Raw genomic sequence first — 171,197 nt, forward strand, 5'->3', positions numbered from 1 at the left:
GCTATGCGGTCCGCGCCAACAAGGCGGCAATCGGGCGTGTCGAGCCAGCAGATGCGGCGCAGATCCTGTCCGCGCCGACGCTCGATGCCGCCATCGGGCATTTGCCGGAAGTTGCCCAGGATGACTTCCCGGCTTTCGTCGCCAAGCTTCGGCGCTCCCTGCCCTATTATCTTTTCTCGGTAGCCAATCCTGCGGAACGCAAGACGGTCGAGCGCTTCCTATTCTGGTCGAACTACAAAGGCTCAACCGACTTCTTCACAAAGTATGTCTATCCGCCCTTGGTCTGGGCCATGGTGCCACCCCTGGCGCGGGCGCGGGTTCATCCCAACACTGTGACTGCGATCAGCATCCTTCTCACCGTGCTGGCCGTGCCGCTTTTCGCCACGGGCCATTTCTGGTGGGGTTTCGCCTGCGCCTATGGCATGAGCGTGCTGGATTCGGTCGACGGTAAGCTCGCCCGCCTCACCTTCACCGATTCCGCCATCGGCAATGTGCTGGATCACGGCCTCGATATTGTGCATCCACCCTTCTGGTATTTCGGCTGGGCGATCGGTCTGCTGGGCGGCTGGGCGGCTACCGATTGGAGCCAGCCGCTCTGGCAGGCGGCCTGGGTGATGCTGGGACTTTATGTCCTCGACCGGCTGATCTTGGCGGTCTACCGGGCGAAATATAAGCGCGGACTTCACACCCATGCCGCCATGGACGCCCTGGTGCGTACCTTCATCTCACGCCGGAACATAAATCTTCCTTTTTTTACAATAGCTTATGCGACAGGCTTTGGCGCACAGGCGTTCTGCATCATCGTCCTGTGGCAAGCGTTGACTTGTGCCTATCATGGGCTGCGTACGGTCTGGATCCTCGCCACCGATCGCACGGTACCTGCCGGCCATCCGTAAACACGCGACCAAGCCGCGCAGGACGATCGATCGCTTGCCCTAATATATTGATCCGACTAGATTACCGGCGACCCATTCAGCACCCATCACATCAGGCAGCGAGTCGTCCGCAATGATCCGTTTCGGCTTTTGGAAAGACCGGACCCATAATCTCGACCGCATGTCGCTGGCCGATCTGGTGCGCGCGTTCGTGACATATCCGTCCGTGCACGCCTATGTCGCGCTTGCTGCCGTCAGCCTCTATCTGGTCGTGCGCTGGCATGCAGGCTGGCTGCCGCTTGTAGTCGCGTTCGGCCTATCGATCGTTGTCTACCCGCTGGTCTGGTACGTGCTCCATCGCTGGGTGCTGCACAGCCAGTTTCTCTACAAATCGCCGCTGACGGCAAAGGTGTGGAAGCGCATCCATTTCGACCATCACCAGGATCCGCATAACCTCGTGGTGCTGTTCGGCGCGCTCTACACGACCATCCCGACCATCGCCATCGTCACCATGCCGATCGGCTATGCCGTGGGTGGCCTCGCTGGTGCTGCCATGGCCTTTGCTACGGGTCTGCTGACGACCTGCTTTTATGAATTCTGCCACTGCGTGCAGCATCTCAACACCGCACCCAAGACCCGTTTCATGAAGCGCATCAAGCAGCAGCATATGTGGCATCACTTCCACAACGAGCAGGGCAATTTCGGCATCACGAATTTCCTGTGGGACCGTCTCGGCAGCACCTATTACGCCAAGGCCAGCGCCATGCCGAAGAGCCCGACCGTGTTCAACATCGGCTACACGGCCGAAATGGCCGAGCGCTATCCCTGGGTTGCTCAATTGTCGAACAACACACGGGGCGACGGCAATCCACGCCGTTTTCGCGCGAACGCGGCCGATAACGGCCCGGCCCAATAACTTCCGACATATCTCCAGTTAGAGGATAGACGACCATGGCAGCGATCGATGTCATTCCGGTCACGGACAAGGCCGGGCTGAAGGAATTTATCGCCCTGCCCAAACGGCTCTATCGCGGACATAAGGGCTACATCGCCCCCCTCGACATGGAGCGTGGCGAAGTCCTTTCGCCGAAGAAGAACCCTTACTTCACGCACGCGAAGGCGCAGCTGTTTCTGGCCAAGCGCGATGGCAAGACAATCGGCCGCGTCTCCGCGCAGATCTGCGAGCTGGAGCAGAAACTGCGTCCCGGCACCGGTCATTTCGGCTGGCTCGATGCCGAGGACGATCCGGCGATCTATCAGGCTTTGATCAAGGCTGCGGCTGACTGGCTCCGCGCGCAAGGATCAAGCCGCATGGTGGGGCCGCTGAGCTTCTCCAGCAATGAAGAAACCGGCCTGCTGGTCGACGGGTTCGACAGCCTGCCGATGTTGCTGATGCCCTACCACGCCCCCTATGCCGGGAAAAATGTAGAAGCGGCCGGCCTTGCCAAATTGAAGGACGTGGTTGCCTACGATCTCGACAGGAGCGCCTACAAGCCCGTGGGGTCGTCGCGCATGCTCGACAAGCTGCAGGCCGACGGCACCATCTGGATGCGCGGGTTGGATATGAAGAACTACACCGGCGATCTCGGCGTTATCCTCGATATCTTCAACGATGCCTGGGCGGAAAACTGGGGCATGGTGCCATTCACCGCGACGGAAATCGCCGCTGCAGCCGCCTCGATGAAGCCGCTGATCGATCCCGACCTCGTCGTCATCGCGGAAGTGAAGGGCGAGCCGGCCGGCATGCTGGTCTGCCTGCCCAACCTTATGGAAGCAATCCGCGATTTTGATGGCAGCCTGCTACCCTTCAACGTCTTGAAGCTGCTCTGGCGCCTGAAGATGAAGAAAGTGAAGACCAGTCGCATCCCTCTCATGGGCATCCGCCGCAAGCATCACGGATCTGTCTTGGGCGCCACCTTGCTGCCGCTGATGTTCGACCGCCTCAAGGATCCGTTCCTGAAGCGCGGCCTGGAGCGCGTGGAGATGTCCTGGATTCTCGAAGATAATCTGCCCATGCGCCGCGTCATCGAAGGCGTCGGCGGCAAGGTTTACAAGACCTATCGCCTGTACGAGAAATCACTGGCCTGATGACCGTTTTCAACGCCTTGATCCTGGCCGGCAATCGTCGCGAGGGCGACAGTGTCGCCAGCTTGACCGGGGTCAGTCACAAGGCCTTGGCACCGATCAATGGTGTGCCCATGTTGCTGCGGCTCTATCGCACGCTGCGTGCCTGCCCCGACGTAATGGATATCTATGTCTGCATCGACGATGGCGCGTTGCTGGACAATATCGACGAACTGGCGCGGGCACGCGATGCTGGCGAGCTTAAGATCGTGCCGCCTGCCAGCAGCCCCGCCGCCAGTCTGGGCCTGGCGCTGGAGACAGTTGGCCTCGCGCGCCCGCTGCTCACCACGACGGCAGATCATCCACTGCTCAGCGTCGAGATGATCACTCATATGATACGCGAAGCCGCAGCCGATGCCGATCTCAGTGTCGGCTTGGCGGAAGCCGAAACGGTCACCGCCGCCTACCCCGACGCCATCCGCACTTTTTACCGTTTCAAAGGGCGCCGCTTCAGCGGCTGCAATCTGTTTTTCGCCCGCGGCAGCAATGCGAAAAAGGTCGCCGCATATTGGCAACGCATGGAACGCCACCGCAAGAAACCTTGGCGTCTGGCATGGGAAATTGGCCCGACAGCTTTGCTGCGCATGGCGCTTGGCCAATTGAGCCTGGACGATGCCTTTGCCCATGTCTCGCGTCTGACGGGGGCTACCATTCGGCCCGTTCTGCTGCCGTTTGCCGAAGCGCCGATCGATGTCGACAAGCCGGCCGATTATGCGCTGGTGAGCGACATCCTGCGGAAGCGCGAAGGTACCGCCCCGGACGCCATCTGACCGTCGCTTTATGGCGTCAGACCATTTTCTCCTGCTGGCACCCGGTATTCGCCCTACCTGCCCCCTTGGCTTTCCCAGGCTTAGCGTCCTAGATTGTCGCACATAAATCTGTGAAATTGAGCTGGCTGATTCGGGAGCATGCGGACATGCAGTACACGGCGAACACCCTCGAAAACCATTGGATGCCCTTCACCTCCAACCGTGACTTCAAGGCCGAGCCACGCCTGATGGTCAAGGCGCAGGGCATGCATTACTGGAACCACAAGGGCGAGCAGCTGATCGACGCGTCGTCGGGCCTGTTCTGCTGTGCTGCCGGTCATGGTCGCACCGAGATCGTCGACGCCGTGCACGCTTCGATGAAAGAGATCGACTACACGCCGCACTTTCAGCTCGGCCACCCCTCTTCCTTCGAACTGGCCCAGAAGGTCGCAAAGATTACGCCAGGCGATCTCGACTACGTGTTCTTTTGTAATTCCGGTTCCGAGGCGGTCGAAACCGCAATCAAGATCGCCCTCGCCTATCATGTCGCCAAAGGCGAAGGCCAACGCACCCGCTTTGTGAGCCGCGAGCGGGCCTATCATGGTGTCAATATCGGTGGCGTCTCCTTGAGCGGCATGGTCCGCAACCGCGAGACCTTCGGCGCCGTCATGCCGGGTGTTGCACACCTTCGCCACACTTGGCAGCCAGAGGCCCGCTTCACCCGCGGCCAGCCGGAACAGGGCGCCGACCTCGCCAATGATCTTCAGCGGTTCATCGACCTTTACGGCCCGAAATCGATCGCTGCCTGCTTCGTCGAGCCGATCGCGGGTTCGACCGGTGTCCTTATTCCGCCAAAGGGCTATCTCGAGCGCCTGCGCGAGATTTGCGACAAGAATGGCATCCTGCTGGTGTTTGATGAAGTGATCTGCGGCTTTGGGCGCACCGGCAAAGCCTTTGCTGCGCAGAGCTTTGGCGTGATGCCCGATATCATCACCATGGCAAAGGCCCTCACCAACGGCGCATTGCCGATGGGTGCGGTGGCCGTGAGCGAGAAGATTTATCACACCGTCACCAGCTCGGCACTCGACGGCGCTGTGGAATTCTTCCACGGCTATACCTATTCCGCCCATCCGGCCGCGTGTGCCGCCGGTATTGCCGCCCTCGACATTTACGAGAAGGAAGGCTTGTTCGAGCGCGCCGCAGAAATGTCGCCCTATTTCCTCGACCGGATGTATTCGCTTCAGGGAATCAAGGCCGTGACCGACATCCGCGGCTACGGCATGCTGTGCGGGATCGACCTCGCCCCGGCGGCGCGGCCAGGCTTGCGCGGCTTCGACGCCACCAAACGACTGTTTGCCAAGGGCTTGCACATCAAATTCACCGGCGACGCTGGAATCTGTGCCCCAGCCCTGGTCGCTACAAAGTCCGATATCGACGAAATTTGGCGTATCTTCAAGGACGTGTTCAGCGAATATTGATGTCCCCGCTCACAGCCAGGTCGCACATAGCTCCATGACCAAGCCCCGCTATCTTGCGGAGAAGATGCCTGCACCCGCCCACCGTGCGGGAGAGCAGCACATCGACTATTCGGTGCCGGCCGACGACGAGGTGAAAACCACGACATGCTACATGTGCGCCTGCCGCTGTGGCATCAAGGTGCATATGAAGGATGGCAAGATCCGCTATATCGAGGGCAATCGCGATCACCCGGTGAACAAGGGCGTGCTGTGCGCCAAGGGTTCCGCCGGCATCATGACGCAATATTCCCCGGCGCGTCTGACCAAGCCGCTGAAGCGCATTGGCGAACGTGGTGCCGGCGAATTCGTCGAGATCGAATGGGAGGAAGCGCTCAGCATCGCCACCCATCGCCTGGCCAAGATCCGTGCTACCGATCCCAAGCGCCTTGCTTTCTTCACCGGTCGCGACCAGAGCCAGGCTTTGACTGGCTGGTGGGCGAAGCAGTTTGGCACGCCCAATTTTGCGGCCCATGGCGGTTTCTGCTCCGTCAACATGGCAGCAGCCGGCCTCTATTCTCTCGGCGGAGCTTTCTGGGAATTCGGCGAGCCGGATTGGGAGAACACCAAATATTTCCTGATGTTCGGTGTCGCAGAAGACCACGATAGCAATCCGATCAAGATCGGGCTGGGCCAGTTGAAGAGCCGCCCCGATGACAACCGGGCGAAGTTCGTGTCCGTCAACCCGATCCGTACCGGCTATTCCGCCATTGCCGATGAATGGCTTGGCATCAAGCCCGGCACCGACGGGCTATTCGTCCTCTCACTCATTCACGAATTGCTGCGCAACGACAAGGTCGATCTCGATTTCCTGGTGAGCTACACCAACGCGCCTTGGCTGATCGTCAATGCGCCGGACACGAAAGAACACGGGCTGGTCTATCGCAACCAGGAAGGCGATCCGCTCTGCCTCGATCGCGACAGCGGCGATTTTGTCGATGCCATGCGTGCCGGCGTGCGGCCGCATCTGATGGGCCCGGTCAATCTGCCCGACGGCCGTCCTGCCCGCACGGTGCTCGATCTCCTGGTCGACCGCTATCGCGACGCGGCTTACGCACCTGACACGGTGGCACAGCAGGTCGGCATCTCTGCTGAGACCATCAAGCGGATCGCCATTGAGCTGGCCGAGGTCGCCTTCGAACAGACGATCGAAATCAAGACACCATGGACCGATTGGGCCGGCCGCCACCATGAGAGCTTCATCGGCCGTCCGGTCTCGATGCACGCCATGCGCGGCGTCTCGGCACATTCCAATGGCTTCCAGACGTGCCGCGCCATCCATGTGCTGCAGATGCTGCTCGGCAGCGTCGATTGCCCAGGTGGCTGGCGCTACAAGCCGCCCTTCCCCCGCGTGCCTGGCTCAGGTGCTGCACCCTCGCCCATGGTGGGGCCGAACCAGCCCCTGTCCGGCATGCCGCTCGGCTTTCCCCAGGGTCCGAACGATCTGCTGGTCGATGCCCTCGGCCGCCCGCTGCGCATCGACAAGGCCTATTCCTGGGAAGCGCCGCTAGCCCTCCATGGCCTGATGCACATGGTCATCCACAATGCCTGGAAGGGTGATCCTTATACGATCGATACGCTCTTCCTCTACATGGCGAACATGGCCTGGAACTCGTCGATGAATACGGCGGGTACCATGGACATGCTGAAGGACAAGGACCCGGCGACCGGCGACTACAAGATTCCCTATGTCATCTACAGCGACGCCTATTATTCCGAGATGGTGGCGTTCGCCGATCTCATTCTGCCGGATACCACCTATCTCGAACGCTGGGACTGCATCTCGCTCCTGGACCGCCCGATCAGTCATGCGGATGCGGCAGGTGATGCCATCCGCCAACCGGTGATCAAACCGGACCGTGATGTGCGTCCGTTCCAGGACGTACTGCTCGACCTCGGCACCAGGTTGAAGCTGCCGGGCATTGCGGCAGAAGATGGCAGTGCGCTCTATCCCGGCGGTCTTCACGATTACATTTTGAAGCACGAACGCAAGCCCGGCATCGGTATGTTGAGCGGCTTCCGCGGTGTCGATGGCACTGAGATGGGGCGCGGCAAGCCCAACCCGGATCAGATTCAGCGCTACATCGCCCAGGGTTGCTTCAATGAGATGCCGATCCCCGAGAATGCGCGCTTCTATCGCTTCGGAAATCAGGATTATCTGCAATGGTCGACGGCGCGCGGCCTGATCGACAGCCCGGACCCGATGGTGCTGCAGCTCTATTGCGAGCCGATGCGCAAGTTCCAACTGGCGGCGGAAGGCTTCGGTGGCAGGCAACCACCCAATGAGTCCGATCGCGAACGTCTCAAGGCATATGCCGATCCGCTGCCAATCTGGTATCCGCCCTTTGGCGAAGCCGAGACCGCCGACGGCTTCCCACTTCATGCGCTGACGCAGCGCCCGATGCACATGTACCATTCCTGGGGCACGCACAATGCCTGGTTGCGGCAGCTACAGTCACGCAATCCTCTCTTCATCCATCATCAAACCGCTGCAGAACTCGATCTTGCTGACGGCGATTGGGTGTGGATCGAAAGCGCGCATGCCCGCGTGAAGGCCGAGGTCAAACTGATGGATGGTGTGCATCCCGGCACGGTCTGGACGTGGAATGCGATCGGCAAGCGCAAGGGCGCCTGGAACCTCACACCGCAGGCGCCCGAAGCAAAGACCGGATTCCTGCTCAACCATGTAATCAGTGAGCTGTTGCCGGCGCGAGCAGACGGCTATCGCTACACGAACTCCGATCCGGTGACTGGTCAGGCCGCCTGGTTCGATCTCAAAATCCGTCTGGTGAAATGTGCTGTTGACGAAGCACACGAGACCTCGCCGAGCTTCAGCGCGCTGCCACGGCGCGGCGAGCCTGCTTCGACGTTGCGCTATGGCGCCGGCATGGGCAAAGGGGTCAAGTCATGACCTCGCTCCCGACCGAGCCATCGACGCGGCGCCTAGGCCTCGTTATCGACCTCGATATCTGCGTCGGTTGTCACGCCTGTGCCGTCAATTGCAAAGAATGGAATGCCGGCGGCCATATGGCGCCGCTGACCGACTTCGATGCCTTTGGCGAAAAGCCGAGCGGCGTCTGGTTCAACCGCATCCACACGTTCGAGGCCGGCGAGGGTGCCGACGGCCGCACCGTGCATTTTCCAAAATCCTGCCTGCATTGCGAGACACCGGATTGCGTGACCGTCTGTCCCACCGGCGCGTCGTTCAAGCGTGCGGCGGACGGCATCGTGCTGGTCAATGAAGACATGTGCATCGGTTGCAAGCTCTGCTCCTGGGCCTGCCCTTACGGTGCGCGCGAATTCGACGAAGATGTCGGTGTCATGAAGAAATGCACCCTGTGCGTCGACCGCATCTACAACGAGACGCTCGATGAAGTTGAGCGCGTCCCGGCCTGCGTGTCGACCTGCCCCGTTGGTGCACGGCATTTCGGTGATCTTGGCGACCCGAACTCCAGCGTTTCACAACTGGTGGCCGAACGTGAAGGCTATGACCTGATGCCTGAGATGGGCTACCGCCCGACCAATAAATATCTGCCACCCCGCCCGCGCCGCAATGGCTCGACTACCGGCTGCAGTAGCAAGACTGTGCCGGCGGAACCGATGGTCGATACCGTGGCTTTGACCAACCACCCCTTTCTGCGCTGGGTCGACCGGCTGTTGACGCGCTGAGGCCGCATGTATCCAGCCTATTCCGTCATCTTCTTCACCAGTGCATCGGGTGCCGGCTATGCCCTGCTGGCCTTGATGAGCCTGCTGGGCCTCATCGGCATCTTGCCGGCGGAGCGCTGGTTTGGCCTCACCGGCTTCCTGGCGGGTCTGATCGCTGTCACCGCAGGCTTACTCTCTTCAACCTACCATCTCGGCCGCCCCGAACGAGCCTGGCGTGCCTTCTCGCAATGGCGGTCGTCCTGGCTGTCACGCGAAGGCGTGCTGGCGGTTGCAACCTTCATTCCCGCCGGGATCACCGCGCTGGGCTGGGTCATTTTTGAACAGGTCTGGTGGTTGCCCGCTCTCGTCCTTGCCGCGCTGGCGATTGCGACAACCAGTGCCACGGCGATGATCTATGCGAGCTTGAAGACTGTGCGGCGCTGGCGCAATGGTTGGACCCTGCCCGGCTATCTGACGATGGGTTTGGCAAGCGGCAGTCTTTGGCTGGCCTTGCTGTGCGCCCTGTTCCAGATCGATGCCCTGGCACTGCTATGGCTCTCACTGATCTGCATATTTGCCGCGAGCATCGTGAAGCTCGGCTATTGGCGTTTCGTCGATACCGAAACGGGCACAGCGACCGCGGGTTCGGCAACTGGTTTGGGGCGCTTCGGCAAGGTCAAGCTGTTTGCCGCCCCGCACACCGAGGAGAACTATCTCCTGAAGGAAATGGGCTTCAAGATCGCCCGCAAGCATGCGCTGAAACTGCGAAAGATGGCCATGCTGCTGGCGTTCGCGACACCTGTGCTGGCGATCATGATTGCGGCCATGGTGCCGCAGGCGACCTCATTTGTGCTGGCCATTGCTGTCGTCGCCAACGCAGTCGGCACCTTGACCGAGCGCTGGCTGTTCTTTGCCGAGGCACGGCATGTGGTGACGCTCTATTATGGCGCGGACGTCGCCTAGAGCCAAAGAAGGCCTACTTAGAGGAAGGCGCTCGGATCAGCCATGACCTGGTTGCGGCCGTTCTGCTTGGCACGGTAGAGCGCTGCGTCGGCGAGCTTCAACAGGTCCTCGCCCGGAATGACCTTGGTGGTTGCGGCGAGGCCGATCGAGACCGTGACCGTGAGGTCGCCATCGGGTGCGCCTTCAACCTTCATCGGTGTGTCAGAGACGCGCCGGCACAAGCGCTCGGCAACCTTGAGGGCGGCCTGGCCGTCGGTGTCGGGCAGCAGGCAGACAAACTCTTCGCCGCCAGTACGCGCCACCATGTCGAAATTGCGCATTGCGGCCGTGGCACGCTGCGCAAACTGCTTCAGCACCTCGTCGCCAGCAGCATGGCCGAAGCTGTCATTGACGTTCTTGAAGCGATCAAGATCGCACACAAGCACGCTCAGCGCCTTGCCGGAATCCTTCACGCGGTCCATCAGCCCATCGAGATGACGCATCGCGTAACGGCGATTGTAGAGGCCCGTCAGGCTGTCCGTCAGCGCCAATGACAGGCTACGTTCATAATTGGCGCGCAGGCGGTCCTGATAGCGGCGCCGACGCACCTGGATGCGCACGCGCGCCAGCAATTCATTGGGGTCGATCGGCTTCATCAGATAGTCGCTGGCGCCGATGTCGAGGCCCTTGATCAAGCGGGGCATGTCGAACTCTTCGACGATCAACAGAATCGGCACTTGCCGGGTTTCTTCCTGCGAGCGCAGATGCGAGCACAATCGCAGCCCGTCTTCACCACCAACCTGGATGTTGGTGATGATGAGGTCGTAGCGTTTCTGGGCGGCCAGCTCCTGGGCACGCGCCAGATTGTCCGTGACCTCGACGACGTCATCGTCTTTCGACAGCACCTGCACCACGCGCTGCGCTGCCGGCGCAAAGCCTTCTACCAAGAGCACCGAGGCGTTGCGGTCCTCGTTCTTTTCCGGCTCGTTCGTCCCAAGGAGATCAAAGGCACCTGACGTCTGCTCACGCATCCGCCATTCGTCCATGATCATCTTGAGGCGCACCAGAGACCGCACACGCGCAAAAAGTGCAAGGTCATTCACCGGCTTGGTGAGAAAGTCGTCAGCCCCGGCCTCGAGCCCACGCACACGGTCGCTGGGATCGCTGAGTGCGGTCACCATGACGACTGGCAGGAAATGCGTCTTCGGATTGGCGCGGATACGCGCGCACACTTCGAAACCATCCATTTCGGGCATCATCACGTCCAACAAGACGATGTCCGGGATCTGCTTGTCGATAAGCTCCAGCGCTTCCTTGCCGCTCGCGGCGCTCACCACCTCGAAATATTCGGCGGCGAGTTTGGCTTCGAGCAGGCGAACATTGGCTGGAATATCGTCTACGACCAGAATACGTGCCGACATTTAATCGCTTTACCTACGCTTATTGCAGGAAGCGATCGACGGTCTCCAGGAACTGGACGACAGAGATGGGCTTGGCGATATAGGCCTCGCAGCCCCCTTCACGGATCTTCTCCTCATCACCCTTCATGGCAAAGGCCGTCACGGCGATGATTGGAATGGAGCGCAGGTTATCGTCCTCTTTGATCCATTTGGTAACTTCCAGCCCGGATACCTCCGGAAGCTGAATATCCATCAGAATGAGATCGGGCTTGTGCTGGCGCGCCAGTTTAAGGGCGTCCATCCCGTCCTTGGTCTGCAGGATGTTGTAACCCTGAGCCTGAATGAGATCGTGGAAAAGCTTCATATTAAGCTCGTTATCCTCGACGATCAGAATCGTCTTGGATGATGCTTTTTTGCGTTTCTCTTCAGACGAAAGCTGGTCTGCCATAAATCCTCCCGCCGGCCCCGGAATCCGGCCTCCCCACAATCCGACTCATAGGATCGGCACGAATGTCACTCGACCCTATTCCCGCCGACTTTTCAATGCCATATTAGTAAATGTTCCACGAAAATTCCAACGCGATTCCGGTTGGTGTTAAGATTTAAGGCCACCGATTTGGAGCGTCCCGTGGCCGGCATTTGTCGCGAATGCGAAGCAATCTTTTCACAACCCCACATTCAGGGGAAGGGTAAGGCACGTGCACAGCCTATCCCCAATATGGCTGGCGAGCGCCCGCAACCGACGCCACGTTGCCCCGTTTGCCGTTCCCCGCGCCTGCTTCAACATGCTGAATTCGACAGCCTGGCCATCAGCCATGTCGACTGTGACGCCTTCTACGCCGCCGTTGAGAAACGAGACCGGCCGGAACTTAGGGATAAGCCGTTGATCATTGGTGGCGGACATCGGGGGGTCGTCTCGACCGCCTGCTATATCGCCCGCCTCTCCGGCGTTCGCTCGGCCATGCCCATGTTTACGGCCAAGAAATTATGCCCAGATGCCGTCATCCTGCCACCTGATATGGCGAAATACCGCCGTGTCGCTGAGGACATCCGCAAGTTGATGGTTGCGCTGACACCCCAGGTAGAGCCCGTTTCCATCGATGAAGCGTTCCTCGATCTCACTGGGACAACCGCACTGCACAAGATGAGCCCGGCCCAATCCTTGAATCGGCTGGCCAAGCGGATCGAGGCCGAAATCGGGGTCACCGTCTCAGTCGGCCTCAGCCATAACAAGTTCCTGGCCAAGCTCGCCTCCGACCTCGACAAGCCGCGCGGCTTTTCGATCATCGGCAAGGCTGAAACGGAGATTTTTCTTGCCGAAAAATCGGTTGGGCTGATCTGGGGGGTCGGCAAGGTGATGCGTGAGCAGTTGGCCAAGGACGGTATCCTGACCATGGGACAGGTCCAGCAGATGCCCCTGGACGGCATGATGCGCCGCTACGGTAATATGGGATCCCATATCTGGCACCTCGCCCGCGGCCTCGACGACCGGCGCGTCGAGCCTGACGGCGAGGCCAAGAGCATCTCTGCCGAGACGACTTTCGACATCGATATCGCCGACCCGGAGACCCTGGCCAGCGAGTTGTGGCCGCTGTGTGAGAAGGTCGCGTTTCGCCTGAAGGCAGCCAGCCTCGCCGGCCATGTCGTCCATATCAAGCTGAAGACCGCGGGCTTCCGCCTGGTGACACGCCAAGTGAGGCTGCCAGCCCCCACGCAGCTTGCCGAGACGCTCTACCGCTCTGGCCTCGGGTTGCTGCAGAAGGAAGCGACCGGCGACTGGTACCGCCTGATCGGCATCGGCGTTGATTCATTGCATGACGCAAAGGACGCTGATCCCATCGATCTTGCTGATCCTGATTCAGACCGTCGGCGTCGCGTCGAGGCCGCCATGGATTCCGTCCGCGCCAAATTGGGCAAGGATGCGATCGTCAAAGGCCGCAGCCTGAAGACCTTGAAATAGGCTTCAGCAGCCTTCCGGCTTCAAGGGTGTCAATTCATCCATGATGGCCCGGACTTTGAGGTCACCCAAGGCAAAGGTCAGGCTGCCGACGACGCCATTGCTGTAGAGCCGCATGCTTTGCTCGGTATCAGGTACACCTTCCGGCGATCCGCTCATGTAGAAGGCCAATGCCGCCGGAAATGACCGCACGCCCTTGAGATCCGAAAAAGTCTTGGCCGAAGATGCCTCGCTGGGCGGCGTCCAATCAAGTGAACCAGGGGCCAGCGCTGTACCGACTTCAATCGCGTCATTGCCAACCGACCCGTCGAACAGATTGGCGAGGACATAGCTTTCCCCCGCCGCATCGCCCTTGATCAGGGCCAGAGTGTGCTGCACCGGGAACATAGTATGTGCCGGTAGCTTGAATTCAGCCTGTTGCGGCAGGTCAGAGGTGACGTCGGCCGGGCCGTCCGGACTGTCCCGGCGAACCTCGCCACGGCGGCGCGAGGTCTCCTCGCTGTCTGACAATTCGCGGGTGAAATAGCGGTAGCGCTTGCCGTCCTTGGATTCCCAGCTGACCTGGCTCCAGCCCAGACGGTGAATTTCGCCATCCTCTCCAGCCAAAGCCAGCTCAGCCTTCAAATCCATGGCCCAGCCGTCGCAGACATCCTTGATTTCGAAGGTCATCAGGCCGTTGCCGCCGGTCAGCGACCCACTATTGCCCAGGGCCAGGGTATAGACCACGCGGTGGGGCAGAAGGTCGGCCTGGACAGGGGCGGCAAATACCGCGGAAACCGCCAGAAAAAGGGCAATACCGGCAATGGAGCGGCAAATCGACAAAAGCATCGTCCTTTCTTGTCGTTCACGGGGCAGATGCGGCCGTTCCCAGCAAGTATGGCATGCAGCCACTTTGCATGATAGACGGCACCAATCGCGAATATCGATCCTGTGGGCCGCCCGACCATCCGGCGCGACCGACCGGGATTTTTGACCTTAGGGGAACCATATGACCACCCGGCCCAAGCTGCTGATCACCCGACGCCTGCCCGATGCCGTTACCAAGCGGGTCACCGCCCATTACGACGTCGAGCTGAATGCCGACGACCATGTCATGTCGGCCGACGAATTGCTGACCAAGGCCCAGGGCAAGGACGCACTGCTGGTGACCCCGGTCGACAAGATCACACCCGACCTGGTGGAAAAGCTCCCAGCTTCGGTCAAAATGATCGCTACCTTCTCGGTCGGCTACGAGCACATCAATGTCCCCGCGCTGAAGGCGCGCGGTGTCAAAGCCTCGAACACGCCGGACGTGTTGACCGACGCCACCGCCGATATCGCCCTCCTCTTGCTGCTGGGTGCCGCCCGACGCGCCTATGAAGGCGAGCGCGCCGTCCGTGAGGGCACTTGGAAATCCTGGTCGACCGTCTACATGCTGGGTGTTCACGCGACCGGCAAGCGGCTCGGCATTTTCGGCATGGGCCGTATCGGCCAGGCTGTCGCCAAGCGCGCCCGCGCCTTTGACATGCCGATCCATTACTATAACCGCAGCCGCCTTTCGCCCGACCTGGAACAGGGCGCGATTTACCACAAGACCGCTGAAGACATGCTGCCGCATTGCGACTTTCTGTCGATCAATGCGCCGGGTGGGGCTGATACCCAGCATTGGCTGAATGCACAGCGCATCGCGCTGATGCCCGACGGTGCAATTGTCGTCAACACCGCGCGTGGCGGTCTGGTCGATGACAACGCCCTCATCGCGGCCCTGAAATCCGGCAAGCTGTTCGCAGCTGGCCTCGACGTGTTCGAGAACGAGCCCAATCTCAACCCGGCCTACCGGGAACTGTCGAACGTCTTCCTGCTGCCGCATCTGGGCAGCGCCACGATCGACACCCGCAATGCCATGGGCTTCAAGGCACTCGACAATCTCGATGCCTTCTTCGCCGGCAAGGCACTGATCGATCCGATTGCGTAGTGCGCACGAATGCTGGGGAACTAGAACGTCATGCCCGGGCCTACTCTTGAATCAAGAATGGCCGGGCATCCACACTCTCAACTGCAGCAGTGAATCCCCGGGTCTTCGCCCGGGGATAACGACGTTGTTGAGAACAATTCTTCAAACAATCGCGACCGGCATGCCGAAGGCCTTGCCGACAGCATCCAGGCGACGCTGCACCGCCTCGCCGAACAGGGCGCCGGCATCCTGTGGCAGATGCAATTCCAGGCGGTCATTGCGCTTCTCGATCGAGGTCAGGTTGAGCATACGCTCGGTCCCGGCACTCAGGGCATAGGCCAGACGCAAGGCGGCACCAGCACGGGCTGCGAAATCCTTGTCACTGTCTTCCAGCAGGCTCGGCAGGTTCTGGATATAGGGGGCGTCCGGCCCGTCGCCATAGCGTGTCGCGATGATGAGCGCCAACACCACGCGTTCGGGATGCGTAATGCCGGCCACAGGCAGGCGCAGCACGCGCAGGAAGGCGTGTTCGGCGCGATAATCAGGATGCTCGCGCCAGGCGATGTCGGAGAGCAGGCAAGCGGCCTCACGCAACCGCGCCCGCGCCTTGCCTTCAGAGCGGAACAAGGGCGCCAGCCAATCGTCGAGAAGATCGCTCACTGATCCAAAACGGCCGTCGGCACCCGCAAGATCGGCACAGCCAACCAGCAACGGATCGCCCTGCTGGGCAGCCGCGTCCAAGGTGCTGAACAAATACCCCTCACGCAAGCCATAGGCGGAATAGAGTACGCATTCGGGCTTCACCGCCTTGATCAGACGCTCCAACACCAGCGCACCATAGGGCAATGTTTCCATGCGCCGCCGCGACATGCCGACGATGTTGGTGAGGGATTTCTTGCCAAGATGCGCGAGCACATTGGAGAGCTCTTCGCTCTGCCGCCGCGACATCCGGTATTCATGGATCACATGCAGCGGGTAATGCGTCTGCTCCATGTGGATGCGCGCCAGCGACCGCCAGGTGCCGCCCACCGGATAGAGCGTCTTGCCTTTGACCTCCGACAGCCAGGACAGCTTCTCAAGCTGCCGGTCAATCAGCCGCTGCGCGTCGTCAATATTGCCGTTGGTGGCTTCGACCAGGCGCAACGGACCCAGGGGCAAGGTCACATGTTCACGGATCTGCCCAGCCTGCAGCCGCACCAGTTCCAGGCTGCCACCACCCAGATCGCCCATTAGCCCGTCAGCTTCCGGAATGCCGGCGAGCACACCTAAAGCGGAGAGCTTGGCTTCGTCTTCGCCACTGACAATCCGCACCTTGCGGCCGGTCTGCTTTTCGATCTGCGCTGCAAAGGCCGCGCCGTCCTTGGCGTCGCGTACCGCTGCGGTCGCCAACAAAGCGATACTCTCGACACCCATGGCTTCCGCCATTGTGACAAAGCGCCGGATATTGACGATCGCTGCCTCGGTCCCGTCCGGATTGAGCAGGCCATGCCGCTCAAGCCCCTTGCCAAGGCCGGGCTGCGCTTTTTCATTGAACACCGGCACCGGACAGCGCGACCTTTTGTCGAAGACGACCAGACGCAGGGAATTGGAACCGATATCGATCACCGCCACACGCCCGGATTTGGTGGCCCGTGCGGTGGCAGTGGCCTTGCGGAGAGATGCTGTCACTATCAGGCCTTCGGCAAATCCAGTTTTGAAATCTTCTTTTGCTTTTTCAACGCCGATCCACGGCCTGATAGGCTGGGATTGGTCATGAAATAGGTATGTGCGCTGAACCCGACCACACCTTCGGCCGGCGACAGCCGGTGATAAATACCATCGGAATCAAGTTCCCAGCTTTGCAGATTGTCCTTCAGATTCGCCATCATGATCTGATCGAGCACCTGCTGATGCACAGTCGGGTTTTCCACCGGCACCATGATCTCCAATCGCCGGTCCATGTTACGTGGCATCCAGTCTGCCGAGGAAATAAATACCTTGGCGTGACGCGATGGCAAGGCATGTCCATTGCCAAAGCAGATAATGCGCGAATGTTCGAGGAAACGGCCGATGATGCTCTTGACGCGAATATTCTCCGACAATCCTTTGACGCCCGGCCGCAAGCAGCAGACACCGCGAATGATCAGCATGATTTTGACACCGGCCTGGCTCGCCCGGTAAAGCGCATCTATGAGGCCGTTGTCCACCAGGGAATTCAGCTTCACCCAGATCGCTCCGGCACGCCCCGCCTTTGCATGCTCGATCTCGTCGTCGATCAGCTTCAGGATGGTCGACCGCAGGGTTGTGGGCGCGAATGCCACCTTCTCGGTCGATTGCGGGCGCGCATAACCTGTCATGTAGTTGAACAGCTTCGCCGCATCATGGCACAGGCCAGGCTCGCTGGTGAAGAAGCTGAGATCGGTATAGACCTTCGCCGTAATCGGATGATAGTTGCCAGTACCAAAATGCACATAGGTCTTGAGGCCGCCACCTTCGCGCCGCATCACCATCGATACCTTGGCATGCGTCTTCAACGCCACGAAGCCATACACAACCTGCACGCCGGCACGCTCCAGATCACGCGCCCAGCGGATGTTGGCGGCTTCGTCAAAGCGAGCTTTCAACTCGACCAGCGCCGTAACCGATTTGCCGGCTTCTGCGGCCTCGATCAGTGCTTTGACAATGGGGCTGTCGTCGCTGGTGCGATAGAGCGTCTGCTTGATCGCGACCACGTTCGGGTCACGCGCCGCCTGCAGCACAAACTGCACGACGACGTCGAAACTTTCATAGGGGTGATGGACAACAATGTCCTTGGTGCGGATGGCAGCAAAACAATCGCCACCCATTTCGCGGATTCGTTCCGGAAAGCGCGGATTGAACGGCTGGAATTTGAGATCCGGTCGGTCGCCGATCAATTGTGAGGTAGCGCCGAGGCCAAGCAGGCCATCCAGCACGAACACGTCTTCCCTGTCGACGTCGAGTTCGTCGATGATGAAGGAGAGCAATTCCTCTGGCATCTCGGAATTGACCTTGAGGCGAATGACCAGGCCGCGACGCCGCCGCTTCAGCGCCGATTCATAGTGCCGCACCAGATCTTCGGCTTCTTCGAGGATTTCGATTTCGCTGTCCCGGATAAGGCGGAAATAACCATTGCTGATCACCTCGAAGCCCGGAAACAGCCGGTCGAGATAAAGCCCCACCACCGCTTCCAGAGTCAGGAAGCGGACATTGTAGGGGTCCTTGCCCGGCAGGCGGATAAAGCGCGGCAACAGGTTGGGCAGCATGATGAGCGCCCGCATCGGCTTGCCGTCGCTCAACTGCCGCAGTTCCAACACGACCGAAAAACCGAGATTAGGAATGAAGGGAAACGGGTGCGCCGGGTCGACCGCCATCGGCGTCAAGACGGGGAAAATCTGATCCATGAAATGGTTGTCGAGCCATTCCTTTTCAGCCCCCGTCACTTCCGAGGGTTCGACCACCGAAATTCCGTTGTCGCGCAGATCATCGCGCAGATTGCGCCAATGCTCCTGCTGCGCACGCATTAACTCGCCGGAACGCTGATTGATCGCCGCCAGCTGCTGCACTGGCGTCAGGCCGTCAGCAGAGATGACATTGACATGTGCCCGCTCCTGCCCGCGCAGGCCAGCGACGCGTACCATGTAGAATTCATCGAGATTGTTGGCGGAGATCGACAGGAACCGCACCCGCTCAAGCAGCGGATGGGTCTTATTGCCGGTTTCTTCCAGCACCCGTTCGTTAAAGGCCAGCCACGAAAGTTCGCGGTTGATGAAGCGGTTCAGCGCATCCGGCTGATATTTCGGTTCGACCAATTGTGCATCGTCCACGGGCAACTTCCTGCGTTTATCCGACCCTGCTCTACACCCCGCATCCGGCCCGCGCCCGAACCGGCGCTGGCTAAAGACGGCCACCTCGCTTACAGTATAGAACACTCGAATGGTGGTGGGTATTCCTTATAAATCAATTACTTCAATTTGATGACAGAATGAAGACACTGATCCTGATGCGTCACGCTAAATCGGCCTGGGACGCTGGCCAAGTGGCCGATCACGACCGCACATTGTCGTCCCGGGGACGCGAAACCGCCCCATTGATGGGGGCGTGGATGGCCGCGCAGAAACTAAGGCCGGACATGGTTCTCTGTTCCACGGCGACGCGGGTGGTCGAGACCTTGGCGCTGCTGCGTCCGACCCTGCCCGACAATGTCGATGTGAAAGAAAAGGAAGCCCTCTATATGGCTCTGCCGCGAGAAATCCTGGCGGTCATCTCCAAGATCAAGGACAAGGTCGATACCTTGCTGGTGCTCGGCCACAACCCAGGCATCGGCAGCCTGGCCCATTGGCTGGCTGGCCAGGGTGACAAGCGGGCGTTGGAGCGCATGCGTGACAAGTTCCCCACCGCTGGGATCGCCGTCATAGATTTTGATATTGCCGCCTGGCGTGAATTGGATGGCGAACAGGGCAACCTGCGTCAATTCATGACGCCCAAGGATCTCGCCAAGGCCTAATCAATCCTCGGCCCAGAATTTCTTCTGAGCCCGGAAGCCCTCCCAGGTTGCCCGAAATCCTGCCAAATCCTGGCTGATGCGCCGCGACTGCCAACCCAGCACGACACCTTGGAGGAGATTGATGTCGGCAGCGCCGAGGCCGCGCTCGCTTGCCAACCGGCCGATCAATTCGACCAGCAGATGCCGTCCGACCACGGCATCGTTCAGTGAGCCAAGATGATCCTGAATGGCCCCGAGATGCAGGAGATATTTGTCGGTCCGTTTGGCGCGGTAGAGCGAGGCGAAGGCCTGGGCACCATAGCGCATTTTCTTGGCCAGTAGGCGCAGGCGGTGGAGTTCCACTTCCGACAGTTCAGCGTGTTCCCCACCCAATCTCACCAGACGCTTATGTGCCTTGCCCAGCCATTCGTCGGCAAACTCGCGTACCGGGCGGTCGAGCCCGAACTGCGCCACGGCGCTGCGACCGCGCCAATCATCGGCCAGCAGCAGGCGATAGATCTGCAAGAGCATGACGGCATAACGCGGATTGTCGAGGGCTTGATGGGCCCGGCGACGCGCTTCCGCACGCGCCGCTTTGGCAACATTCAGCAGCGGGCCGACAGCAGTCTGTCCCAACAGGCGCGCCTGCATCGGCACCAACGTCTCGGCAATCAAGACATCAAGATCGCGGGCAGGACCGAATTGCCGCTGCAGCCAGCGAAGGTCGATCGACATCGCCGCATGGGCGCCATCGTCGATCAGTTCACGATAGGCACCGATGGTGGCGCGAAAGCGGCGAATGGCGACACGAAACTGATGGATGGCTTCGTCATCCTCGCTCTCGTGGATTGCCGCCTCGTTAGCGCGCAGCTGATCGAGGCAACTGCGGACGATGGCCCCAAAGGCGTCCCCGGCCGTGCCCTTGCGGGCAAGTTCGAGCGGTTCCGCCCGAACCGGCTCGGCCTTGAAGCCATCAGCCAGCGCATAGCCACGCGCAGCCTTGGTCGCCAGGCCGAGGCGCGCTGGTACATCCTCCACCAGACGTTCCGCGCAATGGAACAGGTCGACCGGCTGCCCGGACTTTAGTTCCAACTCGATTTCGGCAATCGGCGCTCGCAGGTGCTTGGCCTGGGCCGATTTGGTATCGATGCTGCCGATATCCAGCGCAACCTCGATCTGGCTGTCACCACGTGTAACGAGCCATGCCGCGCGCTCAAAGCGCGTGGTAAAGACCGGGCGCAATTGCGCCATGATATTGGCGCGCTGCAGGCGTTGGCGAAGCTTGGCGTCGTTGATAGCTGATAGCAGCGGCCGGGTGCCCTTGATCTCCGATTCAAACTCCAGATAGGATTGCAAGCCATCGAGCCCACCGCCTGGCACCTTCAAAGTCTGGATGCGCCTGGTGCCGATGTGCCGGACGCGCAACGCCATGCCACGACCTTTCAGCCATGAATCGGGCGTGTCGAAGTAAGTCGTCTCCAAAACAGACGTCTTGGCCGGCGCCGACGCCCCCAGCAACCGACGCAGCGTCGTCGGTCGCACTTTCGCCGCCCCGCCCGGCAGCGTCAGCTTCAATTCAATCTCTTGGTTCTTCATGGTCCCCAACCGCCTGCGGCGCGATCCTAAACAGTGGTTCGCGGCAGAGAAAATGACGGTTTGATGACAATCTCAGCCAAACGATCAAAAATCTTACACCTTCACAACTCCGTGAACAGCGGCCATTCCGCTGCTAAGCTCTCGACAAATAGGCATACTGCCCGTGTCTCATTCACAGCCATCACTCTGGAATCGGAGGGAAAAGCCATATGAATCGCCTGAAATTGCTGCTCGGAGCCGCCGCCATCGTCGTCGCCATGGGGGGCGTCGTCGCCACTGTCGCCGCGGAGACCCCGCGCCAGGATGCGATGAAGGAGATGGGCAAAAACATGAAGGCCATCAAAGGGATCATCGATGCGGGTGGCCCGGCCGCCGACGTCACCGCTGCGGCACAGAAGGTCGCAGAGATCGCAGCCAAGATTCCGGACTTGTTCCCCACAGGGTCCGATACCGCCGATGACGAAGCCAGCGCCAAGATATGGGAAAGCTGGGACGACTTTACGGCGAAGGCGAAATCACTCGGCGACGAAGCAACTCTGCTGGCCTCTGCCGCCGGCGGTGGCGATATGGCAACGGTTGGCGCCCAGTTCGAGAAGGTCGGCGGCGCCTGCGGCACCTGCCACAAGGCTTTCCGCGAAAAGAAGAACTGATCAGGCGATCGATTATTGGCGGCAGCCCGATATCAAGCGGGCTGCCGTTTTCCTTACTTCAGGCTGCTGAGATATTCGGCAATGGCATGGATATCGGCATCCGGCAGTTTCGCAATATTCTGTTGCACCTCGCCCATGCCGCCGCTCGACAAATCGTCATAGAAGCCTTCTTCGCCTTCCTTGAGCCCGGTCGCCAGATCGTCCGTATCCTTGAACTTCTTGCGACCGATCAGGTCGCGCAGGCTCGGCACCTTGCCTCGGCCTTCGGGATGCGGCCCACCTGCAAAGGCGCGCCCCTGGTCCATCATCATCAGCACATTGCGGGGCGTATGGCATTCAGCGCAATGACCGGCGCCGTTGACCAGGTAAGCACCGCGATTCCAGCTGGCCGATTGCCCGCTGTCCGCCGTGATCGGCGGCAGTTTGGCCAGAGGCTGCCACAGTCCGATGCCGCGCCGGACCACCCAGGCAAACGGCACGTCAGCAGGCTTCGGGGGCGAATTCACGGCCGGCAAGGTCAGCAGATAGGCCTTGATATCAAGGACGTCCTCGACCTTCATGCGGCCATATGAGATGTAGGGGAAGGCTGGAATATAATGCTCGCCCTGCGGCGAAACGCCGTGCTGGACAGCGTCGACGAAGGCAGCGTCGGACCAGGTACCAATGCCTGTCGCCGTATCCGGCGTGATGTTGGGCGGATAGAGCGTCCCGACCGGTGTCTTCAACGGCGCACCGCCAGATGGCAGCGCCATATCGGCACCGCTATCCTTGGCAGGGTGATGGCACGATATGCAGCCGCCGATGTGAAACAGCAATTCGCCATTGGCCTTGTCGGCCACACGGGTTGGCAAACTGGCAGCGTCGATATGGTCGGCCGACGAGGCAAAGAACAATGCCACCGCCGCCACAACGCCCGCGATCACCAGCACACTTGCCAAGCGCTTCTTCATCGCCGTCTCATTCGCAATTCCGCCATACCGGAAACATTTGCAGGTTCCCGGTATGGCGTCCAGCTTGGTGTTAAGAGTGAAATCCCCGACAACCGGTGCTATTTAACGCCGAGCACACCCTTGAGGTCTTTCAGATAATCGAGGCACTCTTCTTCGTCAGCTTCGGCGGTCGCTTCATCGATCGCCTTTGCCAGCAGCATGCTAGCCTTCTCCTTCGTGGCCGTATCGGTCAGTGCGCTGACCGTCGGCGACAACGCTTTGGCCTGGGCTTCGCAGCTGTCCGCAGCGAACGCATTCTGACCCAAACTAATCATGCCACCTGCGACCAAGGCTGCGGCAAGAAATGACTTTCCGAATGACATAGATAAACTCCCGATAGGTGGTGCCGGTACGGCGCTGAACGGCTGCCATCCATATCGGGCGTCACTGTCATCTTTCTGACTTACCGCGAGATAGTTTGCTGACAATCAGCTGTCAGCGAAATGTTCGGCCATGAGGTCTACAAAAACCCTGACCTTGGGCGACAGGTGCCGGTTTTGCGGATAAACCACATGCAGCGATACTGAATCGCTGGGATAATCCGTCAGCAGCCGTTTGACCCGGCCCTTCTTCAAATGCTCTTCCAATGTGAAGATCGGCAGCATGGCAATACCGCGGCCGGCCAGAAGCGGCTCCAACAACAGCGCACCATGATTGCTTTGGAAGGTACCGGCAACGCGCACGGTCTTGCGGCCCTGTGGTGTGCGAAAAGCCCAGTCGAACGGCGCCGGCGATTGCGTATAGACGATGCAATCGTGATYCTTGAGATCTTCCGGCCGCTTTGGCTCACCATATTTCTTGAGATATTTCGGCGCCGCACAGACATAGCGCGGGAACGTGCACAGACGTCGCGCGATCAGCGTCGAATCCGGCAATTCGGTGCGGATGCGGATGGCTGCGTCAAAGCCCTCTTCGACGAGATCGACAAAGCGGTCGCTGGCCTCGATGTTGAGGCGTAGTTTCGGATAACGTGTAGCCAGATCGTTGATCGTAGCTGCCATCTGCGTGACGCTGAAGGCATTGGGCACGCTCAGCTTCAAGGACCCGGTCGGCTCCGCCTGCAGATGCCGCACTTCGGCTTCGGCGGCCTCGAATTCATCCAGCAACCGCACCGCACGTTCAAAATAGGCATGGCCAACCTCAGTCACCGACAAGCGTCGCGTCGTGCGATGAATGAGCGTGGCGCCGAGATGCGCCTCAAGCTCGCCAATCTGCTTGGAAACCGCTGCTTTGCTGAGATTGAGGGCGCGCGCCGCAGCCGTAAAACTGCCTTGTTCCACGACCCGCCGAAAGGTCCGCATGGCGGTCAATTGATCCATGGCATTCACCCATTGTCATCGAATAGTGAACGATCTTATCACAAGCGGCCTCATTGTATCCAGGACGCCATAGGCCCAACATGCCCGCCGGTAGCCATTCTCAATCCCAGATTCCCTGCTCCAAATTCCCTGCACGCTTCCCCACCCTTTGAAGAGGCTCTCATGACCAAAGTTCTCGTTCTCTATTACTCGACCTACGGCCATATCGAGACGATGGCGGAAGCCGTCGCCGAAGGTGCACGTAAAGTCGCCGGCGCCACAGTCACTGTGAAGCGCGTGCCGGAGTTGGTTCCCGATGACGTCGCGAAGGCCGGTCATTTTAAGCTCGACCAGAAGGCCCCGATCGCCACGGTCGATGAACTTGCCGACTATGATGCGATCATTTTCGGCGCGCCGACGCGCTTTGGCGTCGCGGCCTCGCAGATGCGCAGCTTCCTCGACCAGACCGGCGGCCTGTGGGCCAAGGGGGCCCTGATCGGCAAGGCCGGGAGCGTGTTCACTTCCTCCGCCACACAGCATGGCGGCCAGGAAACCACCATCACCTCGTTCCATGCCACCCTGCTCCATCACGGCATGGTCATTGTCGGCCTGCCCTATTCCTGCGCGGCGCAGATGGGCCTCGACGAGATTAAAGGCGGCTCGCCCTATGGCGCCAGCACGATCGCTGGTGGCGACGGTAGCCGGAAACCCAGCGAACAAGAACTCGGCATGGCCCGCTTCCAGGGCGAGCATGTCGCCAAGATCGCGGCCAAGCTCGCATAACTGATCGCTCTGATCGCCGGCTGGCGACGCAAAAATGACGCAGAGAAATCTGCGTCATTTTTTTATGGCCGAATTGCTCGTTTTACGATATTTTCCATTACACATTACATTCTGAGGCGGAATATGGGCACACTAACTTTCGTCGTTTCAGCCGTGACGACCAAAGACGAAGTCGACGAACTAATTATGTTCATCCATAGCCTTATCGACCTCTTTCCGGAGGACAAAAGAATACTCGTAGACGCGTTGAATGGTGTGAACTGCAACGCGCAGAGTTTGATCGGCCTCGGGCGATTTGAGGGCGATCCTATGGCGTTCTTCGTCATCGCCTTAGATGGAGAGCCGTCGCTCGAGGCGATCTACGTTCCACCGGAACTCCGAAACCAGCGCTTGGGATCGACCCTCTTCCCATTTTTGGCGGCCGCGCTGCAGATCGAGCAGATTCCGCAAATCCGCATTCGCGCGACCCCAAAGAGCTTCCGCTTTTTCGAACGATTTGGTGCAAAGACGTCAAAAGAAGTAAGCCCCGCATCTGATAAATGGACGCTGATGGAATTCGCGCCGAGCGACTTACGACGACCTGAAAATTGGTTCGAGGATTATGTCGTCAAAAATCCGCGGGTCGCTAGTTCAGCGACGCCCGACAATTCGGTGATGTCCGACGGCGCCCAGCCGCCAGCAATGCCAGCCGCTCGCGTGGGTATTGGGCAACTGCTTCGATCAATTTCATCAGCGGTGCGGAGATTTTTACCTCCGGCCCGGTGACCTGCAGATGCATGACAAATCTCGCTGCCATGGCAGGATCTACCTCGGAAGGCAGGCCCATCACCCACGCCAGCAATTTCATCTGCACGGGCTCATGTGCAACGGCATCGAGCGCCAGCAGCGATGCACTCAACTGCGCACCATCGAGGGTATGTTCGGAACTTGGAATCATCTTCTACCTCTGCCAGGCCCGCCGCCCGGTCGCGTGAGTTTCAACAAGTGATGGCAGGTCTCCTGGCTTGCGGATCACTGTTCCCAGCCGGCCTTCCCGGAACGTTCGACGTCCCAGTGGCGTTATCGGTTGGCAACTCACCGCTCACAGTTGCGGGGGCAGCCGCGGTATCGCACCGCGTTCCCTATTAATCTCGGGCTCGACGCTTTCGCGCCGGGACTCCAAGAACCATCGCTGCGGAAATTAAGGCAGGCCCGCACCAAAGGCAAAGGCCGAAACGCCGCGCGTCGGATTGCTGGCCAATCGTTCAAGAAGCGACTGTTTTTGTCTCCCGCTTGACATGAAGCGGCGCATCCGTCATACGGGCTGCGGGCCACGCTCCCCCAACGGAGCGCTAGCGTTCTGGAAGGGACGAAATGACAAAACCGCTCCAGCGGCCGATTCGGCCGCTTTTCTCCTCCGGCCCCTGCGCCAAGCGGCCGGGCTGGACCCCCACCCTCCTCAACAATGATGACCTCAAGGTTTCGACCTTGGGCCGTTCGCATCGTTCCAAACCGGGCAAGGACCGTTTGGCCGAGGTGATCACACGGTCGCGCAAGATCCTGGGGATCCCCGCCGACTATCGCCTGGGCATTGTGCCGGCTTCCGATACCGGCGCCGTCGAGATGGCGCTTTGGTCATTGCTGGGGCCGCAGCCGATCACTGTGCTTGCCTTCGAAAGCTTCAGCGAGGAATGGGCCGGCGACATCATCAACGAATTGCATCTGCCAACGAAATTGCGGCGCGCGGATTACGGCATCCTTCCGAACCTCGCCGACATTGACCCGGCCGACGATATCGTCTTTGCCTGGAACGGCACCACCTCTGGCGTGCGCATGCCGCATGCCGATTGGATCGCTGACGACCGCTCTGGCCTCACCATCTGCGATGCGACCTCGGCGGTCTTTGCGATGGATCTCCCCTGGAACAAACTCGATGTTGTCACCTGGTCCTGGCAAAAGGTCCTGGGTGGCGAAGGCGGCCACGGCATGATTGCCCTATCGCCCCGTGCCGTGGCCCGCCTGCAATCGCATACGCCAACCTGGCCGATGCCCAAGGTCTTCCGTCTCGCCAAGGGCGGCAAGCTGATCGAAGGCATCTTCAAGGGCGAGACCATCAACACGCCTTCCATGCTGTGCGTCGAAGACCAGATCGACGCACTGAATTGGGCTGATTCAGTCGGCGGTTTGAAAGGCCTCGTCGCCCGCAGTGAAGCTAATGCACGCCATGTCGCCGATTGGGTAGCTGCCTCCGATTGGGCCGGTTTCCTCGCCGAAGATCCCGCCACGCGTTCCTGCACCAGCGTCTGCCTCAAGATCGCAGATCCCTGGTTTACGTCGCAGGATGCCGACCGGCAGCAAACAATCGCCAAGGACATCGTTTCACTGCTCGACAAGGAAGGTGTTGGCCTCGACATCGGCGCCTATCGCGATGCGCCGCCGGGTCTGCGCATCTGGTGCGGTGCCACGGTGGAAAGTGACGACATCAAAGCGCTGCTGCCCTGGCTCGACTGGGCCTACGCCAATGTTAAAGCGAATGCGACCCCGATCGCCAAGGAAGCCTGATCATGCTCAAGGTTCTTATCTCTGACGAACTCTCCCCCGCCGCCGTCCAGATTTTCAGGGAACGCGGCATCGAGGTGGTTGAAAAGACCGGCATGAAGCCGAAGGAACTCGCTGCCATGATCGGCGAGTTCGACGGCCTCGCCCTGCGGTCCGCCAGCAAGGTGACACCCGAGGTTCTCGCCGCCGCCACGAAACTGAAAGTGATCGGCCGCGCCGGCATCGGTGTCGACAATATCGACGTCAAGGCCGCGACGGCCCGTGGCATCTGTGTCATGAACACGCCGTTCGGCAACAACATCACCACCGCCGAGCATTCCGTCGGCATGATGATGGCGCTTGCCCGCCAGATCCCGGAGGCCAACAGCTCGACGCATCTTGGCAAATGGGAGAAATCCCGTTTCGTCGGCGTGGAACTCTACGCCAAGACCTTGGGGCTGGTCGGCTGCGGCAATATCGGCTCCATCGTCGCCGACCGCGCGCAAGGCCTCAAAATGAAGGTCATCGCCTACGACCCCTTCCTGTCGCCCGAGCGCGCCGTCGATCTCGGTGTTGAGAAGGTCGACTTCGACACTCTGCTGCACCGGTCCGATTTCATCAGCCTGCACACGCCCCTGACCGATCAGACCCGCAATCTCATCGACAAGGTGGCACTGGCCAAATGCAAGCCGGGTGTGCGTATCGTCAACTGCGCGCGCGGTGGCTTGATCGTCGAGGAGGATCTGAAGGCAGCGCTCGATTCCGGCCAGGTAGCCGGCGCTGCGATCGACGTGTTCCTGACAGAACCCGCGACCGAGAACATCTTGTTCGGTCATCCCAATGTCGTCTGCACCCCACATCTCGGTGCTTCATCCACCGAGGCGCAACTCAATGTTGCCATCCAGGTGGCCGAGCAGATGTCGGACTTCCTGCTGCACGGTGCCGTCACCAACGCCCTCAACATGCCCTCGGTCACCGTCGAGGAGGCGCCGCGCCTGCGCCCCTATATGAAGCTTGCCGACCAGCTCGGCGCCTTTGCCGGCCAGGCCACGGAAACCGGCATCATGAAGGTCACGGTCGAATATGAAGGCCAGGTTGCGGCCCTCAACACGCGACCGCTGACTGCACTGATGCTCCAGGGACTGCTCAAGCCGCTCCTCTCCGACAGCGTCAACATGGTCAATGCGCCGCTGGTGGCCAAGGAGCGCAACATCGACCTCACCGAAATCAAGCATGAGCGCGAGGGCGATTATCACACCCTCATCCGCCTTACCGTGGAATCGGAACGCTGGGCCCGCTCGATCGCCGGCACGCTCTTTGCTGACCAGCGCCCACGGGTGGTCGAAATCAAGGGCATCAAGATCGACGCCGAACTGGGACCGCACATGCTCTATGTGACCAATGACGACAAACCCGGCTTCATCGGCCGCCTGGGGACCCTTTTGGGCGATAATGGGATCAACATCGCGACCTTCGCCTTGGGCCGGTCAGCGCCCGGCAGGGATGCAATCGCCCTGGTGGAGATCGACGGGCCGATGCCCCCGGCACTCCTCCGCCAGGTCCAGGATCTGGCTCAGGTCCAGCAGGCTAAGCACCTCGTTTTCTGAGGAAAATGCCGTTTTGCGCCAGAAGCTTGGCGAGCCTGGCTGGCGTAGAACGGCCTACCTGCAGTCTTGCGGTTAACTTATTATTATGATTTGATCTCCTGTGAACGGTTTCGCCGGAATCGGGGGCTTGCGCTGCTACGCGCAGGTTGTTGTCCGGCAGAAGGCATCACTTAAAAGGGGTAGAAGCGATGATGAAGATTTTGTTGCCCGTGCTGGGCGCTTTGGCGCTGTCGGCCTGCGCGGTTGAGCCGCAATACGAGTTGCATCAGCAGGTTTCGGGTCTTTGCGGCTCGGCTGAAGCCAACATGAAGACCCTAGCTGACGCCAAGCCCGGCATCGCGACTGCGGTCGAAAAAAATGAAACCAGCGTCCCCGTGAGCGCCGAAGTTGCGGCATTGCTCGGCGGCGACTATCCCGACATCGCCGAAGATGGCGGCTCTGCCCCGACCCAGGATTACTGGCGCCATGTCGAACTGCGCTGGGACGATTACAACGCCGCCTGCATTGGTGCGCGTGCGCCCCAGTCTTAAAGACTTCTGGCCTTCATCAAAGCCGCCGGCTGGCATGTGCCCCGGCGGCTTTTTTGTTGCCCGGACACGGCAACCATCAAGCATCGGATTTAGCTAAAATTATCGCCTTATCGTATTGATTTTGCTGTAATATTTCTGTGTGTGTCTTTCCGGGACAGACCCCCGGTGATATCTTCTTCGGAACGACTCATCCGGTCTTATCCGGGATCCAAGGAGCGGATCGATGCACAGCAGCAAGCTGATCCTGATTGCCGGCCGGAACCCGGTCCTCGCCCAGGAACTGGAAGAAATGGTGTGGCCAGCCGGCTACGAGATTCGTGCCCTGACAAGCATCGAACTCGGCCTGCTCGACATCGATCGGCTGCGCCACAGTCTCGACGTGCTGGCGCCGCATCTCATCATCAACACCATCGGCTATGCCTCACCGGACAGTGCAGAAAGCCACCGCACCATTACCCAGGCGCGCAATCACTGGTCCGTGGGCGATCTTGCGGAAGCGGCTGGCGAGCGCGACATTCCCCTTCTCCACCTCTCCTCTGACCAGGTTTTTGCCGGCGACAAATTCGGCGCCTATCTGGAAACCGATCAGCCGGACGCCATCAGCGTCTTTGGCCAGGCACAGGCTGCGGGCGAAGCGGAGGTCGCCGCCCACTGCCGCAACTTTGCCATCCTGCGCACCGGCTGGCTGTTCGGCGCCAAGGGCCACAATATGCTCAAGACCATGCTGTCCCTGGGCAAGCGCGGCGGGCGCGTCCATGTGCCCAATGACCATATAGCCGGCCCAACCCCCGTGCGGGAACTCTGCGCCGCCTTGCGCCGTATCGGCCTCAGCCTGATGGCACAAGAAATCAGCGGTGGTGCGATCCTCCATTTCTGCGGCAGGCCGGCAGCAACCTGGTTCGAATTCGCCAGCCACGCCTTGCAGCAGGCAACGCCCTATCAGCTGCCGCCGGAACTGGTGCCGATCACACCCAACCGTTTCGGTGTCACCGGGGCCCCGGCGCGGCGCACGGAGCTCGACTGTTCTCGCGCCCGTCATTTGTTCCAGTTGGAGCAGCCGGACTGGCGCCGTGCCCTCGACGATTGCGTCGAGGAGATCTGCCTTGCAGATATCAAGCCGGTGGACGGCCTGCAGCCCTACAAGGCAGACCCCGTGCCTTACCGCACCATGGTCCCCGAATACCGCCGTCGCGGTGCCCTGCCTTACGGCGTGGCCAGCGATCGACGGCAGGCGGACCGCTAACGGCGGCTAGTCGGCACTCTTCGGGAAGGCGGGCAGCTTCTTGATGTCACTGGCGTCGTGCTGCACCACCAGCACAGCCTTCAACGTCTTGGCCATGTGACGCATCCGATCCATCGAGGCAAGGGACTGCGCGCGGTCGGTGTTGAAAGGTGGCACGCCGTCATTCTTGAACTGCTCCTCGAAATGCACGATATCGCCGCTCAACAGCACCGGGCCCATTTTCGCCAGGCGAACCAGCAGGGCATAGCTCCCTGGGGTATGACCCGGCATCGACAGCATCACGACCGAGCCATCGCCATAGATATCCTTGTCACCGACGACTGGCTCAACAGGCGATCCGTTCTTCAGCCACGGCGCCAGCAGATCGGGCGCCGCCCCGAAAGGAAGCGGATCGCTCTTCATGGCGTCCAGGTCCGCTTTGCCCATCAGCAATTTGGCCTTCGGGAAGTCCGCTGCTTGGCCGATATGGTCAAAATGGTAATGGCTGATGCCGACGGTCGCGATATCCGCTGGCTTGACGCCGAGCTTTTCCAGCTGAACCGGCAAAGTTTCCGCCAAGGTGGGTGACATCGGCGCGTCATCCTTGAACGGCGCCTTCAGCAAGCCCGCCGGCAGGCCGGTATCCCACATCAGATATTCTTTGTCGTGCTGGATCAGGTAGCAACTGTCGGTGAGTGTCCGAGACTTCCCATCATAGTCATAAGTGTCGGAAAAAGAGCTGAGATCCTTGATCTTGACGGAGCCGCAATCCAGGCGCCACAGCTTGACCTCAGCCGCTGCGGCAGCTTGTGCAACAGCCAGAGCGCCGGTCATGGCCAAGATGAATGTCGCTATCTTCATGATTTCTCTCCAATCGGGTGACGTGGGACAGACTATGCCGGGCCACGCGCCGAGCCATGCGCCGGAACCGCTACCGACTGAGCCCGAAACGCTCACTTGTCATTTGCCGGACACGGGCGCCGCGGATAGGATTGCCTGATGGACATACCCACTCCCCAAGAGGCCCTTCGGAAGCTGCTGCTGGAGCGCCTGCGTCCGCTGGCCTTGGCGCCCGGCCGCGCCCGGAAGACCCATGGCATGCATGTCCATGGCAGCCAGCTCTTCACCTATTGCTGTTTTACCACCGAGCGCATCGCCGCCTTTGAACCATCGCGCGCCCTTATCGGCATCGTGCTGAATGGCGCCAAGGAGTTTTGGTTTGGCGATGTCGGGCAACGCTTTCCCGCCGGCCACGTCTTCGTGCTGCCGGCCGGCGCAAAGCTCGACGTGGTCAATATTCCCGATGAGCGCAAAGGCCGGTACGAGGCGCTGATCGTCGAGGTTCCCAACATGCCGCCGGCCATTGCAGCGTTGCCGCATATCGCTAAGTCAGGCGACCGTCAGGCCAAGCATGACGTGACCCTGACGGCTGAGCTGGTCGACGCACTGGTGCATGCTGCCCTGACACTCGCAACCTCGGATCACGCGGAGATTCTGGCCGAGCATCGTCTGGCGGAAGTTCTGATGCTGCTGCGAAATGATCCGGCCGCATGCTGCCTTTTCGATGTCTCCTTGCGCGAGCGGGTCGGCCGCATGGTCGTGGCGGAGCCATCGCGCAATTGGACTGCCGACACCATCGCCGCCAAGCTCGGCATGGGTGCCTCCACCCTGCGCCGCCGCCTCGCCCATGACGGCACGGCGTTGCGCGAAATTCTTGCAACAGCACGCATGCAGGTTGCACGCAATCTTCTCGAAACTGGCGCAGGCAATGTCACAGCCGCCGCCGAGGCCGCGGGATATGCCTCGCGCTCCCATTTCATCCGCCGCTTCCGCAGCGTATTTGGCAGCACACCCAGTGAGCATCGCCTGAGACGGATTTAGCACTGAGGCGGCTTTAGCACCGGTCTCCAATCGATACATTCTGGGGCGCTGTCGCCAGGAAATCCTTGCGCTTCCTCCCCGTTTCGTGCGCCACGTCACAATCTTGCGCCGAGCCGGCGAACCCAGCCTTCTCGCGTCGCGCCACAGACTCAGATGAGGGTTCATCCGAGCCCTCGATGATCGAGAGGGCTGTGTCATGCGGAAATCTCAGCTTCTAGTGGCCGGTGCCGTCGCACTGGCACTATCGATTGCCACCCTCCAGCCGGCGCGAGCCGACTGGCATCTCGACAATGTCGACTATTTCGACGACGACGGCGATTGGGTGGAATTCTGGTCGGACGACGAAGGTCACAGGCTGATCTTCGTGATCGAGGATGGCGAGACGATCCACTACATCGCCGACGGGTTTGACAATCCGAATCCTGACGAAGGCAGCGGGAGCCAAGAAGACTTTGATAACCTTGAGGATATTCTGAAGAAGCATGGCGCCGGCCTGCGGCGCCTGACCAATCTCGCCGGCACGCCCTTGGGCCATGCCTTGCTGCGCAGTGGCGGCCTCATTGATCCCTATCATAACCCCGCAGATGTTGGTTACGAGGATGGCGGCGGATTCAGCAACGGGACCGGCGGCGGCTTCACTCCCGGCAATGGCAGCCCGACCGACCAGTTGAAACGCCATCTCGGCAAGGGCAATAAGAGCAAGGGCGACGGCGATGATGGCGACGATCTGAAGCCAGGTACCGTCGGACTGTTCGATGACGACATGCCGGGTCCGCCAGAGATCGTGAATCCAAACCCGGCCAGCGTGTTCAGCCAGAACAATGAGGGACGGTCACATGAGCCTGACAATGGCAGCCAAGGCGGATCCGGCGGCGGCGGTGGCTCCGGCGGTGCCGCCGGGGAACACGCGGCCGCTGGCGCACCATAGGGCGGGTCAAAAGAAAAAGCCGGCTTTGCAGCCGGCTTTTTCACGTTCGGTATCGGGGTTGGACTTAGAACAGACCCTCGACTTCATGCTTGTCGTTGAGGCGAATATGGTTCGCTGACGGCACGCGCGGCAAGCCCGGCATGGTCATGATCTCGCCGCAGACGACGACGATGAACTCGGCGCCGGCCGACAAGCGAATCTCGCGGATCGGCACGACATGGTTCGACGGTGCCCCTTTGAGGTTGGGATCGGTCGAGAAGCTGTACTGCGTCTTCGCCATGCAGACCGGATAGTGGCCAAAGCCGGCCTTCTCGTACTCGGCAAAGCGATCGCGCACCGATTTGTCGGCGATGATGCCCTGGGCGCCGTAGAGGCTCTGGGCGATCGTCCGCGTCTTGTCCCACAGCGACATATCATCGGGATAGAGCGGCTTGAAGTTGCTGGGGCCGTCGGTAAGCTTGACGACCGCGTTGGCGAGCGTCTCGATCCCGGCCGAGCCTGAAGACCAGTGATTGCACTCGATTGCTTCCGAGCCCAGTTCGGCGCAGAGCTGACGCACGGCATCCAGTTCCGCATCGGTATCGGCGATGAAGCGGTTGATGGCAACCACGGCCGGCACACCGAACTTCTTCACATTTTCGATATGACGGGCGAGGTTCTCGCCGCCCTTCTTCACCGCGGCAATGTTCTCCTTGCCGAGATCTTCCTTGGCCACACCACCATGCATCTTCAACGCGCGGACGGTAGCGACGATGACGGCTGCGGCAGGCTTCAGACCGGCTTTGCGGCATTTGATGTCGAAGAACTTCTCGGCACCGAGATCGGCGCCGAAGCCAGCTTCCGTCACCACGTAATCGGCAAGCTTCAGCGCTGTCGTGGTGGCGATCACCGAGTTGCAACCATGGGCGATGTTGGCGAACGGGCCACCGTGGATGAAGGCAGGGTTGTTCTCCAGCGTCTGCACGATATTGGGTGCGATCGCGTCCTTCAGCAGGACGGTCATGGCACCATCGGCCTTGAGGTCGCGGGCAAAAATCGGCTTTTTGTCGCGGGTGTAGCCGACGATGATGCTGCCCAGGCGCTTGGTGAGATCGGCGAGATCGGTCGAGAGGCAGAAGATCGCCATGACTTCCGATGCGACGGTGATGTCGAAGCCGTCTTCGCGCGGGAAGCCGTTGGAGACGCCGCCCAGCGAATTGTTGATCTGGCGCAACGCACGATCGTTCATGTCCATGACGCGGCGCCACGTGATGCGGCGGCTGTCGAAGCCCAGCTCGTTGCCCCAATAGATGTGATTGTCGATGAGGGCCGAGAGCAAGTTGTGCGCCGAACCGATGGCGTGGAAATCGCCGGTGAAATGCAGGTTGATGTCTTCCATCGGCACGACCTGAGCGTAACCGCCGCCAGCCGCACCACCCTTCACGCCGAAGCACGGGCCCAGGCTCGGTTCGCGCAGGCAGATGATGGCCTTCTTGCCGATGCGGTTGAGGCCGTCGCCCAAGCCCACCGTGGTTGTGGTCTTGCCTTCGCCGGCCGGGGTCGGGTTGATCGCCGTCACCAGGATCAGCTTGCCGTCCTTCTGGCCTTTCAGCGACTTGATGTAATCCATTGAGATCTTGGCCTTGGTATGGCCGAAGGGCAGCAGATGTTCTTCCTTGATCCCGAGTTTCGCCGCGACTTCGCGGATCGGCTTCATTTTGGCTTCGCGAGCGATTTCGATATCGCTGCCGACCTTCTTCGACATGGAGATTCCCCTATGGATCAAGACGTTTAACAGGCCCCCAGGAAACCCGATGTTTCCCGGATGCGATGGCAGAGACTAGGTCCGATTCAGGCATTCCATCTGCCTGCCGGCGACCGATTTTTGTCGATTTCGCGCCGCCGTCAATGTCGCGATGGCGTCATTTTCTCATCCATTGGGCCCAGAATTCTCATTTCCGGGCCGGCTGACGGCTTAATGACGCTCCAATGGCCGGGTAAGGCAGGTCGGCCCGCCCTCGCCCGGCACCGAAATCGCGTCGGCGTCGATAACATGGACCTTGACGCCCGAGGCTTCCATGCGCGCCTTGGTTTCCGGGTTGCCCTTCACCATGACGACCTCGCTGGGGGCGATGGCCAGCACATTGCAGCCCATGCTGGCAAATTCGCTGTCCGGTACCTCGATGAGCTCGTCACCGCGGGCCAGCAGCCACTCGCGGAACGGGATCGGCATCAAAGGCGAATAGACCAGATGCAGCTTGTCATCCAAGGGCGAGATCACCGACATCAGATGGAACACGTCGGTCGGGCCCTTGTAATGCGGCATGACCGCCACTTCGACATGCACATCCGGCCCGATCAAATGTTTGAACTGGCGGATACCGGCATCATTGGTGCGGTAGGTGCGGCCGATGGCGACGGTCTTTTCATCCAGCCAGATGAGATCGCCGCCTTCCAGCCGGCCCTGGCCGGAGATCGACCCCAGCACCGGGATATCCGCTTCCTCAAGGAAATGACCGTGGATCGCGGGTTCGCCCTCGCGCTGCTTCTTGCCCATATTGGCCAGGATGACGCCCTTGGGGCAGATCGCCGCCGCGTCGCGGACATACAGACTGTCCATGGTCAGTTTCTTGTCGGCGGGCAGATAAAGGATCTCCGCGCCCACGCCTTTGATGATCTCGGCAAAGTGCGCATGCTCGGCCACGGCCTTCTTGAAGTCCGGGCGGGTATGGTAATTGAGGTTCTTCCACTCCTTGTCGATCTTCGCATCGTCGACAAAGGCATCTTCTGGCCGGCGCATGGCCAAGCGCTTCAATCGGCCGAACTCATTGATTCCCGTGAGCATTTCTTTGGTCCTATCAGCGTGCAAAAGCATAACTGGCCGCATAGGACGCAACTTGCCGGGTCAGGTCAAGTACCGCTTGATTTTGAGGGGTTTACACCCGGTTTTCGACCCACAGGCTCCATACCGCCAAAAGCGGGTGGCTGCCTCTCATCCCGCACAGCAGGCCTCGCCAACGCATCGGCGATGGTCCGTGCCACCAGCGCCGCTTCACTGCCCGGCTGCGACCGTGCCATCATCGCCTCATGCGATCGGTCGAGAAAATTCTGCAGATCGCTTGGTCGGCTATCCGTGCTTCCTACCGCTGCAACAGCACCACATCATGCCGAGCAGCATACAAGTTTACCTCCTGCCCCGCGGTCAAGCCTGCCGAGACTGGCGCACGCAGGATGAGGTCCTGGCCGCTGATCCTGCAATGGCAGCGGCAATGGGTGCCTTGGAAGGACAATTCCTCGACCTTGCCGCGCCCCAGGCTGATGCCGCCCGGCGATGGCACCAGCAGCAACTGCTCCGGCCGTAGAGCCACATGAACCGACGCGCCCGGACCGCTGTCTCCGGGGACGACGATGGCGCCCAAGGCGGTCTCGATCTGGAGCTCGCTGCCGGAACAATCGACGACGCGGCCACCCAGGATGTTGCTCTCACCCATGAACGTCGCCGCAAACAGGCTGGCGGGGCGCAGATAGACACGGTCAGGCGGCCCCATATCCTCGATTCTGCCCTTGTTGACCACCACGATCCGGTCGGCGATCGACATCGCCTCTTCCTGGTCATGGGTCACATGGACGAAGGTGGCACCCAGGCGCCGCTGCAACCGCACCAATTCTTCCTGCATCTGCCGACGAAGTGCGAGGTCCAAGGCGCCCAAAGGCTCATCGAGCAGCAACACCTTGGGCTCGACCGCCATGGCGCGTGCCAAGGCGACACGCTGCCGTTGCCCACCCGACAGTTGATGAATGCCGCGATCGCCAAAGCCTTCGAGGCCCACGAGCCGCAGCATCTCGGCAGCCTTCGCCAGGCGCCCGGCTTTCGGGACCTTCCGCATCCGCAGGCCAAAGGCCACGTTGGCGGCCAGGCTCATATGCGGGAACAGGGCGTAATCCTGGAACACCGTCGCGGTCGGCCGCTTGGCCGGCGGCAAATCGGTCACGTCCTCACCATCGATCAACACCTGACCGGCGCTGGGATTGGCAAAGCCGCCGATCATGTTGAGCAAGGTGGTCTTGCCGCTGCCCGACGGCCCCAACAGCACGACGAATTCGCCAGCGGCGATGCTGAGATCCAGCGTCTCAACGACGGTGACGCCTTCATAGACCTTGCTCACGCGGCGCAGTTCAACTCTATCAGGCATGATGTTTCCTCGAACGCCACTGCAGGAACTCGACCACGCCGACGGCCAGAATGGAAATGATGAAGACAAGCGTGCCGGTGGCATTCAGCTCCGGCGACAGGCCGGATTTCAACATGCTCCAGATCACCACCGGCAAAGTGACGTCGAAGCGGCTCATCAGGAACGCGATGACGAATTCATCCCAGGACAAAGTAGCCGCGATGAAAAAGGCAGCGAGCAGGCTCGGCCACAGCATCGGCACCGTGATCTCCAGCACCACCCGCCAGTCGCCGGCGCCCAGATCGTAGGCGGCCCGTTCGATATTGGCCTGATGTTCGCCCAGCTGCGAATAAAGGATGGCGAAGGTGAGCGGCAGGTTGATCACCACATGGCCAATGGCGATCGCCCACAGCGATTTGCCGAGGCCCAGATAATTGAAAGTGATCTGCAGCCCCATGCCGATGATGAGGTAGCTGACCGTGATCGGTGCCATCAGCAAGAACTGGTAGAAACCACTCAGGCGCCGCCGCTTGCGCGCCAGGGCATAGGCCGCGAGGAACCCCAGCACGGTGGCGACGAACGCCGACCCCAGCCCCACCAGTAGTGAATTCGACAACCCGTCCGTGATCTTGCGGTTGGCCAGCACCTTGGCCCACCATTTTAGGCTCGGCCCATCGAAGGGCGGCACCGGCGCCAGGCCGCTTTGGAACGAGAATTGGATCAGCACCAGCACCGGCAGGAAGATGAACAGCAAGGCAGCGGCGAGATAAATCCAGGGGGCCCAGCGATAGAGCGGTTGCATGTGCTACACCCGCTCCATCTTCAGCCGCTTGGCAAAGATCAGGAACGCCGCGGTGATCACCAGCATCAGGATCATCGACAAGGCTGAGGCCAGTGGGAAATCCGCCTGTCGCCCGATCTGCAGCATGACCGCCTGCGGTAACAGCATTTCCTTCGCCCCGCCTAATATCTGCGGCGTGATGTAATCGCCGATCGCCAGGACGAAGGTGAGGAAGGCGCCGACCGCAACGCCCGGCATGCTCAGCGGCAAAGTGATGTACCAGAAAGCCTGCCAGCCATTGGCGCCGAGGTCGTTGGCGGCCTTCCGATAGCTGTCCTTGATCTGCACCAGATTGGCGTAGATGGTCAGCGTCAGCAGCATGGCAAAGAAATGCACAAAGCCCAGCACGGTGGCAAAGCGGCTGTTCCCCATGCCGACAGGGGTATCGAGGATGCCGCTCCACAGGAGGAACTGGTTGATGATACCGTTCTCGGACAGCACCAGGAGCCAGCTATAGGAACGCACGACATAGGATGTCCAGAAAGGGAGGACAGTCAGGACCAACACGAAACGCTGCCAGTTCCTCGGCACCCGGTAAGCCAGAATATAGGCCAGCGGATAGGCCACCAGCACCGAGATGATGGTGGTCAAAACCGTGACCTCGATCGAATTCCACAGGGCACCGACAAAGGTGCCATCCGCGCGCGTCAAGAACGCCCGGTAATTGTCGAGTGTCCAGGTGAGCGTGATCTTGCCGTCTATGCGTGCGGAAAAACTCATCACCAGCATGGCGATGAGTGGCGCCACGAAAAAGCAGGCCGTCCAGGCAAGAGCCGGGGCATGGCCCCAGCTCTTCAATCCACCCAATCTGATCTTCATAGGGGCTTCAGCTCAAGCTCCGAGGACTTCCGTCCAGACTTCCTGCATCGCTGCATCCAGTTCCGCATCGCCGAAGAAATATGGATAGGATTTCGCGATGAAGCCCGGCTGCTGGTCCCAGCGCAGCCGCTTCTTCTGCACATCATCCAGATTGGCTTTGGAATTGGACGGCATCGCCCAATAGCATTCCGCGGTCGCAAGTCGGCCCTGGCCTTCCGGCGAGACGATATATTTGACGAATTCGGTCGCCAGGTCCTTCTTGGTCGATTCCGCAAAAATGCCGATCGACTGCGACCAGCGCACGCCGCCTTCATTGGGCAGCACCCAATCCAGCTCGGGCTTCTCGCCCATCAGGCCAGCAACCGCAAACTCGCCGCCACCGACGATGATGTCGGCGGCACCTGTCACCAGCGCGTTCTGTGTCGTCGGCACATCGCCCACCAGCGAGGAAAGTTTCTTCATCTCAACCAGCTTTTCCTTGATCGCCGGCAGATGCATCTTGGTGATTTCCTGCGGCTTAATGCCAAGGCCGATCGCCACCATTTCCATGGTCGGTATGTAATAGTCATAGATCGCGATGCGCCCGGCGAATTTCGGGTCCCACATCACCTTCGCCTGACTCGCCTCTTCCTGGCTGACCTTCTTGTTGTTGAAGGCGATGGTATTGTAGCCGAACTTTTCCGGGACAGCGTAAAGCTTGCCGTCCTTGTAATGAGATTCCGGCTGCTTGAGATCCGGGAAGATATCCGCCCAGGGCATGTCGGCGTCCGGTAGTTCACCGAGATAGCCTTTCGACACCGCACTCATGATGTCGCCCGTATCGGCCACGAACACATCCCAATCACCCGGTTGTGATTGTTCCAGGATGCTATAGGCGACACCCGGCAGATCATATTCCTTGGTGTTGATCTTGATGCCGTGCTTTTCGGCAAACGGATCGAGCAGCGCCGCCCCGGTATGGTCGCACCAGACCAGCAAATTGAGCTCGTCCGCCGCGCGGGCACCCTTCGGCATGAATGACAGCGATGCCAAGGCAGCGCCACCTGCCTGCAAGGCGCGCCGACGCGAGATCGCCTGTCGACCCATTGAACTGATCATGTCCCGTCTCCCTAAGATGTAAGCCTGATTGAAAGCCCTGAGTGTTTTCTTGTTGCCAAAAAGGTGAATGAACTTCAAAATAAAGTCAATTCAGATTTTTTGAGGTACCTTCCAGCGCCATGACCGGTCTCCGCGAAAGACAGAAAGCTGGCCGCCGCCGCGACATCCTCGCAGCCGCCAGCCAATTGTTCCGTAAGAACGGTTTCGCCGACACGTCAGTCGAAGCGATTGCCGCCTTAGCCGAGGTCGGCACCGGCACCGTTTATAATTATTTCTCCTCCAAGGGTGACCTGCTGATGGCCCTGGTGGCGCTCGACGGCGAACAGGTGCGTGCCAAGGGCAAACGCTACATCGCCAGCGTCAGTGGCGATGCCGCGGCCGCGCTCTATGGCCTGCTCGCGATTTATGTCGATCATTCCCTGGTCCACCTGACCAAGGAACTGTGGCGCAACGCCATGGCGACCGCGGTGACGCAAGCGGACTCACCCTTCGGCATCGGCTATTTCGAGAATGACCGGTTGCTCGCCGAACAGGTTGGCGAACTGGTCACCGCTTTGCAGGCCAAGGGCAAGATGCGCGCCGACATCGACCCGGCCGTCACCGGCAGCGCGCTCTTCACTGTCGTCAACGGTCTCTTCATGCAGTTCGTGGCGCGTGACGCCATGGCCAAGACAGCGCTTCATGCAAAGCTGCGCGAGCAGGTAACACTATTATGCAGTGGCCTGGCATCAGAAACCACGTCGCAACGCAAACGAGCCTAAGATGAAAATCGCAACACTGGAAAGCTGGTATGCTACCCGCGCCATGGGTGACGGCATCACCTGGATCTACGAGCCCTTCATCAAGGAATATTATCGCTGCAACATCTGGCATGTGCGTGGCCGTGACCGGGATCTGCTCATTGATTCCGGCATGGGCGTCGTGAGCCTGCGAGAACAGGTTTCAGCTCTTGCACAAAGACCGATCCTGGCCGTGGCATCGCACACCCATTTCGACCATATCGGCACGCATCACGAGTTTGCTGACCGGGCGGTTCATCCGGCGGAAGCGGATATTCTGGCGCATCCGACGCGCGCCAACACATATGCGGACAAATATGTCGCCGACGATTCCATTTTCACGGCACTCCCACCCGGCGATTGGCAGGCGCTGAGATATGGAGTGAAAGCCGCCCCCGCCCAGACGCTGCTGGAAGAAGGCAGCAGGGTCGACACTGGCGACCGGTCCTTCGAGGTCTTTCATCTGCCCGGCCATTCCGACGGTTCAATCGCCCTTTACGAACGCGCCACCGAAACGCTGTTTGCCGGCGATGTCATCTACGACGGCGAACTCGCCTATGATGCCAACAACAGGGCCGAGATGCAGCAATACGTGACCAGCATGAAGCGGCTCCTGAACCTGCCGGTCCGCGTTGTCCATGGCGGCCACTATCCCAGCTTCGGCCAGGATCGCATGCGGGTGATCATCCAGGATTTTCTGGGAGAGTTTGACCGGTAGAAGAGCCCCCTCTCCCTAACCCTCCCCCACGTTGGGGGGAGGGAACTCGACCAAACCTAGTCGCGATAGCCGATACCAACTCGCTGGAATCCCCTCTCCCCTACGTGGGAGAGGGTTAGGGAGAGGGGGTGGATCGACTGGACCCACTCACGCCACCTTCCCCATCAACCCCCGCGTGAACGCCGCGATGCGCTGGCAGGCTTCATTGAGGCTCTTTTCGTCGATGGCAAAGGAGATACGCAGATGACCCTCGGCGCTCGGCCCGAAAGCAGTGGCATCCAGTGTCGCCACGCCGGTTTCCCGGAACAACGCCCAGGCAAAGTCGTTGCCGCTCATACCCGTGCCGCGCACGTCGGCCATCATGAACATGCCGGCAGCTGGGCTCCGGCAGATGATCCCGGGCAATTGCCCGAGAGCTGCCATGACCATATCGCGGCGGCGCTGATAGATGGCCCGCATTTCCTCGACCTGCGGAATATTGCTCTCCAGAGCTGCGGCGGAGGCATTCTGGATGAAAGGCGGCAGGCCATACATGTTGGCCAAGCCCAGATTGCCGACATGGCTGATCAGCTCGGTGGGGCCGACCAGCCAGCCGAAACGCCAACCGGTCATGGCATGGGATTTGGAAAGACTGTTGATGGTGACGGTACGCTCCGCCATATCCGGCAGGCCGCAGATGCTGACATGTTCACCGTCGAAAATGATGGTGCTGTAGACCTCGTCCGACACGACCCAGAGGTCATGCTTCTTGGCCAAGGCCGCAATCCCCTCGAGATCGGCGCGATTCAGCACCACGCCGGTGGGATTGCTTGGGCTGGCAAAAAAGATCGCCCGCGTCTTCGGCGTCACCGCGCGCTCGAGGTCGGCAAGGTCGAGGCGGAAATTGTTGGCAGCCTTCAGCGGCACACGCACCAGCTTGGCTCCACTCGCCTGAATCGTCGCCTCATAGGTCACATACATCGGCTCCAGCACCAGGGCTTCGTCGCCCTGGTCGAGGATGTTCATGGCAGCCGCAAACAACCCGCTCTGCGCACCCGACATGATGGCGACCTGCTCCGGTCCGATCTTCTGCCCGGTAAGCCGCGTGTGCTGCGATGCAACCGCAGCCCTGGCGCGCGGCAGGCCGAGGATGTCGGCGTAATGCGTATCGCCCGCACGCAGCAGCCTGACCGCTTCTTCGGTAATGGCTGGCGGCGTGTCGAAATCAGGATCGCCGATCGAGAGGATGATGACGTCGCGCCCGGCACGCTTCTGCGTCAGCGCCTCGACATGCAGGTCCCAGGCTGCCGCACCCTCGCCCGCCATACGGTCGACAAATCGTGAGTAACGCATTCCAAACCCCGACAATGCAGGCACAAATTGATTTTTGTGCCGGTTATTGGAGCCAAGAGGTAAAGTCCGCCCGAGACGCGGTCAAGCAGGCTCTTGACCCACCCGTGGAAACGAGATCGGCTGTCCCGATCCGCATGTCCAATCGACCGCAAGACGGCGTTTCGCCTGCCCGAATGGCGTTTCGTCAGTGACCCAAGAAGTGAGGCTGATCATGAACAAGGTTACGCAAGACAAGGTTTTCCACCAGCCGCTCGGCGGCAACCAGATGCCGCGCTTCGGCGGCCATGCCACCATGATGCGCCTGCCGGCCAAGGAGAGTGCGGCCGGATTGGACGCCGCTTTCGTCGGTGTGCCTTTTGACATCGGCACCTCGAATCGTGCCGGCGCCCGATTTGGTCCGCGTCAGATCCGCGCCGAATCCTGCCTTATCCGCCCCTACAATATGGCGACGCGCGCGGCACCCTTCGACAGCCTCTCGGTGGCGGATATCGGCGATGTCGCCATCAATACCTTCAACCTGCAAAAGAGCATGGGCATCATCGAAGCAGCCTATGACGATATCCTCGGCCACAATTGCGTGCCGCTCACCATTGGAGGTGATCACACCATCGCACTCCCCATCCTGCGCGCATTGAAGAAGAAGTATGGCCCTGTCGGCATGGTCCATATCGATGCCCATGCCGACGTCAACAATTCCATGTTCGGTGAACCGATCGCCCACGGGACCCCCTTCCGCCGCGCGGTGGAAGAAGGCCTGCTCGACGGCAAGCGCGTGGCGCAGATCGGTCTGCGTGCGACGGGTTACGCCGCGGAGGATTTCGACTGGCCCCGCGCCCAGGGCTTCCGCGTCGTACAGGCTGAGGAATGCTGGTACAAATCACTGACGCCGCTGATGGCCGAGATCCGCGAACAGCTCGGCAAGGGCCCGGTCTATCTGTCTTTCGACATCGACGGCCTCGACCCCTCTTCGGCGCCCGGTACCGGCACGCCGGAAATCGGCGGCCTCACCACCATCCAGGGTATCGAGATCATCCGCGGCTGCCGCGGCCTCGATCTCGTCGGCTGCGATCTGGTCGAAGTCTCGCCACCCTATGACCCCACCGGCAACACGGCACTGCTGGCCGCGAACCTGCTCTACGAAATGCTGTGTGTACTCCCGGGCGTGAAATACCGGACGTAAAAGCAAGCCCCCTCACCCCAACCCCTCTCCCCATTTCATGGGGCGAGAGGCCCTAGAGCGAGTTCGTCCGAACTCCCTCGCCCCGCTTGCGGGGAGAGGGTCGGGGTGAGGGGCGATTGGCTCCCTACTTCGGCATCACCACACTCATATAGGGCGCCGTCGCCTTCTCCTGCGCGCCGAACGGACCCGGCACTTTGTGGTCGACAACCGGCAGGCTGCGCAGATAGGCGACCAAGGCCGTGGCATCGTCCTTGGTGATGTGGCCATAAGACATCCAAGGCATCGCGGGTGCCAATTGCCTGCCATCCGGCCGCACGCCAGTGGTGAAAGCCGCGATCACCTCGGCATCGCTCCATTCGCCCAGGCCCGTCTTCTTGTCGGGCGTCAGGTTCGGGGGATAAAAGATGCCGAGCCCCGGAATTTCAAAGCCGATATCCGAGCCGGCCAGCGGTGTCGCCAGATTCGGCTTGGGCGTGAAGGCGCCGGTATTGTGGCAGCCGCCGCAATCCATGATCTGCGCCAGATAGGCGCCCCGCTCGACCGGCGTTTCCGCCCGGCTATTTTCCGTCGTCGCAATAAGCGTCAGCACTGCGGTCGCGGCAGCAAAACCGAATTTCATCGAACTCTCCTCAGGGTCAGGCAATGCGTCCCATGCCGGAACGGCGGGCCTTACCTAAAGCGGCAGGTTTCCGGACAAAACATAAGAGATTGCTAACCGTGTTCTGCGTCACGGCCGGGAGGCTGCCGACCCTCGAATTTGCCCGAAATCGACCGGCCTTAACCCCGTTTTCATGATTTATATGACAAATCATGAGACCAACGCGGATTCGCAGACAAAAGGGCGTCGCATGCTTGAGAAGATTCTGACCAGATTGCGGATCGGTAACCGCATTGCCCTCGGGTTCGGCATTCTGCTGCTGCTGCTGGCCGGCACCTCGACCTACAGTGTCATTGCTGCCGGCGGCACCGAAGAGAATGTCGGCGACTATGCCGGCATCTCCAGTGCCACCATTGAGGTGCAGCAGATCGCCCGCGACGTTGCCTTGCTGCGCAGCGAAATCCTGTCCTATGCGCGCGAACCAAAACCTGCAACCGCCGACGCCACCCGCGCCATCATCGCGCGGCTGGGAACCGCTCTGCAGGACCGCATCAACCAAGCGACCGCCGAGGACCAGAAGGCTCAGTTCAACGAGATGCTGGGCTTGATCACCGCCTATGGCGAGGATTTCGAAAAATCCGTCACCCTACGCACGGCCCGCGACAAGATCGTCGCCGAGCAATTGACGCCAGTGGGCGCCACGGCCAGCAAGACCATGACCGATCTCATCACCGGTGCCTTGGCGGAAAGCAATTTCGAGGGTGCGGCTCTGGCCGGCGTGGCCGAAGATGCGCTAATGTCGGCGCGCCTCACCGCCACGCGCTATCTTGCTGAGCTCGACCCCAAGCTCATTGCCACCGCCAAGCAATATGTCAGCAAATTCACCCTCAGCATTGCCAAGATGCAACGCAAGCTGACCACGCCGCAGCAGCGCATGGCGGCCCAGGACATCACCATGACCATGTTCAAATATGGCCAGGCGCTGCAATCCCTGGCCAAGAGCGCCGACGATACGCATCAGCTGATCGACGTCGCCATGCCGGAGAAGGCCGCCAAGATCGCGGCGTTGGCGGATCAGATCCGCGATTCACAGACCACCCTGCTCGGCGCCATCAAGTTGCGCACCCAGGCCGCCATGAGCGGTACCAAGCGTATCACCATCGCCATCGCCATTGCCGGTCTCGCCTTAGGTGGCCTCGGCGCCTGGCTGATCGGCCGCAGCATTTCGGCACCGATCCGCCGCATGACCGCCACCATGAGCGAATTGGCCGATGGTCGGCTGGAAACCGACATTCCGGCGCAGGAGAACCAGGACGAAATCGGCGACATGGCCCGCACCGTGGTGGTGTTCAAGGACGCCCTCATCGCCCAGCGCGACGCGGATGCTTCGATCAAGGCCGATGCGGAAGCCAAGCTTACGCGGTCAAAAGCCCTCGATGAGCTGATTATCGGCTTCGAGAACAAAGTTGGCGAGCTCGCCGGCACCTTGTCCACGGCGTCGGGTGCCCTGCAGGCCTCGGCACAATCCATGACCGACACTGCCGACCAGACCAACCGGCAATCGAACGTCGTGGCGACGGCCGCTGAACAAGCCACGGCAAACGTGCAGACCGTGGCTGCTGCCACCGAGGAACTCAGCGCCTCGATCAGCGAGATCGGCCGACAGGTCAGCCAATCGACCAGCATTGCGCAAAAGGCCGTGGCCCAGGCAGCGCATACCAACGAGCAGGTGCATGGCCTTGCGACCGCCGCGCAGGCGATCGGCGATGTCGTCCAGCTGATCAACGATATCGCCAGCCAGACCAACCTCCTCGCCCTCAATGCCACCATCGAGGCAGCCCGCGCCGGCGATGCGGGGCGTGGCTTTGCCGTGGTTGCCTCGGAAGTGAAAAACCTTGCCGGCCAGACCGCCCAGGCGACCGACGAGATCAGTTCCAAGATTGCCGAGATCCAGCAGGCGACCGATCAATCCGTCGGCGCTATCCAAGGCATCGCCCAGGTCATCGAGGAAATCAGCAAGATCTCGGTCGCCATCGCCAGTGCGGTCGAAGAACAGACTGCTGCCACAGCGGAGATCGCCCGCAATGTGCAGCAAGCCAGCCAAGGCACCACCGAAGTCTCGCTCAACATCGCCGAGGTGACTTTGGCCGCCGGTGAAACCGGCCGGGCGGCTGGCGAAGTGCTGAGCGCTGCCACCGAACTTGGCGCCAAATCGAGCGTCCTCAACGAGGAAGTCGGCCGCTTCATCAGCAATGTCCGCGCCCTCTGACACACAGAATCGAAAAGGGCCGCGACTTTCATCGCGGCCCTTTGTGAACTAGCGTGCTGGCTTAAATCCCGGGACGCAGCTCGATCTGTGCCACACCGGCAGCGACGTTGACGCCGATGCTGCCCGAGACGCTCACCGGCTGCAGGGCGATCTGGCTGTTGCCGCCACCCACCAGCACGTTGGCACCGAGGCCGAGGCCCGCCGAGACTTCCGCGGTGGCGCCGCCATACTGGCCAGCGAGCGCACCCGGGGCGACATTGCCCGGCGCGAACACGACCCAGATCATATGGGCTTCCTTGGTGAAGCCGATATCGACGCCGTATTTGTTGATCTCGCCGTTATAGACTTCGGCATGACCATCCGTGTGCGTGAAGACGCAGGAGATGTCTTTCGACGATCCGAAGATAAAGCCCATGCCGCCACCCACATTGCAGCTCAGCGTACCAACATTGACGCCCGACGCCGAAAAGGCCGGAACAGCAGAAATCATCAGCGCCGCGGCCGCGGCGATCAGGCTACCGATTTTCATATTCAAGCTCCCATGAATGAAAAGGTGTCCGTCGCCCGTCCGCGGCGGTGACAGCAATGTAGCACCGGTCGATTGAAAGTCCACGCGCGGACTAGCCAATTTGCTGTGACGGCCCTCACAAAGCCTTGAGTTACGCTGCTTTGCGATATACCCCTGCCTGCGGAATATTTGCCGCCCCCAATGTCCGGGCGAACTGGACAGCTTTCCTCTTTCCGGGAACTATCCGGTACTAGGCCCTCCAGGGAACAGTTCAAACCGTGCAGAAACGCCACCTTCCGCCACTCAACGCCCTGCGTACCTTCGAAGCGGCAGCCCGCCATCTCCATATGGGGAAGGCAGCGGACGAGCTTGGCGTTACCCATGGCGCCGTCTCGAAGCAGATCGTCAATCTGGAAGACCAATTCGGCTTCAGCCTCTTCCACCGCGTCGGCAATCGCCTCGCCCTCACCGACCAGGGGTTGAAGCTGCTGAAGGCCGCCACCGCCGCGTTCGACCAATTGGGCTATGCCATTGCCCGGCTGGAAGGCGAGTCCATTGCCGGCGAGCTGCGCGTCTCGGTCCCCTCCGCCTTTGCCGAAAAATGGCTGATCCCGCGCCTGGCCAAATTCACCGAGGCGGCACCCGGATTGAAACTGTCTTTGCTGTCCGCCAACGCCAGCTATGACGCGGCAGCAGGCGACGTCCTCGGCGAAGATCTCGATCTTGCCGTCCGTTTCGGCGAACCGGTATGGAAGGATGGTACCGCACGCCTTCTCTCACACGTGGGTTCGTTCCCGGTCTGCAGTCCTCTGTTGATGTCGGCAGAGCCAGGTCTTGCCAACCCGGCCGACCTGCTGCAACACACGTTGCTGCTCGATGATCCGCAAGGAACCAACTGGCAGCGCTGGCTGCAGCGCGCCGGTGTACTGCAGGCGACTCTTCCGAAGACCATCTACTGTCAGGATTTCAATCTGCTCCTGGCGGCAGCGAAACAAGGGCTCGGCCTGTGCCTTGCCGACCAGATCACTGCAGGCGAGGATCTTGCGCGCGGTCATCTGCTGCGCCCTTTCAGACAGTCGATCGAACATCTGGGCGCCTACTTCATCGTCCTGCCGGCCTTGGTATCCCCCGGCGCGCGGGCTTTTGCCGAATGGTTGGAAGCAGAAATGACCGCCACCACCGATCTCAGCTGACGATTTGCTCAAAAATTAACCAGCATATTTATCGTACAAATGAATCCACTTTAACGGAATAGCAATAGCTGCCTGCTATGTGACGATCAGCAACTAATCGGTCGGCCAAGGAAGCAGGATCATGAGCCTACAAAACATCACCATTTCCGCCAAAGTCATCATGCTCGTCGTGATGTTGGCAGCTCTCTCGGCCCTCATCGCCGTCACCGGCTGGTATGGCATGAGCCGCATGGGCCAAACCTTGGAAGAAGTCGGTACGGTCGAGGCCGCCGCGCGCGAGGCGATGGACCTGCGCCTCGACATCATCGCCATCAGCCGCATGACCTATCAGCTGGCGCAAAATCCTGAGAAGGCCGCCGACTTCCAGAAAGAAACTGAACGCCGGACCGGCGAGATGATGGAGCGCTTCGCCATTCTCGATGCCGCTGCCGATGCGCAGCAGAAATCGCAGCTGGATGCCGTCAAGGGCGTCCTCGCCCCCTATTTCGACAAGATCCGCGCCCTGGTCGATGTTGCCGCCAAAGGTGGCGACAAGGCCGCCATCGATGCTGCCCTGAAGGACGGTCTCGCCGCGCAGAAGATCGTGACCGATACGGTCAAAATCTACAGCACCTATTCCGCCGAGCGCATGAAGACGATGCGCGACGGCGCCCTCGCTTTGTCGAGCAATGCGCAATGGATCCAGATCATTGTCGCCCTGGTTGGTATCGTGTTCGGCGTCCTCGTTGGCTATATCGTCGCTCGGCGTGGCATCGTCAACCCGATCCGCCGCGTCACCGAAGCCTTGCAGAGCCTTGCCAATGGCAATCTCGACACACAGGTGGTGGGTACCGAACGGCGTGACGAAGTGGGCGATATCGCCCGCACCATGGCGACCTTCAAGGAGAATGCCGAGGCGCGCGCCAAGCTGGCGCTCGAGGAAGAACGCCAGCAGCGGGAGAAGCTCGCGCAAAGCGAACGCGTGTCCAAGTTGATCCAGGCCTTCGAGAGCCAGGCCACCAATGTGCTGGGCGTCATCAATGCCGCCGCCGGCACCTTGAATCAGACGGCTGGCACGCTCTCCAATGCCTCCGATGAAACATCGCATCAGACCACGTCCGTGGCAGCGGCTTCCGAAGAGGCCACCCGCAATGTCGAACTGGTGGCTGCCGCCACCGAGGAAATGACCGCCTCGATCCGCGAAATCGCCCAGCAGATGGCCGGTGCCCGCACGGTCGCCAATGATGCCGCCGCCCGTGCCCAGGAAGCACGCAACATGGTGCACAAGCTGGAAGAAGCCGGCACGCGCATCGGCGACGTCATCGGTCTCATCAACGATATCGCCAGCCAGACCAATCTGCTGGCGCTCAACGCCACGATCGAAGCGGCCCGTGCCGGTGAAGCCGGCCGCGGCTTTGCCGTCGTCGCCACCGAGGTGAAATCCCTGGCCACCCAGACCGGGACTGCCACCGACGATATCCGCAGCCAGGTCGAAAGCATGCGCAGCAGCATCACCTCGGCCACCGATGTCATCACCGAGATCGCCACCGTCATCGACCGCCTCAACGAAATGGCAACAGCCGTCGCTGCGACCATCGAGCAACAGACCGCCGCGACCCAGGAAATCGGCCGCAACGCGACCGAAGCCGCCCACGGCACCCAGGAAGTCGCCAAATCCATCGGCCATGTCTCGGTCGCGGCCGCGACCACGGCGGATGGCGCCGGCAAGGTGCTGGATGCTGCCAATGGCCTCACCTTGCAGACCGATACCTTGCGCAGGAACATCGTCGACTTCATCAGTGGCGTCCGTGCCGCCTAAAAAATAGGCGCCCGCCAGCAACAGCTCAGGCAATGCTGTGAGAAATAGTGGATCACGCCCGGAACTTTAGTCCCTGTCCCGGGCGTGGCCGCTCCTGCTAGTCTTGCCCCATCACGCCACATCAGATGGGGAACAATCCGATGACCACCACCCAGACTCCGCTCCGCGGCCGCGTCGTCGGCGGCGGCACGCCGCTCATGAAGAAATGGAACCTGGCCTCCGAATCCGGCGCCCTCAAGGACGTGCTCCTCGGGCCGGCCGAAGGCTTCCGCTGGATGGGTCTTGAAAACGCCCAATGGTCGTCGCTCGTTCGCGACACCATGCGCAAGGGCTATAAATTCGACAAGCAACTCGCCATGCGCCAGCACCGCGAGATGGTCAACGCCTATGAGGATGCCGGCGTCAACTGCCACTTCCTGCCGCTGGACGAGCACAATCCCTATCAGGTCTATGCCCGGGATTCGTCCTTCATGACGCCCTATGGCGCCGTCATCTGCCAGATGGCCAATCCGCGCCGCCGTGGCGAATACGCCTCCTGCCTGCGCTTTTACCTCGAGAATGACATCCCGGTTTACGACATGGTGAGCTCGGGCAATTTCGAGGGCGGTGATTTCAACATCGTCGCCGACAAGACCGCCCTCATCGGCTACACCGATCACCGATCGGAAGAAGTATCCGCCCGCCAGATTTCCGAATGGATGAAGGATGAAGGCTGGGAAATCAAATTCGCCCCCATCGACCAGTTCTACGTCCATATCGACCTGATGGTCTGCATGCTCAATGAACATGTGGCTGCCGTCTGTCTGGAAACGACCGAGGACGATATCATCGACTTCCTGAAAGCAAAGAAGATCGAGATCATCCCGGCGACCTTCAAGGAAACCATGGCCTTGGGCTGCAACGTCGTCGCTCTCGGCAAGGATCGCATCCTCTCGACCCTCGGCGCCAAGGATTTGAACGCCAAGCTCCGCGCCAACGGCTTCACGGTCTACGACCCGGATATGACCATGTTCACCTGGGCCGGCGGCGGCGTCCACTGCATGTGCCAACCGTTGAACCGCGAAGCGGCGTAGTCGAAGAAGCCCCCACCCCAACCCTCCCCCTAAAGGGAGAGGGAGTCTTGAGCGAGTTCAATCGATCAAGCCCGCTAGAAGAGCCCTCTCCCTCTAGGGGGAGGGTTGGGTGGGGGCGTCTCAGCTAGCTCGATCTTGCAACAACCAGTGCATCCACCGCGACCGCACCATCGGCGTTCACGATCAGCGGATTGATGTCGATCTCGGCAATCAACCCGTCCAGGTCCGCCACCATCACCGAGAACGCTGCGAAGGCTCGCGCCAAACTCTTAACATCCGCCGGCTTTGCGCCGCGCTTGCCGTCGAGCAGCGGCCGCATAGACAGCCGATCGATCTGCCGTCGTGCCTCGGCAATGCCAAATGGCGGCGGGACGAAGCGCCTATCCGCCATCATCTCTATCAGCACGCCGCCGGCGCCGACGATCACGATTGGTCCAAACTGCGAATCCTGGATCATCCCGAAGGAAATCTCGATCCCCTTGCCCGCCATCGGCATCAGCAGAACGCGTGCCCCCAGGCGCGACTTGAGGTCGGCATAGGCGGCAGCCAATGCCGCAGCATCGGCCAGGTTCAGCTTTACGCCACCCACATCCGACTTATGCAAGATGCCGGGCTCGGCGGTCTTCATCACGATCGGATAACCGATCCTCTCTGCCGCCGATTGTGCCGTCGCCAGGCTGTCGGCGTGCATATGCGCGATCACCGGCACGCCATAGTCGGCCAGCAAATCGAGCGCCTCGGCTTCCAACAGCGTCGCGCCCGGTACCAATCGTTTCTGCCACTTTGCCCGCAACCCGGCCGGTGCCGCAGCAGCTGCATCCAGGCCCAGAGCCTTGCGGTCGCGCTCCGCCATCAACTTTTTGACCAAGCCCAGCATGTTCTCGACACCCGAGAGTACCGGCACGCCGTCATGGGCCAGGCGCACTGCGACGTCGTCGCTGGAATTGCTGGCGACATTGGTCGTGAGGATGACGGGCTTGCTCGTACGCATCCGCACCCGGCGCAGAATATCGCCATAGCCTTCGGTCAGATAATAGCCGTCGCGCGTCTCGACACAGAGCGACACCATCGCCGTGTCCGGATCGTCGACCAGAGCCTGCAGGCAATCCTCGAAGATACCTTCCCAATCGGTGCCCGTTCCCCAGGCATCCAGCGGATTGATTGGCTCCAATCCGTAATCCAGCCTTGCTGCGAGTTTATCGCGCGTCGTCTCGCTGATCTTGGCGAACGGCACACCGGTCTCGATCCCCAGATCCATCACCAATTCGCGGAAGCCGCCGGAATCATGCACCGTGGCGATACCGCCCTTGGCCAAGGGTCGGTCGCCGGCCAGGAAATGGATCGCGTTGCTGAGCGCATCCATGTTGGCGACTTCGATGACCCCGTAATGGTCGAACAGTGCCTGATAGGCCGCATGATTGCCGGCAATGGCACCGGAGTGCGAGACGGCGAGTGCCGCACTTTCCGCCGTGCGCCCGACCTTCAAGGCAACCACGGGAATATTCTTCGCCCGCGCTTTGGCCAACGCCACTTTGAAGCCTGCTGGATCGCGCACCGTTTCCAGGAACAGCGCCACGACCTTGGTTGCTGGGATGTCGAGGGCAAAATCCATGTAGGCGGCGACATCCGTCGCCAGCTCCTGCCCCGCCGACACAGCGAGACTGAACCCCATACGCTTGTCATTGTGGCACAGCGCAGAGAATGCCGAACCGGAATGGGTGATGAAGGCGACCGATCCCTTGCGCAGCCAGTCTGGCGGCGGAAAGCCGCAGACGCGTAGGCCGTAATCGAGATGATAGAAGCCCATGCCGTTGCCACCGCAGATGGCGATGCCGGCAGCCTTGGCTTTATTGGAAATACGGTCGGTGAGTTTCGGTTCGTTATCGTCTGCCAGATAGCCGCTGGCAAAGATCGTGGCGGCACCGATACCGCATTTGATGATCTCGTCGAGTGCCGCCTCAAGCCGCGCATTGGCAATGCCCAGCACCGCCATGTCGACCACTTCCGGAAGGTCGCTGAGCGACTTGTAGCATTTCTGTCCATCGATCTCGTCATAGCCAGGATTGACGAAATAGATCTTGGATGGCGTGCCTGCCATGCCGGTCGAAGTGATCATGCCACGGCCAACGGTCCCGGCCTTCGGACTGGCCCCCACCAGCGCCACACTCTTCGGCCGCAACAGCCGGTCCAGTTTATGTACCAACAGACGCCCCCCGCCCCAGCCTCGCTCCGTTCCCTCATTCGTCATGCCCGGGCTTGATCCGAGCATCCACGACTTCAACTGCCTGAGTGGATCCCCGGGTCTTCGCCCGGGGATGACGGTTGAAAGAGGAACTACCTATTCTTTCTTCCCCGCTAACGTCGCCAGTGCGGCGCGCTCGCGCAACGCCTGTTCCTGGGCGTTGGCAAGGCGTGCTTCGAACAAGCGCTGCGCTTCGTCATGGATCGGGCCGTAGACCTCCATCCACAATTGCGCGTCGGTAGCAACGATGAGGCGACCGACCTGCCACGATGTCGGCTCGGCGCGGCCATCCAGCCAGCTCTCCAGGATCTTGACCGAGATACCGGCCGCTGCCGCCAAAATCTCGCGACGCAAAGGTCCCACCGGCTCCATGCGTTTGCGCAAGGCAGCGGCTAGGCGCGCGCGGTGCGCGTTGCGCCCCTGCACCTCCTGGTCAATCGCCAGCACCACGCCATTGTCGTTATCGCTCTTGGTCTTTTTCATCCCAGCCATCGATGCCGAATTGGCAAAATGCGCCGGGAAGACTGAGGCCAGATATTGCCGGCAGATGCGCTTGGCTTCCGCGCGGTTGAAGGTCTTGGGTTCCATCAGGCAGTCGAACCACATGCCGTCGATCATGGCGTTGAGGCCGGTCGCGACATCTCCGGGACTAACGCCCTCATAGCCACCTTCCTGGATGATGCGCTGGCAGAGCGTTTCTGTTTGCGCCAGGTAATCCTGTTCCAGCCGCTGCACCACGTCGTGATAGGCTTGGTTGCCGCGCGCTTCCGCCCAGAACGCATACCAGATCGAGACCTTCTCGACATTGCACACGGTGGGATGAAAGTCGGCCTCGATCATGGCTTCCAAGCCTGCGGCTGGTGCCACCTTGCCCTTGTTGATCGCCGCCTGCCAGAAGGCCGAATATTCCTCGGCGATCTGCTCCAGCGTGGCGATCAGCAGCTGTTCCTTCGATTTGAAATAGAAATTGACGATGCCCGGCGAGAGCCCCGCTTCGGAGGCAACGTGCGTCAGCGTCGCGTTGGCATATCCAACCCGTCCGATGGCGCGAATAGTGGCGTCAATCAACTGCTTACGGCGGACTTCCTTAACAGCTTCGGCCTTGGCCATGGACGCTTTAACCCTTTCACTACCACTTACGGGAATCGGGATAACTCCATGATATCTTTAACTTTGCTGCGCTCGCAACATTAAATGTTCATTCAGTGATATTGCCATTTTCTGAATCACATGATAGATTTTTTATACAAACATTCAATGACCGGACGGTAACAGAGGCGTGATTTTTACCTAACCGGAGCGCGGGAAATCCCGCATCACTTTGAGACTATGGAGATTTTCAGATGACCACGATCAAAACCGATCGTCGCAAAATGGATAAGAGCCAGGCCCATTTCCAAGAGGCCATCAAGCATATGCCGCTCGGTGTCAGCTCCAACTTCCGCTATTGGGGCGACGAGAACACGGTCTTCGTGAAAAAGGGCAAGGGCGCCCGCCTTTGGGATCTCGACGGTAACGAATATATCGATTACCGCCTGGGCTATGGCCCGGCCATCCTCGGCCATTGCAACGACATCGTCGATGCCGCCGCCCATGAGGCGCAGTCGATCGGCACCGTCTTTGCGCTCGGCACCGAAAAGGAAGTGACCGTTGCCAAGCTCATCAAGGAAATGATGCCGGCGGCTGAACTGGTGCGCTTCTCGAACTCCGGCACCGAAGCCGTGATGGCCGCCTTGCGCCTGGCGCGCGGCTATACCGGCAAGGACAATTACGTGACGTTTGAAGGCTCCTATCACGGCCTGTTCGACGCCACTATGTGGACCGCCGATCCCGAGGACATGCAGGATCAATCGAAGGACCCGAAGGTCATTCCCTACGGCCTCGGCATTCCCGCAGCTGTCCGCCAGCTGTTCTGGCAGGTGCCGTATAACGATGCGCAGCGCCTCGAAGACGTGCTGAAGAAGAACCATGACACCATCGCCGCCGTTCTCATCGAGCCGATTCTCGGCAATTGCTGCGGCATCCCCTCGAAGCCGGAATTCATCAAGGCCGTCCGCGCGCTGTGCACCAAGTACAATGTGCTGATGATCGTCGACGAGGTGAAGACCGGTTTCCGCGTCGCCAAAGGCGGCGCCCAGGAACTCTATGGCATCGAGGCCGACATCTTCACCGTCGCGAAAGCGGTGGCCAACGGCTATCCGATCTCCGCGATCGGCGGCAAGGAAGAGATCCTGCGCAAGTATGGCAAGGGTGTGGCCCATGGCGGCACCTACACTGCGCAGGCCATGAGCCTCGCCGCGGCCGAAGCGACCTTGACCATCCTGAAGGACACGGACGCCTTGGCGAACATCGCGGCCTATGGCCAGTCGATGCAGGACGGCATGCACAAGGTGCTCGCCAAGCGCGGCATCCCGCACAGCTTTACCGGCCACCAGTCGATGTCCGGCCTGTTCTTCAGCGCCGAGGCGCCGACCACCTATCGTCACTGGAAGCTGTCCGACTACACCTTCTACGACACGATGGCCGGCATTCTCATCGACATGGGCGTCATGTGTGAACCGGACAGCCGCGAGCCCTGGTTCATCTCCTCGGCCCACGACAAGAAGTGCCTCGACGAGACATTGCAGAAGTTTGAGGAAGCCGTCGACCTCACCCTCGACGAGCTCGCCAAGGGCCGCGAGACCGAGGACAAATTGATGCCCGGTATCAGCGGCTGAACGCCATCGACCTGAAGGCAGCAACGGCGCCGTGCACCACACGGCGCCGTTTTTGTTTGTCCGTGCCGCCGGCAGTTTGACTCCTGCCCGGACATTCCTATCATGATCAATCCCTGGCGGAAGGAGCGGTCATGCAGGATCTTCGCGACGTCGCTACGTCGGCAGCTGATGCCGGCAGCCTGCAGATCTATGAGACTGCGCTCCGCGCGCTCAATGTCTATCGCGGCGACCCGGTTGCGATCATCGACCAGGCCCTCGCCGAGAGCCCTGATTTCGCCATGGGCCATATCCTGCGCGCCCATGTCCACATCACCATGTGGGAGCGGAGCGTGCTGCCGGCCGTCAATGCCGCCCTCGACCAGCTGAGCGACCTCGGGAACCGCAGCAACGACCGCGAACGCGCCCATGCCCGCGCCATCTCGCTATGGGCCGCAGGCGATTGGCGTGGTTACAAGGATGCGCTTGACCGGCTTCTGGCGACCTATCCGCGCGATCTCCTCGCTCTCCAGGTTGGTCATATCGCCGACTTCTTCCAGGGTGACCGCGAGAATCTGCGCGGCCGGGTCGCACGGGCCTTGCCTTTCTGGGACCGCGACGATCAAGGCTATGGCTTCCTCCTTGGCATGCATGCTTTCGGCCAGGAGGAATGCGGCGACTATTCGTCAGCTGAAGAAACCGGTCGCCTCGCGATCGAGCTCGAAGCCGACGATTGCTGGGCCCAGCATGCTCTTGCCCATGTCATGGAAATGCAGGCACGCCAGGTGGAGGGTGCTGCCTTCATGGAATCCCGTCAGGATCATTGGGCGCAGGACGACAATGGCTTCCAGTTTCATAATTGGTGGCACACCGCCCTCTTCCAGCTCGATCAAGGCAACCATGTCCGGGCGCTGGAGATCTACGATCGCGGCATCCGCGCTCAGCCGACGGAAATCCAGCTCATGCTGCTGGATGCCGTAGCCCTTCTCTGGCGCATGCATCTCATGGGCCTTGATGTCGGTGGGCGATGGGACGAGCTTGCCACCATCTATGCCAAGGGTGGCGAGGCCGGCTTCTATGCCTTCAACGACATGCATGCGATGATGGCCCTGGTGGCCACCGGTCGCCAGCAGGAAGCAGCGAGCTTGCTGCGATCCGCCGAGGCTGCCGTGCATGCCGCCGATAGCAACGGCATGATGACGCGGGAGGTTGGCCTGTCCATTCTTCATGCCATCCTCGCCTTCGGTGCCGGCCGCTATGCCGAGGCCACAGACCGGTTGATGTCCGTGCGCTACCGCGCCGCCCTCTTCGGCGGCAGCCACGCACAGCGCGACATCCTGCACCGGACCTTGATCGAGGCGGCGCTACGTGCCGGCGACAAATCGCTGGCCCATGGTCTGGCCCACGAGCGGCTCGCCCTCAAACCGCATTGCCCGTTCAGCTGGCAACTCCATCAGCGCGCAGTCACCTGAATTGACAAATTATCTCTGGCGCTGCTGGTGCCCGCCGGCGTGATTGCCCTCGGCAAACAATTATCCGCGGCCGGTTCAGACAGCGTTGCGCGTATCGCAGCCGGCGCAGGATTGCTGGCGTTCCGATCATGAAACAGCGGCCACTTCTTTCCGAGCACACATCAGCATCGTCAGGCACGGCATTAGCGAAAATTTTCGCAATGTAGGATTTCGCGAAACCCTCAAGATGATCAACATTTGACCGTGCTTTTTGACACTGCCTAAACTGATCCTCACGACACATGGGAGGGGAACGGATCATGGCGGAGATCATCGGCGGCGCCGGCAACGACATCCTCTGGAGCAGCTTGCCGAGCGGATCCTATCCCTTCAACACTTTGAACGGTGGCGCTGGCTTCGACATCGTCGTCTATACCAACTCGAAATCCAGCATTGTCTCCAGTGTCGGCGCTGGCGGCCATGTCACACTCGAGAAGCTCAATGGCCATATCGACTACCTCACCGACATCGAAGGCATCGTCGGATCACCGTTCAATGATGATTTGCAAGGCGATGATGGTGACAATTATTTCCGCGGTGGCAAGGGTGCGGATTCCATCGACGGCGGGCTCGGCCACGACCGGGCGAGCTACGCTTATTCGGATGCCGGCGTGGACGTCGATCTCACCCGCGCGGTGCAGATCGGTGGCGATGCTCAAGGCGACAGACTCTACAGCATCGAGAAACTGACCGGCTCCGACCACGCTGATCGCCTCGTTGGCAACGCCAAGGACAATGAGTTCTCCGGTGGCAAGGGCGGTGACTATATCGATGGCGGCGCCGGCATCGATTTTGTTGATTATCGTGGCTCGACCAGTGTCGATATCGACCTCACCCGCACCCTGCAGCACGGCGGGCATGCTGAGGGCGACCAACTCGTCTCGATCGAGGGTGTTCGCGGATCCACAGCCGCAGACCACATCGTGGGCAGCGGCACCAACGAACATTTGATTGGCGATGCGGGAAACGACTATCTCGACGGCGCCGGCGGCGATGACATCCTCCATGGCGGCGTCGGCGACGACGCACTCTATGGCGGTGCCGGCAACGACGATCTGAATGGCGCCAGTGGTAACAATATACTCAGCGGCGGTACGGGCGACGACACCGTCACCACCATCGGTGAAGGTGCCGCCGACGGTGGTGACGGCGTCGATACGCTGATTCTCAATTTTGAAAATCGTGACCCACATAATATCTACGGCGCCCGAATGACCGTTGCCGCCGACGGCACCATTGTCACAAGCTACACGACCAACTTTCTGACGCCACCAAATGTGACGCTGACGGCAACGGGATTTGAACGCGTGGAGGTTCATGGAACGCAGGGCAACGACACCCTGACCGGCACCAACAGCAATGATGTCATTCTCGCCGACGCTGGCGATGATTCCGTGCAAGGGACTTCCGGCGGCGATTTCGTCGATGGTGGCGCCGGTTATGATTCGATTCACATCGATTACCGGCCCTTCTTCAGCGGAGATGTCACCGTCGATCTCGTCGCTGGAACGGCGACCGGCTTCGCCACCTTGAAGAATTTCGAAGCGGGATGGGTCTATACCGGCGCCGGCAACGACCATATCGTCGGCGGATCAGCCGGCAACAGCATCATCACGGGTGCTGGCGACGATATCATCCAGGTCTTCGGCGGCCGTAATACCATTGATGTCAGCAATGGCCAGGATAGCGGCTTTGACGTCGTGATCGGCGGAGATGGCCGGGACTCCATCTATGCCGGTCATCGCGGAAGCCTTGATGGTGGGGGCGGTCTCGATGATGACCTTACTCTGCGCTTATTTCGCCCTGGCGCGCTTGAAGTCGACGGCCACGCCGGCACCGTAAGCTCCGGCCTCACCTTCCAGAATTTCGAGATCCTGAACATCAGGCGTGGGACTGTTGCTGGTGATGACACGTTGCGTGGCAGCGACAACAAGGATTCTATCTGGGGCGGCGGTGGGAACGACACCTTGCACGGCCGCGGCGGTGATGACGATCTGCGCGGCGACGCCGGCGACGATGTCATGACGGGCGGCGCCGGGGCCGATCAATTTGTCTTCGGGACCGGCCACGATACCGTCACGGACTTCAATGCCGATGAAGGGGATATGATCAGACTGACCTATCCATCCTTCAACCAGAACTTCCATTTTGACACCGATGTCACGGATACGGCCGACGGTGTCTTGATCACCAGTTCGGCGACCGGTGCCACCATGTTGCTGGAAGGCCTGACAAAAGCCGACCTGTCCGACGGCGACATCACCTATCTATAACGTCCCCGGAAACAGCTTCCAGGCCCCCACAGCATCAAGATAGGGCAGCGACGGATAGTCGGTGATGGTGAGGCCGCCGTCGACCGTCAGCACGGTTCCCGTCACGAACGATGCTTCGTCGGAGGCGAGGAACATTACGGCACGCGCAATCTCGTCCGGCGTACCCATGCGCCTGAGCAGCGAGGCGCCCTTCTCCCAATCGTCGGCAGCCCCGCTACCGCCGGTGGTTTCCGTCTTGATCCAGCCCGGCGAGACGGCATTGGCGCGAATGCCGTGCGGCGCGCCTTCGGTCGCCAGCGACCGGGTCAGTGATTCCAGCGCCGCCTTGCCCATGCCATAGCTGCCCCAATTGCCATGCAAGGTAGCGGTCGAGGAAATATTGACGATGGCCCCGCCGCCCCCTGCCTTCAGTACCGGCAAGGCAAAGGCCGAGACGAAGTAGGCGGAGTGGAGATTGGCTGCCATGATCTTGTCCAGGCGCACGCTGGGACTGTCATGAGGTTCGATGCCCGACCGGCGTGCACCCGCCCCGGCATTGTTGACCACGATATCGAGGCGCCCGAACCGTGCCACGACATCATCGATCAAGCGCTTCGCGGCATCTTCAACGCCAACGTCGCTGGCAAAAAACGCGACATCGGCCGCCACCTTGGCCAGCTCTTTGGCCGCAGCAGCGCCCTTATCGGCATTACGCCCGACGATCGCAACCTTGGCGCCTTCCAGTGCTGCCCGGCGCGCGATGCCAAAGCCGATCCCGGTCGTGCCACCGGTCACCAGGACGATCTTGTCTTTGAAACGCATCTCTACCCCCGCATGAGCTGCAGCGGCCGATCATGCCTCGGGCGCGGCTTTTGCGCCATCCGTCTCAGCAAGCTTCTCGCGCTGCGCGTAATAGAGGTCATGGAGCTGCAAAAAGGCCATGCAGGATTTGATCGCATCCTTGGTCTTGTAGGCCTTGGGATAAAGCAGTGCCTGCAGCCAGAAGCCGTCGATCATGGCAGATAAAGCAGCCGCCACGCGCACCGAGATCTTCTTGGCGTTGGACTTGTCCCCGGGCCGCGCAATGACAAGGTTATAGATCTGCCCTTCCAGCTCGCGCACATAATAGCGCTCGACCGCCGTTGCCGCGTCGCGAAACTTGTCCCGCAGCGCCGGGTCCGACCAGAAACTGAACCAGACAGCCAGTTTCGCCGGCGTAAAGATGCCGCGGTCAAAATAGGTCTCGACCATCGTCTGCAATCTTGCCCAGGGCTCCACGGGGGCCGCTTTCACGCGTTCGTGCCAGGCCAGCATGAATTCGTCCGCGAGATGCTTGAACACCTCCTCGAACAATTTGTCCTTGGTTTTGAAATGGAAGTTCATCAGGCCGGTCGACACCATGGCCGACCCCGCCACCCGGCTCACAGTTGTGCCATGATAGCCGTGCTCAGCAATGACCGCGATGGTCGCCTCGATGAGCTCTTTCTTCCGGTTGCTGCGGACGGGGGCTTTTTTGGGCATGACGCTATGTTGCACCGAAGCCAGTCGACCAAGTGGATTGCCGGGTCAAGCCCGGCAATGATGAAATAGTATAAACGACGTCATGCCCGGGCTTGACCCGGGCATCCACTGCCGACAGAAAAACTATCATCCTCACACGATTTCCTTCTTCCGCGGCGGATCAAAAAACATACGGTTCCGGGTCCAGCATTTCACCATGCTGCGTTCGATCTTCTTCTCCTTCGGATACCAGATTTCGATCCACATTTCAGTCCCCGGTTTGGCATAGGCCGGTGGAATCTGTGCAAAGGCGATGTTCTTCTTCAGCAGCGGCGACCACATGGCCGAGGTGGTGAGACCCAGTTCCTTGGTGCCTTTCTGGTCGGCATAAAGGAAGGCGCCGGGTGCCGGCTTGCGGCCTTCGATCTCGATGCCAGAGAGGATGAAGCGTGAGGATCCCTCCGCCTTCTCTTTCTGCAAGGCCCGCTTGCCCACGAAATAGGCATCTTTCTTCAATGCGACTGCCCAGCCGATACCGGCCTCAATGGGCGAGATCCGCTGTGTCGGCCGGATCGCGTGATGCGACCCAATGTAATCGACATCGACCAGGATGAACCCGGCCTCGATCCGCGTCATCTCCAGCGCATGCCCACCCATGGGGGCGATCTTGTAGGGATCACCCAGTCGGAACAGGCTCTCCCATAGCCACAAGGCATCCTGCGGCTTCACCCAGATTTCGTAGCCGAGGTCGCCGGTGAACCCGGCCCGGTCGATGCGCAGCCAATGCCCATCAACACTGGTTTCCATGATACCGAAATGCGGCAGCTTGCCGATCCCTTGCACGCCCAGCACTTCCAGGATCACCCGGGAATTCGGCCCCTGTAGCGACAGGCCCGCGAGTTGGTCGGAAACCTCCTCGATCTCGACCGAGAAGCCATAGGCGCTTTCATTGAGCCAATGCAGTTGATGCAGGGCGGCGTTCAAAAGGAAGTCGTTCTCGCCCAGGCGGAACAGTGTCCCCTCTTCGACCATGCGCCCGTCATCGTCGCACCAAGCTGTATAGGCGACATTCATCGGCGCCACTTTGGTCAGATCGCGCGTCACCAGATAGTTGGCGAACTTGGCTGCGTCCTTGCCCTTGATGGCGTACTTGATCAGTGGCGACACGTCATAGACCGTGGCCCCGTTGCGCACCGCCATATATTCCGACTGGGTGGAATCATAAAAGGCCGGCGAGTAATAGCCCTGCCACCGGATCCAGCCCGCCCCATGCATCATCGCTTCCATGGAATCGTGAAACGGCGTCCTTTTCAGGAACGGCTTCAAATGCTGGACATGAGTCATGAGTTAGCTCCCCAAATTGTCTGGCATAGTGCGCTGGAGAGATACCCCCCTCCCCGACCCTCCCCCTCAAGGGGGGAGGGAGTTCGCACCGACCTAGTCAGAGGCTTGTTCCAGTCCTCTCCCCCCTTGAGGGGGAGAGTTAGAGAGGGGGGTAGCATGCGCTCAGCCACATCGAAATGACGCACCATCAATTCAAGCCGCATGACCACTGCTCCCCTTCCGGCCGAGCCGGATATCCTTCAAGATCTCCCGCGCCGCATTGGCGCCCGCCGCGCCGGAGACATTGCCACCCGGATGCGCGCCGGCCCCGCACAGCCACAGGCCCGGCAGCGGCATCTTGTATTGCTGGAACGAGGCGGCTGGCCGTAGGAAGAACACTTGGTCCAGCGTCACCTCACCCTGATGCCACTGACCGCCGGAGAGGTTGAACTTGGTTTCGAGATCGTGCGGCGTCAGCACTTCCGACGCCGTGACCTGAGCGCGAACACCTGGTGCCACTTGCTCCAGCACATTCAAGGTGCGCTCCAGCACCTGTGCCCGCGCCTCATCCTGCGTTGCCTCGCGGAGTTTGTAGGGTGCGTATTGGCAGAGGATCGACGCCACGTGTTTGCCCGACGGCGCCAGGCTCGGATCGCTCAAGGTCGGAATGACGATCTCCAGGGCTGGATTATCCGCGACCCGGCCATACTTCGCACAATCGAAGGCATGTTCGACATAATTGGTCGAGGGTGCGAAGACCATGCGGCCCTGCGCTTGTCTCAGCACTTCCGGCAAGCCATCCAGGGCCAGATGCACCTTGGCGACACAGCCGTTCATCCTGAGATGCCGCATGCGGCGCAGGAATTCGGTATCGAGATTGCCGGGCTGCACGAGGTGTAGCAGCGTGCGCTGCGGGTCGGCACTCGATGCCACGATCGGCGCACGGATTTCCTCGCCGCCCGCCAGCACCACGCCGACGGCCACTTCCTTCTCAATGAGGATATGATCGACCGGTGCCTGGGTGCGAATGGTGGCGCCGGCCACCTTCGCTGCTTTCACCAGGGCATCGATCACGGCGCCCATGCCACCTTGTGGCAGGAATAACCCGCCCTGCCCGTGCTTTGTGTTCAGCGAAGCCAGGCGATAGAGCAGGTTGAACACCGTATTCGGCGAGCGTGGCCCCAGATAGACGCCGAGCGTCGCCTCGAAGCCAAGCAGCCCTTTGATGATATCGCTTTCGAAGAAATCGTTGGCGAGATCGGCTACGTTGATGGTGAGGATGCGGGACATTTCCAACATGTCCTTTTTGCCCATCAGGCGCAGCTGCACCGCGAACATGCCGAGCGCCAGCTTGGTCTGGAAATCATTGGCAGCGGGCGACGGACTGGGTGGTGTCTTCAGCAGGAAACTGCCGAGGGCACCCGCAAGCTTCAGCAGTCGCTCCATGCGCGGATGATAGGCCAAGGCATCGGCCTGTGAAAAACGAGCGATGGATGCTTGCGTTGCGGCCTTGTCATCCGTGATATCCAGGCGTGCACCGCCCGGCAGCATCGCCGACGTCCCGATGCGATGCTGCGTCGCCTTGAGACCGTGCCCTTCCAACCCCAGATCCGCGATCACCTTGGGATGCAGCGCATGGAGGATATGGGCGACAGCCGAGGTGCGATAGCCCTTGGCGAATTCGCGCGTCTGCGCGGCGCCACCTGGCTGCTCGCCGGCTTCCAGCACCAGTACCTTCTGTCCCGCCTTGGCGAGATAGGCAGCGGTCACCAGACCATTGTGTCCTGCACCAATGACAATAACGTCGTAGTTCTGTGCAGCCATCTCACACCACCCCATGCTTGAAATCGCGCAGCATTTCGCGGGCCGCATTGGCACCCGGTGCACCCATCACACCACCACCGGGATGGGTGCCCGATCCGCACATGTAGAAATTGTCGAACGGCCCGCGATATTGGCCAAGGCCTGGGAACGGCCGGTTGAACAGCATCTGATCGAGCGTGAGCTCACCTTGGAAGATGTTGCCTTCGGTCAAGCCCACCTCATTCTCGATGTCCCAGGGTGTGCGTGTCTGGCAGTGCAGGATGAGATCGCGGAAACCCGGCGCGTTCATCTCGATCGTGTCCAGAACATCCTTCTCGAACGCCGACTTCATCTCCGGCGTCCAGGGCTGCTGGCCCAGTTTATAGGGCACGTACTGCACGAACACCGACATGAAATGCTTGCCCGGCGGGGCCATCGTGGGATCGACCGTGGTTGGGATGACGATATCGAGGAACGGTCGTTTCGACCAGGAACCGTATTTATAATCATCATAGGCCCGTTCGATGTAGTCAAAATCCCCGCCGATATCGATCGTGCCCCAGGCCGATTCTTTCGGCAGCCCGGCGAATTTCGGCAATCCATCGAGTGCGATGTTCAATTTTCCGGACGAACCACGGATCTTGAAATTGTTGGCGTAGGTATGGATATCCGGGTCGATGGCATCGAGATCGGACTTGTCGATAAGCTTGAGGTAGGTGCGCTTCGGATCGGCATTGCTGACCACAGTGCGCGCATAGATCTCCTCGCCATTGGCCAATGTGACGCCAACCGCCTTGCCACCACGGATGATCACCTTGGCCACTTCCGCATTGGTACGGATCTCGACACCGGCTTCCGTGGCGGCCGAGGCGATGGCCTTCGAGACCGAGCCCATGCCGCCGCGCGCAAAGCCCCAGGCGCCGATCTGCCCGTCGACCTCGCCCATATAATGATGCAGCAGCACATAGGCGGTGCCGGGCGAATAGGGCCCAAGCGCCGTCCCGATGATCGACGAAGCCGCCGAGAAGCCCTTCCATTTCGGGTGCTCGAAATACTCATCCAGGAAATCACCGATCGACATGGTCCAGAAGCGGATGATCTCGTACATCTGCTTCTCACCCATGCGCCCGAACTCGCGGCCGATCTTCAGCAAGCCTTCCAAATCGTTGCGCTTGCCCCAGGGATTGATCTTGTTCTGCGCGAACGGATTCAACCGTGTGGGATCGGGCGGTGTCACCATCAGGAGCGGCTTGATGAAACGGCATTGCCGGCTGATTTCAGCCGCGTAATGGTCGTATGCTTCCGCATCCTTGATCGAATGCCGCCGCAGCGATTCACGTGTGCGGTCATGGTCCGAATAAGTGACGATCCCCTCGCCCTCATGATTGGGCGACGAGTTGATCTCGTAGGGAATGACCTGCAACCCATGGCGCGGCAAATCGAGGAACCGGAAAATCTCCGGTCGCAAGAGCGAGCAGACATAGGAACAGGTCGAATAGGTGAAGCCCGGATAGATCTCCTCCGACATCGCCGCACCACCAACCTTGTGATAGCGCTCGAGGACCAGGACCTTCAGCTTGTTCTTCCCCTCCTTCTCGCCGCCCTTGGCGAGATAGGCGGCGGTGACGAGGCCGTTATGCCCGCCGCCGATCACAATCGCGTCGTATTTGGTCGCCATGGAATCCCGCCCCTGAAACTGAATGACCGTTCAATTACTGAATGCTTATTCAGTTTCAAATCGCCTGTCCAGCAAGATTCGGGATCCGGCATTGACCTCACCGGCGGGCACCTTTACCTAGACCCCGAGGGACGCCCAAAAAGACTAGGAATTTCAATGAAGATTAAGATCTGGATGGCGACCACCGCCCTGCTCTGCCTCACCCTGGCTGCGGACCCCGCGCTGGCGAAGCAGAAGAACCCCACCCAACCACCCCCACCTGCCGTGCCGGTCGGTGAGGTCGAGGTGGCACCCCTTGAAGCCCTGGCACCGCCGGCTCTGGAAGGTAATGGGCAAGCGATTGACGGGGATGAGATCGCCATTGGTGACGTGATCTTCCGGCTTGATGGCATTGCAGCCCCGTTGATGACCGTGCCGTTGGGGCCGGAAGCACGGGTGGCGCTGCAGGCATTGATCGACGGGCAGCGCCTCACCTGCGATGTGCTTGACCGTGGGGGTGACACGCAGCATCTTTCTGGTGTCTGCCATGTCGGCGAGGACGATGTGGCCGAGGCGATGCTGGCAGGCGGCATGGCGGCGGTCTATCGCCAATCGACCAACCCGGATGCCAAGGCACGCGAGCGTGCAGCACGCTACGACGCCGCCGAAACCGAAGCGCGCGGCCGCAATCTCGGGATCTGGGCGAAGGCACCGGAGCCAGATGAGATCGCAGTGGAGCAAACGCCCCCGCCACCGGAAACCGGGATGGATAAGGATCTGCTGCGGGGTTGGCTGATCCAGGCGCCGGCACTGATCTTCCTGGGCTTGGCTGGCATCATCGCCCTTTTCGTGGCACATGGCCGCAAACGTGCCGCCGAAGATCGCCTGGAGACGGACATGCAGGCGCTGCTGGCGTTGCTGCTGGGCGAAGTGCTGGCGATCCGGGCCGCCGCGCAGGCGGCGTTCGACTCAACGGCGAACCTCATTCAGGATCTGCCGATCCCGACGGCGCAGCTCTCAGGCCTTGCCTTGCCGCCAGCCACCGTGTTCGAGGCCAATGCCAACCGGCTCAGCACATTGCCGCGCGAAGTGTCGGTCGATCTGGTGCAGTTCCATACAAGGCACAAGGTGGTGAGCCGCATTCTGCTGCAAGCCTCGGCCTTGCGCTGCGAACAGCTGCGGGCATTCCTGGAAGCCTTGATCCAGGCTGCCGACGAGCCGATGGCCCGGGCGGAAAAGCTGCTCGACTAGCGATCAGTTGTGCTGGGGATAGCGCCGCTCGAGATATCGGGCGAGCCAAGTCAAGAGAGCACAGATGGTGATGTATTCCATCGCGAGGAATGTGTAGATCTCCAGGGGATGCAAGATCTGGGTCTGCAAGAGCATCGCTCGCTTGGTGAACTCAGCCACGCCCAGAAAGCCCGCCAAAGATGAATCTTTGGTCGTTGAGATGAACTGGTTCGTCACTGGGGGCAACATGCGCCTTATCGCCTGAGGAAGAATAATTCGGCGCATCACCAACGAACGCGACATACCGAAGGCGAAACCGGCGTCGATTTGCGGGCGCCCCACGCTTTCAATGCCCGCCCGAAACAGTTCAACCATGAACGCCCCGGACAAGAGCGAAAGCCCTATCACGCCAGCCGTGAATGGCTCCATGCGCCGAAGCGTTTCTAGGCCCGGTAGATTATGCATGGCATCGGGCAACTCGCCGATAGCAATGGGCAGTGCGTAATAAATCCACAACAACAGCACGAAAAGCGGCACCATGCGAAACAGCTCGACGTACAGCCAAACCACTCGCCGCAACGAAACAAAGCGACTGCGCGCCAGCAAGGCGCCGACGAGACCGATGATCGAGCCGAGCACAATGGAATAGATCGAAATCAGCAACGTGTACCGAAGCCCGGCCGTCAGGATCCAGAAATTCTTGTCACCGGCCGGCGTGCCGGGAATGAGCGGCGTCCAGTCACCGCAGCCAGTGACGAACAGCGGTGTGAGAAGAATGATTGGTCGAAATATGCGGCGCATAGTTGGAGTATAAAGCGTCATGGTCGGCGAAGGCAGACCACCCACGACTTCCCTTTTATACGGATAGAAACTCGTGGATGGTCCGCCTTCGCGGACCATGACGATAGAATGAGCATGACGATCTGTGATCAGCTGCCTGCGATCCACTTGGCGAACAGCAGGTCGAAGAAGCCGGACTGCTTCTTCAAGGCGACCCAGGTGTTCAGCCAGCGCTGCCAGGTGGGGTCGTCGCGCACGGTCATCATGGCGATCGGCTGGCCTTCGATGGCATGGGTCGGGTCGACCGCCACCAGCTTGTCGTTATATTGTGCCAGCGCCTTCTGGATGAAGATCGTGTCGGTGATGGCGGCGTCCACCTTGCCCGACAACAATTCCTGATAGTCGAGGGCTGGGGCAACGATGGGCACGATTTCGGCGTTTTTGAAATTCGCCTTGGCGGAGCCTTCGGCCGACGTGCCGCTTTGGACGGCGATGCGGATGCCGGCCTTGTCGAGGTCGCGCCAGCTGGCGAATTTGGCGCCGTCCTTGGTCAGGACGAGCGGCACCAGCGGGGCGTCGAGATAGGCGTCGGAGAAGCCGATGCTCTTCAGGCGGTCAAGCGTCATGGTGATGCCCGAGGCAGCAACATCGTACTTGCCAGCCTGGATGCCGGCAGCGAGGGTTTCCCAGCTGGTCGGCACGAATTCGACCTTCACGCCGAGATCGGTGGCCAATTGCGTGGCCGCGTCGATTTCATAGCCCTTATAAGTGCTGCTGGTCTGGTCCAATTCCGAATAAGGCGGGTAGTCGCCGGTGGTGCCAACCCGCAGGGTGCCGCGCTCGAGAATCTGGTCGAGGAGCGACTTGGTGCCGTCCGCTTGGGCGGGGCTCGCGAAAATCGGCAAAGCGAGGGCAACCGCCATGATTGCGGCGGCGAGGCCGTTCAGTATCTTGCGCATTTGAAGTCTCCCTGTGGGCTTGTTCGGACCATGGATAGCGCGCCGGAAGAAGGCTGCCAAGGGAAACAGCAGGGGTTCGACCCTGGATTTTGGCGGATTTCGTGGCTCCAAAAGAAAAACTCGGCCCACATCTATGCGTAACAATTGACCATTTATTAAGCTTAATGGTCGAAATTAGTCGGACTTTTGAGGACTTACCGACGAACTCCTGCCCATAGCAAGGACCTGTATGGCCGCCTCGACTGCCGATCGCCTGCGAGCAGAACGCGACCGTTTTGTCGGATTCGCCTTCTCCAATGCGGACGTCCTCCTCGAACTGGATGAGAGCAGCAAGGTCCTGTGGGCTGGCGGCGCCATCAAGTCGATTCTGGGTACCGAGAATGCCGATCTCACCGGCAAGCCCCTCACCACCATCCTAACGCCAGCTGACGGCGTACTGCTGAAAGCGGCATTGCGCAATCTTGGCCCCGGACAACGGCGCCGCGATCTCAATCTGGTCCTGCTTGACCGCACGTCTCCTGCGGCAGGCAGCGGTTCCACGAATGGCGATGTGTCGGAGAAGCGGCTCATCGTGTCCACCTGCATCAACCGTTCGCTGAAGAAGGACCAGCCGCATTTTTTCATGACCCTGTCCAATGCCGCCTACAACGCCGTGCCGCATAGCGGCGCGCGGCGGCGTGACCGGGTGACGGGACTTGCTGAAGCGGTCGAGTTCACCTATGCCGCCACCCATGCGGTGCAGGAGGCACGCAAGTCCGGTAAATCGGCCTGCCTCACGCTGCTGGAAATCTGCGAGACCGAAGAGCTCAACCGCGTCATGGGCCCTGAACGCGCCGAGGCCCTGTTGGCGGAAATCGGCGCCGAGCTGAAACTGCATGCGATCGACCCTGAATCGGCCGCCAAATTGGGCGACGGCAAATTCGGCGTCACCCATACCGAAGACACCGATACCGGCACCATTGTCGAGGCCATCAATCGCGTCGGCGACAATTTCGATGTCGACCGGGACATGATCAATGCCAGTGGCCGTACCATTTCGTTCAACAGCAATTCTTTGGCGGACCAGGATGTCGAGAGCATCCTGTCCTATGTCGTCGGGAAATTCAGCGCCGACGGCGTCAAGAACTTCGATGCCGCTTCCGCCGACCAGTATTTGAAGCGGATGACGGCGGAGGTCTTGAGCCGGGTGGTCGCGATGCGCGACCTCATTCACGAGCATCGCATCAATCTTCATTTCCAGCCGATCATCCACATGCAAGATCGGGCACCGCATCATTACGAGGTGTTGCTGCGTTTTGAAGACGGGCGCTCGCCGTTTGCAGATGTCCTGTTCGCCGAAGAGATCAACATCGTCCACGAATTGGACCTCGCCGTCACGCAAGGCGCCATCACCCGCATTCTCGCCGCGGAAAAGAAAGGGCAGGAATTGCGGCTGGCCGTGAACATGTCGGCACGCTCATTGTTGAATGACACTTTTCTGGCGATGTTCGAGCAACTGGCAGGCGCCATGGGCAAGAGTCGCAGGCAGCTCATCGTCGAGATCACGGAATCGGCGAAGCTTGAGAATCTGCCCAAGGCAGCACTCGCCGTCGATTGGCTGCGTAGCGCCGGTCATTCCGTCTGCCTCGACGATTTCGGCGCCGGCGCCTCGTCCCTGCCCTATCTGCAGCAATTGCTGGTCGATTTCGTCAAGATCGATGGCGCCTATATTCGAACCATCACAGACTCCTTACGCGAGCGCGCCATTGTGCAGGGCGTGCTTACCACCTGCCGCTGCCTCAATATCAAGACGGTGGCGGAGATGGTTGAGAAGGAAGACCAGCATAAATGCCTGTTGGAACTCGGTGTCGATCTGGGCCAAGGCTGGCTCTATGGCCGTCCGGCAGCGGAGATTCCCGTCTTTAATGGCAATGGTGCGCGCCACGGCAAGCGCCAGGGCGCCAAGGATCAATGGGGCTGATCGCGCGCTAGCGAATGCCGGCCTGGGCCAGCGCCTTCATGGCAAGGGCATCTTCACGTTCGACGAAACTGGGCCCGGTTGGATACATATAGTCCTGCCGCACTGGCTTGAGCTTGTTCTGCTTGAGCAGATCGAACGTCACGACCGGTATGTAGCCCATCAGATAGGGCTGAGCATCAATGGCCCAGAGTATGCGGCCATCGGCCACCGCGTCCAGCACCTTGGGTGACATGTCGAAGGTGCCAAGCAAAGGCCGTGCGTCGCCCGGCATGGCGGCAATCGTGTCGAGTGTCGTCTCGGCCGCGACCGTTCCCTGGGTCAGGATGAAATCTGTTTCCGGATGCTGTGCCAGATAGTCTTTGAGCCGCTTTCTGGTAACCTCCGGATCGAGCGTCGTTTCCAGGACCGGCACCTTGAAACCTAAGCCACTGCTGAATCCATGGCAGCGGGCTTCCAGACTGACATTGCCGACTTCATGATCGATACAGACCGGATGTTTGATATCGAGGTCATGCGCACGCCGGCCGGCTTCGATACCCGCACCAAATTCCACCTGTCCCATGAAGAACAGGGCACCGAGATTCTTGGCCAAAGTCGGCCCACCGGAATCGATGATGATGACGGGAATACCGGCCGCGGTCGCCGCTTTCACCGCGGGTGACAATGCCTTCTCATCCGGCATGCTGACCACCAGACCATCCGGTCGCGTTGCCACGGCGGCGGCAATCATGTTCTGCATCTCAGCCGTGCTGAAAGTGGCCGGGGCATGATATTCGACCGTGACACCGAGCTTTGTCGCCGCCTCGTTCATACCGTTCTTGATAATCGTCCAATAGGGATCGGACGATTGTCCGTGGGTCACGAAAACCACGCGCGTGCCGTCGGCGAGACTGGGTCCGCACAGGAATCCACAAAGCATCACGAGTATCGTCAAAAGCGAAAGAAATCTGCCCCGTGAGAACAGCCGCATCCCGTCGACCCCGCTGCCGGCCTTGCAATGACAAAGTATAGGCTGGCGGCGCAGGCGTGAGAAGCAGCGCATTCACCGGATCGATGTTCCCTGTTAGGTATACCGTCCGCCGGCACTCATCACCCAATGAGCGCATCGGCTTGACAAGGTCGCGACGTGGGCCTAAGTCCAACGCACGCATTGGGGAGTAGCTGCCTGCATTCTTTCAAGCAGGGCGCATATCAACATACTTGAGCGCGAAAGTTCTCATGGTATGCGCAGTTCCGGCCCGCCAGATTTCGATATCCATCTTGGATGTCGGCGGATCGGATCCAGGCGAGACCAGTGGCACACGCCGTCTCTGCAGGCCAGGGGGATCGGCATGTGTCCGCTGATCTCAACACCTGGCCCCGGAAACCGCCACATGCCGATCGCCACTTCCTTAGCCCTCGCCTTCTCGCTCTCCGCCGATGCCTTCGCCGCGTCGCTTGGCAAAGGTGCCAGCCTCCACCGGCCGAACTTACGCGAAGCCGCACGCATCGGCGCCTATTTCGGCGCCTTCGAACTGGCGACGCCCCTGGTCGGGCTGGCCTTGGGCAGTCTGGCTCTGGGCTGGAGCGTTGGCCGCTATGTCGAGGCAGTCGATCATTGGATCGCCTTTGCGCTGTTGCTGGTGGTTGGTAGCCGCATGTCCTATCTCGCCTGGGCTGGCAGCACTGACGACGACACCCCGAAGCCCAGTCGCCATAGCGCTCTTGCCCTCATCGCCACGGCACTGGCCACCAGCGTCGATGCGACCGCCGTCGGCATCACGCTGGGCTTTATGGACGTGCATATCCCGATGACCATCGCCCTTATCGGCGCCGTCACCTTTTCCATGGCCTTTGGCGGTGTGCTCATCGGCCGCGCCGCGGGTCCATTGCTTGGCCGCTGGGCGGAATTTGCCGGCGGCATCGGATTGGTCGCGATCGGCGTGAAGGTGCTGGTCGACCATGGGGCGTTTGGATAGGGTGCCGTCTGCCGGATCGGTGGCCGGGTCGCATAGTTGGGGAGTGCTTCATGACACGGTGGGTGGTTATCTTCGACGACATGCCGGCCATGCTGGAGGTGCGCAAGGCCCGTGAGCCGGATCATCTGCGCTATCTCGAAAAGCATGGCGACAAGATCAAGATTGCCGGCGGCCTGCGTGACCTGCCGGGCGAACCCTATGTCGGCGGCCTTTGGGTGGTTGAGGCCGCAGGCCGCGATGATGTCGTGGCGCTGGTGGAGAGCGATCCCTATTTCGTGCCGGCCTGCCGACGCTATCGCATATTGGCGTGGGGCAAGGCGTTCGATCGGCCCGTGGTGTTGTAGCTACATCGGTGCATTGGCAGAAAGACCCCCTCTCCCTAGCCCTCCCCCACGTTGGGGGGAGGGAATCCCATCGAGATTGTTGCGGGCATCGAGATTACACTCGTTCTAGTCCCCTCCCCCCAACGTGGGGGAGGGTTAGGGAGAGGGGGATCCAACCCCACGTCTCCTATGCCTCCCGCCGCGTCATTGCCGCATTGGTCCAGGTGTTGACTTGCCACCTGACACGCTCCGGGCGTTGTGACTGATCACACGCATGGATCCGCAGGCCGATTGCGGCCTGCGGATCCATGCGAACTATCTGGCGCAACACCCGTTGCGTGCGTTACGCGTTCGCGGCACCGTCAAAGACATGTCCGGCAAATTCACTGATCGCCTGGAATCCTTGCCAGACGCGGGGCGCGAAATGTGCGGGCATGGTGCGGTTATCGCCATTGACGATGACATGGACCGCTGTGTCATGGGTCATGCCGCGGCGATAGGGGCGGTCTTGCCGCAGCGCGTCGTAGGTGTCGCAGATGGAGAGGATTTGGGCCGGCAGCGGGATTGCGTCCCCCACCAGGCCAAAGGGATAGCCTGATCCGTCATATCGTTCGTGATGGTGAAGGGCGATGGTCGCTGCCAGATTCATCATCGCATTGCCGGTGGCAGCCAGAATGTCATGCCCTGACTGGGAATGCGTCTTGATCAGCGCGAATTCTTCGACCGAGAGAGATGTTGATTTCTGCAGCAGATCGATTGGCACAGACATTTTTCCGATGTCGTGCAAGATGGCCGCGTGGGAGATTTTTCGGCTTTCGCCGACCGATACGCCGATCTGCAGTGCCAGCCGCTCGACAATGGCGGCCACGCGCCGGGCATGTGAGTTTGTGCCGAAATCACGGCGCGCCTCCGCTCTTGTGAGGCATGCGATTGTTGTCGGAAGCTGAAGATCATTCATCGCCGCGGAATGAACCCCCAAGTCGGATGTCCCAGATCCAGGAGACAGTCTACATCCCTAAGTAGTTAAGCACCCGTAAATATCGCGTCGACATTACTTAGATTCGGGGAGATTGTTGGCTGAGCCGTGCGTCAAACTGGCTGCCGGCAGGGCTTTTGTGGCGCGATCACACCAGCCTGGACAAGCGTCAGCTACACTGCCGATTCAGCCCCGCGCCCGCGCTGGCGTTGCGCGAGGTACTTGGTGTTGCTGGTCCGCAGTTCTTCCGCCGTGGTTTCGACGAGATGATCGATAAGCTTGGTTTCGGCCGGTGTGCCGGGCTGGAACTTGCGCGCACGGATGTCGGCGGCGAGTTGTTTGCGCAAGGTGGGGAGATCGTCATCGTCCGCCCGGCCATAGAGACGCGCCAGGCTGTTGCGTTCGACCTGGGCGGAACCGGCAGCGCCGGCGATGTCCTGCTTTGCCACCGAGATCGCCCGCGCGATCATGGCGCCCAGGAATTTCTGGCGCCCGTTCAGGGTCGGCAGGAGATCTTCCTGCAAGGTGGCCAGCGCTGCGTCGAGCAGGGCTGTGGCACCAGGGCGTTTCTTCATGAAGCGTCTCCTTCGCCATGCTTCTTCTTGGGCGCCGGCTTGAATCCAGGCAGGCGCAGATCGATCAGCAGATCATATTCGGTCTCCAGGGCGACGAGACCGGTGAGCGCCAGTTCCAGCGAACGCTCTCGGCCGGAGAGATGCCGTTCGGCCTGCTCGAGCGCCATGATCGACCAGCGCACCGCCGCCATCTGTTCCCAGAAGCGGACCTGCGCGTCGTCGACCGCGTGACCGCTGCCGGCTTCATAGCCGGCATAGAACGCGGCGCGGCTGCCGATACCGCCAGCTTCTGCGCCCGCCATGCCGAAACGCCAGCAGCGTGCACAGAACCATCCAAGGTCTTCGTAAGGATCCGACCAACCGGCAAACTCGAAATCGAGAATGCCGCTGAGCTTCTCATCGGCGACGAGATAATTGCCGGTGCGGAAATCCCGGTGGCAGAAGGTCACTGTCTCAAGCCCGCGCTGGTATGCCGGTGCTTCGTCTTCGAGCCGGTTGATGGCCCATTCCAGCACCGGCTGCGCTTCGGGCAATTGGTCGAGCTGGCCACGGAAACGGGCGATACGCGATGCGAGGAGATCGGTCGACGCAGCGGGCAGGAAGGCGAGATCCTTGGGCGCATAGGCTGGAATCACCTTGTGGAGCTTCGCCAGTTCAGCACCGAGTTCATGCGCCAGCGCATCGCCCGCCTCTTCCTCAAGTGCGCGTACCAGCTTCCTTGGATCGGCGGAACCCTTAAGGCGGCTGGTGATGTGGAAGGGCTGGCCGATCACCTGCCCGCTCGATTCCAGCCACAGCGGCTGCGGTGCCTTGACACCGGCCGCGTGCGCCACCTTCAGCAGCGCGAACTCCTGTGCCTTGCCCCAGCTTTCGGCGATGCCGCTCGGTGCATCGGCGCGCAGGACCGTTTCATGCAGGACACCATCGATGTCGAGGTCGAGCGCCCAGTTTTCCTGGATGGCGCCGCCACCGAGGCGGCCGATCAGTTTTGCGGTGACCTTGGCAGCCTTTGCCTGTTGCTGGACAAAGGCTTCGAGGGTGGCAATCTTGTTGGCAAGCACGCGTGTCAACCCCACTTCCAGAAATCACGCCCCTCAAGGCCCAGATGTTGTGCCAGCACCATCTTATGCACTTCAGAGGCGCCGTCCACCAGCCGTGCCTGGCGGGCATAGCGGTAGATCCATTCCAGGATCGTGTCCTGCGAATAGCCCTTGGCGCCGAGCAACTGGATGGCGGTGTCGACCGCCTTGTGCAGGCAATCGGCGACGGCGATCTTCGCCATCGAGACTTCCTTGCGCGCGCGGCGGCCAAGATCGAGCTGATAGGCGGCATGGAAGGTGAGCAGGCGGCCCATCTGCACCTGCAGCGCCGCCTCACCCAGCATCCATTGCACACCTTCATGGTCCATGAGCTTGGTGCCGAAGGCTTCGCGCTTCTGTACATGGCGGCCGGCAATCTCAAGCGAGCGTTTGGAGAGGCCAAGCCAGCGCATGCAATGCGTGAGGCGCGCGATGCCGAGGCGGATCTGCACCGCCTTCATCCCCTCGCCCACCTCCATCAGGCGGTCCTCGTCAGGAATTTCCAGACCGTCGAAGATGAGCTCGCAATGGCCGCCATGTTCTTCCGGCCCCATGATCGGAATGCGGCGCTTGATATGCCAGCCGGGTGCGGATTTATCGAAGAGAAAGGCGGTGAGGCCGCGGCGCGGATCGTCGGAGGTGCGGGCCAGCAGGATGAAATGCTCCGCCGCCTCGCCGCCCGTGATGAACCATTTGTGGCCGCGGATGATCCATTTGTCGCCGACCTTCTCGGCGGTGGTGCGCATCATGCCGGCCGGATCGGAGCCGGAGCCTGGCGCCGGCTCGGTCATGACGATGGAAGAGCGCACCTCGCCATGGACGATCGGCATCAGCCAGCGTTCCTGCTGCGCCGGCGTGGCGACGCGCGAGAGCAGATGGATGTTGCCATCGTCGGGAGCGGCGATGTTGAAACAGACCGGGCCGAAGATCGAGCGGCCGGCGGCTTCGTAGATCGGTACCAGTTCGGTGAATTTCAGGCCCTTGCCGCCGAGGCTCTCCGGCAGCTGGAAATTCCACAGGCCGGCTGCCAGCGCCTTGGCATGGAGCTGCTGCAGCAGATCCTCGCGGATGTTCTCACCGGCATCGAAATTGGCGCGGTCCTTCTCCAGCGGAATGACATGCTCGTCGAGAAAATCGTCGATCTGGCGGACATAGTTTTCCGCACGCTTGGTGATCGAAAAATCCATGATCGTGTCCCCTAGAGACTGGAATTGAGATGGCCACCATCGACCGTGAGCACGGTGCCGGTCATGTAGGACGAGGCTTCGGACGCCAGCAGCAGCAGCGGCCCGTCGAGATCCTGTGGTATCCCCAAGCGCCGCTGCGGAACGCGTTTGATGAGTGCTGCCCCCGCTTCCGTGCTGAAGAATTCGTCGTTGAGGGCCGTGCGGATGTAACCGGGGGCCAGCGCATTGACGCGGATATTGTGGCGCGCCCATTCGAGCGACAGCGCCTTGGTCATCTGGATGAGACCGGCTTTGGAAACGGCGTAAGGAAGGCTCTGGCTGGCGACGCGCTGCCCGAGGATCGAGGCGATGTTGATGATGTTGCCGGGCCGTTTTGCGGTGACCCAGCGCTGTGCCGCCTCGCGACTGGCGAGCCAGGCGCCCTTGAGGTTGGTATCGATCACCGCATCCCAGTCACTGTCGGCAAGGTCGAGCGACGGCGTGGTGAGCGAGATGCCGGCATTGTTGACGAGGAGTGTCACCGGCCCGACATCGCTTTCGGCGGCGGCAAAGGCGGCGTTGATCCCTTTGCCCAAGGTGATGTCGCCGGTAACAGCGGCGGCGCGGTGCCCAAGGCCCCGCAGGCGCTCGGCCTCCTGGCTGACAAGATCACCGCGCCGGGCCATCAGCACCACGGCGGCACCGGCGGCAGCCAGAATTCCGGCAAAATGGCGCCCGAGATCGCCGGATGCCCCCGTGATCAATGCCACCTGCCGCGAAAGATCGAAATCCGCCATCGCTGCCCCTGACTGTTCTTTTTCTGGCAGGCACTATGCCTGGATGGATGGCGGATGTGAAAGGGCGAGAGCGGAAGACTGCACCTCAAAATACAGAGACCCGCCGCGGCCTTGGCCCGGCGGGTCTCGTTCTTTGGGTTTGTCGCAGGGATCTAGCTGGGCCGCGCCGGGATTAGGGAGAACCCCTGCCTCGCTGGCCGACCCTAAGGTTCATGACGAACCCCTCGGAATCCCTGGATCTCAGGTTAAGAGCTGAGTGCTCAATCTGCTGTCAGTATCAGATTGTAGGAACTTATCGCCGGTGGAGTCATGGTTCTTAATCACCCTCCTGCTTCAAGTTGGCGGGATTACCTTCCGCGAAGCCAGCTGTCCCCGTTCTCCTGCGAAGGGGATGCGGCGCTGGAAGATTCCAGAAGCGCTTCCCCTTCATATGGCATATCGACGTCTTCAAGTCAAGGCATACGCAATAAACATGCGCGTATTGCGCAATATTTGTTTCGTTTATTGCGCTTTATTTGTGATTCACCGTCTTACCGTCTTCAATCGCCTTGCGAATGATCTGGACGGCCTCTTCGGTTTCCGCCCAGCGCGAGAACTTGACCCACTTGCCCTTCTCCAGATCCTTGTAATGGCTGAAGAAATGGCGAACCTGCTCACGCAGCACTTCCGGCAGATCGCGGTAGGAGCTGACGTTGGAGTAGAAGGGATGCAGCTTGTCGACCGGGACGGCGATGATCTTCTCGTCGCCGCCGGCCTCGTCTTCCATCATCAGGCAGCCCACGGGGCGTGAGCGCACAACGGCGCCCGGCACGACTGGGGTGGGGCCGAGGACGATGATATCCAGGGGGTCACCATCGCCGCCCAAAGTGTGCGGGATGAAGCCGTAATTGCCCGGGTAGAACATCGCCGTATAGAGGAAGCGGTCGACGAACATCGCCCCGGATTCCTTGTCGAGTTCGTACTTCACCGGCGTGCCGCCGAGCGGAATTTCGATGATGGCATTGAGGTCGTAGGGCGGGTTCTCGCCGATCTTGATCTTGCTGATATCCATGATGGTCTCTTTCACGCTGCGGCGCGCCACTTGGCGCGACTTTGCTGCACTGCAAATAAAGACCAGATGCCCCGCTTCGCAAGAAAAAAGCGCGCTGTGCGACAATAGTCACGAAAAAACCCCGCCGCCGGCATCCCGGAAGCGGGGTTTTCCGAAAGAATAGAGTTTTAGTTCAGGACGTTATAGCCACGGCCGGCCATGCAGCGGCGATAGACTTCGCGCTGATTCTGGACACCTGTGACCGCACCACCGCCAAGGCCGAGCGCGCCGCCGCCAGCGGCACCCACCGCGGCACCGGTCCCGGCGCTGACACCACCCACCAGCGCGCCGGTGATGGCGCCCAAGGCCGCACCCGCGGCAGCACCACCCAGCGCCCCCACGGCGGCATCGCCGACCGGGCTGACCTGGTTGGCGTACTGCTCGCACTCGTAATTGTCCTGGGAGTAGCGCGATGAATCGACCCCCTTGGTATCGACCATTGGCTGGCTGTAGCTGGAACACGCCGCCAGCATCGATGCCGTCAAAATCGCCGCCACAATCCGCTTCATTTTTTAGTTCCTTTCTTGCTTCTCGTCCCGGCGCCAGGTCCGTTTTGGACCCTGCGCCAGATAGCCGTAAATTCACACGTATTATAGATCGGTTCCCTGCCCCCTCGAACACTCAAATTTAAGTGACCGGAACCGGCAAATCGAGGTTTTGGAACCTAATAGTAGGTGCTGTAGCCACGGCCACGCATACAGTTGTTGAGCACCTGTTTCTGGTTCTGGGTACCGGTATAGGCGCCGCCCGCAAGGCCCAAGACACCACCGGCGGCGGCACCGACCGCCGCACCTTCACCGACGCTGACACCCTTGAACAGGGCGCCTGAGAGCGCGCCCAGGGCAGCGCCGCCGGCAGCACCACCGAGCGCGCCCACGGCCGCATCCTGGACCGGGCTTACCTGATTGGCATAGGCCTGGCACTCGGCCAGGTCCTGGTTATAGGTGTTGGCACCGACCTGCTGATAAGGCTGATAGGTCTGCGCAAAGGCGCTCGACGACAGCAGTGTCAGGGCGGCAGCCAAAAGAAGGCGTTTCATGATCTGATCCCTTTCCCAACCAAGTTTTCAGCTTTGGGTCACCAGGTCATCGTGACCGGCCCCGTTGCTTCAAGAATTAGGGGATCTTTGGATTTTCCGCAGTGACCGGGGACACAGAGAGGGCGTGATGCCGCGCACAGTTTTGCGCGGGTTTGTGCGGGGTTCAGCGGGTAGTTTCAGTGGGATTCCCGTTGGATTTCCATCGCATGTCGGGACCTTCAGTCCCAGTGCGGCGTGAGGGCAACCATCAACTTGTCGATCTTCCGGCCATCCGACGACAGAGGCAGCATCGCAGCCTCATAGCGAATGATGCGGCCGGCATAGGGGACTTTGCGCTGATAATAGCCCGGCTGCCCACCATCGACCGCGCTGCTGAAGCTGGCGTGGGCCAAAGCGTAATAATCCGCAGGGAAGCATTCGTCGAGATAGCGGCCGGTACAATCGACGCCGAACAGTTCCACCTGCCTTGTCCCATCGAGCCGGCACCAGAAACGCCGCGGCGCATCCTCGACGTCGTAGAGACTGAGGTCCCCCAGGGCGAACTTCATTTCGGCCGGATCAAAATCGCCCCGCGACGGCAAGGGCCGGCCAGCACGCTTTGCATCCCAGAGCGCGATGATGCGCCTGAGGATTGGATGTTCGGCCGCAGCAAGGATGCTGGCGATATGTTCGTCCATTGTGACCCGACCCACCCCCGAGAAGATGCCAGTATGGGCGCCTTTGCGCGCGCAAATCCAGTCCGGAGCAAACGCTTCTCCCGCATTGCGGCAAATCGCCCTGCCTATATACAGCTGCTTATTGACACGCGCCGCCTTCCCTATAGAGAGAATGGATCGCGTAAACACGAGTCCATGGGCCGTTATGCCGAAATCTGCCGCACAAGCCAGCAAGACCGCCAGGAACCGCAAAGTCAGCCCGCTGGCAGCATCGCGGGTCGGCGTTTCGCCGGCCCAGATCTTCGACCAGTTGCGCCAGCGTATCGCGACGCGGACTTATCCGCCGGGCATGCGCCTCAGCGAATCCGATCTTGCCGCGGAATTCGGTCTGAGCCGCACACCGGTGCGCCAAGCCCTGCAGCGGTTGGCCGCCGATGGCCTGGTCAGCATCAAGAACGGCGTCGGCGTCACCGTGACCGATCTCGACCGGCAGGAAATCGACCAGGCCTATTATCTGCGTTGCCAGTTGGCAGCGATGATCGGACATACATCGCCCAAGCCGCTTGCCGAGGCGGGGCTTGAGGATTTGAAGGCATTGCTGGTGCAGGTAAAGGCCTTGCTCGCACGGCGCGGCGCACCCTCGCTCACCGCCTTTTCCGAACTGTGCGAGCGGTTCCACAACATCGTCAACGACGTCATCGGATCGCGCATGCTGCGCGACTTCATCGAGATCCTTTATCACCAGACCGATCGCTTCTGGTTCGGTTGGATGGAACAGGCGGATATCCGGATCGAGGTCACGCATTTCCAGCACGAAGTCGAGGAGACCCTGCGTGCGCTGGAGATCAGCGACTTCGAAGCTGTCGGCTATATCCGCCGCAACCACATCACCATGATGCTGGCCAGGATGTCGGCGTTCCGCGACGGTGTGGGCGGCGCATAGGACACATCTTGGCAGCGACAAGCCTGATGCCTGAGAGCATACAAAACTTTTCGGCGGCAATACCGTGCTGATGTCGTCTCTTTATCTGCTGGCTTTGCTCGTCACGGCAATCGGCTGGGCCGTCGCCCGGAAGACAGGCAGGCCTTTCCCCACCCTGGCACCTGTCTTTGTCGGAATGGTTCTCTCATATGGACTGGCGCTGGCCGCACTCTGCATCGATCCCTATTACGACGATAATGGCCTGCCGGAATTCATCGACTGGCACGCCCGTTGGCTGTGGGCCGCCGAGTTCGCTGGCTGGTTCTCATTTGTCGTTGTGCCGCTCACGCTGGCGGCCCAAGCCCTTTGGCATCTGATGCGGCGTAAGAGCCGACCCTAGGCCTGCTTCTTCCAATCGCCGCTGGTGTTCCACCAACGATGGGGATTCTTGGAATCGTCGAGGCCCTTCGAGCGGGACGCCAGCAGCTCCTCCACCGTGATCGATGGTTCCTGATAGCTGTGGACCTGGAAGATGGCTTCGACAATCTCCGCCAGCAGCGCTTGATCGCGCGCAATCTGAAAACTGACCGTCACAACGCCGGGCCGCTTCCGGATGCCTGCTTCAGCCCCGGCCGCAGCACCTTCGAGCGGCCGGTAGCGTTCGATGCCCGCCGCGGATTGATAGGCATTATTGTCATACTTGCCCATGGCCAACGGGACGATTTCGGCCACACGTTCCATGATGCGATCGACATCTTCGGCCGGCGCCTGCACCGTCACCAGATAGAGCGGCTCCATCCGCGCCGATGTCGTTTCAAAGCTCGTCCCCAGCATCGCACTCTCCGTCGGCATGTTTCACCCCGACAGAAATTAAAGAATAGCTGCTGACAACTGCGTGTCAGCAGTCAGTTCGTGAGATGGCGTAAAGGCTGCAATTTGTCCCGTCGAGCACGAGATCACGTTCGTGGCGCAGCCCGGCGGCCATCGCCGTACGACGGGACGCTTCGTTGTCAGGATCGATAAGGGCGATGAGGCGCGACAAATGCAGTTTTTCGAAGCCGTAACGGACCAGTGCCTGGGCGATTTCGCGACCCAATCCCAGCCGCCAATAGGATTTGGCCAGCAGATAGGCGATCTCGACCTCAAGCGTGCCATCGATAGTCCAGGGAATGAGACCGCAGCGGCCGATGAAGGCCCGGCTCTCTTTGTGGATCGTCGCCCAGAGGCCAAGCGCCGGATGATCGGGATCGCCGCCACCGACAAACCAGTCAAGCTCCCGGCGCGTCTCTTCATAGCTGAGCGTGCCTTCCGGGAAATAGCGCCTGATGTCCGGATCGCGATAGAGCGCGAACAGACTGTCGAGATCGTCCGGCTGCAGGCGCCGGAGGACAAGTCGTTCGGTCTCGAGAATCTGCATGGCCGCTTAGCTGCGCGTCGACGACAGATGATTGTCCCATTGCAGCGGATCGCTGCAATGCGTCTTTGAGCCAGTCAGCACGCCCGCTGCCGCATCCACCTGGACAGTGAGACGTGCACCGTAACCTGATGTCAGCAGGAACTGGCCTGCGTCAGCGTGGCCAGCAACGCCGCAGGTATCGGGCAGATCGACGGAGCCGAGATAGCGGCCGTCGTCTGCGGCCCAGAATGCCGCCAGCCCGCCGCGCGGCGAGGTGGCGCAGATGAAGAGGCCGCTGCGATCGATGGCGACACTGCCGACATAACCGGCCATGCGGCGATGAATGTCGGGGGGCATGTCGAGGAATTGCAGCGCACCTGCTTCATCCGTGACCATCACCAATGGTCGGAGATCGGTGGCGGGGTCCTGGTCCTGAACGCCACAGACGATGCGGCCATCGTCAAGGCGCGCCAGATGGCGCAGCGAGAGCGTCTCCAGATCCTCCTCCAGCACGATCATGGCTTGGCAGGCGCCAGTCAACGCATCGAGCCAGACGAGGCTGGAATGAATGGGATCCGTCGCATTGCGGTCAATGATGCCGCCATTGCCGACAATCAGTGTCCGGCCGTCCGCCGACCAGAGAAGTTCATGAGGCTCAATGCCATGGCTCGAGAAACGCGCGCTGAGTGTGCCGTCGGCGATGTTGTAAATCGCGATATGACCGAGCTGCGCCCTGCCCTCGCTCTGCGTGGTGTAGAGCCTGCTGCCGTCGGCAGAGAAGATCGCGTGGCCATCGAAGGTGCAGCCCGGCAAGGGATCGATGCTGCGTAAGACGGTGCCGTTGGCAAGATCGCACAGCATCACCCTTGGTCCCGGTTTGCGCCCAACGATGGCACAGATTCGGCAGGCTGGATCAGCAATGACATCATGCGCCCGGTAATTAAGGTCGCGCCGCCAAAGCTGCTCACCGGCATCATCGAAAGCCATGGCGGCAAAGCCATTCTTGCCACCCGCATTGTCGCCGCAGGCCATAAGATGCGCCGGCATCACTTCGAGAAAATCGCGCCCGCCTACCCGACGCCTCAGAAGTCGATCAAAGTTCATCAGTATCCATCTCACGTAGGTTTGTCGTCAATCCAACGGCACCTGCAAAATCTGTTTGCAGCAAAGTTCGCACTTCGTTGATCTTGACCATGAGGACGATGACCCGATTTCGAAGTTCCTCGGTACGGCGTGCGGCCTCCGGCTCTAAGGTCTTTGGGTCCGGACACGAGAATTCGCACATACCTACTAGAGACAGGCTCGTGATGAGCGGCGGGGGAACATATATATGGCCCGATCGAATCCAGGAGCGCAACAACGCCACAGAGTCACGCAGTTCGCCATTTAACTGAGCCTCTTTCGCCGGCAACAAATTTACCCAGCCGAATTGCGACACCATGGCGTGATCAATTGTCTGAAGGTTGATGCGGATGTTCTCCGTAGACCGCCGCATGCGCCATTGTTCTGCCACTCTGAAATTCATCGAGTTCGCATCCGCGCCAAGCGATAGTGCTATCTTGCGCCTTGCCACGATCTTCAGCATGTCGATTTGATCGATCAGAAGCCGAGCAGTAGTTTCCTTCGCGGAGTTACCAAAGGCGCTGGCATCTTGAGCAAGGGCCGATGACCATTCTTTCTCTGCATCATCTGCGGCAGAAAGAAGATGCGCAACGATCGCCTGAAGAATGGCACAGCGTCGCTCTGCCTTCTCGTCGAGATAGAAATCGTTGATCATGTCTCGACGACCCTTATCGTCGTACTGTAGTAGGCCAATTGCCGCTAGCCCTTGACGGCCGACAACCGACTGCGCCATGCGTGCAGGAGTCAGCTCTGCCAGGTCGTTGCTTACCAGTAGCCTCTGAAGTTCGCCCTCAAGATCGGATGTTTCATCCGTCCAATGCGCCAGACTATCATTTCTGTCGTTTCGACCGGACGGCAAATAGCGAAAGGGCTGCACGGCCATCCAGGTATTCGACACGTGCTCAATATCGCCTTCGATCAGCGAGACCTTGGCTGCTGATGGTTTGCTCAACAGGGCAAGGAGGCCCTCATTCCAATCCGCGCAGGCCATGCGCAGCTTACCTATACGCGGCAGGACGATATTCGAGACATAATTTCTATTGAACGCCGCATAGTCCGGCATCGCAGCTGCGGCCGAACGAGACAGCGCCGGCAGCAAAGCTGCAGCCGCTAAGCTCGCCATGGCATGACGGCGCGTGATGACGTGACCGGATCCAATCGCCATAGCGCACTCACTGGTTAACGCGGGACGAGAACAGTTATCTTATTCCGCACGCCACGGCTGCATCAAGACCCATCGCCATCCAGTTCGTTGAAGCCCAGGGTGATGCCGATCGCCGGCGGAACCTGCTGACGCAGGAGGTCGCGTAGGTGGTTGACCTTTACATAGAGCGAGGTCACCGCTTTGCGCTTGTCCTTCTCAGTGATGTCGGTGGCGAAATTGTCGCCGACAGCCTCGGTAGCGTTGATGGCATCATCGAAAGCCTTGGCGAGATCCGCTTTCAAACCGGCCTGGTCGGGACCGAAGAGATCAGCATAGCCGCCCGGCGCCAGCACGGAGGTCTTGGCGGCCGCGAGGTTCAGAGCGATGTTGCGCATGGACCGGCCGGAGCGCCATTGCTCGGCGGCCTTCGGCTTGGCACCGGCGGCATCGGCACCCAAGGGCGCTGCGATCTTCTGGTCGCCAACGATCTGCGTGATGGTGAGAAGGTTGGTGTAGGATTGCGCGGTGCCCTCGGCAGGACTGGCGGCAAAGGACGAAGCAGCCTTCGCTGGGTCTTTCAGCGTCTGTTCCCAGACGGATTTGGTCTCAGAGGCGATGGTGTTCAGATTCTGCGCGATGGCGGCGACAATGGCGCGTCGGCGGGGGGCGCTGTCGCCTTGCAGCAGGTCTTGGCCCTTATCTTCGCCATAGAGAATGCGCTCGAGCGCCGGCAGGCCCTGAATGGCGACGCTGGCGGCGGCAAAATGTGCTGCATCCAAGCCTTCTTTGCCTTTGCCCGCGAGCAAGGCCAGATATTGCTTCTCGACCACATTGCGGCGTTCCGGCCAATAGGCAAAGCGTTCCGAGCGCTGCTCCTGTGCCAAGGCACCGAGGCGGAATTGCTGTGCCGACGCCCAGGCATCGGCCACGTCGTTGAAGCCCTGCTTCACCATGTCGAGGCCGGCAGCATCGGGCGCTGTATCGAACGCTTCGGCGGTCTTGGCAAAGGCTGCGGTCACCTTCACCAGATTGTCGAAGGCCGGGAGAATGATCTTGGCGGCGAAGCTTGCATTGAAAGCACCAAAATCGGGACCCGCGGCGCTGGCTGGACGCGCCACGGCCGGCACCATGGAAGCTGCGAGCATGGCGGCCAAGGTTTGGCGACGGGTGATTTTATCAAGCGGTCGATCGGTCATGTCGCGCCTTCACAGACTGGAGAGAAAGGAAATCAAGGCCTGCCGATCGCCTGCCGGCAAGGCAGCCACATGATCCCGCGCCGGCAGCGCTTCGCCGCCATGCCACAGGATCGCTTCAAGAAGATTGCGGGCGCGGCCGTCATGCAGCAAGGCGCCCTCGCCTTTGCCATCCACCGCCCAGCGCAGGCCCCAGAGCGGCGCCGTGCGCCATTCATTGCCGGCGGCACCGGCCTCGATCAGGGGTTCCGCCAAGCCATCGCCCATGTCGTGCAGCAGCAGATCGGTATAGGGCGAGATATGGCGCAGCTTCCGGCTGTCGGCCGGCCATACCACATCAAAGCCTTGTTGCTGGTGGCAGGCCTGGCAGCCGGCGGCGGCGAAGATCGCGCGGCCTTTGTCGATGGCCTCAGCCGGACTCTTCGATTTGGGTCCGGCAGGCAGGACGGCCTCCCCCACGAAACGGTCCAGCACTTTCATCAAGGTGGTGGAGACTTCAAGATCCTCGAATTGCGGCGAGGCGCCGCTGGGCGCCTTTCGGCAATCAAGCTGCTGTGCCGTGCATTCGCCATAGGCATCCGTGAAGAGCGGTGTCGAGAGGCCCATATCAGCCATGAAAGCATGGGCGTTTTGAGTTTCCATGCTGGGCTGCCCCGCCTTCCAGCCGAACCGGCCGAGGAGCTTGTGGTCCGGGTCCAGCCAATTCGCGCGACCGGAAATGCCGTCATTGTTCTTGTCGTCGGGATCGGCGGCCGCGGCAATCACGTCCGCCGGAATGCGGTCGAGGGGTCCGATGCCGTGAATGGCCGGCGCGAGACGCAGGCCGAGGCGCGTCTCCTTGTCCAGCGGTCCTTGCGCGAGGGTCGACACCGTGACGATGGGGCGCCGCAGTGCCACTACGGTGCCGTCGCCGAGCTTGGTCGCCGCATCGGCATAGGTGATCTCGAACTTGCCTTCGGCCGGAACGCCGCGCGCGCTGTCGGTCTGCAGCTGGTGGCCATAGATGGGATCGGCCGCGCCGTCCTTGGCGAGGCCCAGGCGCACCAGCAAGGACGGGCTGAAGCTGCCATCCTTGTTCACCAATGTGCCGCGCGCGCCGCCGGGATGGCAGGCAGCGCAGGAGCGCGCATTGAACAATGGCCCCAATCCATCGGCAGCCTCTGTCGACGACGGCGCCGAGACCCAGATGCGCTCGAAGATCGACTGCCCGATGACATTCTCCATCCGCGCCACGGCATCGTCATCGCCCAAAGCGGGGTCCCGGATGACTTTCACGACGTGGTGGTGCTTGGCGGGTTCTTCGGTGCGGGCTGGTGTGCTTGCAGTCAGTATTGTGGCAATGCTTGCGATACCGAGGATGGCAGACCCCCACCCCAACCCTCCCCCTGAAGGGAGAGGGGGTCTAGAGCGAGATGAGAGTGCAAACTCGGCGCCAAGGCCCTCTCCCTTTAGGGGGAGGGTTGGGTGGGAGCTCTCCATTTTCATCTCATGCGACACGGAAGATCCCCATCATGCCGGTTTCTTGATGCTCGATGATGTGGCAGTGGATCATCCAGTCGCCAGGATTGTTGGCGACGAGGGCGATTTTCACGCGCTCCTTGGGTGCGACGATGGTGGTGTCGGCGTAGTGCGGGATAACATCGCCCTTGCTCGATCCGATCACCTTGAAAGTGTGGCCGTGAAGATGGATCGGGTGGATGTGCGGCGTCTGGTTGATGAGTTCGATAATATAGGTGCGGCCCTTCTGGAACGTCACCAAAGGCGGTGGCAGAACTTCGTGGGATGCGCTCGGCCAGGGCTGGCCATTGAAGGCCCAGAACGTCTTTGGCGCCAGGCACAGCGCATCGGCATAGCGCAGCACGGACCCGTCCGGCAGCACCAGGTCCGGCGGCAGATTGGCGGGGGCCGAACTCGCACTCAGGCGCAGCTGGAACGTTTCTGCGTTGGCGAGATCGGGTTCCGGAATGGCTGAAAGCTTGAGCGGCGCCGGCGCAAAGGCCGGACGGGCGAGGGCCACACCGGTCGCTTCCAGTTCCGCGAGCACGATCGGCTGGGCGGCGTAATAGTTCACCAGCTGGATGCGCGTACCCGCCTCTACCGGCGCGCGCAGGGTGAGGTCGGCGCGCATCGCCGGGCCTAAGCGCCAGGTCTTCAATTTCTGCGGCGGCAGCAGCGCGTTGCCGTCGGTGGCAATGACCCAGGCATCGGCACCCGTGACGCCGAGATCGACCACGCGCGCCATGTCGATATTGAGGAAACGGATCCGGATGTCGCCACCTGCGGGCACCTTGAAAACCGGATGTTCCTCGTCGTTGACGGTGCGGTGATCGCCGAAGGTGCCTGCCTTGCTGGCACCGGCATCAGTCATCAGAGGGGTGAACTTGCCAGCCGCGTCGATCCGCCAGTCGCGATAGGCGCACACCAGATCATGGTCATGGGGCCGCGTCTCATCACCCTCGATCACCAGCACGCCGGCAAGGCCGCGGCCGAGCTGCTCCACCGTGTTGCAATGCGGATGGAAGAAGAAGGTGCCGGTATCGGGCGGCTGGAATTGATAGGTGAAGCTATCGCCAGGCAGCACCGGCTTCTGTGTCAGATAGGGAACACCGTCCATGGCGTTGGGCAGGCGGATGCCGTGCCAATGAATCGTCGTGTGTTCGTGAAGGCAATTCGCGAGCGTCGCCTCCAGCCATTCCCCCTGCTGCAGGCGAATGACGGTCGGCCCATCGGTGTAGCCAAGGGCATCGGTGGGGGCTGCGGGAGGCGGCACCAATTGCCGCGACTGGAGGATCGCCGTGAGGCTCGCCTTGTGTACCTTGGCACCGGCCGGCATGGGCGGCGCTACCGGATAGGATTGTGCCGCGCCCTTCCCCGACACATCCGCCGCCGCAGCCGCCACAAAATGCGCGGCACCCACCTTAAGGGCGCCGGCCCCAAGAACGACGCCGCCGAGCGATTGGATCGCTCGGCGGCGGTTGATCGGGCGATGACCCGGGAACCTAGCCATGTGTCGCAAGATCCATCCTGCGATCGTCCCTTTGGTGCAGTAGATTTGGGGGCGATCTATGCCCCTATTACTGACCCACGGCCGAGGGATTGTCGAGGCTGTCCGACCCTTCAACCGTGATCTTGAGACCAAGTGCCGCAACGGCCGCTTCGACCGCATGGGCCTGGCCGACGAGACCGTCGACCACATCCTGGATGATCTTGTTGCCGGCGGGATTGTCGGCACCGATCATCTGGTCATAGGCTTCCTTGCCGCTGTCGGCCTCGTCCTTCATGACCTGCATCGCCTTGCTGGTCGTGGCGAGGGCACCGACCACGCGGTCGCCCACGGCCTTGTCCTTGGCAGAGATCAGATCCTTCACGCTGGCACCGGAAACGACGGTTCCGTCGAGCCGTGTATAGCTGCCGTTATAGATGTCGACCATGCCGACCTGGTCGTAATAATGCGAGTTGTGGGTGTTGTCGCTGAAGCAGTCATGTTCCTCTTCCGGATCATGCAGCATCAGGCCGAGCTTGGTGCGCTCGCCGGCGAGTTCGCCATAGGACAAGCTGCCGAGACCGGTGAGGATACCGGTGACACCAGCAACGGGATCGCCTTCCACGCGCTTGCGGGCGGCGCCGTTCGCCGTCCAGATCTCATGCATGGTGCCGAGATCGTCGATCAGCAGCTCGGTCGCGGCCTTCAGATAGGCGGCCCGGCGATCGCAATTGCCGTTGGTGCACTTGGCGGTGTCGTAATCGGTCGCGGGACGGTTGCCGGCGCCCGGACCCGTGCCGTTGAGATCCTGGCCCCAGAGCAGGAATTCGATGGCGTGATAACCGATCGCCACATTGGCTTCGTTCTCGCCCACTTCCTGCAGCGACTGCAGCAGCTTCTTGTCGATCACCGAGGCGTCGACCTTGTCGGCACCGATCTGCAACTCCTTGTTGGCGATGACATTCAACGTATAGAACGGATTGCTGTCGGACGTCGTGCCATAGGATGAGGTATCGACATAATCGATGAGGCCCTCGTCGAGCGGCCAGGCATTGACCAGGCCTTCGAGATCGTCGACTTCGGGGTTGCCGAAGCGGAAACCTTCGGTGCGCATGTAGGCCGGACGGGAATCGATCCAGGCCTTGCGGGCCGCCTTGAGGTTGGCGTCGGTGGGGGCTGCGATCAACGCATCGACCGCAACCTGCAGGGCCTTCGCCGAGGTGATCGCGTCGCCATACATGGCCTCGGCGATGTTGGCATAGTTGTTCACAACCGCCTTGTTGTCCGGCGCCTTGGCGCCAGCGCAGCCGGCGGCCAGCAGGCCGAAGCCCAGAATGAATGCCGAACCCGCGATGAATTTTTGCCGTGTGGTCATTGGCCCCTCTTGAAAATGCGAATGGAAATGAGACGCATATGCAGCTTCCTAGCCCATCAGGGGCGCATTTGCAACTCATTCGCAATTACATTTACGAGGGTATGGTGGGAGCAGCCCGGGGGCCGTGCAGGTGGGCCTTAGGCCGCCTTGGCGTCCTTGGCCTGGAGGGCAGTCATCCGCTCAATTTCAGCCCAGGAGGCGCGGACGGTGGAATCGGCTTCCGGGCTGCTTTCCTTGCGCATGTAGTCCCGGAGACCGCGGTGGAAGCCGCGGACATGCTTGTCGACTTCCATCTTGTTCCGCCGCAGGAAATCGCGCCGGAACAGGATGCGCTTGATGAGGTCGAGGGACATGTCCTCGTCCGGGACCGAACTGACGATGGCAAAAGCAGCACTCACCAGGGCAAAGCGCTGGGCGGTTTCGTTCTGCATTTCATAGAGGGCGTCGAGGGTGTGGGCTTCCTGCTTCTGCTCTTTTTCCGCGATCAGTCGGCCCTGCTCGGGGCTGGATTGCGGAACGTCGCGCAGGCGTTCGTTATATTCGAACTCAAGTTCCATCACGGCGTGCTCGGCTCGCTTTACTTCCTCGTAAGCGAGATCGAGTTCCGCCTTGGCCTCTTCGATAAGATGGTGCCGTCTGATCGCCAAACCGGGCGCTCCTGTCCTGGCCCCTTCCCGGGGACGCCGTCAGCATGGCCCAAGCTTGTTAAAGCCGCGTTAAACCCCTGAACAGGATCAATATCCTTTCGTCACATCGACCTGGTTTCGGAGCGCTTGCCCGGCCAGCGCCCGCCGGTAGTTCTCCAGAATGTCGTCAGCCCCGGTCCCTGCCCGGGTGATCGCCGCCACATGAGGCGTGATGGTGATCTTGGGGTGGCGCCAGAAAGGATGGTCGGCGGGCAGCGGTTCTTCGCGGAACACGTCGAGGATGGCCCGGCCAAGGCGGCCGCTATCGAGGGCGACAATGAGGTCGGCTTCGTTGAGCTGTGCGCCACGGCCGACATTGATCAACACGGCGCCCGCAGGCAGATGAGCGAACAGCCCGGCATCGAGGATGTTTTCCGTGTCGCCGGTGAGCGGCAGCAGGCAGATGAGGATGTCGAGATCCTTGAGAAAGGCCGGCAGGGCCGAAGCACCAGCGAAGCTCTCGACACCCGGCCCGGCATCCTTGGCCGACCGGCTCCAGCCGCGCATCTTGCAGCCCAGGACAGCGAGCTTTGCAGCAATGTCCGAACCCAGCGTCCCCAGGCCCAGGATGCCGACGCTGAGGTCGCTTGCCTGGCGGGCGATCTGATCGAGCCAGATCCCGGCCTTCTGCGCCGCGCGCAGCTCCGGACCACGGCGCACTTCGTCGAGCACCTGATAGACCACGAATTCGGTCATGCTGCCGGTGAGGCCACGATCAACCATGCGGGCGATCGGCACACCGGCCGGCAGGCCCGGCGAACGCAGCAGATGATTGACCCCCGCCCAGGTCGATTGAATGGCTTTGAGTTGCGGAAAGATCGAAAGATCGCCCGGCGATTTCCCACCGACGATAACGAAGTCGATCTCCGCCGGATCGCCCCAATCGGGCCAGAAGCGCATTTTCAGGCGATGGTCGAGTGCTGCCAGCGAGTCTGTCCATTGCGCAGCCTCTTCCGGCTCCGCAGCATAAAGAATGGCCATCTATCCCCTGCCCTGTCGTATTGCTTAGCGCACGATAACCTGCCTGGACGCCATGATCTAGGTCATGACTCTCAGCGACGGCCCGCGCTTGTGGTCCGCCTCGAGGCCATCGAGACGGCGGACCAGATAGTTCATGAAGTCATGGATTTCGCGTTCCAGCCAGCTCAGGCGACCGCCAGCAGCGAGCGGCGCCTTGGCACCGAGATATATTCCCTCGACCACCGCTTTGTCTTCATCGTTGACCTCGTCGAAGAAGGCGTTGGTTTCAGCAATGAAGGCATCGCGGTTTTCCAGACTATGATAGACCTCAGGCGCCAGCGCATAACCGAAGCGAAGCTGCACCTCGCCCACCGATTTCGGCCGCAGCGACAGATACCAGAGATGGTCCGGTGCCAAGACGTACATATGCGTCGGGAACACGGTCGGCATCACGGAAGTGTAACGCCAGCGATCCTCAAGCACCGTATTGGCTGGGTGCGCCAAGCCATATTTCGCGGTCTGGTCCTTGATGAAGGTCTGATAGGTGAAGGCATCGAACTGTTCTTCCGGAAAACCGGTTTCATCTGCCGGGAACCAGGCGCCCACCGTTTTCCGATGCGCGACCGGCAGGTGATAGCCTTCCATGAAGTTCTCGGTCAGCAGCTTCCAATTGGTGTTCCAGGTAAAATCCTCGGTAGCGCACGGTATGTAGTCGGCCATGCGATAACGCTCGACGACCGGCAACAAGGAGGCAAGCTGGGATGCGACGCTGGGCGCGGTGTCGTTCAAGGTAATATAGATCCAGCCTTGCCAAATCTCGGTGCGGATTTCGGGCAGACGGTGATCGCGTGGATTGAAATCCACCGACCGCTTCATATGCGGCGCACCAACGAGACTGCCGTCAATATCGTAGGTCCAGGCGTGGTAGGGACACACAATGCGGGTGCAATGTCCCGGCCCCTCGACAAGTCGCATCATGCGATGCAGGCAAACATTGGAAAAGCTGCGGATCCCGCCATCCTGGCCGCGAATCGTGAAGACCGGCTGATCGTTGATCGAGAAGCTGATGTAGTCGCCTGGATTGGGAATATCGGCGGCCCGGCCCGGCGAAAGCCACTCGCGCGCAAAGATACGCTCTCGTTCCAGACCCAGGAAGGCTTCGCTGCGATAGAGCTCGGGGGGAATCGCCGTTGCCCGGGCGAGCTCCTTTCCGGCAGTATTCCGGAGCTTCGCAAGTAGACCGTCCAGTTCGCCCGCGACGTCAGTCATCCTGCCTCCCATGGCATGCTCAGATGGATGTTAAGGAGATGGACCAGGTATGACAAGCGCGCCAAAAGGCAAATCAGACGAAGGCAACGACCAGGAAAGACAGGGTGATGGCCAGGGACAAAGTGATGGATTGGGAACCGGGACAATTGCCCAAGGTCGATTATGGCCAGGGCTGCTACGTCTTCGACACCCAGGGCAAACGCTATCTGGATGGGTCGGCGGGGCCGGCGGTCTATGCGCTGGGGCACGCACATCCGGAAGTGAACGAGGCCATCAAGGCGCAGCTCGACCGCATCGCCCATGGCTATCGCTATACCTTCACCAGCGACCCGCTGGAGGAGCTGACGGCCATGGTGGCGGCGAGCTGTGGTGGCGGCCTCAGGAACATGACCTTCAATTCCAGTGGCTCGGAGGCAATCGAATCTGCGATCAAGATCGCCCTTCAATATCAGACCGCCATCGGCCAGAAGAGCCGCCGCCTGTTCATCAGCCGCGAGCGCTCGTGGCATGGCAATACGATGGGGGCCACGTCGATTTCCGGCTTCGCCGCACGGCGCGCGGCGTTCGAGGGCGCGCTGATGCCCTCGCATCTTCTGTCACCGGCCAACAGCTATCGCCCGCCAGCCGGCTATCTCGCACAGAACGCCGGCAAGCCGATCGATCCGGCAGCCGTCGGCACCTATTGCGCCCAGGAGCTGGAAGACAAGATCCTAGAACTGGGTGCTGACAGAGTCGCCGCTTTCGTGTTCGAGCCGGTGGTGGGTGCTGCCGGTGGCTGCATCCCCGCACCGCCGGGTTATGCCAGGCTGGTACGTGCCATCTGCGATAAATACGGCGTGCTGATGATTGCCGACGAAGTGATGTGCGGTGCTGGGCGCACGGGTACCTGGCGCGCGCTGGCGCATGATGATGTCGAACCCGACATCATGACGGTCGCCAAGGGCTTGGGCGCCGGCTATGTGCCGCTCGGCGGTACGATCTATCACGACCGCCTCAAAGGGCCGATGTTCACCAAAGACGGCGGATTGCTGACAGGGCACACGTTCACGGGCCACACCCTGGCCTGCGCGGCCGGCGTCGCGGTGCAGAAGGTGGTCCAGCGAGATCATCTGGTCGAAAAAGTGCGCGAGGATGGCCAGCATCTGGAAAGCCTGTTGCGCGCGGCCTTTGCCGAGCACCGACATGTCGGCGATATCCGCGGCCGCGGTTTCTTCTGGGCCATCGAGATGGTCAAGGATCGCAGCGCCAAGACACCATTCGATCCGGCCCTTGCCGTCTATCAGCGCCTGCGCGACCGCTGCTTCGCCAATGGCCTGATCTGCTATCCGGTCGGCGGCAATGTCGATGGGCTGGCCGGCGATATCGCCATCATGTCACCTCCCTATATCGCCACCCGCGCGCAGCTGGCGGAGATTGTCGACATCATGAAAGCGAGCCTCAACCAGGTGCTGGACGATATCGTTTGAGGGAAAGATTTGGGCCCGCGCCTCCCCTGGCAGTTGCCCGAATGCCGGCATGTTCGTTCATTTCTGTCGCGGGCGGTGCGAGTTTGCTGTTGCCAAGGCTTGGAAAACGCTGACAATTAGCCAACAAAACAAGCCTTTGGGGGGCAAATGGCCAAAGCAGCACGTCGGAAGAAGCTGACCAGCCTGTCCGATATCTATGCGTTCTTTCGTGAAAACCAGACGCCGATCACCTTTCTGTCGCCGACCCCCTACAATGTTCTCGGGCTGGGTCGGTGGATCAATAAATTCCATTATATCAACTTCTTCGACAGTTTTGACGGCAGCCACCCCAAGATCACGGTGCCGCGCGAATTCGGCAATCACGAGTTCAAGTCGATCGAGGACGTTAACAATTACCTGCTCCGCCACAAGGAAGTCAGGGCCAAGCTGAAGGAGAATGGCCCCGGACTGCTGATGCTGGTCATGTTCGACGAGGAGACGGAACAGCTCGCCAAGGAACTCGGGCAGAAGATCGCCCTGCCCCCGGCCAAGCTGCGCAAGCATATCGATTCCAAGATCACGACCACGAAGCTCGGCAATGAGGCCGGCATCGAGAGCGCACCCAACACCATGGGCAAGGCCAAGAGCTATGCCGAGCTCGTCGCCTTGGCACGGACGGCAAAGCTCGGCAGCGATCTCGTCGTGCAGACACCCTATGGCGATTCCGGCCGCACCACCTTCTTCATCAAATCCGAAGCCGATTGGAAGAAGTACGAGAAGGATCTGGTCAAGGAACAGCTCAAGATCATGCGACGCATCAACCATCTGCCCGGCACGGTGGAAGCGGTGGCGACGCGGCATGGCACATTGGTCGGGCCGATGCAGACTGACATCACCGGCTTTGCCGAGGTGACGCCTTATAAGGGCGGCTGGTGCGGCAACGATGTCTTCACCGGCGGCTATGACAAGGAACGCAAGGCCGTTCTCAAGATGGCACAGAAGCTTGGCGACCAGCTCTACAAGGCCGGCTACAAGGGCGCCTTCTGCATGGATTTCCTCATCGATACCGATACCAGGAAGGTCTATCTGGGCGAGATCAACCCGCGTGTTTCAGGTGCTTCGCCGCTCACCAATCTCATCACCTCGACCTATGGCGGCTGCCCGATCTACATGTTCCATTTGCTGGAATTCATGGATGTGGATTGGGAGCTCGATCTCGCACAGGTGCAGAAACGCTGGGCGGAGTTCGACAATTGGAGCCAGCTGATCCTCAAATATCCGGTCGACCAGGTGGAGATGATCACCAAGGCGCCCTCATCCGGCATCTGGCGCATGGGGGCCAATGGCAAGATCCATCTCACCCGCAAATCGATCGATTGGTTCCTGGTGTCGGGCGAGGATGAAGCGTTCTACCTGCGCGTCTATACGGCAGGCGATTATCGCTATCATGGCGCCGATATGGGCATCCTGGTGTCGCGCGGCCGTTTCCAGACCGACGATCGCCAGCTCACCGACCGTGCCAAGGCATGGGTGGCGGCGATCAACGCGGAGTTCCAGGCAACGCCTTTGAAAGCGGCGTCAGCACCGGTTGCCGTGCCGTCGTTTCATTCGCCGCACAAGATGTTCTGAACTGAGACCCTACTTCACCATGCTGCGGCGAACCTGCAGCGTGGTGACGTTGGCAGGTGTCGGCTCGTCGACACGGCGCGGCGTTGCGAGCGGGCCGAGGCTGTCGACATAACCTGTATCGAAACCGCGGCTGTAGACCGGGAAATCGGCCGGCCGGTCGCGGAAGCTCTTCGCCATTTGGCCAAGGCCGCGGATGCCACGCTCGCGCGAACGGCGTACCTGCTCAAGGTCGATCTCGATGGGGATGATCTGTTCGGAATTGTCACCGCGATGCAGGACGCGGCCGGCCGGATCGAAGACGCAGGATTGGCCGTTGCCACCAGCGCCGAGGCCGTTCACGTCGAACACATAGGATTGCATCATCGCCGACGTCGCATGGCTGATGGCGATGTCGACATCGCGGTCAATCGTATGGGTCATCACCGGATGCAGGATCACTTCGACACCCATCGCCGAAAGCTGGCGCGAGGTCTCCGGGAACCACATGTCGTAGCAATTCAGGATGCCGAATTTGCCGACGCCCTCGATATCCCAGGCAAAGAATTCATTGCCGGGCTGCACGCCCTGCTCCAGCGGCAGGAACGGGAACATCTTGCGATAGCGGCCGACCACCTCACCGTCGGGATTGATCACCGACGTGGTGTTGTAGATGCCGCCCTCGCGACGCTCATACATGGATCCGTTCACCAGCCAGATGTGGTGATGGCGGGCCATTTCCTGGAAGGCTGCTTCGGAAGTACCCGGCAGCGGTTGCGCATGCTGCAGCATCGGGCCGAACACGGCCAGTTCAGAGAACATCACCATCTGCACCCAGGGATAAAGGTGCATGGTGAGATCGATACGCTGGCGCATGGCGTCGATGTTCGAACCGTGGTTCAGATACATCTGGATGCCTGCAATAGCAAAAGGCTTCAAGATTGGACCTCCGCAGTACTCGCTTGGGTCATCGCAGTTTGGAAAGCGTCTGCTAATGGCCCTTATCCTAGGCGAATCCTAGCATTCATAAGCAAGGAAACCTGACATATGGGCCTATGTCTACTGCAGACAATGGTAAATGGGGTGTGAATTAGCCCGCAATACCATCTAATACATTGATAGATATGACAATTGTGCCTTCGCGGGGCTGCTATGCGGGCCCCTGGCACGCGCGGCTGTGTAGATGCCGACGAAGAGAAATATCCGATTCGGCGCTGATGCCGACATTTCCGCACACGATGATGCAGGCCGACTCATCCTTTTTCAACCTGCTACCTGTTATAGTCGCATTGTTGCGATGGGATCTTGGATGGATTGCAGCCATCGCTTGTAGCTTTCGACAGATCATCTCGACCCCCTAAAGCAACTCGCCGGCATCGGACCCCGATGCCGGCGTTTTCTTTGCTCGAAACCCACCGGAACAGGCTCCGTTCGCACCCGCTTGACAGATCGCCTGTTTTTTATTATTTATCCGATCAGTTAATTAACTTCAGAGTTTAATATAGATGTCGACCGATCGGCTCAGCATGACGCTTTCGGCCCTGGCGGACCCCACGCGGCGGGCGATCCTGGCGCGGCTGGCGTTGGGCGAGACCTCGGTCACCGAACTTGCCGAGCCGTTCGCGATGAGCCTGCCGGCTGTTTCCAAGCATTTGAAGGTGCTGGAACGTGCCGGGTTGATCACCCGCGGTCGCGACGCCCAATGGCGCCCCTGCCGTCTCGAGGCCGGGCCGCTCAAGGATGTGGCGGGCTGGCTGGAACATTACCGGCGCTTTTGGGAAGAGAGCCTCGACCGGCTCGACCTCTATCTACAGCGCCTTCAGAAGGGAGATGGCAATGACGGCCAGCACTGACCTCGCACCGTCGCACGAACCCACCATCCTGATGACGCGCGTGTTCAATGCACCGCGCGCGCTGGTGTGGAAGGTCTGGACCGATCCCGCGCACATGGCACAATGGTGGGGGCCGAAGGGGTTCACCAACCCCGTCTGCAAGATGGATGTACGGCCCGGCGGCCTGTGGCACGCGACTATGCGCAGCCCCGATGGAACTTTTGACTGCCCCAATACCTTCATGTTCGATGAAGTCGTGCCGCCGGAACGGCTCGTTTTTCACGACGTCACCGACTACAGCAAGGGCTGGGAAAAGCACAGCGAGATTCCGCACAAGGCGATGCATATCGTCACCTTCGACGAACTGGACGGCAAGACCACGATGCGCATTGTGACGCGCCTTGTGAGCATCAAGGAACGCGACGAGATGGTAAGGATGGGCTTCATCGAGGGCATGGGCCAGAGCCTCGATCGCCTGGCCGCTGTGGTCGCAGGGCTGATCTGACAATAGTAGCGCTGAAGAAAAACAACCTTCAAGAAATGTGATTGGGAGAGACGCATGACGGCTGTCACGAGCACCAGAGCGGGGGAGGCCCGCAACATCACCATTACACACCAATACAGCGCACCACGCGCCCTGGTGTTCGATGCCTGCATCAACCCGAAGCATATTGTGCATTGGCATTATGCAGCGGAAGGCTGGACGACACCTTTTGCCGAAACTGATCCGCGAGCCGGCGGTAAGTTTCGCATCGGCTTCAAGTCGCCGGATGGCAAGAACGATTTCGACTTTGAAGGCACCTATCAAGAGGTGACGGTGCCGGAGCGTATCGTCTACACCATCGCCGATGGCAGGCCGGTGACGCTCAACTTCACGGACGAAGGCGGCAAAACCAGGCTCGACCTCAATTTGACGCTTGAGAATGTGTATAGCGAGGCACAGCAGCGCGAAGGCTGGAGCAACATGCTCCAGCATCTCGGTGACTATCTGGCAACGCAGAAATAGCCCGCCCGCCGGCTCGCATTATCCTTCCATCGGAGAAATAGATGCTAAAAACTATTGCCCTGGTCATTGTGGTCTTGCTGGTTGTTGGCGTGGCAATCGTGCTCGCCCTGGCAGCGACCAAGCCCGACACTTTCCGTGTTCAGCGCACCGCGACCATCAAGGCGCCACCGGAGAAGATCTTTCCTTTCATCAACGACTTCAGCAAATGGCATGCTTGGTCACCCTATGAGAAGAAGGATCCGATGATGAGGCGGACCTTCAGCGCCACGACCGCCGGCAAAGGGGCGACCTATGCCTGGGAAGGCGACAAGAATGTCGGCATCGGCAGCATGGAGATCACCGATTCCGCCGAGCCCAGCCGAATTGCCCTCAATCTCGATTTCCTCAAACCGTTCGAGGCACATAACAAGGTGGAATTCACCCTGGCACCACAAGGCGATGCGACGCTTGTGACCTGGGACATGCAGGGTCCCCTGCCCTACATGTTCAAGATCATGCATGTGTTCTTCAACATGGACAAAATGGTCGGCACGGATTTCGAAGTCGGTCTGGCCAATCTGAAATCAGCTGCGGAAGAGTAAGGGAATGGCCATGAAAGGTTTTACAGAAGCACAGCCGGTCGATGATCGGGAACTTGTCCTCACCCGCATTTTCGAAGCGCCGCGCCTCCTCGTCTACAAAGCCTGGACGCTGCCGGAACATGTTGCGCAATGGTGGGGGCCAAAGGGCTTCACCAATCCGCTGGTGGAACTCGATGTGCGGCCGGGCGGTATCTGGCGCATTCACATGCAAGGGCCGGACGGCACCATCTATCCCAGCAGGGGCGTCTACCAGGAGATCACGCCGCCTGAGCGTCTCGTCATGACTGACAGCTGGGACCAGGAAGAGAAGCCGACGCAAGACCTGGTCTGGACCGTCACGTTCGATGAAATCGACAACCGGACACAGGTCACGATCCGCGTGCGCTGTGCGACTGCCGCCGACCGGGACACGATCAAGGGAATGGGCTGGCGCGAAGGCACCACGCAAATGCTGGAGCGTCTGGCGGATTACCTGCCGGGCATGTGAGGACGCACTGCGTTTCCGAGACACCTGCTATCAAGGACCTGCCGCAGCGCGTACAATGTTTCATCTGCTCGCTGCGTTTGAGAGGCCGTGATGGAGGTTGTCCCGGAAACGCCCGCTGCCTTGATCCGCGCCGCCCGTGCCGCGGATGCCGCCGGCATTGCGCGTGTCCATGTCGAGACATGGCGCGATGCTTATGCCGGCCTGCTGCCGGACAAGCATCTGCTGCGGCTCAACGCGCAGACCCATGCCATGGCCTGGTCGCGCAGCCTCAGCCATGTCGAGGGACCACGCCATACTTTGGTGGCCATCGCCGATGAGGAAGTCGTCGGCTTTGCCAATTTCGGCTCGGCACGCGAAGGATGCCCGTCCGGCGAGGGCGAAGTGTTCATGCTCTATGTCGCAACCGATTGGCGCGATCAAGGCATCGGCCGCCAATTGGTGCTGGCATCGTTCGAGGCGCTCAAGGAGATGGGGCGCGACGCCGTCAGCATCTGGTGCCTCGCCGAGAATACCTCCGCGATCGGCTTCTATCGGCGCTTGAACGGCAAACGCATCCCAGCCGGCCGGCAGGAGAATGTTGGCGGAGCACTGTTTCCGGTGATCGGGTTTTTGTGGGAGTTGAAGTAGATGGGTCGGCTATTTCGCAACGTCGCTCACCAAAGCCTTTTTCTTGGCGAACGCATGGCCTGAACCAGATTTCAGGTATCGCTCGAAAATCAGAGCTTTTTGGTCATCCGAAAACGCGAGATAGGTAGTTACCTTCCAGGGAGCGAACTTAGACGTATGCGGATTCGGAGGACATTCTGCTTTGCAATCTGGGAATCAGCAAATTCTACGACGCGTGGAGCTAGAAAAAGAAGGAGCCCTCCTTCGCCTGCGGCTTCGGAGGGCATCCTGCTTCGCATCTAGATCATGGCAAATCCTGCGAAGCGCGGAGCGCGAAGCAGGATGGTGGGCGATGACGGACTCGAACCGCCGACATTCTCGGTGTAAACGAGACGCTCTACCAACTGAGCTAATCGCCCCCAGGTGCGGACTCTCTTGCTAGAAAAAGAGTCTCGCCTGACTTGGGTATCTTAATTGATCGCGTCCTTCAGGCCCTTGCCAGCCTTGAACTTCGGCTGCTTGGACGCGGGGATCTGAATCTCTTCGCCCGTGCGCGGATTGCGGCCGACGCTGGCTTCGCGCTTGGCAACGTGGAAATTGCCGAAACCGACCAGGCGCACTTCCTGCTCCGACTTCAGCGAGCGGGTGATGGCATCAAACACGGAATCGACCGCCTTGGCGGCGTCGGCTTTGGAAAGGCCCGTGTCCTGGGACACTTCGGCAATCAGATCGTTCTTATTCACGGAAAACCCCTTTTTTCTTACTGGATCGCGAAAGCCTGCTCGCCCATCCCCTGCCAAGAAGGCGGGCGGATATTACGGCGGGCAGCCCCCAAAAATCAATCACGGCGCCAGGGGTTTTTCCCCGGGCGCCGCGATTTTATTGAGACAAATCAGCGCGTGATCAATGGGTGACGATACCACCCACCTCATCTTCGCCATCTTTTTTGACGGTATGGTCGACTTCCGGCGGCTCGACCCATTCAATCGGGACCAGCGGATTGACCAGGGCGTTCTTCAACACCTCGTCGACCGCCTGCACCGGAATGATCTGCATGCCCTTCTTCACATTGTCCGGAATGTCGGCGAGATCCTTTTCGTTTTCACTGGGGATCAGCACCGTCTTGATGCCGGCGCGCAGAGCCGCCAGCAGCTTTTCCTTCAAACCGCCGATCGGCAACACACGGCCCCGCAAGGTGACCTCGCCCGTCATCGCCACGTCGCGGCGTACCGGATTGCCGGTCAGCACGGAGACGATGGTGGTGACCATGGCGATACCGGCCGATGGACCGTCCTTGGGCGTCGCCCCTTCCGGGACGTGCACATGGATGTCCTTGCGATTGAACAGGGTCGGCTTGATGCCGAATTCAACCGCGCGGGACTTCACGAAGGATTCGGCGGCCTGCACCGATTCCTTCATCACGTCGCCGAGCTTGCCGGTCGCAATGACCTTGCCCCGACCCGGAACGGTCACGGCTTCAATGGTCAGGATCTCGCCGCCCACTTCGGTCCAGGCAAGGCCGGTGGTGACGCCGACCATGTCGGTGAGTTCAGCTTCGCCGTAGCGGAACTTGCGCACACCGGCATATTTGCCAAGGTTGCGGCGGTTGATCGTGATCTTCTTGAGATCCTTCATCAGGATCTCTTTGATCGACTTGCGCGCGAGGTTGGCAATCTCACGCTCGAGGCTACGCACACCGGCTTCGCGCGTGTAATAGCGCACGAGGTCACGGATGGCGTCTTCCGACAACACCCATTCGCCCTTCTTCAAGCCATGGTCCTTGATCTGCTTGGGCAGCAGATGGCGCATGGCGATTTCGACCTTCTCATCCTCGGTGTAGCCGGGGATGCGGATGATCTCCATGCGATCCAGCAACGGCTGCGCCATGCGCAGGCTGTTGGCCGTGGTGATGAACATGACGTCCGAAAGATCGTAATCGACTTCCAGGTAATGGTCGTTGAAGTTGACGTTCTGCTCAGGGTCCAAAACCTCAAGCAAGGCCGATGACGGATCGCCACGGTAATCCGAGCCGAGCTTGTCGATTTCGTCGAGCAAGAACAGCGGATTTGACGACTTCGCCTTCTTCATCGCCTGGATGACCTTGCCGGGCATCGAGCCGATATAGGTGCGCCGGTGGCCGCGGATTTCCGCCTCGTCACGCACGCCGCCGAGGCTGATGCGCGAGAAGGTGCGGCCCGTGGCGCGTGCAATCGACTTGCCAAGCGAGGTCTTGCCGACGCCCGGAGGGCCGACGAGGCACAGGATCGGCCCCTTGATCTTCTTCTGGCGCTGCTGCACGGCCAAATATTCGAGGATGCGTTCCTTGACCTTTTCGAGACCGTAATGGTCTTCGTTGAGGACCTTTTCCGCGAGACGCACGTCGCGCTTCACCTTGGTCGGCTTGTTCCATGGAATGGACAGCAGCCAATCGAGATAGTTGCGCACGACCGTCGCCTCTGCCGACATCGGGCTCATGGTGCGAAGCTTCTTCACTTCGGCTAAGGCCTTTTCGGCAGCTTCCTTGCTGAACTTGGTTTTCTTGATCCGGTCTTCGATCTCGGCCACCTCGTCGCGGCCTTCTTCGCCCTCGCCGAGTTCCTTCTGAATGGCCTTCATCTGCTCATTCAAATAGTACTCGCGCTGCGTCTTCTCCATCTGCCGCTTCACGCGGCTGCGGATGCGCTTTTCAACCTGCAGGACGCCGATCTCGCCTTCCATGAAGGCATAGACTTTCTCCAGCCGCTCGGCGACCGTGCCGCATTCCAGGATCTCCTGCTTCTCAGGGATCTTGAGCGCAAGGTGCGAGGCGACCGTGTCGGCCAGCTTCGCCGGGTCTTCGATCTGGTTGATCGAGACCAGGACTTCCGGCGGAATCTTCTTGTTGAGCTTGATGTACTGCTCGAACTGCGAGACGACCGAACGCGCCAGCGCCTCGATCTCTTTGCCTTCGATGGCACCATCGACGACAAGCGCCGCTTCGGCGACGAAGAAGGCGTCATTGTCGACGAACTTGGTGATGCGCGCGCGCTGACCGCCCTCGACCAGCACCTTCACGGTGCCGTCGGGCAGTTTCAGGAGCTGGAGAACCGTGCCGACCGTACCCACTTCATAGATATCGCCGGCGCCGGGATCGTCCTGGGCAGCGTTCTTCTGGGTGGCAAGGAGGATCTGCTTGTCGTCCTTCATGACATCTTCGAGGGCGCGCACGGATTTCTCGCGGCCAACGAAGAGCGGCACGATCATGTGGGGAAACACCACAATGTCGCGCAGCGGCAGGACGGGGTAGTTCTGGGTCTTCGGCGATGTGTCAGACATGATAGGTTTTTGCGCCTTTCTCGATAAGCAGCAGACTATCCCTGGGACCTACGACCCGCAACTGCGCAGCCATTAGCCTCACTCGTTCAAGCACGGACGAAGCGGCGCACCGTGGCCTCGAACTCTCGGGAAAGTACCGCCCTTCGATTAACAATTTGGGCAACCGTTAACGCGCATTCAAGTGTCATGCGCATGAGACGGCAGCCCTTTGAAATCATGACCGTTTTTTGTACGCAAGTTTCGGGCCTACGGACGACGCGGCCTGCGACTCCGTCAACGGATGCCTTCAAGCATCGCGCCAATATCCTTTAGGAACAAAGGGGAATAGCCCAATATTCACCTGAGCTATCACGGCAGATTCGGGGGAATTACCGGAGTGCCGGGCCGTAGAGCTGCCGCGCACGGCTCTCGAATGCCGCGACCATGCGCTTTACTGCCTCATGAAAGAGCACGCCGATCAATTTCTGCAGCATCATCGATTTGAATTCGAACTCCAGATAGAAGCCGATCCGGCAATGGCCGTCGCCGGTATCGGCAAAGGTCCAATGGTTCTTGAGGTAGCGGAAGGGGCCATCGACGAACTCGACATCGATACGCATGTTGTTGCGGTCGAGCCACACCTTGCTGGTAAATTTCTCGCGCACCATTTTAAAGCCGATCATGAGGTCGGCAAGAATCATGTCCTCCCGCGCCTCACGAATACGGGCGCCGGTGCACCAGGGGAGGAATTCCGGATATTTCGCAACATCGGCCACCAGATCGAAAATCTGGTCCGGACGATAGGGAAATATTCGTTCCTCGGTATGGACGCGGGCAGTCATGGGTGACTTATATCAGCTCGCCGCCGCCAACTGTGCTTCCCGAGCGGCACGCAGGCGCTGGAAATCCTCGCCGGCGTGATGGGACGAGCGCGTCAGCGGTGACGATGCCACCAGCAGGAAACCCTTGCCCTGCCCCATCCGCTTCATCTGGCCGAATTCATCCGGTGTCACGAAGCGATCGACATGATGGTGCTTCTTGGTGGGCTGCAGATACTGGCCGATGGTCATGAAGTCGACCTCGGCCGCACGCAGATCGTCCATCACCTGGCCCACCTCCTCCAGCGTCTCGCCAAGACCGACCATGATGCCGGACTTGGTGAAGAGCGACGGGTTGATTTCCTTGGCGCGGTTGAGGAGGCGCAGGGAATTGTAGTAGCGGGCACCTGGCCGGACATTGCGGTAAAGCCTGGGCACCGTTTCGAGATTGTGATTGAAGACGTCGGGTGCGGCGTTGGCCACGATTTCGATCGACCCCGGCTTGCGCAGAAAATCCGGGGTCAGCACTTCGATCGTGGTCGAGGGTGTGAGCGCACGGATGCGCTGGATGGTTTCGGCAAAGTGCGCCGCCCCACCGTCCTCAAGATCGTCGCGATCGACTGAGGTAATGACGATGTGCTTCAGGCCCAACGCAGCGCAGGCTTCGGCGACATGCGCCGGCTCATGCGGGTCGAGCTTGTCGGGGCGGCCGGTCGCCACGTTGCAGAAGGCGCAGGCGCGGGTGCAGACCGACCCCAGGATCATCACGGTCGCATGCTTCTGCGACCAGCATTCACCGATGTTCGGACATGCCGCTTCCTCGCACACCGTGTTGAGGCCGAGCTTGCGCATCAGCGCACGAGTGTTGTTGTACTCCTCACCACCCGGTGCCTTCACGCGGATCCAATCCGGCTTGCGCTGGATCGGTGAATCCGGCCGTTTGGCCTTCTCGGGATGGCGAAGTTCTGGTGTAGCGGTCACAGCGTTTTCCTTCGCCTAGATATGGATCGCCCGACCATAGGCCGCAAGGACCGCTTCATGCATCGTCTCGGAGATGGTCGGATGCGGGAAGACGGTGTGCAGCAATTCGGCTTCGGTGGTCTCAAGCGTGCGGGCGATGGTATAGCCCTGGATGAGTTCCGTCACCTCCGCCCCGATCATGTGAGCACCCAGCAATTCGCCGGTCTTGGCGTCGAAGACGGTCTTGACCAGGCCTTCCGGTTCGCCCAGTGCAATCGCCTTGCCATTGCCGATGAAGGGGAAACGGCCGACCTTGACCTCGTGGCCCTTATCCTTGGCGGCTTGTTCGGTGAGGCCGACGGATGCCACCTGCGGCATGCAATAGGTACAGCCGGGGATGTTGGCCGTATTGAGCGGATGAACGTCCTTCAGCCCAGCGATCTTCTCGACACAGATGACGCCTTCGTGGCTGGCCTTATGGGCAAGCCAGGGAGCGCCGGTGAGATCGCCGATGGCGTAGACGCCGGGCTCGCCGGTGGCACCATAGCCATCGGTGATGATGTGGGTCTTCTCCACCTTTACCTTGGTCCCTTCGAGACCAAGATTTTCGACGTTGCCGACAATGCCGACCGCCAAGATCACGCGGTCGACAGTGATGTCCTGCGTCTTGCCGCCAACCTCGATGGTCGCCGTCACGTTGTCGGCGCCCTTCTTGAAGGCTTTCACATTGGCACCGGTCATGATCTTCATGCCCTGCTTCTCGAATGCCTTCTGGGCAAAGGCGGAAATCTCGGCATCCTCGACGGGGAGAATGCGCGGCATGACTTCGACCACCGTCACCTCAGCGCCGAGATTACGGTAGAAGCTTGCGAACTCGATACCGATGGCACCGGAGCCGACGACCAGCAGCGACTTTGGCATGATCTTGGGCACCATCGCCTCGCGATAGGTCCAGATCAACTGGCCGTCCGGTTCCAAGCCCGGGAAGCTGCGCGCCCGGGCACCGGTCGCGAGGATGATATTCTTGGCGGCGAGGTCGGCCACCGGCTTGCCGTCCTTCTCGACCTTGATCTTGCCGGCGCCAGCGAGTTTCGCATGGCCGTCGAAGACCGTGACCTTGTTCTTCTTGAGGAGATGCTTGACGCCGCCCGACAGCTGGCCCGCCACCTTGCGCGAGCGATCGACGATCTTGGCGAGGTCGAAGGTGACGCCGGTTGCCGAGAAGCCATAGGCATCGGCATGCTTCAGCAGATGACCGACCTCGGCCGAACGCAGCAACGCCTTGGTGGGGATGCAGCCCCAGTTGAGGCAGATGCCACCCAGATTCTCACGCTCCACCACCGCCACCTTGAGGCCAAGCTGCGCGCCACGAATGGCAGCCACGTAACCGCCGGGCCCGCCACCAATCACCACCAGGTCGAAAGAGTTATCCGTCATAGCGCTCATCCCTTTTCGTTGGGCCTCTTATGGGGCGGTCAATTCCTTCAGGCAGGCCAGCTCGGCAGCATCGATCTCTTCCTCGGCAATGTCGCTCGGCTTGATCTTGCCGGCGACAGCATAGGTGTCGACGATGCGCCCTACGGCACAACCGCATAGTTCATTCGTCTCATTCGGCGCCAAGCTGCGATCGACCTGCGCCGTCTTCAACACCTCGGGCAAGCGCAGCTTGCAGCCCAGCACCATGGCCTCCACCTGCTTGGCGCGGGCTTCGGGTGTCGAGACGTCGATCTCCCGTTGCATCGCCCAGACAAAGACCAAAGCACCACCGACAATCGTCGCGACGATGGCAATCAGGAGATAGCGCGCGACCCACTTCATCGGGCGCTAAAGGGTCTTGCCCTGGCAGCCGGCAAAATGAGGCTTCATCTTGGACGCTGCCGGTTCATTCTCCGGATTGATCGCAAAGGCAATGATCTCTTCCGCCGACAAGTAGCTCACCACCGCCTGCGATGTGCATTTGCAATAGGCGCTGATATTGTCCGCCAGATTGCCGCTATCGAGCCGCTTGCCTTTGGCTTTGGCTTGAACCTCAAGAGCGTTCACACATTGCCCGGTGAAATAGTCAAAGAACTGCTTCTCCAACGGTGGTCGCAATTCATCCGCCAATGATGGCGACGCGAAAGCAGCGGATAAGGCCACCACCAAAACAATCTTTCGCATCATCAGACCAGCATGCCGAGCGGATTTTCGATGAGGCGCTTGAACGCCGCCAGGAATTCCGCGCCTGTGGCGCCGTCAACCACGCGATGATCGACCGACAGCGTGCAGGTCATGACATTGGCAACCGCCAACTGGCCTTTGCGCACGACCGCCCGTTCCTCACCGGCACCCACGGAGAGAATGCAGGCCTGGGGCGGATTGATGATGGCGCTGAAATCCTTGATCCCGAACATGCCAAGATTGGAGACCGAGAAGCTGCCACCGGTATATTCCTCCGGCTTCAGCTTGCCCTGCTTGGCGCGGGCGGCCAGCTCCTTGATCTCGCCAGAAAGATCGGAGAGGCGCCGCTTTTCAGCATTCCTGAGGATCGGCGTGATAAGACCGCCGGGAATGGCGACCGCCACCGAGATATCGGCGGATTTGTACATCTTGACGCCATCGTCGGACCAGGAGGCGTTGGCATTGGGCACTTGGATGAGTGCCAGGGCCGAGGCCTTGATGACGAAGTCGTTGACCGAGACCTTGTAGGCGCCGGGACCTTCCTTGGGTGCGCCGGCATTGATTTCCTCGCGCACCTTCAGCAGGCGGTCGATTTCGCAATCCACCGTCAGATAGAAATGCGGCACGAACTGCTTCGATTCCTGCAGACGGCGGGCGATCGTCTTGCGCATCGAGGTGTGCGGGACGAGATCGAAGGCCGGTTCGCCGAATTGCGGGGTGCCGGCGATGGCCGGTGCTGCAGCCGGTGCCTTGGCAGCCGCAGCGGCTGGTGCCGGCTTGGCAGCGCCCTTGGGGGCACTTTCAAGATCGGCTTTCACGATACGGCCGTTGGGACCGCTGCCGGTCACATTGGCCAGATCGATGCCCTGCTGTTCAGCCAGGCGCTTGGCAAGCGGGCTCGCCACGATACGGCCACCCGCTTTCGGTGCGGCAGCAGCGGGTTTTGCCGCGGGTGCAGCTTCAGCTTTCGCTGGCGCAGCGGCCGGTGCCGTCGCGGTGGGTGCGGGCTTGGCGGCAGGTGCCGTACTCACGGCACCTGCATCCTCGCCCTCTTCCACCAGCACCGCAATGACGTCGTTCACCTTGACGCCCTGGGCACCACCGGGAACGACGATCTTGGCCAGCGTGCCTTCATCGACGGCTTCCACTTCCATGGTCGCCTTGTCGGTTTCGATCTCGGCCAGCACATCGCCGGCCTTGACCTTGTCGCCTTCATTCTTCAACCAGCGCGCCAAATTGCCTTCCGTCATGGTCGGCGAGAGGGCGGGCATCAGGATATTGATCGGCATCAGACCCTCCCTCTATCAGCGGTAGCAGACACGCTTGGCGGCATCGACGATCCAATCCGGCTGCGGCAAGGACAGCTTTTCCAGATTGGCGGCATAGGGCAGCGGCACGTCAGCGCCATGGACCCGGACGACAGGTGCGTCAAGGTCATCAAAGGCATGTTCCATCATCACTGCCGAGAGTTCCGAGCCGATGCCGGCAAAGGGCCAGCCTTCTTCCACCGTCACGAGGCGGTTGGTCTTCTTGACCGACGCCAGAATGGTTTCCGTGTCGAGCGGACGAATGGTGCGCAAATCAATGACTTCCGCCTCGATCCCGTCCTTGGCGAGGATGTCGGCTGCCGCCAGGGCAACCGCGACCATCTTCGAGAAAGCGGTGATCGTAACGTGCTTGCCAGCACGCACGATGCGCGCCTTGCCGATCGGCACGATGAATTCCGGATCGGTCGGCACCTCGAACGATTGCCCATAGAGCATTTCATTTTCGAGGAAGATGACCGGATTGGGATCCCGGATCGCCGATTTCAGCAGACCTTTGGCGTCGGCCGCGGAATAAGGCGAGACCACCTTGAGGCCCGGGCAATGCGCGTACCAACTGGCGTAGCATTGCGAATGCTGGGCGGCAACGCGGGAAGCCGCACCATTGGGGCCGCGGAACACGATCGGGCAGCCCATCTGGCCACCAGACATGTAGAGCGTCTTGGCAGCCGAATTGATGATGTGATCGATCGCCTGCATGGCGAAGTTGAAGGTCATGAATTCGACGATCGGGCGCAAACCGCCGAAGGCCGCGCCGACACTGAGGCCGGCAAAGCCATGCTCGGTGATCGGCGTATCAATGACGCGCTTGGGGCCGAATTCTTCGAGGAGCCCCTGGCTCACCTTGTAGGCGCCCTGATATTCAGCGACTTCCTCGCCCATCAGGAACACCTTGGGGTCGCGCCGCATTTCCTCAGCCATGGCATCGCGCAACGCCTCGCGCACCGTATGCGTGGCGGTCGCGCCGGTATATTCCGGCTCGGCCACACTGGCATGAACGATCGCGGGTGCAGCGACCTGTGATGGTGCCGCTGCCTGTGGGGCAGCGGCTTGCGATGCTGCGGCTTTGACAGCGGGCGCCGCTCCAGCAGCTTCGTCTTCACCACGCAGAATGGCGATCGGCGCATTGACGGCGACATTCTCGGTACCAGCTTCGACCAGGATCTTTTCCAGGATACCTTCGTCGACGGCTTCCACTTCCATGGTCGCCTTGTCGGTCTCGATCTCGGCCAGAATGTCGCCTGGCTTCACGGCGTCGCCGGCATTCTTCAGCCATTTGGCCAGCTTGCCCTCAGTCATGGTGGGCGAGAGGGCCGGCATCAAAATCTCAGTGGGCATAACGCGCTCCCTCCCCTTCAGGCTTCTACCAGGATGTCGGTCCACATTTCCGACGGATCCGGTTCCGGTGAGGATTGCGCAAACTCAGTCGCCTGCGAGACGATATCCTTGATCTCGCGGTCGATGTTCTTGAGGCCCGCTTCATCGATCACCTTCTCAGCGAGCAGGCGTTCGCGCAGGCGATCGATCGGGTCGTGTTCCTGGCGCATCTTGGCCACTTCTTCCTTGGTGCGGTATTTTGCCGGATCCGACATCGAATGGCCGCGATAGCGATAGGTGTTCATTTCGAGAATGAAAGGCCCATCGCCAGAGCGCGCATGCGCCAGCGCCATGGAAGCCGCTTCCTTGACCTTGACGACATCCATGCCGTCGACCTGCTGGCCGGGAATGCCATAAGCGGCACCACGATCGCACAGCTTCAAGCCCGCGGCGGAGCGCTGCACCGAGGTGCCCATGGCGTACTGGTTGTTCTCGATCACATAGACGACCGGCAGCTTCCAGAGTGCTGCCATGTTGAAGCTCTCATAGACCTGGCCCTGATTGAGCGCGCCGTCGCCGAAATAGGCCATGTTGACGCCGTTATCTTCGCTGTATTTGTGAGCAAAGCCGAGGCCGGTGCCGATCGGCACCTGAGCCGCCACGATGCCGTGGCCGCCATAGAATTTCTTCTCGCGGCTGAACATGTGCATCGAGCCGCCCTTGCCCTTGGAATAGCCACCGCGGCGCCCGGTCAGTTCGGCCATGACGCCCTTCGGGTCCATGCCGCACGCCAGCATATGGCCGTGATCACGGTACGAGGTGATGACACTGTCCTGCTTTTCGGCAGCTGCCTGCATGCCGACCACCACGGCTTCCTGGCCGATATAGAGGTGGCAGAAACCGCCGATGAGGCCCATGCCGTAAAGCTGGCCGGCCTTCTCTTCGAAGCGGCGGATCAGCAGCATGTCACGATAATATTGGATGAGATCTTGCGGAGTTACCTGAGCGCCGGCTTTGGCTGCCGGACGCGACGCTGACTTGGCCATTAGACCCCCCTGACTGGGTTTTGGCTGATTACTATAGGCCGTTGTCTCGGCCTGTCGACCTTCGGCACCACAGGCGCAGCATCTCGCTCGACGGCCGGATTATCGTGGTTAATCCCGCACAAATCAATAATCGTTAATGTATTGATTCTGTGACATAAAGTATGAATTAACTCATTTATAGTTAATCCGTGCCGAAATCGCATTTATCGTCATGGCCCTGGAAGGCGGATCATCCATGCGCTTCTGGCCAAAATGCGCCGCTGCCGCGGGTAAATTCGGGGATGACCCGCCGTCGTGGATCATGATGATTAGGACAAGAAGGCGGGCTTTCGGCCCTGCAACTGCTAATTAGTTGCGTGGGTGCCGTTCGCGTCGGTGTCGCCCGACTTTCCGAGAAAGATAATGAGGTCGTCGGGATGCGCGTAGTTCAGCATAACCCGGGCCCGCTCTTCCAGCATGTCGAGGTCGAGCGAGGTGTTGGAGAGCAGCGTCACCCGCCGCTCCATGGCGCTGCGGGTCGCTGCCGCCTCCGCAGCCTCAGCGGTCGCGGCTTTGAGTTCCTGGTTGAGGTGCAGCCAAGCCAGGATACCGCGATCGCCATGAATGGCATGGAACACGAAATAGGCAGAGAGGCACGCCCCCAGAAGAGGCAATGCAACTTGGCGCAAGCGACGCCGGATTTCGCGACCAATTTCCATGCGCCTAGCGAATCACACTCCGATTCCAGCCGTCAATAGAAAAGCGATTCAAGACGTTAGAAGCGGCGATTTGAGTCGAATATGAGCGCCCGACCCTCACTTACGGATCTTTTCGATGGCGGAGCGGCCGGCATAGCCCGCGGCCGAGCCCAGCCCTTCTTCGATGCGCAGCAGCTGGTTGTACTTGGCAATCCGGTCAGAACGGCTGAGCGAGCCGGTCTTGATCTGCCCGCAATTGGTAGCAACCGCGAGGTCGGCAATGGTCGAATCCTCGGTCTCGCCAGACCGGTGGGACATGACGGCGCGATAGCCGGCCTTGTGGGCCATTTCGACCGCCTCAAGGGTCTCGGTCAAAGTCCCGATCTGGTTCACCTTGACCAGGATCGCGTTGGCAACGCCTTTTTCGATACCGCTCTTCAGGCGCGTCGGGTTGGTGACGAAGAGATCGTCGCCAACCAGCTGCACGGTGGCACCGAGCTTGTCAGTGAGCGCCTTCCAGCCGTCCCAATCATCTTCCGCCATGCCGTCTTCGATGGTGACAATCGGGTAGGCCTTGGCAAGCTTGGCGTAGAAATCGACCATGCCGGCGGCGTCGAGTACTTTGCCCTCGCCTTCCAGATGATACTTCCCGTCCTTGAAGAACTCGGTCGAGGCGGAATCGAGACCAAGCGCAATGTCGGCGCCGGGCTTGAAGCCAGCCTTTTCGATCGCCTTCATGATGAAGGCCAAGGCGTCGTCGGCACTCTTGAGATTGGGGGCAAAGCCGCCTTCATCACCGACATTGGTGTTGTGGCCGGCAGCCTTCAATTGCGCCTTCAAGGCGTGGAACACCTCGGCACCCCAGCGCAGCGCTTCGCTGCCGCTTGAGGCCGCCCAGGGCAAGATCATGAATTCCTGGAAGTCGATCGGATTGTCGGCATGTGCGCCGCCGTTGATGATGTTCATCATCGGCACCGGCAAGGTGCGGGCCGAGGTGCCGCCGACATAGCGGTAGAGCGGCAGGCCGGCGTCAGCGGCGGCAGCCTTGGCCACCGCAAGACTGACGCCCAGAATGGCATTGGCGCCAAGGCGCGCCTTATTGGGCGTGCCGTCGAGATTGATCATCAGACGGTCGATCTTGACCTGGTCCTCAGCGTCGAGGCCAGAGACGGCTTCGAAGATCTCGCCATTGACGGCCTCGACCGCCTTCATGACCCCTTTGCCGAGATACTTGCTCTTGTCGCCATCGCGCAGCTCGACCGCTTCGTGGGCACCGGTCGAAGCGCCTGAGGGCACCGCCGCCCGGCCGCTTGCCCCGCTTTCGAGAATGACATCGACCTCAACCGTCGGGTTGCCGCGGCTGTCCAAAATTTGGCGCGCGTGCAGGTCGATAATGGCGGTCATGGGCAGCTCCCTCGAAGTGTATTGGGCGAATTGGGTAGGATTTGGCGAACGATCTGGCCCGATTTATAGGGTGGCCGCGCCGCAGCATAAAGCGAAAATGGCATATCAGCTCAAATTGCGCCGATATCTTTGAGTGCCACAGCCACCGTGTCACTGAGGGCTGCCTTCTCGGTCTCGGCGATGCGGCGCATCAGCGGATCGACCAGCGGCACCGTCTCCTCCAATGTCTCGCCCAGGGCAATGCCGAGATCATGGCAGACATCGTGGAGGGTGAAGGTCGCAAGATCGCGGGCCAGGACCCACCGGCCATTGTCACTGCGTGCGATCAGATGGTGGGCTTTCAGCGTATCCAATAGCCAGACCAGACGGCCGGGATCGGCTGCCAGGGCATGGATCAGATATTCCATGCGCACGCAGGCGCCATGCGCCTGGGCCTTGGCCAGTTCGGCAAAGGTGCCCAGCGCCAGGCTGAGGAGATCGCCACGCCGCAGGGTTTCACCGATCTGACGGCGGCCGGAACGCCATTCGGGCAAGGCGGCAGCGACTTCTGCGCCGATCAGTACCGTGACCCAGACCAGATACATCCAGATGAGAAAGATCGGGATTGTGGCCAAGGCACCGTAGACGAGTTGGTAGGAGCCGAAGAACTGCAGATAGAGGCCGAAGCAGCGCTTGAGAACCTCGAACAGGATGGCAGCGATAATCGCCGCCATGCCGGCATCGGCAAAGCGCACCGGCCGCGTCGGGATGAGGCGGTAGAACAGGGTAAACCCTGCGGTCTCCAACAGGAATGGCAGGATCGCGCCGACAATCTTGAGGCCTGCGGAAAGGCCATAGAATTCGCCGCGGTTCGCCATCGAGAAGACATAGGTCGAGATCGACAGCGAGGCGCCAAACAATAACGGGCCCAAGGTGATGATCGCCCAATAGACCGGCAGACGGTGAAGCTTGTGCTTATGGGTGGTAACGCCCCAGATCTTGTCGAACGCTGTCTGGATGGTATTCACCAGCAGAATGGCCGTGACGCCGATGCCGATGACGCCGGCCGCCGACGTGCCGCCCGCATTGTTGACGAAGGTACCGAGATATTCGTTGGCGACATTGGCCAGGTCCGGCGCCAGATTCTGGGCGAGCACGATAATGAAATCGTCCCGCAGATCGGCAAAGGCCGGAAAGGCCGCAAACATGGCCAGGCCGATCGCCAGCATCGGCACGATGGCAAGCAACGAGGTGTAGCTGAGGCCAGCAGCAACCCCCGTGCAACCGTCCGCCTGAAAGCGCCGCCAGACATAGGGCAGAAAACTCGACGTCGCACCCTTGGCGCGCTGCGCCAGTTCGCGCGCGCGCTCGGCGGTGGTGATGCTCGGCTGCAGCCCGTCCGCCGCCTGCTGGTCTGACCCCTCCGCCATGCGGTGACCTCTCAACGTTATGATTCCTAGGCTTATATCACGCAGACTGCGGTACGTGCGATCCGGCTATGCGGCGCCAGGAAATCTGCTGCACTGCCGCGAACGCTAGCAGAAATTACCCGTAAAACGGCTATTCCGACTCTATGCTGGAATAACTCCAAGTAACAATTACCTAGGAATATCAGCCCTTTCTATTGTGCCGTAACAATTTATTTACGAATTCGGGTTTTAGTCAAAGTATCTGTAATCCATCTGAAGAGCGGTACATGTATCAGGACTATCGTTCCCGTCATCAACGTGGCCTCGGCATAGGAATTGCCGCCGTTGCGTTGGCCGCAAACATGACGCTAGCTGCCCCTGCCTTCGCCCAGGACACGGCACAGAACACGACGAATACGACGACGGTTGCTCCAGCAACCGATCCAGCTGCAGCGCCTGCAGCTGCGGCACCCGCGGCCGCCACTCCGGCAGCAGCGACGCCCGCCGTCGATCCAGCAGCCACGCCGGCTGCAGTTGCCCCAGCTGAAGCGGCAGCGCCCGCCGCAGCGGCACCTGCAGTCGATCCTGCCGCGGCACCCGCTGCTGCAGCTCCCGCCGCAGCGCCCGCGACGCCGGCACCCGCACCGGCACCCGCACCGGCACAGGCCGCAGCGGAGGTCGCGGCCACTGGCCCAACGCCAATTTCAGCCAGCATCATTACACCCGACGTGATCAAGGATATGCGCGAGCGCATCGTGCAGCAGGTCACCATCCTGTCGATCAACGCCGCCAACAAGACACATACCGGCGTCGACCAGGCGGCGATCGATAAAATGGACGAAGCGTGGAAGACTGAAGCCAAATCGGACGACCAGCCATTCATCGCCGAAATCCTCAGCAGCCCGCTCTCCAACTACCTGCTCTATATCCAGGCAAGCTCCGCCGGTCTCTTTACCGAAATCTTCGTGATGGACAAATTCGGTCTCAATGTCGGCCAGAGTTCGGTGACGTCAGATTACTGGCAGGGCGATGAGGACAAATATCAGAAGACCTTCGCCGTCGGCCCGGATGCCGTTTTCGTTGATGAGCCCGAGTTCGACGACGCCACCAAGACCTGGCGAACCCAGGTCGACTTCACGGTCGTCGATCCCGCTACCAAGCAGTCAATCGGCGCAGTGACCGTCGAATTCAACCTCACCGAACTGCAGCGTCGTTTGCAGAGCTGATTGGGAACGGGGAACAAGAAAATGAAATTCGCCAACCTATCCGTTGCCAAAAAACTCATCATCGCCTTCTCGCTGCTGGGCCTGGTCATCGTCATCTCAGGCCTCATCTCAATCATGCTGACAGCGCGTATCGACCGCGCCAATGCGATCAGCGACGCCGCCGAACGCCAGGCAAGCTCGATCAATGCGAGCCTGGCGATTGCCGCCAAGATGCAGACGGCCATCCGCGGCCTGCTGGTGACCGGCAGCTCGCAATATTCCCGCAACTATCAGGCCTTCAGTGAAAACTTCGACCAGCTGCTGCAGACAGCGGTGGCCAATGCTGCCGGCGATCCGGACCTCATGACGCCTCTCGGCGCCATCGGGGACGCGGTCAATGAATGGCGCAGCGGCCCTGTCACGCAACAGCTCAAACTCATGCGGCACCCCTCGACGGTGAACGAGGCGCGCGCCATCGAAGTGACCGGCGCCGGCGAAACCTTGACGGAAAAACTGGAAGCTGCCGGCAAGCAATTGGCCGACGCGATCAGCGCCAATTCCGCAGCGGCAAATGCCGAAATCTCTGCAGCACTTTCATGGACATTGCGTACCGTCATCATCAGCGCCATCGTCATGCTGGTGGCGGCAGTTTTGTTCTTCTTCGTTCTGTCGCGCCAGATCGGTGCACCGATCCGCATGATCACGGATACGATGAAGGAATTGGCGTCTGGCAATACCGCAGTCAATATTCCCTATGCTGAACGTGCTGATGAAGTCGGCAATATGGCCGGCGCCGTCGCGGTGTTCGCCGACAATATGCGCAACAATGAACGCCTCCAGGCCGAAGCCGCCGAGCAGCAAAAGGCCCGCGAGAGCCGCGCCACACAGATGAGCAACCTCGCCCGCGGTTTCGACCAGGAAGTCGAGACCATCCTGCAGGCGCTGGTCAAATCGGCTGACGAACTCGATCACACCGCGGAATCGCTGACCAAGCTTTCGACTGAATCCCTGGAGCAGGTCCAGAAGGTGGCCGCTGCGGCAACCGAAGCCAGCGCCAACGTGAGTACCGTGGCCGCCGCGACCGAGGAACTGTCAGCCTCGATCCTGGAAATCACCCGCCAGGTGTCGGCGCAGTCGGAGATCGCCACGGCATCGACACATGCCATCGACGAAACCACGGAGCGGGTCGGCCATCTCACAGAAGCATCGACGAAAATCGGTGATGTGGTCCGCTTGATCACCGAGATTTCGGCGCAGACCAACCTTCTGGCGCTCAATGCGACGATCGAAGCCGCCCGCGCTGGCGAGGCCGGCAAGGGCTTCGCCGTCGTCGCCAACGAGGTGAAGAGCCTCGCCAATCAGACAGCGCGCGCCACCGAGGACATTGCCGTCCAAGTGTCGTCCATTCAGACGTCGACGCAATCGACGGCCGAATCCATCCGCGCCGTCGGCGACCAGATCCGGCAGATGAAGGAAATTTCCGGTGGTGTTGCCGTGGCGGTCGAGGAGCAGAATTCCGCCACCAAGGAGATTTCGCGCAACATTCAGGAAGCGTCCGCCGGCAACCAGGAAGTTTCTGAGAAGGTTGTTTTCGTGGCGCAAGCCGCCGGCCAGACTCAGAATGCGACGGCGACGGTCCTCTCCGCCGCACGTCAGCTGGGGCAGAATACCGCGACCATCCGCACCACGATCGAGCGCTTCATCCACGACGTGCGCGCGCTTTAGAACGCCGGACATAGAAAAGCCGGGCGACCCCTACAGGATCGCCCGGCTTTTTTTGTCTCCGCGCAAAAGAGCAGATCTCGTTGATCAGGCAGCCGCATCCTTGAAGACGCGATTGTAGAAGTAGCCTGTCGCGGTGCCCAGAACAGACCAGAACAGCAGGCCGGCAATGGTCGCCGCCACGATGAAGCGATGCGCGAGCTCTTCCGGCGCAACGCTCACATGCTCTGCCGGCTGCGGCGCGCCATAGGCATGTGGCAGGACGATCAGCGCAAGGCCGACGGCCGCCCACCAGTAGCGCTTGCCGAAGAACACCAGGGCAAGTCCGCCTGCGGTCAACATGGCTGTTGCCACCCACCAGATCTGGCGATCCAGCAGCGGGGCAGCTTCGGTCCCCGGCACTTCCGGCGGCAGACCGAGGTCGGGCGACAATACGATCGCCGCAAAGCCAGCAAGCCCCCAATAAAGGCCCGTCCGCCAATTCATCTGGCCACCCCAGATGCGATAGCCTGCCACCAGCAGCAGCGAGAAGCCGATACCGGTCAGGATGTCCGCAAGAGCGGTGTAGAGCGTACGCTCAAGACCATCTGCCGGACCCCAGGCTTCCGCTCCATGGTCATGCGCCTCGTGATCGTGGGCTTCGGCGCCAGCTGCAGCCTCCGTGGCATCGGCCGCGGGTGCTTCGGCAGCTGCCGGCTCCGCAGCTTCAGCCGCGTTCTCGAAGACTTCGGCCGCGAGGATGATCTGCGACGTGCTGACCTGGTGAACGATGGTGATGAAGACACCAGCGATCAACCCAGCCAGCGCCGCGACGATGAACAATCGCCGAAACGTTTCCATGCCCCGAGGCCCTTAGTGGCAGGGGAAGGCGTTAGCGTGGCGCGTGTCGTGGGCGGCGTTGTGGACGGCTTCGATATGCGAAAAGCCAACGCCCCAAACCAGGACGACACCGAGCACGGCGGCCATGAAGGCGCCGGTGAGCGCTTCGGCGCGCGTGCTGGTCTTGGTGGAGAGAGCGGTGGCGGACATGTTGGTGGTCTGCATGATGGATCCCCTTTGGTGTTTACCCAGCCACGTCATGTAGCTGTCGTGAGCGGCGCATGGAGGGGTGCAGAATCGATACCGAAACAGTCAGCACCGCGTGGACACCCCGTCCATAGATACGGATTCTTCCTGTCGGTGGCAGGTCTCCTGACTCACGAGTTCCGCGCGGCACCGACCTTCCCAGTCTTCGTCCGAAACGAGCCATCGGGCTCAGTCTCAGACCACAACCAGTGGTTACTTCGGTGTCCGCTCCTCGCTCACAGTTGCGGGGGCAGTCACGGCGTTGGCCCCTTTTGGGTCGTCCGCACCGTGTTCCCTATTAATCCCCAGGAGTTCATCCTTCGGGGAACCATCGACGAATGGAACATCGCCCCCACCCTGCCCCGGCGTCAAGGTGTTTGTCCTAACCCCGTCAATTTCCAAAAGAATTATCCTGAAAGCGGCGCCCCATGTGGTGCCTGCGACCTGTCGACCCAAACCGATTCTGGTGAAAATCCGCGGCCCCTAAATGGCTTGGCGATGACCCCAGAGTCTCGCCTGGGCGAGGCAGGTTTGATAGGTGTCGACGGCCGAACAAGTTGAGAGGCCGCGCAGCGACATGGCAGCACAAGCATGCGCCAGCTCAAGCGCCGCATCCACACTCCAACCTTCATGCAGTCCATAAAGGACGCCGGCCGCGAAGGCATCGCCGGCACCGTTGGCGCTGACAATCTCGGCTTGCGGGATACTGACCGAAGAGGCCGTCCAGATCTGGCCGTCACGGGCGATGGCAACGGCACCGGCGGGAAAGTGCACGACGACCAGGCGCATGTTCCCTTCCGCCAGCACGTTCCTTGCTGCCTCGACACACGCCTTCACCACGGCCACACCGTCATGGGAGGTTTCCATGCCGGCGATGGCCCCGATCTCAAGGTCATTGACGATGAGATAGTCGAGATGCGGCAGGCACGGCCGGATCAAGCTTGCGATGCGTTCCGGTGCAATGCTGAAGAGCTCGAGATTGGTTTCCAGTCCGATGGCGCGCGCCTGGCGCAGCACCGTCACCCAGCCGTTGGGATCGCCTTTCCAAGGTGCATCCATCCGCCTGTGCGCACCCGGCAGCCCGAGATGCAGGATCCGACCACGTGTGCGCGCCAGGTCAAAATGATCCGGCGTCAGCAGTGCACTGGCCCCTTGATAGAAAATATGCGTGCGCCGGCCGGTGCTCTTCGACACATAGGCATCGGTAAACTGCGTTTCTGCCTGCTCCATCGCCACAAGCTGCGTGCGGTCGATACCATGCGCATCTGCCTGGGCCAGGAGGAATCGTCCGTCATCGTCGTCGCCGACAAGACCGATAGTTTCCACCGGCAAGGATGGATCGAGCTTCTTGATGTCGAGGGCCAGGTTGCAGGCAGAGCCGCCGCCATAGATCTCCATGGCGAAAATCTCAGCCACGCCATCTTCATGAGGCCATGCGTCGATCGTCCGATTGCGATCAACGCACCACATCCCCCCCGTGACAATGCCGCGCCGCGAATGTGTCATGCCCTCTTCTCTACAGACGGACTCTCGCGGAATCCAGAGGAGATCGCTCGGTTCACCCGGCGCGGAGGAGAGCCGGCTCGGTAATGGCGCTGTCAGCCTCAAGCGGCCGGGCCGGAGAAATGCCGCGTTTTGCCAGATCACCGTGATAGGCGCGCACAGCTTCGGAGGGTGTCACTGCACCATCGGCCACCTGGCGCATGAGGGCCACAATCGCCAGCGGATCCTCGGCGAGATTGATCTTGCGGCCGAACAAGGCGACGCGGGCGCCGTAACGCTCGGCCTGGGACAATAGTTCGAAACAGTCGCGGGTGGTACCCGCACCACCACCCAGGACCCCGACAATCATGCCGGGATCATAGCTGGCCAGTTCCTCCAACGCGGCCGGGCCATTGTAGGCGATCTTGAGAAACTGCGGCCGGTCCGCCTGCGCCACTCCGGCAAGGCATCGCACGATCGAATCATTCACAAAATGCGGCATGATGTCGGGAGCGATGTCCCGGCCGGCATTCGGGTTGAAAACTTCCAGGAAATATTTGAAGCCATGCAGGCTGGCCTCATCGCGAAAGGCGGCAAATGCCTCCAGTGACCGGTGATCCGCGTCGAGGTCATTGTTGAAGGTAATCGAATAGAGGCCAAGATCGGTGCCCGTGACCGCAGCACCCTGGCGGTGGCCGTTGCCACCATGCAGCACCCGCGGGAGCGACGCCGATCTGAACGGCCGGGAGGGCTGCTTGTTGTAGGTAGCACCGCGGCCAACCCAGATATCGGTCGTGTCGTTGGCGCGAATGGCTGGTTTCACTAGGCTTTTTTGAAAGACCCCCTCGCCTGCCAGCTTCTCCAGATTGGAGGCGGAGAGCAGCATGATGTCGACCACATCCTGCGCCACGATCGCCCGCACCTGGTCGAGAAATTCGGCTCGGGTACGATAGCGCGTCCAGCTGCCGTCGGCCTGCCGCAGCGGCCCGGTGGATGGAATGCTAGGCCCCATGTCGCCATCCTTGGCATCGGCGATGATGAAGTCGCTGCGGGCATATTGGCCGGCACGAATACGCGCCAGCTTCTGGTCGAGGCGGGTCGTCATCAGCATCAATCTCCGAAATTGGCGACGTTTCTTAAGCCGCACCGGCAAGGGCGATGCGGCGCAATTCAGGCAACACTCCACCCAACGGCGTCGCTGCCTCGACGCCGCCAAATCCACGATAAAGATCGCGAAACATAGCATAGAGGCGTTCATAGACTACGCGTGTAGAACGCTCGGGTGTGCAAATTTTGTACGGTAGGCACATTGCCGCCTGCGCTGACTCGATACTGGGATGGATACCCGCCGCCATGCTGGCGAAGATACCCGCCCCGAAGCCGGTCGGCACGCCATCGGGCACCAGCACAGGCTTGCCGAGCACATTGGCATAGACCTGGTTGAGGACAGGATTGTGCTGCGGGATGCCGCCGCCATTGATGATGCGCTCGATCGGCACACCGCCTTCAGCCATCCGCTCGAGGATGAGTCTTGTGTGGAAGGCGGTACCTTCGATGGCGGCAAAAAGTTCATCCTGTGCCGTGTGCAGCAGGTTCCAGCCCAGCGTAATGCCACCGAGATCGGGGCGAACCAGGACCGTCCGATCACCGTTGTCCCAGGGCATGCGCAGCAGGCCGGTCTGCCCGGCGCGGTAAGTCTCCAGGCCCTGCGACAGGTCGGATATGCGTGTATTGGCGCGCCTGGCGATGGCTTCAAAAACGTCACCGGTTGCGGAAAGCCCCGCCTCGATCCCCATCAGATCTGGATCGACGCTGCCGGGCACAATTCCGCACAATCCCGGTATCAGGTCGACATTCTGCGCGGTCGCAATGATACAGGTAGAAGTACCGACGACGTTGACCACGTCACCGACCTTGCAGCCTGCACCGAGCGCATCCCAATGTGCATCGAAGGCACCCACCGGAATGGGAATGCCGGCTTTGATGCCAAGGCGTTCCGCCCAGGCACTAGATAGATGCCCAGCGATCTTATCGGACGTGCTGAATGTTCCGCCGATCTTGGCCCGGACATTATCGAAGAGCGGATCGACACTGGAAAGGAACTGCTGCGATGGCAACCCGTCCCAGCGCGGATTCCACATCCATTTATGGCCCATGGCGCAAATGCTGCGCTTGATCTGGCGCGGATCGGTGACACCGGTCAGCGTGGCCGCCACCATATCGCAATGTTCCAGTGCTGTGACGAATTGCGGCCGCAAAGTGGGATTGTGCCTCAGCCAGTGCAGAAGCTTCGCAAAGCCCCATTCATGAGAATAGACGCCGCCGCACCAGTGGATGGCTTCCAAACCATCCTGATGTGCCCGCTCGGTGATCTCCTGCGCCTCGGCTTTGGCGCGATGATCGCACCACAGATAATAGTCGCCTAGCGGCCGGAGCCCCTCACCCACCATGATGACGCTGGAGCCGGTCGTATCGATCGCCAGGGCATCGACGTCGCTGCCGCGCACGCCGCTTTCGGCCAGCACCTTGCGAAAGGCGCCGGCGAGCGCATTCATCTGGTCGTCATGAGACTGGGTCGCGTGATCGGGATCGTCGCGGCGGCGGTGCAGCGGATATTCTGCGCTGGCATTGCCAAGCGCCTTGCCTGTGTCGGAGAAGAGAGTGACACGCACACTGAGGGTGCCGAAATCGACGCCTGCGACAATTGAGGACATCAGCCCTCTGCCTGTCCGTAAGTTGCCGCAGCGCCATGCTTACGGAAATAATGGCGGTCGAGAAGCGCTTGCGAAATACCGGCACTGTCGGGCCGCAGGCTCATCGTATGAAGCGCCATTCGCGCCACGGATTCGAGCACGATTGCATTGTGGACTGCGCCTGCGGCGTCAGCACCCCAACAGAATGGGCCGTGGCCGGCAACCAAGGCAGCCGGCATGGACATCGGATCCTTGTTGCCAAGCGCTTCCACAATAACAACGCCAGTATTGAGCACATAATCGCCTGCGACCTCGGCATCGGTCAGCGAGCGGGTAACCGGCACAGGCCCATGGAAATAGTCAGCATGCGTCGTGCCGAGGGCTGGTATCGGGCGCGCTGCCTGGGCCCAGATGGTCGCAAATTCCGAGTGGGAATGGACCACGCCACCCACTTTGGGGAAAGACTTGTAGAGCAGCAGATGCGTTGCGAGATCCGAAGAGGGCTTCAGGGCCCCGAAGACCTTCTCGCCATCGAGGTCGGTGACCACCATGTCATCGGCCTTCATCGTGTCATAAGGTACGCCGCTCGGCTTGATCACGACCAAGCCATCGTCGCGGCTGATACCGCTGACATTACCGAAGGTGTAGAGAACGAGGCCACCCTTGACCAAGTCGAGATTGGCTTCGAGTACCTGTTCCCGCAACGCCTTCAGCATCTTGCAACCCTTGAAAAGAAACCGCCGGCTGCAGCTTTGAGCACACAGCCGGCGGGTTGTTCGTTAGTGCGACGTCCAGCCCTTGTACGAGCTGAGATTCTCGTTGGTGATCAGCACCGGGTCGAGCAGGATCACGTTCGGATCCGGTTTCTTGCCAGCAAGGATACCGGCAGCCAGTTCCAGCGATTGGCCAGCCATGGTGTAAGGATCCTGCGATGATGACGCCTTGATCAGCGAGGTGCCGGTCTTCAGTTCGGCCTCGATGTCCGGGGCGCCGTCAACGGCGGTGATGATGAATTCGCTACGGCCGAGCTGCTTCGCCGCCAGGCTGGCACCGATGCCGGTCGGATCGTTGATCGCGAAGATACCATCAACCTTGGGGAAGCGGGTGAGCAGGCTCTGCGTGACCGCAAAACCGCCATCGCGCGAGCCCTTGGCGTCCTGATCGTCGGAGAGGATCTTGATGTCCGGGTTCTTAGCGAAGGTTTCCTTGCAGCCTTTGACGCGATCGGTGACCGAGGTCACCTGCGGGCCGTTGACGATGAGCACATCGCCTTTGCCCTTCAGATGATCGACGATGTATTGGCAAGCCAAGGCACCCGCCTTGACATTGTCGGTCATCACCGTGACGTCAGCGCCATTGGCACCCACGTCGAAGGCTGCAACAACGATACCGGCTGCTTGAGCTTTTTTGATGGCGGGCGCGATCGCGACGGGATCGACCGCATTCAGCATAATCACGTTCACGCCGGCGGCAATGAAATTGTCGATCTGGGTGAATTGCTTGTTGAGGTCGTAGTCCGACGAGACCGACGTCACTTCGACATCCGGATTGATCGCCTTGGCCTTGTCTTCGATGCCTTTGATGGTGGCGACAAAGAACGGGTTGCCGAGCGACCCCACCGAAATGCCGACCTTCTTCAGTTCCTGGGCTGCGGCTGGCGCAGCCAGGCCAGCAGCAACCACCAGCCCGAGGGCGAGACGAGAGAGCTTCATGTTTCCTCCTGTTGGATTTACGTGGCCCGACCGTTTGAAGCGGCCAGGATACGGCTTTCTATCCAGCGACTTCTTTGAGCGCCGGCAACCATGGTCCCGTCATGTGCGACCACCTTCCCGCAAGCGATAGCGGTCGAGTGCCACAGCACAGATGATGACCAATCCCTTGATGATGTATTGCCAGATGTCCGAGATCCCGAGGAGGATCAGGCCATTGGTCAGAATGGCGATGATAAGCGCGCCGATCAGCGTGCCCCAGATCGAGCCGATACCCCCGGTAAAGCTGGTGCCACCCAGGATGACCGCGGCAATGGCATCCAATTCGTAGCTCTGGCCCAATTGCAGGCCATTGGCCGCATAGAGTCTCGCTGCCGACATGACGCCGCCGAGACCGGAGAGCAAGCCCGCCATCGAATAGACGAACAGCAGAATCTGCCAGACCTTGATACCGGCAAGCCGCGCCGCATCCGGATTGCCGCCGACAGCATAGATGCGGTTCCCAAGGACAGTCCTGCGCAAGATGAACCAGGACATGATCACCACGGCAAAGGCGATGATCACCAGCCATGGCACGCCGAATAATGTGCCGTTGCCGATGAACGCAAAGGATAATTCCGGATTGAACACTGTCGTGTCTTGACCCATCAGGCGCGCCACACCGCGCACCGCGGTCAAGGATCCCAATGTCACGATAAAGGGGGGCAGCCGCATGGCCGCAATCAGCAGACCATTGATCAGGCCGAACAACAGGCCGATGAGTAGCGCGGCCGGTACGCCCAGCAGACCGAATTCTGGGATTTCCTTCGACGCGATGATGGCGATCATGGCTGAGGCGGCGAGGATCGAGCCGATCGAGAGATCGATACCTCCCGTCAGGATGACAAAGGTCATGCCGGCCGCGAGCACGATGTTGATTGCGGCCTGCTGCGCCACGATCGACAGATTCATCCAGCTCATGAAGCGGTCGGTCGATACCTCGAAGAACACGGCCAGAATAATCAGGATCGGCAGCATTCCGACTATCTGCAGCACCGACCGCATGCGTTGCTTGCGCGCCAACGAGGCCTTTTCCAGATCCTGAGCGGTGCCGTCCAACGATGTTTCGCTCATACCCAATCCCTTTTTACCACGATCTCAACATTCTGACGTCTAGGCAGCACGTACATTTGCCGTATTGGTGGCGATATCCATGATCTTTTCCTGTGTGATCGGCGCCTCCGGACGGCCTTCGATTTCGCCCACAATATGACCGTCCCGCATCACCAGGACCCGATCGGAGATGCCGACAATCTCCGGCAGTTCGCTGGAGATCACGAGGACGGCGGCGCCATTGCGCGCCAAGGCATCGATGATCTGGTAGATCTGGGACTTGGCACCGACATCGATCCCTCGCGTCGGCTCATCCAGCAGCAGGACCCGGGGCTTCGTTTCCAGGAGACGAGACAGCAACACCTTCTGCTGATTGCCGCCGGACAGGGAGCCCACGATAACGCTGGCGTTCAGCGTGCGAATCCCTAAGGATTTGATAGCTGCAACCGCCCGGCTGCGTGCCGCCTTGAGGTTGAGAACGCCACCTGGCAGTGCGTCTTCATCAAGCACGCTCACGGAGATATTCTCGCGGATCGTCATGTCGAGAAACAGGCCCAGCGCCTTGCGATCCTCGGTCAGATAGACGATACCCGATTTGATAGCTTGCAGCGGCGTCGCGATCTGGCATTCCTTGCCATCGACGAGGACACGGCCGCTGGCCTTCTGATCAGCGCCGTAGATCAACCGGGCGAGTTCCGTGCGGCCGGAACCGACGAGGCCGGCCAAACCGACCACTTCCCCGGCCCGCACCGAAAAGCTGCAATCCTTGATGAACTTGCCGTCGCCGATATTCTCGACCTCCAGCACGTGCCGACGATCTTCCGTCGGGTGGCGATGTTCCTTGGTATAGAAGGACGACAATTCGCGTCCCACCATCATGCGCACCAGGGCGGCGGCGGTGATCTCGTCCTTGTCCAGCGTGCCGATCAGCGTACCATCACGCAACACACTCACACGGTCAGCCAGTTCATAGACTTCGGCCATCCGATGACTGATATAGACGATCGCAATACCTTCGCTCTTCAGTTGCCGGATGATGCCAAAGAGACGACTGGCTTCGCGCGACGAGAGGCTGGTGGTGGGTTCATCCATCACCAGAATGCGGGGATGTCCCGCCAAGGCACGCGCAATCTCGACCAACTGACGTTCGGCAATCGACAGGTTTGCCACCCGGTCCGTCGGCCGGAACGGTGCGTCCAGTCGCTCCAGCAAAGGCCGCGCTGCTTCTTCCATGGCCTTACGGTCGATAAAGCCGAAGCGCTTTTTCTCTTCGCCCAGAAAAATATTCTCGGCGACGCTGAGATTGGGCGCCAGCGACAGCTCCTGATAAATGACCGCAATGCCGTGCTGGCGTCCGGCCAACGGACCATCGATGGCCACCAACTCACCGCGCAAGCGGATCTCACCGCCCGGGTCGGCGCGATAGGCGCCTGACAGAATTTTCATCAAGGTGGATTTGCCGGCGCCGTTCTCACCCATCAACGCGTGGATCTCGCCACCACGAACGGAGAACGACACATTGGAAAGGGCACGGATATTGGCGAAACTCTTGCCAATGTTGCGCATGGCAAGTTCCGGCACGACATCGTCCGGTGCAATCGTGGGACGCGAGACGTTGTTCGTCTCCGTCATGAGGCGGTCCCTGTCATCGCATTTCCTCAGAGTGTTTCCTCTGGCTCGGCAGCTTTTGGCTTGCTACTCGATTTGTGATATAGAAACTTCCGTATCGAAAGTCGAATGTCAAGCCTGATCCGCGATTGGCTGTTTTCTGCGGTTCCTTGCCTCAACTTGACGTTCCGTCCGACTTTCGATTTCTATGCGCGCTGGCAGATTGGACCGGGGCAATGGGTAGCGAAACCTTCGAAGACGACGCGATGGCGGCGATTGCCGGGCCCGAATCCACAAATTCGGAGACGCGGCGACGACAGATGCTGTCCTTCATCCAGGCCCATGAGTTTGCCCGCATCTATGATTTGGCGCGACAATTCGGCGTCTCTGAAGTCACGATCCGGAGCGACGTCGATATTTTGGCGCGCACCGGCGGCATCCGGCGTGTGCGCGGTGGCGCCATGCGGATCGTCGAGGCCGTTCCCGAAGTCGATTACGAAGCGCGGGCGGCGAGCTATCTGCCGGAAAAGCGTCTCATCGGCCTGGCCGCGGCGGCAATGCTATCACCCGGCGACAGCCTAATTCTCGACGTCGGCACGACAGCGATGGCGATCGCCCACGCCATCGTCGACCGACCCGATCTCACCAACCTCACCATCTTCACGCCTGGGCTCAATATCGCGCTCGCCTTGGAACGCGCCATTCCGCGCGTGGAGGTCGTGGTCACCGGCGGTACTCTGCGACCACAGCAGCATTCCCTGGTCGGGCCGGTAAGCACGTTGATCCTCGACCGGATCCGTGCGTCTTTTGCCTTTATTGGCTGCAACGGCGTCGACCCCTCCTTCGGCATCATGGGGCTGAGCCTGCCGGACGCCGCGTTGAAGCAGGCAATTCTGAAGGCCGCCCGGCAAGGCATCGTCGTCACCGACGCCAGCAAATTCACGCAGACCTCCCTGGTACGTGTCTGCGGCTTCGATGACATCGACATGATCCTGACCGCCGGCTCACCTGATCCAGCGGCCGTCGAAGCCGTTCGGGAGTCCGGGGTAGAGTTGCGGATTCTAAGCGGCGACAAGAACTGACGTATCGGGCCCGATATAGATCACGACCTTGCCGGAGGTCTTGCCTCTTGCCCAAATCGATGGGGAGGTCCAGTTTTCGACCCGCAAGACCTGCCAATGCTGACAGAGGCCATTCATGCGCGCTGCCGTGTTTGAACAGTTTCGTGGGCCGCTCACCGTCCAGAACGTGCCAGATCCAGCCTGTCCCGAGGATGGTGTCGTCATCGAGGTCAAGGCTTGCGGCGTCTGCCGGTCAGACTGGCATGCCTGGAAGGGCGCTGATTCCGACGTCTCGGCGCCTCACGTGCCGGGGCATGAATTCGCCGGCACCATTTTGGAAACCGGTAGCAACTGCCGCGGCTTCCGAAAGGGTGACCGGGTCACCGCACCCTTCATCATCGCTTGCGGTGAGTGCCCGGATTGCCGCGGCGGTGACGCCACGGTCTGCGCACATCAATTCGTGGTCGGCTTTTCAGCCTGGGGCGCCTTCGCGCAGTTTGTCGCCATCCCGCATGCGGATTTCAATCTGGTACGCCTGCCAGAAGAGATCGACTTTGCCGAAGCCGCGGCGATGGGATGCCGCCTGACCACGGCGTTCCGCGGCCTGATCGACCGGGCAGATCTGCGGCCAGGTGAATGGCTGGCCGTCCATGGCTGCGGTGGCGTCGGCATTTCCGCGATCATGATCGCTGCAGCTATTGGCGCGCAGATTCTGGCAATCGACGTTAATGAGGATGCCTTGACGCTCGCACGCTCGTTGGGTGCCACAAAGACCTTGAACGCCGCTACCTCGCGCAACGTTGCGGAAGATGTACGCGCCCTGACTGGTGGCGGCGCCCACGTCTCGATTGACGCCCTCGGCATCACGGCGACGTTTCACAATTCCATCCGCGGTCTGCGCAAGCTTGGTCGCCATGTCCAGATCGGCATGCCGCTGGAAGAACATGCCGCACCGAGCATTCCGCTGCTGGAAACGGTCTATTCACGGCAGATCAGCATCATGGGCACGCGCGGCATTGCAGCGAGCCGGTTCCCTGCCCTTTTCGGTATGATTGCGGCGGGAAGGCTCGACCCATCCCGCCTCGTCACGCGCCGCATTTCACTTGCTGACTCTGGCGAGGCGATCGCAGCCATGGACCGCTATCAGGGCGCGGGGGTTACGGTGATTGATCGGTTCTAAATCGACCTGCATCAGCCCTCTACCATCCTGCTGCGATAAGCACGCTTGATGGCGGGCCAGATGGCTGAGCCAAAGATCATCACACCGGACAGGATCAGGAGGCCGAGCGAAATCGGGTCCTGGAAGAAAATCATCGGATCGCCGCTGGAAACCATCAACGACCGGCGGAAATTGGATTCGACCATATAACCCAGCATCAAACCGAGCACCAAAGGCAGCATCGGAAATTTGAGCAGCTTCAGCACATAGCCAAGTACGCCAGCCATGAGCACCACAATCAAATCAAGCAGACTGTTGTCGATCGAGTACACACCGGAGAAGACCAGGGCATAGATCACGGCCAGGCGGTAGCGCTTGGGTCGGTTTACCAGCCAGATACAGGGCGTCATGATCAGCATGCCGATGGCCAGCTGAGCAATGTTGGCGACAAACAGGCCGCCATAGAGGCCGTACATCACATTGGGATTTTCCTTGAACAGCATCGGTCCCGGTTGCATGCCATGAACAAGGAGCGCTCCCAACAGCACAGCAGTCGAATTCGATCCCGGAATACCAAAGGACAAGGTCGGAATCAGCGCCGTCCCGGCCACCGTGTTGTTGGCAGCTTCCGGCGCGGCAACACCTTCGATTGAACCTTTGCCAAATTCCTCCGGGTGGCGCGACCAACGCTTGGCTTCATTGTAGCTCAGAAACGAGGCCACCGCGCCACCACCGCCAGGTGTAACACCTTCGAAGACGCCGAGCACCGAACCCACGGAGACCGGCAACCACAAGCGCTTCCAGTCGCGGAGCTTCGGCAGTTTAATGCGCGTATCGCGGCCGGCCCGGTCCTTGTCGACGATGCTCACCTGCATCAGCAGTTCGCTCACGGCAAACACGCCCATCATCACCAGGATGAAGTTGATGCCGCCGTAGAGATCGGGAAAGCCGAAGGTGTAGCGTGTGACACCAGAGATCGGGTCAGAGCCCACCGTGGCAATCATCAGGCCGAGCACACCACCGATCAGTCCCTTGACCAGCGATCCTTCGGTCAAGCTGGCGATGACGCTGAGGCTGAGAATGCCCAATGCAAAATACGCGGGTGGTGTGAAAGCCAAAGCGAGCTTGGCCAGCGGCTCGGTCAGCACAACCAGCATAATGACGCCAAACAGGCCACCAACGACACCAGCCATCAGCGAAATACCCAGCGCCTCGCCGCCTCGGCCTTGTTGATGCAGCGCGTAGCCGTCAATGGTGGTGGCAGCAGCAGCGTTGGTGCCCGGCGTATTGATGAGAATGGCCGGAATTGAGCCACCATATTCAGCACCGACATAGACCGAGGCCAGAAGGATGATCGCCGTGGTCGGGTCCATCGTCAGTGTGAACGGCACCAGCAAGGCCATCGCCACTGACGGCGATATGCCGGGCATGGCACCGCCCACAATGCCATAGGCAACACCGGCAAAAGCGGCAAGAATGGCAGGCGTTCCAAACAGCACGCCGAAGGCAATATTGAACGCTTCCATGATGACGCTTTCGCCTTAAAGAGTGGCTGTGCCGACTGGCTTTGCAGCTGAGGTCGTCTCGGCATGGCTGATCTGGTGCCACAATTTTGGCCAGAAGCCTTGCGGCTGCCGGATCCCCAGCGTCTCGACGAAGAGCAGCCAGAAGAAGACAGCACCGATGACGGCAAAGATGGTAACGGTGCGACGTGAAGCGCCACCCGCATACCACAGGACTGCACCCAGCAGATAAGCGATAGCCAGCGCATAGCCGACAAACTCTACGATGAAGATATAGCCAATGCCGATCAGCAGAATGCCGGCAGCCCGCTTATGGCGATAGAATTTGGATTGCGGCGGCCCCTCTTCCTCATCATCCCCATCTGGCGCCTCAGCCGAGCCCTTCAGTCGCCTTCCGGCAAGGGCTGTCTGTAGAACAAGGATGGCTGCAAGAACCAGCAGCATGACGCCGAGCATCTTCGGCAGGGCCTCGGCGCCGACGCCACCCTCGAGCAAGCTCTTTGGGATGTTATCGGCACCGAGCCAGTAGGCGACCGCCAGAATAATGAAGGCTATCCCGGCGGCGATATCTTTATGGACCAAACGCACGTGCAAGCTCCGCGCAGATTGTCGCTATTCGGCCGAAACACCGAAGTCAGCATAGAATTTGGACTGCGCCTCAACAAACTTGGCGATATAGGCGCGATATTCTTCCTGCCCCATATAACCTGGGATGAGGTTAAGGGCCTGGTACTCCTGCTTGAAATCGGAATCGGCCAGGACCTTTTGGGCCGCGGCCTCCATGAGGGCTACCGTCTCGGCCGGAATGCCCTTGGGACCCGCCAGGCCGCGGAACTTGATGATGACTTCGTCATCAACACCAAGCTCCTTCGCCGTCGGCACCTCCGACAAGGTTGGCAGCCGCTCCGGCATGTAGACACCGATGGCCTTCAATTCACCACCGGCAATCTGGCCGGCCAATTCGCCAAGCTCGCCGATGCCGATATCGACCGTGCCGTTAAGCACGTTGATCAGCAGGCCGGCACCATCCTCGTGCGGGATGATCGCCACATTGGCATTCTGCTTCTTTTTGATCTTCTCGAGGATTTGGCGCTCCAGCGAACCGGCGCTGGCACCGCCCCACTTCGCCTTGCCCGGATTGGCGACCGCGAAATCGACAGCATCCTTGATCGTGTTAAAGGGGCTGTCTGCCTTGGTGTAGAAGATTTCCGGATCGTAGAAGAAGTTCACGACATAGTCGATGTCCTTGAACGTCTTTTCCGGCTTGCTCAGGAGCGAGGTCGTGATGTGCGTCGGTGTGGTGGCGTAGAACACAGAGCCATCGGCGGGTGCAGCCGCCAGATTGGCCATCGCCTTGGCACCCGAACCGCCGGCCCAATAGTCGATGACGACATTGGCGCCGAGATACTTTGATAGAGGCCCGCTGATCGCGCGCAAGAAGAGATCGGAACCGGAGCCCGGCTTTGAATGGGTATAGATGGTGACGGTTTCGACCGGATATTGCTGGGCCGCGGCAGGCGCCATGGCGAGCAATGATAACGCAACGGCACCCAAGGTGTTTCTAACGAACTGACGCATGCGACCCTCCCGAGTCTATTACCGCCTTTGTGGCTTTATGTCTTATATAAGATATAAGAGGAGGGTCCCCAAGTCAATTATCTAGGTGTGTTCGGCTGCATAATGCAGAAAGCGGGAATCACAACGACTTACCCGCCACTCGATCCGCCGCTGGTCCAGGCTGAAGGCGATCCGATCAATTTCCAGCAGCGGATGACCGGCGGACACGTTGAGCAGCTTCCCGTCCACCTTGTCGGCAGCGACAGCGCGCAATTGTTCTGCGACCCGAACGATCATCACCCGATATTCCTGCTCCAGGAGGCTGTAGATCGAGCCCGGCCGCAGCCTGTCCAGCAACTCGTCAAGGCCCGGGAAGCCATCCAGACGGAGAACGATGTGTTCGACAATGCATGCCTGGCCGGCAAAACTGCGCAACCGTTCAGTACGCAGCACGCGCGCGCCATTGGGGAGTTCCAGACGCTGCCGCTCGATCGCCGTCGCCGCGCCTGTCTTGATGGATACGAACTTTGTCGCCGGATGCCGCTCTGCGCTGGCATCACTGATCAAGCGGATGAAGCGGAACGGCTGACTGCTGCTGCGATGCGTGGAAACAAAGGTCCCTTTGCCCTGCTGCCGCACCACCAGATTCTCAGCCGCCATCTCTTCGATCGCCTTGCGAACCGTGCCTTGGCTGACATCATATTCCTCCGCCAGCTTCATTTCGCTCGGCAGGAGCTGTGCGGGGCGCCATTCACCGGATAGGACCCGCTGGATAAGCAATTGCTTGATCTGAAGGTAAAGCGGTTGGAATTCCGGCTTTGGCTCCCCGGCCTTCTCGACTGCTGCGACTTTCTTATCCATTCTGGACAAACCCCGACCCTGCCTGATTATTGCGCAATTTCAGCGACTATATCACAGAGATCGGCTTTGATTCGCGAGGATTCCCAGCCCCTGCCGGGCCGTGGGGCGGTCAGGGCATCAGCGCACCACCGCTGATATGCACAGACTGGCCGGTAATATAGCGGGCATGCGGACCACAGAGGTAGCGCACCATGGCAGCTACCTCACCCGGTTGCCCGCCACGGTCCATCAGGCGTTTCCGTTCCGCATGATGCTGCGGATTGATTGCGCTGTGCTGCCCACGTTCGGTTTCAATGAGCCCCGGTACCACGCAATTGGCAATGATATTGTCGGCCGCGAGATCATGGGCCAACGCCTTGGTAAAACCAGCGATCGCCGCCTTGGCCGTCACGACATGGATGCGTTGCTTGGCGCCGCTATGACCGGTGAGACCGCCGATATTGACGATCGTCCCGCCGCCCCGCGCGCGCATGGCTGGCACGCATGCTTTGCTGCAGAGGAACGCGCCATCGAGCATGATCGATAGCACGTCACGCCATTCGGCGAGGGAAATGCTCTCCAGCGTGCCTTCCTTCCGGACGGCAGCATTGTTCACCAAGATATCAATGCCCCCGAAGGCCGCAATGCCGTCGCTTACCATCCGGTCGACGGCAGCCTGATCCGTCACGTCCGCTTGGGCAAGCAATGCCTTGCCACCAGAGGCCTTGATCAGGTCCACGGTCTGTTGCGCAAAATCGAGCGAGGCCCGGGTATTGACGATGATACTGGCCCCTGCCTCGGCCAATGCCAGACTGATGGCGCGGCCGATATTACGCGCAGCACCCGTGACCAACGCGACCTTACCATCCAGTTCACGCATGTGCGTTGTCACCCCCGACTTTGCCTAGCTCCGCCAGATTGCGCTGCTGTGGCAGCGAGGTTGCGAAGGCCAACAGAGCCTCGCTCCGTCCCGCCGACCAGCCACCGAACGCCGTATTCTTCAGGAATTTATGCTCCAATTCGGCACGTGACAACGGGTCCCGGCTGCCGCCGCGCAAGTGCGGCTGGTTAAGTTCAATGACATCGCCGCTGGCCAGGGTCGCGCGGAGATGACCAGTATAGTTCTTGGGGTATTCGTTCTTGGGATCCACGTCGAAGCCGATCTTCGCCGCCAGTTGCAGAACCGCCGGGTCTTTGATCTTCGCCTCGGTGAACTGCGCGAGCCCGGCATCGCCCTCCAGGAACGCCACCGCCATACAATAGGGCGTGCTGAACTTTGCCGCATAGGCGGTCGGCGGATTTTGCTTGAGCGCCAGCGGCTCCCACAGGCGATGCACCGTCCCCTCGCCTACCGCACAGGTAATCTTCGCGATCTCCTGTGCGACGATCCCACGCTGGCGCAGCGCCAGTGCGCAATCAATGTAAGGCTGCACCATGGTCCCACAGGCATAGGGTTTGAAGGCCAATTGGCTACCGACCCAGTTCTTGCCGAGCCCATCCAGCAGAAGCGAGAAATCGGGCTTGATCGACGGAGCAAAAGCCGAGAAAAAACCGTGCGTGCCTTCAAACACCGTCACCGGACCGGTGAAACCGGCGGCACCCAAAGCCGCCGCCCTCAGGCCCGACTGGGCCGCCCAGCCAGCGTGCAGCCGCTTGGTTGAAGACCCATCTGCCAGATATTCGATGATGCCAGAGGAAAGACTGCCGGCAACGCCAAGGGCATTGACGATTGCCTGCCCTTTGAGGCCGGTGACAATCGTCGCGGCCACGGTGGCAGCAAAGGTGCCGAGAACGGCAGTTGGATGAAAACCCGCTTGATGGACCGACTTGTCGGCAATCAGGCCCAGACGGCACATGACCTCAATGCCGGCCGCTATGGCCAGCAGCGTATGCGCCCCATCAAGCTTGTGCCGTTCGGCGAGTGCCAGGACCGCCGGTACGACAACGGCGCCGGAATGAACCGGGCAGCCTTCGAACGTGTTGTCGAAATCCTCGCCATGTGCCGCCGTCCCGTTGATCAAGGCCGCAGCATAAGGCGACAGGCGCATCGGCTGCGCAATCACCGTGCAATCGCCTTGATCGTCGCAAGCTGCAATGGTGGCTTGCGTGTAGTCGGCATTACGGGCCGCGACACACAGGCCAAGCACATCAATCACCGTTTCCAGCGCCGCCCGGGCCATGTCGGCATCCAGCTGATCAGGCGTCAATTGCCCAACCCAGTCGGCCAAATATCCGGACACGGATTTCGATGCCATGGCGCTCTTGGCTGCAGCCTTCATGGCTGGATCAGCTTCGCCAGTTTCGCGGCATCGTCGAGGTTCTCGACAGCATGCGCCGCCGCAATCAGGTCGCTGCGCCGCTTTTCATCCAGCAAACCATCCGTGCAGGCCGCGACTTTTCCTTCCAGATCCTTGTCCGTCATCGGATTGTCCGGTCCACCGCGATAGCGTTCGTTGGCCCATTCCACCAGCTTGCTGCCATCTTTCATCGTCATTTCGATACGCGAGCGAATGATGTCCCAGCCCTTGGCCTCGATCTCCGGATCGAGCTGCGTCTTGATGCGCTTCTGCATGTCCTGCGTTGCGGCCGACTGGATGAAGGCGTTGGTGAACTCCTGCCGACCGGCCTGCCGGCGAAGCACGATCATCGCCAGCAAGGCAGCCATACTGAACTTGGCCTGAAGATGGTTCTGCGCAATCGGATAGCGGATCGGGTTGAGGATGTTCGACCCGGCATAAAAATCGATACGCTCGACCTGGGTCGGATCGACATTGTGCGTCGTCACCAGCTTCAGCATCGCATCCATCGATTGATGCGTCACGATTCCACTCGGATAGGGCTTGATGCTGATGCCGGGATCCACAATCGACCAGGTATTGCCAAATCCCTGGGAAATCTTGGCTTCCGTGGCACCGCCACCCTGGACCATCATGAAGCCCCAGCGACCATCCAGCGCTTCCGGATCCGCCGTGAAACCGCGCGCCGCCAGCAGTGCAGCCGTCACCCCGTTTTCCGAAGCACGTCCAACATGCAGCGGCTTGGTCATGGTGCCGAAATTGCACCGGATGCCGGCAGCGAGGCTGGCAGCAATGCCCATGGCGTGCGCCAGCTTGACGCCGGTCAGGCCAAGCAGTTTTGCCGCCGACGCACAAGCACCGAAGGTGCCAACGGTGCCGCTGGAATGCAGGCCGCGCTTGTAGTGATCCGGCAGCATCCATTCAGAAATCTTTGATTCGACCTCGACGCCTGTGACAAAAGCATTCACGAAATCACGGCCGAAAATGCCGCCCAGCTTCTGGCTCATGACCATGGCGGCGGTCAGTGGCGGAATGGTGGGATGTGTCAGCAGACCGTAGACATGGGCGGGATCCCGGGAGACCTGCGTGTCGTCCCAATCATGGGCATGACCGGCGGTTCCCAGGACACGCGCCGCCAGTGCTGCCGGGATCTTGATATTGCCACCGCCCAGCAAGAGCGCGTCGGCGCGGCCACCCACATCACTCGCGTCTTCGATCAGCACCTGCACCGATTCTTCATCACTGCCGGCGACATAGAGCGCCAAGCCATCCAGAATGCAACGGCGGGCAATCCGGACCGCTTCGGATGGCAGACGTTCGAAGCTGCTGGCCTCGATAAAGTCGCAGGCGGCACGGGTGACATTGGTCGGCGTATAGGTCATGACGTTTTGTGTTCCCTGATCATCTCAATAGGTGGCTCAAACAAGCGGTATGGCGGCTAAATTCGATATTTCCCGAGGGCAGTCAGATCCTTCTGACCAGCAATCGTCAGGCAGAAATCCAACAAGCCGGCGGCATCACCTTCCCGCCAGCCGCCATAGAGTGCGTTGCGATGGAACTTGCGTACCAGCTCATCCCGGTCGAGCGGTTCGCGCTTGCCGCCGCGCATATGCGGTTGGCGAAGTTCAATCGTTCGGCCGTCGCGCATGGTCGCGCGGATATGGCCGGAGTAATTGACTGGATATTCATTGTCCGGGTCGATCACATAGCTGATACGCTGCGCGAGACCCAGGATGCGCGGGTCCTTCGCTTTTTCGTCGGTGAACTGCTCCAGCCCGGCCGCCTGATCGAAGAAGCCTACCGCCATGCAGAACGGCATGCTGAACTTGGCGGCATAACCTGAGGGCGGTAGATGCTTTGATGCCAGGGGTTCCCACAGCCTATCGACCAGCCCCTCGCCCGTTTCGCAAACGATTGCAACGATATCATCCGGGTCGACGCCCTGCTGGCGCAGGCGGATCATGCAATCGATGAAGGGATGGATCATGGTGCCGCAGGCGTAAGGCTTGAAGGCGATGTCCTCCATCAGCCATTGCGCGCCGAGCCCATCGGTCAGGTAGGAGAAGCGTGGCTTGGCACTCGGTGCGAAGGCCCGGAAGAAGCCATGCGGTCCTTCCAGCATGGTGCGGGGGCCATTGTAGCCGGCCCGCGCCATCATCGCGGCCCGCAGTCCCGACTGCGCTGCCCAGCCGGGATGCAGCCTCTTGGTCCAGGCGCCATCGGTCAGATATTCGAGAATGCCCGACGATAAACTGCCGGCAATCCCCAACGCGTTGATCATTTGCGCACGGTCAAGGCCCAGCGTGATGCCTGCGCCCATAGCCGCACCGATCGCGCCAATCACACCGACAGGATGAAAGCCTGCCTTGTGAATGGCGCCTGGCGCCACATGATTCATGCGGCATATCATTTCCAGCCCGAAAATGATGCCGCGCAACGTTTCCGCACCGCTGCGGCCGTACCGTTCTGCCGCTGCCAGCACGGCTGGTATGACCATTGCCCCCACCCGAATGGGCGCCCCTTCCAACGTGTCGTCAAAATCCTCACCATGCGTACCGGTGCCATTCATGAGCGCCGCATCGGCAGCGCGCAACGGCCGGGCATAGCCGATCGCCGTACAGTTCCCCTCATCGTCGCAGCTACGCAGCAGCGCTTGCATGTAATCTGTCTGGCGCGCCGACAGGCAGTTTCCGGCCATATCGAGCAGATCGTTGACAGCAATTTCTTTCGCTTTTTCCGGCAAATCAGCAAAGGGCAATGCCTGGAGCCGGTCGACCATGGTTTCGGTCAAGCTGGACCCGTCTGTCATCAGCTCAAAGGCGGCGGCCATCGTCGCTTGCATGGGCTAAAGCGCTCCCAGCAGGCCAAATACGCCACGCTTGCGGATGCCGCGCCGTAGCAGTTCCAGGTCCAATACCTGATCATCATCGACATCGAGATTGACGGCATTGCCAAAGGTCGAGACATACCAGAGCTGCGCCCGTGCATCCTTGGCCTGGAAGATCAGATCGGCGATGTCAAAGCGCGCGGCGATCGCCAGCACGAACTCGCCCTTGAATTTTTCGACATCTTCGCTGATGCCTTCAGCCTGAATGAGGACCTTCCAGGCACCGGCCGACTGGTAGGTCTCGATCTGCTTGAGGACGTAGGAGAGGCTACGGGTCCAATCCTCCTGCCCTTTCTGCCCAGCCTCCGCGACGACATCGAGCCCCTCCGCTGCGGCCGCACGTATCAGCGCAGCTTTGTCAGCCAACGACATTGTCACCTGGGCGCTCGACACCTCCACGGCATCGGCCCCCAGCTCTCGCACCGCGGCATAGAACTGTGCCGAGACACCTTGCTGGAAGGCCGCTTCGGTCGCATCGCCAGCGAGAAATACCTTGATGTCCGCTTCATGGTACGTGCTGATCTTGCGTCTCAACAGGTCGGCAGTTTGCAGACGCCAGGCACCGATACCCATTTTTGCGACATCGATATAGCTGCCGGCAGTTTCCAGAAGATCCAGTTGCCGACGGGTACCCAGCCCACGATCTGCCATGACCGTGAGGCCGGCATCGCGCGGGTTAGCGGTGCGCGGCGTCACGCGAATGAAAGGAAACGCCTTGTCCTGCAACAAAGAATCCATCGACCAGTCCCGGCCTTGCGAAGCGATATTGCCTAAGTCTTATATAAGATATAAAACTCCCAAACTGTCAATCGCCAGACGCCGGGAAAAGATGCCTTGACCCTCCTCATCAGCAATGACGACGCGCAGGCTTTGCTCGACATGGCAGATTGTGTGGCGATCCTGGAGCAAACCTACGCCGCGTCCCACGCCGGCACGGCGATCAATGGCCGGCGCTCCGACATGGTCGGACCCGCAGGTTCGCCCGACAGCGCCTATGTCCTCAAGATGATGGGCGCTATTCAGCCTGACTTGAAAGTGGGCGCCGTCCGCATCAACTCCGACCTCTTCAACTGGATTTCCGAAGGATCTCAGCGTCGGCGTGTCAAAGTTCCAGCTGCTCCCGGTGACCGCTGGGTCGGGCTGGTTCTACTGTTCAGCACCGAGACCGGCGAGCCTCTGGCGATCTTTCCGGACGGGGTCGTGCAGCGCATGCGCGTCGGCGCCACCAGCGGCATCGCGGTTGGTCGCCTGGCGCGAACTGATGCGGCCGTCCTGGCCATTCTGGGAACGGGTTGGCAAGCCGAGGCGCAGGTACTGGCCGCTGCAGCCGTTCGGTCGCTGCGGGAAATTCGCTGCTTCAGCCCCAATCCCGACCGGCGGGACTCCTTTGCTGCGAAAATTCAAAACGCCCTCGGCATACCGGCCCACGCCATGACATCCCCTAAAAATGCTGTCCGCGGCGCTGACATCGTCTTATGCGCGACCAACAGCAGCGGTCATGTATTTCATGAAGAATGGCTGGAAGCCGGTATGCATGTCGGCAGCATCCGTGATCGCGAACTTGGCCCGGCCGCCATCGCACGCGCAGACTTGGTGGTCGTCCACGATCGGGACAACCTCACTGGCCAGCATGTCGCCATCGCGAAAGGCGCGGTCTTCGAAGAAAAACGCAAGGAGCTGGGACAGGATCCCCGAACCAGCAGGCTCGTTTCAGCACCGTCGCTTGCGGAGTTGGTAGGTGGCGAGATCGGCGGGCGGCAGAACGCCGCGGAGATCACCTGTTTCCTCAATTACCATGGCGTCGGACTGCAATTTGCCGCCCTTGGTGCCCTGCTCTATCGCAAGGCTGTCGAACTGGGCCGGGGTCATTATCTGCCAACCGACTGGTTCACAGAAGACGTACACCCCTGATCGCACTAACTGCCGAATTTACGGGCGGCATCCATGGCAAGTCCCAATCCGACGCTGCCAAACAAGTCGCCCGTCACAGGACGCGCATTTGGCAGATGGGTGAGGATTTGACGCCGGATTTCCGGCACAGCTGTCGAACCACCCGTCAGGAACACCGATTGAATATCTGCCCCTTTAATGCCCGCCGATGCGATGCATAAATCGATCGCCCGCACGATCCGAATCCCATCGTCATAGACCGCATGATCGAGATCGCCTTGATGCAGCACAGTATCCACCGGAGGGTCCAGGGGGATATGAAGGTCGACTTCGGGGCGTTCCGATAAGGCGATCTTGGCTGCTTCGACTTCGGCGGCGATGCGATGGCCTTTGCGTTCGACAAACACCTTGATCAACCGTTCCACCAACGCGGGCTTGTCAATCTGTGCCAGGATCGATCGTAGATAGTTGATATTCTGCGGCGTGTAGAGGGTCGGAATGCGGTGCCAGGTCGCGAGATCGTGAAACAAATGACTCGGCATCGGCAACTTCTTGGGGCCAATGAGGGCATCGTAACCAAGAAACGGCATCACACGATTGATGCTGAGCCGCCGATCGAAATCGGTGCCGCCAATGTGGACGCCGCTGCGACCCAGAATATCTTCAGATCGATCATGCCGCCGCAAACCTTCCGGCGACAGCCGGGCAATCGCAAAATCGGATGTGCCGCCACCAAGATCAACGACCAGGGCGAGTTCCTCCCGCGTCAAGGACTGCTCATATGCCAACGCCGCAGCGACAGGCTCAAATTGCATCTCGACGTGACGGAAACCCTGGGCTTTGGCGATGCCGATCAGTTCCGCTTCTGCCTGACGATCCGCTTCATCATCGTCGTCGACAAATCGCACCGGCCGACCCAGTACGACATGTTCCACCTGGCCACCGATCTTGCGTTCTGCCTGTGCCTTGAGATGCCGCATGAACATGCCGATAACGTCGCGGATCGCCACGCGTTTGCGCTGAACAAGCGTCGTGTCGTCGATCAAGCTGGAACCAAGGACGCTTTTCAGGGCGCGCATCAAGCGGCCTTCGGTGCCCTCGATATAGGCACCAATACCATCACGACCAAAGCGGGCCTTGTGATCTTCGTAGTCAAAGAAGATGGCGCTGGGCAGCGTAACGCTGTCACCCTCCAATGGGCACAGCACAAAGCCATTGCCGATATTAAGGCCGACAGTGGAATTCGAGGTCCCGAAGTCGAGGCCACAATAATATTGTTGCATAATGATCTAAATCCAATTGACTTCGCGGCTATTGAATAACCGCCCAGAGCGGCCGCCAAAGCAAAGACAGACCGCCAATGAAAACAACAGTTTCCATGATCCGTGCATGCAGCCGCAGCGACGTGCGTTGCAGAATCCAGCGCGCGAGATAATTTCCAGGAACCGTGCACAGGCCGACCAAGCCGGCCGCCAAAAGAAGGCCCATCGGCAAATTACCAAGGCCACCGAAGACGATGGCTTTGGTCAAATTGACCGACACCGAAATCGACGCGTCCGTTGCCAGGAAAGCTGGACCAACCAGACCGGCCCCCAGCAGAACCGGGACCATCAACATGCCGGCACCCGGCGTCGTTCCCGAGATCACGCCAATACATCCGCCGGCGACGGCCAGGCCCAATCGGTCGAGCCGCATCTGGCGCCGCTGAAGAAATCGGCCGATCGGGATCGATATGATAAGAAACGTCCCCAGCACGATCGCAATCGTATCGCGCTGCAAGCTCATGTAGATGGCCATGCCGACAGTCACCGCCGGGATCATCGTGACCAGAACGGCGAATGTCAGTTTACGATTGAGCCCATGGCGATAGAGCCAAAGTCGATGCAAATTGGTGATCAGCATGGCGAAGCTCAGGACCGGCACCACGTTCTGCACGCCGAGAATGGGCGCTAGAACCGGTGGCAGCAGCAACCCGCCGCCAAAACCGGTCATGCCACCGCAGGTGCCAGCGATGAACGCCGCTACGGCGGCAATCAGCAGATCGAGCCCGGACACATGTGCAATTGCAAAATCCATGCTGCCGTTTCCTGAAAGGACGAGCGGCGCATTGCAGGCCTTCGTCTGGCGTTGGAGCATATCCCGCTATGAAGTCAGGGTTTTAGGCCAAGTGAATGGACCTGCCCCGCCTGCGGTCGGGTCATATACCAGATTAGAACTTTGGAAACACCAACAGAATCGAGACCCACTCCTCCGGCTTGAGGCGATTCCGCGGGCTCAGCCACCGTCCAATGAGCGAATGGCCAGGGCCGTGGCAGAGGCGCGATTTTCCACGCCGAGCTTCTCGTAGATCTGTTCCAGATGCTTGTTAACGGTGCGCGGACTGATACCAAGGATATCGCTGATGTCGCGGTTGGATTTGCCGCGTGCCAGCCAGATCAGCACTTCGGCTTCACGGGCGGTCAACGACAAACGATGCCGCAGCGTCGCAATTTCGCTACCGGCCTGTGTACCAGCGAGGCGCAGGACATGCTCGTCCGCGCGGACCTGACCAAGATAGGAGAGCTCCAGGCGATTGCCATCGGTACCACCGGTCCATGTTGCGGCGTTACGGCCGCTGCCAGCGGCCCGCTCTAGCCACGCCGTGATATCGGAGGGCAGACGAAAATCAAGCTCCTCCAAGCCCGGATAGGATTGCTTCAGCAGCTTGGCCGCTTGCGGCGTGTTCCAGAGAATCCGGCCGTCTCCAGACACGGCCAGGAGAAACCGGCCGGCTGTATCAAGCGCCACGCGCGCATCCTGTGATCGCCTTGCATTGGTCAGATGCACACGCATCCGCGCCATCAGCTCGTCGACCACGATCGGCTTGGCAACATAATCGACGCCACCCGCTGCGAGACCGTTCACAATATGCTCGGTCTCAGTGAGCCCGGTCATAAAGATTACCGGTACGTGAGCAAGATCGTCGTTTTGCTTCAAGCGCCGACATGTTTCGAATCCGCTCAGGCCGGGCATCACTGCGTCCAGCAGGATAAGGTCTGGCGTGATCTGCTCCATGAGATGGAGAGCGGCAGCACCATCGACAGCGACGAGTACCGTGATTCCGGCCTCCTCCAGCGCATGTGTCAGAAAGCTCAGTGTCTCTGGTGAATCGTCTACCACGAGCACAATGTCGCGCGGGCGCACAATCTCGCCGGGCGGCACGACGGGATCGATCTGGCTAGAGTTCCCGATCACGTAGCGCCTCCAGAACGGACATATATTGCTTCAATTCGAAACTCTTTACCAAGGCGCGCATATCGGTCACGAAGGGAATATGCGTGGGGTCGATCTCCTCCAGTTCCGACAACTTGGCCTCAATACCGCGAACGTAACCGATCAATCCAAGTTGATGGAGTTCATCGAGATGACGTTGCGGCGGAATCTGTGCCAATGGCGTGGTGCCTGCGGAGATGGTGATCTCCGAAGGCACCACGCCCCGGCAGATCGGCAACCTCATATGCCCAATCGAGGCCGAGGAGCGTCCGCATCGACTCCAGCAACAGCCCGACATCGGTCGGCTTGCCGATAAAGGCATTGTGATCGTCATCCGGACCGCCTCCGGCTCTCGTCTCATCGATGTTGGCGGACACCATGATGATCACCGCTTCGCGATGTCCGGATTGACGCAGCTGCCTTGCCACCTCCCAACCGGTCAAACCCGGCATGGAAATGTCGAGCAGCAGCAGATCGGGGTGGACCTCATCCGCCAACTTCAGGGCAGCATTTCCATCCGACGCGCAGAACAGCGAAAAATCCAGCGGCACCAGGATGTCACGTAGAAGATCAAGATGCGCCACATCGTCATCTGCTGCCAGAACGGTGATGCGACGCCCGAGATAGCCCAGAACCTGTCGCCTCTCCGAAATCGACGGCAGAGGTGCCGGCGCCTCGGAAAGAAACAGGCGGACCCGGAACGTGCTACCCTGCCCAGGCACGCTTTCAACGGAAATTTCACCGCCCATGATCTCGGTCAGCAGCTTGGTGATGGTTAGCCCAAGCCCCGTTCCGGGAACCGCACGTGCCGCCATGGCCGAGCCACGCTCAAAGGGCTCGAATATCCGCACCATATCGTCCGTCGGGATGCCAATGCCGGTATCGGTGATCTCGAATTCGCTGACCTGCCCACGGTACCGATGGTGCAGTGTCACCCGACCACGGTCGGTATATTTGACCGCGTTGGAGAGCAGATTGATCAGAATTTGGCGCAAACGCTTCTCATCCGCATAGACGAACGGCGGCAGATGCGAGGATCGATCATAGGTGAAATCGACCCCTTTCGCCTTCGCCTGAATCCGGAACATGTCGACGATCTGCTTCAGAAAGTCGTTGGTAGCAATCCGGTCCCGGTTAAGGTGCAGGCGTCCCGCCTCGATCTTGGCAATATCCAGAAGGCCATCCACCAAGGTCGACAGATGTTCGGCGCTGCGGCGGATAACACGGATGGCGTCCTGCCGGTGCGGTGGCACCCCCGTATCGCGCTCCAACAACTGGGCATATCCAAAGATCGCGTTCAATGGCGAGCGAATTTCATGGCTCATGCCGACGACATAGCGGCTCTTCGCGAGGTTGGCGGATTCCGCCGCCACTTTTGCCTTCTGCAGTTGCTCGTAGGTTTTTTCATGCGCCTCGATTTCGTGCGTCAGCGCTTGCGTTTGCCGTTCCTTTTCCTCTTCCGCGACACGGCGGCTTTCCTGTGCCAGCACCATCAGCCAGGCGGCGACTCCCATGATTACGAAGAGGGCGAAGTAGACCGACAGCAACGTCCCGCGCAAGGCAGCGGCGTTCGCGCCGAGACCCACGCCCCCCTCAAGAACAGCGATCAACAGCAAGGCCACCATGATCACCAGATTGAACATGATGAAGACGCCGGCGAAATGGCCGAGGCGCGTGTTCATGCCGAGCGCTATACGCGACGGCAGCAGCTTTCCCAATAACAGCTGCAATTGCTCGCTAAAGCGGCTGTTCGTCTTGCACATATCATGGCAGCGCGCATCAAGCGTGCAGCAGAGTGAACAGATCGGTCCAGCATAGGCAGGACAGAAAGACATGTCTTCACGCTCGAATGCATGCTCGCAAATGCAGCACGCGACTTCCCCCTGGCCGCCAAGGTCTCTCTCAGGTGCGCGAGCGATGTAATAGCGGCCCTTGGTGAGATAGGCGATGATGGGCGCCGCCGCGATCGCGACGAAGAGACCGAGGAACGGTGCCAGAGATTGCATGGCATCGCCCATCAAGCCAAAGAAAGCCGCGGTCGAGGCGACGATCGAGATCAGCATGGCGCCCACGCCGACCGGGTTGACGTCATAGAGATGGGCGCGGCGAAATTCGATATAGCTGGGGCTAAGGCCCAGCGGTTTGTTGATGACAAGGTCCGCCACCAGCGCGCCGATCCAGCCCACGGCGAAATTGGAATAGAGGCCGAGAATCTTCTCGATCGCCTCAAACACGCCCAGTTCCATCAGCAGCAATGCGAGGGCCGCATTGAACACGAGCCAGACCACGCGCCCCGGATGGCTGTGGGTCAACCTGGAGAAGAAGTTGGACCAGGCAATGGAGCCCGCATACATGTTGGTGACATTGATCTTCATCTGACAGGTAATGACCAGGATGCCGGTAAGGATGATGGCCATGCTGGGCGACAGCGACATGGATTCGAAGGCGACGCGGAAGATCTGGGTGGGCTCCGCGGCATGCTCATATGGCACGCCGTAATCAAGGGCGAGTACCGCCAGGAATGACCCCGCCAGCAGCTTGCCACCGCCGATAAAGACCCAGCCCGGACCAGCCGGCAACATCGCCGCCCACCAGGCCAATCGGCTGCGCCAGCCGGAACCGGCTTGCTGCCGTTCAGGGAGGAAACGTAGATAATCGACCTGTTCGCCGATCTGCGGCACGAAGGACATCAGGATCGAGGCCGCCGCGCCGAACAGGAACAGATCGAATCCGCCATTGGCCGTCCCATCGCGCCCTGGAAAAGCAATCCAATGGTCGATCGCCGTGTGGTCGTTAAAAGCGATATAGACCAGCGGCACGATCTGTAGCACCAGCCAGATCGGCTGCGTCCACAGTTGCATGCCACTGATGAAGCGGATGCCATAAGTGACAATGGGTATGACCACCAAAGCGCAGATGACATAACCCACCGGCAACGAGATGCCGAAGCACATCTCGAGCGCCAACGCCATGATGACGGCTTCAACCGAGAACAATAAGAAGGTGAAGGAGGCATAGATCAGCGACGTGATGGTCGAGCCCAGATAGCCGAAGCCAGCACCGCGGGTCAGGAGGTCGATATCGACCCCATGCTTCGCCGCGTAATAGCCGATTGGCAGGCCGGTCAGAAAGATCAGGACGCCGACGGCCATAATAGCGGTGAAGGTGTTGCTGAAGCCGTAATCCAGCGTCAGCGATCCGCCGATAGCTTCGCAGGCCAGGAAGGATGCCGCGCCAAGGGCCGTGTTTGCGACGCGGAAACGTGACCAGCGGCGTGCGGAATGTGCCGTGAAGCGCAGGGCATAGTCTTCCAGGGTCTGATCACCGACCCATTGATTGTATTGCCGCCGCACACGCGCAATGCGTTGCCGCCCTGTCATCGTCCCAACTCGCCCAGCAAGCGCCTGCCTGCCTGCAATCGATGCCTGGCCGACGCTTCCCCCTGGTTCTGCATGCCCCACCTACCACGCTGCATCAGAGTGCATTCTGCTGCATTGCGGCAACATACGTCAAACACCCCATACCCGCCCGCTTCCGACCGGCGTAGCGTTGCTAAGGATCGGAAAGATTGGGGTTTTCCTGCTTTGCGCCAGATCTCCCCCGCTCCACGGCATACCTTTCAAATGCCCAAATGTGTGCGATGCAACATCGCATATCTTATAAATAGAGGAGGTTACAGATGGTGAGTTCAACGAAATTGGGCGCTCTCGGGGGCGCTTTGATGCTTGCTGCGACCGGCATGGCCGCAGCCCCAGCCTTTGCGGAGGACACGATCAAGGTCGGCATTCTGCATTCGCTTTCCGGCACCATGGCGATCAGCGAAACAACGCTGAAGGACGTCATGCTGATGCTTATCGATGAGCAAAACAAGAAAGGCGGACTGCTCGGCAAGAAGCTGGAGGCGGTAGTTGTCGATCCTGCGTCGGATTGGCCGCTCTTTGCCGAAAAAGCCAAGCAGTTGCTTGAAGTCGACAAGGTCGCGGCCGTGTTCGGCTGCTGGACGTCGGTCAGCCGCAAATCGGTTCTGCCGGTGTTCGAGCACGATAATGGCCTGCTGTTTTATCCGGTCCAGTACGAGGGTGAAGAGAGCTCGAAAAACGTCTTCTATACCGGCGCTGCACCGAACCAGCAGGCGATCCCGGCGGTGGACTATCTGATGAACGAAGAAGGCGTCCAGCGCTGGGTGCTCGAAGGCACGGACTATGTCTATCCTCGCACCACCAACAAGATCCTCGAAGCCTATCTGAAGTCCAAGGGCGTCAAGGCAGACGACATTCTGGTCAATTATACGCCGTTCGGCTTCTCCGATTGGCAGACCGAAGTATCCAAGATCAAAGAATTCGGTTCGGCCGGCAAAAAGACAGCGGTGGTTTCGACAGTCAACGGCGATGCCAACGTCCCTTTCTACAAGGAACTGGGCAACCAGGGCGTAAAGGCCACGGACATCCCCGTCGTTGCCTTTTCCGTGGGTGAAGAAGAACTTGCCGGCCTCGACACCAAGCCACTGGTCGGGCATCTCGCGGCCTGGAACTACTTCATGAGCGGCGATACCCCGGAGAACAAAGCCTTTATCAAGGATTGGCACAAGTTCATCAAAAACGACAAGCGCACCACCAATGACCCGATGGAAGCTCATTACATCGGCTTCAACATGTGGGTGAAAGCAGTCGAGAAAGCCGGCACGACCGATACCGATGCGGTGGCCGATGCGATGATCGGCGTCTCCGTGCCGAATCTGTCGGGCGGCTATTCGGCGATGATGCCGAACCATCACATCACCAAGCCGGTATTGATCGGCGAGATCCAGGCTGACGGGCAGTTGAACACCGTGTGGCAAACGTCTGGCCTCGTCGCCGGTGACGAATGGTCGGATTATCTCGAGGAATCGAAGGATTTGATTTCGGATTGGCGCAAGCCGTTGTCTTGCGGAAACTTCAACGTCAAAACAGGCAAATGTGGCGGTACCGTCGTCACTCAATGACGGCCGACTAGAGCGTCACTGCCGGTGGATCGGAGCTCCCGTCCACCGGCAGTTGCCGTGACCTTCGCCTGCCCTTCACCGGAGCCTTGCCTGTGACGCGTTTTTCTTTTGCATTTATACTACTTGGCCTGCTTGTTTCGGGGCTCTGGTCGTGTCCAGCGCAGGCCGATGCAATGGACGACACACTGAGTGGCTTTGCCAGCACGGCCTATGCCGATATCGAGAAAACCGTCGTTGCCCTTGCCGCATCGGGCGATCCCTCCGCGGCTCCCATTCTGACCGCCCTCGCTGCCGGCCGGCTGATGTACGCTCCGGACAAGGCGTTATTCATCAAGACTGAGGATGGCGCGATCCTGGCCGCGCGATCTGGGCAAGCCGTGGCCGGAGACGCCCCTGCTGACCTCAAAACGGTGAAGGTCAACAACAAGGTGCGGCGCGCAGTCGAGGCCGCCATGGGCCAATTAACCCTGGGTTCGGTCGATCCGGCGCAGCGCCTTGCATCAGCAGAAGCTGCCTTTCATGCCCCTGATCCCGCTCAATTGGCACCTCTTGAGGCCGCCCTTGCCAAAGAATCCGATCCGAAGATCAAAACTGAACTGGAACAAGCGCGCGCCGCGATGATCCTCGCCAAATCCGACGCGACTGATGACGATAAGATTGCCGCCATCGCTGTGCTGGCAGAGCGCGGCGACCAGGACGCGAAGTCATTTCTGAACGCCGCGGCCAATCAGGGATCGGCAGCGGTGGCAGACGCGGCAAACGCGGCTCTCGCCAAAATCGATTGGTCCCTCGCGATCTGGTCAGCTGTGCAAAGCGTCTATTACGGCCTCAGCCTGGGTTCGGTCCTCCTGCTGGCCGCAACCGGCCTCGCCATTACCTTCGGTGTCATGGGCGTCATCAACATGGCCCATGGCGAGATGGTGATGCTCGGCGCCTACACTACCTATGTCGTGCAACAGACGATTCGGGACAGTGCGCCCTTCCTGTTTGACTATTCTTTGCTGATCGCAACGCCCCTCGCCTTCCTCGTCGCTGGCGGCGCGGGCATTGCCGTCGAGCGGACCATGATCCGTTTTCTCTACGGCAGGCCGCTGGAAACCCTACTCGCTACCTTTGGGCTGTCCTTGGTGCTGCAGCAGGCGATCCGCAGCATCTTCGGCCCGACCAATCGCGAAGTTGGAAATCCATCCTGGATGAGCGGTGCCTTTGACCTGGGTGGCCTGACCCTCACCTACAATCGCATGTGGATCATCGTCTTTGCCGTCGTGGTGTTCGCACTGCTAATGCTGATCCTGCGGCGAACCTCGCTTGGTCTCAGGATGCGTGCCGTGACGCAGAACCGCCGGATGGCAGGAGCGATGGGCATTCGCACTGCCTGGGTCGATACATTGACCTTCGGCCTGGGATCTGGCGTTGCTGGAATCGCCGGCGTGGCTCTCAGCCAGATCGACAATGTCAGCCCCAATCTTGGCCAGGCATACATCATCGACAGCTTCATGGTGGTGGTGTTCGGTGGTGTCGGCAATCTGTGGGGAACCCTGGTCGGGGCGCTCTCCCTTGGCATCGCCAACAAGATTCTGGAGCCCGTCGCTGGCGCCGTTCTTGGTAAAATTGTGGTGCTGATCCTGCTGGTGCTTTTCATCCAACGCAAACCGCGGGGATTGTTTCCGCTCAAGGGCCGGGCGGTGGAATCATGATGTCCGAGCGCCTTGGCCTGTTTCGGTCCGGCTTCGCGTCTGCCGTGCCGCTGGCTATCATGGTCTTTGCCATTCTGGCGGCGCTCCTCAACTTGCTGCTGCCGGAAACATCAGCGTTGCATGTCCCCGGTTACGCCATCGCCTTGCTGGGAAAATATCTTTGCTATGCGTTGCTGGCACTGAGTGTCGATCTGGTGTGGGGCTATGTAGGCATTCTCAGTCTTGGACATGGCGCCTTTTTTGCCCTCGGCGGCTACGCCATGGGCATGTACCTGATGCGCCAGATCGGATCCCGCGGGGTCTACGGCAATCCGATCCTACCGGATTTCATGGTGTTCCTGAACTGGCCTGAACTGCCTTGGTATTGGTATGGCTTTAATCACTTCGCCTTTGCCATGCTGATGGTAGCCCTTGTCCCTGGTTTGCTGGCTTTCATCTTCGGGTTTCTCGCCTTCCGAAGTCGCGTGACTGGCGTATACCTCTCCATCATCACTCAGGCCCTTACCTATGCCCTACTGCTGGCCTTCTTCCGCAACGACATGGGTTTTGGCGGCAATAACGGATTGACCGACTTCAAGGAAATTGTCGGCGCTGATCTGCAACTTGCCGGCACCAAAGCGGGGCTCCTGATCGTCAGTGCCGGACTGTTGAGTGCCTTTTACATCTTCTGCCGCCATCTTACCCGGTCACGATTTGGCAAGGTGCTGATCGCTGTCCGCGATGCGGAAAGTCGCATGCGCTTTCTCGGCTATCGGGTCGAGAGCTACAAGCTCGCAATCTTCACTTTTTCGGCCGTCATGGCGGGAACCGCAGGTGCCTTATATGTGCCGCAGGTGGGAATCATCAATCCCGGTGAATTTGAACCGGCGAACTCCATCGAGGCCGTCGTCTGGGTCGCGGTCGGCGGCCGCGGTACCCTATTGGGCCCCATTATCGGCGCGATCCTGGTCAATTTCGGCAAGACGATCTTCACGGGAATCCTGCCTGAGCTTTGGCTTTTCGCCTTGGGTGGCCTGTTCATTTTTGTCACCCTCTTCATGCCGCAGGGCATCATGGGGCTTTGGCCAAGCCTGATGAAACGGCTGAAGCCTCTGCGCTGGCCGACTGGCGGGGCATTGCCGATGAAAGAGCCAGAGGCCGGAGAATGACAAATACACATCAGATCGGCATAACGCCCGAACATTTGCAGCCGCTGCTCTATCTCGACGGCATCACCGTCAGCTTCGATGGTTTCCGCGCACTGAATGCCTTGTCGCTGGTGGTAGCGCCGCTGGAAATGCGGGCCGTGATCGGACCGAACGGTGCCGGCAAGACAACCATGATGGATGTCATTACCGGCAAGACGCGCCCGGACGTAGGCAGCGCGTACTTCCGCGGTACGACCGACCTTACCACCCTCAGCGAAGCAGCGATCGCTGAACTGGGAATCGGTCGGAAGTTCCAGAAGCCGACTGTCTTTGAGAATCAAAACGTGTTCGACAATCTCCTTCTGGCACTCAAGACAGATCGCCGTCCCACCCGTGTCTTGTTCTCCAGGGAGACATCGGCCGAGCGCGACCGCATCGACGAGATATTGACCATCGTCAAACTGATCGGACGGCGCGAACGATTGGCAGGCGAATTATCGCATGGACAAAAGCAATGGCTCGAGATCGGCATGCTCTTGGCCCAGGAACCCGAACTGTTGCTAGTCGACGAGCCCGTGGCCGGCATGACGGATGCCGAGACGGAGGATACGGGTGAACTCCTGCGGGAGATCAACAAGACCCGCACCGTTGTGGTGGTGGAACATGACATGGCCTTCGTCCGCGCACTCGATGTCAAAGTCACCGTTCTGCACGAGGGTGCTGTGCTGGCCGAAGGATCCCTTGATCATGTCAGCGCCGATCCACGTGTGATAGAAGTCTATTTGGGGCGCTGACAATGCTCGCCGTTGATTCCATCGATCTCTACTATGGCGCCGCGATCGCCCTGAAGAAGGTGTCGCTGCATGCCGTGCCGGGCCGGGTCACCTGTCTTCTCGGCCGTAACGGAGTCGGCAAGACCAGCCTGCTACGTGCCATCATCGGACATCACCCAGTGAGATCGGGTCGCATAGAATGGGATGGCACCGACATCGGCGGATTGCGGCCTTATGAACGAGCGCGGCGCGGCATCGCCTATGTACCGCAAGGACGCGAGATATTCCCGCTGCTGACAGTGCAGGAGAATCTTGAGACCGGCTTCGCCGTCTTGCCGCGCGGTGAAAGACGCGTCTCTGCCGAAATATTCGAACTGTTTCCGGTTCTGGCCAGTATGCTGGGAAGGCGCGGCGGCGATCTTTCGGGAGGGCAGCAGCAGCAGCTGGCCATCGCGCGTGCCTTGGTCATGAAGCCACGCTTGCTGCTGCTTGATGAGCCCACCGAGGGCATCCAACCGTCAATCATCAAGGATATCGGCCGCGTCATCTCCCTGCTCGCGTCGCGCGGCGACATGACGATTCTTTTGGTGGAGCAGTATTTCGACTTCGCCCGCCAGCTCGCCGACCGCATCGCGGTCATGGACCGCGGTGAAGTCGTTGTCGACGATGCCACGGAAAATCTGGATCCTGAGGTGGTACGGCGCTTGATTTCGGTGTGAGACAGAACCGCAGAAACCTTGGCTTCTTAGATGAATTGGTCTTTAATTCCTATATTTAAGTATCATTTGCATCGCACGCAGATAGACAGTTGCAATCACAGTTCTAAAGAACGGCAGATCCTCGAACTGACATGGCGAGCGCAATTGATGCACCAGCCACACCCTCGGTGCATCTGTTGAAAACAGAATGATAAATGGTCGCAGCCGCACACCTTGCCACCAGGCATCGGTCGCCGTCGCTCAGGCAACTGCCCGAAGAAATCGAGATAATTTCCCAAGGTCGCACAAAGTGTGACCATATGATCAGACGATGATCTCATATCATCCATTTGCTCGACTTTAGGTACTCGCGGCCGACATTTGATGCGGCACATGCCAGCAGAACAACCTGCTGCGCGAGATACTTCGTTCGTGAGACATTTCGTGTCACTTGACCACGCTGAGGTTCTGCATTGCAGGACAAGGCATCTGCTCCATCGGCAGCATGTAACCCGCCAAACGACCTAAGGAACAGATGGCCGCCTGCCTTTTGACTTCTTCAGGCAAAAGGAGACATTTTGATCACATCTTTCATCGCATCGTTCCGAACTGTTGGCAGTTTCTCGCCCTGGGACAGCGATGTGCCGATCCGCGAAGAGCTCTTCAGCGTTGATCGATTGGAGCAGCATGCACAAACGTTGGCAGTTGCCCAGACCATCTCCGCAAAATCGCCGCGCGTACCGTCTCTCGTTCGACGCCTGAAGGTCAATTCCGCGATCCTGCTGAAAGCTCATCAAACGATCGCCCTGGCGCTTGATGAAGGCCGCTTCATAACGCCTGCCGCCGAGTGGCTGGTCGACAACTATCATGTGGTCGCGGCACAGGTGCGAGAAGTTCAAACAGATCTGCCGGACGGATACTACCGCTTGCTGCCCAAGCTGGCAGACGGGCCTTTCGCCGGCTATCCCCGCGTCTTTGGCCTTGCTTGGGCCTTTGTGGCACATACCGACAGTCATTTCGATCCCGCCGCCTTGCAGCGCTTCGTTCATGCCTATCAGCGTATCCAGCCGCTGACGATCGGCGAACTATGGGCAATCGCCATCACCATTCGTATTGTTCTGGTGGAAAATCTACGCCGCTCCGCCATCCGTATCATTGCGGCCCGCGCCGGGCGCCAGAAAGCTGACGAGCTGGCCGATCGGCTGCTCGGGACCAAGGACATCCCTCCTGAAGCCGTATCCGCTGTCCTGGACCCTTTAGGCGGCCAGATGCTGCCCCCCGCCCTGGCGGTGCAGCTCGTGCAGCGATTGCGCGACCAGGATCCCCGCGTGACGCCCGCACTGGACTGGCTTGAAACACATCTTGCGAAATGGAACACGTCCTCCGAAGCGATCGTGCGGGAAGAGCAGCAACGTCAAGGCGCATCGAACCTGACCGTGCGGAACATCATCACCAGCATGCGGCTGGTGTCTGGCGTGAACTGGGCAGATCTGGTCGAAAGCATCAGCCTCGTCGACGCAGTTCTCGGAAAGGACAGCCTGTTCAATGAGATGGATTTTCCGACACGCAATCTTTACCGGAGCGCCATCGAGGAGCTTTCACGAGGCTCCGATACCGCAGAAATAGATGTTGCCCATCACGCGCTGGCGCTTGCCGATAAGGCGAAACGGCGGCCGATCACTCCCGCCGATCCGGAAATCCCGCGCCAGCATGAGCCAGGTTTCTATCTGATTGCCGACGGTCGTTCCGCACTTGAGGCCATCATCGGCTTCCGGGTTCCACGGCGGCTGCGATTCAGACGCTTTCTGGTCGGCCGTGGTATTGGTGGGTATGTTGCCAGCACAGTCTTGCTGGCCCTCCTTCTCCTCGCCCTACCCATGATCCTGTTGTCGACATATCATATCGGCGATGGGATGATGGTGCTGCTGGCCTGCCTTGGTTTTATCCCGGCACTCGATCTCGCCACGGCGCTCATCAATCGTGATGTTACCCGAGGATTTTCACCCGTCATCCTGCCTGGCATGGAATTGATCGACGGAATTCCGGATCACCTTCGCACGATTATCGTCATGCCAACGCTGATCACCAGCAAAGCCGCCATCGCGGAACATATCGAGCGGTTGGAAATTCACTACCTGACCAGTCCCAGGGGCGGCGTCTATTTCGCCCTGTTGTCCGACTGGCAAGATGCAGCGACAGAACATCGGGAGGGCGATGATGCTCTTCTGCACCTAGCTAGCGAAGGCATTGCTGCCCTCAACCGCCGCTATCCAGCCGATAATAAGCGTTTTATCCTGCTTCACCGTCGGCGCATCTGGAATCCGGCGCAAGGGCAATGGATGGGATGGGAGCGAAAGCGCGGGAAGCTGCATGAACTCAATAGATTGCTGCGTGGGGCCACCGACACAAGTTTCATAAGCACTGGCGATGTGGCGTCCCTGGCGCCAGCCAATATTCGCTATGTCATCACCCTGGACGCCGACACAAAGCTTCCCCGTGAGGCCGTTCGACGCCTCATCGGCAAGATGGCCCATCCGCTGAATCATCCGCGCTTCGATGTCGTCGCCGCTCGCGTCATGGATGGCTATGGCGTGCTGCAACCGCGTGTCACACCTTCCTTGCCCATGGGTCGCGAAGGCTCTCTATTCCAGCGGATGATCTCCGGTCCCGGCGGTATCGATCCATATGCGGCCGCAACGTCCGACCTGTATCAGGATCTTTTCGGTGAAGGCTCCTTTACAGGCAAAGGCATTTATGACCTGGACGCTTTTGAAGCATCACTCGCCCAGCGTATCCCGGAAAATACGGTCCTCAGTCATGATCTGTTCGAAGGTGTCTTTGCCCGCGCGGGTCTCGCATCCGACATCGAAGTCGTCGAGGAGTTCCCGGCCCGCTATGACGTGGCCGCTGCTCGCCAACATCGTTGGGCGCGCGGAGATTGGCAGTTGCTCCCCTGGCTGCTGCGCCATGTCCTCCACGGCGGAACAAACAAGCGTGATGCTTTGCCGGCCATGGGTTTCTGGAAAATGGCTGACAATTTGCGACGCTCACTAGCGGCACCCACAATGCTGGCCGCTCTTATCGCCGGATGGACCCTGCCGCTACGAGTGTCTGCCATATGGTCGCTCTTCTTGTTGGCAACGATGGCTACCTCCGCCCTTGTTCCGCTCTTTTCTGCCATCATCCCGCACCGCTTCAATGTGACGGCGCGCAGCCATATTCGCGCGCTCGGCAGTGACCTCCGCATGGTAGCGATGCAGATCGTCAGTCAAATTGTCTTCCTCCCACATCAGGCTTGGCTGATGTGCGATGCAATCCTGCGGACACTGTATCGCGTCTATTTCAGCCATCGGGCTCTCCTGGAATGGATCACTGCGGCTCAGGCGACCGTCGGTCGCAAATTCCGGTTCTCTGCCTTTCTACGGCAGATGGCTGGTGGCCTGGCGCTGTCGTTTGGTGCTTGGTTGGCCATCCGGCTAACGGATTCGCCAGCATGGCCAATCGGTTTTCCCATTATTCTCTGTTGGGTTCTTTCGCCTGTCGCCGCATACTGGATCAGTCGATCTCCCCGCGATGCAGGCCGCTTGGCTATCGCAGCGCCCGACATGCAGGTCTTGCGGCTCATTGCTCGTCGGACGTGGCGCTATTTTGAGACTTTTGTCACTGTCGACGACCATATGCTGCCACCGGACAACTTCCAGGAAGATCCGAAACCGGTACTCGCCCACCGCACCTCGCCTACGAACCTTGGCCTCTATCTCCTATCTACAGTGAGTGCGCGGGATTTTGGCTGGCTAGGCCTGCAGGACACAGTGGCGCGCTTGACTGACACCCTCGCAACGATGGAGCGCCTCGAGAAGTATCGCGGGCACTTCTTCAACTGGTATGATACGCGCGATCTGCGCCCGCTCAATCCCAGATATATTTCGACGGTTGATAGTGGCAATCTTGCCGGACACTTGATAGCTGTCGCCAATGCCTGTCGACTCTGGCGCGAACAACCCCGGCTTGGCGCAGACCGGATTCTGYAGGGTATTTCCGACGAAATGCAGCTAGCTAGAAGCTCGCTGCATGAGCTCAATCCGACCTCGTTGCCGGACGACATCTTTTCAGACCTGTCGATCCTCATCGAGCGCGGCCGGGCCGATCCAGAAAATCTCGTCTCTGTCTTGGCGGACATCTTGCCGGCGATTGCAGCTGCCAAAACGCGCGCCGGTGGCCCGGATAGCAATACCGATCTCCTGTTCTGGATTGGCTCTTTGGAACGGACAGTCAGTGGTCATCTCCACGACATGACTTTATTGGCCACCGCCGCGGACGCTTGCGCTGACCAGCTGACGGCAATTGAGGAGCTGGCCCGGCGATTGGCGTTTGCCATGAACTTCTCGTTTCTTCTGAATGAAGAACGGGAGCTCCTGTCGATCGGCTACCTGGTTGGAGAGGGCATCCTTGATCCTAGTTGCTACGACCTGCTCGCCTCGGAAGCACGTCTGTCCAGCCTGTTCGCCATTGCCAAGGGCGACGTGGCGACCAGCCACTGGTTCCGGCTCGGGCGAACCGTCACGCCAGTCGGTGCCGGAGCCGCTCTTATCTCTTGGTCTGGCTCCATGTTCGAGTATCTGATGCCATCCTTGGTCATGCGCGCACCGGCCGGAACTCTCTTGGAGCGCACCAACCGTCTCGTTGTGCGACGCCAGATCCAATATGGCAAGCAGTTAGGTCTGCCCTGGGGTATTTCAGAATCAGCCTATAACGTTCGCGATCTTGAGTTTACCTATCAGTATTCGCCATTTGGCGTACCAAGCTTGGCTTTGAAGCGGGGATTGGGCGAAAGCAGCGTCATTGCTCCCTACGCAACGGCACTGGCCCTGATGGTCGACCCGGCTGCATCGCTCCAGAACTTCGCCCATCTCTCGAGAATTGGGGGGCTAGGGCGCTACGGCTTCTATGAGGCCATGGATTTCACTCGCAAGCGCCTTCCGGCCGGACAGGACGTTGCTATCGTTCGCGCTTTCATGTCGCATCACCAAGGCATGAGCATCGTCGCAATTGCCAACGCTCTATTCGATGGGGCCGCGCGATCACGGTTTCATGCCGAACCGGTCATTCAAGCGGCTGAACTCCTTCTGCAGGAGCGAACCCCGCGCGACGTGGCGCTGGAGCGACCTAAGGTTGAAGAGATCGCGACGTTGGGCAAGGGCTTGGATTTCGCACCAGCAAAGATAAGGCGTTTCACTTCGCCACATAGTGCTATCCCTGAGACGCACCTCCTTTCCAATGGTCGCTATGCGGTCATGCTGACTGCTTCTGGTTCCGGTTATAGTCGCTGGAAAGATCTCGCTGTATCCCGCTGGCGCGAAGACGTGACGCGCGATGATTGGGGTAGCTACATTTTCCTGCGCGACTGCCAGACTGGCAAGGTCTGGTCGGCAGGCTCGCAACCCAGTGGGGTCGATGCAGACAGATACCGTGTCGCCTTTGCGGAGGACCGTGCCGAAATCATCCGTCGCGACGGCTCTTTGACGACGACGCTGGAAGTCGTCGTTTCCGCGGAAGACGATGCAGAAGTGCGGCGCCTGTCGATCACAAACGCTGCCGGACAGTCGGCGGAGATAGATGTCACATCCTATCTCGAACTTGTCCTGGCGCCGCCGGCGGCCGATTCTGCCCATCCAGCATTTTCAAAAATGTTTGTCCAGACAGAGTATCTATCGACTCTCGGTGCCCTAATTGCCACTCGGCGACAACGTTCGCCGTCTGAACCGCAGATCTGGACGGCCCAAATCATGGTCGTCGAAGGCGATGCGGCCGGGGAGCTGCAGATAGAAACCGACCGCGCCAAATTCCTGGGTCGGGGCCGCAATCTGCAATCCGCCGTCGGCATGACACAAGATACCCTGTCCGGCACGGTAGGTACGGTGCTTGATCCCATCTTTGCCATGCGACGCCGCCTGCATATTCAAGGTCGGTCAACCACCCGAGTGGCATTCTGGACCATTGTCGCCTCTTCCCGAGAGAAGCTGCTCGACCTGATTGACAAGCATCAAGACGCCAATGCGTTCCAACGCGCAGCCACCTTGGCCTGGACGCAGGCGCAAGTGCAGTTGCGGCACCTAAATGTCACATCTGAAGAAGCCAACACGTTCCAGCAACTCGCCAGTCACATTCTCTATGCCAACAGTGCCCTTCGTCCGGCGGAAGAAATGATTCGCCGCGGCAGGGGCCCACAGTCGGGTCTCTGGTCCCAGGGTATTTCCGGTGATGCACCAATTGTCTTGCTCCGCATCGATGACATCGAGGACATCGCGGTCGTGCAGCAGGCTCTGCGTGCCCATGAATATTGGCGTATGAAGCAGATCTCGGTAGACCTGGTCATTCTCAATGAACGGGCGACCTCCTATACCCAAGATCTTCAGCTTGCGATCGAGGCTGCGGTTCGGGCCAGCCAATCACGACCGGCGCCTGGCGAAACTCCTGGCCGGGGCGCTGTGTTCATCCTCCGCGCTGACATCATCTCACTGGAAATGCGCAGTCTTCTGGCCGCGACGGCGCGCATCATGCTGATCGCCCGGCGCGGTGCACTACAAATCCAGCTGGACCGGATCAGAATGGCGCTACCCTCCGCGATAGCACGGAACCACAAGCGCCCTGAGATCGGCGGCATGCAGGTGGAAGACGCCTTCGATACATCGACCCTCGAATTTTTTAACGGTCTCGGTGGGTTTTCCGACAATGGGCGTGAATACACAACTTTTCTGACAGCGGAAAGAAGGACGCCGGCGCCTTGGATCAATGTGATCGCCAACCCCAACTTCGGCTTCAATGTCGCCACCGAAGGAACCGGTAATACTTGGTCGATCAATAGCCGGGAACATCAGCTGACACCCTGGTCAAACGATGCCGTCAGTGATCCAGCTGGCGAAGCCCTTTATATCTCTGATCAGGTAAGCGGCGACATTTGGGGCCCGACCGCCCTGCCCGTGCGCCGTGAGGGAGCCAGCTATATTGTCAGGCATGGGCGCGGCTACACCCGGTTTGAGAGTATCGCGCACGGTATCGCAACAGACCTGGTGCAGTTCGTTCCACTCGTCGATCCGATCAAGATCTCCCGACTGGTCCTGACAAACACCACAGACCGCGTTCGACACCTGTCAATCACCGCTTATGTAGAATGGGTGCTGGGTGCTCTACGTAGTTCGACTGCGCCATTTATCGTTACCACCCTCGATAACGAAACTGGCGCGCTGTTCGCGAAAAATAGCTGGAACGCCGCCTTCCAAGGAAATGTCGCCTTCTTCGATCTGGCAGGCGCTCAAGCCGAATGGACTGGCGACCGACGAGAGTTCATCGGGCGCAATGGCGGTCTTCATGAACCCGCAGGTTTGACGGACGGTTTGGTATTCTCGGGAAATGTGGGGGCCGGGTACGATCCCTGTGGCGTACTCAAGACTGAAATCGAACTTGCCCCCGGCTCCAGCCGTGAAATTGTGATCCTCCTGGGCGACGCTGCCGGCGAGACAGCAGCACGCGCCTTGATCAAACGCTACCGTACAGTTGATCTCAATACGATCTTTGCGGATGTTTCCCACCATTGGGATGACGTACTGGGCCAGATGCAGATCAAGACACCCGACCGTGCGATGGACGTCATGCTCAATGGCTGGATGCTCTACCAGACCCTCGCCTGTCGCTTCTGGGCACGGTCCGGCTTCTATCAGGCGAGCGGTGCTTTCGGCTTCCGCGACCAGCTACAGGACGGCATGGCACTGGCAACAACACGGCCCGATCTCACGCGCGTCCATCTCCTCCGTGCCGCCGGCCGGCAATTTGTCACTGGCGATTTTCAGCATTGGTGGCTGCCACCGCTAGGACAGGGTGTTCGCACGCGCATCAGTGACGATCGCGTCTGGCTAGCCTACACCACCGCGCACTATGTCGAGACGACCGGCGATCGCGCCATCCTCGATGAGATTCTACCTTTTCTGGATGGTCCGACTTTGGCGCCGGGTGAACATGACGCTTTCTTCCAGCCCATGATCTCTGAGGAGAAAGCGTCGCTCTACGAACATTGCGCCTTAGCCCTCGACCGCAGTCTCGAGTTGGGCGCACATGGCCTGCCCCTGATCGGTACAGGTGACTGGAATGACGGCATGAACCGGGTAGGCGAGGACGGCAAGGGGGAAAGCGTATGGCTGGGTTGGTTTCTATACACAACTCTGATGACCTTTGCAGATCTGGCCTATTCCCTTGGCGATCTGGCACGGGCGGGCGCATGGCGGGCACACGCTACTGAGCTACAGACCGCCCTGGAAGAGGAGGCCTGGGACGGCAACTGGTATAGGCGTGGCTATTTTGACGATGGCAGCCCACTCGGCTCCTATCTCAGCACAGAATGCCAGATCGATTCCATCGCACAATCCTGGGCAGTTCTTTCCGGTGCCGCCGCACCAGATCGTGCCGCGCAGGCTATGGCCTCGCTTGAGCAACAGCTGATCAATCGCGCCGATCAGGTCGCTATGCTGTTTACCCCACCTTTTGATCACTCCCTGCAGGAGCCGGGATACATCAAGGGCTACCCGCCCGGTCTGCGCGAAAACGGTGGACAGTACACCCATGCGGCTACCTGGACCGTGCTCGCCTTTGTCAAACTTGGTGACGGAAAAAAGGCGGCTGATCTTTTCAATCTTCTTAATCCCATCAATCACGCCCGTACGCCGGAGGCCGTCGCCCGTTACAAGGTGGAACCGTATGCCGTCCCCGCAGACGTGTATTCGGTAGCACCCCATGTCGGCCGTGGCGGTTGGACCTGGTATACTGGCTCGTCCGGCTGGCTCTATCGCGCTGGGCTTGAGGGCATCCTTGGCATCCGCAAGATTGGCGACGAACTTGTTATCAACCCCTGCATCCCGCCTGACTGGCCAGGCTTTGAGGTCACGTACAAATTCAAGACAGCGACTTACAATATCGCAGTCACGCGCTCGGATGGCGGCGCCGTCGTGGTCAAGCCCGCCCACATCCAGTTGGTCGACGACGGCGCCATCCACGATCTCCACCTGGCAATCGCATAGAAATACCCCCGGGAAAGATGCCCCCGGGGGTCAATATCATCGCACGATATCGGTAGGCCTGTGTCAGTGCATCGACTAGCCGTTCAGCTTACGACGCCGGTAGGCCACAAGCGCCATCCCCCCAAGCGCTGTCCCGAACAATAGGAGCGCCGGTGGTATCGGCACCGCACTGACCGCAATCCGGTATTGGTAGGCATTGCCCATGGGACCGGTATCGCCTCGTACCCGGAAGAAGTAATCTCCTGCAAGAAGATTAACATAGCTGAATTCGATGCCAGTCCCCGACGGGTCAACATAGGTACCAAGCGAGGTCGTCGGTGCAAGGTCATTGTACAGATCGAGCTGGAAGTTGAACGAGTCCAAAGGCACGCCATACAGCAGTGTCAGATCGGAGATTGAGCCGGCAAGGCTTGTAAACAAGCCAACCAACGAAAATGATATGTGATCATCGAAGCCAACGATGTCCGTACTGAAATTGGCGACAAAGCCGGATTTTGTGTCTCCAGCAGCCAAGCTACCAAGCTCAAAGGTCGATGCAGACGCACTCGGCGCGCCCAGGCCAAGTACCAGAAATCCAGCTAATGCAATCGTACGAATGTTTATCATTCTTACCTCCCTCTCAAAAAAATAATGACCCAAGGATACATCTCCGCAGCAGTCTGAGTGGCAGACATATCTGTGGTAACTATGCAAAGACGCTGATCACATCTTCTTTCCTCGCGGCAATCCGCCCGTTTTCAATGGTAAATCCGTCATGCCTGCTGTCCCAACTGCCACCTTCGGCTTGTCCTGCTTTGGCTTCTTTTGTTCACGATTGCCACGTTTCTGAGTCTTGCTCATGCTGTTCTCCTATGGATTGCGCCGTCTTGTCGATCGCACGGTCCGGGTCATCTGCGACGACTTTTCCCCGCACACTCAACAGCAGGTACGCAGGAAGGTTGCCGATAGGTCGGAGAAGAAAGGAGCGGTGCTGTCTTTAAGTTCGCATACGGGCGACCGCGTCCCCACTTAAGGAGTCAGCGTTGGAAAACAGTCGAATGTGTCGGACGGCCTGCGCTCAAGGAAGACAGACATGACCATGCGCACGACAAGAACCTCTATTACTTTTGCGCATCCATTCTATTTGGATGGTTTCGATAAGGCCTTTCCGGCCGGCGAGTATTCGGTCGACACCGATGAAGAAACGCTGCCGGATGTATCTTTCCCAGCCTACCGCCGCGTAGCGACCATGATACAGCGCGTCACCCCCGGCAGCCCGCAGCCGATAGCATCCATTGCGACGGTCGACCCTCATGAATTGGCGGCAGCGCTATTCAGCGATAGGACGGCCGCACCGGCAACAGCGCTCGATTTGCTGCCTAAAATGCCGGCCTACGGCTACTTTTCTGATCGTGACGGTGGAGGCTAGGTATTTTCCGAGCCTTCACGGCCGATTGGTGCAGCTGTACCGTCCTTCTATTCTGAAGAAGGATATATTGTGAGCGCAAGCAACCATTTGACGCTGGATGCGAGTCTCAAGACGATTGAGTACCGAGACAAAGCAGATGCCGTCGAAGATCGTGACCTGAAAGGCCAGTTCACAGAATTGTCTGCGCGCTACGCCGAACTCGCGGCAAGGCAGGAGGGTCGTCCCGTCCCGAAGGCCTCCAAGCGGTAGAGTCGGCGATGCTGCATTTTCGCGCGAATGGGCCACCCTTGTGGCACGCTTGAGCAACAAGCCTTATTGTAAATGATCATTTTGCGTTCTGCCGCGTGCGATCCGCGTAGCGACCCGCGCCCCGGGCCCGTTCACCAGGATCTTGCGATATAAAAGCCGCCGGCCCATTTCCCAAGGCCGGCGGCTTTACCTATTTATGATTTATGATCGATCGTTGATTCAGCCGCTGGGATCGGCACTTCCACCAGACCCAAGGCGCGTTGCAACGCTCGCGCAAGCTCAAACTCATTAAACGGCTTCTGCAAGACCACCGAGCTGGGTGGTAGGTCCTGGTCATGCAACGACATGCCGCTCATGAAAATGTGGGGGATGAACTCTGTCTGCAGAATCTCGGTTGCCGCAGAGATACCGCTGTCCATCCCGAGCCTGGCGTCCACCAGCATAAGGTTTGGTCGATACTGCACTGATGCTGCAAGCATGGCTGCAGCACTGTCGACGACCGCACAAACCTCGTATCCCATCTGTGTAAGGAGATCGGAAAGATGTAGGCCGATCAGCGCATCATCCTCGGCCAGCAGGACGCGAACTGGTTTCATTTCAGCAAAGGACTGGCCCCGCGCAGATGACTCGATTGCATATCAGCGCTCGGGCCTTTCGTTCTTGGAGTCAGTGACATGGCTTGGTTCTTTCATTTGGGCTGGCTGAATCGCCCAACAGAAAAGGCGACCGAAGCGGGATAGTCGCAATTCGTTTACACACTAGTCACTGCCAAGGTGATGGCGCCACCATCGGAAACTACCTATGCACACGGCGAGGTCAGCATAGCTTGACATTAATGACCGTAAAGCAGCTACTGCAATGCAATAAGAGACACATACCGTTAATCGTATTAATATAGTACCGGCATGATCCTCCAATGCGGAGGATACCTCTCAACAGATAGGCATCGAGATGTCGGGGCGTCATCACGATGAGGTGGTTTTGAGTGCATCTGGGGCGAGCGATGGCCCTGGACCTGCGCTCCTGCCGTCCCGTCATCCAGGCGATTTCACGGTCGTTGGCATAGGCGCGTCCGCGGGCGGTCTTGAAGCTTGCCGCAAACTTCTCGCCGCCCTTCCTACACCGACCGGCATGGCATTCATCCTGGTTCAGCATCTTGATCCACACCATGAAAGCCTGATGGTCGACCTGCTCGCTGGCTACACCGCATTGGCGGTGCGACAAGCAGCCGATGGCATGACGCTTGAACGCGAGAATCTCTATGTCATTCCGCCCGGAACCTATCTTTCTGTGATAGGCGACGCGTTACGCCTTTCCAAGCCGCAAGAACGTCACGGCGCCCGCCTCCCCTTCGACTTCCTCTTGAAGTCTCTGGCCGAAGCCTGCCAAGCGCGCGCCATCTGCGTGATCCTGTCGGGCACCGGCGCCGACGGGAGCATCGGCCTTAAAGCCGTGAAGGAACAAGGCGGGCTGGTGATAGCCCAAGATCCGGCGGAGGCCGCCTATGACGGCATGCCGCGCAATTCCATCTCGACAGGCGTCGTCGATCTAATTCTGTCTCTGGCAAAAATTCCGGAAGCTCTGGTCAATTTTGATCGCCGTATGGGACGTGTCCGGGCGGGACGCAGTCAAAGGCCGCAGCCGACCGTGCGGAACTGGCTAGATGAGATCGTGACTCTGTTACGTGAGAAAACAAGCCATGACTTTACCTTGTACAAGACCGGCACACTACAGCGCAGGATCGATCGGCGCATGGCGATGGCAGCGGTTGAGACAGAAGGCATGGAACATTATCTCAGTGTCCTCAGGAACGACCCTAAGGAACTGGAGCTACTTGCTCGCGATTTGCTGATCAACGTCACCAGCTTCTTTCGAGACGCAAAGGTATTTGAGTTTCTCTCTATGAGCATCATACCTGATCTCATTCGCAAACACCCAATCGACCAGACATTTCGCATCTGGGTCGCCGGCTGCAGCACAGGCGAAGAAACCTACTCCCTCGCTATGCTCTTTCTCGAAGAGATCAAATCACAAAACCGAACCATCAAGCTGCAGGTCTTTGCCTCCGATGTCGACGCCGACGCCGTCGTCAGTGCGCGCGAGGGCATGTACCCTGAGACGATTGAAGCAGATGTCTCCTCGGCCAGGCTGGCGCGATTCTTTGTCAAGGAAGACCACGGTTACCGAGTCATCCCGGAGCTCCGCGCCGTGGTGGTCTTTACGGTGCAAGACGTGCTGGCCGATCCGCCCTTCTCGCGCCTCGATTTCGTATCTTGCCGCAATCTGCTGATCTATCTGCTGCCCGAAGCGCAAGCCAAGGTCATTTCCCTGTTTCACTTCGCTCTCCGGGAAGGTGGCATACTGCTGCTCGGCAACGCCGAAACCATCAGCAACGGAGGCGGTCGCTTTGAACTGATCTCGAAAACGGAGCGGCTTTACCGGCATATCGGTCGCAGCCGCCCGGGCGAGTTCGCCTTCCTTAAGAATAGCAGTGACGGCGTGCGCGTTCCCCTGCGCGCTGGACTTGGCCAACCGCCATCCCGGCAGACAGCGCTGGCCGATCTTTGTCGGCGCCTAGTAATGGAAACTTTGGCCCCGGCGGCGATCCTGATCAACCAAAAGGATGAATGCGTCTATTTCCTGGGCAAGGCCGAGCGCTATCTGCGCGTGGCGCCTGGACATCCAACGCATGATCTGCTCGCCATGACGCCCCAAGGGATGCGTACAAAGCTTCGTTCCGCAATCCAACAGGCGCGCCAGCGCAATGCGCGCGTCGTGATCAAGGGTGCCTTGCTCGATCGAGACGATACTTCGGTTGCCTTCACTATCGATGCCCAACCAGCGCCGATCGATGGCGAGGATTTGCTACTGATCTGTTTTGTGGATGAACCGGCGCCGGGAAAGGGTGATCTTATCCAGGCAACGCCAGAAAACGCACCACGCATCGCTGAACTTGAGCGCGAGCTCGACGAGACTAAGATTGAGCTACGGGGCGCTATCCACAATCTCGAAATCGCTGCTGAAGAGCAGAGAGCGATCAATGAGGAAGCGCTCTCAGTCAATGAGGAGTTCCAATCCACCAATGAAGAACTGCTCACCTCAAAAGAGGAGCTGCAATCACTCAACGAGGAGTTGACTGCCCTCAACAGCCAGCTTCAGGAAACACTGGAACGGCAGCGCACCACGTCCAATGACCTGCAGAATGTCCTCTACAGTACAAATGTTGCCACGATTTTCCTTGATACCGATCTCAATATTCGCTTCTTCACGCCTGCTACCAAGTCTCTTTTCAACGTTATCCCGGGCGATATCGGCCGGCCCCTTGCCGATCTCCGGTCCCTGGCGACCGACATCTCTCTGCTGGCCGACGCCCAGACCGTCCTCCATGAGCTTGAACCGCTGGAGCAGGAAATTGCGGGTCAGGGCGACTCTTGGTACATCCGTCGTATCCTGCCCTATCGGACTGACAACAACGGCGTTGAGGGTGTCGTCATCACTTTCACCGACATCACCGAACGCAAGCGGACGGCAGAAGCATTGGAAGCCGCCAAACTGCAGGCAGAGCGCGCTAATATCGCGAAGTCGCGGTTTCTTGCCGCCGCCAGTCACGACCTCCGGCAACCTCTTCAGACACTGGCGTTGGTACAGGGTCTCCTGGCCAAAATGGTCGAGGGCGCACCAGGAGAAAAGCTGGTGACCTTGCTCGATCAGACCCTTGGCGCCATGTCCGGCATGCTGAACACGCTGCTGGACATCAACCAGATCGACGCTGGCATCATTCAGGTGAAGGACAGCCGATTCTCGATGAATATGTTGTTCGATCGTTTGAAGGACGAATTTTCCTATCACGCCCAGGTGCATGGGCTGGAACTGCATGTGGTTCCCTGCAGCTTGGATATTGTCAGCGATCCTCTTTTGCTGGAACAGGTCATTCGCAACCTGCTTTCGAATGCCCTCAAATACACAAAAAAAGGCAAGGTCCTGCTGGGCTGCCGCCGCACGCGCGACAAACTTCATATCGAAATTTGGGATACTGGCATCGGTATGCCGAGTACCGAGCTGCAGGCAATTTTCCAGGAGTATCATCAACTCGATAATGTGGCCCGGGAGCGCAGTAACGGCCTTGGGCTCGGCCTCTCAATTGTGCAGCGACTTAGCGCATTGATGAATCACCATGTCACGGTTCGCTCGTGGCTCGGCAAGGGCTCCGTGTTTTCCATCGACATAGACCTGCCCACCGCCTCTGCGGGCCTTTCGCTGGATCTGGGGAGGCCAGAGATACGTGGTCCCGCGAAAGCTGTTGGTGGTCGCACCGGCACGATCCTAATTGTCGAAGATGACCCGGAAGTGCGTGATCTTCTTGACCTGTTTCTCAAAGGCGAAGGGCACCTTGTCGCGACCGCCCGTGACGGTGTCGAGGCGATTGAGCATTTGCGGCGCGGCAACCTGCGGCCAAACCTCATCGTCGCCGACTACAATCTGCCCGGCGACCTCAACGGCTTGGAAGTAACAAGGGCGTTGCGCGAGAAATTGCATCGAGACACGCCCGTGATCATTTTGACGGGCGACATTTCGACCGGGACATTGCGGGACATCGCACTGGCGCGCTGTCTGCAACTCAACAAGCCCGTCAAGGTCAAGGAGCTGAACGAGGCAATCCAACGGCTGTTGCCCGAACCGATAGCGCATCCTGAACACCCCGCATCGATCAGCCCGGACAAAGCGGCCACACCGGTCATCTTCATCGTCGATGACGACGCCCTGGTGCGCCAGGCGATCCGTAGTGTGTTTGAAGATCAAAATTATGTTGTCGAGGACTTCCCATCCTGTGAAGCCTTCCTGGCGCACTATACGCCGGGCGGCAAGGCCTGCCTGCTGATCGACGCGTATCTGCCTGGTATGAGCGGGCTGGAACTCCTGGAGCAGCTCAAGGCATCTGACAGACAGTTGCCATCGATCATGATCACCGGCGACAGTGACGTTTCAATGGCTGTCCAGGCGATGAAAGCGGGGGCTCTCGACTTTATCGAAAAGCCAATCGGGCGAACCGATTTGCTGGCGGGTGTCGAGCGCGCTTTTGAACGATCGCGCGATGCCAGTAAGCTCCTCGCCTGGCAGACGTCGGCGGCCGACCGCCTCAGCAGCCTCACGGCACGCCAGCACGAAATCATGGAACTTGTCCTTGCCGGGCGACCTAGCAAAATCATTGCCGCCGAACTCGGCCTCAGCCAACGCACGGTCGAGAACCATCGCGCCGCAATCATGAAGAAGACCGGAGCAGCCTCTCTACCGGAACTGGCTCGATTGGCATTGGCGGCCAACTGGAGCGACACCAAGCCTCTATCTGTCGAGCCCAAGTCCGCGCATTGAGCACGCGACCTGAATCAAAAAACCCCCGCGCTTTTATTGCGCGGGGGTTTTGTGTTGGTTGCGGGAGYAGGATTTGAACCTRCGACCTTCAGGTTATGAGCCTGACGAGCTACCGGGCTGCTCCATCCCGCGTTAAGTCTTTGGCCGGGGTTTTATGCCCGGTAGCATTGTTTGTCCGCGTTGCGGACGGGGACTGCTCCATCCCGCGTTAAGTCTGTGGCCGGGGTTTTA

The 171,197-nt window shown here is 60.1% G+C and carries 146 protein-coding genes, 2 tRNA genes and 3 riboswitches (1 of these 151 only partly in view); of the genes, 57 read left to right on the top strand and 91 right to left on the bottom strand.

Annotated features, from left to right (window positions below; translation table 11 throughout):
• The 8 genes from AC1DWZ_RS14590 to AC1DWZ_RS14625 all read left to right on the top strand — a co-directional run.
• Window positions 1-896: the 3' portion of a CDP-alcohol phosphatidyltransferase family protein gene (locus tag AC1DWZ_RS14590; protein ID WP_477169642.1), read on the top strand. Its footprint begins 316 nt before the window's first position; the window shows 896 of its 1,212 coding nt (coding positions 317-1,212); its start codon lies beyond the left edge, outside the window; the stop codon is at window positions 894-896.
• A 112-nt stretch (window positions 897-1,008) separates the two neighbouring features.
• Window positions 1,009-1,791, top strand: a complete 783-nt coding sequence (locus tag AC1DWZ_RS14595) for a sterol desaturase family protein (protein ID WP_477169643.1) — start codon at window positions 1,009-1,011, stop codon at window positions 1,789-1,791.
• 35 nt (window positions 1,792-1,826) lie between these two features.
• The gene (locus tag AC1DWZ_RS14600) at window positions 1,827-2,963 is read left to right on the top strand and encodes a dATP pyrophosphohydrolase (RefSeq protein ID WP_477169644.1); all 1,137 of its coding nucleotides are present in this window, start codon (window positions 1,827-1,829) and stop codon (window positions 2,961-2,963) included.
• A complete protein-coding gene (locus AC1DWZ_RS14605; protein ID WP_477169645.1) occupies window positions 2,963-3,769 on the top strand; it encodes a nucleotidyltransferase family protein in 807 nt (268 codons plus the stop codon). The genes AC1DWZ_RS14600 and AC1DWZ_RS14605 overlap by 1 nt, the downstream gene beginning before the upstream one ends.
• Window positions 3,770-3,915: 146 nt before the next feature.
• Window positions 3,916-5,226 carry an omega-aminotransferase AptA gene (gene aptA, locus AC1DWZ_RS14610; protein ID WP_477169646.1) on the top strand — a complete coding sequence of 437 codons (1,311 nt, stop codon included), beginning with the start codon at window positions 3,916-3,918 and terminating at the stop codon, window positions 5,224-5,226.
• A gap of 34 nt (window positions 5,227-5,260) precedes the next feature.
• Entirely contained in the window at window positions 5,261-8,173 is a 2,913-nt protein-coding gene (locus AC1DWZ_RS14615; protein WP_477169647.1) for a molybdopterin oxidoreductase family protein, read from the top strand.
• A complete protein-coding gene (locus AC1DWZ_RS14620) occupies window positions 8,170-8,931 on the top strand; it encodes a 4Fe-4S dicluster domain-containing protein (protein ID WP_477169648.1) in 762 nt (253 codons plus the stop codon). Before AC1DWZ_RS14615 ends, AC1DWZ_RS14620 begins: the two co-directional genes overlap by 4 nt.
• Before the next feature lie 6 nt (window positions 8,932-8,937).
• Window positions 8,938-9,873, top strand: coding sequence for a dimethyl sulfoxide reductase anchor subunit family protein (locus AC1DWZ_RS14625; RefSeq protein WP_477169649.1), 936 nt, complete (start codon window positions 8,938-8,940; stop codon window positions 9,871-9,873).
• Window positions 9,874-9,890: 17 nt separating this feature from the next.
• Here AC1DWZ_RS14625 and AC1DWZ_RS14630 read toward each other — a convergent pair whose 3' ends face one another.
• Entirely contained in the window at window positions 9,891-11,273 is a 1,383-nt protein-coding gene (locus AC1DWZ_RS14630; protein WP_477169650.1) for a PleD family two-component system response regulator, read from the bottom strand.
• Window positions 11,274-11,292: 19 nt separating this feature from the next.
• Entirely contained in the window at window positions 11,293-11,700 is a 408-nt protein-coding gene (locus tag AC1DWZ_RS14635; RefSeq protein WP_477169651.1) for a response regulator, read from the bottom strand.
• A 270-nt stretch (window positions 11,701-11,970) separates the two neighbouring features.
• Here AC1DWZ_RS14635 and AC1DWZ_RS14640 point away from each other — a divergent pair, with 270 nt between their 5' ends.
• On the top strand, window positions 11,971-13,212 hold the full coding sequence (locus AC1DWZ_RS14640) for a DNA polymerase IV (protein WP_477169652.1): 1,242 nt from the start codon (window positions 11,971-11,973) through the stop codon (window positions 13,210-13,212).
• A 3-nt stretch (window positions 13,213-13,215) separates the two neighbouring features.
• Here AC1DWZ_RS14640 and AC1DWZ_RS14645 read toward each other — a convergent pair whose 3' ends face one another.
• Window positions 13,216-14,037 carry an EipB family protein gene (locus tag AC1DWZ_RS14645; protein WP_477169653.1) on the bottom strand — a complete coding sequence of 274 codons (822 nt, stop codon included), beginning with the start codon at window positions 14,035-14,037 and terminating at the stop codon, window positions 13,216-13,218.
• Between the two features lie 160 nt (window positions 14,038-14,197).
• Between AC1DWZ_RS14645 and AC1DWZ_RS14650 the strand changes: the two genes are divergently transcribed.
• Window positions 14,198-15,163, top strand: a complete 966-nt coding sequence (locus AC1DWZ_RS14650) for a 2-hydroxyacid dehydrogenase (RefSeq protein ID WP_477169654.1) — start codon at window positions 14,198-14,200, stop codon at window positions 15,161-15,163.
• 141 nt (window positions 15,164-15,304) lie between these two features.
• On the opposite strand, the gene AC1DWZ_RS14655 is transcribed toward AC1DWZ_RS14650, so the two are convergent.
• Both AC1DWZ_RS14655 and AC1DWZ_RS14660 read right to left on the bottom strand, forming a co-directional pair.
• A complete protein-coding gene (locus AC1DWZ_RS14655; protein WP_477169655.1) occupies window positions 15,305-16,810 on the bottom strand; it encodes a Ppx/GppA phosphatase family protein in 1,506 nt (501 codons plus the stop codon).
• Window positions 16,811-16,812: 2 nt separating this feature from the next.
• The gene (locus tag AC1DWZ_RS14660) at window positions 16,813-18,966 is read right to left on the bottom strand and encodes an RNA degradosome polyphosphate kinase (RefSeq protein WP_477169656.1); all 2,154 of its coding nucleotides are present in this window, start codon (window positions 18,964-18,966) and stop codon (window positions 16,813-16,815) included.
• 158 nt (window positions 18,967-19,124) lie between these two features.
• Between AC1DWZ_RS14660 and AC1DWZ_RS14665 the strand changes: the two genes are divergently transcribed.
• Window positions 19,125-19,646 (top strand): SixA phosphatase family protein, encoded by a 522-nt coding sequence (locus tag AC1DWZ_RS14665; RefSeq protein WP_477169657.1) that lies wholly within the window; start codon window positions 19,125-19,127, stop codon window positions 19,644-19,646.
• On the opposite strand, the gene AC1DWZ_RS14670 is transcribed toward AC1DWZ_RS14665, so the two are convergent.
• Window positions 19,647-21,221, bottom strand: a complete 1,575-nt coding sequence (locus AC1DWZ_RS14670; protein ID WP_477169658.1) for a CYTH and CHAD domain-containing protein — start codon at window positions 21,219-21,221, stop codon at window positions 19,647-19,649.
• 209 nt (window positions 21,222-21,430) lie between these two features.
• On the opposite strand from AC1DWZ_RS14670, the gene AC1DWZ_RS14675 reads away from it, so the two are divergent.
• Entirely contained in the window at window positions 21,431-21,871 is a 441-nt protein-coding gene (locus tag AC1DWZ_RS14675; RefSeq protein ID WP_477169659.1) for a c-type cytochrome, read from the top strand.
• 53 nt (window positions 21,872-21,924) lie between these two features.
• Here the strand turns inward: AC1DWZ_RS14675 and AC1DWZ_RS14680 are convergent, their stop codons facing one another.
• From AC1DWZ_RS14680 to AC1DWZ_RS14690, 3 genes are all read right to left on the bottom strand, one after another.
• Window positions 21,925-22,821 carry a c-type cytochrome gene (locus AC1DWZ_RS14680; RefSeq protein WP_477169660.1) on the bottom strand — a complete coding sequence of 299 codons (897 nt, stop codon included), beginning with the start codon at window positions 22,819-22,821 and terminating at the stop codon, window positions 21,925-21,927.
• A gap of 98 nt (window positions 22,822-22,919) precedes the next feature.
• The gene (locus tag AC1DWZ_RS14685; RefSeq protein ID WP_477169661.1) at window positions 22,920-23,183 is read right to left on the bottom strand and encodes a hypothetical protein; all 264 of its coding nucleotides are present in this window, start codon (window positions 23,181-23,183) and stop codon (window positions 22,920-22,922) included.
• Between the two features lie 105 nt (window positions 23,184-23,288).
• The gene (locus tag AC1DWZ_RS14690; RefSeq protein WP_477169662.1) at window positions 23,289-24,179 is read right to left on the bottom strand and encodes a LysR family transcriptional regulator; all 891 of its coding nucleotides are present in this window, start codon (window positions 24,177-24,179) and stop codon (window positions 23,289-23,291) included.
• 162 nt (window positions 24,180-24,341) lie between these two features.
• Between AC1DWZ_RS14690 and wrbA the strand changes: the two genes are divergently transcribed.
• From wrbA to AC1DWZ_RS14720, 6 genes are all read left to right on the top strand, one after another.
• Window positions 24,342-24,941 (top strand): NAD(P)H:quinone oxidoreductase, encoded by a 600-nt coding sequence (gene wrbA / locus AC1DWZ_RS14695; protein WP_477169663.1) that lies wholly within the window; start codon window positions 24,342-24,344, stop codon window positions 24,939-24,941.
• Window positions 24,942-25,064: 123 nt separating this feature from the next.
• Complete coding sequence (locus AC1DWZ_RS14700; RefSeq protein WP_477169664.1) at window positions 25,065-25,706, top strand: GNAT family N-acetyltransferase; 642 nt, start codon at window positions 25,065-25,067, stop codon at window positions 25,704-25,706.
• 207 nt (window positions 25,707-25,913) lie between these two features.
• A riboswitch (cobalamin riboswitch) is annotated at window positions 25,914-26,126 on the bottom strand.
• A 168-nt stretch (window positions 26,127-26,294) separates the two neighbouring features.
• Window positions 26,295-27,482, top strand: coding sequence for a phosphoserine transaminase (locus AC1DWZ_RS14705; protein WP_477169665.1), 1,188 nt, complete (start codon window positions 26,295-26,297; stop codon window positions 27,480-27,482).
• 2 nt (window positions 27,483-27,484) lie between these two features.
• Window positions 27,485-29,065: a phosphoglycerate dehydrogenase gene (gene serA / locus AC1DWZ_RS14710; protein ID WP_477169666.1), complete on the top strand. Its 1,581-nt coding sequence runs from the start codon at window positions 27,485-27,487 to the stop codon at window positions 29,063-29,065.
• Window positions 29,066-29,253: 188 nt separating this feature from the next.
• Entirely contained in the window at window positions 29,254-29,595 is a 342-nt protein-coding gene (locus AC1DWZ_RS14715; RefSeq protein WP_477169667.1) for a hypothetical protein, read from the top strand.
• Between the two features lie 223 nt (window positions 29,596-29,818).
• The gene (locus tag AC1DWZ_RS14720) at window positions 29,819-30,838 is read left to right on the top strand and encodes an SDR family oxidoreductase (protein ID WP_477169668.1); all 1,020 of its coding nucleotides are present in this window, start codon (window positions 29,819-29,821) and stop codon (window positions 30,836-30,838) included.
• Between the two features lie 6 nt (window positions 30,839-30,844).
• Here AC1DWZ_RS14720 and AC1DWZ_RS14725 read toward each other — a convergent pair whose 3' ends face one another.
• The gene (locus AC1DWZ_RS14725) at window positions 30,845-31,678 is read right to left on the bottom strand and encodes an N-acyl homoserine lactonase family protein (RefSeq protein ID WP_477169669.1); all 834 of its coding nucleotides are present in this window, start codon (window positions 31,676-31,678) and stop codon (window positions 30,845-30,847) included.
• Window positions 31,679-31,816: 138 nt separating this feature from the next.
• Here AC1DWZ_RS14725 and AC1DWZ_RS14730 point away from each other — a divergent pair, with 138 nt between their 5' ends.
• Together AC1DWZ_RS14730 and AC1DWZ_RS14735 are read left to right on the top strand one after the other, a co-directional pair.
• Window positions 31,817-32,698 carry a helix-turn-helix domain-containing protein gene (locus tag AC1DWZ_RS14730; RefSeq protein ID WP_477169670.1) on the top strand — a complete coding sequence of 294 codons (882 nt, stop codon included), beginning with the start codon at window positions 31,817-31,819 and terminating at the stop codon, window positions 32,696-32,698.
• A 196-nt stretch (window positions 32,699-32,894) separates the two neighbouring features.
• A complete protein-coding gene (locus AC1DWZ_RS14735) occupies window positions 32,895-33,626 on the top strand; it encodes a hypothetical protein (protein ID WP_477169671.1) in 732 nt (243 codons plus the stop codon).
• Between the two features lie 64 nt (window positions 33,627-33,690).
• Here the strand turns inward: AC1DWZ_RS14735 and AC1DWZ_RS14740 are convergent, their stop codons facing one another.
• From AC1DWZ_RS14740 to AC1DWZ_RS14765, 6 genes are all read right to left on the bottom strand, one after another.
• The gene (locus tag AC1DWZ_RS14740; RefSeq protein ID WP_477169672.1) at window positions 33,691-35,370 is read right to left on the bottom strand and encodes a formate--tetrahydrofolate ligase; all 1,680 of its coding nucleotides are present in this window, start codon (window positions 35,368-35,370) and stop codon (window positions 33,691-33,693) included.
• Between the two features lie 210 nt (window positions 35,371-35,580).
• Window positions 35,581-36,450, bottom strand: coding sequence for a dimethylarginine dimethylaminohydrolase family protein (locus tag AC1DWZ_RS14745; protein ID WP_477169673.1), 870 nt, complete (start codon window positions 36,448-36,450; stop codon window positions 35,581-35,583).
• A 295-nt stretch (window positions 36,451-36,745) separates the two neighbouring features.
• Window positions 36,746-37,798, bottom strand: a complete 1,053-nt coding sequence (locus AC1DWZ_RS14750) for an ABC transporter ATP-binding protein (protein WP_477169674.1) — start codon at window positions 37,796-37,798, stop codon at window positions 36,746-36,748.
• The gene (locus AC1DWZ_RS14755; protein WP_477169675.1) at window positions 37,791-38,579 is read right to left on the bottom strand and encodes an ABC transporter permease; all 789 of its coding nucleotides are present in this window, start codon (window positions 38,577-38,579) and stop codon (window positions 37,791-37,793) included. The genes AC1DWZ_RS14750 and AC1DWZ_RS14755 overlap by 8 nt, the downstream gene beginning before the upstream one ends.
• A 3-nt stretch (window positions 38,580-38,582) precedes the next feature.
• Window positions 38,583-39,437, bottom strand: a complete 855-nt coding sequence (locus AC1DWZ_RS14760; RefSeq protein WP_477169676.1) for an ABC transporter permease — start codon at window positions 39,435-39,437, stop codon at window positions 38,583-38,585.
• 12 nt (window positions 39,438-39,449) lie between these two features.
• Entirely contained in the window at window positions 39,450-40,535 is a 1,086-nt protein-coding gene (locus AC1DWZ_RS14765) for an ABC transporter substrate-binding protein (protein ID WP_477169677.1), read from the bottom strand.
• A gap of 119 nt (window positions 40,536-40,654) precedes the next feature.
• On the opposite strand from AC1DWZ_RS14765, the gene AC1DWZ_RS14770 reads away from it, so the two are divergent.
• The gene (locus AC1DWZ_RS14770; protein WP_477169678.1) at window positions 40,655-41,296 is read left to right on the top strand and encodes a TetR/AcrR family transcriptional regulator; all 642 of its coding nucleotides are present in this window, start codon (window positions 40,655-40,657) and stop codon (window positions 41,294-41,296) included.
• A 1-nt stretch (window position 41,297) separates the two neighbouring features.
• Window positions 41,298-42,032: an MBL fold metallo-hydrolase gene (locus AC1DWZ_RS14775; protein WP_477169679.1), complete on the top strand. Its 735-nt coding sequence runs from the start codon at window positions 41,298-41,300 to the stop codon at window positions 42,030-42,032.
• Window positions 42,033-42,179: 147 nt separating this feature from the next.
• On the opposite strand, the gene AC1DWZ_RS14780 is transcribed toward AC1DWZ_RS14775, so the two are convergent.
• Entirely contained in the window at window positions 42,180-43,364 is a 1,185-nt protein-coding gene (locus AC1DWZ_RS14780) for a pyridoxal phosphate-dependent aminotransferase (protein ID WP_477169680.1), read from the bottom strand.
• Between the two features lie 211 nt (window positions 43,365-43,575).
• Between AC1DWZ_RS14780 and speB the strand changes: the two genes are divergently transcribed.
• Window positions 43,576-44,544: an agmatinase gene (gene speB / locus AC1DWZ_RS14785; RefSeq protein WP_477169681.1), complete on the top strand. Its 969-nt coding sequence runs from the start codon at window positions 43,576-43,578 to the stop codon at window positions 44,542-44,544.
• A gap of 124 nt (window positions 44,545-44,668) precedes the next feature.
• On the opposite strand, the gene AC1DWZ_RS14790 is transcribed toward speB, so the two are convergent.
• Window positions 44,669-45,163, bottom strand: coding sequence for a c-type cytochrome (locus AC1DWZ_RS14790; protein ID WP_477169682.1), 495 nt, complete (start codon window positions 45,161-45,163; stop codon window positions 44,669-44,671).
• A 229-nt stretch (window positions 45,164-45,392) separates the two neighbouring features.
• On the opposite strand from AC1DWZ_RS14790, the gene AC1DWZ_RS14795 reads away from it, so the two are divergent.
• Entirely contained in the window at window positions 45,393-47,411 is a 2,019-nt protein-coding gene (locus AC1DWZ_RS14795) for a methyl-accepting chemotaxis protein (protein ID WP_477169683.1), read from the top strand.
• 61 nt (window positions 47,412-47,472) lie between these two features.
• On the opposite strand, the gene AC1DWZ_RS14800 is transcribed toward AC1DWZ_RS14795, so the two are convergent.
• Window positions 47,473-47,940, bottom strand: coding sequence for a DUF992 domain-containing protein (locus AC1DWZ_RS14800; protein ID WP_477169684.1), 468 nt, complete (start codon window positions 47,938-47,940; stop codon window positions 47,473-47,475).
• 257 nt (window positions 47,941-48,197) lie between these two features.
• Here AC1DWZ_RS14800 and AC1DWZ_RS14805 point away from each other — a divergent pair, with 257 nt between their 5' ends.
• The 3 genes from AC1DWZ_RS14805 to AC1DWZ_RS14815 all read left to right on the top strand — a co-directional run bounded on the left by AC1DWZ_RS14805 (window position 48,198) and on the right by AC1DWZ_RS14815 (window position 51,983).
• Complete coding sequence (locus AC1DWZ_RS14805) at window positions 48,198-49,112, top strand: LysR substrate-binding domain-containing protein (protein WP_477169685.1); 915 nt, start codon at window positions 48,198-48,200, stop codon at window positions 49,110-49,112.
• 121 nt (window positions 49,113-49,233) lie between these two features.
• The gene (locus AC1DWZ_RS14810) at window positions 49,234-50,910 is read left to right on the top strand and encodes a methyl-accepting chemotaxis protein (RefSeq protein ID WP_477169686.1); all 1,677 of its coding nucleotides are present in this window, start codon (window positions 49,234-49,236) and stop codon (window positions 50,908-50,910) included.
• 140 nt (window positions 50,911-51,050) lie between these two features.
• Window positions 51,051-51,983 carry a dimethylarginine dimethylaminohydrolase family protein gene (locus AC1DWZ_RS14815; RefSeq protein ID WP_477169687.1) on the top strand — a complete coding sequence of 311 codons (933 nt, stop codon included), beginning with the start codon at window positions 51,051-51,053 and terminating at the stop codon, window positions 51,981-51,983.
• A gap of 124 nt (window positions 51,984-52,107) precedes the next feature.
• Here AC1DWZ_RS14815 and AC1DWZ_RS14820 read toward each other — a convergent pair whose 3' ends face one another.
• On the bottom strand, window positions 52,108-54,186 hold the full coding sequence (locus AC1DWZ_RS14820) for an acetate--CoA ligase family protein (protein ID WP_477169688.1): 2,079 nt from the start codon (window positions 54,184-54,186) through the stop codon (window positions 52,108-52,110).
• 135 nt (window positions 54,187-54,321) lie between these two features.
• Window positions 54,322-55,335: a transcriptional regulator BetI gene (gene betI, locus AC1DWZ_RS14825; protein WP_477169689.1), complete on the bottom strand. Its 1,014-nt coding sequence runs from the start codon at window positions 55,333-55,335 to the stop codon at window positions 54,322-54,324.
• A gap of 233 nt (window positions 55,336-55,568) precedes the next feature.
• Here betI and AC1DWZ_RS14830 point away from each other — a divergent pair, with 233 nt between their 5' ends.
• The 3 genes from AC1DWZ_RS14830 to AC1DWZ_RS14840 all read left to right on the top strand — a co-directional run bounded on the left by AC1DWZ_RS14830 (window position 55,569) and on the right by AC1DWZ_RS14840 (window position 60,702).
• Window positions 55,569-56,942: an aspartate aminotransferase family protein gene (locus AC1DWZ_RS14830; RefSeq protein ID WP_477169690.1), complete on the top strand. Its 1,374-nt coding sequence runs from the start codon at window positions 55,569-55,571 to the stop codon at window positions 56,940-56,942.
• A 131-nt stretch (window positions 56,943-57,073) separates the two neighbouring features.
• Entirely contained in the window at window positions 57,074-58,390 is a 1,317-nt protein-coding gene (locus AC1DWZ_RS14835; protein ID WP_477169691.1) for a tetratricopeptide repeat protein, read from the top strand.
• Between the two features lie 299 nt (window positions 58,391-58,689).
• Window positions 58,690-60,702: a calcium-binding protein gene (locus tag AC1DWZ_RS14840; RefSeq protein WP_477169692.1), complete on the top strand. Its 2,013-nt coding sequence runs from the start codon at window positions 58,690-58,692 to the stop codon at window positions 60,700-60,702.
• Here the strand turns inward: AC1DWZ_RS14840 and AC1DWZ_RS14845 are convergent.
• The 5 genes from AC1DWZ_RS14845 to AC1DWZ_RS14865 form a co-directional block, all read right to left on the bottom strand.
• Window positions 60,697-61,503, bottom strand: a complete 807-nt coding sequence (locus AC1DWZ_RS14845; RefSeq protein WP_477169693.1) for an SDR family NAD(P)-dependent oxidoreductase — start codon at window positions 61,501-61,503, stop codon at window positions 60,697-60,699. The genes AC1DWZ_RS14840 and AC1DWZ_RS14845 overlap by 6 nt on opposite strands.
• 30 nt (window positions 61,504-61,533) lie before the next feature.
• Window positions 61,534-62,202, bottom strand: coding sequence for a TetR family transcriptional regulator C-terminal domain-containing protein (locus tag AC1DWZ_RS14850; protein ID WP_477169694.1), 669 nt, complete (start codon window positions 62,200-62,202; stop codon window positions 61,534-61,536).
• 132 nt (window positions 62,203-62,334) lie between these two features.
• On the bottom strand, window positions 62,335-63,525 hold the full coding sequence (locus AC1DWZ_RS14855) for an aminomethyl transferase family protein (RefSeq protein WP_477169695.1): 1,191 nt from the start codon (window positions 63,523-63,525) through the stop codon (window positions 62,335-62,337).
• 192 nt (window positions 63,526-63,717) lie between these two features.
• Window positions 63,718-65,328: a phytoene desaturase family protein gene (locus AC1DWZ_RS14860; protein WP_477169696.1), complete on the bottom strand. Its 1,611-nt coding sequence runs from the start codon at window positions 65,326-65,328 to the stop codon at window positions 63,718-63,720.
• 1 nt (window position 65,329) lies between these two features.
• Window positions 65,330-66,985, bottom strand: a complete 1,656-nt coding sequence (locus AC1DWZ_RS14865; RefSeq protein WP_477169697.1) for a phytoene desaturase family protein — start codon at window positions 66,983-66,985, stop codon at window positions 65,330-65,332.
• 156 nt (window positions 66,986-67,141) lie between these two features.
• Here AC1DWZ_RS14865 and AC1DWZ_RS14870 point away from each other — a divergent pair, with 156 nt between their 5' ends.
• The gene (locus AC1DWZ_RS14870; protein WP_477169698.1) at window positions 67,142-68,215 is read left to right on the top strand and encodes a thermonuclease family protein; all 1,074 of its coding nucleotides are present in this window, start codon (window positions 67,142-67,144) and stop codon (window positions 68,213-68,215) included.
• A 3-nt stretch (window positions 68,216-68,218) separates the two neighbouring features.
• Here AC1DWZ_RS14870 and AC1DWZ_RS14875 read toward each other — a convergent pair whose 3' ends face one another.
• Together AC1DWZ_RS14875 and AC1DWZ_RS14880 are read right to left on the bottom strand one after the other, a co-directional pair.
• Window positions 68,219-69,094: an amino acid ABC transporter permease gene (locus AC1DWZ_RS14875; RefSeq protein WP_477169699.1), complete on the bottom strand. Its 876-nt coding sequence runs from the start codon at window positions 69,092-69,094 to the stop codon at window positions 68,219-68,221.
• Between the two features lie 29 nt (window positions 69,095-69,123).
• Complete coding sequence (locus AC1DWZ_RS14880) at window positions 69,124-69,933, bottom strand: transporter substrate-binding domain-containing protein (RefSeq protein WP_477169700.1); 810 nt, start codon at window positions 69,931-69,933, stop codon at window positions 69,124-69,126.
• Window positions 69,934-70,162: 229 nt separating this feature from the next.
• Here AC1DWZ_RS14880 and AC1DWZ_RS14885 point away from each other — a divergent pair, with 229 nt between their 5' ends.
• Window positions 70,163-71,893: an EAL domain-containing protein gene (locus tag AC1DWZ_RS14885; RefSeq protein WP_477169701.1), complete on the top strand. Its 1,731-nt coding sequence runs from the start codon at window positions 70,163-70,165 to the stop codon at window positions 71,891-71,893.
• A 7-nt stretch (window positions 71,894-71,900) separates the two neighbouring features.
• On the opposite strand, the gene AC1DWZ_RS14890 is transcribed toward AC1DWZ_RS14885, so the two are convergent.
• Window positions 71,901-72,812 carry a sugar ABC transporter substrate-binding protein gene (locus AC1DWZ_RS14890; protein ID WP_477169702.1) on the bottom strand — a complete coding sequence of 304 codons (912 nt, stop codon included), beginning with the start codon at window positions 72,810-72,812 and terminating at the stop codon, window positions 71,901-71,903.
• A 221-nt stretch (window positions 72,813-73,033) separates the two neighbouring features.
• Window positions 73,034-73,176: riboswitch (yybP-ykoY riboswitch) on the top strand.
• A gap of 90 nt (window positions 73,177-73,266) precedes the next feature.
• Between AC1DWZ_RS14890 and AC1DWZ_RS14895 the strand changes: the two genes are divergently transcribed.
• Both AC1DWZ_RS14895 and AC1DWZ_RS14900 read left to right on the top strand, forming a co-directional pair.
• Entirely contained in the window at window positions 73,267-73,851 is a 585-nt protein-coding gene (locus tag AC1DWZ_RS14895) for a manganese efflux pump MntP (RefSeq protein ID WP_477169703.1), read from the top strand.
• A gap of 50 nt (window positions 73,852-73,901) precedes the next feature.
• Window positions 73,902-74,195, top strand: a complete 294-nt coding sequence (locus AC1DWZ_RS14900) for a YciI family protein (RefSeq protein WP_477169704.1) — start codon at window positions 73,902-73,904, stop codon at window positions 74,193-74,195.
• 322 nt (window positions 74,196-74,517) lie between these two features.
• On the opposite strand, the gene AC1DWZ_RS14905 is transcribed toward AC1DWZ_RS14900, so the two are convergent.
• The 9 genes from AC1DWZ_RS14905 to AC1DWZ_RS14945 all read right to left on the bottom strand — a co-directional run bounded on the left by AC1DWZ_RS14905 (window position 74,518) and on the right by AC1DWZ_RS14945 (window position 81,573).
• Complete coding sequence (locus AC1DWZ_RS14905) at window positions 74,518-75,132, bottom strand: HD-GYP domain-containing protein (RefSeq protein ID WP_477169705.1); 615 nt, start codon at window positions 75,130-75,132, stop codon at window positions 74,518-74,520.
• A 191-nt stretch (window positions 75,133-75,323) separates the two neighbouring features.
• Entirely contained in the window at window positions 75,324-75,725 is a 402-nt protein-coding gene (locus tag AC1DWZ_RS14910) for a DUF6285 domain-containing protein (RefSeq protein WP_477169706.1), read from the bottom strand.
• Window positions 75,722-76,786, bottom strand: a complete 1,065-nt coding sequence (locus AC1DWZ_RS14915) for a phosphotransferase family protein (RefSeq protein ID WP_477169791.1) — start codon at window positions 76,784-76,786, stop codon at window positions 75,722-75,724. Before AC1DWZ_RS14915 ends, AC1DWZ_RS14910 begins: the two co-directional genes overlap by 4 nt.
• 5 nt (window positions 76,787-76,791) lie before the next feature.
• Window positions 76,792-77,991, bottom strand: a complete 1,200-nt coding sequence (locus AC1DWZ_RS14920; protein ID WP_477169707.1) for an acyl-CoA dehydrogenase family protein — start codon at window positions 77,989-77,991, stop codon at window positions 76,792-76,794.
• Between the two features lie 11 nt (window positions 77,992-78,002).
• Window positions 78,003-78,767 (bottom strand): SDR family NAD(P)-dependent oxidoreductase, encoded by a 765-nt coding sequence (locus AC1DWZ_RS14925; protein WP_477169708.1) that lies wholly within the window; start codon window positions 78,765-78,767, stop codon window positions 78,003-78,005.
• 511 nt (window positions 78,768-79,278) lie between these two features.
• Window positions 79,279-79,818: an inorganic diphosphatase gene (gene ppa, locus AC1DWZ_RS14930; protein WP_477169709.1), complete on the bottom strand. Its 540-nt coding sequence runs from the start codon at window positions 79,816-79,818 to the stop codon at window positions 79,279-79,281.
• A 167-nt stretch (window positions 79,819-79,985) separates the two neighbouring features.
• Complete coding sequence (locus AC1DWZ_RS14935; RefSeq protein WP_477169710.1) at window positions 79,986-80,366, bottom strand: hypothetical protein; 381 nt, start codon at window positions 80,364-80,366, stop codon at window positions 79,986-79,988.
• Window positions 80,367-80,521: 155 nt separating this feature from the next.
• Entirely contained in the window at window positions 80,522-80,896 is a 375-nt protein-coding gene (locus tag AC1DWZ_RS14940) for a hypothetical protein (RefSeq protein ID WP_477169711.1), read from the bottom strand.
• Between the two features lie 218 nt (window positions 80,897-81,114).
• A complete protein-coding gene (locus tag AC1DWZ_RS14945) occupies window positions 81,115-81,573 on the bottom strand; it encodes a PAS domain-containing protein (RefSeq protein WP_477169712.1) in 459 nt (152 codons plus the stop codon).
• Window positions 81,574-81,757: 184 nt separating this feature from the next.
• On the opposite strand from AC1DWZ_RS14945, the gene AC1DWZ_RS14950 reads away from it, so the two are divergent.
• Together AC1DWZ_RS14950 and AC1DWZ_RS14955 are read left to right on the top strand one after the other, a co-directional pair.
• Window positions 81,758-82,495 (top strand): GntR family transcriptional regulator, encoded by a 738-nt coding sequence (locus tag AC1DWZ_RS14950; protein WP_477169713.1) that lies wholly within the window; start codon window positions 81,758-81,760, stop codon window positions 82,493-82,495.
• A gap of 70 nt (window positions 82,496-82,565) precedes the next feature.
• On the top strand, window positions 82,566-82,874 hold the full coding sequence (locus AC1DWZ_RS14955; protein ID WP_477169714.1) for a hypothetical protein: 309 nt from the start codon (window positions 82,566-82,568) through the stop codon (window positions 82,872-82,874).
• On the opposite strand, the gene AC1DWZ_RS14960 is transcribed toward AC1DWZ_RS14955, so the two are convergent.
• The 11 genes from AC1DWZ_RS14960 to AC1DWZ_RS15010 all read right to left on the bottom strand — a co-directional run bounded on the left by AC1DWZ_RS14960 (window position 82,871) and on the right by AC1DWZ_RS15010 (window position 94,602).
• Entirely contained in the window at window positions 82,871-83,326 is a 456-nt protein-coding gene (locus AC1DWZ_RS14960; protein WP_477169715.1) for a hypothetical protein, read from the bottom strand. The genes AC1DWZ_RS14955 and AC1DWZ_RS14960 overlap by 4 nt on opposite strands.
• A gap of 46 nt (window positions 83,327-83,372) precedes the next feature.
• Complete coding sequence (locus tag AC1DWZ_RS14965; protein ID WP_477169716.1) at window positions 83,373-83,891, bottom strand: GNAT family N-acetyltransferase; 519 nt, start codon at window positions 83,889-83,891, stop codon at window positions 83,373-83,375.
• Between the two features lie 6 nt (window positions 83,892-83,897).
• Window positions 83,898-84,917: a DUF1513 domain-containing protein gene (locus AC1DWZ_RS14970; RefSeq protein ID WP_477169717.1), complete on the bottom strand. Its 1,020-nt coding sequence runs from the start codon at window positions 84,915-84,917 to the stop codon at window positions 83,898-83,900.
• 46 nt (window positions 84,918-84,963) lie between these two features.
• Window positions 84,964-86,157, bottom strand: coding sequence for an imelysin family protein (locus tag AC1DWZ_RS14975; protein ID WP_477169718.1), 1,194 nt, complete (start codon window positions 86,155-86,157; stop codon window positions 84,964-84,966).
• Between the two features lie 62 nt (window positions 86,158-86,219).
• Window positions 86,220-87,332, bottom strand: a complete 1,113-nt coding sequence (locus tag AC1DWZ_RS14980; protein ID WP_477169719.1) for an imelysin family protein — start codon at window positions 87,330-87,332, stop codon at window positions 86,220-86,222.
• Window positions 87,333-87,341: 9 nt separating this feature from the next.
• Window positions 87,342-88,706, bottom strand: coding sequence for a di-heme oxidoredictase family protein (locus tag AC1DWZ_RS14985; RefSeq protein WP_477169720.1), 1,365 nt, complete (start codon window positions 88,704-88,706; stop codon window positions 87,342-87,344).
• Window positions 88,707-88,815: 109 nt separating this feature from the next.
• Complete coding sequence (locus AC1DWZ_RS14990) at window positions 88,816-90,336, bottom strand: multicopper oxidase family protein (protein ID WP_477169721.1); 1,521 nt, start codon at window positions 90,334-90,336, stop codon at window positions 88,816-88,818.
• A gap of 67 nt (window positions 90,337-90,403) precedes the next feature.
• On the bottom strand, window positions 90,404-91,687 hold the full coding sequence (locus tag AC1DWZ_RS14995) for an imelysin family protein (protein WP_477169722.1): 1,284 nt from the start codon (window positions 91,685-91,687) through the stop codon (window positions 90,404-90,406).
• A gap of 137 nt (window positions 91,688-91,824) precedes the next feature.
• The gene (locus AC1DWZ_RS15000; RefSeq protein WP_477169723.1) at window positions 91,825-92,334 is read right to left on the bottom strand and encodes a hypothetical protein; all 510 of its coding nucleotides are present in this window, start codon (window positions 92,332-92,334) and stop codon (window positions 91,825-91,827) included.
• 87 nt (window positions 92,335-92,421) lie between these two features.
• Window positions 92,422-93,354 (bottom strand): 2-hydroxyacid dehydrogenase, encoded by a 933-nt coding sequence (locus tag AC1DWZ_RS15005; RefSeq protein WP_477169724.1) that lies wholly within the window; start codon window positions 93,352-93,354, stop codon window positions 92,422-92,424.
• Window positions 93,355-93,411: 57 nt separating this feature from the next.
• Window positions 93,412-94,602 (bottom strand): aromatic ring-hydroxylating oxygenase subunit alpha, encoded by a 1,191-nt coding sequence (locus AC1DWZ_RS15010; protein ID WP_477169725.1) that lies wholly within the window; start codon window positions 94,600-94,602, stop codon window positions 93,412-93,414.
• Between the two features lie 107 nt (window positions 94,603-94,709).
• Between AC1DWZ_RS15010 and AC1DWZ_RS15015 the strand changes: the two genes are divergently transcribed.
• Both AC1DWZ_RS15015 and AC1DWZ_RS15020 read left to right on the top strand, forming a co-directional pair.
• Window positions 94,710-96,068: an aspartate aminotransferase family protein gene (locus tag AC1DWZ_RS15015; protein WP_477169726.1), complete on the top strand. Its 1,359-nt coding sequence runs from the start codon at window positions 94,710-94,712 to the stop codon at window positions 96,066-96,068.
• 147 nt (window positions 96,069-96,215) lie between these two features.
• Window positions 96,216-97,676, top strand: a complete 1,461-nt coding sequence (locus AC1DWZ_RS15020) for an ATP-binding protein (RefSeq protein WP_477169727.1) — start codon at window positions 96,216-96,218, stop codon at window positions 97,674-97,676.
• A gap of 9 nt (window positions 97,677-97,685) precedes the next feature.
• Here the strand turns inward: AC1DWZ_RS15020 and AC1DWZ_RS15025 are convergent, their stop codons facing one another.
• Window positions 97,686-98,591: a carbon-nitrogen hydrolase family protein gene (locus AC1DWZ_RS15025; RefSeq protein WP_477169728.1), complete on the bottom strand. Its 906-nt coding sequence runs from the start codon at window positions 98,589-98,591 to the stop codon at window positions 97,686-97,688.
• A gap of 566 nt (window positions 98,592-99,157) precedes the next feature.
• Between AC1DWZ_RS15025 and AC1DWZ_RS15030 the strand changes: the two genes are divergently transcribed.
• From AC1DWZ_RS15030 to AC1DWZ_RS15055, 6 genes are all read left to right on the top strand, one after another.
• Complete coding sequence (locus AC1DWZ_RS15030; RefSeq protein WP_477169729.1) at window positions 99,158-99,505, top strand: ArsR/SmtB family transcription factor; 348 nt, start codon at window positions 99,158-99,160, stop codon at window positions 99,503-99,505.
• Window positions 99,489-99,989 (top strand): SRPBCC domain-containing protein, encoded by a 501-nt coding sequence (locus AC1DWZ_RS15035; RefSeq protein ID WP_477169730.1) that lies wholly within the window; start codon window positions 99,489-99,491, stop codon window positions 99,987-99,989. The genes AC1DWZ_RS15030 and AC1DWZ_RS15035 overlap by 17 nt, the downstream gene beginning before the upstream one ends.
• Window positions 99,990-100,043: 54 nt before the next feature.
• Window positions 100,044-100,490, top strand: coding sequence for an SRPBCC domain-containing protein (locus tag AC1DWZ_RS15040; protein ID WP_477169731.1), 447 nt, complete (start codon window positions 100,044-100,046; stop codon window positions 100,488-100,490).
• A gap of 41 nt (window positions 100,491-100,531) precedes the next feature.
• Window positions 100,532-101,071, top strand: coding sequence for an SRPBCC family protein (locus AC1DWZ_RS15045; protein WP_477169732.1), 540 nt, complete (start codon window positions 100,532-100,534; stop codon window positions 101,069-101,071).
• Between the two features lie 10 nt (window positions 101,072-101,081).
• Window positions 101,082-101,558, top strand: coding sequence for an SRPBCC domain-containing protein (locus AC1DWZ_RS15050; RefSeq protein ID WP_477169733.1), 477 nt, complete (start codon window positions 101,082-101,084; stop codon window positions 101,556-101,558).
• A gap of 90 nt (window positions 101,559-101,648) precedes the next feature.
• On the top strand, window positions 101,649-102,185 hold the full coding sequence (locus tag AC1DWZ_RS15055) for an N-acetyltransferase family protein (RefSeq protein ID WP_477169792.1): 537 nt from the start codon (window positions 101,649-101,651) through the stop codon (window positions 102,183-102,185).
• 322 nt (window positions 102,186-102,507) lie between these two features.
• On the opposite strand, the gene AC1DWZ_RS15060 is transcribed toward AC1DWZ_RS15055, so the two are convergent.
• From AC1DWZ_RS15060 to AC1DWZ_RS15125, 14 genes are all read right to left on the bottom strand, one after another.
• Window positions 102,508-102,583: transfer RNA gene (locus AC1DWZ_RS15060), tRNA-Val, on the bottom strand.
• 51 nt (window positions 102,584-102,634) lie between these two features.
• Complete coding sequence (locus AC1DWZ_RS15065; protein WP_477169734.1) at window positions 102,635-102,907, bottom strand: HU family DNA-binding protein; 273 nt, start codon at window positions 102,905-102,907, stop codon at window positions 102,635-102,637.
• A 160-nt stretch (window positions 102,908-103,067) separates the two neighbouring features.
• Window positions 103,068-105,479 carry an endopeptidase La gene (gene lon, locus AC1DWZ_RS15070; protein ID WP_477169735.1) on the bottom strand — a complete coding sequence of 804 codons (2,412 nt, stop codon included), beginning with the start codon at window positions 105,477-105,479 and terminating at the stop codon, window positions 103,068-103,070.
• A 368-nt stretch (window positions 105,480-105,847) separates the two neighbouring features.
• A complete protein-coding gene (locus AC1DWZ_RS15075) occupies window positions 105,848-106,300 on the bottom strand; it encodes a type II toxin-antitoxin system RatA family toxin (RefSeq protein ID WP_477169736.1) in 453 nt (150 codons plus the stop codon).
• A gap of 12 nt (window positions 106,301-106,312) precedes the next feature.
• Window positions 106,313-107,257, bottom strand: a complete 945-nt coding sequence (gene lipA / locus AC1DWZ_RS15080; protein ID WP_477169737.1) for a lipoyl synthase — start codon at window positions 107,255-107,257, stop codon at window positions 106,313-106,315.
• 15 nt (window positions 107,258-107,272) lie between these two features.
• A complete protein-coding gene (gene lpdA / locus AC1DWZ_RS15085) occupies window positions 107,273-108,673 on the bottom strand; it encodes a dihydrolipoyl dehydrogenase (RefSeq protein WP_477169738.1) in 1,401 nt (466 codons plus the stop codon).
• Between the two features lie 27 nt (window positions 108,674-108,700).
• On the bottom strand, window positions 108,701-109,054 hold the full coding sequence (locus AC1DWZ_RS15090; RefSeq protein ID WP_477169739.1) for a hypothetical protein: 354 nt from the start codon (window positions 109,052-109,054) through the stop codon (window positions 108,701-108,703).
• Window positions 109,055-109,060: 6 nt separating this feature from the next.
• The gene (locus tag AC1DWZ_RS15095; RefSeq protein WP_477169740.1) at window positions 109,061-109,399 is read right to left on the bottom strand and encodes a hypothetical protein; all 339 of its coding nucleotides are present in this window, start codon (window positions 109,397-109,399) and stop codon (window positions 109,061-109,063) included.
• Window positions 109,399-110,685 (bottom strand): pyruvate dehydrogenase complex dihydrolipoamide acetyltransferase, encoded by a 1,287-nt coding sequence (locus tag AC1DWZ_RS15100; RefSeq protein WP_477169741.1) that lies wholly within the window; start codon window positions 110,683-110,685, stop codon window positions 109,399-109,401. The genes AC1DWZ_RS15095 and AC1DWZ_RS15100 overlap by 1 nt, the downstream gene beginning before the upstream one ends.
• 15 nt (window positions 110,686-110,700) lie before the next feature.
• Window positions 110,701-112,059 (bottom strand): pyruvate dehydrogenase complex E1 component subunit beta, encoded by a 1,359-nt coding sequence (locus AC1DWZ_RS15105; protein WP_477169742.1) that lies wholly within the window; start codon window positions 112,057-112,059, stop codon window positions 110,701-110,703.
• A gap of 17 nt (window positions 112,060-112,076) precedes the next feature.
• Complete coding sequence (pdhA, locus tag AC1DWZ_RS15110; RefSeq protein ID WP_477169743.1) at window positions 112,077-113,084, bottom strand: pyruvate dehydrogenase (acetyl-transferring) E1 component subunit alpha; 1,008 nt, start codon at window positions 113,082-113,084, stop codon at window positions 112,077-112,079.
• A gap of 344 nt (window positions 113,085-113,428) precedes the next feature.
• The gene (locus AC1DWZ_RS15115) at window positions 113,429-113,782 is read right to left on the bottom strand and encodes an FtsB family cell division protein (RefSeq protein WP_477169744.1); all 354 of its coding nucleotides are present in this window, start codon (window positions 113,780-113,782) and stop codon (window positions 113,429-113,431) included.
• Between the two features lie 96 nt (window positions 113,783-113,878).
• Window positions 113,879-115,165: a phosphopyruvate hydratase gene (gene eno, locus AC1DWZ_RS15120; protein ID WP_477169745.1), complete on the bottom strand. Its 1,287-nt coding sequence runs from the start codon at window positions 115,163-115,165 to the stop codon at window positions 113,879-113,881.
• A 110-nt stretch (window positions 115,166-115,275) separates the two neighbouring features.
• Complete coding sequence (locus AC1DWZ_RS15125; protein ID WP_477169746.1) at window positions 115,276-116,574, bottom strand: YihY family inner membrane protein; 1,299 nt, start codon at window positions 116,572-116,574, stop codon at window positions 115,276-115,278.
• A 341-nt stretch (window positions 116,575-116,915) separates the two neighbouring features.
• Between AC1DWZ_RS15125 and AC1DWZ_RS15130 the strand changes: the two genes are divergently transcribed.
• Together AC1DWZ_RS15130 and AC1DWZ_RS15135 are read left to right on the top strand one after the other, a co-directional pair.
• Entirely contained in the window at window positions 116,916-117,779 is an 864-nt protein-coding gene (locus AC1DWZ_RS15130; RefSeq protein WP_477169747.1) for a hypothetical protein, read from the top strand.
• Between the two features lie 21 nt (window positions 117,780-117,800).
• The gene (locus AC1DWZ_RS15135) at window positions 117,801-119,483 is read left to right on the top strand and encodes a methyl-accepting chemotaxis protein (RefSeq protein WP_477169748.1); all 1,683 of its coding nucleotides are present in this window, start codon (window positions 117,801-117,803) and stop codon (window positions 119,481-119,483) included.
• Window positions 119,484-119,567: 84 nt separating this feature from the next.
• Here AC1DWZ_RS15135 and AC1DWZ_RS15140 read toward each other — a convergent pair whose 3' ends face one another.
• The 9 genes from AC1DWZ_RS15140 to AC1DWZ_RS15180 all read right to left on the bottom strand — a co-directional run bounded on the left by AC1DWZ_RS15140 (window position 119,568) and on the right by AC1DWZ_RS15180 (window position 129,153).
• The gene (locus tag AC1DWZ_RS15140) at window positions 119,568-120,320 is read right to left on the bottom strand and encodes a CbtA family protein (RefSeq protein WP_477169749.1); all 753 of its coding nucleotides are present in this window, start codon (window positions 120,318-120,320) and stop codon (window positions 119,568-119,570) included.
• Window positions 120,321-120,332: 12 nt separating this feature from the next.
• The gene (locus AC1DWZ_RS15145) at window positions 120,333-120,524 is read right to left on the bottom strand and encodes a CbtB domain-containing protein (protein WP_477169750.1); all 192 of its coding nucleotides are present in this window, start codon (window positions 120,522-120,524) and stop codon (window positions 120,333-120,335) included.
• A gap of 120 nt (window positions 120,525-120,644) precedes the next feature.
• Window positions 120,645-120,893: riboswitch (cobalamin riboswitch) on the bottom strand.
• 135 nt (window positions 120,894-121,028) lie between these two features.
• Window positions 121,029-122,051, bottom strand: coding sequence for a carbohydrate kinase family protein (locus AC1DWZ_RS15150; protein WP_477169751.1), 1,023 nt, complete (start codon window positions 122,049-122,051; stop codon window positions 121,029-121,031).
• 52 nt (window positions 122,052-122,103) lie between these two features.
• Complete coding sequence (locus AC1DWZ_RS15155; RefSeq protein ID WP_477169752.1) at window positions 122,104-123,138, bottom strand: hypothetical protein; 1,035 nt, start codon at window positions 123,136-123,138, stop codon at window positions 122,104-122,106.
• A 25-nt stretch (window positions 123,139-123,163) separates the two neighbouring features.
• Entirely contained in the window at window positions 123,164-124,741 is a 1,578-nt protein-coding gene (locus AC1DWZ_RS15160; RefSeq protein ID WP_477169753.1) for a ribulokinase, read from the bottom strand.
• On the bottom strand, window positions 124,741-125,436 hold the full coding sequence (locus tag AC1DWZ_RS15165) for an L-ribulose-5-phosphate 4-epimerase (protein WP_477169754.1): 696 nt from the start codon (window positions 125,434-125,436) through the stop codon (window positions 124,741-124,743). Before AC1DWZ_RS15165 ends, AC1DWZ_RS15160 begins: the two co-directional genes overlap by 1 nt.
• A 63-nt stretch (window positions 125,437-125,499) precedes the next feature.
• Window positions 125,500-126,432 carry an ABC transporter substrate-binding protein gene (locus AC1DWZ_RS15170; RefSeq protein WP_477169755.1) on the bottom strand — a complete coding sequence of 311 codons (933 nt, stop codon included), beginning with the start codon at window positions 126,430-126,432 and terminating at the stop codon, window positions 125,500-125,502.
• 99 nt (window positions 126,433-126,531) lie between these two features.
• Complete coding sequence (locus tag AC1DWZ_RS15175; protein ID WP_477169756.1) at window positions 126,532-127,542, bottom strand: ABC transporter permease subunit; 1,011 nt, start codon at window positions 127,540-127,542, stop codon at window positions 126,532-126,534.
• A 39-nt stretch (window positions 127,543-127,581) separates the two neighbouring features.
• The gene (locus AC1DWZ_RS15180; protein ID WP_477169757.1) at window positions 127,582-129,153 is read right to left on the bottom strand and encodes a sugar ABC transporter ATP-binding protein; all 1,572 of its coding nucleotides are present in this window, start codon (window positions 129,151-129,153) and stop codon (window positions 127,582-127,584) included.
• Window positions 129,154-129,365: 212 nt separating this feature from the next.
• Between AC1DWZ_RS15180 and AC1DWZ_RS15185 the strand changes: the two genes are divergently transcribed.
• Both AC1DWZ_RS15185 and AC1DWZ_RS15190 read left to right on the top strand, forming a co-directional pair.
• On the top strand, window positions 129,366-130,211 hold the full coding sequence (locus tag AC1DWZ_RS15185; protein WP_477169758.1) for a DeoR/GlpR family DNA-binding transcription regulator: 846 nt from the start codon (window positions 129,366-129,368) through the stop codon (window positions 130,209-130,211).
• Window positions 130,212-130,326: 115 nt separating this feature from the next.
• Window positions 130,327-131,370: a zinc-dependent alcohol dehydrogenase family protein gene (locus AC1DWZ_RS15190; protein ID WP_477169759.1), complete on the top strand. Its 1,044-nt coding sequence runs from the start codon at window positions 130,327-130,329 to the stop codon at window positions 131,368-131,370.
• Window positions 131,371-131,381: 11 nt separating this feature from the next.
• Here AC1DWZ_RS15190 and AC1DWZ_RS15195 read toward each other — a convergent pair whose 3' ends face one another.
• The 9 genes from AC1DWZ_RS15195 to AC1DWZ_RS15235 form a co-directional block, all read right to left on the bottom strand.
• A complete protein-coding gene (locus AC1DWZ_RS15195; protein WP_477169760.1) occupies window positions 131,382-132,875 on the bottom strand; it encodes a tripartite tricarboxylate transporter permease in 1,494 nt (497 codons plus the stop codon).
• 15 nt (window positions 132,876-132,890) lie between these two features.
• Complete coding sequence (locus tag AC1DWZ_RS15200; protein WP_477169761.1) at window positions 132,891-133,460, bottom strand: tripartite tricarboxylate transporter TctB family protein; 570 nt, start codon at window positions 133,458-133,460, stop codon at window positions 132,891-132,893.
• Window positions 133,461-133,484: 24 nt separating this feature from the next.
• Complete coding sequence (locus tag AC1DWZ_RS15205; protein WP_477169762.1) at window positions 133,485-134,450, bottom strand: Bug family tripartite tricarboxylate transporter substrate binding protein; 966 nt, start codon at window positions 134,448-134,450, stop codon at window positions 133,485-133,487.
• 81 nt (window positions 134,451-134,531) lie between these two features.
• The gene (locus tag AC1DWZ_RS15210) at window positions 134,532-135,290 is read right to left on the bottom strand and encodes a GntR family transcriptional regulator (RefSeq protein WP_477169763.1); all 759 of its coding nucleotides are present in this window, start codon (window positions 135,288-135,290) and stop codon (window positions 134,532-134,534) included.
• 109 nt (window positions 135,291-135,399) lie between these two features.
• A complete protein-coding gene (locus AC1DWZ_RS15215; protein WP_477169764.1) occupies window positions 135,400-136,149 on the bottom strand; it encodes an SDR family NAD(P)-dependent oxidoreductase in 750 nt (249 codons plus the stop codon).
• Window positions 136,142-137,548, bottom strand: coding sequence for an MmgE/PrpD family protein (locus AC1DWZ_RS15220; protein WP_477169765.1), 1,407 nt, complete (start codon window positions 137,546-137,548; stop codon window positions 136,142-136,144). Before AC1DWZ_RS15220 ends, AC1DWZ_RS15215 begins: the two co-directional genes overlap by 8 nt.
• Window positions 137,545-138,948: an MmgE/PrpD family protein gene (locus AC1DWZ_RS15225; RefSeq protein ID WP_477169766.1), complete on the bottom strand. Its 1,404-nt coding sequence runs from the start codon at window positions 138,946-138,948 to the stop codon at window positions 137,545-137,547. Before AC1DWZ_RS15225 ends, AC1DWZ_RS15220 begins: the two co-directional genes overlap by 4 nt.
• 56 nt (window positions 138,949-139,004) lie before the next feature.
• Window positions 139,005-140,408 (bottom strand): MmgE/PrpD family protein, encoded by a 1,404-nt coding sequence (locus AC1DWZ_RS15230; protein WP_477169767.1) that lies wholly within the window; start codon window positions 140,406-140,408, stop codon window positions 139,005-139,007.
• A gap of 3 nt (window positions 140,409-140,411) precedes the next feature.
• Window positions 140,412-141,191 carry a phosphosulfolactate synthase gene (locus tag AC1DWZ_RS15235; protein ID WP_477169768.1) on the bottom strand — a complete coding sequence of 260 codons (780 nt, stop codon included), beginning with the start codon at window positions 141,189-141,191 and terminating at the stop codon, window positions 140,412-140,414.
• A gap of 96 nt (window positions 141,192-141,287) precedes the next feature.
• Between AC1DWZ_RS15235 and AC1DWZ_RS15240 the strand changes: the two genes are divergently transcribed.
• Window positions 141,288-142,364 (top strand): ornithine cyclodeaminase family protein, encoded by a 1,077-nt coding sequence (locus AC1DWZ_RS15240; RefSeq protein ID WP_477169769.1) that lies wholly within the window; start codon window positions 141,288-141,290, stop codon window positions 142,362-142,364.
• A 5-nt stretch (window positions 142,365-142,369) separates the two neighbouring features.
• Here the strand turns inward: AC1DWZ_RS15240 and AC1DWZ_RS15245 are convergent, their stop codons facing one another.
• The 5 genes from AC1DWZ_RS15245 to AC1DWZ_RS15265 form a co-directional block, all read right to left on the bottom strand.
• Window positions 142,370-143,626: an Hsp70 family protein gene (locus AC1DWZ_RS15245; protein ID WP_477169770.1), complete on the bottom strand. Its 1,257-nt coding sequence runs from the start codon at window positions 143,624-143,626 to the stop codon at window positions 142,370-142,372.
• A gap of 28 nt (window positions 143,627-143,654) precedes the next feature.
• On the bottom strand, window positions 143,655-144,419 hold the full coding sequence (locus tag AC1DWZ_RS15250) for a TSUP family transporter (protein WP_477169771.1): 765 nt from the start codon (window positions 144,417-144,419) through the stop codon (window positions 143,655-143,657).
• Window positions 144,420-144,617: 198 nt separating this feature from the next.
• Window positions 144,618-145,577: a response regulator gene (locus AC1DWZ_RS15255; RefSeq protein ID WP_477169772.1), complete on the bottom strand. Its 960-nt coding sequence runs from the start codon at window positions 145,575-145,577 to the stop codon at window positions 144,618-144,620.
• A complete protein-coding gene (locus AC1DWZ_RS15260) occupies window positions 145,561-145,773 on the bottom strand; it encodes a hypothetical protein (RefSeq protein ID WP_477169773.1) in 213 nt (70 codons plus the stop codon). The genes AC1DWZ_RS15255 and AC1DWZ_RS15260 overlap by 17 nt, the downstream gene beginning before the upstream one ends.
• Window positions 145,739-148,975, bottom strand: a complete 3,237-nt coding sequence (locus AC1DWZ_RS15265) for a hybrid sensor histidine kinase/response regulator (protein ID WP_477169774.1) — start codon at window positions 148,973-148,975, stop codon at window positions 145,739-145,741. Before AC1DWZ_RS15265 ends, AC1DWZ_RS15260 begins: the two co-directional genes overlap by 35 nt.
• A 341-nt stretch (window positions 148,976-149,316) precedes the next feature.
• On the opposite strand from AC1DWZ_RS15265, the gene urtA reads away from it, so the two are divergent.
• The 6 genes from urtA to AC1DWZ_RS15295 all read left to right on the top strand — a co-directional run bounded on the left by urtA (window position 149,317) and on the right by AC1DWZ_RS15295 (window position 163,939).
• A complete protein-coding gene (urtA, locus tag AC1DWZ_RS15270) occupies window positions 149,317-150,576 on the top strand; it encodes an urea ABC transporter substrate-binding protein (protein ID WP_477169775.1) in 1,260 nt (419 codons plus the stop codon).
• A gap of 173 nt (window positions 150,577-150,749) precedes the next feature.
• Window positions 150,750-152,273, top strand: coding sequence for an urea ABC transporter permease subunit UrtB (gene urtB, locus AC1DWZ_RS15275; RefSeq protein ID WP_477169776.1), 1,524 nt, complete (start codon window positions 150,750-150,752; stop codon window positions 152,271-152,273).
• Window positions 152,270-153,421, top strand: coding sequence for an urea ABC transporter permease subunit UrtC (gene urtC, locus AC1DWZ_RS15280; protein WP_477169777.1), 1,152 nt, complete (start codon window positions 152,270-152,272; stop codon window positions 153,419-153,421). Before urtB ends, urtC begins: the two co-directional genes overlap by 4 nt.
• Complete coding sequence (gene urtD, locus AC1DWZ_RS15285; RefSeq protein WP_477169778.1) at window positions 153,418-154,194, top strand: urea ABC transporter ATP-binding protein UrtD; 777 nt, start codon at window positions 153,418-153,420, stop codon at window positions 154,192-154,194. The genes urtC and urtD overlap by 4 nt, the downstream gene beginning before the upstream one ends.
• A 2-nt stretch (window positions 154,195-154,196) precedes the next feature.
• Window positions 154,197-154,892: an urea ABC transporter ATP-binding subunit UrtE gene (gene urtE, locus AC1DWZ_RS15290; protein ID WP_477169779.1), complete on the top strand. Its 696-nt coding sequence runs from the start codon at window positions 154,197-154,199 to the stop codon at window positions 154,890-154,892.
• Between the two features lie 557 nt (window positions 154,893-155,449).
• Window positions 155,450-163,939, top strand: coding sequence for a GH36-type glycosyl hydrolase domain-containing protein (locus AC1DWZ_RS15295; RefSeq protein WP_477169780.1), 8,490 nt, complete (start codon window positions 155,450-155,452; stop codon window positions 163,937-163,939).
• A 75-nt stretch (window positions 163,940-164,014) separates the two neighbouring features.
• Here AC1DWZ_RS15295 and AC1DWZ_RS15300 read toward each other — a convergent pair whose 3' ends face one another.
• Both AC1DWZ_RS15300 and AC1DWZ_RS15305 read right to left on the bottom strand, forming a co-directional pair.
• Entirely contained in the window at window positions 164,015-164,545 is a 531-nt protein-coding gene (locus tag AC1DWZ_RS15300; RefSeq protein ID WP_477169781.1) for a hypothetical protein, read from the bottom strand.
• A 96-nt stretch (window positions 164,546-164,641) separates the two neighbouring features.
• Window positions 164,642-164,779, bottom strand: a complete 138-nt coding sequence (locus AC1DWZ_RS15305; protein WP_477169782.1) for a hypothetical protein — start codon at window positions 164,777-164,779, stop codon at window positions 164,642-164,644.
• 232 nt (window positions 164,780-165,011) lie between these two features.
• Between AC1DWZ_RS15305 and AC1DWZ_RS15310 the strand changes: the two genes are divergently transcribed.
• Window positions 165,012-165,347: a hypothetical protein gene (locus AC1DWZ_RS15310; protein ID WP_477169783.1), complete on the top strand. Its 336-nt coding sequence runs from the start codon at window positions 165,012-165,014 to the stop codon at window positions 165,345-165,347.
• 443 nt (window positions 165,348-165,790) lie between these two features.
• On the opposite strand, the gene AC1DWZ_RS15315 is transcribed toward AC1DWZ_RS15310, so the two are convergent.
• Window positions 165,791-166,192: a response regulator gene (locus tag AC1DWZ_RS15315; RefSeq protein WP_477169784.1), complete on the bottom strand. Its 402-nt coding sequence runs from the start codon at window positions 166,190-166,192 to the stop codon at window positions 165,791-165,793.
• A 355-nt stretch (window positions 166,193-166,547) separates the two neighbouring features.
• Between AC1DWZ_RS15315 and AC1DWZ_RS15320 the strand changes: the two genes are divergently transcribed.
• Window positions 166,548-170,966, top strand: a complete 4,419-nt coding sequence (locus tag AC1DWZ_RS15320; protein WP_477169785.1) for a chemotaxis protein CheB — start codon at window positions 166,548-166,550, stop codon at window positions 170,964-170,966.
• 55 nt (window positions 170,967-171,021) lie between these two features.
• Here the strand turns inward: AC1DWZ_RS15320 and AC1DWZ_RS15325 are convergent.
• A tRNA-Met gene (locus AC1DWZ_RS15325) sits at window positions 171,022-171,098 on the bottom strand.
• Window positions 171,099-171,197 lie beyond the last annotated feature (99 nt).

The sequence above is a fragment of the Dongia sp. P2_B8 genome (assembly GCF_056404715.1).

Coding starts and splice junctions, on each gene's coding strand:
- AC1DWZ_RS14950 (WP_477169713.1), top strand. CDS start 81,758: ATGCCGAAATCTGCCGCACAAGCCAGCAAGACCGCCAGGAACCGCAAA.
- AC1DWZ_RS15075 (WP_477169736.1), bottom strand. CDS start 106,300: ATGACTGCCCGCGTCCATACCGAGGAACGAATATTTCCCTATCGTCCG.
- AC1DWZ_RS14780 (WP_477169680.1), bottom strand. CDS start 43,364: ATGCGTTACTCACGATTTGTCGACCGTATGGCGGGCGAGGGTGCGGCA.
- AC1DWZ_RS15095 (WP_477169740.1), bottom strand. CDS start 109,399: ATGATGCGAAAGATTGTTTTGGTGGTGGCCTTATCCGCTGCTTTCGCG.
- AC1DWZ_RS15020 (WP_477169727.1), top strand. CDS start 96,216: ATGGCCAAAGCAGCACGTCGGAAGAAGCTGACCAGCCTGTCCGATATC.
- AC1DWZ_RS15130 (WP_477169747.1), top strand. CDS start 116,916: ATGACGCTAGCTGCCCCTGCCTTCGCCCAGGACACGGCACAGAACACG.
- AC1DWZ_RS14835 (WP_477169691.1), top strand. CDS start 57,074: ATGCAGGATCTTCGCGACGTCGCTACGTCGGCAGCTGATGCCGGCAGC.
- AC1DWZ_RS14685 (WP_477169661.1), bottom strand. CDS start 23,183: ATGTCATTCGGAAAGTCATTTCTTGCCGCAGCCTTGGTCGCAGGTGGC.
- eno (WP_477169745.1), bottom strand. CDS start 115,165: ATGACCGCCATTATCGACCTGCACGCGCGCCAAATTTTGGACAGCCGC.
- AC1DWZ_RS15210 (WP_477169763.1), bottom strand. CDS start 135,290: ATGGATAAGAAAGTCGCAGCAGTCGAGAAGGCCGGGGAGCCAAAGCCG.
- AC1DWZ_RS14700 (WP_477169664.1), top strand. CDS start 25,065: ATGGGCACACTAACTTTCGTCGTTTCAGCCGTGACGACCAAAGACGAA.
- AC1DWZ_RS14800 (WP_477169684.1), bottom strand. CDS start 47,940: ATGAAAATCGGTAGCCTGATCGCCGCGGCCGCGGCGCTGATGATTTCT.
- AC1DWZ_RS14735 (WP_477169671.1), top strand. CDS start 32,895: ATGCGGAAATCTCAGCTTCTAGTGGCCGGTGCCGTCGCACTGGCACTA.
- urtB (WP_477169776.1), top strand. CDS start 150,750: ATGGACGACACACTGAGTGGCTTTGCCAGCACGGCCTATGCCGATATC.
- AC1DWZ_RS14810 (WP_477169686.1), top strand. CDS start 49,234: ATGAGCCTACAAAACATCACCATTTCCGCCAAAGTCATCATGCTCGTC.
- AC1DWZ_RS15035 (WP_477169730.1), top strand. CDS start 99,489: ATGACGGCCAGCACTGACCTCGCACCGTCGCACGAACCCACCATCCTG.
- AC1DWZ_RS14600 (WP_477169644.1), top strand. CDS start 1,827: ATGGCAGCGATCGATGTCATTCCGGTCACGGACAAGGCCGGGCTGAAG.
- AC1DWZ_RS14645 (WP_477169653.1), bottom strand. CDS start 14,037: ATGCTTTTGTCGATTTGCCGCTCCATTGCCGGTATTGCCCTTTTTCTG.
- AC1DWZ_RS14730 (WP_477169670.1), top strand. CDS start 31,817: ATGGACATACCCACTCCCCAAGAGGCCCTTCGGAAGCTGCTGCTGGAG.
- AC1DWZ_RS15225 (WP_477169766.1), bottom strand. CDS start 138,948: ATGACCTATACGCCGACCAATGTCACCCGTGCCGCCTGCGACTTTATC.
- AC1DWZ_RS15135 (WP_477169748.1), top strand. CDS start 117,801: ATGAAATTCGCCAACCTATCCGTTGCCAAAAAACTCATCATCGCCTTC.
- AC1DWZ_RS14595 (WP_477169643.1), top strand. CDS start 1,009: ATGATCCGTTTCGGCTTTTGGAAAGACCGGACCCATAATCTCGACCGC.
- AC1DWZ_RS15300 (WP_477169781.1), bottom strand. CDS start 164,545: ATGATAAACATTCGTACGATTGCATTAGCTGGATTTCTGGTACTTGGC.
- AC1DWZ_RS14715 (WP_477169667.1), top strand. CDS start 29,254: ATGATGAAGATTTTGTTGCCCGTGCTGGGCGCTTTGGCGCTGTCGGCC.
- AC1DWZ_RS14770 (WP_477169678.1), top strand. CDS start 40,655: ATGACCGGTCTCCGCGAAAGACAGAAAGCTGGCCGCCGCCGCGACATC.
- AC1DWZ_RS15315 (WP_477169784.1), bottom strand. CDS start 166,192: ATGAAACCAGTTCGCGTCCTGCTGGCCGAGGATGATGCGCTGATCGGC.
- AC1DWZ_RS15115 (WP_477169744.1), bottom strand. CDS start 113,782: ATGGAAATTGGTCGCGAAATCCGGCGTCGCTTGCGCCAAGTTGCATTG.
- AC1DWZ_RS14965 (WP_477169716.1), bottom strand. CDS start 83,891: ATGCAGATTCTCGAGACCGAACGACTTGTCCTCCGGCGCCTGCAGCCG.
- urtD (WP_477169778.1), top strand. CDS start 153,418: ATGACAAATACACATCAGATCGGCATAACGCCCGAACATTTGCAGCCG.
- AC1DWZ_RS14925 (WP_477169708.1), bottom strand. CDS start 78,767: ATGGCGGATTTCGATCTTTCGCGGCAGGTGGCATTGATCACGGGGGCA.
- AC1DWZ_RS14815 (WP_477169687.1), top strand. CDS start 51,051: ATGACCACCACCCAGACTCCGCTCCGCGGCCGCGTCGTCGGCGGCGGC.
- AC1DWZ_RS15170 (WP_477169755.1), bottom strand. CDS start 126,432: ATGAAGCTCTCTCGTCTCGCCCTCGGGCTGGTGGTTGCTGCTGGCCTG.
- AC1DWZ_RS15160 (WP_477169753.1), bottom strand. CDS start 124,741: ATGTCCTCAATTGTCGCAGGCGTCGATTTCGGCACCCTCAGTGTGCGT.
- AC1DWZ_RS15145 (WP_477169750.1), bottom strand. CDS start 120,524: ATGCAGACCACCAACATGTCCGCCACCGCTCTCTCCACCAAGACCAGC.
- AC1DWZ_RS14670 (WP_477169658.1), bottom strand. CDS start 21,221: ATGAAGAACCAAGAGATTGAATTGAAGCTGACGCTGCCGGGCGGGGCG.
- AC1DWZ_RS14960 (WP_477169715.1), bottom strand. CDS start 83,326: ATGCCGACGGAGAGTGCGATGCTGGGGACGAGCTTTGAAACGACATCG.
- AC1DWZ_RS14795 (WP_477169683.1), top strand. CDS start 45,393: ATGCTTGAGAAGATTCTGACCAGATTGCGGATCGGTAACCGCATTGCC.
- AC1DWZ_RS15175 (WP_477169756.1), bottom strand. CDS start 127,542: ATGAGCGAAACATCGTTGGACGGCACCGCTCAGGATCTGGAAAAGGCC.
- AC1DWZ_RS14620 (WP_477169648.1), top strand. CDS start 8,170: ATGACCTCGCTCCCGACCGAGCCATCGACGCGGCGCCTAGGCCTCGTT.
- AC1DWZ_RS15015 (WP_477169726.1), top strand. CDS start 94,710: ATGGCCAGGGACAAAGTGATGGATTGGGAACCGGGACAATTGCCCAAG.
- AC1DWZ_RS14675 (WP_477169659.1), top strand. CDS start 21,431: ATGAATCGCCTGAAATTGCTGCTCGGAGCCGCCGCCATCGTCGTCGCC.
- AC1DWZ_RS15235 (WP_477169768.1), bottom strand. CDS start 141,191: ATGGATTCTTTGTTGCAGGACAAGGCGTTTCCTTTCATTCGCGTGACG.
- AC1DWZ_RS15040 (WP_477169731.1), top strand. CDS start 100,044: ATGACGGCTGTCACGAGCACCAGAGCGGGGGAGGCCCGCAACATCACC.
- AC1DWZ_RS14970 (WP_477169717.1), bottom strand. CDS start 84,917: ATGCCGGCGCATCTTATGGCCTGCGGCGACAATGCGGGTGGCAAGAAT.
- AC1DWZ_RS15055 (WP_477169792.1), top strand. CDS start 101,649: ATGGAGGTTGTCCCGGAAACGCCCGCTGCCTTGATCCGCGCCGCCCGT.
- AC1DWZ_RS14830 (WP_477169690.1), top strand. CDS start 55,569: ATGACCACGATCAAAACCGATCGTCGCAAAATGGATAAGAGCCAGGCC.
- AC1DWZ_RS15190 (WP_477169759.1), top strand. CDS start 130,327: ATGCGCGCTGCCGTGTTTGAACAGTTTCGTGGGCCGCTCACCGTCCAG.
- AC1DWZ_RS14845 (WP_477169693.1), bottom strand. CDS start 61,503: ATGCGTTTCAAAGACAAGATCGTCCTGGTGACCGGTGGCACGACCGGG.
- AC1DWZ_RS14975 (WP_477169718.1), bottom strand. CDS start 86,157: ATGGCGATTGGATCCGGTCACGTCATCACGCGCCGTCATGCCATGGCG.
- AC1DWZ_RS14990 (WP_477169721.1), bottom strand. CDS start 90,336: ATGGCTAGGTTCCCGGGTCATCGCCCGATCAACCGCCGCCGAGCGATC.
- urtE (WP_477169779.1), top strand. CDS start 154,197: ATGCTCGCCGTTGATTCCATCGATCTCTACTATGGCGCCGCGATCGCC.
- AC1DWZ_RS15030 (WP_477169729.1), top strand. CDS start 99,158: ATGTCGACCGATCGGCTCAGCATGACGCTTTCGGCCCTGGCGGACCCC.
- AC1DWZ_RS15265 (WP_477169774.1), bottom strand. CDS start 148,975: ATGACAGGGCGGCAACGCATTGCGCGTGTGCGGCGGCAATACAATCAA.
- AC1DWZ_RS15045 (WP_477169732.1), top strand. CDS start 100,532: ATGCTAAAAACTATTGCCCTGGTCATTGTGGTCTTGCTGGTTGTTGGC.
- AC1DWZ_RS15105 (WP_477169742.1), bottom strand. CDS start 112,059: ATGCCCACTGAGATTTTGATGCCGGCCCTCTCGCCCACCATGACTGAG.
- AC1DWZ_RS14840 (WP_477169692.1), top strand. CDS start 58,690: ATGGCGGAGATCATCGGCGGCGCCGGCAACGACATCCTCTGGAGCAGC.
- AC1DWZ_RS14745 (WP_477169673.1), bottom strand. CDS start 36,450: ATGCTCACGGGAATCAATGAGTTCGGCCGATTGAAGCGCTTGGCCATG.
- urtC (WP_477169777.1), top strand. CDS start 152,270: ATGATGTCCGAGCGCCTTGGCCTGTTTCGGTCCGGCTTCGCGTCTGCC.
- AC1DWZ_RS14635 (WP_477169651.1), bottom strand. CDS start 11,700: ATGGCAGACCAGCTTTCGTCTGAAGAGAAACGCAAAAAAGCATCATCC.
- AC1DWZ_RS14910 (WP_477169706.1), bottom strand. CDS start 75,725: ATGAAGAAACGCCCTGGTGCCACAGCCCTGCTCGACGCAGCGCTGGCC.
- AC1DWZ_RS14760 (WP_477169676.1), bottom strand. CDS start 39,437: ATGAAGATCAGATTGGGTGGATTGAAGAGCTGGGGCCATGCCCCGGCT.
- AC1DWZ_RS14625 (WP_477169649.1), top strand. CDS start 8,938: ATGTATCCAGCCTATTCCGTCATCTTCTTCACCAGTGCATCGGGTGCC.
- betI (WP_477169689.1), bottom strand. CDS start 55,335: ATGGCCAAGGCCGAAGCTGTTAAGGAAGTCCGCCGTAAGCAGTTGATT.
- AC1DWZ_RS15165 (WP_477169754.1), bottom strand. CDS start 125,436: ATGCTGAAGGCGTTGCGGGAACAGGTACTCGAAGCCAATCTCGACTTG.
- AC1DWZ_RS15205 (WP_477169762.1), bottom strand. CDS start 134,450: ATGCGTCAGTTCGTTAGAAACACCTTGGGTGCCGTTGCGTTATCATTG.
- AC1DWZ_RS14720 (WP_477169668.1), top strand. CDS start 29,819: ATGCACAGCAGCAAGCTGATCCTGATTGCCGGCCGGAACCCGGTCCTC.
- AC1DWZ_RS14640 (WP_477169652.1), top strand. CDS start 11,971: ATGGCTGGCGAGCGCCCGCAACCGACGCCACGTTGCCCCGTTTGCCGT.
- AC1DWZ_RS15195 (WP_477169760.1), bottom strand. CDS start 132,875: ATGGAAGCGTTCAATATTGCCTTCGGCGTGCTGTTTGGAACGCCTGCC.
- AC1DWZ_RS15245 (WP_477169770.1), bottom strand. CDS start 143,626: ATGCAACAATATTATTGTGGCCTCGACTTCGGGACCTCGAATTCCACT.
- AC1DWZ_RS15230 (WP_477169767.1), bottom strand. CDS start 140,408: ATGCAAGCGACGATGGCCGCCGCCTTTGAGCTGATGACAGACGGGTCC.
- AC1DWZ_RS14920 (WP_477169707.1), bottom strand. CDS start 77,991: ATGGATTTTTCGATCACCAAGCGTGCGGAAAACTATGTCCGCCAGATC.
- AC1DWZ_RS14865 (WP_477169697.1), bottom strand. CDS start 66,985: ATGGCGACCAAATACGACGCGATTGTGATCGGCGGCGGGCATAACGGC.
- AC1DWZ_RS15305 (WP_477169782.1), bottom strand. CDS start 164,779: ATGAGCAAGACTCAGAAACGTGGCAATCGTGAACAAAAGAAGCCAAAG.
- AC1DWZ_RS14630 (WP_477169650.1), bottom strand. CDS start 11,273: ATGTCGGCACGTATTCTGGTCGTAGACGATATTCCAGCCAATGTTCGC.
- AC1DWZ_RS14765 (WP_477169677.1), bottom strand. CDS start 40,535: ATGATCAGTTCAATGGGTCGACAGGCGATCTCGCGTCGGCGCGCCTTG.
- AC1DWZ_RS15250 (WP_477169771.1), bottom strand. CDS start 144,419: ATGGATTTTGCAATTGCACATGTGTCCGGGCTCGATCTGCTGATTGCC.
- AC1DWZ_RS15140 (WP_477169749.1), bottom strand. CDS start 120,320: ATGGAAACGTTTCGGCGATTGTTCATCGTCGCGGCGCTGGCTGGGTTG.
- AC1DWZ_RS14850 (WP_477169694.1), bottom strand. CDS start 62,202: ATGCCCAAAAAAGCCCCCGTCCGCAGCAACCGGAAGAAAGAGCTCATC.
- AC1DWZ_RS15185 (WP_477169758.1), top strand. CDS start 129,366: ATGGGTAGCGAAACCTTCGAAGACGACGCGATGGCGGCGATTGCCGGG.
- AC1DWZ_RS14980 (WP_477169719.1), bottom strand. CDS start 87,332: ATGACCGATCGACCGCTTGATAAAATCACCCGTCGCCAAACCTTGGCC.
- AC1DWZ_RS14775 (WP_477169679.1), top strand. CDS start 41,298: ATGAAAATCGCAACACTGGAAAGCTGGTATGCTACCCGCGCCATGGGT.
- wrbA (WP_477169663.1), top strand. CDS start 24,342: ATGACCAAAGTTCTCGTTCTCTATTACTCGACCTACGGCCATATCGAG.
- serA (WP_477169666.1), top strand. CDS start 27,485: ATGCTCAAGGTTCTTATCTCTGACGAACTCTCCCCCGCCGCCGTCCAG.
- pdhA (WP_477169743.1), bottom strand. CDS start 113,084: ATGGCCAAGTCAGCGTCGCGTCCGGCAGCCAAAGCCGGCGCTCAGGTA.
- AC1DWZ_RS15125 (WP_477169746.1), bottom strand. CDS start 116,574: ATGGCGGAGGGGTCAGACCAGCAGGCGGCGGACGGGCTGCAGCCGAGC.
- AC1DWZ_RS14790 (WP_477169682.1), bottom strand. CDS start 45,163: ATGAAATTCGGTTTTGCTGCCGCGACCGCAGTGCTGACGCTTATTGCG.
- AC1DWZ_RS14605 (WP_477169645.1), top strand. CDS start 2,963: ATGACCGTTTTCAACGCCTTGATCCTGGCCGGCAATCGTCGCGAGGGC.
- AC1DWZ_RS14860 (WP_477169696.1), bottom strand. CDS start 65,328: ATGGCTGCACAGAACTACGACGTTATTGTCATTGGTGCAGGACACAAT.
- AC1DWZ_RS14955 (WP_477169714.1), top strand. CDS start 82,566: ATGTCGTCTCTTTATCTGCTGGCTTTGCTCGTCACGGCAATCGGCTGG.
- AC1DWZ_RS14725 (WP_477169669.1), bottom strand. CDS start 31,678: ATGAAGATAGCGACATTCATCTTGGCCATGACCGGCGCTCTGGCTGTT.
- AC1DWZ_RS14705 (WP_477169665.1), top strand. CDS start 26,295: ATGACAAAACCGCTCCAGCGGCCGATTCGGCCGCTTTTCTCCTCCGGC.
- AC1DWZ_RS15090 (WP_477169739.1), bottom strand. CDS start 109,054: ATGAAGTGGGTCGCGCGCTATCTCCTGATTGCCATCGTCGCGACGATT.
- aptA (WP_477169646.1), top strand. CDS start 3,916: ATGCAGTACACGGCGAACACCCTCGAAAACCATTGGATGCCCTTCACC.
- speB (WP_477169681.1), top strand. CDS start 43,576: ATGAACAAGGTTACGCAAGACAAGGTTTTCCACCAGCCGCTCGGCGGC.
- AC1DWZ_RS15155 (WP_477169752.1), bottom strand. CDS start 123,138: ATGCTGATGACGACCCGCCTCGACCAGAAGCTGGCGCGTATTCGTGCC.
- AC1DWZ_RS15215 (WP_477169764.1), bottom strand. CDS start 136,149: ATGCGTGAACTGGATGGTAAGGTCGCGTTGGTCACGGGTGCTGCGCGT.
- lpdA (WP_477169738.1), bottom strand. CDS start 108,673: ATGACGGATAACTCTTTCGACCTGGTGGTGATTGGTGGCGGGCCCGGC.
- AC1DWZ_RS15005 (WP_477169724.1), bottom strand. CDS start 93,354: ATGGCCATTCTTTATGCTGCGGAGCCGGAAGAGGCTGCGCAATGGACA.
- AC1DWZ_RS14895 (WP_477169703.1), top strand. CDS start 73,267: ATGCCGATCGCCACTTCCTTAGCCCTCGCCTTCTCGCTCTCCGCCGAT.
- AC1DWZ_RS14750 (WP_477169674.1), bottom strand. CDS start 37,798: ATGCCTGATAGAGTTGAACTGCGCCGCGTGAGCAAGGTCTATGAAGGC.
- AC1DWZ_RS14665 (WP_477169657.1), top strand. CDS start 19,125: ATGAAGACACTGATCCTGATGCGTCACGCTAAATCGGCCTGGGACGCT.
- AC1DWZ_RS14680 (WP_477169660.1), bottom strand. CDS start 22,821: ATGAAGAAGCGCTTGGCAAGTGTGCTGGTGATCGCGGGCGTTGTGGCG.
- AC1DWZ_RS14650 (WP_477169654.1), top strand. CDS start 14,198: ATGACCACCCGGCCCAAGCTGCTGATCACCCGACGCCTGCCCGATGCC.
- AC1DWZ_RS14900 (WP_477169704.1), top strand. CDS start 73,902: ATGACACGGTGGGTGGTTATCTTCGACGACATGCCGGCCATGCTGGAG.
- AC1DWZ_RS14940 (WP_477169711.1), bottom strand. CDS start 80,896: ATGAAACGCCTTCTTTTGGCTGCCGCCCTGACACTGCTGTCGTCGAGC.
- AC1DWZ_RS14870 (WP_477169698.1), top strand. CDS start 67,142: ATGAAGATTAAGATCTGGATGGCGACCACCGCCCTGCTCTGCCTCACC.
- AC1DWZ_RS14935 (WP_477169710.1), bottom strand. CDS start 80,366: ATGAAGCGGATTGTGGCGGCGATTTTGACGGCATCGATGCTGGCGGCG.
- AC1DWZ_RS15310 (WP_477169783.1), top strand. CDS start 165,012: ATGACCATGCGCACGACAAGAACCTCTATTACTTTTGCGCATCCATTC.
- AC1DWZ_RS14945 (WP_477169712.1), bottom strand. CDS start 81,573: ATGGACGAACATATCGCCAGCATCCTTGCTGCGGCCGAACATCCAATC.
- ppa (WP_477169709.1), bottom strand. CDS start 79,818: ATGGATATCAGCAAGATCAAGATCGGCGAGAACCCGCCCTACGACCTC.
- AC1DWZ_RS14890 (WP_477169702.1), bottom strand. CDS start 72,812: ATGCTTTGTGGATTCCTGTGCGGACCCAGTCTCGCCGACGGCACGCGC.
- AC1DWZ_RS14740 (WP_477169672.1), bottom strand. CDS start 35,370: ATGTCGAAGAAGGTCGGCAGCGATATCGAAATCGCTCGCGAAGCCAAA.
- AC1DWZ_RS14995 (WP_477169722.1), bottom strand. CDS start 91,687: ATGACCACACGGCAAAAATTCATCGCGGGTTCGGCATTCATTCTGGGC.
- AC1DWZ_RS14905 (WP_477169705.1), bottom strand. CDS start 75,132: ATGAATGATCTTCAGCTTCCGACAACAATCGCATGCCTCACAAGAGCG.
- AC1DWZ_RS14875 (WP_477169699.1), bottom strand. CDS start 69,094: ATGGTCCGCGAAGGCGGACCATCCACGAGTTTCTATCCGTATAAAAGG.
- AC1DWZ_RS14885 (WP_477169701.1), top strand. CDS start 70,163: ATGGCCGCCTCGACTGCCGATCGCCTGCGAGCAGAACGCGACCGTTTT.
- AC1DWZ_RS14615 (WP_477169647.1), top strand. CDS start 5,261: ATGACCAAGCCCCGCTATCTTGCGGAGAAGATGCCTGCACCCGCCCAC.
- AC1DWZ_RS15320 (WP_477169785.1), top strand. CDS start 166,548: ATGTCGGGGCGTCATCACGATGAGGTGGTTTTGAGTGCATCTGGGGCG.
- AC1DWZ_RS15010 (WP_477169725.1), bottom strand. CDS start 94,602: ATGACTGACGTCGCGGGCGAACTGGACGGTCTACTTGCGAAGCTCCGG.
- lon (WP_477169735.1), bottom strand. CDS start 105,479: ATGTCTGACACATCGCCGAAGACCCAGAACTACCCCGTCCTGCCGCTG.
- AC1DWZ_RS15150 (WP_477169751.1), bottom strand. CDS start 122,051: ATGACACATTCGCGGCGCGGCATTGTCACGGGGGGGATGTGGTGCGTT.
- urtA (WP_477169775.1), top strand. CDS start 149,317: ATGCTTGCTGCGACCGGCATGGCCGCAGCCCCAGCCTTTGCGGAGGAC.
- AC1DWZ_RS14855 (WP_477169695.1), bottom strand. CDS start 63,525: ATGACTCATGTCCAGCATTTGAAGCCGTTCCTGAAAAGGACGCCGTTT.
- AC1DWZ_RS15050 (WP_477169733.1), top strand. CDS start 101,082: ATGAAAGGTTTTACAGAAGCACAGCCGGTCGATGATCGGGAACTTGTC.
- AC1DWZ_RS15220 (WP_477169765.1), bottom strand. CDS start 137,548: ATGAAGGCTGCAGCCAAGAGCGCCATGGCATCGAAATCCGTGTCCGGA.
- AC1DWZ_RS14880 (WP_477169700.1), bottom strand. CDS start 69,933: ATGCGCAAGATACTGAACGGCCTCGCCGCCGCAATCATGGCGGTTGCC.
- AC1DWZ_RS14755 (WP_477169675.1), bottom strand. CDS start 38,579: ATGCAACCGCTCTATCGCTGGGCCCCCTGGATTTATCTCGCCGCTGCC.
- AC1DWZ_RS15100 (WP_477169741.1), bottom strand. CDS start 110,685: ATGCCGATCAATATCCTGATGCCCGCCCTCTCGCCGACCATGACGGAA.
- AC1DWZ_RS15180 (WP_477169757.1), bottom strand. CDS start 129,153: ATGACGGAGACGAACAACGTCTCGCGTCCCACGATTGCACCGGACGAT.